Here is a 230686-nt window from a genome sequence, read left to right as displayed (position 1 = left end):
TTATTACGTGATTTAAGTAATAGACAAGGAACGTGATTATTACAAGGCGGAATCACTATTCTTTGCTGAACCCGAGACTGTGTTATTCACCTGTTAATAACCCCATCTAAAATGTTTCATCGCTAATAATTAACTTTGAACCTGATCACATTTATGGTTTTCACCCGCCGCCACCGATTGTCAGACGCGAAAATCCCTCTGATAATGTTACCGATAACATGTTACCGGTAACATTTTTATTTAAGATCCCGTGCCAGGAGCTGAACCGTGAGCCAGAACCAGAACAACAATCAGAATAACAATCGTATTTATATTTTCATGGGCGTATCCGGCAGCGGAAAATCCGCCGTCGCCAACGCCGTTTCACACCAGTTATCCGCCGGTTTTCTTGACGGCGATTTTCTGCACCCGCGCAGCAATATTTCCAAAATGGCCGCAGGCGAGGCGTTAAACGATGACGACCGCGCGCCGTGGCTGGCCGCACTCAACGACGCGGCGTTCGCGATGCAGCGGACCAATAACGTATCGATCATCGTCTGTTCCGCGCTTAAGAAACGCTACCGCGACCGCTTGCGGGCAGGCAACGGCAATCTGTCATTTATCTATCTGCAAGGCGATTTTCCGGTGATCGAGGAACGCATGGCAGCGCGAAAAGGCCATTTCTTTAAGTCACAAATGCTGATTTCTCAGTTCGCCGCGCTGGAGCAGCCAGGGATTGAAGAGAGCGATGTCATCACCATCAATATCAACCAGCCGCTTGACGATGTCATCGCAGAAACCCTGCAACATATTCAAAGTTTCCAGCAACAGGAGCACTGCGCGTGAATACAGTTACTTTAGTCGGGACAGCGGTCGGGTCGGTTTTACTGCTTCTGTTCCTGGTCATGAAAGTCCGCATGCACGCCTTTGTGGCGCTGATGCTGGTCTCCATCGCCGCCGGGATTTTCTCCGGTATGCCCATTGATACAATTGCCGACACCATGCAAAAAGGCATGGGCAGCACGCTCGGTTTTCTGGCGATCGTAGTGGCGCTGGGCGCGATGTTTGGCAAGATCCTGCATGAAGTCGGCGCGCTCGATCAAATTGCGGCCCATTTACTGAATCGTTTCGGCAAAAACAAAGCCAATTACGCCCTCGGGATTGCCGGGCTGGTGTGCGCGTTGCCGCTGTTTTTCGACGTCGCCATTGTCCTGCTGATCGGCATTGTGTTTGCCGTTGCGCGCCGAACTGACGGCAACATTGTCAGGCTGGCGATCCCGTTGTTTGCCGGTGTTGCCGCAGCCGCCTGTTTCCTGCTTCCGGGGCCGGTGCCGATGCTTCTCGCGTCACAACTTAACGCGGATTTTGGCTGGATGATTGCCATCGGTCTGGTCGCCGCCATTGCCGGCATGCTGATCGCCGGGCCGCTGTACGGCAATTTCATCAGCCGCTATGTGAACTGGCCAATGCCGGTGGAAGAAAATGCGCCGACGCTGAACAAAGACAATCTGCCATCTTTCGGTTTCAGTCTGGCACTCATCTTATGCCCGCTGGTGCTGGTGGGGATGAAAACCATCGGCGCGCGTTTCGTCACTCAGGGTTCTCATTTGCAGCAATGGCTGGAATTTATAGGCCATCCCTTCACCGCCATTCTGATTGCCTGCCTGATTGTTATTTACGGTCTGGCTAAACCGCGCGGCATGACCAACGAACAAACTCTGGCCATCTGTTCTGCTGCCGTACAACCGGCCGGGATCATCCTGCTGATGACCGGTGCGGGCGGCGTGTTCAAACAAATTCTGGTGGATTCCGGCGTCGGCCCGGCCATCGGTGACGCCATGATAGGCACCGGTTTGCCTATCGCCGTGGCCTGTTTTGCGCTGGCCGCCGTGGTGCGCGTGATTCAGGGGTCGGCGACCGTCGCCTGCCTGACCACCGTCGGCCTGGTTCTGCCGGTGACGCATCAGCTCGGGCTGAACGGCGGGCAACTTGCGGCGCTGGCCATCTGTATCACCGGCGGTTCCATCGTGCTGAGCCACGTGAACGACGCCGGTTTCTGGCTGTTCGGTAAATTTACCGGTGTCAGTGAACTGCAAACGCTGAAAACCTGGACCGTGATGGAAACCCTGCTGGGCACCACCGGCGGGATCATCGGCATGATTGCTTTCACGATGCTTTAAGTAAAGGAGAACGAAATGATTAACGAAACAGTCTCGCGCGTCACGCAGCGGATCATTGAACGCTCCGGCCCGACCCGCGAAGCCTATCTGGCGCGTATGGAATCTGCCCGTTCGAAAACGGTTCACCGTGCGCAGCTGGCCTGCGGCAATCTGGCGCACGGTTTTGCGGCCTGCCAGCTGGATGAGAAAAACGCCCTGAAAAATATGGTTCGCAGCGACATCGCGATTATCACCGCCTACAACGATATGCTCTCCGCGCATCAGCCATACGAGCATTACCCGCAGCGCCTGAAAGAGGCGCTGAAATCAGTCGGTGCCGTCGGGCAGGTGGCGGGCGGCGTGCCGGCAATGTGTGACGGTGTCACGCAGGGGCAGGACGGTATGGAGCTGTCGCTGATGAGTCGCGATGTGATTGCGATGTCCGCCGCCATTGGCCTGTCGCACAACATGTTCGACGGCGCGCTGTACCTCGGGATTTGCGACAAAATCGTGCCGGGATTAGTCATGGCGGCGTTGTCATTCGGGCATCTTCCGGCGGTCTTTATTCCGGCCGGGCCGATGAGCACCGGTTTGCCGAACAAAGAAAAAGTGCGCGTTCGCCAGCTGTATACCGAAGGCAAAGTCGATCGTCAGGCGCTGCTGGAAGCGGAAGCCGCGTCGTATCACGGTATCGGCACCTGCACGTTTTACGGCACGGCCAATACCAACCAGATGGTGATGGAAATGATGGGCCTGCATCTGCCGGGCTCGTCATTTGTGCCACCGGACACCGCATTGCGCGACGCGCTGACCGATTCGGCGGCGCGTCAGGTGACGCGTCTGACCGAAACCAGCGGTAACTATCAGCCGCTCGGGCAGATGGTGAATGAGAAAACCGTGGTGAACGGGATTGTTTCGCTGCTGGCGACCGGCGGTTCCACCAATCTGACCATGCACTTGGTGGCGATGGCACGCGCGGCGGGCATTATCATTAACTGGGATGATTTCTCTGAACTGTCCGACGCCGTGCCGTTGCTGTGCCGCATTTACCCGAACGGCCCGGCGGATATCAATCAGTTCCAGGCTGCCGGTGGCGTGCAGCTGGTGGTGCGCGAACTGCTTAATCATGGCTTGTTGCATCAGGACGTCAGCACCGTCGCCGGTTTCGGGCTGGAGCGTTACACGCAGGAACCGTGGCTGGATAACGGCGAACTGGCGTGGCGCGAAGGGGCGCAAAGCTCGCTGGATACAAACGTGATCGCCAGCATTTGCGCGCCGTTCGAACATCACGGCGGCACCAAAGTGTTGTCCGGCAATCTGGGGCGCGCGGTGATGAAAACCTCGGCGGTGCCTGCGGATAACCAGATTATCGAAGCGCCCGCCGTCGTCTTTGAAAGCCAGCACGACATCGTGCCTGCGTTCGAAGCCGGAAAACTTAACCGCGATTGCGTGGTGGTGGTGCGTTTTCAGGGGCCGCAGGCCAACGGCATGCCGGAGTTACACAAATTAATGCCGCCGCTCGGCGTTTTAATGGATCGCGGATTTAAAGTGGCGCTGGTCACCGATGGCCGTTTGTCCGGCGCATCCGGCAAAGTGCCGTCTGCCATCCACGTTACGCCGGAAGCGTATACCGGCGGCATGCTGGCGAAAGTGCAGGACGGCGACATCATCCGCGTGAATGGCCGCACCGGCGAGCTGGCGTTACTGGTGGATGACGCCGGGCTGGCGAAACGCACTGCGTACCAGCCGGATCTGAGTGCCGAACATACCGGCTGTGGCCGTGAGCTTTTCGGTGCCTTGCGCAGCCAGCTTTCCGGCGCGGAACAGGGCGCGTGCTGCATCAAATTTTAATGTCGAAGACGTGAGATAAGAGAAAAAGAACATGAAAAACTGGAAAACAAGCGCTGAACAAATCCTGACATCTGGCCCGGTTGTGCCGGTGATTGTCATCAATAAACTCGAACATGCCGTGCCGCTGGCGAAAGCGCTGGTCGCCGGGGGCGTTCGCGTTCTGGAAGTCACGCTGCGCACCGCCTGCGCGATGGATGCGATCCGTGCGATTGCCCGCGAAGTGCCGGACGCGATTATCGGCGCGGGCACCGTGCTGAATGCGCAGCAGCTGAAAGACGTCACCGACGCAGGCGCGCAGTTTGCGATCAGTCCGGGTCTGACGGATGACCTGCTGAAGGCCGCAACGGCCGGAACCCTTCCGCTGATCCCGGGGATTTCCACCGTGTCCGAACTGATGCTGGGGTTGGATCACGGTTTGCGTGAATTCAAATTCTTCCCGGCAGAAGCCAGCGGCGGCGTGAAAGCGTTGCAGGCGATTGGCGGCCCGTTCCCGCAGGTGCGTTTCTGCCCGACCGGCGGCATTTCACCGGCGAACTACCGGGATTATCTGGCGCTGAAAAGCGTGCTGTGCATCGGCGGTTCATGGCTGGTTCCGGCTGACGCGCTGGAAAGCGGCGATTACGCGCGTATTACCCAGCTGGCGAAAGAAGCCGTGGCGGGTGCAAAACCGTAACGAATAGACGTAGTAATAAAAGGTAAATAGAAAAGCAGGCCCGCAGAGAATCATTTTTGCGGGCCTGCTTTTTTCATTTATAACGCACTTTTTGTTAAGATTGCCTTGCTGATATTAAAGAACACAGCAGTGAATTCTTATTTATGCAGCACTAAACAGGGTTAACGTTATTCTCTGAAAGGGGAATCACATATCGTCAATGAATACGGGTTAATAAGGACGATTATAAAGTAAAGTTTCTGATTTCCCATTGTGCAACTGACCGGCTTTGCACGGTGAATGCCGGAAGTTTTCTGGCATATGAAATATGAACTGTGACTTACATCACTCTTTTTAAAGCGTGGCCGGTAATCGATAAAAGAGTGTTATTTCAACGTTATCGTAATGTGAGAGTGCAATGTAAAATAAGAAAATTCCGCGCGGATCCTTGGGCGTCTGCACAGTGTTATTTCTATTTTCCTTTCTTATACTGATTCAACCCTCTGAAGGTAGCCTTAAATCACAATCATTGCGTCAACAATACGGGTGAATTAAGGGCGTTATTTACCAAAAAACTGCCAAAAGGATTTTTTATTTTAACAGGGATAGAAAACCTCCGGCTTCTGCATTTCACACGTTGACTGAGATTATTTCAAAGCGTGCTGACGCCGGAAAATGTTACAGAGAGGGATAACATGAGTGTTGAATCTGTGGCGTCAGGAAATAAAAAGACGCATGTTCGTTACATTATTCTGCTGATTATTTTCATTATTACCGCCGTTAATTATGCTGACCGCGTGACATTATCTATCGCGGGAACGGAAGTGTCTAAAAATCTGGGATTAGACGTTGTCGATCTGGGCAAGATATTCTCAGCATTTGGAATTTCTTATCTGCTGATGCAACTGCCCGGCGGCTGGCTACTTGACCGGTTTGGCACCATCAAAGTCTATACTTACAGCCTGTTTTTCTGGTCGTTCTTCACGCTGGTGCAGGGCTTTGTCGGCTGGTTCCCGGTGGCATACGCCGTGGGGTCGCTGTTCCTGCTGCAATTCCTGTTAGGTTTTGCAGAAGCCCCGGCGTTTCCGGCCAACGCCCGCATGGTGGCGGCGTGGTTCCCGACGCAGGAACGTGCCACGGCGTCTTCCATCTTCAATGCGGCGCAGTATTTCTCGCTCGCCATTTTCTCGCCTTTTCTCGGCTGGCTGACCTACGCCTGGGGCTGGGAAAACGTGTTTGTGGTGATGGGCGTGATTGGCTTTGTGCTGACGCTGTTTTGGGTGAAGTTTGTCCGTAACCCGCTTGACCATCCCGGTGTTTCAGCCAGCGAGCTGGAATATATCGAGCAGGGCGGAGCGGTGGTGAATATGGATCAGACGAAATCCAAACAGGGCAAACAAGGCCCTAAATGGAATTACGTCCGCCAGCTTCTGAGCAGCAGAATGATGTTAGGCATTTTCTTCGGCCAGTATTTTCTCAACACCATTACCTGGTTCTTCCTGACCTGGTTCCCGATTTATCTGGTGCAGGAAAAAGGCATGTCGATTCTGAAAGTCGGCCTGATTGCCTCTGTTCCGGCCCTGTGCGGTTTCTGCGGCGGTATTCTGGGCGGCGTGGTGTCGGACAATCTGCTCAAACGCGGCTTTTCATTAACCGCAGCGCGGAAAATTCCGATTGTGTGCGGCATGATCCTGGCGTCCGGAATTATTCTGTGTAACTACACCGACAATAATGTGGTGGTGGTCGGGCTGATGGCGCTGGCCTTCTTCGGCAAAGGCTTCGGGGCGCTGGGCTGGCCGGTGATTGCCGATACCGCACCGAAAGAAATGATCGGCATGTGTGGTGCGATATTTAATATCTTCGGTAACGTTGCTTCTATCGTCACGCCACTGCTCATTGGTTATCTGGTGAAAAACCTGCATTCATTCAACAGTGCGCTGATTTTCGTTGGCTGTTCTGCGCTGATGTCCATGCTCTGCTATCTGCTGGTGGTCGGCGAAATCAAACGCCTCGAATTTAAGTAAGTGTAAGGCCAAAAAAAAAGGTGAATGCAGGCTTTCTGCATTCACGCTTTTATCTGCAATCCCGCGCCCGGACTAACCGCAATGCACCCGGTTCCTGCCGCGTCTTTTCGCTTCATACATGGCCGCGTCGGCGTCGTTGTACAACGTATCAAAGCTGCTGTTCTGCTTTCCCCAGCTTACGCCCAGGCTCGCCGTGACCAGCTGATTTGGCAGTAAATCCAGCGGTGACGCGTTGAGCAGCGCGTGAATATAACCGGCGACAATCACCGACTGGGCTTTGGTGTAGCGTGGCAGCAGGATGGTGAACTCCTCGCCGCCGACGCGTCCGATACTGCCCAGCTCCGGCACGGATTGCTCAATGCGCCGGATCAACCCGCATATCACCGCATCGCCCGCCGGATGTCCGTACTGATCGTTAATCGCCTTAAAGTGATCGATATCGAGCAAAATCAGCCCGGCTTCTCCCGCGTTCAGCGCTTTCGTAATCTGATCAATGATGGCGCTGCGGTTATAAACCCGGGTCAGCGGATCATGCGTGGCCTCATATTCCAGCCGTTCGTTGAGCTGGTTCAGATCCCGCTCTGCGCGGTCGCTGCGGCGGATCAGGCGGTAAGATTCGTTCATGATCTTCTGATAATGCGCGGTCAGTTTGACCAGTGCGTCGCGGTAAACTTCTGCATCTAGCCCCTGCGTTTCCGCCAGTTCACGGTTGTCTTGCAGGATGGCGCTTTCTGCCGTGAATAACTCATCTAAGCTCGTCATGGTAGCTTTCCGCGTGGAGGTGGAAGGCGATGGCGGGGAAATCAAGGCTCAGTTCCTGGCCGAATTCTTCGGAAATATCATCCTCAGGGTCGTAATACCAGTGCAGAGTTGTGGCGATCCCGGCGGCAGCGGCGTTGTTCACCGCACTTAACAGGCTGAAAAGCATTTTGGTGCTGGAGCTGTTGAAGTAACTCAGCGCGACGTGGAGCGTCAGCGGCGAGCCGGTGCCCTGAGACTGCGCAGGCACAAAGATTTCCAGGGCGGTGATCAGCGGACGATAAAAAGCCGCGGCATTTTCCGGATAAGATTCACCGGCCAGCGACAGAGTTCGGCCATCAAAATCAAATTCAACTTCCGGCGTGCAGGAAGTCGCAGGGATGCTGATATTGTTCATAGTGATGCGCTCTTTTTAGATTATGGCTTTCAGATGAAAAGTGGACAGTTCAGAGGCTTCCACCTGATGAAAAGTAAATTCCAGCGGTTCACTGGCATCGCGGGCGAGGGTGAGCAGGCCGATGTTGGCGCCTTTACTCCACACCGGGCTTTCCGCACGCAGCGACGCTTTATAGGTGAGTTTGATTTCGTCGGCGCTCATGGTTCTGATCGTCTCCAGATATTCGCGCAGCCGCACAATATCTTCCGGACGGATCAGGTTGGTGCTTTCGCACACGTACCGGCCATTATCGATGCCCAGCGTGACAGATCCGAAACGCATCTCGTCGTCAGTACGTGCCAGCGCACGGCTGTCCGAGGAGTAACGCAGGATGTTTTGCACCATCTCAATAAAGGTGGAAAACAGTTTGCGGCGGGTGCTGGAGGAAGCTTCATGCTGTTCGAGATACAAACGGATCACTTCGCCCATTGCGGTAATATTGTTTTGCGAGAAAAATCCGGTGTACTGCAATGCCACAACGTCGTAATGCGGCGCACTGAACGGTCCGGTAAAAACGGGTTCGCTGGTCATAAATAAACTCTACGGTTGCCGGCCCCTGAGGCCACAATAACGAAAACCTAAAAAGGTCATATCATCGCGACGTTGCTGATTGCCCTGCCAGTCGAGATAGGCCTGCATCATCGCTGCCGACAGCTCGGGCACGGGCGCTAAACGGTGCTGTTCGAGCAGCGTTTTCACCTTTTTCTTCCCGAACATGATGTTGCGTTTACCGCCAACCTGATCGGTCAGGCCATCGGTATAAATAAACAGTAAATCCTGCGCATTGAGCGGGGTTTCATGCAGCGTCCAGCGGTAATCAGCGGGCGTTTCGGTATACCCCACCCCCATCCGGTCGGCACTCAGCGCCACCGCTTCTTCGCCTGCGGCCGGTAAAAGGAAACCGGAAAGGCGCGCACCGGCCCAGATCAGCCGCGGATCCTGCGGGTCGATAAACGCCGCCATCGCATCGCAGCCGTCGTTGGATGTGGAAGTCTGATTCGACTCTTCGGATTGCCCGAGCGTCTGTTTGATAAACTGGTTCACATGGCCGAGCAGTAAATCCGGGCGGTTGGCCGGGCATTCCTGCAAGGACTTATCCAGCGCCGACGACAGGATCACGGTCATGAACGCGCCCGGCACGCCGTGGCCGGTGCAGTCAGCGACAAACAACAGCCAGCCGCCCTCAACTTCATGAAACGCATAAAAATCGCCACCCACCAGATCCCGGGGCTGCCACACAAGGCTCCAGTCTTTGAGCTGCGCCGTCAGCGTTTTATGTGACTTGTTCAGCATCGATTCCTGGATCACGCGCGCATACTCAATGCTTTGCATGATTTGCTGATGCTGCTGCGTCTGGACGTTCGACACCGTTTTGATGACGTCGATCCCCAGCCCCATGCCGATGTAATGGCCGCCGGTGGTCAGAATAAATCCGTCCGTTACCGAGCGATCGCCGGACTCCACCATCTTCTGCGCCAGTTCATCGAGCGTATTTTCTGAATCAATCACCAGCGGATGCTTATCCATAAACGCGATACAGCTTTTCCGGTCATACAGTTCGCGAAAATAAGGGCGGGCCATCTGTGAAAGAAAGATATGGCGGTTGATCAGGCCGAACGGACGGTTGTCCTCGATAACGGGCAGGCTGATCAGCGAATGGTGCCGGGTGAATAATTCCATCACTTTCAGATTGTCACTTTCCGGGGTGACAAAGGGGACATCAATACACAATTCCCGGGCAGTTAAAGAACGGGAACTGGGCGTAAATTGTCTTTGCAAATAGCCTGAGCGTTCCATGTTGACAGATCCGGTCACGATAAAGATGAACAGATTACTGCGGAAATATTTCAGTTTATCGGTGCCGTTAAGAAAATTCCGAATAACAGATAATAAAAACATTTCTTTACGGCAAACGCCGACATTCATGCACCCCGAAAGCCCGCTTTAAGAAAACCTTAATGAAACGTCTCTAGGATGATTATTACCTCGTAATCGTTTTGCCTGTTTTCTCACGGTGCTGACCGCCGGAAATCACCGGTCACATCACGCCAGCGCTTAAAAAATGAAGGGGCATCATCATGGCTTTAAGCACCGCATTAACCGCCACCTTTGGCGGTTTTCTGATTACGCTGCAATTCACCTCTCTGGCAATCGCTTACTGGCGAATGCGCCGGGGCGTCCGGCGGGATGAAACCCGGGAAACTTCAGAATTTATCGCACTGGTACGGCCGCTGTGCGGGCTTAACGCCTTTGAAGAGGAAACGCTGCGTTCCAGCTTTCATCAGGATTATCCCGGTTACGAAATTGTGTTCTGCGTGGCCTCGCGGTTTGATCCGGTGATCCCGCTGGTGGAAAAACTGATCGCTGAATATCCGCATCAGCGTGCGCGTTTGCTGACCGGTGATGACAAAATATCGGCCAATCCGAAGGTGAACAATCTCAACAAAGCGTGGGAAAACACCACTGCCGGTATTGTGGCGATGGCGGACAGCAACCTGCTTTTACCGCCGGATTATCTGCGTTCGCTGGTAAATACTTTTGATGCGAAAACCGGGATGGTCAGTTCGCCTGCGACCGGCATTTGCCCGGAAAATATCTGGGGCGCGGTGGAAGCTGCAATGCTCAACACGCATCAGGCGCGCTGGCAGTATCTGTCTGATTTTCTCGGTAACGGTTTTGCACAGGGGAAAACGCTGTGCTGGCGGCGCGAGGTGCTCGATAATGGCGGCGGCATGGCGGCCTTGGGCAGTGAAATGGCGGAAGACGTGGCCTCAACCAAGCTGGTGAGACGCGCCGGGCTGAAAGTGCGTCTACCGGCGCAGCCTTTTGCCCAGCCCGTCGGGCATCGCACGCTGGACGCGGTCTGGAGCAGGCAATTACGCTGGGCGCGTATCCGTCGTGCCGGATTTTTCTGGCTGTTCGTGCCCGAAATTATTATGGGTTTTCTGCCCGCGCTGGCCGCCGTCACCTGGCTGACCGCCGCCGGTGATTTGCCGCTGTTCGCACCGCCAGCGCTGTTTGTGTTGTGGTTTGGCGGTGAATGGGCGCTGGCAAAAGCGCTCGGCTGGCCGCATCAGCTGAGGGATATTCTGGCGATGTGTCTGCGGGATATCATGATGCCCGCGCTGTGGTTAGGGTGCTGGGCAGGGCGCGGTTTTACCTGGCGCGGCAATCCTTCAGGCGAAAAACGCCTCGCCGGTGGAACAAAGTTAACCGGTAAAATAAAACTATCAGGTAAAAAACAACCCGTGCCTGTGAGTCAGTCGCCGGGAAAATAAGGACCGTATGTTTGCTCTTGAAACCCTTGAATCACTGATTAAAGCGCACGGATTGCTGTTTCTGACGCCGCTGGCCATTATCGAAGGGCCGGTGGTGACGGTGCTTGCCGGTTATTTTGTCCGCCTCAACTATTTCAGTTTATCCGTCATCTTCGCCGTGGTGATGGCGGGAGAAATTCTCGGGGATATTCTTTTTTACTCGCTGGGGCGCTGGGTGATCGGGCCGGACGGACAACCGCCCGGCTGGCTGGCGCGTCTGGGGCTGACGCAGCCCAGACTGGAAAAGATGGTGCGCAGTTTTGACAGCAAAGGCGGGCGGTTGCTGGTGTTAGCCAAGCTGACCCATTCCGCCGGAGCGCTGGTGCTGACCGGCGCGGGCATGGCGCGGATGTCGCTTATCCCGTTTCTGTTCTACAACATCATCGCCGCCATTCCCAAGAGCCTGTTTCTGCTGGCGATCGGCTGGATGTTCGGCGACATCATCGCGCAGGTGAACAACTGGATCCTGTACGTCTCGCTCGGGCTGCTTATCGTGCTGGTTGCCGCGGGCATCATGTGGATGAGGAGCAAAGAATGATCACCGTCAGTTGCATTATCCCGGCGTGTAATGAAGCGACGCGTATCGGCAAAGTGCTGGATGTCGTGCGCAACCATCCCTTGCTGTTTGAGATTATCGTGGTGGATGACGGTTCAGCGGATAACACCGCAGATGTGGCGCGGGAAAAGGGCGTTCGCGTGGTCAGGCTGGCAAAAAATCAGGGTAAAAGCCACGCGGTGGCGGAAGGCATTGCGGCCGCAAGGGGCAGCCATCTGTTGATGCTGGACGCCGATCTCATGGGGCTGAACGAGTGTGATATCACCCGGCTGGTTCAGCCGGTAATACAAAATCAGGCGGATGTGACTATCAGTCTGAGGCGCAACAGCCCGTGGATCTGGCGGTGTATCGGGCTGGATTATATTTCTGGCGAGCGGGTGTTTGCGCGCGAACTGCTGGCAACGCGGCTGGACGAAATCCGCGCTTTGCCGCATTTCGGGCTGGAAGTCTGGATCAACCGGTTGTGGATCGCCGCCGGATTTCGCGTACAGGTGGTCAGCTGGAAGGGCGTTATCAGCCCGTACAAAGCCGCTAAAATGGGATGGCTGCGCGGTTTAATGGCGGATGTGTCGATGATGCGGGATATCTTCCGCACCATTACGTTGCGGGAATCTGTACAACAAATCATCAGCCTCAGACGCCGTAGTCAGGCATGACGTTGGCGTGAATGTGAACGATAATTTTCTGCACCGCTACCTTCACTTTGACGTTTTTCTTCTCTGTTTATTATTTGGTTACAAATAAAGCACTCTTTACACCATATTCTTAATTTCACATTACTCTGTTGCAAATCCTCATACTCCATTTCTTCCTTCCTGTTCGGTCAACTGATATCAATTATCATTAATAATTGATAATGCTTCTTGTTGCCGCGGAGTCAGCCCTTTGTTAGCCACTTTTATTATCGGACTTCGTGAAGGTTTAGAAGCCGCGCTTATCGTCGGGATCATTGCGGCGTTTCTCCGTAAGAATGGCAAAAGTCTGACCGCGATGTGGGTCGGCGTGGTGCTTGCCGTGGTGCTTTCTGTCGCGGTCGGTGTGGCGCTGGAATTGACCGAACGCGCGCTGCCGCAGGCGGGGCAGGAAGGGATGGAATCGGTGATTGGCGGCGTCGCCGTCTTCTTCGTCACCGGCATGATTTTGTGGATGAACACACATGCCCACAACATGAAGAAAGAGCTGGAAAGCGAGGCCGCGCAGGCGATCAGCCAGTCGGGCGCCTGGGCGCTGGCGAGCATGGCATTTCTGGCCGTGCTTAAAGAGGGTTTTGAAACCAGCGTCTTCCTGCTGGCTACTTTCTCGGTGGCGCAGTCGGCGGCCTGGGCTGCCGCCGGGGCGGTTATCGGCCTGCTGGTGGCGGTATTTATCGGCTGCGGGATTTATTACGGCGGCATCCGCATCAACCTTTCCCGCTTCTTCCGCTTCACCGGCCTGTTCCTGATTTTTGTCGCCGGTGGCCTGATTATTACCTCACTGATGACCGCGCACGAAGCGGGCTGGCTCAACATCGGGCAGCAGCGCGTTGCCGATCTCTCCTGGCTGGTGCCGCCTGGCACGGTTCGTTCGGCGCTGATCACCGGCGTTCTGGGCATTCCTGCCGATCCGAACCTGATTGAAACTTTTGGCTGGGTGCTCTACATCGCGATTGTCACGGTGATGATTTACTGGCCCGCAAACCGTCGTCCTTCTCCAAAAGTTGCTGCCCGCACTTTGCTGGCGTCCGCCGCAGTACTGGCGCTGGCGGCCATTTCTCTGTTGCTGTTTTATCCCACTTTTACGCTTCAGGTGCCGGATACCGCACCGCTGGTCACCAATGACGCGCAAAACGCTGCGGGGCAGTTACAACTTCTGCCGGTGGCCGGAAACGGTTATCAGCTGAGTGTGAAAACGGCCAGCGGCGGTACCACCCTGATTAACCTGCCTGCGGATGCGGCAACGGCGGGCAGCCAGGCCGGAATGCCAGCGGATGAATGGACGGTTAAAAGTACATATTCGCCGCCGGGCGCACCGGCGATTCTGGATCTCGATGCGGTGGTGGCGTTGTACGGCAACCGTATCCCCATCGGGCTGGATCCGGCGCAGCATCCGGGGCCGTATCAGGCGGCGTGGACGCTTCACTGTAACGTTCAGGTTTCCGTGGCGCAGGGCGTTTTGCTGGGGGCCAGCGCGCAGGCCGACGAAGTGATCACGCTTTCGGGCAGCGGCCTGCAATCTCCGCGCACCGTCACGGCGCGCCATCCTACGGCGGCGGCGTCCGGCTGCAACTGGCAGGTGAGCGGCGCGTATCAGCAGAGCGTTTCTGACGCGCTGCAACAGATGCAAACTTATCAGGATACTTACCGTTTTTGGGCTGTCATGTTGCCTGTTCTTCTGTTGGCGCTGGCCCTTATTTTTGTCATCTCTGCATTACGGGTTCTCTTGAAACTCCGCAATGAACGGCTTTCTGTTTCGGGTAAAGACGGCCTGTCATTCGGTTCCCCATTACACACTGGCTTGCCAAAAAATAAATAAAGGATAGGAAACTTATGCGCATTAAGACGTTTAAGAAAAAAGAATCTCTGATGACGGCCGCGGGTCTGACGGCATTGCTGATGTTTTCCGTGGAAGCGCCTGCCAATGCGGCATCAGCGGCTCCGGTGAAAAACGGCGTTTCTGAAGTGAATATCACCATGACCAGCGCTGCAGACGGCACCTGCGTAGTGGATCACGATTCTGCGAAAGCCGGCCCGGTGACGTTTAACGTGGTGAACAAAACCGCGACGGCGATCACCGAATTAGAACTGCTGAGCAACAACCGTATTCTGGGCGAAAAAGAGAACCTCGCGCCGGGGCTGCCAGCGGTGAAATTCACCCTGACGCTCGATGGGGGCAAATACCAAATCTATTGCCCGGGCGCGAAACGTGAACTGATCGACTTCACCGTGACCGGCAAAAGCGCCGCGCAGCCGCAGGGCAGCACCGCCACCATTCTGGCGCAGGGCACCAAAGATTACGCGACCTATGTGAATGGCGTGGTGGACGCGATGGTCGTGGCCGTTAACCGCCTGAAAGCGGATATCGATGCCGGCGATCTGGCGACGGCCAAAGCTGATTACGCCAAAGCGCGTCCGTTCTACGAACGTATCGAATCTGACGTGAACGGTTTTATTCTGCCGGGCTTCAAGGCGACCGATAACGCCGGGAATCTGGATTACCTGATCGACATGCGTGCCTCCAATCTGGATCCGAAAGCGGGCTGGCACGGCTTCCACGCCATCGAACGTGACCTGTTCGGTCAGGGCAAAATCACCGCCGAAACCAAACAAACGTCCACCGAATTGCAGCAGAACGTGGTGCGTCTGGACGCGCTGACCAAAGCGCTGACCTACAAACCGGAAGATCTGGCTAACGGCGCAGCCGACCTGCTGGAAGAAGTGCAAAACACCAAAATCAACGGGGAAGAAGAGGCATTCAGCCACTTCGATCTGGTGGATTTCGCCGGTAACGTCGAAGGCGCGCAGCAGGCATTTGCTTACCTGCAACCGGGTCTGGAAAAAATTGATCCGGAGCTGACTAAACAGGTTGCCGCGCAGTTCGCTGCCGTTCACGACATGCTGGAAGCCTATCGTGATCCTAAAGTCCCGGGCGGATACAAATACTACACGGCTGAACTGAAAGCGTCTGATGCCGCCAAACTGAGCCGCACCATTCAGGCGTTGCAGGAACCTCTGTCCAAAATCGCTGAGAAAGTGGCGGCGAATAAAGGAGCCTGATGAATGAGCGACAAACTCCATCCGGCCAGGGAGGCCGGTAAGTTTTCTCGTCGTGAATTGCTGAAAGGAGCAGTGGCTGGCGCCAGTGCTCTGGCTATTCCAACGGTCAGCTATGCGCACGGGCAGGCCACGGCCGCCCGCGACCCGGAAGATAAAATTGACCTTTCCCGTCAGTATTCTTTTTACGGTCACGAAGGACAGGTGGGGATCAGCACGCCGCCGCAGCGTCATATCATGTATATGACGTTTGATCTGACAACGTCCACGCGTCAGGACTTGCAGGTTCTGCTGGCGCGCTGGTCGTCGGCAATTGCGCAGCTGATGAAAGGTGGCACCATCGGTCAGGTTGAACCTGCCCGTGACAGCGGCGTCGGGATGGATACCGGTGAGGCAATGGATCTCGGCCCGGCGTCACTGACGGTGACCGTCGGTCTGGGGCCGCGCGTCTTCACGGATACTTTCGGGCTGACGCAGCACAAACCGGTGCTGATGCGTAACCTGATGCAGTTGCCGAGTGACGATATGCAGCCGGAACTGACCGGCGGTGATTTGTCATTGCAGGCCTGTGCGGACGATCCGCAGGTGGCGTATCACGCCATCCGCGATCTGGCGCGTATTGCCAAAAGCACCGGCGCAGCCCAAACCCGCTGGACGGTCATGGGCTTTGGTCGTGCGTCTGCGGGAAAAGGGCAGTCCACGCCGCGCAATCTGTTCGGCTTCAAGGACGGCACGCGCAACATCACCGAGAAAGCTGATTTCGACAAATATGTCTGGATCAAAGACGGTGGCCCCGCGTGGCAGCAGAACGGCAGTTATCAGGTCGTGCGTAAAATCAAAATTCACATTGAAAGCTGGGACACCGATCGCGTCAGTGATCAGAACAATGTGTTCGGACGCCACAAAGTTTCCGGTGCGCCGTTAACCGGCACAAAGGAATTTGATACGCCTGATTTTAAGAAGAAGGATGCAGACGGAAACCTGATCATTCCGGCGACCGCGCACATCAGTCTGGCGTCGCATGAAAATAATCAGGGCATCAAAATCTTACGCCGCTCTTACAACTACACGGACGGTCTGAATAACATGGCGCAGCTGGACGCCGGCCTGTTGTTTATCAGTTATCAGAAAGATCCCGCGCAGTTTGAAGCGCTGCAAACCCGTCTGGGTTCTTCCGATGCGCTGAACGAATACATTTCCCACATCGGTTCGGGGATCTTCTTTGTGCCGCCTGCGCCGAAAGAAGGGTCGTATATCGGCGCGGAAATGTTCGAATCCTGAAAATTTGCCTCAACGGTTTTACGCTGAACCTCTTTCAGTCAGCGTAAAACCGATATCCACCACGCTTTGCGCCACCGGCAATCCTTCAATTTTATCTGCCAGCAACGTGGCGGCCTGCTGTCCGATTTTCAGCTCTGTATTGCTGGCAGCTGACCGCTGACTTTGGGCGGAAAGGTTTCCACCAGCCAGTCGATAAACACGCGCAGGCGATGCGGAACGTGGCGGTTTTGCGGATAGACCACATGGAACGGATAGGGCGCAGGCCGCCACTCTGTCAGGATTTCCACCAGCGTTCCGCGGTGCAGCGCCTCGCAAATGGAATAGCTGAACGTCTGGATAATCCCCAGACCGGCAAGTCCGGCCGCCAGATGGGCGTTGCTTTCATTCACGCCGATACGGTGATCGACCTTAATTTCCGTTTTCCCGCCATCGCGTTCAAAACGAAACGGAAAAGCCCGGCCATTCTGCGGTGAAAGATAACTCACCAGCCGGTGGCCGTTTTTCAATTCATCGGGATAAGCCGGTGTGCCGAAGGCTTTCAGATAAGCCGGTGTCGCACAGGTGATAAGCGTCGCATGGCCGATATTGCGGGCAATCAGCGAAGAGTTGTCCAGCGGCCCGCCGCGTATCACGCAGTCCACATTATCACTGATGAGATCAACCGGACGGTCAGAAACGCCCAGATCCAGACGGATTTCGGGATAACGCGTCATAAAATCAGCCAGTCCCGGGATCAGCACATCGCGCGCCGTTGAACCGCCGACGTCAATGCGCAACAGCCCGCGTGGCTTGCTGCGCACGGCGTTAAAGGCCGTATCGACATCGTCGAGATCGCGCAGAATGCGCGCCGTTTTCTCATAATATTCGCTGCCTTCCGGCGTCACCGTCACGCGCCGTGTGGTGCGCTGTAACAACCGCACACCAAGATGCGCCTCGAGTTCCTGCACCATTTTGCTCAGCGTCGCATTGGGCATATCCAGAGAATCCGCCGCGCGGGTGAAATTGCCCGCCTCAACCACCCGGGCAAACGCCCGTATTGCCGTTAACTGATCCACACGCTTTTCCCGCCGGTTATCCGATGTTTTGATTATACACACACAGAAATAGTCATTTTCATTTTTCGCTATTTCTCAATAAACCGTCGGGCGCTAAATTACAGCCATGCCTGAGGCGGCCGACAATGGTCACCTACCTCAGGCCACTTTACTTAACCTGATCTGACTTTGAGGAATGAAAAATGACAACTCCACTGAACGGTAAAATTGCACTGGTCACCGGCGGGACAAGCGGCATTGGTTTGGGTACAGCGAAAGAGCTGGCAGAACAGGGCGCGCAGGTCTTTATCACCGGCCGCCGTCAGGCAGAACTGGACGCCGCCGTCGCTGAAATCGGCGCTGCGGCAACGGGTATCCGCGCCGACGCTTCCGTTCTGGCCGACCTTGATGCGGTTTATGCACAAATCGCCAAAACCGCAGGACGTCTGGACATTCTGTTCGCCAACGCCGGTGGCGGCGATATGCAACCGCTGGGCGGCATCACCGAAGAACACTTCGACCGGATTTTCGGCACCAACGTTCGCGGCGTATTATTCACGGTTCAGAAAGCTTTACCGCTGCTGACCGATGGCGCATCGGTCATCCTGACCGGTTCCACTACGTCGGTGCTGGGCACGGCGAGTTTCAGTGTGTACAGCGCCAGTAAGGCCGCCGTGCGTAACTTTGCCCGCTCATGGGCACTGGATCTGAAAGACCGCGGCATCCGCGTCAACGTCGTCAGCCCGGGTCCGGTCCGCACGCCGGGCTTAGGCGACCTGGTTCCTGAAGAACACCGTCAGGGCCTGTTCGATGCGCTGGCCGCACAAGTCCCGTTAGGCCGTCTGGGTGAACCGAAAGAAATCGGTAAAACCGTTGCATTCCTGGCCTCTGATGCCGCCAGCTTTATCAACGGTGTCGAACTCTTCGTCGACGGCGGGATGGCGCAGGTCTGAGCATTAAAACGGGAGCGAAAATGAACCGGCGGAATAGGGCCGGTCTTTTTGTGTCCACCAACCAAACGGGCATAACCCCGTACAAATCTGTCTAACCCAGGCCCTGCATTCGGGTTGTCACCTTAAGATATACGATATATTCTCTAAGTTCATTTCTTCGCCGGATTTGCACATGACAACTGCCAGACCGCTTCTTGATGTCCGCTCTCTTGCCCTTCATACCGCCGCCGGTTTGCCGCTGGTAAAGCCGGTTTCATTGCAGGTAAACCGCCGTGAAATTGTGGCGCTGGTCGGTGAGTCCGGTTCGGGGAAAACCCTGAGTTCGCTGGCACTGATGGGGCTGTTGCCGCCCGGCGTGAGTATGAACGGCGGTGAAATCTGGCTCGATGATCAGAAGATTGCCAGCCCGAACACCCCCTTTGACGCGCCGGTGCGCGGGAAACGGCTGGCGATGATTTTTCAGGAACCGATGACCAGCATGAATCCGGTGCTGAAAGTCGGGGAGCAGATTGCCGAGGTTCTGGTTCGCCATCAGCAGCTGAGCTGGAAACAGGCACATCGCGAAGCGGTAGCATTGCTCGATCGCGTCGGGATTGTGAACCCGGAACAACGGGCAAAGCAGTATATTCACCAGCTTTCCGGTGGGATGCGCCAGCGGGTGATGATCGCCAGCGCCATCAGCTGTAAACCGGCGTTGCTGATTGCGGATGAGCCGACGACGGCGCTGGACGTCACCATTCAGGCACAAATTTTGACGCTGTTGCAGGAACTGCAACAGGAAATGGACATGGGCATTTTGCTGATTACGCATGACCTGAGCGTGGTGGCGCGTTACGCCGACCGCGCTTACGTAATGCATCAGGGAAATCTGGTCGAGCAGGGGCCGGTGGCGCAGTTGCTGACGGATCCGCAGGAGCCGTATACCCGCAAACTGATTGGCGCGTCGCAGCCGGAGCCGCGTGAAAAGACCGGTGAAATCAGCGCGGATTCGCCGCTGGTGCGGCTGCGCGGGCTGACCAAAAGTTATCCGCAGGCGCAGCGTTTGCCCTTTGTTCCGGCTAAACGTCAGACGGTGCTTTTCCCGACCACGCTGGATATCCGCCGGGGTGAAATTCTCGGGCTGATCGGTGAATCCGGTTCCGGCAAAACTACGCTCGGGCGCGCCATCATTGGCCTGACGGACACCGACAGCGGCGATATCGAATTTGACGGCGTATCGCTGACACTGGCCAGCCACGGGACGCGGCAGAAAATGCGCCGCCGTGCGCAGATTATCTTTCAGGACCCTTACGCCAGCCTGAATCCAAAAATTACTATCGGCGAGCAGATTGCCGAACCGCTGCGCGTGTATAAACTGCGGCCTGCGGCACTGATACAGGCGCGGGTAGAAGAATTACTGAAACTCGTCGGGCTGGAAGCGCATCACGCCAGCCGCCTGCCCGGCGCATTTTCAGGCGGTCAGCGTCAGCGTGTGGCAATCGCCCGTGCGCTGGCGCTGGAGCCTGAATTACTGGTGGCGGATGAAGCGGTTTCGGCGCTGGATCTTTCGGTACGCGGGCAGATTCTGGCGCTGCTGGATCGCTTACGCCAGCAGCTCGGGCTGACTGTGCTGTTTATCAGTCACGATCTGGCGGCGGTGAAACAGGTGTGCGATCGCGTGGTGGTGCTGTATCACGGGAAAATCGTGGAAAGCGGCGATACGGCGCGGGTTCTGCGTGCGCCGCAACATCCTTATACGCAAACCTTACTGGCCGCCGCGCCCGATATCACGCGGGCGCTGCAACTGCGTCGGGCGGGTTAACAGCCCGTCAGCATCGGCAGTTCCTGGTGTTCCGCCCATTCATGCCATGACCCCACGTACACCGCCAGCTGGCGATAACCGGCCAGCTGAAGCGCGGTGTACACCGTAGCCGCCCGCGCGCCGCGATGACAATAAATGATCACCCGCCGGTCAGGCGATAAGCCCGCGGCTTCTGCCCGCTGACGGATTTCCTCTGCGCTGAGAAATGCGCCGTTTTGCACCACATCTTCCCAGAAAAGCAGTTTCGCGCCGGGGATCCGGCCTGCGCGATGGCAGCATTCATGCGCAAATTCACCGCTGAATTCCGTCGGGCGACGCGCATCCAGAATTTGTGCGCCACTGGCCTGCGCGTTCAGCACTTCATCGCGCGTGGCAGTCAGGTCCTTATGATAAACCGGGGAGTTTAAAGCGTCCGGGCTGTCCGGGCTGACCACCGCGCTGCGTCCGGTGCCGGGCTGTAATTTGCCGCCTGCCTGTACCCAGGCGTCCAGTCCGCCGTCCAGTATCAGCGCATTGTCGATGCCGCCGAACTGCGCAAACCATGCGCCGCGCGGGGAACGCATACCCACCTGTTGTTCGAAGAATACTGGCGTGACGTTGTCACTTATCGTCAGTTGTTGCCATGCCCGGTGAAAGGCATCCGCCATGCCCCGGATGCCTGCAACGGTGCTGTCGGGAATAAAATAATCGTACACGTTGAGATGAAGTGCGCCGGGCAACGTTTCGGCCTGCCACTGTGAGAATTCACGGACGTCAATCAGGGCAAATTCCTGCCCAAGCTGTTGGCGCGACAACAGCTCTGCGGCACCGATCAGCCGCCGGTGATTGAGAACATTTTGTGCGGGTAAAGGATAAACAGCCAAATTCTTACTCCGGGAAAAGCGATAAAAGCGTGCCCGTTCCGCGTTCGGCGGCGAGTTTTAGTACGCGCGATGCGAGGGCGATGTCAAAAACGTTGAGGCCGAACGGGGAGAAATACACGCTGTCATCAGCCGCCGGTCGCCAGCCGTCGAGCAGCAGATTGCCTAAATCGGCGTCCACGTGTTCGGGCAGGAATTTTCCGGCGCGGTACATCTGAAACAGACTTTTGGCGCTGGTTTCACAGAAATCTCCCCATAAATCAACCAGCACGCGCGTCGAGCGGTTAATCGCTGCGAAGGATACTTCGTGATAGCCAACCTGAATCACCAGACGACCGGCGCGGATCGCTTCCGGCCCGAGCAGCGGTTCGGCGGCGCTGGTGCAGGTGATCACGGCGTCAGCGTCCTGCGCCAGCGCATTGTGAAGATCGGGAACCCGAATCAGCGGCCAGGGGAATTGCGTGTTATCCACCGGCAACGCAGACGCACTGCGATCCCACCAGCTGACCTGGTGAAGCTTGGGGAAAAGCTGGCGAAGCATGTCGAGATGCGCCATCGCCTGAACGCCTGCACCGAGCAGTAACACGCGCTGAACAGGACGCGGCGCGGCATGGCGCAGCGCAAGGGCCGACACCGCTGCGGTACGCGTGGCGGTCAGCGCGCCGCTCTCCACCAGCCCGAGCGGCTGGCCGTTATCGGCGCGGTTAATCAGCGTCAGCGCCATCGCCTGCGGGAACGGGTCCTGAGCATCCGGGCGATGTGCGGTCCATTTTACCCCGGCGGCGTTAAACCGCCCGCCAACGCTGGCGGGCAAGGCATAGGCTTTGCCGCGCGGCGTGCCTAAACTGACGTGGGTTTCCGCGGGCATCTGCGCCGTATTCTGGCGCATCAGCGTGACAACGTCACAGATATCTTCCAGCGCAGCCTGCGGATCGGTGCCGCCCAGCGCCACCACGTCCGCGCGGTTCAGTGTGCGAAAACCGGATGTCATATTCAGTGCTCCAGCAACGTTTGTGCAAACGGATAAAGCGCCGGTGAGCCGCCGCAGTGCACGAAAATCACCCGCGAACCGGCGCTGATTTTGCCTTGCTCCGTCAGGCTGATTAAGCCGTGCATCGCTTTGCCGGTGTAAACCGGATCCAGCAACACACCTTCGGCCTGTGCAACACGGTAAATGGCATCGATACCGCCGTCAGAAGGCACACCGTAGGCGGTGCCGACAAAACCGTCTTCAATCCAGATATCTTCCGGCGTCCAGCTTTGCGGCCACTCGAGCAGGTCAGCGCAATCCTGCGCCATGGCTGAAATGCGGGTCTGAAACCAGTCGGCTTTGGCGCTGACGCTGATACCGACAATTTTGGTGTGCGGCCAGTAACGGCGCGCACCGACGTACAATCCGGCCAGCGTCCCGCCGGAGCCGGTTGGGGCGACGATGACGTCCGGCGCAGGTTCGCCGCGCTCTTTCAGCTGAGCGTTCATTTCTTCGATGGCGCGGACATAACCCAGTGCGCCAAGTGGTGTGGCACCGCCCAGCGGGATAATCAGAGCTTTTTCACCCCGCGCCTGTGCGGCGTCAGCATGGGCGTTCATCGCCCCTTCAATCTGAGTGAAATAGCCGTCCGGATCGAGAAACTCCAGCTCTGCGCCAAAGAGTTTGTCGAGCAGCAGGTTGCCCTGATACGTCCCGGGCTGATTGCCACGCAGCACCAGCACCGGTTTCATGCCGAACTTACGCGCGGCGGCGGCGACCATACGCGCGTGATTTGACTGATGTCCGCCGGTGGTGATCACCACATCCACGTTCTTGCGGCAGGCATCGGCCATCAGATATTCCAGCTTACGGACCTTATTGCCACCGCCGCCGAAACCGGTGTAATCATCGCGTTTGATGTCCAGCGTGACGCCAAGTGAGTCACCTAATGTGGTCAGGCGTTCAAGTGGCGTGGGGAAGAACCCCAGTGAAACTCTTTCAAAATCATCGGACTGTTTCATGGTAAATATCCTGCTGGTTTATTTTTAAAACTTTCCCGGGAGTTGACGCAAAACACCGGCGGCTAAACCGCCGGTGTAGAAAAAGGGGGTTCCACGCTGAACAGAGTGATCCATTCAGTGACCGACTGCTGAAAACGTTCCAGCCCGTGCAGGGTGACGAACTCGTTCACGCCGTGCGCGTTGCCGCCGTGGCCAAGCCCCCCAATCAGAAAGGCCGGTGCCACGCGCGCGAAGGTGTAAGCCGGTGCGCAGCCGGGTGCCCATGGCCAGATCTGCGGCTTCGCGTCCTGTAATTCGTAGCTGGTGAGCAGGGCATCCACGCCGGGGCTGTGATGAGCAAAACGGTGGCCGGGATAACTGTCGTCGAGTTCCAGTTCCACACCGTCGAATTCCGGGCGGGCGAGCGTCTGGCGGATCACGGCCAGCAGGTTCTCACCGTCAATGCCCGGCGGAACGCGCAACGCAATTTCGGCGCTGGCGCTGCGGGGAATGACACCGCGTGACTCCAGCGGATCGCTGCGGATTTCCGAAATATTCATCACCGCGCCGTTGATCAGCTGTTGCAGGCAGGCCAGCGTATCGCCGCTGACGGATAAGGTTTCACTGCGGCGGAACCGTAATTCATCGGTGATGCTGAACTGCGCGGCAAGTGCGCAAAGCAGCCGGTTGGCTTCTTCATCAATCACCTGCCGGGCAATCACGCCGCTGTTATGCGCGGGCGCGATGGCGTTCAGCGCGGCAACCAGCCGCCAGACGGGGTTGGCGATCCAGTTAGCGTTACTGGCGTGAATCGCCGCGGAGGGGCCGCCCCATTTGCCGCCGCTGACTTTTAACCGTCCGCCGCTCAGCCCGCTGAATCCGAGATAAACGCGCGGCTCGCCGCCACCGTATTCGCACAGCGACGGGAAAAAGACCGCGCTGGCGGTTGAAACCGGGCAAGGATCCTGCGCCAGATAGCGGCGCAGCTGGCCGCTGCCCGTTTCTTCTTCGCCTTCCAGAATAATTTCAATATTGGCGCTGAGTTTTCCGCTGTCGCACAGTGATTTCAGTGCCATCAGCATGCCCGCCAGCGGGCCTTTATTGTTCTCGGCACCGCGCGCAATAAACACTTCGCCAACGCCCGGCCATTCAGATACGCCGCCGCTGAACGGCGGAAATTCCCAGCCCGCGTCATCTGCGGGCATCACGTCATACATGTTGTAAAGTACCAGCGTTTTTTCCGCCTGCCGGTCAATGCACATATGCACCAGCGGCGGGGCGTTTTGCGCGGTTTGTTCACTTATCGCCAGCACCGGCACGCCGCCCAGTTCAGTACGGATCCAGTCTTCCAGCCATTGCGCCAGCGCGCGTTGCTGATCAATCTGGCCTGCAACGCTGGCAAACGGCGTGATGGCAGACAGCAAATCCAGCGTCGGGTAAATCGCGGGCGTAATGGAAATACTCACAGGCGGATCCTCGGGTTCAGTACCACATAGAGCAGGTCGATAATCAGGTTGATGCCGACAAACACCAGCGCGGCCAGCAGCACAATGGCCTGTACCAGCGGGAAATCACGGTTCTGAATGGCCTGTACGGCGAGGCGGCCAATGCCCGGCCAGGCAAAAATGATTTCCGTCACCAGCGCGCCGCCGAGCAGCGAGGCGAAATACATGCCCTGAACGGTAATGACCGGGATCAGCGCATTGCGCAATCCGTGGCGCACTACAATTCGCCAGGCACTCAGCCCTTTGGCGCGCGCGGTACGGATATAATCCTGCTGCATCACGTCAATCAGGCTGGCGCGGATCAGGCGGGCAATTGCGCTCATGTAATACGCGCCGAGGCTCAGCGCGGGCATGATGAGCTGACTGGCACTGCCATAGCCGCCGGACGGTAGCCAGCGCAGGTTCAGGCTGAATACGATAATCAGCAGCAGGCCAAGCCAGAAAACCGGAATTGCCTGACCGCTGAACGCCAGCAGGCGCGACAGCAAATCCCACGCAGTGTTCTGATACAGCGCGCTGACGATACCGAGCAGCAAACCGGCAACCGTGCTCCAGAGCAAAGCGCTGACGGCGAGCAGCAGCGTGGCGGGAACGCGCTGACCAATTAACTCCGTGACCGGCTGGCTGTAGCGCAGGGATTCGCCAAGGTCGCCGTGTAAAACGCCGGTCAGGTAATGCCAGTATTGCCAGATCAGCGAGCGGTCAAAGCCCATACTATGGCGGAAATTTTCGATTTCCTGCTGGCTCGAACCGGGCGGCATCATGACCGCCGCCGGATCGCCGGTGAGATGCAGGCTGTAGAAAATCAGCAGGGAAACGCCGAACATCACCAGCACGGATTGCCCGAGGCGTTGCAGGATATAACGCAGCATTTCAGTCGAGCCTCGTGTGGGTTTTGCGCAGCAGGCTGTCGCCGAGCAGGTTGCAGCCGATCACCAGCGCGGCAATCACCAGCCCCGGATACAGCACCAGCCACTGTGCGAGCAACATGTAAGAACGGCCTTCGCCGATCAGGTTCCCCAGCGTCGGCGTTGGTGGCTGAATGCCCATGCCGAGAAAACCAATCGAGGCTTCAAGCACGATGAGCCGCGGGATATCCAGCGTCAGCAGCACAATCAGCGGCGTCATGAGATTGGGTAAAACGTGGCGCAGCAAAATGCGCGGCGTCGAAAAACCCATGGCTTTGACGGATTCGATATATTCCAGCTCGCGAATTTCCAGCGTTTTGGCGCGCGCCACGCGGGCGTAAATCGCCCAGCTGGTGACACCCATGATCAGGATGATGTTGGTGAGCGACGCGCCGAACAGTGCCATCACCAGTAAGATCAGCAGGATAAACGGCACCGCCAGCTGAATGTCCATCAGGCGCATGATCAGCGCGTCTACCCAGCCGCCCACGTATCCGGCAATCATGCCAAGCACCGAACCGATCACCGCCGCAATCACCGCCGCCAGCAATACCACCATCAGCGAAAGGCGGGTACCCGCCAGAATACGTGACAATAAATCGCGCCCCAGCTGATCGGTGCCGAGCAAATGCTGGCTGCCGGGCGCAGAAAATGCCGCGGCCAGATCGTTCTTCAACGGATCCGGCAAGGGTAACCACGGCGCAAGAAGCGCCGGGATGATGACCAGCAACAGCAAAAGGCCGCCGAGAATACCGTCGCCATAAAAGCGACGACGGGGTTTTCTCTGCAAAACCGAACGCAGTGAAATCATTTAAGCCTCAGGTCGAACAGCGGAATGCGGGAATCGGCGCGGCCTTTGAAGGTCACGTTATCCGCGCTGGCGTACAGGGAATCCTCCTTGTAAAGCGGGATCAGCGGTTGCTGCACGGCTACAACCTGCTGGATTTGCTGCAAAATCTTCTCGCGTTTTGCCGGATCTACCGTGGTGCGGCTGCTGTTAAGCAGGGCATCCAGTTCCGGAGAATTCACCGTCGAATAGGGTTCGCCGGAATGCAGAATCGGATACAGCGCGGCATCGGCGTCCAGCGTCTGCGTGGAACCCCACGCCAGCATGTACAGCGGAGCCTGTTTCTGTGCCGCCACCTGCTGGGTATAAACCGACCATTCAGGGACTTCCAGTTCGGCTTTCACGCCGATCGCCGCCAGATCTTGCACGACTGCCTGTGCCACATCGGCGCTGGCGATATAACGGCGCGGTGCCTGGAACTTCAGGGTGAAGCCCTGCGGATAACCGGCTTCGGCCAGCAGGGATTTCGCCTTCGCCACGTCCTGTGCCGGTGCCGGGATCGCGTCATAGCCAAAATCTTTCGGCCCGGCCATCGTGCCGGTTGGCGTCCCGAAACCGTGCAGTAAATCGCGGGTATACGCCGTGCGGTTCAGCGCCAGAGAAAGCGCCTGACGTACGCGCACGTCGTTCAGCGGTTTCTGGTCGTTCTTCAGCCCGAGGTAAATCGTCAGGCCGCCGTTTTTGACCTGCTCAAGATGCACGCCCGGTTTGTTTTTCAGCGCCGGAACCAGATCGGCCGGAACGCCATCTACCAGCTGAACTTCACCGGTCAGCAGGGCGGTGATACGTGCGGTAGCTTCAGGAATCGGCCGCTAGGTGACGGTATCGATTGCGGGCTTACCACGCCAGTAATCAGGATTGGCCTGCATCACGACTTTTTCGTCGGGGATAAACGTCTGCAAGATATACGCACCGGACCCGACCGGTTTACGCGCAAATTCAGCCGCGCCCACTTTGGTGACATACGCCGGTGGCACAATGTATGTCGGGTAGCGACTCATACGCGTGGGCAACAGCGGATCCGGGCCGCTGGTGTGAATTTTCACCTGATAATCACCGGTGACTTCCACTGACCTGATTGTGCGGATATAAGAGATGGTCGGCGCATGGTTTGCGGGATCAAGAATACGGTCGATAGAGAATTTGACGGCCTGCGCATTGACCGGCTCGCCGTCGCTGAATTTCACGCCCTGACGCAACGTGAATTCCCAGGTGGTGTCGTCGAGTGATTTCCAGCGGGTTGCCAGCCCCGGCTGCAACTGCATATTGGCATCGCGCAGCACCAGCGTATCAAAGAGGTTGTCCACCAGCGTGGCGGATTCTTTCAGGAAACCCGGATCCATTGCCGTGGCAGAGGTCGTTTGCGCGATCACCAGTTCAGAAGCAAACGCGGCGGGTGTTGCGAGGCCAATGAGCAAAGCCAGTGACGCCAGTTTGAAGGCAGGTATTCTCATTACGGTCATTCCCAAAGTGAAGCCGCCAGAAAGGTTGACGGAATTAAATGAAGTCGGTGCGTTAGAAAAACGTTCAATCAATGTTCAATTCCTTAATACATGATATATCCTATATAATGTATTTTTGGCAAGCCAGAGTTTAAACTGAAAAAGTAAATCGATAATTTTGCTAAAGGAAAGTCACATGTTTGAGATGGAAAAAGCGCAGCGTGTCAGCCTGACGATGCAGGTTGAAGCGAAGCTGAAAGGAGCGCTGATTGTCGGTGTACTCAAGCCGGGCGCGCGACTGGTCACGAAAGAGATTGCAGAAAAACTGGGAACCAGCGTCACGCCGGTACGCGAAGCATTATTGCGCCTGGTCTCCGCCGGTGCGCTGGATGCCACGCCCGCGCAGGCGTTTCTGGTGCCAAAAATTCCCCAGTTGCGCTATCAGGAAATCACGCTGATCCGCAAAAATCTGGAAGGGCTTGCGGTGTCGCAGGCCTGTGAGCGGGTCACCGCAGATCACATCGCGCTGCTGAAAAACCTGAACGCAAAATTCCTGGCCGCCAAAAGAGAAAACAAGGTGGAAGAGGCGCTCGAGGCTAACCGCGAGTTCCGCTTTACGCTGTATGAGCTGGCCGGAATGCCGACGCTGATGGCGCTGATCGAGCAACTCTGGGTGCAGATCGGCCCGTGCTTTAATTACCTCTATCCGCAGTCTTCGCCGGTGACGCAGGGCAAGCACAATTATGAGCAACTGCTGCTGGCGCTGGAAACCGGCGACAGCAAACGCTGCGTGAAGCTGATCCACAAAGCGATAGATGACGGTGCGGCTATTCTGGTGGAACACTATTTTTCACAGGAAAACCCCAACGCTATTCAGGACTCATCCCGCCCATAAAAAAAGGTGCACAAAAGTGCACCTCTTTTGCTTATAACGCCGTGGCGTTGATCAGAACATCAGAACCATCCACGGATAGGCAATCAGCATCATGCCGCCGAGGAAGATGGCGCCGAAAATAGTCCCCAGACGCCAGTAATCTTTGGTCGGCAGATAACCGCTGCCGTAGTAAATCGGGCTCGGGCCGGTGCCGTACGGCGTGATAATCCCCATCACACCCAGCGACGTCACCATCATCAGGCAGTAAACCGGCATGTTGATGCCCGGAATGGCAGCGGCGATAGTCAGCATCGCCGGTAACAGCGCGGTGGTGTGCGCCGTGGTACTGGCGAACAGGTAGTGCAGCAGGAAGAACGCAATCAGCAGCATCACAGCGGCGACCTGCGGGTCGAAACCGTTGAGCAACTGACCGCCTTCTTTACCCAGCCAGGCGATGAAACCGACGCGCGCAAGCCCATCGGCCAGCGCCACCAGCGTGGCAAACCAAGCAAAAGTATTCCAGGCCGGTTTGTTGCTGGTAATGTCGTTCCAGTTCAGTACGCCGGTCCACAGCATCAGAACCACCACCAGTAACGCGGCCAGCGCCGGTTCAATCCAGGCGGCGGCAAAAATCCACATCAGCAGGGCGGAACACACGAAGATCAGCAGCAGGATTTCGTTACGCGACAGCTTGCCCAGTTTCTCCAGCTCAGCCTTCGCCCATTTCGGGACTTCATCGTTAATTTTGACTTCCGGCGGATAGAACCAGTACGCCAGCAGCGGCATGGTGAGGATCAGAATCACGCCCAGCGGCAGGAAGGCGAGGAACCACATCCCCCACGAAATGTTGAAACCGATGATACTTTTCACCAGCGCCAGCGCCAGCAGGTTCGGGGCCAGTGCGGAGAGGAACATCGAACTGGTAATACAGGCCGCAGTGATCGCAACCCACATCAGATAGGAACCGATTTTACGTGCGCTCGGGTCGTTCGGTTTGGAACCATACAGCGGCGGCAGGTTGGCGATGATCGGGTAAATGGTCCCGCCGCTGCGCGCGGTGTTAGAAGGCGTGAAGGGCGCGAGCAGCAGGTCGGCGAAGGTGATGGCGTAACCGAGCGTCAGGCTGCGACGACCCAGATATTTCACCAGAATGAGTGCCAGACGGCGGCCAAACTGCGTTTTGTCATAACCGGCGGCAAACATGAAGGCACCGAAAATCAGCCAGACTGTGGAGTTACCAAAGCCGCTGACCGCCCATTTAAAGGCTTCGGTCGGCATTTTAAACTTCGGATCTGCCAGTTCTGCCGGACTGAATAACAGCCACTGGCCAAACAGCGCGATGACCACCACGCCGGTCAGGCCGATCACCGCACCGGGCAAAGGCTCGAAAATCAGACCGACAATCACCCCGACGAAGACGGCGAAGAAATGCCAGGCATAAGGTTGTAATCCGGCGGGAACCGGCGTCAGCAGCAACAGCACTGCCACCAGAACTGGCAGGAATAGCATGATCAGACGTTTTTTTTGCCCCGCAGAGGCCGGAGCAGCCTTGTTGGGGTCATTCAAAGTCGTTGTGGGTTTCATAGTTTGGTCTGCCCGTGATTGAAAGGAAGCGTTACGCCCTGGTTGTCCATGCGTGATTTCGTATTCGAAAAAGTCATTTTGCTATTTCACTTCGACATCTTAAATCCATGAATTTTTCTTTATCGGAAGCTTGTCACGTATTACAAAAAGATGATGTTTTGAGTAAGAGATGATTAAAAACTAAATATTATCTGTAACCTGCATGACCCCGCGAAGTCATTATTATTTAAATAAAATACCACCGCAAGTTGTGTGGTTATTTTTTGGCAAAAAGTCCTGCTAATGAGAATGTAGAGTAAAATTTCACAAACGCCAGTTTTCGGGTTCAACCTGCTGATTTATCAGGTGAGATTTTTTATGTTAATCAAAAGTTGATTTTTGTCAATCGCTCGATAACAATTGGAGATGGTATTTGATTTAATGTCGGGTAAATAAACAACTCCAGTTCCCTCGAACGTTATAACGACCCACATCGCCCTTTTCTTTATTCGCATAAACAGAAAAGTAAACAAAAAATCAGACCGATTTTTTAAATTCATCACCTGCATCGGATTGCTTAATTTAACGGTAAGTAATGCGGCCACGGAAAATTCAAGACTTTTAAATTGCGGAGTTGATCAACATGAATAAGCTCACCCCGGTCCTTAAGCCACTGACGCTGCCCAACGGCGCGGTGCTGAAAAACCGCCTGCTGATGGCGCCAATGACCACCTGTACGGGCTTTTACGACGGTACAGTCACCAGCGAACTGGTGGAGTATTACCGCGACCGCGCCGGCAGCATCGGGACCGTCATCGTTGAGTGTTGCTTCATTGATCGTTTAGGCCCGGCGTTTCCGGGCGCGATTGCCATCGACAGCGACAACAAAATTCCCGGCCTGAAAAAAATTGCGGATGCTATCATATCCAAAGGGTCGAAAGCGATCCTTCAGATTTATCACGGCGGCCGTATGGTTGAACCTGAACTGATCGGGGGCCGTACGCCGGTTGCGCCAAGTGCTATCGCCGCGCCGCGTGAAGGTGCCACCACACCGAAAGAACTGACCGGCGAAGAAGTGGAAACCATGATCACCAAATTTGGTGATGCGGTGAACCGTGCGATTAAAGCCGGATTCGACGGCGTGGAAATCCACGGTGCGAACACGTATCTGATTCAGCAGTTCTATTCCCCGAACTCCAACCAGCGCACCGATAAGTGGGGCGGCGACCGCGACAAACGCGCGCTGTTCCCGATGGAAGTGCTGGAAATCACCCATAAAATGGCGAAACGCTTCGCCGACGCCTCCTTTATTATCGGCTACCGTTTCTCGCCGGAAGAGCTGGAAGTGCCCGGCATTCGTTTCGACGACACGATGTACTTGCTGGAAAAACTCGCCGCGCGCGGGCTGGATTACGTGCATTTCTCCGTCGGCCAGCTGCTGCGTCCTTCTATTGTCGATACCCAGGACCCGACGCCGCTTATCACTAAATTCCGCGCCATGCGTTCTGAGACGCTGGCCAAAGTGCCAGTGATTGGTGTGGGCGGTGTGGTGAATAAATCCGATGCCGAAAGCGCGCTGGAACACGGCTTTGATCTGGTGGCGGTGGGCAAAGCCTGCATCGCGTACCCGGACTGGGCTGACCGCATCATTAATAATGATCACCTCGAGCTGTATATCGACAGCCACAAACGTGAAGAGCTGAATATTCCGGAACCGCTGTGGCGCTTCTCACTGGTCGACGCCATGATCCGCGACACCAGCGTCACCGGCCGTAAATATAAGGCCGGCGTTTATCAGGAGAAAGTAGAAGCCGAAGCGCTGAAACTGAAAATCAACGTGGTGCTCGATACTGACCGTATTACCGATATTCAGCTGGTTAAAGACGACTCGCTGGACGTTGATTTCACCACCACGTTCGAAAGCCTGCGTACGCGTATGCTGGTGGCCAACAGCCCGCACGTTGATGCGATTACCGGCGCAACCACGCAGAGTGAGGCGCTGAAAAAAGCCGTTTCACGCGCCATGACAACCTCGAACAAAGAACACGTCATAGATGAAGGCGGTAACCCGCAGGCACCGCAAAACTTTGACGTTGTGGTCATCGGCAGCGGCGGCGCCGGGCTGGCGGCGGCGATTCAGGCGCACGACGACGGCGCACATGTAGTGATTATCGAAAAAATGCCGACCATTGGCGGCAACACCATCAAAGCCTCCGTCGGGATGAATGCGGCAGAAACACGCTTCCAGAAACTCAAAGGCATAGAAGACAGCAAAGACCTGTTCTATGACGAAACGCTGAAAGGCGGGAAGTTTAAAAACAACCCGGTACTGCTGCGTGAGTTTGTTGAACTGGCGCCGGAAGCCATCGAATGGCTGGCGGCGAAAGAGATCGAACTTAACGACATCACCATCACCGGCGGGATGAGCATCGACCGCACGCACCGTCCGGCAGACCGTTCTGCGGTGGGCGGATTCCTCATCAGCGGTCTGGTGAAAAACATCAACAAACGCGAAATCGAAGTTCTGCTGGAAACGTCTGTTTCGGAAATCCTGTTCGAAAACGGCGCAGTCTCCGGCGTGCAGGTGGTCGATGAATACAATGACACCCGTATCCTGAATGCGAAAAGCGTCATTGTTGCCACCGGCGGTTTCAGCGCCAACCGCAACATGGTGGTGAGCTACCGTCCGGATCTTGACGGTTTCGTCACGACCAACCACGCGGGCGCGACCGGCAGCGGCATCGCGATGTTGCAAAAACTGGGCGCAGATACCGTGGACATGGGCGAAATCCAGATCCACCCGACGGTCGAACAAACCACGTCTTACCTGATTTCAGAAGCCATTCGCGGCGGCGGGGCGATTCTGGTCAGTCAGGCCGGTCACCGTTTCTACAACGAAATGGAAACCCGCGACAAAGTCTCCGCCGAAATTATCGGGCTGCCGGAGAAAAGTGCGTGGATTATCTTCGATGAGCAGGTGCGGGCGAATAACAAAGCGGCGGACGAATACATCGCCAAAGGGTTTGTGCTCAGCGCACCGACTCCGCAGGAACTGGCCGTCAAACTGAACATGGATCCGCAGGTGCTGGCCGACACGCTGGAGCGCTATAACCTGTTCGTGGTCGCGAAAAAAGACGAAGACTTTGGCCGTACAACTGCGCTGCGTCACCCGCTCAATCAGGGGCCGTTCTTTGCAATCCGCATCGCACCGGGCGTTCACCACACCATGGGCGGCGTCACCATCAATCCTGACACCGCGGTTCTGGATGCCCAGAAACAAATCATCCCTGGCGCCTGGGCTGCCGGTGAAGTCGTGGGCGGTATCCACGGCGCAAACCGGATTGGCGGCAACGCCGTGGCCGACATCATCATCTTTGGGACGCTGGCGGGGAGGAAGGCGACGGCATTTTCGAAGGCATAAATACTGCGTTGGTTAACCGACAGTGGGATCGGGAAAGTTTCGGTTTTTCAATTGCAGTGATCGCTCAGCGGCTGACGCCGAAACCGACCAAAGAGGCCCGGGACGGGGCCTCTTTGGCATCTCCACGTCTTTTTCAACACGCGCTATCGCGCGCAGTGAAAGAGGCCAGGATTTTCATGGGGCGCGGCGATAGGCGCTCCTTGAAGCCAGTTTGGGTGGTAAACCCAAAATCCCACCCCAGACTTATCCAACTCCCCCATAACGTTATGATAAAAATAGCATTAACATCGATCGCGTAGCGAACACGTTACCGGCATGTTAATGTGAGTTTTGCCTGCCCATTTTTGCCAATAATAAAAGCCTGCTAATAATGAAAAACAATCACGATCTGGCCGTTATGCACTGGGGGACGTACCGCGTCACCACGGACGACGGTGTTTTGAAATCTGTTAAACCGGTGGAATGGGATCGCAACCCGTCTGAAATTGGCCAGTCACTGGTCGGTGGCGTTGACGGTGACAGCCGTATCCGACGCCCTGCGGTGCGCCTCGGCTATTTACAACACGGCGCGGCCTCACGTGAAGGGCGCGGGAAAGAGCCGTTTGTGGAAGTCAGTTGGGAGACCGCGTTATCGCTTATCGCAGGCGAGCTTCAGCGGGTGAAAACTAAACACGGCAATTCCGCGTTTTATGCCGGTTCCTACGGCTGGTCGAGCGCCGGGCGTTTCCATCACGCACAAAGCCAGATGCACCGGTTTTTCAACCAGTTCGGCGGCTACACCGGCAGCACCAACACTTACAGCCTGGCCGCCGCCGAGCGTTTGCTACCGCACATTATCGGCGACCTGGATGTCCTGCAAAAACAACATACTCACTGGTCGGTTCTGGCCGGAAATTGTGAGCTTTTTGTCGCCTTTGGCGGCCTGCCGTGGCGCAATGCGCAGGTTAACGGCGGCGGTGCGAACGATCACTCCCTGAAATACTGGCTCCAGACCCTGGAGCAAACGGGTACGCGCTTTATCAACGTCAGCCCGGTGAAAAACGACCTGTCTTCGGTGAAATCGGCGCAGTGGCTTTCCCTCAACCCGGGCAGCGATACCGCGCTGCTGCTGGCGCTAAGCTACGTTCTGATCGACGAATCCCGCTATAACGCCGGTTTTGTTGCCAGCCATACGGTCGGATTTGACACCTATCGCGACTACCTGACCGGCGCGAAAGACGGCAAAGCCAAAACGCCGGAATGGGCAGAATCCCTGACCGGTATGAGCGCGGACAGCATCCGGGCGCTGGCGCGGGAGATGTCGGAAAAGCGCACGATGATCAACATCGCGTGGTCATTGCAGCGGGCAAGGCAGGGCGAACAGACCTTCTGGGCGACGGTGGCGCTGGCGTCACTGCTCGGGCAAATCGGTACGCCGGGCGGCGGGCTGGGTTTTGCCTATGCCTCGACCAATCTCGCCGGTTCTGACCGCCGCACTTTCTCCGGCCCGCGTTTGCCAATGGGCAAAAATCTGGTAAGCGAGCATATTCCGGTCGCACGGCTTTCGGACATGCTGCTCAATCCGGGGGCGGAATATCAGTTTGACGGCAAAAATTGCCGGTACCCGGATATCCGCGTGGTGTACTGGGCGGGCGGTAACGCATTTCACCATCATCAGGATATCAACCGGCTGATCAACGCCTGGCGTAAACCGGACACCGTCGTGGTTCACGAACAGTACTGGACCGCACAGGCGAAATTCGCTGATATCGTGTTGCCGGTGACGACATCGCTTGAACGTGAAGACATCGGCAGCGCCAGCAATGACGGCTTTATGATTGCCATGCGTCAGCATATTCCGCCGTTTGCAGAGGCAAAAAGTGACTACGAGATTTTCGCCGAACTGGCCGCAAAAATGGGCTTTGGCGAGGAATTCAGCGAAGGGCGCGACCCGGCGCAATGGCTGCGCCATATCTATGAAATTTCACGTCCGCGCGCCGAAGCTGACGGCATCGAACTGCCTGACTTTGAAGATTTCTGGCAGCAGGGAAAAATGGAATATGCACGGCCGGACACGCCGCAGATCTTCCTGAAAGCGTTCCGTGATGATCCGCAAGGCGCGCCACTCGCCACGCCTTCGGGCAAAATCGAACTGTTTTCGCAGACCGTCGCCGACTTTGATTACGAAGAATGTCCCGGTTTTCCGTTCTGGTTTGAAAAGGATGCGCAGGAACAGCAGGCATTCAGCGCCCGCTGGCCGCTGCATCTGCTTTCCAGCCAGCCACGTACGCGTCTGCACAGCCAGTACGATCACGGAGCCGTCAGCCGTGGTACCAAAGTGCAGGATCGCGAACCGTTGTGGTTACACCCGCAGGACGCCGCTGCGCGCGGTATCACAGAAGGCAGCATCGTGCGCGTCTTTAACGATCGCGGGGCGATTTTAGCGGGGGTGCATATCACGGAAGATTTACGCCCCGGCGTGGTGCAAATGTCCACGGGAGCCTGGTATGACCCGCAGGATCCAACGCAGCCGGATTCCATCGATAAGCACGGCAATCCGAACGTACTGACGGAAGATCGCGGGAGTTCGCGCCTCGGTCAGGGGTGTACCGCGCAAAGTTGCTGGATTGAAATTGAACGCTGGGATGCGCCACTGCCGGATGTGACGGCGTTTAAGCCTCCGGTTTTTGTCGCTGCCGACGCGTAAAATGATGACAGTGCGATTCAGCCAAACGCCTCTTTGATCGCATTAGTAAAGCAGCGAATTTTCACAGTTTGCCGCAGCCCGGCCGGTGTCAGAACATGCATCGGCCGGGAAGGGCCGGTGTAATCCGGCAAAATCTGCACCAGCCGTCCTTGCGTAATTTCCTCATTGAGCACATCTTCCGGCCCCAGCGTCACGCCGTAACCTTTCACCGCCGCATGCAGCAAGGCCCGCCAGTCATTGGCGCGTAAACGTCCGGCAGGGTGGACTTCATGTGTTTTCCCGTCCTTGCTGAAAATCCAGCGACACGGATCCTGCGGCGGCCAGATCCCGTAAACCAGACACGAATGCTGCGCCAGGCTGGCAGGCGTATCCGGCACACCGTTCTGCGCCAGATAGCCCGGCGAAGCGCAGGCAATCAGCCGGTAAGGCCGCAGCGGGCTGGCAATCATCGGGCCGTCGGTGAGCTCGCCAATGCGCAAAATCACCTCATAACCTTCCTCGACCGGATCGACCATCCGGTCGGTCAGCGTCAGCTCAACCTGCGTTTCCGGGAATTTATCCAGATATTGCGTAATAAAAGGCGCGAGCGCCGAAGAGCCGAACGTAACCGGCGCATTCACGCGGATAACGCCGGAAGGCGTGGCTTTCATGTCCAGCGCAATCGCATCGGCGGCTTCCGCCTCGGCCAGCACCCGTTTGCAGCGTTCATAATAGCTTCGGCCAATATCGGTGAGATGCTGACGGCGCGTGGTCCGGTTGATCAGTACGGTGCCCAGCCGCGTTTCGAGCCGGGCAATATGTTTCGCCACCATCTGCGGAGAGATCCGCAATGCTTCGGCGGCGGCGGCAAAGGAGCCCAGTTCGGACGTCCTGACGAACACATTCATGCTGGTTAACCGGTCCATGATTCACTCCTTTTTGTTGTTTGTTTATGTCGATGATGGCGATTTATCAACACTGAGTATCGAATTATTCTTTATCTTTCTGCAACGAAATGAAAGGTGAAATCATGAAAATAGGCATTATTGGCGCAGGATTTGTCGGCCGCGCAGTCGCCAAACTGGCACTTAAAGCGGGGCATCAGGTGATGCTGAGTAATTCACGCGGGCCGCAGACACTGTTCAGCCTGAAACCTATGATTGGTTGTGAAATCGGAACTGCTACGGAAGCCGCAATTTTCGGTGACATCGTGGTGATCGCCGTGCCGCTGACTGCCATCGGGCAATTACCGGCCTCCGGACTCACCGGGAAGCAGGTTATCGATGCCGTAAATTACTACCAGGATCGCGACGGTCAGGTGCCCGTGCTGGATAATCACACGACCACCACCAGCGAATATCTCGCCGGTTTCCTGCCGGGTGCGACCATCACCAAAGCGTTCAACTCGATTCGGATGACCGATCTTGAAAACGAAGGCTTACCGGCCAGCGACCCGCAACGCCGCGCACTCCCGCTCGCCGGTGACAACGCGGAAACGAAAAAGCTGGTGGCCGGTTTATACGATGCTTTTGGTTTCGACGCCGTCGACGCCGGTTCGCTCTCCGAAGGCTGGCGCTTCGAACGCGGCACGCCGACGTATTGTGTGCTGATGTCGAAAGAAGAACTGAAGGTTGGGCTGGAAGGGACGAGGAGGGACGTGCAGTAATACAGATATCAACGCCCGGATGGATGGCCGGGCTTTGATTATCAGCCCAACCGTCATTAATCTAAATAGATTACTTATATTCAAGAGGTTAACCGAAATGTCCCCAACTCCATCCATCGGTAAACTGAATGTTGCCCTCTATAAATTTCCAGGTAATTTTCTCATAAGCAATACCAAAAGTTTCACACGGGGTGAATTTGTCCTGATCTGAATGTTTCACATGTGGCAGTTTGGGGTTTATATTTGTCACTACGACATCTTCCATTGTCATATTGTAAAATTCTTGCTCTTGCCCCGCGTCATTTATTTGGTACCACTTAATGATAGCAGATTTTAGTTTTATGTTATTACAAACTGCCCGAAATAAATAAGGTGATGAGCAATCAAACTCCTTCTCCAACATCATTGCATGATGTTTACGGCCTCCCGTTAATCTGCCTCTGTTCCCGTCAAACAAAACGGATACCCCATGATTAAAACTCAGAAGTTCAATGCTTCCTTCCCGTCCTAAAACCTTAACACCACCTTTGATGGCGACGCCATTTTCATCAGTTAAAAATAAATATGCAGGAATTGGCATTCATAGCACCTTTTATTTGAGTAGTGAGGTTCCACTGAAAAAATCTCTACCATTATTGGCATGAGTTCTAATTGATGCTGTATAAATTATAGATTCTCTATTTTTAATTTTTTCTATGGAAAATTGAATTGAGTAGGATTCTTCCGGTTCAAAATTCAAAATATCTTGCGGGATACATTTCCTTGCGTCTAATTTTTGATGGCGAATATCGAAGCTCGAAGATTTTATCATTTTATTGTTTTGTATTTTTATAACGTTATAAATAAATCCCGCCCCTATATCTGGCGCGAAAATACATATTTCATTGCCTTGGACTTTAACTTTTGGATGATGTATATAGTCAGGTTCAACCTTGTCGCCTAAACATCCGGTTAGTAGCGCAAGACATGATAAAAAAGTTATCCTCATTGCTAATCCCCCGCCGGGAAATGCGAAAGAACGCTTTCGTATGACTGGACTATCTCTTCAAATTTGAGATTATCGTACCTGAATCTATAGTTATTGGCTGCAAGTTCGCTCCATTGATGCAGGCCGTAAGTAATTAAAATATAGTAGTCAGCCACAATTGAAGCTTGTTGCTCCATTGAGTAATTACTAAAAATCTGACCAAATAAGTCATAGTGATAATTAGCTGCCCAGCTTAGCAATCCGTTTAACCGAACAGACATGCCATGCTGATATTGCCAAACGTGACACATTTCATGTATGAAGGTGTGTTGCGCTGCAATCAGTGTATCAAACGCAGAACCCGTAATGGAGTAGTCAGCAGAGTAATGTTCATACCTGAAGTAAATTTCCCCGTTTGGTGACATTGCATATCGTGGAGATTGTAGTCCAAAGAGAAAGTAGCTTTCATCGTGAACCCATACTTTATAGTAATCAATATATTCACCATAAATTGTTTTGCATATATCGATTTCACCCCTTGTCAGGTGTCTTACTTCTCCTTCATTAATATCATAATACTCAGCAGACGACATACATAACCCCTGACTTTGCTATTCATTCACCCATAGGGATAAACGATGTTCAATGCCCGCTAATATACTCCCGTGGCCTGCGTGGGTATAATGCAAAGAATCTATACGTCATGGATGATGTATAGATTTGAAAAATTATTTGTTCTTCTTAATTATGTGAGTATATATAAGGGGCTGTGCAGTGTCTGAATACAATTTTATTTTCGAGGATTCAGCCCCCTGAATCTTTATTTAATGGGCTTGCAAATAAATCGTCCTCTCCCCCTGTGCAGGGGGAGTAAATATACATTAATAAAATTGCATTCCAAAAAAATAACTGGCAAAAATCTCAAACACTCCCTCCGAATTACATAGCCGCTCGCCGCTTTCAAAAATCACGCTGAAAGGAGGGTGGAAAACCGCGACTATTTCGCGCGGTTTGAAACCCGGGTGAATGGACCGCGCAGCGGCAGGATTTTGCGGCAATAGCAGAAATTGCTGAAACATGGTCAGCGAGCGGTAGCGCGCAGTTAAAAACGAGGGTGGCCAAAGGAGGGCGCGTGCGTTAACGCGCCCTTTGGGCCAGTTTGGGCGGCAACTCAGATTGTTGCCCTTAACGTTTGTTGCCTCAGACCCCCTCCGGTACCCACGCTCCCTGCAATTTCACCTGCGGGAATCCCGCTGTCAGAATTCGCAGTTCGGCGTCACGCGGCGTGTTATCGCCTTGCCCCTGAATGCTGACGATATCCTGCGGGCAGGCGGAGAAGGCGACATAGCAATCCATTTCGGCGCGAAGAATGATGTAATCGCCCGGACGCGTGACGACCGGCAGGGTTTTCAGCGTGCGGCCATCGGGCTGAACCTGAATATTCATGAAGATGTTAAACGACGCCAGATTGCCGTGCGGCAAATTTACGCCCAGCTCCGCCATGCCTTCGAACAGATTGTCGTGGCAGTTGCGGTGCGGTTCGGTGCAGCCGAGCAGTTCATAACGGCGCGCGTCGCAGGCGGCCATAAACGTGTCGTGGACGCCCGGTGACGTGTCGGCCACCAGCGTGAGAATAGGGTGGCGCTGGCTGGTGATAAAGCTGTCGCCGACCTGCGGATTCAGCCGCTGATTCCACACCCGCGTGGCTTCCATACACATATATTCGCCGACATCCGCCGCGTTATACGCCCAGCAATCGACCACCTGCGTCCCGTGTAAATTCACCACCTGCACCGCTTCACCCTTTTTCAGATGCACCGCTTTGCCGTGGCGCGCCGGAATAAGCTGGATGTCGCGATGCTCAAGATCAGCTGACATGTTTTTTTCTCCTGGTTAATGTTGCATGCCGCGACGATAGCGCGTCATGCGAAATTCAATATGGCGCGCCAGCCAGTCAATCAGGCTGTTCAGCACCCAGTAACACAGCGCCACCGTGAGATAAATCTCCAGCGGCGCGTAAGTATCAGAAATCGCCTGTTTGGCGGCGTACATAAATTCCTGTACCGAAACAATCGAAAGCAGCGCCGAATCTTTAATCAGACCGATCATCAGCCCGACCAGCGGCGACAACATCTGCGGCAGCGTCTGAGGCAAAACCACATCGCGCAACTGCTCGGTGCGGCTTAGCCCCAGAACGCGGCAGGCTTCCCACTGGCCGCGCGGCAACGCCTCAACCGCGGAGCGGATCACCTGAGCGATATACGGCGCGTAATACAATGTCAGCGCCAGTACGCCGACCTGCGGCGAAGTGAATGTGATGTCATATTCCGGCAACACGAAATAGAGCAGATAGATGACAATCAGCAGCGGTAACGCCAGCGTCAGGCTGGTGTAAATACGCAGGATCCGCTGCCAGAACGGCGGGGCGCGCATTAAGGCGGTCGCCATCAGCGTGCCCCAAAACAATGAACAAAATGCCGCGATGGCGCAAAGTTTGAGGGTGGCCGCCATGCCGTTGCCCAGCGACGGCAGTGAGCTGAGAATCGCCTGCCAGTCCATTACGCAACCCTCCGTTTCGCTTCCAGATGGCGCACTGCGCTGATCAGCGGCAGCGCAATCAGCAGATATCCCGCGGATACCAGCAGTAAAACTTGTGTCGCGTCATAGGTTCGCGCAATCACAATTTGCCCGGCGTAGGTCAGTTCAGTGAGCGCGACTACCGACGCCAGCGGGGTGGTTTTGAGCAAAATGGTGAACTCGTTGACCAGCATCGGCAGGCTGGCGCGCAGGATTTGCGGGTTAATCACAAACCACCACGTTAGCCACCGGCTCAGCCCCAGCGTGCGGGCGGCTTCGCGCTGGCCTTTAGTGACCAGACTCTGGTTCACACGCAGGATCTCCGCGACGTAAGCGCCGCTGTTCATCCCGATCGCCAGCACGGCGGCGAGCATCGGATGCCCGCCAAGCCCCAGCCGCGGCAGGGTAAAAAACACCACAAAAAGCTGCACGATGGCGGGCGTGCCGCGCATCAGGCTGACATACAGCCGTCCGAACGCGCGCCACGGCCATGCACGGCGAAGCTGGAGAAAACAGACAATCTGCCCCAGAACGATACTGAGCAGTGCCGCGAGAACGGTCAGGATCACCGTCATCAGCAGGCCATGCCCTAACTCGGGAAGTGCGGCGATGACCTGTTCACTCAGCCCCAACATGCGTTACTCCCCGCCGAATGCGGACAGATTTTCCGCTACCGAAAGCCGCAGCGGCGCCGGTTTGTCATTGCCTTCGATGCCGGTACAGCAGGCCGACGCGATAAACAGCGTATCCGCCACCACGCGGCAGGTGATGCTGTCGCCCGGCTGCGTGCGGTTGGTTTCCGGCAGAATTTCGCCTTCGCGCGTCAGGCGGACGTGCATAAACAGATTGATCGGATCCGGCAGTTTCGGCACGTCCATGTTCAGCCGCGCAAGTTCGGCCTGTACGGTTTCAATGCAGCCTTTACCTTCATAACCCTGTTGTGTCAGCCATGCGCGGGTCGATCCCGGCAGCAGCAGATCGTGGCGCTTCACGCTGTCTTTCCCCAGCACCATCACCGGACGGCGACGGTTGTTCACCAGCCGCATCCCTGAACCGAGCAGATAGCTGTTGCTGAATACGCGGGTATGATGCACGGAAAGCCACACAGCAGGATCGGTCAGGCTGAAACCAAACAGCGACGCCACGGCGCCTTCGCCCAGCGCAGTGATGCGCAGCAACTGACCGCGCAGCACGCGGATGGAACCGGCTTCTCCGGCTTTAATTTCGACAGGCGCGGCGAGCGGACGCACGTCGCTTTCGGCCCAGGCCTCACGCATTAACAGCATGCTGACTCTCCCCGTGGTAATGATTGCTGACCTGAATATCAATCGGCGTGACCTGCAAACCGTTGCCGGGAATGATGTCCTGCGGGCAGGAAGACACGGCGCAAATCAGGTCGCACAACGCTTCAAACACAATGCAGTCGCCCGCTTTACTGGTCGGATCGGTGACTTCCATCCGGCCATCGGCGGTCACCGGCCCGTTCTGGAACAGATTGAACGGCTCCGGCAGGCTGAAATACGTTACACCGTGCGCCTTCATACCTTCGAGCAGGTTATCGACGCAGTTGCGGTGGCCTTCCACGCCGAAATCGACGCTAAACCGCGTGCGGTCGCAGGCCGGAACATTGGCATCGTGAATGCCAATGGTGTCAGCCACAATGCGCAGCATCGGGCGGTTTTCACTCGACCACAACGCGTCGCCGGGTTTGAAGAACAGCGAGCGCAAATGCTGGCGCGTATGCACCGGCGAAAGCTTCTCGCTGAGATCGTCCGCATTGACCGCCACAAAGTCGGCGGCCTGTTGCCCTCCGGTGTCTATGACGGTAATAAACTGGCCTTTTTTCACCTCAAAGGTTTTGCCGTGACCGGCAGGCACCGTCAGTGTTGATTGGCACATAACTTACTCCTGAGGGATGAAATCGCTGGCGGGCACGGTAAACGTGGTACCGAGATACTGTTTTTGCAGTGCCGAAAGCTCACCATCTTTTTGCATCGCCAGAATGTGATCGCTGATGGCCTTGTTCAGGCTGACATCGTCTTTACGCGTGGCCCATGCCATCCACTGCGACGGCCCGGCCTCGCCGACCTGTACGACTTTATTCGGGTATTTTTTAACAATTGGCGCGAGTACCGAGATATCGTCATAAACGAAATCGGCACGTCTGGTCATCAGCGTGCTGACGGTCTGATCGAGCGTATCAACGCTGATAATCGTGATGGGTTTTTTGCCTTCTTTGGTCAGCGTTTCGTTAAAGCCTTTCAGCAACTGCTCCGGCACGCTGGCGCTTTTTACCGCGCCGCTCAGCCCGGAGAGATCGTCAGGCGTCAGCTTTTTGCTGCTGAATTTTTTCGCTTCGCTTTCACGCACCAGCACACCGTTGACGGTTTTGCTGTAAGGCGTGGTGAACAGCACTTTTTTGGCGCGCTCGGCGGTCACATTCAGGGAAGAACCTTCGGCATTGAATGACCCTGAAATCAGGCCGGGCAAAATGCCGCTAAATGCCGTCTTCTGAAACTCCAGTTTCACGCCGAGGTCTTTGGCGAACGATTCCATGATCGCCACGCTGTAACCGGTGATTTCGCCTTTATCGTTGGTGAATTCATAAGGCGGGAATGTCGGGTCGATGCCAACGGTGATTTTTCCGCTGCTTTTAATGTCTGACAAAGTATCAGCATTAGCGGCTGTTGCTGCGCCGAGCGTGAGCAAAGTGGCGATCAGCAGTGCTGTTTTTTTCATTATGGTGTTTCCCTGGTGTTGGTGAAATGTCATTCCTACCAGAGCAGATTCCGTGCCAGTTTTCTGATCGATGAAACGGTAATCTCAGCAGGAAACCTCTTTTTCTCAGTGAATCAATGAGAAACAAGTGTTTCTTTGGTTGTATAATTAATTTCTCTGGTTTCATATCAATTGAAAAAAAAGCGACGTCCGTAAACGCCGTTGCACTGATTTGGTGAGAAACTACACAACGCGTGCGCCGTAACAGCGCATTATTCCAGCTCGTCGAGACTCTGGTGCAGGGTTTCGATAGAGGCCAGATGGTAGCTACCGGTTTTCCCCATACTGCGGGCGACCAGTGAGCAAAGCAGATTACAGACGCCGGAAAGGGCGACGGTGCTGTCAAAAATCAGGTTCACATCGGTGTGGCAGCGCAATACCCAGTTGGCATGTTTCGCCGGTTTACCTGCCAGCACATCGGAGATATACAGCATCGGCACATGCATTTCGTGCAGGGCGTTCATGGCCGTTTCCAGTGCGGGCATACGCCGGCGCAGGCCCACGCAAATCACGATATCCTGCGGACCCAGCATGGCCAGATGTTCCGCCAGAGAATCCCCGGCGCGCGGCAGCAGCTGGACATCGGGATGAATATGGACGAGATCGCGGTAAATCAGCATGGCGATGGTCTGACTGTGGCGCCAGCCCATCACCACAACGCGCCGCGCACGGGCAATCGTCTTCACGCAGGCTTCCAGTTGCTCTGTTTCCAGCGAACGGAACGTATTCACCAGACTGGAGACTTCTTTTTCCAGATGATTTTGTATCAATGTATCAAGGGGAGAAGCACTGGGCACAGCCTGAAGATACAACGGGGAGCCGCTGTTTTGCATTTCACGCGCCTGACGGCGGGCGGCATCATAACTTTCATAGCCGATATGGCGGAAAAACCGCGTCGCAGTGGCTTTGGAAACCCCCGCGCTCTGCGCCAGTTCTGTTGCCGTATTCATGGCTAACTGCCCAGGCGCTGCCAGCAAGACATCGGCCAGACGCTGTTCGTGCAAAGAGAGCTGATCCCAATGCTGGCGGATACGGCCTTCTAACGATGCCGTTTTTGCGTTCATGGATGATCCCCGGAAATAAAAATCTGATCCTGCACAGAACGTGCCGGGTTGTCATCAGGTAAATGAAAGGGGGATGTGGGTCAACGCCGGGCTGGCTTTTTAGCAGGATCGAGAAAATCCCGGTTTTCATGTGCGGTGAACGCTCAGCGGCGGGTGCCGAAACCGACCAAAGAGGGCTATGACGAGCCCTCTTTGGGATCTCCGCGTCTTTTTACAACAGGTTTTGCCGTTAAAGGCGGTTTGGGGCGCCCCCCAAAATTCTGACTAAAACTTACTTAATTTCAGTCACAAAATTCTCACGACTTCTGCGTACCTTTTTGAGGTTCACCAGCCAGTCGCCTTCATGCGCACGATAGCCGATTGGCAGGATGATCACGCTGCGCAGGTTTTTCTCTTTCAGGTCGAGGATTTCATCGACGGCTGCCGGGTCAAAACCTTCCATCGGGGTGGCGTCCACTTCTTCGAAAGCGGCGGCGATTAACGCTGCGCCCAGACCGATATAAGCCTGACGGGCAGCGGCCTGATAGTTGGCTTCGGTTCCGCGTTCCGCGACAATTCCCAGCAGCATTTTGCGATAGTTTTCCCAGCCTTCATTGACGAAACCGCGCACATCATTGGTCAGGTCGAACATCATATTTACGCGTTCTTCGGTGATGTCATCCCAGGCGGCGAATACCAGCAGGTGAGAGCTGTCCGTTACCTGCGCCTGATTCCATGCAACGGCGCGAATTTTTTCGCGAACTTCCGGGTTGGTGACGACAAACAGCTCAAACGGTTGCAGGCCGCTTGAGGTAGGCGCAAGGCGGACGGCCTCGATGATGCGTTCAAGCTTGTCAGCCGGTACGCTTTTGGTTGGGTCGAATTTTTTAGTGGCGTAGCGCCATGCCAGTCTGTCGTTTAAGGTCGTCATCATTTATTCCTGAAGGATAAGTTTGGAACCGTGGGCTTAATCGCCCGTGAAGTCATTTCCCCAAATACTTGCTGATATTCGCATTATCCGGTCCTTCGTGTTTTATGGATTTGAGCCCTGCCATAAATTCACACAAGTTGCCGCCAGTAACGCTGTTGGATCAAGGCTTTGGGATAAATGAACTGACGAAACAGCGTCCAGCGCGGGGGGCTCTTCGGTGCAGGCAAGCACCGGTTTGTTCCAGCAACTGCCGGTAGCCAAACAAACCCGCCGAGCCGCCGGTGTGGATGAACACGATATGGTGGTCGGCGCAATAGTGGCCTTTACGGATTAAATCGATAAGACCGGCCATGCCTTTGCCCGAATAAACCGGATCCAGCAAAATCCCTTCGAGCCGTGCCAGTAAACGCAGGGCTTCCAGCGTACCCGCGGTCGGCAGGCCATAGCCTTCGCCCACGTAATCACTGTTGACCGGAACGGTTTCACGCGGGAATTCACCGCGCGTTTCAAACATTTCGTGCTGAAAACACCCCCTGATCCACAACTCAGATATTTCGCCGCATAAACTAGAAAATTCTTAGAATATTTGCGGCAAAAAACGCTTTGCGGTTGTTTGTGATCAATTTTGGATGAAATGTGCGGGTTTATTGATCGTAAGTGAAAGCGGAAAAATAATGTCAATCAGACAAAATTTTAAAAGCACGCAAAGACCATAAAGAATAAGACACTGCTTTGTCGGGGTTATTACAGTGAATTGTTTCATTTGGTTCGTAATTGATAATCAATTAATGATGAGTTGTAATGGATTCATGGATTTTTATGATATGACCGTAAAAATCCTAACGTGACGCTTGAAATTCTCAAAATATCGACAGGAAAAATATCCCGAATTAAGATTGCGATGCATCAGGGGGCTAAGAATTTCCCCCTGAAAGGGAGATAAACGGAAAGTATTACCAACGGAATGATTAATGAAACAAACAGTGATAATTCACTCAGGTTATTATGAGCGGCTGGCCATCTCGGCAGTTCTGAATCAGCTTGATTTAAAAACACATGCTTTCAGTTCACTGGTTGAATTTTACAATTCAGGAATAGGGACGGGGATCGACAGTATTATTCTCGAGGTTCAGGATACTTCGGATGATTTCAATGCAGTCATGAAATTTATCCGGAGAATGAATTTCCTCTATATTCCTCCTCGGGTCATTGTCGTCACTAAGATTGAGCAGAATGATAAACTGGCGCAACTTTCTGATGAAAACATTGATATGCTTATATCAGAGCAGGAGGAGATCTCCGTACTCAGAAAAATGCTTATTACCGGTGCCTCTGACCTGAATTATCAGCGGGCACTGAGCCCTTATTTTCAGCAAAAGAGAGCGACATCCGCGCAGTCTTCACAAAAGTTTTTGACGGCCACAGAATGGGAAGTTCTGATGGCAATTAAAACCATGAAGACTAATGCCAATGTTGCGCAGAAATTAGGACGGAGCTGTAAGACGATTAGTACGCATAAGCGGAATGCGATGAAGAAACTGGGGCTGAAAAACTCGATTGAGTTGTACAAGTACCTGATGCAATAACCTGGCTTATGTGAAGCCAGGCTGTGGGTCAGAGGGAGTGATTAAGCACCCGGTTGAGGTAGCTGAAGAGTTCTTTAGTATTCTTCAGCTTAAGCTTTTTCATGGCGCTGTATTTATAGTAGTAAAGATTCGACATGGGAATCGACGTGATTTTCTCGATGTTTTTCATAGTCGGATCTTTTGCTAAGCACCGGAGCAAAATCGCTTCGTTTTTCGAGAGAAGATAATCCTCTACAAAAGGGCGTATCGCGTCGTACTTCCCGGTCAGCAGGCTGTCAAAGAAGAAATAACTCTTCGAGAAGGCATGCGCTTTGCATAAATGAAAATCGGCCAGGCGACTGTTTACAATCATATTATCGCTCAGAATAACAAACTTGCTGCTGACCAGACTCATAGACTTCAGATGATAAATAAACTTATCGATATTAAACTCAAAACTCACTTCACCTGGTTCAATTATATAGATGTCGTAGTTCTCATTGCTTTTGTCAAGCGCTTCCTCAGCACTGATTTGATTGAAAGTTATGCCTTTAGGTATATGGGTTAAAGTGAATAAATGCTTTAGCCCGTTATACGTGAATGTGCATGAGTCAATAAGTGCAATGCGCATCATTAATTCATTCCTTTAAATGAACCCGTTCTCCGTAAAGAAATCGCATATGTCCGATAGTTTTCCTCTGTTATTACCATCCAATATGCCTGTGATCATAATATATATTATGGTTCCTATCGTCAACGTAACTCAAAGTTATTAATTTCTTGTAATGTAATTAAATATTCTCAGATATTTCTTATAACCTATTGAAATTTAATGTTAATTAACATTTACGGCAAGGATTTATGTTACCCGTTTAGGACTATTTTTCGTTTCTATATTTAATACTTAAATAATCCTAGACTACTCCATAAAGCTGACATGGCTATACATTAATCGATAAATCTATAGAGAGTTTTGACGCATTTAAAATGCATGAATGAATATTTTTGGCAGCTCACCTTTGACTGATACTCATTTGCGCAGGGGGCTTTCATTTAAAAATGAAAACGAAAGCCAGACGGGGTGATATGACATCGGTTTTGTCATACCAATATAACGCTGTTTCATGCTGCTGTCTTTGTCTCCAAACAGGAACCCGACGATGGGTTTTTCCTGGCTTTATTATTAAGACGATCTGTGAACGATAATTCCGCCAGAGCATGAAATTCGCTTAACTATTTTCATGATTATTTTTGCGCTTTTTTTTCACCTATAGCTGAAATGATTAAGAGGAAAATTCGGGGATTTACACTCAGAATAATCTCACCCAGACAGCGTGTTTTTCGTCCCAAAAACGCAAAATAATGCAAATTCACCCGCATTTATTTGTAAGGATTCCGCAAATTTTCCTAAGAAGTGACCGATTTTTGTAATGTTAATGTCGCTGTTGTAATCAAATTGCCATCCCTCAGACCATTTTGGGTTATCAGATTTTTCCCTTATGTTAGAAAAATAACATCATGATTTTTAAGATTAATCCATACATGTCATGAATGTCTCTAATAGGAATATTCGCCCCTCATCAATGTATTTCAAACGGATTGGGTACTTTAGGACGGCTTTTTCTGTGTCAGGAACATTGCAATAATACCCCTGTAAATCAGATGGGATGTGGGTTCCGGAAACTGTGCGAAGGCTGCACCAGGATGTTTCCGGCAAGGAAAATGACAGGAGTGTCAGATGAAGAATTCAGTCAGAAAAGTCGCAGGAAACTTAAGCGTTTTAACTGTATGCCTGGCTCTGCCATTTGTAACCCATGCGGATGTTACAAAAGGTGGGACGGAATGGGCCTCAGCACCTTCCCTGAGAGGGATGGAGTCTGTGGATCTGAAAACGGCCATCCTACAGGCATTTTCCCGCAGCCCGTCGGTCACACAGCAGGCGTACCAGATGGGGATCGGCCAGGCGCAGATCCGCGAAGCGCAAAGCGCGTGGTACCCGCAGGTAGGGCTGAACGCCAATTCCGGTAGCTCAACACAGCAGGATTTCTCTAACAGCCTGAACAACGCGGCCGCCTATGGCATGACGTTGTCACAGTTGATTTATGACTTTGGCAAAACCAATGCCAGCGTGAATCAGCAGAAATCCTCTGAGGAAAGCTACCGCTACAAATTGCTGGCAACCATGTCCGACGTCGCAGAGCAAACGGCCACGGCGTATCTGGACGTGTTGAAATATCAGGAACTGACGCAGGTGGTAGAAGAGAATATCCGCGCGCTTGAAGACGTCAGAAGAATGTCCTCTTTACGTGCTGGCGCCGGGTTAACCACCCGTTCTGACGTCCTGCAGGCGCAGTCGCGTATTTCAGGCATGCGCTCGACGCTGAAACAATATCAGGCGAGTTTATCCGCTGCGAAAGCACAATTGACCGCGCTCACCGGCGTGGACGCGAAGTCCTATAAGCCTTTTGCCGCCAATAAATTCAGTGCGCCGGTGATGCCAAACAATATTGATTATTCCAAAATTCCGACGGTGCTTTATGCACAGGCACAAAAAGAATCCGCTTCTTATGAAGTGAGTAAAGCGAAATCTGATTATCTGCCGACGCTGAGTTTGCAGGCAAACCGTACGCGTTATGAAACCCAGAATAATCCGTACTGGAATAATCAGATTCAGTTACACGTCAGCGCGCCGCTTTATCAGGGAGGCGCGGTATCTGCGCGTGTAAGCCAGGCCGAAGGGCGGAAAAATATCGCCGGAACGGTAGTAGACCAGGCCAAGCTCGATATTCTGCAAAAAGCGTCAGTGGCTTATGCCAATTGGGCAGGGGCCGAAGGGCAGGCGCAGGCCAGCGCCGAACAATTGCAGGATTCTGTACGCTCGCGTGATGTGTACAAAAGCGAATATAAGCTTAACCAGCGCACGTTAAATGATTTGCTGAGCGTCGAACAGGATGTATTCCAGGCGAAGTTTTCACAAATCAGTGCGAAATATGACAGCGGTTATTCGCTGGTAAATTATGCCACCGCCGTCAATGATTTATTACCGCAGTTGGGTATTAATCAGGGCGCGAAGCAATCTTTACCAGACTTGAAATGATTTGTTATTAAATGTTTGTCAATAAACGTTTGTTATTTAAAAGCCAGTGGCTCGCATAAGCATTGGAATAACACCTATCAGGCATAATAAGGATAAAGGAAAATATCATGAGCAGAGTCATGGATATTATCTCTCGTAAAACATCATTGAAAAATGAGTTTACTGCACAAGGGAATGCAGCTGTCGCAATGAATGAATCCGGCATTGTCGTTATTCATGGCTCGGCAAAAGATGTTGCCAGCTATGAACGTAACGGGAATGACCTGATTATTCACATGAAGGACGGCTCCGTTATTCGTTGCGTAGGATATTTCGAGAATATCGGACAGGACGACGAGAATAAACTGGTCTTTCAGGATGAAAACCAGGGGCTGACGGAAGTCAGTTTCCCGGATGCCGCTGTGGCTCATGATACGCCTGCCTTCGCTCTTCACGCGGTTGAAACGCCGCTGGCGGGTATTGAACCGCTGTTGCTGAGCAGCACTGAAGTCACGGTCGAATGGCCGTATTTGCTCGCGGGCGTGCTCGGCGCAGGTGCCGCTGGCGCATTGCTGGGGCACGGCGGCGGCACGGATGAAAAAACCAAAGTCATTGATAACACCAAAGATGTTGAAGTGGCGCAGCCAACGTTCCTCGTCACTGATACGCAGGGCGACAAGCAGGGTATTCTTGCCGATCGGGACATCACCGACGACACGCGCCCGACCTTTACCGGTACCGGTTATCCGGGCGCGGATATCTCGATTGTGGACAGCAGCGGCAACATCATTGCTACCGCGGTGGTCGGCGCAAACGGTCAGTGGACCGCCCGGCTGGCGGCGCAGTCTGCCGGTACGCACACTTACATTGTGGTGCAGGAAAGCAACGGTTCCACCACCACGGCGGGCACCATCACGCTGAATGTCGTGACGACCACGTCAGCCCTGACCATTGACACCATCGCCGGTGACAACGTGCTGAATGCCGCAGAAGCGGCGGCAAATGTGACGATTTCAGGCAAAAGTGACAACCTGGCTGCGGGCACCACGGTTACCGTGATCCTGAATGGCACGAGCTGGCAAACCACCGTGGGCGCAGACGGCTCATGGTCAGTCAGTGTTCCACACGCCAATATAAGCGCGCTGGCGGATGGCGTGCATTCCGTGCAGGTCAGCGGCGTGGATCCCGCAGGCAACACTATCACTTCAAACTCCACCCTGAATGTTGATACTCAGCCTCCTTCGCTGACCATCGGCACACTGGCGGGCGATAACATTCTTAATGCGGCCGAAGCGGGCGCAGACGTTGTGCTGAGCGGTACTTCAACGGCGGAAGCGGGTCAGGTCGTGACGATCTCCCTGAATGGCCAGACGTACACCGCCATTGTCGGCGCAGACGGCAGCTGGTCAGTTAACCTGCCAGCGGCACAGGCGGGCGCGCTTCAGGACGGTAATGTTTCCGTCAGCGCGTCGGTCAGCGATGCGGCCGGTAACAGCACGACTGCGACGCAAGATTTGCGGGTTGATACCACGGTTCCGGTGATCACCATCAACACCATTGCCGGGGATAATATCCTCAACAGCGCTGAACAGACTCAGGCGCAAATCGTCAGCGGCACCAGCACTGGCGCAGAAGCGGGCGACACGGTCACGCTGGTCGTCAATGGTCAGACTTATACTACCACCGTCGCGGCCGATGGCTCCTGGAGCGTCGGTTTACCGTCGTCTGTTTTCAGCTCCGTCGCCGATGGCAGTTACCCGATCAGCGTCAGCATTACCGATAAAGCGGGTAACACCGGCTCGCAGAACACCGCGGTGCTGGTATCTTCAGAAGTCCCGGAACTGGCGATCAACACCGTTGCGCTTGACGATGTGATCAACGCTATCGGAAAAAGCGAAGCACTGGTCATCACCGGTACCAGCAACAGCGCCGACGGCACGCCGGTCAGCCTGACGCTCAACGGCGTGACTTATTCCGGCACCATTAACGGCGGAAACTGGTCCGTTACCGTGCCTGCTTCCGATGTCTCGAAACTCGGCGAAGCAAACTACACGCTTACCGCCACCAGCACGGACGCCGAAGGTAACACCGGCAACACGACCCACAACGTCCTCGTGGATTCCGCGCTTCCGGTTGTCACTATCGCGGTGACCGCGGGCGATGACATCATTAATGCCACCGAAATTGAAGCCGCACAGATTGTCAGCGGTAAAGTCTCGAATGCCGCAGCCGGTGATGTTGTTACTGTCACCGTGGGCGGAAATTCTTACACCACTACGGTTCAGGATGACCTGAGCTGGAGCGTCAGCGTGCCTTCGGCTGACCTGAAAGGCTTCGGCGACGGCGACCTGAATATCACTGCTACCGTAACCAACCAGAATGGCAATACCGGCACCGTGGATCGCGAAATCGTGATCGACGCCGGTCTGCCGGGCCTGCGCATCGATACGGTGGCGGGCGACGATATCGTCAACAGCATCGAAATTCAGCAGAACCAGATCGTCAGCGGCACCAGCACCGACATCGCGGCGGGCAGCAGCGTGACCGTCACGGTTAACGGCGTGGATTATCAGGCTACGGTCGGCGCAAACGGCGCATGGTCTGCGGCCGTTCCGGCAGCGGATGTGGCGAACTGGCCAGCGGGCGCACTCAATATCAGTGTGACCGGCTCTGATACGTCCGGCAACAGCGTGACGATCTCCAATAACGTGACCGTGGATCTGAGCAGCGTGGCGATTTCCGTCGATACCATTGCGGCAGATAACATCATTAATGCCGCCGAAAAAGCCGCAGACCTGACCCTGACCGGCACCACGCAGAACGTGGAAGCAGGGCAGAATGTCACCGTAAACTTTGCCGGTGGCAGTTATTCCGCCACCGTACAGGCCGATGGTAGCTGGAGCGTGACCGTTCCTGCCGCCGATCTCCGCACCCTGAAAGAGGGCGACACCACCGTCAGCGTCAGCGTGACCAATGTCGCGGGCAACAGTGCCAGTGCCGCGCAGGATGCAACGGTCGATACTCTCGCGCCGACGATCACAATGAACACCATCGCCGGTGACAACGTACTCAACAGCGAGGAAGCGGGCGCGGACGTTGTGCTGAGCGGGACGTCTACGGCAGAAGCCGGTCGGACCGTGACCCTCACGCTGAACGGCCAGACCTACACCGCGACCGTTGCGGCGGACGGCACCTGGAGCACCTCCGTTCCGGCAGCGGATGCGGCAGCAATGGCGGACGGCACCTATTCTGTTAGCGCAACGGTTACTGACATAGCCGGTAACGGCGCCAGCGCGAATGGTTCTTTGCTGGTGGATGTGACCGCGCCAACGCTGACCATTAACACGATTTCCGGCGACGACATTATTAACGCGCAGGAGCTTCAGCAGAACCTGATGATCTCCGGCAGCAGCACCGGTGTGCCTGCGGGCGGGCTGGTGACGGTTGAAATCAACGGCGTTTCTTACACCGCAGTCGTGGACGCCAGCGGCAACTGGAGCACCGGCATTCCGGCGTCTGCGGTCAGTGCGATTACCGACGGCAGCTACACCGTCACCGCCACCGTGAAAGACGCGGCGGGCAACGACGGCGCGGCGTCTCACGCGGTTACCGTGGACACCGTTTCTCCGGTGCTGACGATTAACACCGTGGCGGCAGACGACGTCATTAACGCCGTGGAAAAAGGCGAAGCGCTGACCGTCAGCGGCACCAGCGACGGCGCGGACGGCACAACGGTTACCCTGAACTTCAACGGCCAGAACTACACCGCAACCGTCACGAACGGCGCATGGACGCTGGACGTTCCGGCGGCAGACGTGGCAAAACTCGGCGAAGCGGATTACACCCTGACCGCCAGCAGCACCGACGCGGCGGGCAACACCGGCAGCGCGACGCACGACATTCTGGTGGACAGCTCATTACCGACCGTGAGCATCAGCCCGGTGGCGACCGACAACATCGTTAACGCGACTGAAATCAGCGCCGATCAGACCATCAGCGGCACCGTCACCAACGCGGCGGCGGGCGATACCGTCACTGTTACGCTGGGCGGAAAAACCTATACGGCTGAAGTACAAAGTGACCTGAGCTGGAGCGTCAGCGTGCCTTCCGCAGACCTGAAAGGTTTCGGCGACGGCGACCTGAATATCACTGCTACCGTAACCAACCAGAATGGCAATACCGGCACCGTGGATCGCGAAATCGTGATCGACGCCGGTCTGCCGGGCCTGCGTATCGACACGGTGGCGGGCGACGATATCGTCAACAGCATCGAAATTCAGCAGAACCAGATCATCAGCGGCACCAGCTCCGATATCGCGGCAGGCAGCAGCGTGACCGTCACGGTTAACGGCATTGATTATCAGGCGACCGTGGGCGCGAACGGCGCATGGTCTGCGGCCATTCCGGCAGCGGATGTGGCGAACTGGCCTGCGGGCGCGCTGAATATCAGCGTGACCGGCTCTGATACGTCCGGCAACAGCGTGACGATCTCCAATAACGTGACCGTCGACTTAAGCAGCGTGGCGATTTCGGTCGATACCATTGCGGCAGACGACATCATTAACGCCGCCGAAAAAGCGGCAGACCTGACCCTGAGCGGCACCACGCAAAACGTGGAAGCAGGTCAGACCGTGACCGTTAACTTTGCGGGCCATAACTATACGGCTCAGGTGCAGGCTGACGGCAACTGGAGCGTCAAAGTTCCGGCGGGCGATATGACTGGCCTGAAAGACGGCGATGTGACGGCGACGGCCAGCGTCACCAACGTGGCGGGCAACAGCGCGAGCGCGGCGAATACGGCGGAAGTCGATGCGTCTGCGCCAGCGCTGACCCTCAACGTGATCGCCGGTGACAACGTGCTGAACAGCGCGGAAGCGGGCGCGGACGTTGTGCTGAGCGGGACGTCAACCGCAGAAGCCGGTCGGACCGTGACCCTCACGCTGAACGGCCAGACCTACACCGCGACCGTTGCGGCGGACGGCACCTGGAGCACCTCCGTTCCGGCAGCGGATGCAGCAGCAATGGCGGACGGCACTTATTCTGTTAGCGCAACGGTTACTGACATAGCAGGCAACGGCGCCAGCGCGAATGGTTCTTTGCTGGTGGATGTGACCGCGCCAACGCTGACCATTAACACGATTTCCGGCGACGACATAATTAACGCGCAGGAGCTTCAGCAGAACCTGATGATCTCCGGCAGCAGCACCGGTGTGCCTGCGGGCGGGTTGGTGACGGTTGAAATCAACGGCGTTTCTTACACCGCAGTCGTGGATGCCAGCGGCAACTGGAGCACCGGCATTCCGGCTTCGGCGGTCAGTGCGATTACCGACGGCAGCTACACCGTCACCGCCACCGTGAAAGATGCGGCGGGCAACGACGGCGCGGCGTCTCACGCGGTTACCGTAGACACCGTTTCTCCGGTGCTGACGATTAACACCGTGGCGGCAGACGACGTCATTAATGCCGTGGAAAAAGGCGAAGCGCTGACCGTCAGCGGCACCAGCGACGGCGCGGACGGCACAACGGTTACCCTGAACTTCAACGGCCAGAACTACACCGCAACCGTCACGAACGGCGTATGGACGCTGGACGTTCCGGCGGCAGACGTGGCAAAACTCGGCGAAGCGGATTACACCCTGACCGCCAGCAGCACCGACGCGGCGGGCAACACCGGTAACACCACGCACGTTGTGCTGGTCGACAGCTCATTACCGACCGTGAGCATCAGCCCGATGGCGACCGACAACATCGTTAACGCGACTGAAATCAACGCCGATCAGACCATCAGCGGCACCGTCACCAACGCGGCGGCGGGCGATACCGTCACTGTTACGCTGGGCGGTAAAACCTATACGGCTGAAGTACAAAGTGACCTGAGCTGGAGCGTCAGCGTGCCATCCGCAGACCTGAAAGGCTTCGGCGACGGCGACCTGACCATCAATGCATCCGTGACCAATCAGCACGGCAACACCGCCTCCAACGACCGTGAGATCAACATCGACGCCGGTCTGCCGGGTCTGCGTATCGATACGGTGGCGGGCGACGATATCGTCAACAGCATCGAGATCCAGCAGAACCAGATCGTCAGCGGCACCAGCACCGACATCGCGGCGGGCAGCAGCGTGACCGTGACCATCAACGGCGTGGATTATCAGGCGACCGTGGGCGCGAACGGCGCATGGTCGGCAGCGGTTCCGGCAGCGGATGTGGCGAACTGGCCTGCGGGCGCGCTGAATATCACCGTGACCGGCTCTGATACGTCCGGCAACAGCGTGACGATCTCCAATAACGTGACCGTCGACTTAAGCAGCGTGGCGATCTCGGTCGATACCATTGCAGCCGACGACATCATTAATGCAGCGGAAAAAGCGGCGGATCTCATCCTGACCGGCACCACGCAGAACGTGGAAGCAGGCCAGACCGTGACCGTGAATTTCGCGGGCCACAACTATACCGCGCAGGTGCAGGCAGACGGCAGCTGGAGCGTCACCGTTCCGGCGGGCGACATGACTGGCCTGAAAGACGGCGATGTGACGGCAACGGCCACCGTGACTAACGTGGCGGGCAACAGCGCGAGTGCGGCGAATACGGCGGAAGTCGATGCGTCTGCGCCAGCGCTGACCCTCAACGTGATCGCCGGTGACAACGTGCTGAACAGCGCGGAAGCGGGCGCGGACGTTGTGCTGAGCGGGACGTCTACGGCAGAAGCCGGTCGGACCGTGACCCTCACGCTGAACGGCCAGACCTACACCGCGACCGTTGCGGCGGACGGTACCTGGAGCACCTCCGTTCCCGCAGCGGATGCGGCAGCAATGGCGGACGGCACCTATTCTGTGAGCGCAACGGTTACTGACATAGCCGGTAACGGCGCCAGCGCGAATGGTTCTTTGCTGGTGGATGTGACTGCGCCAACGCTGACCATTAACACGATTTCCGGCGATGACGTGATCAACGCGCAGGAACTTCAGCAGAACCTGATGATCTCCGGCAGCAGCACCGGCGTTCCGGCGGGTGGCCTGGTGACCATTGAAATCGACGGCAAAACCTACACGGCGGCCGTGGATGCTCAGGGCAACTGGAGCACCGGCATTCCGGCGTCTGCGGTCAGCGCGATTACCGACGGAAGTTACACTGTCACGGCGACCGTGAAAGATGCTGCGGGCAATGACGGCTCTGCAACGCATGCGGTTACCGTCGATACCGTTTCTCCGGTTCTGACGATTAACACCGTGGCGGCAGACGACGTCATTAACGCCACCGAAAAAGGCGAAGCGCTGACCGTCAGTGGCACCAGCGACGGCGCAGACGGCACAACGGTTACCCTGAACTTTAACGGACAGAACTACACCGCAACCGTCACGAACGGCGCATGGACGCTGAACGTTCCGGCGGCAGACGTGGCAAAACTCGGCGAAGCGGATTACACCCTGACCGCCAGCAGCACCGACGCGGCGGGCAACACCGGCAGCGCCACGCACGACATTCTGGTAGACAGCTCATTACCGACCGTGAGCATCAGCCCGGTGGCGACCGACAACATCGTTAACGCGACTGAAATCAACGCCGATCAGACCATCAGCGGCACCGTCACCAACGCGGTGGCGGGCGATACCGTCACTGTTACGCTGGGCGGTAAAACCTATACGGCTGAAGTACAAAGTGACCTGAGCTGGAGCGTCAGCGTGCCTTCCGCTGACCTGAAAGGTTTCGGCGACGGCGACCTGACCGTCAATGCATCCGTGACCAATCAGCACGGCAACACCGGCTCGAATGACCGTGAAATCAACATCGACGCCGGTCTGCCGGGGCTGCGCATCGATACGGTGGCGGGCGACGATATCGTCAACAGTATTGAGATCCAGCAGAACCAGATCATCAGCGGCACCAGCACCGACATCGCGGCGGGCAGCAGCGTGACCGTGACCATCAACGGCGTGGATTATCAGGCGACCGTCGGCGCGAACGGCGCATGGTCTGCGGCGGTTCCGGCGGCGGATGTGGCAAACTGGCCAGCGGGCGCACTCAATATCAGCGTGACCGGCTCTGATACGTCCGGTAATACCGTCACCATTTCCAGCAACGTGACCGTGGATCTGAGCAGCGTGGCGATTTCGGTCGATACCATTGCAGCCGACGACATCATTAATGCAGCGGAAAAAGCGGCGGATCTCACCCTGACCGGCACCACGCAAAACGTGGAAGCAGGCCAGACCGTGACCGTGAATTTCGCGGGCCACAACTATACCGCACAGGTGCAGGCAGACGGCAGCTGGAGCGTCAAAGTTCCGGCGGGCGACATGACTGGCCTGAAAGACGGCGATGTGACGGCGACGGCCAGCGTCACCAACGTGGCGGGCAACAGCGCGAGCGCGGCGAATACGGCGGAAGTCGATGCGTCTGCGCCGGTCGTGACGATCAACAGCATCAGCGCGGGCGATGTGCTGAGCGCGGTTAATGCCGGTACGGATGTTGTGCTGAGCGGCACATCAACGGCGCAGGCGGGTCAGACGGTGACCATCGTGATGGGCACTGAAACCTTCACCGCGATCGTTGCGGCGGACGGCACCTGGACCACCAGCGTCGCGAATACCGTATTCTCCGGTCTGAACGACGGTGCTTACACCATGACTGCCAGCGTTACCGATATTGCAGGTAACCCGGCGACGGCGACTGGCACCGCGCAGGTTGATCAGACTGCGCCTGTCGTCACTGTCAACGTGGTGGCGGGCGACAACGTCATTAACAGCACCGAGCACGGACAGGCGCAGGTCATCAGCGGCACCGTGACCGGCGTGGACATCGGCACTGTCGTGATCGTGACCATTAATGGTTTGGATTATTCCGCTATCAGCGATGCCAGCGGCAAGTGGAGCATCGGCGTTCCGGCTGACGTGGTCAGCGGGCTGGCGGACGGCAGCTACACCGTTGCCGCCTCTGTTACCGATCTGGCCGGAAATACCGGTTCTGCAAGCCAGAATGTTGTGGTCAATACCACTGCGCCTGTCTTTGTTATCAATGACATGGCGGGCGGCGATAATGTGCTGAATGCCACCGAAGCCCTGACCACACTGACCGTTACCGGTACGGTGACCGGGCTTGCGGACGGCGCGCAGGTGATTGTGACGCTGAACGGCCTGAACTATACGGGAACCGTGAACGGCGGCGTATGGAGTGCCGATATTCCGGCCAGTGCGCTGGCGAATCTGGGGCAGGCGCTTTATCAGGTCAGCGTCAGCGGCACCGACGTGAATGGCAATACCGGTTCTGTTTCGAAAGGGCTGCAAACGGCTTCTGATAATCCTTCCGTCACCATCAATACGGTAGCGGGCGATGACGTGATTAATGCGACCGAAGTGACGCAGGATCAGGTGATCAGCGGTTCCGTCACGCATGCAGAAGCAGGCCGGACTGTCACCGTGACCGTCGGCGGGAAAACCTATACGGCGCAAGTGCAGAGCGATTTCACCTGGAGCATTACCGTTCCCGCGGCCGATCTCGCCGCGATGGGTGACGGCAGCCTGAACATTTCCGCCAGCGTCACTAACGTCAGCGGTAATGAAGGTTCCGGCGATCGCAATATCGCTATCGATGCAGCGCTTCCGGGCCTGCGTATCGGCACGATTGCGGGCGACGATATCGTCAACAGCATCGAAATCCAGCAAAACCAGATCATCAGCGGTACCAGCAACGGTCTGGCGGCGGGCAGCAGTGTCACCGTCACCGTCAATGGCGTTGACTATCAGGCAACGGTTGGTGCAGGCGGTAACTGGTCAGCGGCAGTCCCTGCGGCTGACGTGGCTAAATGGCCTGCCGGTGAACTGACAGTGTCTGTCAGCGGAACCAGTGCAGCGGGCAACAGCGTCACCATCAGCAATGACATCACCGTTGATCTGAGCAGCGTCAGCATTGCTATCGATACGGTTTCCACTGACAACATGCTGAATGCGGCAGAGAAAGCGGCGGATCTGACCCTGAGCGGCACCACGCAAAACGTGGAAGCCGGGCAGAATGTGACGGTGATTTTCGCCGGTCATAGCTACACCGCGCAGGTTCAGACTGACGGCTCCTGGAGCCTGACAGTTCCGGCTGCGGACATGAAAAATCTGAAAGACGGCGACACGTCCGTGAGCGTCAGCGTGACCAACACGGCGGGTAACAGCGCCAGCGCTGCGCAGGATGTGACAGTCGATACCCTCGCGCCGACGATCACGATGAACACCATTGCCGGTGACAACGTGCTGAATCTGGCGGAAGCGAGCGCCGACGTCATTATCAGCGGCACCACCACGGCGGAACCGGGCCAGATTGTGACCGTGGCCGGGTATACCTCGGTTGTGGCGGCGGACGGCACCTGGAGCGTGACGATCCCGGCGGCTGACGCGGGCATTCTCACTGACGGCACGTTCACCATCACCGCGTCCGTCAGCGACCTGGCGGGCAACCGCGTCACGGTTGAGCATGATTTGCTGGTGGATATCACGCCGCCAACGCTGGCCATCAACACCATTTCCGGCGATGACGTGATCAACGCGCAGGAACTTCAGCAGAACCTGATGATCTCCGGCAGCAGCACCGGTGTGCCTGCGGGCGGGCTGGTGACGGTTGAAATCAACGGTGTTTCTTACACCGCAGTCGTGGATGCCAGCGGCAACTGGAGCACCGGCGTTCCGGCGTCTGCGGTCAGCGCAATGACTGACGGAAGTTACACTGTCACGGCTACCGTGAAAGATGCCGCGGGCAATGACGGCTCTGCAACGCATGCGGTTACCGTCGATACCGTTTCTCCGGTTCTGACGATTAACCCCGTCGCCGCGGATGACGTGATCAACGCTACCGAAAAAGGCGAAGCGCTGACCGTCAGCGGCACCAGCGACGGCGCAGACGGCACAATGGTTACCCTGAACTTTAACGGACAGAACTACACCGCAACCGTTACGAACGGCGCATGGACGCTGAACGTTCCGGCGGCAGACGTGGCAAAACTGGGCGAAGCGGATTACACCCTGACCGCCAGCAGCACCGACGCGGCGGGCAACACCGGTAACACCACGCACGTTGTGCTGGTCGACAGTTCACTACCAACCGTGAGCATCAGCGCATTCGCCACTGATAACATCGTTAACGCGACGGAAATCAATGCGGATCAGCTGCTGAGCGGCACCGTCACCAACGCGGCGGCGGGCGATACCGTTACCCTTACGCTGGGCGGAAAAACCTATACCGCTGAAGTGCAAAGTGACCTGAGCTGGAGTGTCAGCGTGCCTTCGGCTGATCTGAAAGGCTTCGGCGACGGCGACCTGACAATCAGCGCCAGCGTGACCAATCAGCACGGCAACACCAACAGCAGCGATCGTGAGATCAGCATCGACGCCGGTCTGCCGGGTCTGCGCATCGATACGGTGGCGGGCGACGATATCGTCAACAGCATCGAAATTCAGCAGAACCAGATCATCAGCGGCACCAGCACCGACATCGCGGCGGGCAGCAGCGTGACGGTGACCGTTAACGGCATCGATTATCACGCTACGGTTGGCGCGAACGGCGCATGGTCTGCGGCCATTCCGGCAGCGGATGTAGCGAACTGGCCAGCGGGCGCGCTGAATATCACCGTGGCCGGATCGGATGCATCGGGTAACAGCGTCACCATTTCTAATAACGTGACCGTGGATCTGAGCAGCGTGGCGATTTCGGTCGATACCATCGCAGCCGACGACATTATTAATGCAGCGGAAAAAGCGGCGGATCTCACCCTGACCGGCACCACGCAGAACGTGGAAGCAGGTCAGACCGTGACCGTTAACTTTGCGGGCCATAACTATACGGCTCAGGTGCAGGCTGACGGCAGCTGGAGCGTCACAGTTCCGGCGGGCGATATGACTGGCCTGAAAGACGGCGACGTTACAGCAACCGCCAGTGTCACTAACGTGGCGGGCAACAGCGCGAGCGCGGCGAACACCGCCGAAGTGGACGCGTCTGCACCGGCCATCACCATCAACACCATCGCCGGTGACAACGTGCTCAACAGCGCGGAAGCGGGCACGGACGTGGTGCTGAGCGGCACCTCGACGGCAGAAGCCGATCAGGTTGTAACGATTACGCTTAACGGCCAGAGCTACACCGCGACCGTTGCGGCGGACGGCACCTGGAGCACGTCTGTTCCGGCGGCAGACGCCTCGGCGCTGACCGACGGCACGTACTCCGTCACGGCTACGGTGAAAGACGTCGCGGGCAACAGCTCGTCTGTCAGCGGTTCCATTCTGGTGGATATCACCGCGCCGGTCGTCAGCGTGAATACCGTGGCGGGCGACGATGTGCTGAACGCGGCTGAACACTCGCAGGCACAGGTCATTACCGGCGGAAGCACCGGCACCCAGCCGGGTAACGTTGTCACGCTGGTCATTGGCGGGATCACCTACACCACGGTGGTGGATGCCAGCGGCAACTGGAGTGCCGGCGTTCCGGCAAGTGTGATTAAGGGGCTGGCTTCCGGCGAGAACACGATTACTGTCAGCATCACCGACAGTGCGGGAAACACCGGCAGCAGCGATCACCTGATCACCGTGAATGCCAGTGCGGTCAGCCTGAGCATCGATACGATTGCGCAGGACGACATCATCAATGCGGCAGAAAAAGGCACCAGCCTGACAATTTCCGGCGGCAGTGACATGCTGACGACAGGCACCGAAGTGACCGTGGTGCTGAACGGAAAAAGTTATACCGCAGATGTCGGTGCGAACGGCGCATGGACGCTGAACGTTCCGGCGGGTGATGTGGCGGCGATGGCAGACGGTAATTATACCGTGACCGCAAGTGCCAGTGATACGGCGGGCAATACGGCCAGCGCCACGCACAATGTGGCGGTCGATGCCACCGCGCCTGCGCTGCTGATTAACCCGGTCACCGCCGATGGCATGCTGAATGCCGCCGAACTGGGTCAGCCGCTGACACTCAGTGGCACGTCTACCGCGCAGGCGGGTCGGACGGTCAGCGTGACACTCAACAATGAAACCTACACCACGACCGTGAATGCCAACGGCACCTGGTCGGTGAATGTTCCGGCAGACGACGTGGCTGCACTGACCGACGGCACGCTGACCGTTACTGCCAGCACCACCGACGTGGCGGGCAATCCGGCATCCGCCAGCACGTCTGTGATTGTCGATACGGTTGCGCCAACGCTGACCATCAACACCATCGCCGGTGATGACATCATCAACACCACCGAGCAACTGGCGGGTCAGACCATCAGCGGCACCACGTCGGCGGAAGCGGGACAGATTGTTACCGTGACCTTCAACAACCGCGAATACCACGCCATCGTCACTTCCACCGGTACCTGGAGCGTGAACGTTCCTGCGGCTGACTTTAACGGTGCGGCAGACGGCAGTTACACCGTCACCGCCTCCGTGAAAGATGTGGCGGGCAATCCGGCGGCGACTGATTCGTCAGTCAGCCTCAGCGGAGCGGTGCCTGAAGTCACTATCAATACCTTCGCGCAGGACGATGTGGTTAACGCCGCAGATCACGGCACGTCGCTGGCCGTTACCGGAACCTCGACGGCTCCGGCCGGTTCAACGGTGACGGTGACCCTGAACGGTCAGAGCTATACCGCGCAGGTTCAGAATGACCAGAGCTGGACGCTGAACCTGAGCGCCAATGCCGTGAACGCGCTGGCGGATGGCGAGAATTACACCATCACAGCGTCAGTGACTAACAGCATCGGCAATACCGGTACGGCGACGCACGAAATTGCAGTCGATACCTCGGCACCGTCAATGACCATTACCATTGATTCGGTCAGCGATGACACCGGCCGCAGCAACAGTGATTTCGTGACCAGCGATACCACGATTACGCTCAAAGGCTCGCTTTCTGCGGCACTGGGCAACGACGAGTCTGCGCAAATCAGCCTGGATGGCGGGTTGACCTGGGTCACATTGACCGTGACCGGAACCACCTGGAACTATGCGCAGGGAAGCGCGCTGACAGACGGCAGCTACAGCTACACCGTGCGGGTGATTGACGCCGCCGGTAATGTCGGGTCTTCCGCGTCGCAGACGGTCGTGATTGACACCGTGGCACCGGACGCCAGCCAGTCCATCAGTATCGATGCGATTTCGCAGGATACCGGGCTGAGCAGCACCGACTTTATTACCAGCGACACCACGCTCAACCTGCGCGGCACGCTTGGCGCTGCGCTGGGTGCGGATGAATACGCGCAAATCAGTCTCGACGGTGGCAACACCTGGGCTGACGTGAGCATCAGCGGCCTGACCTGGACGTACATCGACGGCCGCACGCTGACCGACGGTGATTACAACTACCAGTTGCGTGTGATCGATCTGGCTGGCAACGTCGGAGCGACGGCAAGTCAGGTGGTTACCGTGGATACCACGGCACCGGACAGCAGCAAAACCATCACTATTGATGCGATCAGCACCGATACCGGCCTGAGCAGCAGTGACTTTGTCACCAGCGACACCTCGCTGACCGTCACCGGTACGCTGGGCAAAACGCTGGCCGCCGATGAAGTGGTGCAGGTCAGCGTTGACGGCGGTGTGACGTGGTTGAATGCGACCACGATCGGCACCGGTTGGACATTTGCCGATGGCCGCACGCTGACCGACGGGGATTACACCTATAACGTCCGCGTGGTGGATACCGCCGGGAACGTCGGCAATGTGACCTCGAAAGTGGTCACCGTCGATACCGTTGCGCCGGACAGCAGCAAAACCGTGACCATCGACAGCGTCAGCACCGATACCGGCATTTCTGCCAGCGATTTTGTGACCAGCGATACCTCGCTGACCGTCACCGGATCTATCGGCGCGGCGCTGGGCGCAGGCGAAGTGGTGCAGATCAGCGTCGATAACGGCGCGACCTGGACGACCGTCTCGCTTTCCGGCAGCACCTGGACGTACACCGACGGCCGCACGCTGACCGACGGCCAGACGCTGTATCAGGTTCGCGTGGTGGATCAGGCCGGAAACGTCGGTCAGACCGCGCAGCAGGTGGTGACCATTGACACCACGGCTCCGACGCAAATCATCACCATTGGTGCGATCAGCAACGATACCGGTGATTACGCGAACGACTTCATCACCAGTGATAACACGCTGACCATGTCGGGCACACTGAACGCCGCGCTGGCGACCGACGAAAGGGCTCAAATCAGCCTCAATGGCGGTCTGACCTGGACTGACGTGGTGGTGAACGGGCAGTCATGGAGCTATGACGCAACCGGCACCGTACTGGCCGACGGCAACTACAACGTGCAGGTTCGGGTTATCGATCAGGCCGGTAACACCGGCACGGTCAGCAGCCAGACGGTGGTGATTGACACGGTGAACCCGGAAGCGGTAGCGAGCATCGTTCAGTATTCCGATGACGAAGGTGACCGTAAAGGATCGTTCGGTTCCGGCACTTATACGGATGAAACCGCACCGACGCTCAGCGGTACGCTGAGCAAGGCGCTGGCCGACGGCGAAGTGCTGAAGATCTACCGTAACGGCGTGTTTGTGGGCGTCGCGACGGTGGTCGGACTGGCCTGGACCTTCTCCGATTCCGCGCTGGCGGACGGCACTTACGTGTACGTCGCGAAAGCGCAGGATCTGGCGGGGAATACCACGCCATCGGGCGATTTCACCCTGACGGTGGATACCTCGATTCCGACCACGATTGCCACCGTCACGCCAGAGTCCACGCAGGATACGACGCCGATCATCAGCGGTACGTTGTCCGAAGCGCTGGGCGAAGGAATGTATGTTCAGGTGGTGGTGAATGGCGTGACCTACACGTCCGAAACCGGCGGCGCCGTGGTGGTCGATCCGCTGAACAACACCTGGTATCTGCAGGTTCCGGGTGCGCTGGGGCTGGCAAGTTATAACGTCACGGCACAGGTGCGCAGCAGTGCGGGCAACGGGAACGATGCAGGTATCGAAACCAGCGCCATCATTGTTTATGCCGAAACCGCCGTGGACACCAGCTGGGCGACAACCGCGGGTTCGACGTCCACCAACGCCATGGCGTTCAGCCTGAACAGCAGCGGTTTGTGGAACATTGTCACCGGGATCTCGGATTACACCAGTTCCGGCCTGAACAGCTATTCCGGCACCACGTTAACCAACACCCGCGGCAACATCGTGGTGAGTTACACGCTGGCGGATACCGACCGTAACGGCACGTCCGATATTTATGCGACGGAAACCAACTACGGCGGCAGCATTCAGGGTAAATGGACCGCGAACGCAGACGGCACGTACACCTACGGCCAGCAGGCGATCGGCACCACCATCTGGTACGGCGGCGTGATTGCCTATGACAAAACCGGCGACGGTTGGGTGGATCTGGCGTACGGCGATGCCGGGGGTGACTCACGCAGTTATCTGGTGAACAACAATGGCGTTCTGACCGCTGATGGTACCAACGGCGCGGCGGGTCTGGCGGGTGTGACGTACCGTGAAATCTCCGGGGTGGATATCAACAACGACGGTACGGTCGATATCGTTCAGCACACCAACCGTAATGGCGCGTATGCCCTGACGGTAGTGAGCAACAACGGCACCGGCTCGCTGACGGAAACGCAGAGCATCGCTAACGTGTTTATCCCGAATGCCGCCAACTCGACCACCGCAGTGTCGATGACCTGGGCAGATTTCAACGGCGACGGTCTGATGGACTTGTACATTTCAACAGGTCTGAACACCAGCGGCGGATACAACTACGGCGGCATGATCTACTACAACAACGGGACGGGCGGCTTAACTGCCACGCCAACCGCAGTAGAAACGGCAACCAACAACGCAGCATCTGGCGGTTATCTTTCAGCCGCCGTGGACTGGGACGGTGACGGTGACATGGACATCATTAAGTTCAGCACCTATTCCACCAGCCAGACCGCGACGTTGTACATGAACGACGGTACCGGAAAAGGCTGGAGCAGCAGCCAGCTGGCGTCCGCACTGGTGAACGTGACCGGGATTGCGACCCTCGACTACGACTGGAACGGGACGCAGGATCTGCTGGTCTCGCAGGCCAACGGCAAAGTGGTGTACATCGCTAACAACAACACCATTGCCGACGGCACGGCCATCCACCTGCGCATTCTCGACGGTGAAGGGATGAACGTGTTCTACGGCAACACCGTGCAGCTGTACAACTCAGCCGGCCAGCTGGTGGCGTCGCAGATCATCAACGCCCAGTCGGGTATCGGGATTAACGATGCGTCGGCGCTGGTGAATTTCTACGGGCTGGATCCGAATGAAACCTATTCGGCGGTGCTGGTGCGTAACATCAACGGTGTGTCGTCCAATGAAACCTGGAATGACCTGACCGCGGGCGACGGCACCACCAGCTACTCGTTAACGGCGGATGCAGCGACCGGCGGTACCAGCGGCACGATCACCGGTACCGGCTACAACGATACGTTTATCGCGGAAAACGGCACCTATGTGTACGACGGCTCCGGCGGCTGGAACACCTCGTCAGACCATGCGACATGGAGTGCCACCGGCGGCGAAGACATCGTCGATTTCCGCAATGCCACCAGCGGGATCACCGTGGATCTGAGCAGCAGTAACGCCCAGAACACCGGGTTCAACACGTCTACCTTCAAGAATATCGAAGGGATTGCCGGGTCGAACTACGACGATACGATCACCGGCAGCGCGGGCGATAACGTGTTCGAAGGCCGTGGCGGCAACGACACTTTCAACCTGGGCAACGGCGGGCACGACACGCTGCTGTACAAGCTGATTAACAGTGCCGATGCCACCGGCGGTAACGGTTCTGACACCATCAACGGCTTTACGGTCGGGACATGGGAAGGCACGGCGAACTCAGACCGTCTGGATCTGAGCGAGCTGTTGCAGTCGGGCGGTTACACCGGCACCGGTTCAGCAAGCTACGTCAACGGCGTGGCGACGCTGAACGCCTCGGCGGGCAATATCACCGATTACCTGTCGGTGACGACCGAAGGCAACAACACCGTCATCAGGATTGATATGGATGGCAGCGGTTCAGCACAGTCGATGACCACCATCGCGACGCTGACCAACGTCCATACCGATCTGGCGACGTTGCTGGCGAACCATCAGCTGATTGTTGGCTAATCAGTAGCGGAAAGCGGAGCAGGGGAAACCCTCTGCTCCGCGAATCCGGATGGCCTGTTTATGCTCCGGAATGAGCGTGAAGAAAGACGATTTAGGGAAGAATGATGATGAAAAAAGACACCATGTTAGAGAAAGGCTACACCGCGTGGCTCAGCGCCATGCTTGATATCGCGAAACACTACCGGCTGGATTACTCAGAAGAACACGTGAAAGCCACCGTTGCCTGGGAGATGGGCGCACCGGCAGACGTGATTCTTGATGAGATGGCGAAAAAACTGGGGCTGGGTCGCGTAACGCGTGATTTCCACCCGAACGATCTCGATCCGATGAGCGTGCCGTTCATCCTGACGCTCGATAACGGGCGGCTGGGCGTGGTGACACATCTGGATGCCAGCGGCCAGTGTGCGGTGCAATTCACCGAAGATCAGGGGCTTGAAACCACCCTGACATCAGAACAGCTGGCGGAACGCGCGAAAAGCATCACGCTTCTGCGTCCGCTGCACAGCATTCCCGATGCGCGCGTTGATAACTACATCAGGCCGTACAAGAAAAACTGGTTCTGGGATCTGGCGCTCAAAGACTGGCGTCGTTACAGCGACATCATGCTGGCCTCAATGATTGCCAACGTGCTGGCGCTGGCAGGCATGTTGTTTTCCATGCAGGTTTACGACCGCGTGGTGCCGTCGCAGTCCGTCCCGACCTTATGGGTACTGTTCGGCGGCGTGATGCTGGCGATTACCTTTGAATTCGTGATGCGCATGGTGCGCGTCCATATTTCTGACGTGGTAGGGAAACGCGCCGATTTGCGCATTTCCGACCGCGTCTTTGGTCGTGCGCTGCGCATTAAAAACAGCGCGCGCTCGAAATCCACCGGTTCCTTTATTTCGCAAATCCGCGAACTGGAATCCGTGCGTGAGCTGATCACTTCGACCACGCTCAGCGCGCTGTCGGATCTGCCATTCTTCCTGCTGTTCACGGTTATTTTGTGGATGATTGGCGGCCCGCTGGTGTTTGTGGTGCTGCTGGCGCTGCCTTTGCTGCTGATCCCCGGCATCCTCATCCAGAAACCGCTGGCGAAACTGGCAAACGAAGGGATGCGCGAATCGGCGGTGCGTAATGCCTCGCTGGTGGAAGCGGTGGAATCGCTCGAGGACATCAAACTGATGCGCGCCGAGCAGCGTTTCCAGAACCAGTGGAATCACTGCAACGAAGTGTCCGCCGAAATCAGCATGCGCCAGCGTTTTCTGACCAGCCTGCTGATGACCTGGACGCAGGAAGTGCAGTCGATTGTGTACGCCGTCGTGCTGCTGGTGGGTTGCTATCTGGTGATGCAGGGCGACATGACTACCGGTGCGCTGGTCGGTACGACCATTCTGGCGTCCCGGACCATTGCGCCGCTGGCGCAAATTTCCGGCGTGCTGTCGCGCTGGCAGCAGGCGAAGGTTGCGCGTAAAGGGCTGGACGAACTGATGCAACGTCCGATTGATCAGGAAAACGGCCAGAAGATGGTTCACAAGGCGCAGATCGCCGGTGAATACGCACTCAGTGACGCGGTGTTTTATTACGACGAAGAAGCCAAAGCAGTGAATCTGGCGATTTCACGCCTGAACATCAAACCGGGCGAAAAGATTGCCATTCTGGGCAAAAACGGTGCAGGCAAATCGACGCTCCTGCAAGTGCTGGCCGGGATGCAACAGGTTCAGCAAGGGCAGGTGGTGCTCGATAACGTTAACATCAAACAGATTGACCCGGCAGATTTACGCCGCGACGTGGCGCTGCACAACCAGCACGCCCGTTTGTTCTTCGGATCTGTGCATGAAAACATCACCATGGGCCGCCCGCAGGCGACGGACGAAGAAATCCATGAAGCGCTGGTCATCAGCGGCGCGCTGGCATTTGTTCAGCAAAAAGAGGATGGCCTGAACTTCCTCATTCACGAAGGCGGCGTCGGGCTTTCCGGCGGGCAACGTCAGGCGCTGTTGCTGGCACGTAACATCATCACGCAGCCGCAGGTTTTGCTGCTCGATGAGCCAACCGCGTGGCTGGACGAGATTTCCGAATGGAATCTGATTTCCCAGTTATCCACCTGGGGCAAAGACAAAACGCTGATTATCGCCACGCACCGTCTGGCGCTGCTGCAACTGGTGGATCGCATTATCGTCATGGATAACGGGCGCATTTCGCTCGACGGTAACAAAGAGGACATCCTGAACAAACACTTCAGGCCGAAAGGACAGACCGCTGCTGCCACTGCAAAACCGGCGGCAAGCAAGGAGGCATCATAATGAAACAGCGTAAACCCACAACCCGCCAGCGGGCTGAAAAATCCCTGCCGCGCTCGACCATTCTGGTCTGGTCGGTATCGCTGATGCTTTTGTGTTTCTTTCTGTGGGCGAATTTTTACACGCTCGATGAAGTCACGACCGGCACCGGTAAAGTGATCCCGTCGTCGCACGAACAGATTGTTCAGTCGCTGGAAGGCGGCATCGTGCACACCATCGACGTGCAGGAAGGCGAAGTGGTGGAACGCGGGCAGCGCCTGGCGCAGCTGGATCGCACCAAAACCGAATCCGGCGTACAGGAAAGCGTGGCGCGTTTGCATGCCGCGCTGGCGACGGCGGCGCGACTGACGGCGCAGATCAACAATACACCGCTGACGTTCCCGGCAGAGCTGGATGACGAACCGGAGCTGGTGAAATCAGAAACCGAGCTGTACAACTCCAGCCGTAACAGCCTGGAGAAACAACTTTCCGGCCTGAAGCAGGGCGTATCGCTTATCCGCCGCGAGCTTTCAATGACCACGCCACTGGTCAAACAGGGCGCGGCCAGCGACGTGGAAGTGCTGCGTCTGCAACGTCAGATTAACGAGATGGAAAGCAAAGCGACCGACCTGGAAACGCAATACAACGTGCGTGCCGGTGAGGAACTCGCCAAGGCCAATGCGGAGATCGAGGCGCAGCGCTCGGTGATTCTGGGGCGAAAAGATTCACTGAACCGCCTGGAATTCTTCTCGCCGGTGAAAGGCATCGTCAAAAATATCGACGTGAATACCGTTGGCGGCGTGATCCCGCCCAACGGCAAACTGATGACGCTGGTGCCGATTGACGACCAGATGCTGGTGGAGGCGCAAATCTCCCCGCGCGACGTGGCATTTATCCACCCCGGCCAGAAAGCCAAGGTGAAAATCACTGCGTACGATTACTCCATTTACGGCAGTTTTGACGGCGAGGTAACAACGATTTCCCCGGACACCATCCAGGATGAAGTCCGCCGCGACGTGTACTATTACCGCGTCAACATCAAAACGCACGCCAACTATCTGGAAAATAAACACAAAGAGAAGTTCTATATCTTCCCCGGCATGATCGCCACGGTGGATATCAAAACCGGCAATAAAAGCATCCTCGATTACCTGCTGAAACCGCTGAACAAAATGAACGAAGCGATGCGGGAACGTTAATGACTGAGTTGTGAGAAAGAGAAAACCCACGTGTGAGCGTGGGTTTTTTTATTGGGATTTGCTGCGATAAACTGCCTAAAGCCGGAAGGTAATATTGGCAATATCTCAGCATATTTATCATTGGGGAATCGCATAATTTACCTAAACAGGCCACTTCAGCTACATCACAGCCGTCATTTTTGGTCTTATCGAACACTTTTACGCAGACGTAATTCCTGAAAAAATAGAACAATTGCAACAGTCATGACAATTGCAAAGAAAATAATATTCGAGAAATCATAATTAAAAACAGTTGTGAATCTATCGTTGTTATATAGCTCGTTGTGTCTGTAGGAATATGTAGTGTAAATGGTATCGAATACTTCGCAGAATGACCCGATAGCGATAAAAAAGCAGGCCAGGAGATAGTTTGCTGTGTCCTGGTGTCTTTTGCGTCTTTTGGTGAATATTATTAATCCAATAAAGGCAGGGATAAAAAAGGCAATTAAGTCTGTGAAAGTGAAATGTAATAAAGTATGCATCGCTAAAAGTCCTTTTGTATTCATAAAAGGCTGGCTACTGTCGAGCCATCACGGAATATCCAGCATGAGTGCTGCCGTTTTCCATAACCTTTTTCGGGAACTATTATTATTCATAACAGACTCTTTTTCCTTCTTTTTATGACCAGACATGATCCTTTGTCTGTATCAAAGCAAGGTGGGGTTTGCGATGCACCTTTGCGGCATAAGTTGATGTTATCCCGACGCATTTCCTCCACATCACCCTCAATCCCCATACCGCCTGAACGCCCGCAGCACATTGATTCCTTTTCTCACCATCGCAAACAACGCATTCCTTGAGTGCGCGTCGAGCAGTTTCACTTTTGAAGAGATGCCGATCCGCAGCGGATACTGACTCATTTGCATCGGGTTGATGGAAATGCGCACCGGGATTTTTTGTACGTCGGCGATCCACTTTCCGGCGCTGTTCAGGGGGGGAATCGCGGTGTCGGCGTCGTCATCCCATCCTTCGACCTGTCCATCGAAAACCACGTTGTTGCCGTACATTTCCGTCACAATCGCCGCTTTCTGGCCGACGAGAACGCCGGAAAGCTGTGCGACGGTGAAATTAGCGTTTATCCACATCTGATCGGCAGGCACGATAGTCAGCAGCGTTTGTCCCGGGATGACTGTTAAGCCGGTATGCACGTTTCTTTGCGCGACATATCCGGTGACCGGGCTGCGGATCGCCGTGCGATCCAGCGCCTCACCGGCTTTCTGTAAGGCCTCTCTGGCCTGCAAAATCAGTTTTTGCCGGGCCATATCCGTCTCACGCAGCACCCGTAAATTCCGACGGTATTGCAGGATCGCCGCATCCAGCGAGGCTTTGCTGTTGTTGACGTTTCTGAGGGCCTGCTGGAGATCGTCTTTAGAAATCGCCGCAGGGCCTTTTGACTGTAACCGGCGGTGGTAGTCAATCAGCGCCTGTTGGTAGGTCATCTGGGCATTCAGGATGTGAGCATTATTCTGGCCGTCGGCGATGTAACGTTCCCGTGTTTCTTTTTCCGTTTCCAGCAGCGTTTCTTCGGCCTTTTTATAGCGGAGTATTTCGCCGGAATTATCCATGTGCAGGAGAATATCACCCTTACGCACGCGGTCGCTGTTGGTTTGTATAACGACCGCCACCCGTCCGTTTATCTCTGAGGATAGGGTGACCGGGTTTCCGGTAATGTAAGCGTCGCTGGTGCTGGGCATTTTGCGTAATGAAAAGTCCCGCCCGAGACAGCAAATAAAATACGGAACGATAATAACGATGACACAAAGCATTCGTTTTTTAATTTTTTGGTTCGGACGTTCCTTTCCGATATTAGCGACCATGCCGTGAAGTTCTTCCATGAGAAAGTTCATCTGTTCTTTCTAAACAGGAGGTGTTAAGAATATTCAGTCAGATTAATCACCGGTGCGAATTAAATACAGGGGACACATCGGAAACTTTTGCAGGGAATATCCTACACGTGAAGTCCATATGGCAGCGCAAGAAATTATTTCCCTTTAAAAACAAGCAATAAAATATCACCTTTACGATTTTTTAAACCTTTCCTTAACGGAGTGATGGCCGGGGAACACGCTTTTCTCTTATGTGATACTATTAGTCTTAATACCCGTGGAAATAAAAATGCGCAAACAGTAGAATTAATCCTTCGGATTACCCCTCATTACGGTGCATTATAATTATCGCCGAAACACGTTCATCTTCCTGCAGCACGTTATAATTACGCCATCTGTCATTGGGATGCGCGTTGTTCTGTGCATGACAGTGAGTGAGCCGGGGATCCGAAAATGTTTTTAATAAGGAGCTAAGATGAGTAAAACCAATAAGTTAAATGCTGTCATCGTTGACGATCATCCGCTGGCTCGTATGGCTATTAAAAACCTGCTGGAAAATGAAGGGATCACCGTCGTTGCGGAAGCCGGCGATGGCGCGCAGGCGTTGGATCTTGTCGGCGAACACAGCCCGGACCTGGTTATTGTCGATGTGGATATTCCGGTGATGAGCGGCATAGAAGTGGTGGAGAAACTCCGCAAGCAGGCGTTCAGCCGGATTATTATTGTGGTCTCCGCCAAGAACGATTTGTTTTATGGCAAGCGCAGTGCTGACGCGGGTGCGAATGCTTTTATCAGCAAGAAAGAGGGCATGACCAATATTATTGCGGCGGTCCATGCGGCGCAAAATGGTTACAGTTATTTCCCGTTATCATTGCAGACGTTTATGGGCAGTCTTTCGTCTGAACAGGAAATGTTGCAGTCGCTGTCGAGCCAGGAAATTAAAGTGATGCGCTATATTCTGAACGGTGATGACAATATGAAAATCGCATCAGAAATGTGTATCAGTAATAAAACCGTGAGTACCTATAAAAGCCGCTTAATGGAAAAGCTCAACTGTAAATCACTGATGGACCTTTTTTCCTTTGCGCAACGTAATGCAATCGGGTAACCGTATGATGACACGGGCCATTGTGGCGCTGTTTCTTCTTTTTGTCGCGAGTGCTCCGGCTCAATCCGCCAGCCCTGAACCCGCGACGCTTCAGCTCGCCAGCGATAATCAGGTGTTTACGCCTGCGCTGCCTTTGGGGCATTACGATCTGTTGTGGCTGGCAGCGAAACGTTCCCTGACGATTGCGGTATACGGGCAGGAAACGCCGCCGCTGAGCATGAATTCAACCACCGGACGTTACCGGGGAATGAACGCGGATTATCTGCTGCTGATGGAAAACTCACTACAAATCAAAGTGGTGATTAAGCATTACGACAGTCTCAGTGCAGCATTAACCGCGCTCAAGGCCGGTGAGGCGGATATAATTCTGACCTCGCCCGCCGGTGAAGCAGATCCGGACCCGGCGTTTGCCGTCTCGCTGCCGCTGATTCGGGCTTATCCGACGCTGGTGACGCGCCAGGCGGATGTCATGAAGCCACTTTCCAACGACAAGGACGACGTTTCGATTGCGATTAAGCAGGATTATCCGTCCGAACAGTTTATTAAGATGATTTTCCCGAAGGCGCACATTACGTCGTATGCGGATAATTATCTGGCGCTGGCGTCGGTGGCCAATAACGAAAACGACTATTTTTTTGGTAACAATCTGACGTCCAGTTTTATTCTGGTTCGCGATTTTTATCAGTCGCTGGAAATGGTGAAGTTCTGGCGTGAACCGCAGACCGGAAATCATTTCATTGTACCGGCCGGTCAGAAACAACTGCTCGGCATTCTCGATACCTTTATCAGCTCCCTGACTGAACAAACCCATAAACAGATTGCCCAGTCGTGGGTCGATACCGGCAATATTTCTTTTTTAAATAAAGCGATGAAGCTGACGCCGCGGGAAGAACGCTGGATTGCTAAACATCCGGTGCTGCGCGTGCTGATTAACCCGTATTATGCGCCGCTGAGCATGGTGGACGAGCATCAGGAAATTCGCGGGCTGCTCGGTGATATTCTGAATCTGATCCAGCTGCAAACCGGGCTGGTTTTCCAGCCGGTGATCGCCAATTCGAATACGGATATGGTGGATATCATGCGCAAAGGCGGCTGGGATGTGTTACCGACGGCAACATTCAGCGCCGAACGCGAAGAAGAAATGTTGTTCACGCATCCGTTTATCGCCACGCCTTTTGTGCTGGTGACGCGGGCGTCGTCGGAGCAAGACGATTTGCTTTTGCCGGGTTCAAAAGTGGCGATCCCGGCCTACCATCCGCTGACCGATAAACTCAAAAAGAAATATCCGGGCGTGGAATGGGTGATTGCTGAGAACACCAGTACCGCGCTCAGTAAACTGATGCTCGGGGATGTGGATGCGGTGGTGTCTACGCAGCTCGCGTCGCGGTTTATCATTGATCACTATTATCCGGGCACAATGAAATACACGCGGATTCCGGATGAACCTTCGGCGCAAATCGCCTTTGCGATCCCGCGGGAATCCTCTGAACTGCAAAGTATTCTGAATAAGGCACTGGACGATATTCCGCCGAAAGAGATCCTGAATCTGGCCGGAAAATGGACCAAAGCACCGGACGTGAAAATCGGCACCTGGAATCTGTATAACCGGCCATTTTATCTGGTGATCGGGCTGGCGGTTCTCCTGGTGATTACCAGCCTGCTGTGGGGGGTGTATTTGCTGCGTGCCATCGGTCGGGGCAAGGCCGCGCAGGCGGCGCTGAATTATCAGCTGACGTTCAGCCAGACGTTATCCAATTCCATTCCCGTGCCGGTGTATGTCATCACGCTCGAAGGCGAACTTGAAAGTTACAACAGCGCATTCAGCGAGTTCTTTATTCCTGATCTGCGCGGTTCGATGAATTATTCCCTGTTTGACCGCCGCAGCCCATTGGCAGACGTTTTTCACGCGGTTCAGCCGGACATTCAGCGCGGCCTGAAACCCGGCCATGTGATCACGCATTCGCTGACGCTCAATAATGGCGGCGGGAATCGCCAGATCCTGCACTGGCTGACGCTGTGTCTCATGCCGGAAAACCGGCCTGCGATTTTGATTTGTGGCTGGCAGGACATCACGGAGTCCCGGCAGTTGATGAAAGCGTTGCAGGTTGAGAAAGACAAAGCCATCGATGCGAATCAGGCTAAAAGCCAGTTCCTGACCAGTATGAGCCATGAAATACGCACGCCGGTCAGCTCGATCATGGGCTTCCTGGAGCTGCTGACCACGCGCAAACAAAGCGCGGAAGAAACCCAGGAAGCCATTCAGCTGGCCTACAGCACGGCACAAACCCTGATTGCGCTGATTGGCGACGTGCTGGATATGGAAAAAATTGAGTCAGGCAATTTCACGCTGACGCCGGAATGGGTCGATCTGGAACCGGTGATTAACGCCACGGTCGCCAATTTTGAAGGGCTGGCGCGGCAGAAAAACTTGCGGCTGACGGTCGATTGCCGCCTTGAAGACGGCAAAACGCTCTGGCTCGATCCGCAGGCGGTGAAGCAGGTTTTGTCAAATCTGCTGAGTAACGCCCTCAAATTTACCACCGAAGGCGGCGTGGACGTGATTGCCCACACGCAGGCGATGGGTGAAGAGCGGGTTTATCTCACGCTCAGCGTGCGCGACACCGGCGCGGGGATCAGTCATGACGAACAGCAACTACTGTTTAAGCCGTTCAGCCAGACGGATGCGGGTAAACGGCAGATTGGATCCGGCCTCGGGCTGGTGATTTGCCGCGAAATGGTGGAGCGCATGGCGGGGCAGATCAGCATTACCAGCCAGCCGGGCATGGGAACCACCATGATAGTAACGCTGGTCACGCAGACCTCGGACAACGCGCCTGCGGTGCCGCTGATTGCCGAACAGGAAGCGACGCGGCCAGCCGCGCTGCGGATTGTGATTGCCGAAGATAACCCGACCAACCGTCTGTTGCTGCGCCGTCAGCTGGATATTCTCGGGTATCACGTCGATGAGGCCGAAGACGGCCTGCATGCACTGAATCTCATCAAAAATCTGGATTACGATCTGCTGATTACCGATCTGAACATGCCCAATATGGACGGCATCACGCTGACCAGGCGGGTGCGTGAGCTGAATCAGAACATGGTGATCTGGGGGCTGACCGCCAATGCGCAGACGGAAGAAAAAGAGCGCTGTCTGGCGGCCGGTATGAATTTGTGCCTGTTCAAACCTATCGACCTGCAACAGCTCAAGGCCGCGCTCAGCGGCGTGAATATGCCGGAGGACGGGCCGCCGCTGGATGCGTTTATCGACATGCCCACGCTGGAAGCGCAAAGCCTCGGCGATAAAAAACTGATGTGTCAGATGCTGGAGCTGTCGCGGATTGAGAACGACAAAGACGTGGCGGCGGCTGTTCAGGCGCTGGCGCGTGAAGAGTGGGAATTGCTGCAACATCATCTGCACCGCATCAACGGAACGATGCAACTTCTGGGCGCGACAGTTTTGTATGAACTGGCTGAAACGCTGGAAAATCAGCTGGCCGCCGGGCTGCATCCGCCTGCGCTGGAAAAAGGTGTATTGCAGCTGGAGCAGCAAATTCAATCGCTGAATGCGGCCATTGAGGCGTATTCCCGTTCTGTGCGCCATTAATGACTGAAGTCCCGGCGGCCACTGATGCCGGTGGTTATGACAAAAGCTCCCCGGTTCTGATGGACGGCACGAAAACCAATCTGCGTACCATCACCACGGAAACGTCATGGTTCGATCCGCGGCTCTGGGTGTTGTGTCGCCCGTCGACGTTGCAGGAAGAGAAGGCATTCCCTTTGGGGGATGCCTTTTTTACGGGAGGGGATTCCGTGTGTTTTGGAAAAAAGTGGCTATCTCAACCGGCTTCGAGAAGAAGAATCCCTGAAAATGCGTCGCGCCCATTTCGGCCAGTTTCTCCTTTTGCGACGCGGTTTCCACGCCTTCTGCAATGGTCATGCAGCGCATATCCTGCGCGATAGCAATAATGTTGCGCACAATGGCTTCTTTACTGGCGTCGGTTTCAATACCCGACGTAAAGACTTTATCAATCTTGATATAGTGCGGGCGAAACTGCATCAGATAGCGGTAATTGGAATTCCCCGTACCAAAATCATCTATCGAAATCTGCACACCCAGCGCGTCGAGCCGTTTACACAACGCCTGAGCAACGTGCGTATCTTCAACAGGTTCCCTTTCCGTAATTTCCAGTCCGATCTGCCAACCAGAAAGCGGCGTTTTTCGCCTGAATTCCCGACATTCTTCCAGTAAATCGTGATTGATAAAATCAGCGGCGGAGACATTAAAAAATAACGTCATATCGCGGGCGGGAATAATGCCAGCGGAGTTGAGTGCGTCCGCTACATGACGTAATCCCGACTGCGTTATCCGGGTAATCAGACCATTTTGTTCTGCCAGCGGAATAAACTGATCAGGGGGAATATGACCCCGCTGCGGATGTTTCCAGCGCATCAATACTTCGCCGCCGACGGTATTACCGCTTTCCGCTTCGATTATCGGCTGAATAAAAGGAATGAGTTCATTTTTATCCAGCGCTTTCTCAAGCATAAACAATAATGTATTACGCTGGGAAAGTGTTTTAGACGTGAATGTCGAGAGCAGGGCGGAGAGTAAAAACGTCAGGAAAACCCCTGACTTTTCTTCGTGCCAGATGTCTTTCAACAATAAATTCGGGCTAACCGGCGCGACCGGATTTGCGCTGATCTGATACTGATACTCCGGGGAGAAATAGCGCAATGAGGCGGTAGGGTCCCGGTGCGTCAGAACCTGACCCGCCGCGTTAAGCGTCAGGCCATTCAGCGTCATCTGGTAATCCGTGCGCCTGTCGTTAATCTTCAGTTTGTATTGCAGATAATAACCGTCGATGCCCACCATCACGCTCTTGCCTGCATGTACGGCGTGGTAAATCAGAAGCGACCGGTAGGGCGTGAGCGCATTGCCGTCCATCAGGGAGAAGCCTGCGGGCGGCGTGCTTTGGGCAGCCAGTCTGAAGTACTGAGCCCCGAAAACAGAGGAGCAATAAATCTCGTTGCCCCTGAGCAGGCTGACCGTGCGGATATCGGGAGTGGTCGCGACGATTTTGCGAATACCGGTTTGCGTGGCTGCATCGCATTGACCGGCCAGAAGGTGCGCTGCGGCGTCACTGGCGATCCTGGCATGGGTGAGAACGCGATCAATTTCGTCGCGAATGATAAGAACGTTTTTTTCAGCTTCTTTTTTCTGGCTGAATTTCATCTTTTCTATCACAATCCATCCGCCCGCAAGATTAATGCTGACAAACATAATAAAAGTAATAGAGAGTCGGTTGCTAAGACGCATGTGTTACCCGTTTTAATATTCGGGCGACAGTTGTAAGCTATTTTTCCTAAATAACAAATAAACAATGAGTGGCTTTAACGCTATTTCAGATTGTGGCTACGCCTGTAAGAAATCCCCCACGTAATAATCATCTTATGCTGATTTGTTTACTTGAAATATTATGAAAAAATTAACTTAATCTGTAAATATAAAAACAGGTTAATGACTGACGATCGGGATCGTAAACGGACAGCAAGAAAAAAAAGGAATTACTATGGACTCGCCATGCATTATTCTTTCCGAAGATAATTTTTTCAATGCCGGATTAAAAGCGATGTTTTCATCCAATACGTTTGGTGCCGGTTATGTCATTGTCGACGTGGAGTCGACCCGTCGTTCGCAGGTGGAACAGTGCTTATCTCAGGGTAAGAAAGTTTTCGCTTTTATCGACAACGACTTTGATTATTACGCGTTATGCCATCTGGAGAACGTGATTTTCATCGACAGGCGCAGCGGGATCAGCGAAGTGCTTTCATGCCTGTCGCTGAACCATGCGCATTTCAATTACCGCGTAAAAGCCAAACTTTCCGAACGTGAAGGCGAAGTGTTGTCCTGTCTTCAGGAAGGATTAGATACCCGGCAGATCGGCGAACGTCTGGGCGTGAATATTAAAACCATCTACGCCAGCCGTTCCCGCCTGATTAACAAAATGCAGGCCGGGAACCGCATCTATCTGTACCGGAATATTGCGCGGTTGTGAGGGCGTTACTCTTCCCCGACGCTTTCAAAATTCAGGGACACGGAGTTCACGCAGTGTCTCAGGTTTTTCTCGGTTAAATACTCGCCTTCAAACACGTGGCCCAGATGCGCCTGACACGTGGCACAGACGATTTCGGTTCTGCGTCCGTCAGCATCAGGAACACGTTCAACGGCTCCCGGAATTTCATCATCAAAAGACGGCCAGCCGCAGTGGGATTCAAATTTGTGCTCTGAGGTATACAGCGGCGTTCCACAGCGTTTGCAGACATAGCGGCCTGGCGAAAAATGCTCATTGTAGACTCCCGTGTGCGGGCGTTCTGTCCCTTTGTCTTCAATAACAAAGCGTTCAAACTCGGTGAGGTCATTTTTCATGGAATTCATTCCTGTTAAATTTCGTGTTGCGACTATCATTTTATTTTACAACCGCAACACCCCAGTGACAATGCGGTTTGATCAGGCAACGTAAAAAGAATGTTTCCTTGTTAAACCTGGGTCAGACCGCCATCCACGCAAATCTCGGCACCGGCGATATAGCTGCTTTCGTCACTCGCGAGGAACAATGCGGCACTGGCAACTTCATCAGGTTTACCTAACCGGCCCAGCGGGATGGCGTCAGTTAACCCACGGCGTAATTCCTCCGAGGCAGCGGCCATCATTTCAGTATCGACAGGGCCCGGCGCAACCACGTTAATACGGATGCCGCGTGCAGAAAGTTCGCGTGTCCAGGTTCGTGCAAAAGAACGTAACGCCGCTTTACTGGCGCTGTAAACGCCATATCCTTGTGTGCCAATCACATCGGCAATTGACCCCACGAGCACAACGCTGGCACCGGGTTTCATCAGCGGAAGTGCTGCCTGTAAAGCAAAAACCGGCGAGCGCACATTGAGGCTAAAAATTTGTTCAAAATGCGCTGCGCTGATGTCATCAATCGTGGCGTATTCGGACATTCCAGCGTTGATGACCAGCACATCAATCCGGCCAGATTCAGCCTGAATCGTCTGCATAATGCGGGTTAACTCGCTTAACTGGCTCACATCTGCGCGCAGCGGGATCCTGGTTCCTGAAATTTTGCCGTCAGCGGCCACAAGCTCTTCTTCACGCCGCGAGGTAAACCAGGTTGTCGCACCTTCGCTGGCAAACCGCTGGCTAATCGCCAGACCAATACCTTTCGCACCGCCCAGTACCACGGCCACTTTGTTGTCTAAATTGCCCATCTTTATTCTCCTGTTTGGTTGGAAAACAGATGATATAAAATTTATACTAAATAACAATTACGCACTTTGTTTATATCAGGTATAGAGGAGTATATCGTCTTGGCAGAAATCGATGGTAACAGCTTGAGAGATGTAGGAAAAACGCGTCCGGTGCTTGAACATATCACCAATAAATGGTCGATTTTAATTCTCACAGTGCTCTGTACCAGACCTTCGCGTTTCAACGAAATACGCCGCCGGCTGGATGGCATCACGCATAAAGCGCTGGCGGACGCTTTAAAGCGGCTCGAGCGAAATGGCCTGGTTAATCGTGAAGTGCTGCCCACCTCGCCGGTCGGTGTGGAATACAGCCTTACGCCGCTGGCGCAAACATTGCAGCAGCCATTTATCGCGCTGTATGACTGGGCGCTGGCATACGGCCCGGCTCTGGAAAGAGCACAGGCGGACTACGATCTTGTGCATGCAGATGAGGCTCAGGAGGTTTAAGAAGCGCGCGCGCCCATCGCTTTGCGCCATAACGAAGGAAGCGCGTCAATTAATGCCCCGGTGACGCGTTGTTTCGCCGCGCCGGGTTGCCAGATCGCGACCATCGTAATGTCCAGCCCCTGATTACCCACTTCACATTCCATCGCCTGCACGGTTTTCCAGCGTGAAGCCTGAAAATGTGTCGGTAAGAATCCCCAGCCCTGTGCGTTTTCCAGCAGGTAGCGCAGGGTAGAACGTTCATTGACGTACAACGTTTGCCCGGATATTTGCAGACTGCGGGTGATTTGCTCGTCGTGTGCTTTGTGCATGACGACCTGCGGAATAAGCGACAGATTCAGCAACGTCAGCGGGCGTTGCTGGCGTTGAAACAACTGTGCGGACGCGTAGAAATCAAGCCCGATGTTGCCCAGCGCCCGCCACTCCATGTCTGTTCCGAGTGCACGGTAATTGGCCTGACATACGGCAACCTGCGCTTTACCACTTTTTAATGCGGCTTCAGCTTCTTCACGGGAAGCGCTCCAGGCACTGAAACACAAGCCTTTTTTAGCCATTTCAACGATCACCGCTTCGATAAATGCCGGCGAAACGAAAGGGTCGTACACCATAACCAGCTCCTGGCGTTCCGCATCCGGTAAGGATTGGGCATAAGACTCAAAAGCCTGCGCCTGACGCAGCAGCAAATGTGCTTGCCGGTGCAATTGCTGGCCTTGTTCGGTCAGGATTAATGTGCGGCCCTGGCGCACAAAAAGCGTATAGCCCAGCGCGTCCTCGAGGTAATCCAGCAGATCGCGCACCGTGGTGCGATCCTTTCCCAGCAAAAGGGCGGCTTTGGATAAACTTCCTGATCCCGCCACGCAGGCAAAGGCCTCAATTTGCGAGAAGGAATAACGTAAGGCAGACATAAACTCTTCCAGTTCATCAATTTATAGGGGGATTTTCCCCCATAACGTGATTTCTTCAAGGGGTTTTTCCTTTCTATACTCCGGTTTTCTGATACAGGAGTCATTCAATGAAAAACAGACAAACCTTTCTTCCGGCGGTAATGAAACCTCTGGTGCTGGCCGTGGCTTTGGGTTCCACCTGGTCATTTGTGCCCTCCGCGCTGGCGGAATCCGCGCAAAATTGTGACGGTGTGATGCTCAGCAGTTGCCCGACGCCGCAGGACAAAACGCTGCCTGACCCGAAAGATATGCTGAACTGGGATCAGACCGCGCGCGTCATCGGATTTCGTAATGACTACCGCAATTATGCGGGCGATGTGTTTAAGCACGGTCAGTCCACGCCGTTTCTGCGGGCGGATAAGCCGCTGAAAGAAGCCACGTACAGCGTCAGGGGGAAAACGTATACGTTGCAGGATTACCTCAAACGCCAGAATGCCACCGGAATGCTGGTGCTGAAAAACGGCAAGGTAGCTTATAAATATCTGGGCGAAGGCAATACTGACCAGACACTGTGGACATCGCGTTCTGTGGGGAAATCCGTGGTTTCAACGCTGGTGGGGATTGCGATTAAAGAAGGGAAAATCAGTTCTCTGGATGACCTCGTCACGCGTTATGAGCCTGACCTGAAAGGCACGGCCTGGGATGGCGTCACACTAAAACAACTTATTCAGCATACCTCCGGCGTGGCGTGGAATGAGGACTACACAAACCCGCATTCCGATTTTGCCAATCTCACGCAATGTGAGGCCAGACCGGGAACCTATGACTGTGTGCGTAAAATTATTGTTGGCCTGAAGCGTGCGCATCCGGCCGGGCAGTCATGGTCTTACTCCTCCGGCGGCGCGTGGTTACTGGGCGATGTGCTGGAAAAGGCCACCGGAATGCCGCTGGCCGCCTACCTGCAACAGTCCATCTGGCAACCTTACGGCATGGCGAACGATGGTGTCTGGCACTCCTATGAACCGGGAAAACACGATGTCGGCGCACACGGGTTTAATGCCACACTGGAAGACTGGGGACGCTTTGGCGAGTTTGTGATGGGCGGCGGACGTCTGCCGGATGGCAAGAAAATCCTGCCTGAAAACTGGATTGAGCAGGCAGGTAACTGGACAAAAGCAGAAAATTCCGTGTCGGCGGCCCATCCGGACGGCCTTTATGGGTTTGAATGGTGGAATAATGAAGTGCCTGTCAATGCTACAAATGTCATCCCGGCACCTTCGGATTCACTGAAAGGATCGCTGTGGGCGTTAGGGATTTATGGCCAGATTATTATGGTCAACCCGGCTGAGGATCTGGTGATTGTTCAGTGGTCGACATGGCCAAAAGCAGAGCCTGATTTCAGCGCTCAGCCTCTTGAGGCATCGCTCATGTTCAGCGCCATTGCAGAAAAACTTCGCTGAGATTTATTGCGCGAATGAGAATAAAAAAATCCACGCAAGGGCGTGGATTTTTAATTGCAGCAGGGAAGAGATCAGACGTTGAACAGGAAGTTCATCACGTCGCCATCTTTGACAATGTACTCTTTGCCTTCAGAACGCATTTTGCCGGCTTCTTTCGCGCCTTGCTCACCTTTGTAGGTGATGAAGTCTTCGAACGCGATGGTTTGTGCGCGGATGAAGCCTTTCTCGAAGTCGGTGTGGATTTTACCTGCGGCCTGTGGCGCGGTAGCACCGACAGGGATCGTCCATGCACGCACTTCTTTCACGCCAGCGGTGAAGTAGGTTTGCAGGTTCAGCAGCTCGTAACCGGCGCGGATCACGCGGTTCAGGCCCGGCTCTTCTATGCCTAACTCGGCCATGAATTCTTCACGGTCAGCGTCGTCCAGCTCGGCGATATCAGATTCAACCGCGGCGCAAACGGCAACGACAACAGAACCTTCAGCATCCGCGATTTTACGCACAACGTCGAGGTACGGGTTATTTTCAAAACCGTCTTCGTTAACGTTGGCGATGTACATGGTCGGTTTAAGCGTCAGGAAGCTCAGATAACGGATGGCCGCTTTGTCTTCTTCGGTCAGATCCAGCGCGCGCAGCATGCCCGCGTTTTCGAGCTGTGGCAGACATTTTTCCAGCGCAGCCAGTTCAGCTTTGGCATCTTTGTCGCCGCCTTTGGCACGTTTCTGTACACGGTGAATGGCGCGTTCGCAGGTATCCAGGTCAGACAACGCCAGTTCGGTGTTGATGACATCGATGTCGTCAGCCGGATCCACTTTGTTGTTAACGTGAATGATGTTGTCGTTTTCGAAACAACGCACAACGTGGCCAATCGCTTCGGTTTCACGAATGTTGGTCAGGAACTGGTTGCCCAGACCTTCACCTTTGGATGCGCCTTTTACCAGACCGGCGATGTCCACGAATTCCATGGTAGTCGGCAGGATACGCTGTGGTTTTACGATCTCGGCCAGCTGGTCAAGACGCGGATCGGGCATTGGCACGACGCCGGTGTTAGGTTCGATGGTGCAGAACGGGAAATTTGCTGCTTCGATACCCGCTTTGGTCAGCGCATTGAACAGAGTGGATTTACCGACGTTCGGCAGGCCGACGATACCGCATTTGAATCCCATGTTTTTCTCACCTTAATATCTTAATTATCAAGCAATTAAACGTAATTGCGCGATGTAATGACCATAATTCCCCGCATTATACACGAGAACGGCATTTTTCTCGATCCGGTTGTGATCGCGATGAACAGTCGCTACATCATTGACCGGATTGATTAAACCTTGCCTCGTTCCGGCCATTTTTAGATACTTGTCACAATTTTTTAACTGACAGGAAGTAAACCGGATGTCTTATGTTTAGCCCGCGTGGTCTTAAGTTGTCGGAAGTGAAGAACGAAACGCTGGCAGGATTTGTTGTTGCGGTGTCGATGATCCCCGAGGCCGTCGGGTTTTCGCTGGTGGCGGGGCTTTCGCCAATTGTCGGCTTGCACACAGCTTTTATCATCGGGCTGGTGACCGCGCTGTTTGGCGGCAAACCGGGTATGGTGTCGGGCGCAGCGGGCTCCATCGTGGTGGTGCTGATGAGTCTGGCAGCGCAGCACGGTATGGGATACGTGCTGTGGGCGACGATATTTGCCGGTGTGATTCAGATTCTGATTGGCGTATTCCGGCTCGGTAAGTTTATCCGGCTGGTGCCGCTGCCTGCGGTACACGGGTTTGTGAACGGGCTGGCGATTGTCATTATGCTGGCGCAGCTCCACATGATTGCCGGGCAGGGGCCGCTGATGTATATGCTGGTGCTGCTGGCGATCCTGGTCGTCGTGCTGTTCCCGAAACTGACCAAAATCATTCCGTCTTCGCTGGCGGCGCTGATTGTGGTTTCCGCCGTGGCAATTGGATTTAACCTGCACACGCTGCGGGTCGGGGATCTGGCGGATATCTCCGGTGCATTGCCGCACTTCAGCCTGCCGGTCGTGCCGTTCAGCCTGGAAATGCTGAAAGTGGTGCTGCCTTATGCGGTAGTGATTGCGCTGGTCGGGCTGATTGAATCGCTGCTGACCATGACGGTGCTCGATGAAATGGGCGGCCAGAAAGGCAACGGTAATCGCGAAAGCATCGCGCAGGGTGCGGGCAATACGATTTGCGGTCTGTTCGGCTGTTTCGCCGGTTGTGCGATGATCGGACAGTCGATCATAAACTTCACGTCGGGCGGGCGCGGGCGAATTTCCGGCACGGTCGGCGCGATTTTGCTGATTCTGTTTGTGGTGAGTCTGTCCGGTTACATCGGGCTGCTGCCGGTCGCGGCGCTGGCCGGGATTATGCTGGTGGTTTGCTACAACACGTTCGAATGGAGTTCTTTACGCCGTCTGCGACGGATGCCGAAAGCCGATGCGCTGGTGATGCTGATTGTCACCGTCATTACGATTTTCACCGATCTGGCGGTTGCGGTCATCAGCGGTGTGATTATCTCGGCGCTGGTTTTTGCCTGGCAACAGGCTCGCATCCGCATCCGCGAGAAGAAAACCAAGGGCGCGCTGACGGTGTATAAGCTGGAAGGGCCGTTGTTCTTTGGCTCGGCGGCGTCGTTTTCAGAACTGTTTGAACCGCAGAATGATACGCAAAACGTGGTGCTGGATTTTGCCGGTACGCGGGTGATGGATTCGAGCGGCGTCGAGGCGATTGATAAGCTGACCACGCGGTATCTGGAGGCCGGAAAGACAATACGCCTGCGCCATCTGAGCAACGACTGCGTAAGCCTGCTGAAAAAAGCGGGGCCGTTTTGCAGCCATGAACTGGATGACCCGCAGTATTATGTCGCGGAAGATAACCTCTGACATTCAACAGGTGCCGCTCAAAACGGCACCTTTTTTATTTTGGCTCTGGCACTTTGTCCGGCTCACCGCGTTTTACCGATCTCCGTCTCATCCATAAGAAAGTCCTATAACTCACTCATAAATATCGAAAAGAACCGTGATCTTGTTCACGTTTTGTTCGCATTTCATCATGCTAGGGTTTATTTAGTCCTTAGTTAGGATTAATTAAAAAACCCGGCAAGTTTTCCCGCCGGACTTCGACAACGCAAGATTGCCACCGGAGTTAACGATGAACGGGATAGACTATTTTGTCATGGCGCTGTACGCGCTGATGATTGTGATGACCACGCTGTGGGCCATGCGGCGCGTGGGTAACACCAGGGATTTTTTTGCAGCCGGGGGCAAAATGCCCTGGTGGCTTTCAGGGATTTCACACCATATGTCAGGATACAGCGCGGCGGTTTTTGTCGCCTACGCCGCTGTGGCCTATAAGTACGGGCTGACTATTTATTTCTGGTGGGCGTTCCCGATTTCAATTGCGGTTTTCATCGGGTCAGTCATTTTTGCGCCACGCTGGGCGCGACTGCGCATTCATATGAATATCGAATCGCCAATGGAATATCTCGCCACACGATATAACGTGCCGACGCAGCAGATTCTGGCGTGGAGCGGGGTGTTTCTGAAAACCTTCGACGTGGGCGCTAAATGGGCGGCGATCGCCATTATCATTAATGTGTTTACCGGGCTGGATCCGCTGGTCGGGATCGCGATTTCCGGGGTGTTGTGCCTGTTTTATACCGTGCTCGGCGGCTTATGGGCCGACGCCTGTAACGACTTCGGGCAGTTTATCGTCCAGTTTATTGCCGCGATTGTAATGGTGGTGGCCGTGGCCTTTCATCTGGGCGGATTCAGCAACCTGCTGACCATCTGGGACCGGCTTCCCGCAGGTCATACGGACATTGTGGCCGGGCCGTATTCGATGGGCTTTATCCTGGCGTATTTCATTATTTATACCCTGAGCTACAACGGTGGTACCTGGAATTTAGCGCAGCGTTTTATCGCCTCTCCGCGTGGAAAGGACGCCCGCAAAGCCGCGTTGCTGTCTTCCGCGCTGTATCTGGTCTGGCCGCTGATTTTGTTCTATCCGATGTGGGCCGCGCCGTTGTTATTCCCGGATATCGCCGACCCCTCTCAGTCTTATTCCATCATGGCGATGCAGTTGCTGCCCAACGGCCTGATCGGGCTGGTGCTGGTGGCGATGTTTACGCACACGTTGTCGATGACGTCCTCGGATTCCAACGCGATCACGGCCGTCGTCACCCGCGATATTTTGCCGGTATTGCTGCCGAAACGCTTTGGTCAGGGACAATCTTCGCTGCTGGTGGCGCGCGTCACGGTGGTGTTGTTTATCCTCACCACGTTGCTGATTGCCGTAAATGCCAGCCGTTTTGGCGGGGTGTTGTCGCTGCTGATTGTCTGGTTCGGCGGGCTGGTCGGGCCGATTTCTATCCCGATGCTGCTGGGGCTGTTGCCGTGGTTCCGTAAATGCGGATCGGCGGCGGCGATTACGTCATGGGCAGCCGGTGTTTCGGCCTTCTTCCTGGTGAAATTCGTCGTTCCGGACATGAGTACGGCTCAGGTCGTCGCCATACCGGTGCTGTTATCACTGGCGGTCTTTGTCCTTGGCGGTTTACTTCGCCGCCGCCCGGTCAGCGCGGAGGTTGATGTATTACTGAATGCGCTTAATCAGGATCAGGCAGAGGAGTTGCCTGCGCCGGAAGTCGCTTCCGCTTATCAGACCGAATCCCGGTAACCAGAATCACGTTAAATAAATAACAAAGCAGGTTTTACTATGACATCACCACTGTACGTTACGCAGGCGGGACGCCTGAATGTTGAAGTCTTCACCCGTCGCGAAGACATGGGGCAAGCCGCTGCCCGCGATGCAGCGGAACATTTGCGGCAACGTCTTCAGCAACAGGCGCGCGTGCGGATTATTTTCGCCGCCGCGCCGTCACAGAATGAGTTCCTGGCGCATCTGGCGCAGGCCGCAGATATTGACTGGCCGCGGGTGGACGCGTTTCACATGGACGAATATGTCGGGTTGCCGGAAAATTCTCCGGCGCTATTCAGCCATTATCTGACGGAGCATTTGTTCGATATCGTCAGGCCGGGCGCGGTTTACAAAATTCCTGCGGCGGGTGAACCGGTGCAAAACTGCGCGGAATATGCCCGCCTGCTGCAACAGGCTCCGGTGGATATGGTCTGCCTGGGAATCGGGGAGAACGGGCATTTAGCTTTTAACGATCCGCCGGTGGCGAATTTTGACGATCCGCTGCCGATGAAAATCGTTGAGCTGGATGGGGTATGCCGTCAGCAACAGGTGAACGATGGCTGTTTTCCGTCGCTGAACGATGTGCCGGTGCATGCACTGACGCTGACAATCCCGACGCTGATGGCGGCGGCACGATTATTTTGCATGGTGCCCGGCAAGAATAAGCATCAGGCGATTAAGCAGACGCTGACCGCACCGCCGTCGGCGGCCTGTCCGGCGACGGTGCTTCGCACGCATCCGGCCTGCACGTTGTATACCGATATCGCGGGTTTCGGGGAGTTAGCGGATGAGTGAAATCACGTTACGCGGCAGGGATTATCGTACACAACAGCCGGTTGAGATTGTGGCGCATAACGGCAATATCAGCCAGATTCGCCCGGTAACGGGTGGTGACAATCTGCCGCTGATCGCACCGGGTCTGGTGGATTTACAGGTCAATGGTTACGGTGGCGCTGACTTTAACAGTTTTCCTTTCAGCGTCGGTTCCGTTAAGCAGGTGGTGCAGGCGCTGTGGCAGCAGGGCGTAACGACGTTTATGCCGACGGTGATCACCAACGGCGCAGATGAAATTACGGAAATGGTCAGCACGCTGGCGGCGGCTTGCCGCGAGTTTCCGTCCGTCGGGGCATCGGTTGCCGGTATTCATCTGGAAGGCCCTTTTTTATCCGCGCAGGACGGCCCGCGCGGCGCACATAACCAAGCGCATATTCAGGCCCCTGATTATGCTTTATTTCAGCGCTGGCAGACGGCGGCGGACGGACGGATCCGCCTGATCACTCTGTCGCCGGAATGGCCAAATGCGGACGATTTTATTCGCCAGTGTGTCGCGGATAATGTGGTGGTATCCATCGGCCATACCGCCGCCAGCGCAGAACAAATTGCCTCGGCGGTGAAAGCGGGCGCGCAGATGTCGACGCATCTGGGGAACGGTGCGCATCTGACGTTGCCGCGGCATCCGAACTACATCTGGGAGCAGCTGGCGCAGGATGATCTGTGGTGCGCGATGATTGCCGACGGCGAACACCTGCCGCTCTCCGTGCTGAAAACCTTTATACGGGCTAAAAATGGCAGGGCGCTGCTGGTCAGTGATGTCACCAGCCACGCCGGAATGCCGCCGGGACATTATCATTCGCATATCGGCGGGGATGTGGTGCTGAGCCCTGAAGGACGGCTGTCGATGGCGAACAATCCGGCGCTGCTGGCCGGTTCGGTTCAGGGGCTGTTATACGGCGTCAACACGCTGCTAAAAAATGGCATCGTTCCGCTGCCGGAAGCGGTTCAGATGGCGTCAGTCCGGCCAGCTTCCCGGCTGAATCTTCCGGTCGCTCAGGGGCTTATTCCCGGTGCACCGCTGGATGCCATTCTTCTGCGCGAGGATGAAAGTCACGCACTCCGGCTGCTGGCGACGTACAAAAACGGGGCGGAAGTCTGGCGGGTGAATAGGTTGACGGGCGGATCCTCAGTCATGTAATAATGCGACGCTACGGTGTAACGCGATGGAAAGTCATGACATGAAAGACTCAGGCAAAGGACCCGCGCTGCTGCGCCAGTACAATGAAAAGCGTGTACTGGCTTATCTCCGCCAGCAGAAAATCAGCTCCCGTCTGGATATTTCCCGGGCGCTGGCGTTAAGTAAAAACACCATTTCCCTGATTGTTGATGACCTGCTGGCGCTGGGCTACGTGGAAGAACAGGGCGTGGCGCAGACCAGCAGTATCGGACGTCCGAAAATTCACATTGCGCTGAACCCGTCGTCAATTAAAGCCGCAGGCATCATGATCGAGCGCCAGAGTCTTCACTGGATGGTCTGTGATTATTTCTCGCAGACCATTGATGAAAAAACCTTTTCCCTCGACACCTCCCAACCGCAGTCCGTGTTGGCGGAAATCATGCGCCATTGTCAGCAGCTACAGCAGGCGTGGCCCGGTCTGGTCGGCATTGGTGTCGGTTTTCCCGGCATCATCGACCATCAGCAGGGCATTTTGCATGTGTCCTCGCATCTGGGCTGGGGCGAAGTCAACCTGCAACCTTTACTGACCTGTGCAGATAACGTGCCGGTCAGCGTCTGGAATAACGTCAAAGCGGCGGCGCTGATTGCCCGCGAAGGCGAAAGCGCCAATGACAATGATGCCCGTTTTTATCTGCGAATTGGCGAAGGGATTGGCGGCGCGCTGTTAACCGGACATGGCGTATATTCCGGCGGAAGCTGGACGGCGGGCGAGGTCGGCCATTTAGCGGTACTGCCTGACGGGCCGTTATGTTCATGTGGTCAGCGGGGCTGTCTGGAATCCCTGATCGGCCTTTCGGCCATCAACCGGCAACTGGAACAGCGTCAGCCGGGGCTGAACTGGGATAACCGCCAGCAGTCGGCTGAAATTGTGAATGAGGTGATGTCGCAGGCAGGGCAACTTCTGGGTAAAGCGCTGAGCCAGATTATTCATTTAATGAATCCGAAAACGTTGCTGATTGATTGCCCCTATAACGTTCATCCTTTATTTGTTGAAAATACGCTGGCCGCAGCGCAGCAATTTACGCTGACGTTTCCGTTCAGTCGCACGCAAATCACCTTTGTTACCGAACGGTTCAATCCCGCGCGTGGCCTGGCGCTGGCGATGTTCCGGCGTTTTGAATCCGTCTCCCTTACGTAATCCCTTCAGACACCAAACCGCCGACAGCGGCTGCGCCTGGCAACCGGCGTGCCGTAAGATAATCGCTTACATTTAGTGGCAAAAAAGCGGCTAAATTCATATCGCCGAAAATTCTGTAATGTTATACGGTTACGCTCGGTTAATTCGACACAAACTGGCGCACAGCCAGCATGGCGGATTATTTTTTCTCCTCTGCCGGAGCGGACATGATTCTAAATAAAGCATCAGGAACGGACGATGCCAGCAGGCAGCTGCGCTTTCAGTCCGCCGCTTCCCACACGCGCTGGCTGAGCGGGCTGATCCACGCCGTGATGGTGATCAGCAGCGTGTTGTATCTGATATTGCTGATGTTGTATCTGGTCACGCCGGAGTCGGTCTGGCCGTGGGTGGTCGGGAATATCATGGCGGCGATGTGGGTTTGCGCTGCCTCGCTGCAATGCGCCCGGCGCATTACCCGCTGGCGCGAGCAACAGTTTGCCTCCCGTAACGGCCTGGCCGGGCCGCAAATTCCCCCCGGATTTTCTCAGCGTCTGGCCTCCCGCGCGTGGATGCGCCCGATATTACGCTATGTCGATGCGCACGTTTTCTTTCAGGCACTTCCCGCATTAGCCGCTTTGCTGCTCATCGCGCTGCTGTGGCAGTTGCCGTTACCGGTCAATGAAACCGGGAATACGGGCTATTTCGCCGGTTCTTTCTTTATTCTTTGCGCCTTCGCCGTGCTGGTGCTTGAGCGTCACTGGACGTTAAAAAATCCGCAGGAATGGCCGGAAGCGGCAAAACTGGCACCGCTGATGCGCATGTTAATTGGCGTCTTTTTGCTGACGGCGCTGGCCCTGATGTTTGCGCGAGGAACCGCGGTATGGCCCGCACACCTGCTGGTGCTCACCGGATTGTTACCGGCGCTGGTGGCGCTGGAGCTTTTCCTGCGGGCGCTGATCGCGGTATTTTCACCGCCGAGAGAAGACAAAGAGCCGGAGTTTATTGCGGGCAGCCTGCTGGCGGCGCAACTCTGCTGGCCGCCGCGTCCGCTGCAATTTGTGCAAAACGAACTGCATCAGCACTTTGGTATCGATCTCCGCCAGATTTGGGCGTTCCGCTTTATGCGTCGCGCGCTGTTGCCGCTCGGCGCAATCCTCCTGCTGACCGGCTGGCTGCTGACGGGAATCAGCGAGGTGCCGCTGACCCAGCGCGGGATCTATGAATCCTTCGGCAAACCGGTGGCCGTCAGACAGCCCGGTTTACATGCCGGGCTGCCGTGGCCTTTTGGCCGCACGCTGATGGTGGATAATGGCGAAGTGCATGAACTCACCACAGGTTCAGAAGAACCGCTAACCGCCACACCCGCCGCGGTGGCAGACACAGCTGAAGGTCCCGCGCCGGAAAGCGCGAACCGGTTATGGGATTCCGGCCACAGCAGCGACAAATCACAAATCATCGCCAGCGCAGCGAATGACAGGCAAAGTTTTCAAATCATGAATATGGACGTCCGCTTCGTGTACCGCATCGCCATGAATGATGACGCGGCGATGGCGAGCCTGTATCACACCGAAAATATGACGGTGCTGATCCGCAGTATTGCCAATCAGGTGCTGGTGCATGATTTCTCCTCGCGCACGCTCGACAGCCTGCTGGGTAGCGATCAGACCCGTCTGGCCGGAGATATCGGGCAAAAAGTGCAGGCGCAGCTTGATCATCTCAACAGCGGGGTGGAACTGCTGGCGACGGTAATCGAGTCGATCCATCCGCCTGCGGGGGCGGCGGACGCTTATCACGGCGTGCAGGCGGCACAAATTCTGGCGCAAAGTGCGATTGCCGGTGAGAAAGGTCAGGCCGCACAGCAACTGAATGCCGCGCAGCAATTTGCCGGGCTGGCGCAGGATGCGGCCACCGCACAAAGCCATGAAAATCTGGATCAGGCGCAGGTCATGGCGCTCTCCTTTAACGCCGAAAATCAGGCGTATCAGACCGGAGGACAGGCGTTCCTGACCGAACGCTATTTCAGCCGTCTGACGCTGGCCATGCAGCAACATCCGAAGGTGTTGATTGTCGATCATCGCATGGGGGGCGGGACGCCGCCGGTGCTGGATCTGAGAAATTTTACCCTGCCATTTACGCCCGGAGCGGATAAAGCGGCGCATTCTGTCAAAGCGGAGACTACCCGGTGAGTGATTCCCAACAACCTGAAGGCCACGGACACGATCACGACGCGCACCACGGGCATCATCACGGTGCCGGTCATCACCATCATTATTCCGGCCCCGCGGCGCCCAAACTCTGGCGACGGGTCACGATTGCCACCGTCCTGGTGGCGTTGATTGCCGCCACGGCCTGTCTGGTGCAGGTGCGTTCCGGCGAAGCCATGGTGATCACGCGCTTTGGCAATCCGGTGCGCGTACTGTTGCAACCGGGGCTGGCGTGGCATCTGCCGGTTCCGCTGGAAACGGCGATCCCGGTGGATTTGCGTATCCGTACCACTTCCAGCGGTTTGCAGGATGTTGGCACGCGCGACGGGCTGCGGATCATCGTTCAGGCTTATACCGTCTGGCAGGTGAAAAACGATCCTCAGCACGTGCAGCGTTTTATCCGCGCGGTACAAAATCAGCCGGATATGGCGGCTGCGCAGATACGGACGTTTATCGGCTCGGCGCTGGAAACGACCACCAGCGGTTTTGCGCTGGCTGACCTGGTGAACACCGACGCCAGCAAAATCCGGCTTTCCGGTTTTGAGCAACATCTGCATGACCAGATCGCCCGCCAGCTGCTCGACAGCTACGGCATCGAACTGGTGCAGGTTGGCGTTGAGCGGCTGACGCTGCCGTCAGTGACCTTAGATGCCACCGTTGACCGCATGCGGGCTGAGCGGGAAACCATTGCTACCGAGCGCTCTGCCGAAGGCAAGCGTCAGGCGGCTGAAATCCGGTCTTCCGCTGAACGTGACGCCCGCGTTATTAAGGCGGATGCCTCAGTCAATGCGGCCAATATCGAAGCGCAGGCACAGGTGCAGAGTGCGGCAATCTACGCCAGGGCCCGCGCCGGTAATCCTGAACTCTACGATCTGCTGCGCTCGCTCGACACGCTGAGCAGCGTCATCACGCCGGGCACGCAACTGGTGCTGGGCACCGATGCGGCACCGTTCCGCCAGCTGGTCGAAGGCCCGCCGGCATTACCCGCTGCCCCGGCTAACGGAACGCGCCCATGAATCCGTTATCCCGTTTTCAGGGAAATGCGTGGTTTCAGGCGGGGCGTCTGGCGTATCTGGCGCTGTTCGCCATGACGCTGATTGCTGCGGCGAGCTGGCTGTTTTCCAACGTCCGGCAGATAGAGCCGGACAAGCGCGCGGTGGTGATGCGGTTTGGTGCCGTTTCGCGCACGGCGGGAGCCGGGCTGTTGCTGGCATGGCCGGAACCGCTGGAACAGGTTGAAATCTTACCCGCGGCCGATCGGGTGATCGAACATCATGTCACCGCCTTGCTGAGAACCGACATTGTGCCCGCATGGAACAATACCGGTGGCGAGAAAAGTGATGCCGTCGCCGGTGCGGGATATTTACTGACCGGAGATTCCGGCGTGGTTCAGCTGGATGTACAGGTGTACTACGTGATAACCGATCCGGTGGCATTTGTGCTGCAAGGCGAACACGTGTTACCGGCGCTTGACCGTTTAACCGGGCATGCGGCGGTGGCGATTTGTGCCTCACGGGATCTCGACACCATTCTGGTCGCCCGGCCGGAAATAGCTGGCAACGGCAGCAATATCGCCGAACGCCGCGAACGGCTGCGCGGCGATTTGCGTCAGGGCATAAATCAGCAACTGGCGGCGCTGAGCGCGGGCGGGAGCAGTACCGGTATCGAAGTCCGCCGCGTTGACGTGCAGTCGTCCCTGCCACCGGCAGCAGTGGATGCGTTCAATGCGGTGCTGACGGCCAGCCAGCAGGCGGATCAAAACATCGCCAGCGCCAGTAATGAGGCGGCGCGTGTTCATCAGGACGCCGTTCAGTCGGCAGACCGCGCTTTACAGGTTTCCCATGCCAGAGCCAGCGAGCAGATTGCCCGGGCGTCCACAGATACCGCGACCATAGTACAGCTGGCCGGCGACCATTCGCCGGAATTGCTGTGGCGTTTGTGGCGTGAACGGATGCCTGCGATCCTCGCGCATGCCGGCAGCGTCACTGCTGTTGATCCCCACGACGACGCGCATCTGATCCTGCCGGGGCCAGACCGTCCGACATCTCAACCCTGAGGTATTGCTTCCGTGACTTCTTTTTCCTCTGAAGAACCGTACACGTCGCCCGCAAAAAGCGTGCTGTTAACGCGCCATGAACAGCGAAATATGGCGGTGCAGCTTTTGCTGGCGATGGCCGCATTTGGTCTGTTGCTGTGCGGCTGGCTCTGGCAGTGGCTGTATCCGCAGCAAAGCGACGTCGGGCAAATTCTGTTTGGCGTGGCGTCACTGCTGGTCGCGGTGCCGGTGCTGCGTTCGGCAATTTACAGCTTACGCAGCCCCAGTCTGCACGGCGTGACCGATCAGCTGATTGCCATCGCGATGCTGGGGGCGTGGGCAACTGGCGACCTGATGACCGCCGCATTGTTGCCGGGCATTATGATTTTTGGTCATATTCTGGAAGAGCGTAGCGTGATCGGCTCGCAGGAAGCCATTGATGCGCTGAGCCATCTGACGCGCAGCCGCGCCCGGCGGATTTTGCCTGACGGTGAAATTGAAGAAATCGATAACCACCAGCTGCGAACCGGCGACCGGGTTGAAGTCCGCGCTGGTGACCGGTTGCCTGCCGATGGCCGTGTGTTATCCGGCAGCGCCAGTCTGGATACTGCGCCGATCACCGGCGAATCCGTGCCACAGGAAGCCCGCGCAGGCGATGACGTTTTCGGCGGGGCCATTAATCTCGACGGATTACTCAACGTTGAAGTCACGCGCACCGGCGCGGACGCTACGCTGGGTAAAGTGATTGCGCTGATGCAAAAAGCCGAACACGCCAAACCGCCGATCACCCGTTTGCTCGAACGCTATGCCGGGCAATATCTGGTGCTTATTTTGCTGATTGCCGCCGCGACCTGGTTTATCACGCGTGATGCCCATGCCATGCTGGCGGTACTGGTGGCGGCCTGTCCGTGCGCGCTGGTGCTTTCCGCGCCCGCCACGGCCATTGCCGGGATCGCGGTGGCGGCGCGTCACGGGATCCTGATCCGCAGCTCCGCATTTCTGGAAGAACTGGCGGACCTGAACGCCATCGTGGTCGATAAAACCGGCACGCTGACGCACGGTGAACTGCATTTGCAGCGCACGGTGCTGGCCGCAGAGGCGTCTTCGGATGCGGTGTTCCGGCTGGCGGCCAGCCTGGGTGCGGCGAGCAGCCATCCGGTCAGCCGTGCGCTGGCAAAATTACTGCCGCGTGAACAATATTTACCGCTGGACGACGTGTCAGAACAGCAGGGCATGGGCGTCCGTGCGCGTACCGCACAGGGCGACGCGCTGTTAGGGCGCCCGGCATTTTTCAGCCAGAACAATATCCCGGTGAATGACGAACCTGAACACGACGGGCCGCTGGTCGGGCTGGCACTTAACGGGCGTTTTCTCGGCTGGCTGCTGCTGGCCGATTCGCTCAGGCCGGAGGCGCAAATGGCGCTGGCTGAACTGCGTCAGCTTGGGCTGCAAAGACAACTTTTGCTGACCGGCGATCGCGCCAGCGTAGCCAACCGTATTGCCGGAGAACTGGGCATCGGTGATGTCGTTGCGCAGGCGTTACCGGAAGATAAACTGCATCAGGTTTCAGCCGAAATCGCACAAGGGTTCCGGCCAATGGTGGTCGGGGACGGAATCAATGATTCTCTGGCGTTAAAAGCGGGCGTGGTGGGCATTGCAATGGGGGCGGGTGGCAGCGATATTGCGCTGGCTTCCGCCGACGTGGTGCTGATCGGCAGCGATCTGCGGCGTCTCGGGACTTGCGTTCGGCTGAGCCGTGCCTGCCGTAAGACGCTCAAAATCAATGTTTTCATCGGGCTGGGCTGGACGCTGGTAGTGATGGCAGCGGCGGCTATGGGGTTACTCGGCGTGGCCGGTGTACTGATTGCCGCTTTATTGCATAACCTGAGTACCTTGCTGGTGCTGGGCAATGCCGGACGCTTACTGCGGTTTGACGAGCCCCTGTAAGTCAGTCAGTGAAAATTAAAACGGGCGCAAAAGTAGCGCCCGTCAGCAGGAATAGCGGTCAGCCTGTGCGGATTAAAGTTCGGCTTTAAACGTGTGCAGACGACGCATGGTTTTTTCCAAACCGTCTTTCATCAGCAATTCAGTGCAGCGCAGTGATTCATCAATCGCATCATCAATCAGCTTCTGTTCACTGGCTGGCGGCTTGCCCAGGACAAATCCCACCACTTTGCTTTTATCGCCCGGATGGCCGATGCCAATGCGCAGACGGTAGAAATTCGGATTACCGCCGAATTTGCTTTGAATATCTTTCAGGCCATTGTGGCCGCCGTTGCCGCCGCCAAGCTTAATTTTCGCCATGCCCGGCGGGATATCCAGTTCATCGTGCGCGACCAGAATTTCGTCCGGCTCAATGCGGTAGAACTGCGCCATCGCCAGAACGGCTTTACCGCTCAGGTTCATGAAGGTGGTCGGCACCAGCAAACGAACGTCCTGACCTGCCAGGGATAAACGCGCGGTATAGCCAAAAAACTTACTTTCTTCTTTTAACTGCTGGTTGTGCTGGCGGGCCAGAAGATCAACATACCAGGCGCCCGCGTTGTGGCGGGTTTGGGCATATTCGGCTCCGGGATTGGCCAGCCCGACGATCAATTTAATGCTGCTCACGGTTTTCGCTTCTTAATCGGGTGAGGTTTAGCGGGGTAGTTTACCTGTCCGTTTTCGCTGTGCCAAATATCCGGCCACGTTATTCGGTTAAATGGGGTCGTTTCTGAATAGTTTCCAAAGTTAATTATTAACTCTCCGAATGTATCTGACTGGAAAACGTAAAGAATTGTCATCTAATGTTCTCTGTCTGTGATCGTGACCGCAAAGTGAACCGGATGGGACGTCTATAGTTAAGGCAGGAAATGACAAGACAGCAATGATGCTAAGACTATCGACAACCGGAGGTGACAGATGAAACGTAAAACCGCAATGAGACTGGGCAATGCCCTGATGGGACTCGGTTTGCTCACAATGGTCGGTGGCGTTGGTTATTCCATTTTAAATCAATTGCCTGAACTGGGATTACCGCAGTTTATGGCTCACGGTGCTGTCGGCAGTATTTTCATCGGGGCTATTTTGTGGCTGGCCGGTGCCAGAGTCGGCGGGCGCGAACGCGTTGCAGATCGCTACTGGTGGGTGCGTCACTACGACTCACGGTGTTCAAACAGTAAGACACATCGCCATTCCTGATTAAACGGCCTGAAAAGAAAAAACCGTTGTCGCTCACGCTTCAACGGTTTTTTGCATTTCTGAATCAGTCAGTTTTTACAGAAAACAAAACGCCCCTGAAAAGGGGCGTTGTGATTAATGCTCGAACATTGCAGAAATGGATTCTTCATTGCTGATGCGGCGGATAGCCTCAGCCAGCATGCCTGACAGGGTCAGGGTGCGTACTTTTTTCAGTGCGCGGATTTCTGCGGACAGCGGAATGGTGTCGCATACAATCACTTCGTCGATGACGGAGTTTTTGATGTTTTCCACTGCGTTGCCGGAGAAAATTGGGTGAGTTGCGTAAGCGAATACGCGCTTAGCACCGCGTTCTTTCAGTGCTTCAGCGGCTTTACACAAGGTGCCACCGGTGTCGATCATGTCATCAACCAGCACACAGTCACGGCCCGCGACGTCACCGATGATGTGCATCACCTGAGAAACGTTGGCACGTGGACGGCGTTTATCGATGATAGCCATGTCGGTATCGTTAAGCAGTTTCGCCACGGCACGGGCACGAACAACGCCGCCGATATCCGGGGAAACAACGATTGGGTTTTCCAGATTTTGTTGCAGCATATCTTCGAGCAGGATAGGGCTGCCGAAAACGTTGTCTACTGGTACATCAAAGAAGCCCTGAATCTGCTCTGCGTGCAGGTCAACGGTCAGAACGCGGTCAACACCGACGCTGGACAGGAAGTCAGCCACAACTTTCGCGGTGATTGGCACACGGGCAGAACGCACCCGGCGATCCTGACGTGCATAGCCGAAATAAGGAATAACGGCTGTGATACGACCAGCGGAGGCGCGGCGTAAGGCATCAACCATGACGACCAGTTCCATCAGGTTATCGTTAGTAGGCGCGCAGGTGGACTGGATAATGAAAATATCTCCGCCACGTACATTTTCGTTAATTTGCACACTTACTTCACCGTCGCTGAAACGACTGACGGCGGCGTCACCAAGGCTGGTGTATAAACGGTTGGCAATACGTTGTGCTAGTTCCGGGGTGGCGTTACCAGCAAAAAGCTTCATATCAGGCACGAGAAGAACCTCAGGCTTGCGTCCAGGGAAGACATTGGCTTTTGGCACCACCGGGCGGTGAGCGGTACCAAAGCATTATGCTCACGATACTTCTAAATCTTACTGCTTAAACAAAAACCGGTGAATAATTCGCTGGCAAAGAACAGACACATAGCCGCTGTGACTCTCTACGCTTTGCCCGCAGTTCTCAACCCGGCTTCGCGAAAACGGTGTAACGGTGAAACGTTGACACCGCGTGCAACAAAACCCCGACTCCATGCCGGGATTTCATTTAAAACCTGACGGGCTTCGGATTCGGTGTCGAATTCGGCAAACACACAAGCACCTGTTCCGGTCAGTCGCGACGGCGCGTATTCTAACAGCCAAGAAAGTAGCTGTTCAACCTCGTAAAAACGTTTTCTCGCAATCGGTTCGCAATCATTTGCGTAAGGCGTGTTCAAAAGCACATTTACAGGGCGTTTTGGTGTATTTCTGGTCAGTTCCGGATCGCCGAAAATTACCGGGGTCGGAATGTGAACACCGGGATGAACTACCAGGAACCATTTTTCGTCCGGTGTGACCGGCTGCAAGATTTCACCAATGCCTTCGGCAAACGCGGCAAAACCCATCACAAATACCGGCACGTCCGCGCCCAGCGTGATGCCGAGTTCGGCCAGTTCCGTATCTGTCAGCCCGCAATTCCACAAGGTGTTCAGGGCAATCAGAACGGTTGCGGCGTTAGAGGAGCCGCCACCCAGGCCGCCGCCCATCGGGATCTGCTTTTGCAGGGAAATATCTGCGCCAAGCGGGTTTCCCGTGTGTTTCTGCAAAAGACGAGCGGCGCGCACCACCAGATTTTCGTCGTCTGAAACGCCTTCAACCGGGGTGGTCAGGGCGATAACGCCGTCGGTGCGCACATTAAAACTCAGGCTGTCGCCGTAATCGAGAAACTGAAACAGCGTCTGCAAATCATGGTAGCCGTTGGGGCGCTGCCCGGTGATATAAAGGAACAAATTGAGTTTAGCCGGAGACGGCCACAATTGCTGCGTCATCTCAGTTTAATGTCCAGTTATCCATTTTCAGCTTGATGCGCTGTTCGCCCTGGGTCATTTCCAGACGTTGCGGCAGGGACGGTTTGGCGTCGTCGTCATAGGCCTGATACACCACGGTGCCGCTCTGACCATTCTGGCTGAACTTAACCTGGGAGAGACGATACTGGCTGTCGAGGGTGAAATCAGTGCCATCACCCGGCAGGCCAAGCATCCACAAACGCAGGTTGGACAGCGGAATCGACATGCCGGTCAGCTTACGGATCATGTCGTCAGGATTGTCGCTGGTGTAATGCTTTCCTTCGTTATTGGTCAGTTGCGCGATACCACTTTGCACTTTCAGCTCCATTTCGGTGCTGCCAAGCGGATTGGTCAGCAGCAGACGGTAGCTTTCCGGGGAGTATTGTTGCCAGAAGAAGCGGGCGTAGACTTTCTGTTTATCGGAAATGTAAGCGAAAGAGCCGCGGGTCTGATAATGCTCGAGTTGTTTGACCTGAGCTTCATGTTCACGCCATTGCGGAGACGTCGGGCTGGTCGCCGGACCTTTCGGCGCATTAATCGAACACGCAGCAAGCACTAGACTTGCCAGAGGGAGGAGGCGAACAAAATGTGTTTTACGCATTGGCATAACAGGTTAAATCCTTTGTGCTTTGGCGGCGGTGGCTTTTATAAACAGAAAAGGGGCCAGTCAAATACGGCGTGCGCTAGTTTAGCACAGCCAGCGCATCGGGTGATCGGCACCCGGTACAGATGATCGACGATCGGAGAGTTTTGGGACAATACTGATTTGTAAATGGATTTAACGTTAGATGCTGTACGGCTTTTATTGATCCCGCGCATCTTGTAGAATGCGCAGCAGACGTAAACCCATACTATTATAAAGTATAAGTCGATAATCGCTTCCCATATGACCCTGCTTGCATTAGGTATCAACCACAAAACCGCCCCGGTGTCTCTGCGTGAACGGGTAACATTTTCACCCGAGACTCTTAATCAGGCGCTCTCCAGTCTGCTCCAGCAACCGCTGGTGCAGGGCGGAGTCGTGTTGTCTACCTGTAACCGTACGGAGCTCTATCTGAGCGTCGAACAACAGGAAAACCTGCAAGAACAGCTGGTTAAATGGTTATGCGATTATCATCATCTCAGTGAAGATGAAGTCCGTAAAAGCTTGTACTGGCACCATGATAATGACGCCGTCAGCCATCTGATGCGCGTGGCGAGCGGGCTGGATTCGCTGGTATTGGGCGAACCGCAGATCCTCGGGCAGGTCAAAAAAGCCTTCGCCGAATCGCAAAATGGCCGTGCCGTTTCCGGCGAACTGGAACGTCTGTTCCAGAAATCCTTCTCCGTTGCCAAGCGTGTCCGCACTGAAACGGATATCGGCGCAAGTGCTGTTTCCGTCGCTTTCGCCGCCTGTACGCTGGCGCGCCAGATTTTCGAATCCCTTTCTGATGTGAATGTGTTGCTGGTCGGTGCGGGTGAAACTATCGAACTGGTGGCGCGTCATCTGCATCAGCACAATGTCCGTCATATGATGATTGCGAACCGTACCCGCGAACGTGCGCAGGCGCTGGCAACGGAAGTTAACGCGGAAGTAATCAGTTTGCAGGATATTGATTCCCGTCTGGCCGAAGCCGACATTATTATCAGTTCTACCGCCAGCCCGCTGCCGATTATCGGCAAAGGGATGGTGGAACGAGCGCTCAAAGCGCGCCGTAATCAGCCGATGCTGATGGTCGATATCGCCGTTCCGCGTGATATCGAACCGGAAGTCGGTAAGCTTGCCAACGCGTATTTATACAGCGTTGATGACCTGCACAGCATTATTCAAAACAATCTTGCCCAGCGTAAAGCCGCTGCGATTCAGGCGGAAACCATCGTTGAGCAGGAAAGCTCAAACTTCATGGCCTGGCTGCGTTCGCAGGGAGCCGTTGAAATTATTCGTGATTATCGCTCACGTGCTGATATTATTCGCGCCGACGCACAAGCAAAAGCCTTAGCCGCCATCGCGCAGGGCGCTGACGTCGAAGCGGTGATCCAGGAATTAGCCCACAAATTGACCAATCGCCTTATTCACGCGCCAACCCGTTCTCTGCAACAGGCAGCCAGCGACGGTGATGTGGAGCGTTTGCAAATTTTACGCGACAGCCTCGGGCTGGATCAGCAGTAATTCTCCTTTTCTCACAGGGTTAAACACCACGCATGAAGCCTTCTATTGTTGCCAAACTGGAAGCGTTACAAGAGCGCCACGAAGAAGTGCAGGCGATGCTCGGCGATGCCAGCGTCATTGCCGATCAGGATAAATTCCGCAGTCTTTCCCGCGAATACGCTCAGTTAACGTCTGTTTCCGAATGTTTTCTGGCCTGGCGTCAGGCGCAGGAAGATTTAGAAACTGCCGAAATGATGCTCGACGATCCCGAGATGCGCGAAATGGCGCAGGACGAAATCAAAGACTGCAAAGCTACCCTCGAAGATCTCGAACAAAAATTACAGCTTCTGTTACTGCCGAAAGACCCTGATGATGAACGCGGGTGTTTCCTTGAAATTCGTGCAGGAACCGGTGGTGATGAAGCGGCGATTTTTGCCGGTGATTTATTCCGCATGTACAGCCGTTACGCAGAATCGCGTCGCTGGCGTGTGGAAATCGTGAGCGCCAACGAAGGCGAGCACGGTGGATATAAAGAAGTCATCGCCAAAGTGAGCGGTGAGGGCGCGTACGGCCAGTTCAAATTTGAATCCGGCGGCCATCGCGTTCAGCGCGTTCCGGAAACCGAATCTCAGGGACGTATTCATACGTCAGCCTGTACCGTTGCCGTGATGCCGGAAATTCCGGAAGCCGAATTGCCGGAAATCAACGCCGGTGATCTGCGCATTGATACGTTCCGTTCCTCCGGCGCGGGTGGTCAGCACGTTAACACCACCGATTCTGCCATCCGTATTACCCATATTCCGACCGGGATTGTGGTGGAATGTCAGGACGAACGTTCTCAGCACAAAAACAAAGCCAAGGCGATGTCCGTGCTCGGTGCGCGTATCCGTGCGGCAGAGGTGGCGAAACGTCAGGCGGAAGAAGCCTCTACGCGCCGAAACCTGCTGGGCAGCGGTGACCGTTCTGACCGTAACCGTACCTACAATTTCCCTCAGGGCCGCGTGACCGATCATCGCATCAACCTGACAATTTACCGTCTGGATGAAGTAATGGAAGGCAAACTCGACTCGCTGATCCAGCCGATTGTGCAGGAGTATCAGGCCGATCAGCTCGCAGCACTTTCTGAGCAGGACTAATGGATTTTCAGCGCTGGCTGCGTGAGGCTACGCGCCGTCTGGCTGCGGGTGAAAGCCCAAAGCGTGACGCTGAAATCCTGCTCGGCTTTGTGACTGGCCGGGCAAGAACCTACATTATGGCTTTTGGCGAAACACCGCTGACGGCCACTCAGCTTTTACAACTGGAAACCCTGCTGGCGCGACGCGAGCAGGGTGAACCCGTTGCCTATCTGACCGGTGAACGTGAGTTCTGGTCGTTGCCGCTGTCCGTTTCTCCCGCCACGTTAATTCCGCGTCCGGATACCGAATGTCTGGTCGAACAGGCGCTTGCCCGTCTGCCGTCTGAGCCGGTGAAGGTACTGGATTTGGGGACAGGAACGGGCGCGATTGCGTTAGCGCTGGCCAGTGAGCGGCCTGACTGTCAACTGACCGGTATCGATTTGCAGCCCGACGCGGTAACGCTGGCGAAACACAACGCGCAAAAGCTGAATATCACCAATGCGCGTTTTTTACAGGGCAGCTGGTTTTCGCCGGTCGCCGGTGAAACGTTCGCCCTGATCGCCAGTAATCCGCCGTACATAGACGCCACGGATCCTCATCTTGCGCAGGGTGATGTCCGTTTTGAACCGTCAAGCGCGCTTGTGGCAGAAAATGCCGGTCTGGCTGATCTGGCTCATATTATTCAGACGGCACCCGCGTATCTTCAAAAAGGTGGCTGGCTGTTGCTCGAACATGGCTGGCAGCAGGCGGAAGACGTACAAAAACTGCTGTGCGATGCCGGTTATCAGCAAGTTTCGACGGTGAAAGATTATGGCGGCAACGATCGCGTCAGCCTCGGACAGCGGACTTCGTAGTCAAAATCATTGAATTTAAAACGATAAAAGAAGGAAACAGGCAATGGCGTATGTCTGGATAAAGCATCTCCATCTGGCCACGATCACCCTGAGTATTGCGCTGTTTGTTTTACGATTTTTTTGGAAATGGTCGGGTTCTGCTATGATGCAGAAACGCTGGGTGAAGATAGTTCCGCACATTGTGGACACCTTGCTGCTTTTAAGCGGCATTTCGCTTATCTTCATCACGCACTTTTATCCGTTCAGCCCACAGGGAACCTGGCTGACCGAAAAGATTTTTGGCGTTATTATCTATATCGCGCTGGGCTTTGTGGCCCTGAGCAAGCGACCTGTTAGCCAGAAAACCCGCTGGCTGGCCTTTATTCTGGCGCTCGCTTGCCTGTATCTGGTTCTCAAACTGGCGCTGACGAAAATACCGCTTCTAATGGGATAACTATGAGTACCCTTGCTGATTTTGAATTTAACACTACCCGGCTCAGTACCGGGGTGATCAAAGTAACGGAATCTGTGCGTTTTGATTTCAATGCGGACGATGTGCGCCAACAGCTGCAAACGCTGGTTGATGAAGCACGCCGCGAGGTTCCTGAGGACCTTGATCAGGATCAGCAGCTTGAAGTGTTGATTGAACTGTTTTACCGCACCTGGGGATTTGGTGGCGCGGGCGGTGTTTACCGCCTTTCGGACGCTATCTGGATCGACAAGGTGCTGGCTTCGCGTCAGGGCACGCCGGTTTCGCTGGGCGTGATTTTCCTGCACATCGCGCATGAGCTGGATTTACCGCTGATGCCGGTCATCTTTCCGACACAACTGATCCTCCGCGCTGACTGGATGGATGAAGAAATGTGGTTGCTCAATCCGATCAACGGCGACACGCTCAATGAGCACATGCTTAACGTGTGGCTGAAAGGGAATCTGGGCGTGACGGCGATTATCGAAGATGATGATCTGGAAGAAGCCGATAACACAATGATCGTGCGTAAAATGCTCGACACGCTGAAAGCGGCGCTGATGGAAGAAAAACAGTTCGAACTGGCGCTGCGGGCGAGTGAAACGGTTTTACAGTTTGATCCGGATGACCCGTATGAAATCCGCGACCGTGGTCTGATTTATGCTCAACTGGAGTGTGACCACGTGGCGATTTCCGATCTCAGCTATTTTGTTGAGCAGTGCCCAGAAGACCCGATTTCAGAAGTGATTAAAGTGCAAATCCACTCGATTGAGCACAAGCAAGTCACGTTGCACTGATTTTAAATTACCTTACGTTATCACCGGATAAATGCTGATGAGACAACGCGTTGACGCATTTCACGGTGAAGGATTTACCATTAAAAAGGCCAAAGCATGAAACATAAAGTGGTTAGCATTCAGGACATTAAAGTCGCCAACGATCTGCCGTTTGTGTTGTTCGGTGGGATGAACGTACTCGAATCACGCGATATGGCGATGCGTGTGTGTGAACATTACGTCACCGTGACACAGAAACTCGGCATTCCTTACGTTTTCAAAGCGTCTTTTGATAAAGCCAACCGCTCATCTATTCATTCCTACCGCGGTCCGGGTCTGGATGAAGGTATGAAAATCTTCCAGGAACTGAAGAAAACCTTCGGCGTGAAAATCATCACCGACGTTCACGAATCCTGGCAGGCACAGCCGGTTGCAGACGTGGTTGATGTTATTCAGCTGCCTGCCTTCCTGGCTCGTCAGACCGATCTGGTTGAAGCGATGGCGAAAACGGGTGCCGTGATCAACGTGAAAAAACCACAGTTCGTGAGCCCGGGGCAGATGGGTAACATCGTGGATAAATTCAAAGAAGGCGGCAACGATCAGGTTATCCTGTGCGATCGCGGCAGTAACTTCGGTTACGACAACCTGGTTGTCGACATGCTGGGCATGAACGTGATGATCAACGCAACGGGCGGTCACCCGGTGATCTTCGACGTGACTCACGCACTGCAAACCCGTGACCCGTTTGGCGCGGCTTCCGGCGGCCGTCGTGCGCAGGTTGCAGAACTGGCGCGCGCAGGTATGGCGGTCGGTATCGCAGGCCTGTTCATCGAAGCACATGAAGATCCGGCTCACGCGAAATGCGACGGCCCGTCAGCGTTGCCGCTCGACAAACTGGAGCCATTCCTGGTTCAGATGAAAGCCATCGACGATCTGGTGAAAAGCTTCCCGGCGCTCGATACCAGCAAGTAATTTGTGGTTTGAATGTCAGTAAAAAGGCGACCCTCGGGTCGCCTTTGTTGTTTCTACAACAGAAGTTTTAAAGATTTACAGCGCCTCCGCCAGACTCCCGTGGAAGCTCAGGCGGCCTTCGACCGGCTGCATTCTGGCGCGCGCCAGCGTTTTCAGAGGCTGAAAAGGGATTTCTGCAATGCGCAGTTCCGTATCTTCCGGCAGTGTGTCGATGAAATTGCGTAAGGCGTTAACGCCGCCGGCATCAAGAACGGCGACGCGATCCCACAGCAGGACGATCACTTTTTTGCCCCCGGCTCGCGCCTGGAGTTCACTGAAAATGCGCTCGGCGGCGGCAAAGAATAACGGCCCGTTGACGCGCAGAACCAGTGTGTTATCCGGTGTTTCGACGGCAACTTCAGTCAGGCGCGTCAGCCGGGCAATACGGCGCATAAACAGCAGTGAAGCCATCACAATCCCGGCCGTAATCGCAATCACCATATCGAACAATACCGTCAGGCTCATGCAGGTCAGCATCACCAGAATGTCGTCTTTCGGCGCGCGGCGCAGTAAATCCACCACTTTATGCGCTTCACTCATATTCCACGCCACCATCAGCAGCAGTGCTGCCATCGCCGCCAGCGGAAGCCACGAAAGCAGCGGAGCAAGAATGAGCAGGGCAAGAATGACCAGCAGAGAGTGAATAATGGCGGAAACCGGCGATGTCGCACCGGCACGCACGTTCGCCGCCGACCGCGCAATGGCCGCCGTGGCAGTAATACCGCCAAAGAACGGGCTGACCATGTTGCCAATACCCTGACCGATCAGCTCATTATCCGAATGGTGTTTTTTGCCGGTCATTCCGTCGAGCACCACCGCGCACAGCAGGGATTCAATCGCGCCGAGCATCGCCATGGAAAATGCGGCGGGGAGCAATGCCTGAACCAGCGACCAGCTCAGGCCGCTGCCGTCAGGCTGTGTCCACGGCAGCGCGAACTGCGGCAGGATCGGCGGAATGCCGTTGCCCTGCGTGCCATCCGGCAAAAGGAAGTGAAAACGCGAACCGATGGTGGCAACCGGATGCCCGGCCTGCATGAAAATTGCCATCACGGCGCAACCGGCGAGTAATGCAGGCAGATGGCCGGGCACGCGCAGCCCGAGCTTCGGCCACAAAATCAGCACGCCAAGCGTGACGATACCAATTGCCGCATCGCCGATATCCAGCGTTGGCAGCGCCATCACCAGCGCGGCAACTTTACTGAGGTAATGTTCCGGCACGCTCGTCATCGTCAGGCCAAAGAAATCTTTGAACTGCATCGTCCCGATGGTGATCGCAATGCCGGACGTAAAACCGAGCGTCACCGGCAGCGGAATATATTCGATTAACCGGCCAAAACGCGCGAGGCCCATCAGCAGCAGAATAAACCCGGACATCAGCGTCGCCAGCAATAATCCTGATAAACCGAACTGCTGTGAAACCGGATAGAGAATGACGACAAACGCCGCTGTGGGGCCGGAAACGCTGAAACGCGAGCCACCGAAAATGGCAATAACGATGCCCGCAATCGCCGACGTGTACAGCCCGTACTGCGGCGGAACCCCGCTGCCAATCGCCAGTGCCATCGCCAGCGGGATGGCGATGATTCCCACGGTGACGCCTGCAATGGCATCTTTGAGTAAACGCTGAAGGGTATATTTTTCACGAAAACAGGCGTCTGTCAGGGCGCTGAAAAGGCTGACATGGCGTCTTCCTGAGGTATTCATAGGGCGTAAACCACCTGGAGAAAATATTGAAAAGAACCCGGTCTTCCTTCACCGGAAATTTGTAGCCTACGCCGGTTACACTGATTTTGCATGGACCTAAATCAAAGCAGGGCAATGCAGCCGGATACGGACTTCGCATTATTATGATTGCTGGCAATGTGACGTGTCGCCAGTTATTTCACTGACGCACACGACGGAGGCATTCATCATCTATATTTAAGTTAATACCCGTAAATCGGTCAGGGAAAGCGTGAGAGGGCGCCGTTATCTATGCCGGACATCATGTCACTGGGAAGTTTGTATGGGGATATTTGCGTCACCTACGCCACGCTTTCAATCAGTTTTTTTGTACTGAGCCGCAGTGAACCTTTTACGTTTAAAGGCGCCCACTGGAAACGGCTGGCGTTTGGATTGGTCGCGGGGATCACGGCATTATACCTGCGCGGTAACCAGCTGGTGCTGACCGAAAATCTGTCGTTCAGTTTTGAAATGTTGCCGATGATTTTAGTGACTTTTTTCGGCGGCTGGCTCAGCGGGTTAACCAGCTATTTAGTGGCGTTTCTCTTCAGCGGGATGTTCACGCTGAATAATCTGTTTATGGGCATTATTCTCGGCACGCTGTTTTTATTTCGCGTCTGGCGAAGACGTAAACATCGCGAACTGTATATTACGATCGTGCTGGTCGGTATTTTCCGTCTGGCGCTGGTTTCCGGAATTCACGGTATTGAAGTGCCGTGGACCGAGCTGATTTTTTATCAGGCGATTGCCGCCTGCTGCATGATCCTCTGTTATCACGCGCTGAATTATAAAGAAATCTACATGAATAAAGTCTTCACCATCCGCGTGAAGGCCGCAACCGATGAGCTGACGCAAATCAATAACCGCGCCAGTCTGGATTACTGGCTGGCTCAGCGGCAAATTCAGCGCGAAGCCTGCGGGTTAATTCTGCTGGATATTGATAACTTCAAACGTGTAAATGACACGCTAGGCCATCTGGTGGGCGATCGTGTATTAATTGAGGTAGGACGATTATTACGTCACCTGACGCGCAACGAGGATTTTGCCGGGCGTTACGGCGGCGAGGAGTTTCTGGTGATGACGTCAGCGTATGATCCCGCCACATTACTGGCGATTGCAGAACGTATCCGCAAGGAAGTGGAGGATTGCGTGATTATCCTCGAAGATGGCCGCACGCTGAGAGTGACAGTGTCACTGGGGGTATCGCTATATTTACCCGGCATGATTATCCGTAAATCGCTGAAACTGGCCGATTTTTCGTTATACGAAGCGAAACGGAAAGGGAAAAACTGCGTTGTAGCCAGTTCAATTCTGACGCTGGCCGCGCTCGGCGCTAAACGCCATCCGCAAAGAATGTAAAAAGGAGCCTTTACGGCTCCCTGTTTACCGCTACTTCTGCGTGCCTTCTTCAATTTTTGGCGGATAGGTCAGATCCGCGTCTTTACGCATTTTCGCCACGTCTTTCGCCGTCACCGTTGCGCCTGCCGGATCCCCAAACTGCGTACTGACATAGTTGCTCAGCGTCGCAATCTGCTCATCATTCAGCTGGTTAGCGAACGAAGGCATCATGATTTCGCCTTTATCCATATGGCGCTGGACGCCGTTTAAGATCACCGAAACCTGATTCCGGCTGTCATATGAACCGGTGCTGGTGTGGCTGAACAGCGACGGATAGGCGTGGAATCCTTCTCCGCTGCCCGCGCCGCCTTTACCGTGACAGGCTGCGCAGCTGGCGTTAAACAGCGCGGCGGCGGATTCATTCACCGTCTGGCCTTCGGCGCGCAGAGGATACACATCCTGATTCTGTTGGCCCCAGGCATCGCGCGGTTTGGTCTGCTTGTCGTCACCAACAGCCGGTACGGAACGGATATAGGTCGCGATCGCGTTCAGGTCGCTGTCAGACAGATGTTGCAGGCTGTGCTCGATAGCTTCACCCATCGCACCGGACGCTGACGCTTTCCCGGCCACAAAACCGGTTTTCAGGTACGTCACCAGTTCCTGTTGCGACCAGGTGCCGATCCCGGCGTTTTTGTCCGGCGTGATGTTAAATGCCACCCAGGAACCTAAATCACCGCCGGAAAACGCTTTGTCGGTGTCCATGCCCATGGTCAGCGTGCGCGGCGTGTGGCAGGTGCCGCAGTGTTCAAGCGCTTCCACCAGATAAGCGCCACGGTTCCAGTCCGCAGATTTGGATGGATCGTTTTTCAGCTCGCCTTTATCGAAGTTAAATAACTTCCACACGCGCATGCCCCAGCGCTGGTTGAACGGGAAAGACAAATCGGTTTGCGGCCCGGCGGAATGCACCGCGGGCAGCGACATCAGATAAGCTTTCACCGCCAGCACGTCGTCGCGTCTCATCTTAGTGAAAGAGTCATACGGCATCGCCGGATACAGCTGTTGTCCGTCTTTGCCGACACCTTCCCGCACCGCACGCACGAACTCATCATCCGTCCAGCTGCCGATACCAAATTCTTTATCGGAGGAAATATTGGTGCCGTAAATCACCCCAAACGGCGAGGCCAGCGGGTAACCGCCGCCAAATTTCGCAGTTTTATCCGCACCCGGTGCCGTATGACACGCGGTGCAGTCACCGGCAGTCGCCAGATATTCGCCGCGTTTGATAAGTTCTGCATTACCGGAGGCGTCATCCGCCCAGGCGCTGGTCGCTGCCACTAACGGCAGCATCGCCAGCATGAATTTCATTTTCATTGCTCAGTCCTCAGAAAATCAATCAGGCCAGGCTTTTCAGCACCGTGTCCGCCATGCGTAATGCCAGTGCTGTACCGGACAGCGTGGAGTTCACCGTGGAGGCCGACGGCATAATGCCGGTACCGGCAATGAACAGGTTCGGGTGGTCATGCGTACGACAGTCGCCATCCACCACGGAATCCTTCGGATCGCTGCCCATAATCATGGTGCCGGTGATGTGCTGGTTGTTGTCGTAAACGCCACGCTTGCTGTACACCACTTCGGTGCCGCCCATCTCTTTGACGATCTTCTGGAAATCGAGCATTGACTGGTCATAGCCGCGATGTACGTATTCCGGGAATTTGTAGTGGACTTCCAGACGCGGAATGCCCCATTCGTCTTTCTCAGTTTTACTCAGCACCACGCGGTTTTCCGGCTCCGGCAGCATTTCCAGCAGGCATTTCAACTGGATAAAACGCTCGGACTGGAACGCCAGTTTGTCGTTCAGCGCTTTGCCGTAATAGCCCTGACGCACCAGCCGTTCCGTGAGATAACGCACCGGAGACGTATTGGCGACGTCGATACGTAACGCGGATCGGTCGCTGCGGAATTCACCGTCGCGCAGGTTATTGATACTGCCCGGACGCATCGGGCCGCGGCCGAAATACACCGGTTCATCGGCATAGAACTCTACCGAGGTGCCGGGGTGATCCATCAGGTTACGGCCGACCATGCCGGAACTGTTGGCGATGCCGTCAGGGTATTTATCACTGGTGGACATCAGCAGCAGTTTCGGGCTTTCGATGCCGTTGGCGGTCAGGACGAAACGCTTACCGGTGACTTTGTGCGTGACTTTGTCGGCGTCGAGATAATGCACGGCAACAATCTCACCGCTGTCGCTGGCTTCAATCTTGTACACCACGGCATTGGCAATCACGCGGACACCGGCTTCGATGGCTTTACGGGCGGAAATGCCGCCGTGGTATTGCGCATCAATCGGGCAGACCGGCATGCAGTTATTGTTGCCGCAGCAGGCAGGGCGGCCATCGTAAGGAATACTGTTGCGCGCCTGCGGGCCGATGCCCAACACATAGCCCAGTTTGGCAATACGTTTGCTGATGCGGTCAAAGCCGTAAGGCAGCGGAATGCCCGGCAGCGGATACGGCTGCGAACGCGGGGAATCCAGCGCATCGTCACCGGAAACGCCCATCTGTATTTCGGCTTCGGTGTAGTACGGTTCCAGCTCTTCATAACTGATGGGCCAGTCGCGTCCGATGCCGTACAGCGTTTTGATTTTCATGTCGTTTGGCAGCAAACGAAATGCCTGTCCCGCCCAGTGCCAGGTGGTGCCACCGACGCCGCGCAGGTACTGCGCGGCATACAGATCCGGACCTTTCTGGATCAGATAGTTGTTATCTTTTGGCTGGAATTTGGGTTGTGGAGCCCAGGGTTTTGGCGGATAGGGTTCGGTAAAATCGCCTTTCAGCGGCGACTGACGAAACAGTTCGACTGCTTCGTCACGTTTGATCACCGGGCCGGAATCCAGCATCAGCACGGAAACACCGGCTTTCACCATTTTCAGCGCGGCAAGAGAACCGGCGATACCGGCACCAATGACGACGACGTCAGCATTCAGCGCATCAGCCATGAGTGACCTCCGGGGAATTTTTTTGCGTTGTGGCAGGTTTGTTAACCCAGAAATTCGGCTCACCCGGCGCGTAGCTTGGCGGCAGCAGGTTATTTTTCAGCAGCTGATAGCTGACGATGTTTTCGAATCCGATGCATTTCTGGCTGCCGGGCTGGCCGACCACGCCGAGGTACCAGCCGCTGACCAGTTGCTGATAGAGCTGCGCCAGTTCCGCGGGTTGTTGTGCCAGCAGCTGATGCAGGTCATCGCCGACCACGCCGTCATGTGCGGTGAGCAGCGCGGAAAGGGCGTCGAGCTGGGCATCAAGTTGCTTATCATGCAGCCAGCTGTAGAGTGCCTGGCCGAGATGCGGTTCGAGCGACGCCATGCCGGTCAGCTGTTTTGACAGCGTCATAAACCCGGCGGGCATGGTGATGGCTGAAGCCAGTGGTGGTGCGGCATGCGCCAGTGTGGCAAATACGCCACCGCCAAGCAGCTGGCTGCCAAACCCCGCAGCCAGCACGCCCGCGGTGCCGAGAACCATCCGGCGACGAGAGAGATTGATCATGCTGAAATTCCGTATACGTTCTGAAACGGCCACGGGCGTGACCGTCAACAAGAAGGATTGTAGAAAAGTGCCTGTTATTTCAGGACGCCGGCCGCTTTTTCAGAAGACTGGTTATCAATATCCTGCTTCGGTGTGCTGACGCCCACGGCGCCAACCACTTCGCCGTTCAGGGTCAGCGGGAACCCGCCGCCCAGCGCAACCGCGTGCGGGATCGCCAGCACCGTGGTTTCGCCACCGGCCAGACGCTGCATGAATTTCAGCGACGGCGCGTGATACAGCGCAGAGGTGCGGGCTTTACCGATTGACGCATCGACACAACCGGCCGGAGAACCGTCGAGGCGCTGGAATGCCAGTAATGAACCAGATGCGTCAACAACGGCCACGCAGCCGGTGCTATGCTGTTCGGCCAGCGTGGATTTAACGCTGTCGATCACTTTGGCTGCCTGGGCATTATCGAGCTGAGGATGCCCGGCTGCGAAGGCGGATGTGGCAGAGAACAGCAGTGAGCAGACACAAAGTAGTGTTTTAGCGGTGTGTTTTTTTACAGACATAGACTCATCCCTTGTAACAGTAGCAACAACATTGCCTTGAAAGTGTTTTGAAATAAAAACGCTGAAAATAAATAAGTTAAAAGCCAATAACGTTGTCGGGCTGAGCATTTATCGATGCTTCTTAATGCCACAACGAAGAAAGTGTTATTGCTTTTTGTTTCGTGGATGTTAATTCAATTAACAAAATAGCAGAAGTGACGGTTGCGGCTGGCAACTAATTCTTACAGGGGGTTTGTGGGGGTATTTTCATCAAATCGGGCTTGCAAGCCTTGCAGAATAAGGGTTGAGCATTTTGTGCTGTTATGTACCAAGTGATCCGTTTGTATTAACAAAGTGTGATCCAATTAACAAAAAAACTCCCGTTAAAGAGGTTTTTTGTGATGGCATATGCGCGAGATTTCAGTGCGTCATGGGAAACAGGCTGCCTTCCGGTGAGAGCCCCGCAATGGCGCGATCGCGGTTTTCCAGCCAGGCGATAATACTGCTTGCCGCCTGACGCCCGTCGTCCATTGCGGTCACCACCAGATCCGCGCCGCGCACCGCATCGCCTCCGGCAAAAATCTGCGGATGGCTGGTCTGGTACGGGAAAGCTCCCGCGTGCGACGTGACCAGACGCCCGGCCGAATCACGCTCAACGGCCAGTTCGTTCAGCCACGGCATGGCGTGCGGCTGGAATCCGAACGCCATGATAATGGCATCGGCCTCAAGCAAAATTCAGAACCGGGGATCGGTTCGGGGCGACGCCGTCCGCTGGCATCCGGTGCGCCGGGGGCGGTGCGTAACAAACGGATCCCGCAAACAACGTTTCAGCCTTGTTAATTAACCACAGATAAATAAAGGTTAATTTTGCGTCCAGATTTTGAGCGAATTTTCAATTGGGCGTCAGCACGGGTTTTCCCGTCAGGAACAGGTATTTTTGCAGGTTTTAAGTGAGGTCAACTTCGGGGGGAAATCATTCACCGAACTTGTCGCCACCCCGCATTGACCCGGAATAACCGGTTAACGCGGGGCGGCGGATGTGGCCGGTTTATTTCGTCGTCGGCCAGCTGATACGGCATTCGTCACGACGGAAATTCAGTACACGGCTGCGGTTTGATACCAGCCGGACGCTGTAACCCTGGAAGTAGAGGCAGAAGTTTTTCTTCCACGGCCCGTCGGGGAGTTCGACCAGCAGACGCCCTGCGCCGAGCGACGTCAGTTGCCCGCAGGCGCGTAAAGTGCCGACGCCAATCCTGAGCTGATCGCCTTCGATATCAAACGCGGCTTTGGATTCGGGATGGTACCAGCGCCCCTGAACCATTTTCAGGCAATCATTGGGTACGACTGGCGTGAAATACCGCGATGCATGGCCGATTTCTCCCTGAATTGCTTTGCCGTCCCAGCGCAAACGCATCGGCATGTGTGCGGAAAGCGTAATGGCTTCTTCTGCATCTGCGCCCTGATATAAGTTGTCGGCGGAACCGAGATAGCTGGCGGTACCGTTGCTGACTTTCAGCCAGTACGGCTCGGCGGTGCTGGCGTAAAGACCGTCCGGCAGCGCGTTGCTGCGCGGCGGTAACGGGGAGGCGAGCAGGGCGGACATGACTTCCAGTGCGTGAGTGTACGCGGTGGTGTCTTCACGGTTGGAAACCAGCGCCACGCCGGCGTCCAGCTCAGGATGCAACAGGAAATAGGTTTTGTAGCCGGCATGCGAGCCGCCGTGGCCGTAAACCGTATGTTCCCCGATTTGTGAAGACGTGGTGCCCAGACCGTAAGCCGACGGAATATCGCCGTGCAGATAACGTTGTTGCGTGAGGGTTTTCAGCACGCCTGCGCCGGGGCCGGTATTGCTGAGTAAGCTTTGCAGCCAGACGCTCAATGATCGCGCGCTGCCGGTCAGGCTGCCGGACGCAGAAAGATGCAGACCTGCGACGGCGGTTTTCCAGCCGGTCGCATCCTGCCAGTAGCCTGGCACCAGCCCGTGGACGATATCAAACCAGGTTTCCGGCGCGTGGAAAGCAATGTCCAGCGGTTGCGCGATATGCTTTTGCAGCAGGTCTTCGAACAGAATGCCTTTTTGTTTCAGGATCTCCTCCACCAGCCGGTAGCCGGTATTACTGTAAGAAATCTCGGTACCCGCCGGGAAATTCAGCGCGCCGTCCTGCGCCAGAAAATCCATGATCGCCCCGGCTTCGCTGACGTTATAGACCGATACGCCCAGCAGCGATAAGGTTTCGCGCACGTCCGGCAAACCGCCGGTCATGTCCAGCGCCTGACCTATCGTCACTTGTGCCATCGGGGCTTTTAGCTGGGGTAAATACTGGCCGAGGGTATCGCTGAGGGAAAGTCCTGCATCACTGCGAAGCAGTGCGAGAGCGGCAAAAATATGTTTGGTGACGGAGGCATAACGCACAACGGAATCAACGCTGAAAGGTTCGGTGGTCGTCAGATTCGACAGGCCGCCGGTGGCGTAAGCGCGCAGCGTTTTGCTGTCAAAAAGGGTGATTGCGCCACCCGGTTCACCGGGTTTATTCCATTTTTCAGTGATGCGTTTTGCTGTCGTTTCAGCCGCCTGCCACTGTAAAGCAGACTGTGCGGTGGATGTCATTAACATCTCCTTAATTGTCTATCAGTGAATAAGACGGGCAGCCCGGACTGCCCGTGAAAACCGAATCCGCCGCCGGGGCTATTCGGGCTCCTCTAAACTGAGACTTAACGATCTTAACTCTGCTGTGTGCGGATGGGTGACGTTGCCTGTCCGCAAATCGTCTGCACTCAGAAGCTCGACCATTTCACCACCAATCATGACGCCGATGCTGGTGCAAAGATGCGCTACGACGGCCAGATTGTGGCTGACCAGAATATAGGTCAGTTTCCGGCGCTCACGCAGATCGCTCAGCAGGTTCAGAATTTCGGCCTGAACCGAAACGTCCAGCGCCGACGTAGGTTCATCAAGCAACAGGATTTCCGGTTCTGAAATCATCGCCCGCGCAATCGCCACACGCTGGCGCTGTCCGCCGGAAAGCTGGTGCGGAAAGCGAAAACGCACCGCCTGCGGCAGCCCGACTTCAGCCAGAGCGTCGGTAATGCGCTTTTCGATATTCAGGAAACCGTGAACGATCAGCGGTTCACTCAGAATGCGGTCGATGGTCTGACGCGGATGCAGGGAGCCGTACGGATCCTGAAAAACCATCTGCACACGGCGGAAAAATCGTTTCTGCCGCACCGGCATCTGGTCTTCGCCGCCAATCACCATTTCACCCGACCACGACCGGTTCAGCCCGGCCAGCGCGCGTAAAATCGTGGATTTACCCGAGCCGCTTTCGCCGACAATGCCAAAGCATTCGCCGGGTGCCACGCTGAAGCTGACGCCTTTGACCACTTCCGTATCGCCGAACGCAATGCGCAGGTTACTGAGGATGATTTTGCTGTTATCTAAAGAAGGGGATTCTACTGTCATGAGGTTTTCCAGGCTTCATCACGCACCAGCACCGGCAGTCTGTCACGCGGATGTTTCAGCGACGGCAGGCATTCCAGCAACCCGCGCGTGTAAGGATGTTGGGCTTTCAGCAAATCACCGGCCTGTAACGTTTCGACGATGCGCCCCGCGTACATCACCGCCACGCGGTCGCAGAATTTGGAGACCAGCGGCAAATCGTGGCTGATCAGAATCAGGCCCATTCCGCGGCTGGACACCAGGTCATCCAGCAAACGCAGAATTTCTGCCTGAACGGTGGCATCGAGCGCGCTGGTGGGTTCGTCGGCAATCATCAGTTCAGGATCCGGTGCCAGCATCATGGCAATCATGACGCGCTGGCCCATACCGCCGGAGATTTCATGCGCGTAACGTTGTGCCACTTTATGCGGCTCACGGATTTTCACCTGATCGAGCAGTTCAATGGCAGCATTCATCGCCTGTTTGTTCGAGCCACCCTTGTGAGTCTGCCACGCTTCGGCCACCTGTTTGCCAACCGGCATCACCGGATTGAGCGAGTATTTCGGATCCTGAAGGATAAAGCCGACGCGCTTTCCGCGTATCTGGCGCATCTGTTTTTCACTGGCATTACGCAGATCAATGCCGTCGAAAGAGAGTGTTTCCGCGCGGCATTTCGCGCTGGACGGCAACAGGTTCATCAGACAGCGCGCGGTCAGGGATTTCCCCGAACCGCTTTCGCCCACGATACCGAACTTTTCCTTGCCCAGAGAGAGCGAAACGCCGCGAACAGCATCAAAACTTCCGCTGTTGGTCTGGAAGGTAATATGCAGATCTTTGATATCAACCAGCATCATTTCTCCTTAGGATCGAGGACGTCGCGCAGCCCGTCGCCGAGGAAGTTAAACGCCAGAGAAGTCACGAAAATGGCAATCGCCGGGATCAGTGGCACCCACCATTCGCTGAACAGGAAACGGCGTGCGGTCGCAATCATCGCGCCCCATTCCGGCGACGGCGGTTGTGCGCCCATGCCCAAAAATCCGAGGCTGGCGGCGGTGATAATGATCGAACTCATGTCCAGCGTAATGCGCACGACCAGACTTGGCACGCACAGCGGCATGATGTGACGAAGTACAATGCGGGCGGGCGTTGCGCCGGTCAGACGGCAGGCGGCAATGTAATCCGTGCCGCGCACCTGCATGGTTTCGGCGCGCGCCAGACGGGCATACGGCGGCCAGGCGGTGAGGGCGATGGCAAGAATGGCGCTTTCGATGCCGGGCTTAAGCGCCGCCACGAAAGCCAGCGCCAGAATCAGACGCGGGAAGGCCAGAAAGATGTCAGTGATGCGCATCAGAATGCGATCCAGCAAGCCTCCGGCGTAACCCGCGACGCAGCCTATCAGCAGGCCAACCGGCGCGACAATCGCCACGACAATAATCACCATACCGAGCGTGATGCGTCCGCCGTACAAAATGCGGCTCAGCGTGTCGCGGCCCAGTTCATCGGTGCCGAGCCAGTGCAGGGACGACGGTTTCGCCAGACGGTGCGCCAGATCCTGCGTTCCCGGATCATAGCTGGTCAGCCACGGCGCACAGATTGAAATCAGCAGAACCACCAGCACGGTAAACAGGCCGGTGATCGCCAGTGGATTTTTGCGCAGGCCAAGCCAGATACGGTATCTGCGCCCCCAGACCGCTTGCGTGCGGGTGTGAGGCGTATCCGCCAGCAGCCAGGCGCGGCTGCCTGCGCGGGGTTGCGATGTGACAGGTAAAATGCTCATGTTACGCGGGGATCCAATAGTCGGTAGAGAAGGTCGGCCAGCAGGTTAAGCAGCACGTAAATGGCGCCAATCAGCAAGGTGGAGCCGATGACCGGGTTCATGTCGGCGTTCATTAATGACACGGTGAGATATTGCCCGAGGCCCGGCCACGAGAAGACGTTTTCCGTGACCACGGCGCCCTCGAGTAAACCGGCGTAAGTCAGGGCCAGAACCGTAATCAGCTGAACGCCTACGGTCGGAAACGCGTGTTTCCAGATGACACGCTGTGCTGACAGCCCTTTGGCGCGCGCGGTGATGACGTATTCGCCGCCGAGCGCGTTGAGCATGAAAGTGCGGGTCATACGCGTGATGTAGGCCATGCTGAAATAGGCGAGGATCAGAACCGGCTGAGCCATGTGCGCCAGCGCATCCCAAAATGCCCCCATATCCCCGGCGATCAGCGAATCGACCGTCAGTAAACCGGTGACCTGCGGGATCATGTCCTGATAGATGATGTCCTGACGGCCCGGGCCGGGCGCGATGCCTAACGCGGAGTAGAAAATCAGCAGGCTGAGCAGCGCGAGCACAAACACCGGCAGGGAGTGACCGGCCAGACACACCACGCGGATGGTCTGGTCAATCCAGCTTCCCTGACGCGTTGCCGCCCAGACGCCCAGCGGAATGCCGACGATGGCCGCAATAATAATCGCCGCCGTGGCCAGTTCCAGCGTGGCCGGGAAGAAACGCGCGATATCCGTGGTGACCAGATTGGACGTCAGGGCAGACCGGCCTAAATCACCGTGAAAGACCTGACTGATGTAATGAAAGAACTGCATCCAGAGGGGCTGATCCAGCCCCATTTCATGACGAACCCGTTCAACGACTGCCTGCGGTGCATTGTCGCCCACCGCAGCCAGAACCGGGTCCGTCGGCATGACGCGACCGATAAAGAAAGTCACCACCGACAGACCAAACAAAGTAAGACAAACGCTGATGCAGGTACTCAGAAATCCATTGAGTCTCTTGCTCACGCTTTAACAACCTTCTCGTATGGGCTGGTGCTCATTACAGTTAATACCACACCGGAAATCACGTTACGGCAGGCGGCGGTCATGGTCGGTTGCAGCATGATGGCAAACGGGCTGTTTTCCATATGTTTGGTCTGCAACTCTTCGTAGAGTTTGATGCGGGTAGCGGGATCTGATTCTTTCAGCGCCTGAGTGCTGAGGTCAGAGATTGATTTATCCTGCCAGCTGCAACGCCACGCCAGCGTGCGGCTTTTCGCGGCATCGGTGTTATCCGGGTTGCTGCAAAAGGCTTCGGCGTTAGAGTTCGGGTCAAAGTAGTCCGCACCCCATTGGGTCATCGCCAGTTGTTGCTGACGCGCACGCATTTTGGTCAGTACCTGACGGCTTTCTGCCGCGAGCAGCGTCACTTTAATCCCGACTTCTGCGAGGTTAGATTGCAATGCCTGCACGATGTCAGAAGAAGGGGACGCGGAATAATGATCGAGCGTGATTTCAAACCCGTTCGGGAAACCGGCTTCGGCCAGCAGCGCTTTGGATTTCGCCACGTCGCGTTTGTACATGATGGTGTTCACCGCCGCCGGGAAACCTTCAGGCAGGAAGCTCTGATGGATTTTGTGCGTCAGCGGCACGATATGCTGCTGAATGTTTTCGTAATCGATCGCCCATTTGATCGCCTGCCAGACCTGCGGTTTCGCCAGGTTCGGGTGCGCGGTATTGGCGGAAAGCATGAATGTTCCGGCAATTCCTTTCTGAACCAGCGTGAAGTTTTTGTCTTTCAACAGCGGACGCAGCTGTTCGGTGGTCAGGTTACGTGCGATATCGATATCGCCTTTTTGCAACATCAGCAGCTGGGCGGACGGGTCGATAATGTGGCGCATGATGATGCGCTGGATTTTGCCCGCGTGCGGGTTGTTCTTGTTGCTTTCGAGAATGACGGATTCACTGACTTTCCAGTCACGCAGTTTGAAGGCCCCGGAACCGGCGCTGTTTTTCTTCAGCCAGGCGTTACCCAAATCCTCACCGGCCTGATTCGCCAGACAGGCGGATTTCTGCACGATGCTGCCGACGTTGGCGGTCAGGCAATATAAGAGGAAAGATTCGGAAGCCGGTTCAGCGGTTTTGATCACCAGAGTTTCGGCGTCAGTGGCGGTGATCATACTGTCGACGTTGTCTTTGGTATAGCCAAACTGGTTGATGATATACGCCGGGCTCTTGTCGAGTTTGACTACGCGTTGCAGGGAGAACGCGGCATCTTCAGCGGTAACCGGTTTGCCGTCGGCCCATTTGGCTTTCGGATCCAGTTTGAAGGTAAAGGTTTTTTTATCGTCGGAAGCGGTCCATGACAGAGCCAGATCGCCTTCGATTTCATCAGGGGAGGTCAGCTTGGGTTTCACCAGTTGCTGATACATATTGCCGGTAATTTCGCTGCCCACGGACTCGAAGCTTTCATGCGGGTCAAGGCTGGTAATGATGTCGAGTTGGATCGCCATCACCAGAATCGAAGCGGGCGTGGCCGCAAACACGGAATCAAATTTAAGGTATGACAGCACAGGTATTGCAGAAAAACCGGTAACAAATTGACGCCTGGTAACCATAACTACTCCCATCGTGTTGATATATAAAAGTAAAATTAAAAATTACGTTGTCAGACCCTTGACTTAAACTCAGGCAACTGGCTTAAATGAAAAAACGTTGCTTTGCACCTGTCGACGTTTCGTATCGAAAAAACTAATCTGAAGCGTACTGTGTTTGTTCTTAGTTGGTGCAATCGTTCGCAGATGATGCACTTCGTCTGAGCAAATCTCCGTTGTCTTAGTCATGCTTAATCAAAGGTAGACCTTTTTTATGAATAACGTAGCGCACGGAACTGAAGAATTAATGCCAGTATTTGATGGACATAACGATGTTTTGCTACAGCTTTGGAAAGAACATCGTCAAAATCCTGAACGCGCATTCCTTCAGGGACCCGCCAGCGGACAATTAGACCTGCCGCGCTGTCGTGAAGCGGGCTTTGCCGGCGGGCTGTTCGCCGCGTGGGTACCCACTCCAGATATTGATCTAGCAAATAGCGTGCCTGATCGCTCAGTCGACACGCGATTCCTTGCGGAAGGTACTCAAAAACATCCTGATTTTTCTCCGACACCTTCTTTCGATTTTGCACGCGATGTCACATTTGGCATGATGGCGTTTTTGCTCAGAATTGAAGAACAGTCGCAAGGAAAGGTGAAAATTTGCCGCTCGGCGCAGGAAATTCGTCAGTCAATAGATAACCATGCATTAGCTGTGGTTATGCATATTGAAGGAGCCGAAGCGATAGATGAGGATTTATATAATCTGGATGTGCTTTACAGCATGGGGTTGCGTTCGCTGGGGCCAGTCTGGAGCCGTCCGAACCTCTTCGGTCACGGCGTCCCGTTCAAATATCAAACCTCGCCGGATACCGGTCCGGGGCTGACGGAAGCGGGCGTCCGTTTGGTGAAGGCCTGTAATCAGAAACGCATCATGATTGATCTGTCGCACCTCAATGAAAAAGGCTTCTGGGAAATTGCCGGGCTGAGTGATGCGCCGCTGGTCGCCAGCCATTCCAATGCGTTCAGCATTTGCCCGCAGTCACGCAATCTGACCGACAAACAGCTGGCCGCCATCAAAGAGAGCAACGGTTTCGTCGGCCTGAACTTTGCCGTGCCGTTCCTGCGTGAAGACGGTAAAAGAAGCGACGATACCGGCACCGACATTATGGTGCGCCACGTGGATTATCTGGTGGAACATCTGGGCGAAGACAACGTGGGCTTTGGTTCGGATTTTGACGGTGCGTCAATGGCACCGTTCTTGTCGGATGTGCACGGTTTGCCGGTGCTGGTGAATGCGCTGCGTGAAGCGGGTTACGGGCAGGCGCTGCTGGAGAAGATTTGCTATAAAAACTGGGTTAACGTTCTGGAAAGAACCTGGGGAAAATAACGTACGCAGAGAACCACGAAGCGACGTGAATTGCAGAAAGTAAAAAGGCAGCTTTGAAAGGCTGCCTTTTGTTTTTTAGCGATAGTCAGACTTATTTGAAGAAGTCTGCGCTCACGGTCAGGTTGCCGCCGCTTTTGTTCTGCCACTGACGGGTAATGTGGTAGAACTTGGCGCCTTTCGCCGCAGCACGGTTCGCCACTTCCTGAGAAACGTCGGTGGTGCTGTTGAAGTGACCGGTGAAAGTCGTGGAATCAAACGGAACCATCTGAGCTGCGGTGACGTCGTTCACTTCCTGAATCTTAGCCCCGTTAGTTGCCGTGACAGTGTAACGCTGACCGGTAGAAGACTGCGTTTCGAAGAAACGGCCTACGGAACGGCTTGGGCTGCCGGAAGAGGCCACACCCGGAATTTCAACTTTCTTCGCTTCTGCACCGCCTGCCGCCAGCGCCGCTTTACCGGCTTCGGAATCAGCAGGAATGGCATCCGGAGACTGAACAACGCGTTTAGGGGCATCTTTCTTATAAATGAACGCAGTGATGTACTGGTTGCCGCCGCTGTTGGCATCAATCTGGCGCACGATGAAGAAGGAGTAAGCCCCTTTCTGTTTCGCGGCCTGAGTAATAGCATCATTCACGTCTGGCTGGCTGCGGAAGAAACCGCTGACAGTCACGGTATCAAAAGGCTCAAGGCCGTAAGCGACGTCTTTCGGAAGCTCTACAACGCCGTTAATCACGCGGTAGTGCGGGTCATTGCTGACTTCAGGCGCATCTTTTTTATAGATATCTGCAACTACGCGCCAGTTACCGCTATTGTTAGTGGTATTGGTATCTTGAATATAAAAATAATCTGCACCCAGCGTATCGGCACGGCGGGAAACGGCGTCAGACGCGTCGCCCAGCGTGTTAAATCGCCCGGTAATAACAATGCGATCAAAAGGCTTGATGGCGGCTGCTTTCTGCGGGCTAATTTCCTGCGCGGCATGTGCTGCGGACAGCGCAGAAATAGAAAACAGGGCCGATGCGATGATCGTTTTTGTCAGCTTCATAAAAAATCCTTTCACCTTGCGCTGTAATGTTGAAACGTGCTGAATTCTTGATGTGTAACAGGTTAGCGGCCGATTATTGCATGTAACAATGCTGAGTGTCTCAGCAATTTATGGCAATAATGCGAGCGGTATCGAGATATCACACCTCTTTTTTTACTGCCCCTAACTTATATAAGTTTGATGAATAAACCAAGTAGTGAAATAAATGTTAATTATTCACTATTTTCTAACTTTTATGCCCGCGCCGGGCGGGGTAGAGTGAGACTTACCTGAGTGATTGATCCGGTATAAATAGGATTCTCAGGTGAAATAAAGGCCTGTTTCTCACGGTTTGCAGCAGGTTTGCGAGCCCTATCAGTTTTTTTATTATTAATTGCCTGACTATCGCTGCGATACGTAGATTATTGATTAGATATTCAGTAGGTTATACCCAGCCTGCAAAAACAGATTTTCGGTCGTTAATATAACCGACAGGCTGGTAATTGAATTGTTATGTCGATGACACAAATCATCAATGAAAAGGGTGAAGGGAATACTATGCGTATTGGTGTACCAAAAGAGCGGTTGACCAATGAAGCCAGGGTTGCAGCCACGCCGAAGACGGTGGAACAGTTGCTCAAACTCGGCTTCACGGTGGCTATCGAACAGGGTGCCGGTAAGTTAGCCAGCTTTGAAGATTCCGCGTATGAAGAAGCGGGGGCCTCGGTCGTCACTGGCGATGATGTATGGCAATCAGATATCGTTTTGAAGGTCAATGCGCCTGAAAACGATGAAATTGACAAATTACAGGCAGGAACCACGCTGGTCAGCTTTATCTGGCCTGCGCAAAATCCTGAACTTATCCAAAAATTAGCCGACCGTCAGGTGACGGCGATGGCAATGGATTCTGTGCCACGTATTTCCCGCGCGCAATCTCTGGATGCCCTGAGTTCGATGGCTAACATCGCCGGTTACCGTGCGATTGTTGAAGCTGCGCATGAATTTGGCCGATTCTTCACCGGGCAAATCACCGCCGCCGGTAAAGTCCCGCCAGCAAAAGTCATGATTATCGGTGCCGGTGTGGCTGGTCTTGCTGCCATCGGTGCAGCAGGCAGCCTCGGTGCCATCGTTCGTGCGTTTGATACCCGCCCTGAAGTTAAGGAGCAGGTACAAAGTATGGGCGCGGAGTTCCTGGAACTGGACTTCGAAGAAGAAGCGGGCAGCGGTGACGGCTACGCGAAAGTGATGTCCGAAGCGTTCATCAAAGCGGAAATGGCGCTGTTTGCGGCTCAGGCGGAAGAAGTGGATATCATCGTGACTACCGCGCTGATCCCGGGACGTCCGGCGCCGAAGCTCATCACCAAAGAAATGGTCGCGTCCATGAAACCGGGCAGCGTGATTGTCGATCTGGCAGCACAAACCGGCGGTAACTGTGAACTGACCGTTGCCGACAAAATCACCACGACCGAAAACGGTGTGAAGATCATCGGTTACACCGATCTGCCAAGCCGTCTGCCAACGCAGTCTTCGCAACTGTACGGCACCAACCTGGTTAACCTGCTGAAACTGCTGTGCAAAGAGAAAAACGGCGAAATCGAAATTGATTTCGAAGATACCGTTGTGCGCGGCGTGACCGTGGTGAAAACCGGCGAAGTCACCTGGCCTGCGCCACCGATTCAGGTTTCTGCCCAGCCACAAGCTGCGAAAGCCGCTGAACCTGTAGTAAAAGCAGAAGCTAAACCGGCTAACCCGTGGACCAAATTCATCATCATGGCCGTCGCCATCGTGCTGTTTGGCTGGCTGGCCAATGTTGCTCCGAAAGAATTCCTGTCCCACTTTACCGTTTTCGCGCTGTCCTGCGTGGTCGGTTATTACGTGGTCTGGAATGTCAGTCATGCATTGCATACCCCGTTAATGTCGGTCACTAACGCCATTTCAGGGATCATCGTGGTGGGTGCCGTGCTGCAAATCGGTCATGGCGGTTGGGTCAGTTTCCTGTCCTTTATTGCCGTTCTGATTGCCAGTATCAATATTTTCGGCGGATTCACCGTCACTCAGCGCATGCTGAAGATGTTTCGCAAGAACTAAGGGGTAACATATGTCTGGGGGTTTAGTTACAGCAGCATATATTGTTGCCGCTATTCTGTTTATTTGCAGCCTTGCAGGGCTGTCAAAACATGAAACGTCTAAGCAGGGTAACATTTTCGGCGTCACCGGGATGGCCATTGCATTAATCGCGACCATTCTGGGGCCTGACTCCGGTAACGTGGGCTGGATCATCGTCGCGATGGTGATCGGCGGTGCAATCGGTGTTTATCTGGCGCGTAAAGTCGAAATGACCGAAATGCCTGAACTGGTGGCTATCCTGCACAGCTTCGTGGGGCTGGCGGCGGTTCTGGTGGGCTTTAACAGCTATCTGGACCACGGCGCTGTACCGATGGAAGGCGTGATGGAAAACATCCATCTGACCGAAGTATTCCTCGGCATCTTCATCGGTGCGGTGACCTTCACCGGTTCGATTGTGGCGTTTGGCAAACTGCGCGGGATTTTTTCTTCCAAACCGCTCGCACTGCCACATCGTCACAAGCTGAATCTGGCGGCGCTGGTTGTTTCTTTCCTGCTGATGGTGACGTTTGTCCGTACCGATAGCGTCGGCCTGCAGGTGCTTGCGCTGTTGATCATGACCGTGATTGCGCTGGCGTTCGGCTGGCATCTGGTTTCCTCCATTGGCGGTGCGGATATGCCGGTGGTGGTTTCCATGCTGAACTCTTATTCCGGTTGGGCCGCGGCGGCTGCAGGTTTCATGTTGAGCAATGACCTGCTGATCGTCACCGGTGCGCTGGTGGGTTCCTCCGGTGCGATTCTGTCCTACATCATGTGTAAAGCGATGAACCGTTCGTTCATCAGCGTGATTGCCGGGGGTTTCGGTACTGACGGTTCTTCTACCGGTGATGCGGAAGAAATGGGTGAATACCATGAAGCGTCAGCCGAGGAAGTGGCCGACATGCTGAAAAACGCCAGCTCAGTGATCATCACCCCGGGCTACGGCATGGCGGTGGCACAGGCGCAATATCCTGTTCACGACATCACGGCGAAACTGCGTGCGAAAGGTATCAAAGTACGTTTTGGTATTCACCCGGTTGCCGGGCGTTTGCCGGGCCACATGAACGTGCTGCTGGCGGAAGCAAAAGTCCCGTATGACATCGTGCTGGAAATGGACGAGATCAACGACGACTTTAGCGACACCGACGTGGTGCTGGTGATCGGTGCGAATGACACTGTGAACCCGGCCGCGCAGGAAGATCCGCGCAGCCCGATCGCCGGCATGCCGGTGCTTGAAGTATGGAAAGCGCAGAACGTTATCGTTTTCAAACGTTCGATGAACACCGGTTATGCCGGCGTACAGAATCCGCTGTTCTTTAAAGAAAATACGCAAATGCTGTTTGGTGATGCGAAAGAAAGCGTAGAGAAAATCCTGCGCGCGCTGTAATTCTCCATCGGTAATTCAGTAATGAAAAAGGCCAGTCTGTTGACTGGCCTTTGTTTTATCTCTTGTTCAGACGTTATTCGTCTTCATCTTCTTCGTCATCGTCCGACGTAATAGGGCACTCGAAATCATCGGGTTTGATGGCAAGCAAATCACATTTCAGATGGTCGATCACCTGTTCTGTCGTATTGCCCAGAAACGCCGCAGATAAACCGGTACGCCCGATAGACCCCAACACAACAACACCCGCTTGCAGATGCTCCGCAAGGTCAGGAATGACTTCTTCCGGCAGACCTTTTTCCACGTGCGTGAATTTTTCATCGAGCTGGAATTTCTGGCGTAAAGCTTTCATCGCAATCAGATGCTGACCGCGTATCGCGTCGTTGTAAACGCTTGGATCAAAATCTGGAAGTTCGATAGCGATGTTAATGGGTGTGACCGGATATGCGCCGACCAGATGGACTTCGGTCTGATTCACATGGCTGGCGAGTTCGATAGTCTCTTTCACCAGCTTGATGTTGAGCGGGTCGTGATAAGGCTCTTCGCTGGAAAGGTTAACGGCAACCACCGCTTTACCGCCTTCCGGCCACGGCTGGTCTTTCACCATCCAGACCGGGCAAGGGCATTTGCGCAGCAAATTCCAGTCCGTTGGGGTGAAAATAACGGATTCCAGACGGTCATGCTGATGAGCCATTTTCAGAAGCAAATCATGATTTCCGGAAATCACTTCCTGAATAATCGCTTCAAAAGGTTTGTTGTGCCAGACGACTTTGACATCAATCGGAATGCCAGCATCGACATAATAGTGGCATTGCTCTTTGATCCATTCTTCTCTTTCACTGATCACGCTCTGGCGCATGCTGGTTCGTTCATCAGGCGAAAGCATGGTCGTCATTTCGTATGAAAAGTCATAAATGGACAGGAAGGCTTTAATGCGGCCACCGTTACGTTGCACCAGATAAACGGCACGACGCAGAGCGGGTTGGTCATCCTGATTGGGGTCTATAGCAACCAGTAAATTCTGATACTTAGCCATGGGGACTCCTTAACACCTGTAAGAGAACGGCGGTCAGTGTATTAAGTACAGAGTAAACCAAGATTAAGCAATCGGACAGAGGAGAAATTGAGTCGGATCAACAAATTATTCCTTGTATGATCCGACGCCAATCTATTAGAAGAAAATCAAAACGGTCAGGCAGAAACGGGGGCAGACTGTCCGGCTAACTGAGAAAGCATTTCGTGATTCTCAATCGTAATGTATTTGCCTTTAACACTCAGCATTTCTGATTTCTGGAAACGGCCCAGCAGACGGCTGATGGTTTCGACGGTCAGGCCGAGATAGTTACCGATGTCGCCACGGGTCATGGTCAGGCGGAATTCGCGCTGAGAGAAGCCACGTTGTGCGAAACGGCGGGAGAGGTTGTAGATAAACGCCGCCAGTCTTTCTTCAGCATTTTTCTTCGACAACAGGAGGATCATGTCCTGGTCGCCTTTGATCTCACCGCTCATCAGGCGCATCATTTGCTGACGCAGATTTGGCATTTTCCCGGAGAGATCATCGAGCGTCTCAAACGGGATTTCACAAACCATGGACGTTTCCAAAGCTTGTGCGAAACTTGGGTGCTGCAAACCACCAATGGCATCAAAACCGACTAAATCGCCTGCCAGATGGAAACCGGTAATCTGTTCGTCACCTTGCTCAGTGATGGTATAGCTTTTAATGGTCCCGGAACGAATGGCGTAAAGGGATTTCAATTCATCACCGGCCTTAAACAATGCCTGACCTTTTTGGATCGGCTTTTTCCTTTCGATGATGTTATCCAGCTGATCGAGTTCATGCTCGTTCAGGGTGAAAGGAATACAAAGCTGGCTGATGCTACAGTCCTGACAATGGATTGCACAGCCACCAGATTGGATACGTCGAATAATACGTTTTTCTGGGATCATGATAGTCACTCTGGCAATATTGATATGGGTCAATTTTAACATCTTTTGCAGCGAGTGATAAGTAGCTGAATGGAGCGAAAAGAGCGAAATGTTAAAAAACCCCGATTTTAAACAGGTTTTTTTTCGGAATAGTTTGATCTGAACTGGGAATTAAGTCGAATTGAGAATCAATGAGATTTAAAAAGGCATCAAATTATCTGTGAAAATTATAATTCTATTTTAATGAATTAGCCGTCTGAATCAATTTATAGCAACCTAAGGATATTCTCTGACGGTGAATTATTCGCGGGCGTGGGGAATCAATTTCTCCCCTTAATTCAACGCGCGAGAATATGGCACAAAATGCCACCTGCCAACGACTTTGATACCCATTCGCTTCGCAACCGCATACAATGCGCAGATTCGTTTAGCTTTCGTTTAATTTTAGGAAAGGTGTAATGCAGTCTGATTCTCTGGGATTCCCATTCGAAACGACCGTCGTTTTTGTTGTCGTGGCCGTCGCCGCGCTGCTGATTGATATCTTCGCGCATCGCAGCCACAAACCGATTGGCCTGAAAAGCGCTTCAATCTGGACACTCTTCTGGATTGCCGTTTCTCTCAGCTTTGCCGGTTTTTTGTATATCCATCATGGCAAAGAAGTCGCCAGCCTGTTCCTGACCGGTTACGCGCTGGAGCAGGTGTTATCCGTGGACAACCTGTTCGTGATTATGGCGATTTTTGCCTGGTTTAAAGTGCCTGATGGTTATCGTCATCGCATTCTTTACTGGGGCGTTATCGGCGCCATCGTTTTCCGCGGGATTTTCGTGGTGATCGGCACCAGCCTCCTGGCGCTGGGGCCGTGGGTTGAAATGGTGTTTGCCGTTGTCATTTTGTGGACGGCGATTCTGATGATGCGTGCTGGCAACGATGATGAAGAGAATGATGATTACTCGGATCACATCGCTAACCGTCTGGTGCGCCGCTTTTTCCCGGTGTTCCCGAAACTGGTGGGGCCGCATTTTCTGGTCAGCAGCGAGCAGGTCGAAGCTGAACTGGCGAAACCGGAAAATCAGGGCTTCAGCTTTACCGTGAAGAAGGGCGTACGCTACGCGACGCCGCTGTTGCTGTGTATTGCCGTTGTGGAAATCTCCGACCTGATGTTTGCTTTTGACAGCGTGCCTGCGGTCATTGCCGTCAGCCGCGAACCGCTGATTGTTTATTCCGCCATGATGTTCGCGGTGCTGGGCTTACGTACGATGTATTTCGTGCTTGAAGCGCTGCGTAAATATCTGGTGCATCTGGAAAAATCTGTGATCTTCCTGCTGTTTTTTGTTGCAGCAAAACTGGCGCTGAATTCTAGTAATCATCTGTGGCATCACGGGATAGAAATCGAGGCGTTAACCAGTCTTTACGTGGTTCTGGGCGTGCTGGCGCTGGGTATTGTGGCCAGCTTACTTTTCCCTGGCAAAAAAGAATCTGCCTAGTTTCTAATCCGTAATTTGCTGGTCAGTCCCATAAAAAAACGCTGCTATCGCAGCGTTTTTCTTTTCTGTTTTCAGGATCCTCAGAGCGTTACACGTCGCCTTCGTTATCTTTTTCCACCGCTTCATGAATGCGATCCAGCATGTCCGGAAACGCCGACTGCACACGGCTCCAGCTCGGGATAAACGGTTTTTCACTCGGCGTATCCACAAACGCCTGACCGGCTTCCATGATCGCGCCGGAGAAAAGTTCCACTGCGGATTCTTCACTGTGGCGGTCAAACGACAAGCCATTCATCCGCGCGTCATTCTCAAAACTGTCAATCATATCCAGCGCATTGCGGTAATACGTGGCTTTGAGAATACGGAATGACTCGCTGGTGATATTCACGCCGAGAATCGCCATCTTACGGTACAGCGCTTTGGTGATATCAATACTCATGCGCTGCAAACCGTTGGTGGCGTCATCTTCTGACATTGGCTGATGCTTGTGGTCGTAATTATCAGCGATATCCACCTGACAGATACGGCGCGTCGCGGTATTGCGGTGCAGTTCGGACAATACGCCGATTTCCAGACCCCAGTCACTGGGAATGCGCAAATCATTCAGAACGTGCGTACGCATGGCGAATTCACCGGAAAGCGGATAGCGGAAGGTACGCAGATATTCCAGAAAATCCGAATGACCATAAACAATTTGCAGCGATTTAAGCAGCGGGAACACGAGCAGACGCCCGACGCGGCCGTTAAATTTCCCGTCCGCCACACGGGCGTAATAGCCTTTGCAGAAATCGTAATGGAAATTCGGATTTGCCACCGGATACATCAGCCGCGCCAGCATGTCGCGGCTATAGGTGACAATGTCACAATCGTGCAGCCCGACCACCGATGTGCGGCGCGATGCCAGGGTATACCCGGCGCAGAACCACACGTTGCGGCCTTTGCCCGGTTCATTTGGTGACAGATTTTCTTTTTTCAGCTCTTCATCCAGCGCCTTCAGACGCGGGCCGTCATTCCACAAAATACGATGACGCTGCGGCAGACGGGAGAAAAACTCGCGGGCAAATAAAAACTGATCGCGATCTGCACGATCTAATCCTATTACGATTTCTTCCAGATAGGGGACTTTTGTCAACTCATCAACAATATGGGTCAGCGCCGGGCCTTCAAGTTCTGAAAACAATGAAGGTAATATTAATCCCATTGAACGGCGGCCTGAAAACACCTGCAAATCGTATTCCAGTTCTTCAACTTTACGGTTAGTCAGGTTATGAAAATTAGTGATTACACCATCCTGATAAAAATCGCTCATACGGTATTCTCCAATTTTAGAATAGATAAAATTATTGGAAGTCTTATCGGTAAAACAAAGAGCAATAAACAATGCAAAACCCGGCATTGAATAAACAATTTTCCCTTTAACGCCTTCCTTTAAGGAAGGGTAATAAAATGATTCAGCCCCTGGCTCCAGCCGTGCGGGCCAAACTCCGTGGTACGAAATACCTGTGAGCCGTTCCCGTCATTCACCGGCATCTGATGCTCGTGATAGCCTTTAATCACTACGGCGTAATCCACGGTCTCCAGCATCGATAAATCGTTCGGGCCATCGCCCAGCCCGATACTGGCGACCGGCACGCCGCGCTGTTGCCGGTACAGTTGCGACAGCCATTGCACCGCCTGACCTTTTCCGGCGTCGGTGCCCATGACATGCCAGAAGCGGCCGCCGCGCGTGAGCGCCAGACCTTCACGGGACAGGCACTTTTTCAGATGTGCAAAATCCAGATCGTTACCAAACCACACCAGCGGTTCGGACGCTTCGCGCTGCATCGCCAGTTCAGCCTGTGCTTCAGATAAGCCCGTCCAGACTGCGACCTGTTTTGGCGTGACGTCACCAAAGCCGCGAAACTCAAAATCATAGCGCTGGCGCAAATCGACCAGCGCCTGACGGATATCGCTGTAACGGGCACCCATGACGTGAACCGGTTGCTGTTCCTGCGTTTGCCAGCCGGGCGGCAGGTGGATAATCGCCCCGTTTTCTGCAATAAAAGGCTGATGCGTTAAGTGCAGGGCGGTCTGTAATGCCGCGACTTCGGCGGAGGTTTTACTGGTGGTCAGAATTAACGGGACATTCGCGGCAGCCAGTTTGTCCAGCCACGGCTGCGCGGGTTTCCAGCTGTAATCGTGATGGTCGAGCAGTGATCCATCCAGGTCTGTGAAAATAATCAAGGGATCATCAAGGTACGGCATCTTTTCTCCTCAATTTGACGGGGTTACAGAAGCGCATTGGTCGGAATGGTTTTCTGCCCCAGCAGCTAAGTATAGATTCAAAAATGACTTTTACCGGTTATCCGGCCATTTCAGAATTCTTTACCGGTGTTCATCAGCCGGGACCCGGCTTTACCCGCAGGGCTTTTGCAGGGATAATTTACTCCGGTCCCACCGCTGAAAAAGAGGTAAGCAATGAGCGATGATGATGATTTATTCAGTCAGGAAATGGCGGGAGTGCAGCCTCTGGCGTCGGATAAACGGGTGGTCTACCTCAGGAACTCAGCCACAGGGAACAAACCGGAAACCGGAGATGCCGCCGAAAAGCGTGACAATCCGCTGACCACCGGTTTTCTGAATATCCTGCCGTGCGACGAACCCCTGGAATACAAACACGACGGCGTACAGCAGGGCGTGCTCGACAAACTCCGGCAGGGGAAATATCCGCTGGAGGCCAGCCTGAACTTGCTGCGTAAACCGGTCGAACAGTGCCGTCAGGAGCTTTTTGCTTTCTTCTGTCAGGCGCAGGCGGAGAATCTACGCACCCTGTTAATCATTCATGGCCGTGGCCGGAATGACCAAAGCCACGCCAATATCGTGCGCAGCTACGTCGCAAAATGGCTTAAACAGCTTGATGACGTGCAGGCTTTCAGTGTGGCAATCCAGAAAGACGGCGGTGCGGGCGCCTGTTACGTTGCGCTGAAGAAAACAGCGCAGGCCAAACAGGAAAACTGGGAGCGCCACGCCAAACGCAGCCGCTGACCCGAAACCTTTGACAGAAACTTTGTTGCGTCGTGGTTTAAGCGCGACCCTTTAATGTCCTGATACTTTTTCTGCCCGGCGACGGGCACTCAACTGAGCCATTTTCATGTTTTCAAAACCGGTTTATGTAGGTAGCACACTGTTGCTGTGTGCGGTGAGTCTGCTGTCTGCCTGCGATGGTGGCGCATCTGATGCTAAAGATGCGCTGGTGATTGAAGGAAAAACCATGGGCACGTTTTACCGTGTCAGCCTGGCGGGAGTGGATAAAAACCGGGAAGCCCCGCTGCGTGAACAAATCGAAGCGCAGCTCAAAGAAGATGATCACGAACTGTCGACCTACAAAGAAGACTCGGTTTTATCGCGTTTTAATCAGTATCAGGGCAACGTACCACAACCGGTAAGCGCGGGGATGGCGGATGCCGTGGTGACGTCAATGCGCATTGGTCAGCTGACCGGCGGCGCAATGGACATTACTATCGGACCGCTGGTGAATCTGTGGGGATTCGGCCCGGATAAACAGCCGGTGAAAATGCCGACGCCGGAACAGATTGCGGATGCCCGTCAGCGCACGGGTTTACAACATCTGAAAGTGATCCAGCAGAGCGACGGGCAATATCTGCAAAAAGATTTGCAGGGGATGTATGTCGATCTCTCGACCGTTGGCGAAGGTTACGCCACCGATCATCTGGCGCGCCTGATTGAAGGTAACGGTATCAGCAATTATCTGGTGTCGGTGGGCGGTGCGGTGGTTTCACGCGGACACAATCCGAAGGGGAATCCTTGGCAGGTGGCGATTCAGAAACCGACGGACAAAGAGACGGCGGTGCAGGCGATTGTCGATTTACAGGGCATGGGGATCAGCACCTCCGGCAGCTACCGTAATTACTATGAGCTGAACGGCAAACGGTTGTCGCACATTATTGACCCGGCGACCGGTTCGCCGATCACCCATAAGCTGGTTTCTGCGACCGTAATTGCGCCGACTGCGCTGGAAGCGGATGGTTGGGACACCGGCCTGATGGTGCTGGGCACCCATAAAGCGCTGGCGCTGGCGGAGAAAGAACATCTGGCGGTGTATCTCATCACCAAAGAGGGCGACACGTTCAAAACCTACATGTCGCCGCAGTTCAAAGCCTACCTGAAAGATCCGGAGTAACCGTTTCACAGGGTTCCGTGCAGTTTCTCCGCCAGGAAATCGAGAAACACGCGTAACGCCGGAGACTGACCTTTGTGGCTGGCATACAGCGCCGAAATCTCAGACGGCGGTGTCTGCCAGTCCGGCAGAAAATAGTGCAGCCTTCCCGACGCTAACTCCTCTTTGCACGCCATTTCCGGCAGCAACGCAACGCCCAATCCGTCCACTGCGGCCTGACGCAGCACCAGCAGATTATTGCTGATCATCTTCGGTGTTAATTCTACTTTGCGGGCGCCGTCTTGCGGATGCGACAGCTCCCAATGGCCCGCCGCCCACGGCGTTTTGCGCACCAACGTTGGCAGATAACTCAGTTGATCCGCTGAGGGCACGGACGGCAGCGCCGCGATAAACGCCGGGCTGGCAACCAGCACGTAACGAAGCAGGCCGAGCGCTTTACGGTACAAACCGGAATCATCGAGCGGCTCGCTGTGCGAATGCACGGTGACGTCGAAATTCTCCTCCAGCAAATCCACCGACCGGTTAATGGCCAGAAGCTCCAGTTGTATATCGGGAAAACGGGTCAGGAACTCCGCCATCAGCGGCGCGACCACCATTTCCGCCATCATCACCGGTGTGCACACACGCAGCAGTCCGCGCGGATTTTGCTGCAAATCGTCGATGACCTGCCGCGCTGCCTGCGCCTGTTGCACTAATTTCTGGCATTCAACCGCGTAGCATTCACCCACGCTGGTGACTGAGAAATGGCGAGACGTGCGTTGCAGCAAACGTACGCCGAGGCGGGTTTCCAGCGCGTCAATCCGGCGGCTGAGCAGGGATTTTGACACACCCAGCGCGCGGCCTGCGGCGGTAAAACCCTGATGTTTCACTACGGCGGCAAACAGCGCCATGTCATTGAGATCTTCCGTCATCGGTGAAGGCTTCCGTCGTTGCAATAATGGGACGATGTGTTGCGATATTAGGTATTTTTCATTATTACAACAACGATTACCCTGTGTTTATGCAAACAAACTTATTGAAACAGGTTAACCCGATGAAAATTTTACACCTCGATTCCAGCCCGTTTATCACGGGTTCTGTCTCCCGCGAGCTGTCTGCAATGATCGTCGCCGAACTTTGCGCACGTAATCCCGGCGCAGAAGTTACCTACCGCGATCTGGGCGTCACGCCGCCGCCTCATCTTTCTGCCGCCGCCATGAGCCTGCTGCACAACGCGCAGGACGAAGTGATTACACCGCAACTTCAGGCGGAGCTGGACGGGATTTATCAATCCATCGAAGAGCTGACGGCCTGCGACGTGCTGGTGATTGGCGCGCCGATGTATAACCACGCGGTCCCCAGCAACCTGAAGGCGTGGATCGACCAGGTCTGTCAGAAAGGGAAAACGTTCCGCTATACGCCACAAGGTGTCATCGGGCTGATCCCCGGTAAAACAGCGTTTATCGCCTCAACCCGTGGCGGCGTTTACAGTACGGAGGAAGGCAAGTTGCATGATTTCCAGGAGCCGTATCTGGCCTCTATTCTGGAACTGATGGGCGTGGCAGATTGCCACATTATTCGTGCGGAAGGCGTGAGCCGTCAGGCAATCGGACGCGAGAAAGGGCTGGCGCAAGGGCGCGAAACGCTGCTTCAGATTTTGAATGCCTGAAGCAGCGCGCCGGGTTTAGTGCTTGGCGGTGCTTACCAGTTCAAACAATACGACGGTTCGTGACGTACAGATGTATTCGCGGCCAAACTCAAAGTTATGCTCGTTCACATCATCGGGCTGGAAAGTATCAAGAATATGACGCCAGCCTTCGCCGTGCGCCACGGACGGGAGCGTGAATACGACATCTTTATGCGAGGCGTTAAACAGCAGCAACACCGTGCTTAATGAACCCTGACGCAGCAAACCGGTCGGCTGTGCGCGGCCATCAAGCAGCATTGCGATGCATTTTGCGTGCGGATCTTTCCACGCGGCATCGGTCATTTCCGGCCCTTGCGGCTGGAACCAGCTGACGTCTTTCACACCGAGTTTTTCATGCACCGCGCCGGTCAGAAAGCGGCCACGGTGCAGGATCGGAAAACGCTTGCGCAGGGCAATCAGCCGGTAAGTGAAGAGCAGTAATGACTGGCCTTTTTCCTCAATATTCCAGTTTACCCACGCGATATCGGTGTCCTGACAATAGGCATTGTTGTTGCCGTTTTGCGATCGCGCGAATTCATCACCGGCCAGCAGCATTGGCGTGCCTTGCGAAAACAGCAGCGTCGCCAGCATATTGCGCATCTGCCGCAGCCGCAGTTCATTAATCGCCGGATCCTCCGCCGGGCCTTCCACGCCGTAGTTTGCTGAAATGTTGTTATCGCTGCCGTCTTTGCCGTTCTCGCCGTTGGCTTCGTTGTGCTTGTTCGCGTAAGACACCCAGTCGTTAAGCGTGAAGCCGTCGTGCGCGGTAATAAAGTTCACCGACGCATAAGGTTTGCGTCCCCGGTGATTAAACAAATCTGCCGAGCCGGAAAGGCGGGTGGCAAACTGCGCGAGCTGGCCTTCGTCGCCGCGCCAGAATTTACGCACCGTGTCGCGGAACCGGTCATTCCACTCCATCCAGCCCGGCGGGAAGCCACCGACCTGATAGCCGCCGGGGCCGCAGTCCCAGGGTTCTGCAATCAGTTTGCACTGGCTGAGCACCGGATCCTGACGGCAGGTATCGAGGAAACCACAGCCTTCGTCGAAACCATAGCTTTCGCGCCCGAGAATGGTCGCGAGGTCAAAGCGGAAACCGTCGACCTGCATTTCGGTCGCCCAGTAACGCAGTGAATCCGTCACCATTTGCAGCACACGCGGATGGCTGAGATTGAGCGTATTGCCGGTCCCCGTGTCATTGATGTAATAACGCTTATTGTCCGGCATCAGGCGGTAATAGCTGGCGTTATCAATGCCTTTGAACGAGAGCGTCGGGCCAAGTTCATTGCCTTCCGCCGTGTGGTTGTAAACCACGTCGAGAATGACCTCAATATTTGCCGCGTGCAGGGTGGCAATCATCTGCTTGAATTCATTAACGGTGTGCGTCGCCATATATTGCGGGTGCGGCGCGAAGAAACTCAGCGTGTTGTAACCCCAGAAATTATGCAGCCCTTTATCCTGCAAATGCCGGTCATCGGTGAACGCATGAATTGGCATCAGCTCAACCGACGTCACGCCGAGCGAACGGAGATATTCCACGATGTGCGGCGTACTCATTCCGGAGAATGTGCCGCGCAGATGCTCCGGCACTGCCGGATGACGCATGGTGTAACCGCGTACGTGAGTTTCATAAATCAGCGTTTTTTCCCACGGAATATGGCGTTTGCGCGAACGCGCCCAGGAAAATGCCGGATCGATGACCCGGCATTTAGGCAGAAATTCCGCGCTGTCGCGGTTATCAATATGCAGGTCTTTCTTCGCGCTTTGCATGTCATAGGCAAACAGCGCGTCGTCCCATTTCAGTTCGCCGACAATTTGCTTGGCATAAGGGTCGAGCAGTAATTTGGCCGGATTAAACCGGTGGCCGTCATGCGGCGCATAAGGGCCGTGAACGCGGTAAGCATAAAGCAGACCGGGGCGGGCGTCCGGCAGATAGCCATGCCAGACCTCGTCGGTATATTCGGGCAGTTCAATCACGTCATACTGCTCACCGGCTTCATTAAACAGGCACAGCTCAACTTTTGTGGCGTTGGCAGAAAACAGCGCAAAGTTTACGCCCAGACCGTCCCAGGTTGCGCCGAGCGGGACGGGCAATCCTTCGCGCACGCGGGTGGTGTGTCCGGAATCGAAGCTGCGGACAATTTCGCCGTCGCTGTAAGGATGAATAATGCGGACACCCAAAGCGTCAACGGCGATATCAACCTGTGCATGAGAAGGGACGGTGCGGACTTCGTCCGCCGTAGCTGTGGGTTTACTTGTCTTACCAGATCGGGCCTTTGTCATACTCGACGTCACTCCGTTTCAGGGAAATCTGACAATAAATTACCGAAAGAGGCCTGTCTGCGCATGCACAGGCAATACCAAGGAGTGTAGACCGGACTGGCAAAATTGACCTGAAAACCGCGAAAAGCTGTACAAGCCGAGAGGCTTCGTCAATAGTGAAAATGAAAAGCTAGCCTGCTAGTGATTATAAGAATTCATCCCCGAGGATTTCCTTTATGACCATCGCTTTGCTGAGCCACATCGAACTTGATGCGGGTTACCCTGAACGGTTTGAAGCTGCCGGATATTCCCTGCATTTCGCCACCACGCCGGAACAGCGCGCCAATATTGATCCGGACATCGCACGAACCCTCCGCGCCATTTTAACCATCGGCACCATTGGTGTGAGCGCGGCGGAAATCGCGGCATTGCCCGCGCTGGAAATCATCTGTGCGCAGGGCGTCGGCTTTGAACATATCGACGTGGCGGCGGCAAAACAGCGCGGCATTCTGGTCACACACGGGCCGGGCACCAACAGTTCTTCGGTTGCGGATCATACGCTGGCGCTGATGCTGGCAATCACGCGGCGGATCCCGCAGTTCGATGCTGCGGTGCGCGCCGGAGAATGGAAAAAAACGCGCTGGAACGTAGACGGAATGGCCGGTAAACGGCTGGGGATTATTGGTCTGGGCAACATCGGTGCGCTGATTGCCCGCCGCGCCGCCGGTGGCTTTGATATGGACGTGGGATATCACAACCGCCGTGCGCAGGAAAACAGCCCGTATCAGTATTTCCCAGGCGTCACAGAACTGGCCGCCTGGGCGGATTATCTGGTTGTCGCCACGCCCGGCGGTGCCCATACCACGCGACTGGTGAATGCGCAGGTGCTGCAAGCACTGGGGGAAAACGGTTATCTGATTAACATTTCGCGGGGCAGTGTGGTGGACAGTGACGCGCTGATTGCCAGTCTGCAACGCCGTGAAATCGCCGGTGCCGCGCTGGATGTGGTTGACGGAGAACCGAAAGTACCGGCAGAAATGCTGACGCTGGATAATCTGGTGCTGACGCCGCATGTGGCCGGACGGTCGCCGGAATCTGTCGAAAATATGATGACGCTGGTGCAGTCAAATCTGGATGCCTTTTTTTCAGGTCAGCCGGTCGTGACGCCGGTGCCTGAATAATCCCCCGGTTTATTGACCCGATAATGAGAGAAAACGCCGCCTGCCGGCGTTTTTTTATGGGCGCTGAAAATCCGGTGAACAGGCTATAGTCGTAAAAAGCATAAGTAACCGCTTTTTCTTATTTGTCTGGCATAGCTACAGATCGTAACAATAGGGCTTTCAGGCAGAACAGAGGCAGACAGCGGTGAATTTTCAACAACTCAAAATTATACGTGAATCCGCGCGATGCAATTACAACCTGACCGAAGTCTCGAACATGTTGTTCACTTCTCAGTCAGGTGTCAGTCGTCATATTCGCGAGCTGGAAGATGAACTGGGCGTTGAGATTTTCATCCGTCGGGGCAAGCGTCTGCTGGGGCTGACAGAACCGGGCAAAGAGCTGCTGGCCGTGGCCGAGCGCATTCTCAACGAAGCGCAGAATATCCGCCGTCTGGCTGATGTGTTTTCGAAAGAAGACGCCGGCGTACTGACCATCGCCACCACGCACACGCAGGCGCGTTACAGTCTGCCCAAAGTGATCAAAGCCTTCCGCGCGATTTATCCGGGCGTACGGCTGGAACTTCATCAGGGCTCGCCGCAGGAAGTGCTGGCGATGTTGCTGAGCGGGCAGGCGGACGTGGCCATCGCCAGCGAAAAACTGATGAACGACCCTGCGGTGGCGGCGTTCCCGTATTACCGCTGGCATCATGCGATTGTGGTTCCGCAGGGCCATCCGCTGACGTTGCAGCATCCGGTCACGTTGCAGCATCTCAGCGAACAACCGCTGATCACCTACCGGCAGGGCATCACCGGGCGTTCCCGCCTGGATGAAGCCTTCAGCCGCGCGGCGCTGAGCGCGGATATCGTACTCAGCGCGCAGGATTCTGACGTGATTAAAACCTACGTCGAACTGGGATTAGGCGTGGGGATCCTGGCGGATAAAGCCTTTGAAGCTGCGCGCGATACCGGCCTTCAGCTGATTAACGCCGAGCATCTGTTCGAAGGCAACACCGTCTGGCTGGGGCTTAAAAAGGCGCAATTGCAGAGAAACTACGTCTGGCGGTTTATCGAATTGTGTAATCCGGGCTTATCGGTGAATGAGATCAAGGAGAAGGTGTTTGCGGTAGGGGATGAGCCGGTGATTGACTATCAGATTTGATGGTATGAGGCGTCATACGGGCGCCTGATAATTCAACTCTCAACTCTCAACTCTCAACTTCAAGACCTTGGGCTCGCCGCCCAAACTGGCCCAAAGGGCGCGTTAACGCGCGCGCCCTCTGGACACCCGTGCTCTTTAACTGCGCGCTATCGCTCGCTGGCTATGTTTCAGGTACCGCAGAGACAGGCTGGAAATCTTGCCGCTGCGCGGTGCCTTCATTTCGGGATTGCAGCCTCAGGTCTGCAACCTCTCATTCAGCAAGCTTTCTGAATCGCCCGCACGATCTCAAAATCAACGGCAGACTGTTTTTCATCTTTTAAAAAGGTTGACTGGCGTGACCAAAATTCAGCTGAACGGAGCGGCTTCGAGACCTGTGGCTCGAAGACCGAGAGAAGGAAGTGCGAAGCACCTGGATTTGCGCCATCCACTAATGCACCAGGACAAGTCCGTCGAGCCTGCGATAGCGCGCAGTGAAAGAGCCCGGGGGGGCTTGGGGGGTGGCGGCGATAGGCCGCCCCCCAAGTCGGTGTGGGCCGATGCCCACGGTGTTGAACTTTGGCCAGTTTGAGTGGCAACCCAAGATTTTGTCATCACTGCAAGTGAAAAATATTCTGAGGGAATAAAAAAACCGGTACTGAGACCGGTTTTTTCCGTCCGCTAAAAGCGAAACCTAGACGGCAGGCTTAGCAATCACATTGCGATTTTCCATGCGAACTTCCGCAATGTTTACGTCAATGATGTCACTCTGACGATAGGCGACTTCGCCTTTAATCAGCACGGTGCCGGTGTCTGCACTGCATACCAGCTCGTCGCGTACGCTGTGCAGGAACGGAGCAGGGATGAACGCCACCGCGCCGATGTCTTGCAGGCGCACCCGCAGACCACCGCGGGTCACATCAATGATTTCAGCGCTGAATTTCACATCAGTACCGACTTTATCTTCCAGATAGCGCGCATACAGCCAGTCACCGACGTCGCGTTCGGCCATGCGGTTCGCCCGGCGGCGTTCGGCCAGCTGAACGGCCATGTCGTCCTGAGGTTTCTCAGCAGACTGTTGCAGGATCATCGCTTTCAGAAGACGGTGGTTCACCATGTCGCCGTATTTACGGATTGGTGATGTCCAGGTCGCGTAAGCTTCCAGTCCCAGACCGTAATGCGGCCCCGGCGTGGTGCTGATTTCTGCGAAAGTCTGGAAACGACGGATGCGGCTGTCGAGGAACTGCGTTGGCAGCGCATCGAGTTTACGGCGCAGGGCGCAGAAACCGGGCAGCGTCAGCAGTTCTTCAGCATTGGCTTCAAGGTCATTGGCGGCAAGCACGGTAACCGCATTTTCAACCAGCAGCGGATCAAAACCGGTGTGCACGTTGTAAACGCCAAAACCGAGGCTGTCGCGCAGGGCGATAGCGGCACAGACGTTGGCGGCAATCATGGATTCTTCAACGATGCGGTTAGCGATACGGCGGTGCTCAGCGACGATTTCAAGTACGTTGCCTTTTTCACCCAGTACGAAGCGGTAATCAGGACGATCTTTAAACACCAGCGCGTGTTCGGTGCGCCATGCACTGCGCACGTCACAGACGCGTTTCAGCAGACGGATTTGATCAGCAATCACATCGCTGGCCGGTTGCCATGCGCTTTTCTCATTGGCTTCCAGCCAGTCGGACACATCGTCATAGGCCAGTTTGGCTTTTGATTCGATGGTGGCGGCGAAGAAACGAATATCACTGCCCAGTGCGCCATCGGTGCCCAGCGTAACAGAACACGCAAGAACAGGGCGGCTCACATCTGGCCACAGGGAGCAGATATCATCAGACAATTCACGCGGCAGCATCGGGATGTTAAAGCCCGGCAGGTAGTTAGTGAATGCGCGTTTTTTAGCAATATTGTCGAGTTCGCTGCCCTCACTGACGTAAGCCGTCGGGTCTGCAATCGCAATGGTCATCAGCAGGGTGCCGTCGCCGTTGTCTTTCACATACAGCGCGTCATCCATGTCCTGTGTACTGCCGCTGTCGATGGTCACAAATGGCAGGGCGGTCAGATCTTCGCGGGTCAGGCCTTCATCGCGCAGTTGTGCGATATCAGATTTTGGCGCTTCGCGTTCGAGATTATGACGGGCCAGCGTGACCCACCACGGCGCGAGATCATCAGTGCCGGTGGTGATCCTTTCAGTGATTTCAGCCTGGAAGCTGTGATCGCCTTCTTTCAGCGGGTGGCGGCGCATTTCTGCCACACACCAGTCGCCGTCACTGACTTCGTGATTGATGTTGCGCGCAACGCGACACTGGATCGCATCACGTAATAAAGGATGGTCGGGGATGATAGAAAGACGGTCGTCTTTTTTCGTCACGCGGCCTACAAAACGGCTGAGGAAAGGTTCAACCAGTGTTTCCGGCTGGACGACTTCACGCTCTTTTTCGGTTTGCAGCGAGGCGATTACGCGGTCACCGTGCATGACTTTTTTCATGTACGGAGGCGGAATGAAATAGCTTTTTTGACCGTCTACTTCAAGAAAGCCAAAGCCTTTCTCAGTCCCTTTCACGATGCCTTCGACACGTGGAGTCTGAGAGTGAAGTTGCTGTTTTAGCTGCGCGAGCAGCGGGTTATCTTGAAACATATCGTCCAGAGAATTAGGGTTAATGTGGCTCGATTAGCGGCAGACAGTTTTACGCGATTCAGCCCCTGCGGGCAAGCGGCATCTGCCCCTTTTGCCTCATAACCCTGAAGCAAAAGGGGAGATTTACGGCGCATCCCGCAGAACGGGTTATGCAATACGTTGCAGGTCGACTTTTTGTTCGCAGCGACGGATTGTCACCGGAACGGCTTTAGAAGTTGGCGTGTGCGTCTGGTCACCAAAACTGGACATCGGGACCAGCGGATTGGTTTCCGGATAATAGGCGGCCAGATTGCCGCGCGGAATGTCGTAGCTGACCAGTTTAAACCCGGTCACCTTGCGCTCAATACCGTCGTTCCACAGCGTTTCGATTTCCACCAGTTCGCCGTCTTTAAGGCCCAGATCGGCCAGATCCTGCGGGTGAATGAACAGCACTTCGCGCTGGCCGTACACGCCACGATAACGGTCATCAAGGCCGTAAATCGTGGTGTTGTACTGATCGTGAGAGCGCAAAGTTTGCAACGTAAAGGGTGCATTCTGGTCACCCATTGGGATCAGCACGTCCGGCAACGGCGCAGCGCTGAAATTGGCTTTGCCGCTCAGGGTATTGAAGTTCAGCTCGGCAGCCGCATTCCCCAGATAGAAACCGCCTTTGATATCACAGCGCGCGTTGAAATCCTTGAATCCTGGGATTGTCGCTTCGATATGGTCGCGGATCAGGTTGTAATCGTCGGCCAGCGCCATCCAGTCCAGGTATTTGTCGCCCAGCACGGCGTTGGCGATACCACAGACAATTGCGGTTTCTGAACGCTGCTCTTTCGACAACGGAATCCCCACGCCTTCGGACGCATGCACCATGCTGAAAGAATCTTCCACGGTGATGAACTGCGAACCGGTCGCCTGCATATCCAGCTCAGTACGCCCCAGCGTTGGCAGGATCAGCGCTTCAGCGCCCGGCGTCAGGTGCGTGCGGTTCAGCTTGGTGCTGATTTGCACGGACAAATCCAGATTGCTCAGTGCCTGTTCGGTACGCGGCGTATCCGGCGCCGCTGCGGCCAGATTACCGCCGAGGCAAATCAGCACTTTGGCTTCATGACGCAGCATAGCTTCCAGCGCTTCAACGGTATTGTGGCCGGGAACGCGCGGTGGAGTGAATTTGAAATGGCTTTCCATGGCATCGAGCAGGGCTTTCGGCGCTTTCTCATCGATCCCCATTGTGCGGTTGCCCTGCACATTACTGTGACCACGCACCGGACACAAACCGGCACCCGGTTTACCCAGCTGACCGAACAGCAGTTGCAGGTTAGTGATTTCACGCACGGTCGGAACGGAATGTTTATGCTGCGTCACCCCCATCGCCCAGGTACAAATCACGCGTTCAGCATTCATATAAATCGCCGCGGCTTCGCGCAGGTCTTGCTCACTCAGGCCGGACTGTTCAGTGATTTTGTCCCAGCTGGTGTCATCGACGATAGCCAGATACTCGTCCACACCGGCGCAGTTTGCCGCAATAAATTCTTCATCAAACAGGGAAGGCTGGCCGGACGCAATGCGCTCGCGATGCGTCTGCAATAACGCTTTCACGATACCGCGCACGGCAGCCATGTCTCCGCCAAGATTCGGCTGGTAATAAGCAGAACTGATGCGACCGGCTTTCGGTGTGACCACTTCCAGCGGTTTTTGCGGATCGGCAAAACGTTCCAGACCCCGTTCACGCAGGGTATTGAAGCTGACGACTTTTGCGCCGCGGTCAGACGCATGACGCAGGCTGTGCAGCATACGCGGGTGGTTAGTGCCGGGGTTCTGGCCGAAAACAAAAATCGCATCCGCTTTTTCGAAATCATCCAGACGGATGGTGCCTTTACCGACGCCGATACTTTGTTTCAGACCCACGCCGCTGGCTTCGTGACACATATTCGAGCAGTCAGGGAAATTGTTGGTGCCGAACATACGGCCAAAGACCTGATAAAGGTAAGAAGCTTCGTTACTGGCGCGGCCGGAGGTATAGAAATCTGCCTGATCCGGGCTTTCAAGGCCTTTAAGATGGCTGGCGATCAGCGAAAATGCGGCGTCCCAGCTGATCGGTTCGTAATGGTCGGTGGTGCGGTTATAGCGCATCGGGTGGGTCAGGCGGCCCTGATATTCGAGGAAGTAATCGCTCTGCGCGCGCAGTTTGGTCACGCTGTGCTGGGCAAAAAATTCCGGCTCAACCGCTTTGCGGGTGGCTTCCCAGCTGACGGCTTTTGCTCCGTTTTCACAGAAACTGAACGTACTGTGGTTATCATCACCCCAGGCACAGCCCGGGCAGTCAAATCCGCGACCTTTGTTAACACGCATCAGGTTGCGCAGATTGGAAAGGACTTTTTTACTGTCGAAGACGAAACGGGTAGTGGATTCCAGTGCACCCCAGCCACCGGCCGCGCCGTGGTAGGGTTTGATCTCAGTTTTAAATTTCATAGTTATGCTTCGCAGGTGGTTTTTGTCTGGTCTGTAAACAATCAGAACGGTGAATTGTTAATCCGATTGTTAATTTTATGTCACAAGTTTAGGAGGGAGATGAAGCGGCGTCTAATCGAATGCCATGATGGTGTGATTAGATCTGTCTATTGCCCAAAAATCTGCACGAATAACGGATTTTGACCGGCAGAATGCGACGCGCGTTGTGATTATCACACGGAGTTAAAACAGCGGGTTGCGATAAGAAAGGGTGATGACGGCACCGTGTGAGGATTTTGGTCAAATTAAGATCAAGATGTAACAGAACCGTTTCACTATGAAATGGTTAGCAAAAGACTAAGGGTTTTTCTGAGCGACGATTTAGGGCACCCTATGCGGCAAATAATATTCCGTATTTTTTTATCTGCTGGCAGGTTTGCATTTTGCGCCTGCCGGTAAGGCGCGTTTAAGGATGATTCAGTGAAACGTAGTGTAATTAGTGTCCTCTCTTGTGTGTTGATGTTCTCCGCAGGCAGCGTTAAAGCTGTCGCTCCACTGGATTTCCCGGTTGTGCCACCGAGTATCGATGCCGCGTCCTTCGTGCTGATGGATTACGCCAGCGGTGATGTGCTGGCCGCCGGGAACCCGGACGACCGCCGCAACCCGGCAAGCCTGACCAAACTGATGACTGGTTATGTTATCGACCGCGCGCTGGACCACAAAAAAATCACCATGGACGACGTGGTGACCGTTCCTCAGGAAGCCTGGGTGGCCGGTAACAAAAGCCTCGAAGGTTCTTCGCTGATGTTCCTTAAACCGGGCGACCGCGTTTCCGTGCGTGATCTTATCCGCGGCATCATCATTACTTCCGGCAACGACGCGTGCGTGGCGATGGCGGATTACGTGGCCGGAAGCCAGGATTCCTTCGTCGGCATGATGAACCAGTACGTGGTCAGCATGGGCCTGACCAACACGCATTTCGAAACCGTACACGGTCTGGATGCGCCGGGGCAGTTCACCACCTCCTACGATCTGGCAAAACTTTCCCGTGCGATTATCGGCGGCGAGCCTGAGGAATACCGTATGTATGCTGAGAAATCGCTGACGTACGACAACATCACCCAGCAGAACCGCAACGGCCTGTTGTGGGATAAAAACCTGCAAGTCGATGGCCTGAAAACCGGTCACACCGAAAGCGCCGGTTTCAACATTATCGCGTCCGCCACGCAGGGCGACCGTCGTCTGATTGCCGTCGTTATGGGCGGGAAAAGTGCAAAAGGGCGTGAAGAACAGGCGCGTAAACTGCTGACCTGGGGCTTCCGTGAATACACCAGCAAGCAGATTTTCAAGGCGAATCAGACCGTTTCCAGCGAGCACGTCTGGTTCGGTGCGAATCCTCAGGTGAAAGTCGGTTCCCTGAGCGATGTGTTCATCAGCGTTCCGCAGTCTGACGCCGATAAACTGAAAGCGCAGTACGTGCTGACCAATCCGCAGATTGACGCGCCGCTGAAAAAAGGCCAGGAACTGGGCAGCATTAATATCGTGGATAACGGTAAAGTCATCAAAACCGTGCCGCTGGTGGCGCTGGAAGACGTGGCGCAGGGCGGGATCATCAGCCGTGCCATTGACTACGTGAAACTGAAAATCTAAGTTCTGCTCCTTCCCCTCTCACGAGGGGAAGGTTGGGATGGGGGTGGGTTTACCCCTTGCTAATAAAATTCCTCATAGCTTCACATCAAACTTTCCGGCCTGATAATCCAGAATGGCCTGATTAATTTCCTGCACCGTATTCATTACAAACGGGCCGTGAGAAACCACCGGTTCATTGATTTTATCGGCGTGCCCGAACAGGAATGTGGCGTCATCGGTTGCGGTGATCGTCACGCGGTCATCGCTGTTATCCAGTTCAATCAGATGCCAGGCCTGCGCCAGAATATCATCAATTTTCAGCCGTCCTTTCACCGTATACAGGAAGACCTGTCGTGCCGCTGGCGCATGCAATGTTACTTCGCTACCCGCGCTCATCTGAACGGTCATCAGGGTGACATCGGTCAGTGATTTTATCGGGCCGGTTACGCCTGCAACGCTGCCGGAAATCAGGCTGATTTCGCCGTGTCCTCTGCTCAGCGGAATTTGCGGGATGTCTTGTGCCTGTAAACCGACATAACCCGGCGGCGTCATTTTCAGCCGTGACGGCAAATTCACCCAAAGTTGCAGGATTTCCAGTTCACCGCCGTGGCGTTTGAACGCTTCCGGTGACAGTTCCGAGTGAATCAGACCCGAACCGGCTGTCATCCACTGCACGCCGCCGGTGCCGATAATACTTTCATGGCCACCGGTATCGCTGTGCGCCAGTTCGCCGCGCAGGATAAACGTGACCGTTTCAAATCCGCGATGCGGATGCGGGCCGAACGGTAAACCAAGATTATCCGGTGCATAAACCTGCGGTCCGTGATGATTGAGAAACAGGAAAGGGTCGAGCTGCTCGAGTTCCGGCCCCGGAACCGGACGGCGGGTTTGCAGATCGCGAATATCATCACGATAGGCTTTGTATTGCTTAACAATTTTTCGGGTCATGGCGAGGTTTCCGTTAAAACACTGGATAATAACGAAGACTAGCGGGTTCAGCGGAGGTTGTCACAGCTGATTGTTAACAAGGTGTAATTTGCGCTGAAACGGTACACAAAACGCGGGCGGCTGGCTCACAACCGCCCGGAAACGCAGTCCTGATGTCAGAAAACTTTCGACGAGAAATCCGTTTTCACTTCGCTTTCGATGTAGGTGTTCAGCCCCCAACCGGCGCGGGCGAGCTCTTTCATTTTTTCGAGATGTTCCGGCCCGGGATGGCGGATATCGTAGAGATAAACGTGATTGTTTTTGAAGCGGACTTTGATCGAGTTGGCATCAATCTGGAAGCTGACAACCTGTGAATCACCACTTTTGTTCGCGTAATTTTCCATGCTGCATCCTGTTAGCTGAGCCTGATGACGGGCGACGTCTTCTATTAACCACGTCTGAATTTTCCGTACAGGGCGGCAGTTCACAGTTTGCGAAACAGAGGGAAAACACGGCTTATCAGTGTGTTATAGCGCACAAAGAGAGAAGGCAAAAATGCAAACACCGGCACGAAGCCGGTGTTTATGAAGGTACGGTAGAAACCGCGTGACGCTATTTCAGCAGGAAAGAATGGTCAAAGGTGCCGGTGACATTCAGCGCGACCGGCAACAGACCCTGTGCATGATAGAAATCGGCAGTCTGCTGTTGCTGCGTTTCCGTGTCAGAGTCGATGGGTTGCCAGTAGGATTTACGGCGTTCAAACGACAGCTTCGCCGCGTCCAGCGGGAAGCCAATAATCTTCGCCAGCTTTTCGCTGTAGGCATCCAGATTTTTATACGCCCAGATCTGCGCGTCGCTCAGCCGTTGCAGGTAATCCGCAATCGCCTGACGTTTACCCTGATCTTTAAGCGCCGTGTCAGTCGCTGCAAGGAAACTGTTCCCCGACCACAAACCGCGCCCGTTCACCAGCACACGCAGATGATCCTGCGTTTCAGCAAATGCGGTGTAGGGTTCCCACGTCGCCCACACATCTACGGAACCCTGCGTCAGTGCCAGCTTGGCATCGCTCGGCGGGAGAAAACGGAACGTGACATCTTTGGTGCTCAGCCCGGCGGAGGCCAGCGCTTTCAGCGCCACGAAATGCCCGATAGAGCCGCGGTTGGTGGCGATGCTTTTGCCTTTCAAATCCGCCGCCGATTTAATCGGGCTGTCGGCTTTCACCAGCAACGCGGTGCCGTAAGCGTCAGATTTGTCGACGGCGATCGCTTTCACCTGCGCGCCCGCCGCTTCGGCAAACAGCAGCGGCGCATCGCCAATAATGCCGACATCCACGGCCTGGGCATTCAGGGCTTCCGCCAGCGGGGCGGCGGCGGGAAATTCTGACCATTCAATTTTGTAGGGCAGATTGTCCAGTTTATTCGCCGCTTCCAGCTGTGCCCGCATATTCCCTTTCTGATCGGCAACGCGCAGGGTGATTTGTTCGGCGCTGGCAGCAAACGTGCCACTGATAAGCGTTGCCAGCAGCAGGAGACTTTTCACATTCACTCGCATCAGGGTTCCTTATACCAGCGTGGTTGCGTCGGTTTTATTGTGTGCCTGCCGGGCAGCGATTTTCTGCTTTGTCAGCGGGATCAGGCTTTTGCCGTATTCAACGGCATCATTAAGCGGATCAAAACCGCGGATCAGGAACGTGGTGATCCCCAGATCGTAATATTTCAGCAGCGCATCGGAAACCTGTTCCGGTGTACCGACCAGTGCGGTCGAGTTAGAACCGCCGCCAATCAGCCCGGCGATACCGGTCCACAGGCAGGAATCCAGACGGTCGCCTTGTGCCACGGCTTTCAGTAAACGCTGCGCACCCACGCTTTGCGGTTTGGGTGCCAGCGCCGTCCCTTTTTCCGCCTGTTGCGCGGTGGCTTTCGTCAGAATTTCATCCGCCTTTGCCCAGGCTTCTTCTTCGGTATTGCCCAGAATCGGGCGGAAAGAAATGCTGAAATCAATCTCACGCTGATGTCTGGCCGCAGAGGCTTTCACCGCCTCAACAGTTTCCCTTGCGCTGTCCAGCGGTTCGCCCCACAGCGCAAAAACATCGGCCTGTTTACCGGCTACGCGGATGGCGTCGTCAGACGAACCACCGAAAAAGACCGGTAAGCGATTTTGGAAAGGTTTGATGGCGGAGAAGGCGTTTTCCGCCTGATAAAACTCGCCCTGGTGGTTGTAGCCTTTTTCCGAATACCAGCTCTGTTTCAGCACATCGATGTATTCGTCGGTGCGGCGGTAGCGGGAATCTTTCGGCTCGAAATCGCCGTCACGTTTTTGCTCAGCATCGCTGCCGCCGCTGATGATGTGTACCGCCAGACGGCCATCGAGCAGATGATCGAGCGTCGCCAGTTTACGGGCAGCCAGCGTCGGTGCGACAAAACCGGGACGATGCGCCAGCAGGAAATGAATGCGCGAAGTGCTGGCACCGGCATGGGCGGTCACCAGAAATGCGTCGGGTTGGTCAGAAGCGTATGCCACCAGAATGCGGTCAAAACCGGCGTTTTCATGGGCACGGGCGAAATCCGCGATGTATTGCTTATCAAAAATCGGGCCGGTCGGCGGGATGATTTCAGATGCCAGGCGATGGCCGATCATACCAATAAATTGCACGCTCACGGGCTGTCACTCCTCGGGTCAGAGGCCAGCGGGATGGTGGCTGCGCTGGCAGGAGTTATCACCATAAACGGGATGCTACTATGTTAAAAATTAATTATATGGATAAGCTAATATAAAAAATGTGCATTGTATGGGGCTGGGCCTTTAGCTGTGGGCATGAGTCAAGACCTTGGGTTCGCCGCCCAAACTGGCAAAACATTGGGCTCGCCACCCAAACTGGCAACCCAAGGTTTAGAATTTGGAATTAAGGCCCGTTTGGGCGGCAATCCCAAGATCCAGCCCCTCTGCCACTGCCGCCGCAAACGCATCAATCGCCGGAACCTGACTCGCCGGAACATTCGGATACACCAGCCATAGCTGGCTTCGCGGGGCGAAATCTTTCAGGGCGTAAATTTCAAGCTCATCGCGCAGCGGATGGCGTTCGACTAGCGGTTTAGGCATCAGGCCGAGCCCGCGGCCTTCGGAGATCAGCGATAACTGGAGCGTGGTACCAAAGGCTTCGAGATTGATGAGCAGCGGCAAACCCTGCTCAGTCAGTGCGCGTTGCAGGGCGGCGCGAAAACCGCAGCCTTCGGGATTGAGGATCCAGCCGCGCTGATAACAATCTTCCAGCCGCTGCGGCAGGGTGCCGGTGGTTTTCGGGCCGACAACCACCAGGTCAACCGCGCCGAGTGGCTGGTTTTCCACGCCCTCGGGGAATTGCTTGCTGGCCGGAAACAGCACCACGGCAGCTTCCAGTTCCTGACGCTGAATGCGTAACAGCAACTCCTCGCCCCAGCCGCTGGACAGGCGCGGCTGAATATCCGGGAACTGCGCGGAGAGGCTCTTCAGCGCGGGAAGCAGACTGCCTTCGCTCAGGCTTTGTGGCACGGCGAGGCGTAAAAGACCGGAAGGCGGGCTGTCGGCGGCGACCAGATCGCTGAGCGCATCCACTTCACGCAGAATATGACGGCACTGCTGATAAACGCGGTTGCCCATCAGCGTCGGTTTCAGGGGTTTGGTCTGGCGGTTAAGCAGCGGAATACCCAGCGACTCTTCGAAATTCTGCACCCGGCGGGTAATTGCCGGCTGCGTCAGCCCCAGCTCATCAGCTGCAAGTCGCGTTGACTGCAACCGGATAACCGCCACAAAAGCGGTCAAATCTTCAATTTTCATCGGGACTCAGTATCAGAAAGTAAACGTTGTGCGTCTCCACAGGATAAAACAATTCCACCGGTGACGCTGGATCCCACCGCACATTTTTATGTGTGAATTGCATATTAGATTATCCATAAAATGCATTTTGCTTGAGTTTGACCGGTGTTAGCCTGAGAGAAATCAGGATCGCTTATAGATGAAAGAGGTGAAGGTATGGTGGCTTTACAGGTGGCACCGCTGCGGCAGTTTCTGGCGGATTTTACCCGGCTGGTGCAGGAGCCTCACGGGCAGACCGAAATACTGGCGCAGGGCAGTGCGTTGCTGGAAAAGCTCGTCAGCACTGACGGCTGGCTGCCGGAGGACACCGCGCAGCCGCACGCTGAGCATTATCAGCAATACCTGTTGTATGCCGATCCGCTTTCACGTTTTTCCGTTGTCAGTTTTGTCTGGGGACCGGGGCAGAAAACGCCGGTTCACGATCACCGCGTCTGGGGGCTGATTGGCATGCTGCGCGGCGGGGAAACCAGCCAGAACTATGTCCGCCACAGCGACGGCAGTTTGCATCCTGAAGGCGCTGCCGTGACGTTACAGCCAGGCAATGTGGAAAAAATCGCGCCGGATTTGCTCGATATTCATCAGGTCAGCAACCTGTATGACGACCGGGTTTCAGTCAGTATTCACGTCTACGGCGGCAATATCGGTGCGGTGTCGCGGGCGGTTTATCTGCCGGACGGCACCGAGAAAGCCTTCATCTCCGGTTATTCCAATTCGTACATTCCCAATATCTGGGATCTGTCAAAAGAGAACACTCATGTCTGAATCTCATCCGTTACCTCTGCGTCATTTTTCACAACTGCATCAGGCCCTGCGTGACGGGCAGGAAGTGGCTCTGGTTGATCTGCGTGAAGAAGGGGCGTTTGCCACCGGGCATCCGCTGTTTGCCGCCAATCTGGCGCTGTCCAAACTGGAACTGGAAGTGCCGGACCGCATTCCTAACCGGCAGACCGCCATCACGCTCTACGATAACGGCGAGTTTTATGACGAACGCCGCGGGGAACGTAAAACCACGCGCGCGGCGGCGTTTCTGAAATCGCTGGGTTACCGGGATATCGCGGTACTGGCGGGGGATCTGGCAGGCTGGAAAGAAGCGGGCGGTGAGATTTTTACTGATGTGAATGTGCCGAGTAAGGCGTTTGGTGAATGGGTTGAACATCATTATAAAACTCCGTCTCTGACGGCTAATGAAGTTCAGGCATTACAGGAAAAGGGCGCGAATGTGGCTGTGCTGGATGTGCGCCGGTTCGATGAGTTTCAGGCGATGAGTATTCCCGGTGGCGTGAGCGTGCCGGGCGGAGAACTGGCGCTGCGTTTACGCGATGTGGTGCCTGATAAAAAAACGCAAATCATCATCAACTGCGCCGGTCGTACCCGCAGCATTATCGGTACGCAATCGCTGATCAATGCCGGATTCACGCAGCCGGTTGCGGCATTGCGTAACGGCACCATTGGCTGGACGCTGGCGGGACAAACGCTGGCGCATCAGGAACACGCCCATTATCCGGCGCTGAGCGAAGATTCCCGCCGCATTGCCCTGAAAGGCGCGCAGGCGCTGGCAATTCGTGCGGGCGTGCGCTCGGTGACATTGTCACAAATTCATGAATGGCAGCAGGATCCGCAGCGGACGTTGTATTTGTTTGATGTCCGCACAGCGGAAGAGTACCGTGCCGGTCATCTCACTGGCGCGCGGCATGTTCCGGGCGGTCAGCTGGTTCAGGAAACCGATCATTATGCAACAGTGCGCGGCGCGCGCGTCGTTCTGGCCGACAGCGACGGCGTGCGCGCCCGGATGGCGGCTTCCTGGCTGGCGCAGATGAACTGGGAAGTGTACGTCGCGGAATTCAAAGAAGAAGATTTCGCAGAACAGGGCGACTGGAAAGCACAGGTTGCACCTGCGCCTGCTGTGGAATCCGTCACGCCGGAACAGCTGCGACACTGGCTGGCAGAAGGCAGTACGGGCGTGGTTGACCTCACCACCAGCGCGAACTTCCGTAATCGCCGAATTCCCGGCGCAGTCTGGACGACGCGGGGCAATATTCCGCAGGTCATTGCCGCACAGCCGGAGAAAACGCGCTGGGTTGTGACCTGCACAAGCGGTTTGCTGGCGCGTTACGCTGTCACGGAAGTCGCGGCGCTGACCGGTAAAGAGACGTATTTGCTGGAAAAGGGCACGGTCGGCTGGATTAACGCCGGAGAATCACTGGAGCGCGGCGAGTCGGTATATCTGGAGAACGCGCAAGATCGCTATCAGCGTCCGTATGAAGGCACGGCGGTGAGCGCGCAGGCGATGCAGGATTATCTGGACTGGGAATACGGTCTGGTGGCGCAGCTGGAAAAAGACGGGAGTCACGGTTTTCAGTTGTTGAAGTAAAAGCGGTTAACGCGATGTTCTGAGCTGACCCTCTGCGTAATACACGAAGAGGGTCAGTTTGTTCTTAACGACGGCCGCGCGGATGGGTGCGGGCAGTCCAGTCATAGGTCGCTGAGGTGCTTGGAACCGCTTTATTGCGGCGTTTTTCAGCACGCGCACGCGCGGCCACTTTCTCTTTCTCTTCCATCAGCTTGTCGATGTAGTCATCTTTAATCCGGTTGTTTTCCGAATTAGTCAACTCACGGCCCTGAGCTTTGCGGGCTTTGTCGAGCAACGTTTTCAGCTCGCGTTGTTCGCTTTCCGTCATATCTTGTTGTGTCAGTCTTTTCATCATTACTGCGTCCTGTGAGGAAAGTGGCTACCAGTGTAGTCGAATTACGGGCAGGCGTCGCTGCAAACTGGCGCGTGCGCGTTACCAAACCCTGTAGTAGTGGGCAATCATCACATTGCGACAAATAACGATAATCATTATCATCTCAGCCTTTGTGACGGTTTTTGAGGTGTTATGCGTAAGTTCACACAGTCTCTGCTGGTTTCCTGCCTGTTGTTATCCGGCCTGGCGCAGGCCAGAACCGTGACCGATATTTCTAACCGGACGGTCACCGTACCGGATAATCCGCAGCGGATCGTGGTGGGCGAAAGCCGTATGTTGTATACGCTGGCGCTGGTGCAGGACGGAAACCCCGCGCAGCACGTGATTGGCTGGCCGGGCGACATGGCGCAGCTCGATGCGCAAAGCTGGGCGATGTACGTAAAAGCTTTTCCGGAAATCGCCACCATCCCGCTGCTCGGGCAAAACAACTATACGCAGCTGAATGCGGAGAAGGTGATTGCGCTGAAACCCGATCTGGTGATTTTGCCGGTGTATGCGAAGAAACAAACCGACCGCGATCAGATGGAAATCACGCTGACTAATGCGGGGATCCCGGTGATCTACGTCGATCTGCGCGTGGATCAACTGCATAACACGATCCCCAGCGTAAAGTTGCTGGGCGACGTGCTGAATCATCCGCAGAAAGCGGCGCGCTTTATCGCTTTTTATCAGCAGCATATGGATCGCGTTCGTGAACGCATTGCGGCGTATCAGGGCAAAAGGCAGACGGTGATGCTGCAATTGCATCTGGGTCGCCGTGAAGGATGCTGCACCACGGTTTCTCACGGCAATCTTGCCGATCTGCTGGCGTTTGCCGGCGGGGATAACATCGCCAAAGGTGCTTTTGGTAGCGTATACGGAGATCTGAACGCAGAGAAAGTGATTATGGCCAACCCGGATGTGTATATCACCACGGGCATGGCGGGACCGGAAGGAAAAAGAGTGTCCAACCTGATGCTGGGGCCACAGGTCACGCAGCAGGAAGCGGAGCAAAGTTTCCGGCAGATTATGGATAAGCAGCCGGTGCTATCGACGCTGAAAGCCATGCGCGAAGGGCGGGCGTACAGCGTCTGGCATAATTTCTATCTCAGCCCGTATCACATGGTCGCCGTCGAAGTGTTTGCCAAAACTTTGTATCCGCAGCTGTTTAAAGATGTCGATCCGCAGGAAACCATGAAAGAACTGTATACGCAGTTTCTGCCGGTTCCGTTCAGCGGCACCTACTGGAGTCAGTTGCCACCGGCGAAATAATTCTTCCGCATCATCCTTTCGGACAGGCAATAAAAAACCGGCACAATCGCGTGCCGGTTTTTGTTTATCGGGCCAATGCTGTAATTAGAAATCCGCCCCCGCAGGGGAGGCAAACCGGTATTACTCGACGGTGGAATATTTCACGTAATGGTTTGAGCAGTTGAAGTGCGCCACATAACCCAGCGTGCCGTTCGGCCCTTTGGCGCTGAAAGGAATGTGGTAAGTGCCTTTGTCTTCTTTGACGTCATCGCTGATGAAATTCAACACCGGCACGGAGGTGCCCATATTGTCTTTATCGTTGCCCCAGTTGGGAATGCGGTTTTGCATGTAATCGCGGGTCACAGTGTCGATGGCGTTATCTTTGGTGATGGTGCTGCATGCGCCTTCAGTCGTGCGCTGCATCCACCACGGATACACATAGACCGAGCCCAACATCAGCACCATCAGGGCAAAAATGACGGAAATGATCCCGATTAAAACGACTTTACTCATAGTGCTGCGACTCCTGAAAATTCTCAGTCAAATCAGAGTTGCCGGGGCATTAGGGGTCAGCCCGGGCACGAAAGCGCGTATGTTACGCCACTTCGCCGGAAGAGGTTAAGTATTATAAGCCCTTCTGTTGCATCTGGTTACAGAAGCCGGTTCCGCCGCAGGGTCTGCGATGATAGCCTTTTGAATACATTTAACGTTTGCACAAGGAGTAAGACATGAGTCAGCAACCTGTAGTCGCGGTGCTCGGTTTGGGGGCGATGGGACATGCATTTGCCACCAATCTGATTAAAAAAGGTTTCACCACCCGCGTGTGGAACCGGACAGCATCGCGTGGTGACGATCTGGTGAAGGCGGGCGCGCAACGCGGCCTGACACCGCGTGAAACCGCAGAAGGTGCCGATGTGGTGATTACCATGTTATCGGACGGCAAAACGTCTCTCGAAGTTTATCAGGGTGATAACGGGCTTCTGGCCGGGCTGAAGCAGGGCGGGATTATCGCGCAAATGGGAACGCTGGGCGTCTCTGCCACTGAATCGCTGATTGCGCTCATTAAAGAACAGCGTCCGGACGTGCTGTTCTTTGATGCGCCGGTTTCGGGTACCAAAGCGCCCGCCGAACAGGCGCAAATTGTGGTGCTGGCCAGCGGTGATCGTGAGGCGGGCGCAGCTGTTGAACCGGTGTTTGCCGCTATTTCGAAAGCCACTAAATGGCTGGGTGAAGCCGGTCGCGCGTCTAAAATGAAACTGGTGGTTAACGCGTGGCTGATTGCCATGATGGAAGGCATCGCCGAAAGTACCCAACTGGCCGAAGAACTGGGCTTTACGCCGGATGACCTGTGGGACGTGCTCGACGGCGGTCCGCTGGCGGCGCCTTATATCAAAGGCAAAATGGCGATGTTCAAAAGCGGCGATTACACCCCGCAGATGCAGCTGACCTGGGCGCTGAAAGATATCAATCTGGCGATTGAAGCGGGCAGTAAGCTCGAGTTGCCTGTAATGAAACGCATCAGTGAAACCTGGCAGGCCGCCGTGGATGGCGGTTATGGCGACCAGGATCTGGCGGTGGTTTACCGTTATCTCGGTTCCCGCTGACCGGCGCAGCCCACGGACGGGCGCGTTATAACCGGTTAATATCCCGCGTAGTTTTTTCATAACCCCGAAGCATAAACCAGATTATCTGGCTATTGGTCGGCCGCTCCGGCGCTGTGATAGCGTTGACGATTATCACCCATAATCACGGCGGAGTCAGCAATGAGCCAGACGTCAACAACTATCCCTTTAGTCGATTTCAGTCAGTTTTCTGGTACGCCAGAAGAGCGTGAATCGTTTTTGTCGCAGCTGCGTTACGCCGCCCGCGAAATCGGGTTCTTCTATCTGAGAAATCATGGTGTAGATGCCACGTTGCTTCACGACGTGCAGCGCGTGGCGCGGGAATTCTTTGCCTTGCCGGAAGAAGATAAGCTGGCCGTCGCCATGATCAATTCTCCGCATTTTCGCGGCTATAACCGCGCTGCGTCAGAGATTACCCGCGGTCAGCCGGACTGGCGCGAACAGTTTGACCTCGGTGCCGAACGGCCAAAACTATCCGTAAGCGCAGAAACGCCTGCGTGGGCGAGATTGCAGGGGCCGAATCAGTGGCCGGAAGCGTTGCCTGAGTTGCGCCCGCTGCTGCTGCGCTGGCAGAGGGAAATGACGGCGATGTCGCTGCGTTTATTGCGGGCTTTTGCGCTGGCGCTGAAACTGCCGGAAGACGCCTTTGATCCTTTGTATGGCGAAAAACCCAATGAGCACATCAAGCTGATCCGTTATCCGGGGCGGGTGGCCAGCGCGGGAAATCAGGGCGTCGGTGCGCATAAAGATTCGGGTTTCCTGAGCTTTTTATTGCAGGATGAACAGCGTGGTTTGCAGGTTGAAGTTGAGGAAAATGAATGGGTCGATGCGCTGCCGGTGGCGGATACGCTGGTGGTGAATATCGGCGAACTGCTGGAGCTGGCCACCAACGGTTACTTGCGTGCGACGGTTCACCGCGTGGTGTCTCCGCCTGCTGAAGGCGAACGGCTGTCGCTGGCCTTTTTCCTCGGCGCGCAGCTGGACGCCATAGTGCCGCTCTTTCCATTGCCGCCTGAACTGGCAAAAGAAGCTCGCGGCGATGCCAGCGATCCGCTCAATCCGCTGTTCCGCGACGTGGGATTCAACTATCTGAAAGGGCGGCTGCGCTCTCATCCGGACGTTGCGCAGCGCTACTACTCAGATATTGTCGGCTGATTCAGATTTTAGGTGCCTTTGAGGTATCAACACTGACGACCGTGGACATTCCCGGTCGCAGCTGGTCACTCTGCGCCTGATCCGGTTCCAGCTCAATGCGTACGGCGATACGCTGAGAAATCTTGGTGAAATTCCCGGTCGCATTATCGGCTTTCAGGACGCTGAATTCCGAACCGGCGGCCGGAGAAATCCGCACCACGTGGCCTGTAAACGGATGATCGTTCAGCGCATCCACCGTGAAAGACGCGGGCGCACCGACAGCCATTCCCGCCAGCTGGCGCTCTTTAAAATTGGCCGTCACCCAGACTTGTTTTGGTGTGACCGACGTGAGTTGCGTTCCGGCACTGACGTATTGCCCCATGCGGGCGCTGATTTCGCCGAGCTGCCCGTCGGATGGCGCGACAATCTGCGTGTGCTGTAAATTGATTTGTGCCACTTCAACTTTCGCCTGCGCGGCTTTTAATGCCGCGGCCAGCGACGCTTTATTGGCTTCCACCAGCGCGAGACTCTGGCGTGCGATATTTACGGATGCGCGCGCTTTTGCCACGTTGGCCTCCGCCGTCAGTAACGCCGCCTGAAGTTCATCTCCGGTGGTTTTTGACACCAATCCTTTTTGCAGCAATGGCCCGTTGCGACGGGTATCGATTGACGCCTTGCTTTGTGTTGCCTGCGCGCTTTGCAATTCCGCTTCTACAAGTTGCAGGCTGGCAGCACCGGACGCACGGTTCTGTTCGAAGTTTTGCAGCGTCACCTGCGCCTGTGCCGCCGCGGCTTCGGCCTGTAACAGCTCCTGCCGGTAAGTGCTGTCGTCAATCTCAAACAACACATCGCCTTTTTTCACCGGCATAAAATCCTGCACTTTCACCCCGGTGATGTAACCCGACACCTGCGGGCTGAGCAGGGTAACGTTCCCCCGGATATACGCGTTATCGGTCGATTCCACCCTGGAGTTAAATGGAAACAGCTGCCAGCTGTACAACACAATCATCACGCCAATAATGCCTAAGCAAAGCACTACAATAATGGATGGATAACGAAAGATATTTTTCATCACTTTGTCCGTATACCTCGTTTTAATTCGTCAACAGGATCTGTTTATTCAGGCAACCGCTTCGGAGGCTGCGCGTTTTTTTGTCTGGATCCTTCCGGTAATAATGTGTCCGCCGAGCACGACGATACAGCCCAGCGACATATAAAAAACCACTCTAAAAACATCGTTGTAGGCCAGCAGTCCCGCCTGCTGGGTGATCTTCGTGCTCAGCTGCGCCAGACCTTCGGCGCTCAGCTGTGTGCCATCCGTCAGAACCGGTTTCAGCAGGTGGCTGTATTGGGAAATTCGTTCGACCACCAGCGGATTCTGCAAACTGATATGTTCAACCAGAACGGCGGAATGATACTTCTCGCGCAATATCTGAAGGGTGCCCAGGAAAGCGCCGCCGACCTGTGCGCCGACGTTCTGCGTCGACAGAAACACCAGCACGAAACTGATGATCTGGCTTTGCCCGAACTGCAACGCGCGGATAAAACCCAGCCATAAGGACGTCGGCAGAAAGATGGCACCGGCAAACGCAATCATGCCCTGTGTCAGGTAAAACTGTTCCGCGCGGGTGTCCGCAGTGGAATTGGCGTCCATCAGCGAGGCCACGGCAATCAGGGCAATGGAAAACAGATGGATGTAAACGATACGGTTCGCTTTATGAATAATGCTGACGACCACCAGCCCGGCAACGGTGGCGGCCAGAATCACGCAAAACAGCGTTACCAGCTGGTCATTCACCAGGCCGACCAGATTCAGAAAGCCAACCATGCCGGTGGTTTGCTCGGAAAGCAGCATACGGATAAACAGCATCGAACCGGTGAACAGCAGCATTTCAGGCGTCATCAGCCAGCGCAAATCGATTATCGGATTCTTACGTTTGAGTTCGACCATAAAAGACAGGGTCAGCGCAATAATCCCGACTACCAGTACTTCGCCTATCCAGTCTTTCTCCTGCCACCAGTAATAACGGCCCATCGTCAGCACCACGGACATACAGGCGACGGCGGTGGCGATCAGCGGATAGCTGATCCAGTCGATGCGTTCGAATACCTTCACGCGGGGCGGATGCGTCAGCGGCAGGATCCAGATAATTGCCAGACAAATCAGGGAAAGACCGGATTCCAGCATCGTCAGCTGGTGCCAGTGACCGAGATCGAGAAGATGCGGCGAAATAATGCGTGAAACCGGCAGGGCAATCTGGCTGCCCGCCAGCCCGAAACACAGCCCGGCGGTCAGTTTTTTAGCGGGCGGGAAAATCTCGAACATATAAAACAACGCCAGCGGGCCGAGAGAGGCCATCGCAAAACCCATGACGGCGCGAACGGCCAGCGCGGTCTGAAAATCGTGGGTAAAGGTTTGTGCCAGAGACGCCACGGCAAAAAACAGCAGCCCGTATTCGCCGAAACGCCGGAAGCCAAACTGGGTACGGATTTTATAAAGCAGGATCGTGCCGGTGACGCTGGTCGCGGTATAGGCTGCCACCAGCCAGTAACTTTCGACATTGGAAATGCCCAGCGAGCCCTGAATACCCGTCAGGTTAGAGCTGACCAGGTTAATCCCCAGCCCCTGCGTCAGGCCAATAATCAGCGAGGCCAGCGCATAAACTGCAATCCGGCCACGCGGATAGTGCCAGAGCCAGGTGCTGACCCGGACGGCAAAAGGGTGATGCTGTGACGGAGGCACCGAGGCTGGCTGCGGTTTCGGTAATCCTTCAGGCGGTGGTGTGGAGAGTTCTTTTTCTGGTGATGCATCCCGTGTTGTTAATTCACCGGCGTCCTGCCGGACATCTGAATCAGAACGCGTCGTCATCGTTATGCCTTGTAAGTCGTTACCCAACTAGTTTGTAGCTTGCTACATAATGTAATAAGGCGTTTCAGATGTGTCTAGTCCAATTATTCATATTGGTGATATTTACAAACGCAAATAACGAATAACAAATCAGTAACGCAAGTGATTAATGCAGAGGAAAGGGCAAAACGGGAAGGGGAAAACGCCACTAAAGCGCGGCGATATTGGCGGTGATGCTGGCGAGAACGTCGCGGGCGACATCAATATCTTTATCCGGAATGCCTTCCATTACGCGGATCAAAATGTCATCGGTCATGCTGCGAACCTGATTCGCCAGTTCAATTCCGGCGTCGGTCAGCTTAATGTCTTTCGAACGACGGTCGGAATCTCCGGGGCAGCGTTCCAGCAAACCCAGCTCGGCAAGGCTGTCAAACAGGCGGATAGCAGTCGGATGCTCAACTTCCAGCAGGGCGGTCAACTCTCCCTGAGGCAGGCGACCCTGAGCGGCTTCGAGGTGCAACAGCACCTGCCCGCGGGCGAGCGTCAGCCCAATGGTTTTGAAACGGGCATCACAGTAAGTGCGCAACTGACGGCCGATATGAATGGTTTCCGGGAGGAAACGGAGCCTGGGAATGGATGCTTCCGGGCGGCGTAAAGTGGTCAAAGGTTCCTCACTGTCGGGCGTAAGCAGGTTTTCAGTGGCGTAAGATTAGCACGATCAGCAACATTTACCATTAATGGAGCCGCAGGAATAACGCATTTCATTCAAAGCAGAGATGCTTAGTTACAACATACAGTTTATTATTCAACACAAAGCGTCTATCTGAAACAACTGTAAAAACACCGCCTTACGGCGGTGTCTCATTATACTGTCTGTCAGGAAAAAGGAGGCTATAAACCTCTTTTTTCCATCAGCAGCGCCAGATCAACCAGACGGTTTGAGAAGCCCCATTCGTTATCGTACCAGGCCAGAATTTTCACCAGCTTGCCGCCGATAACCAGCGTTGAAAGCCCGTCAACAATCGAAGAACGCGGGTCACCGCGATAATCACTGGAAACCAGCGGTTCTTCACTGTAGCCCAGAATATCTTTCAGCGGGCCAGACTCCGAAGCTTTACGGAATGCCGCATTGATTTCTTCGACCGTGGCTTCACGTTTCAGGTTGACGGTCAGGTCAACAATCGACACAACAGGCACCGGTACGCGCAGGGAATAACCCGTCATTTTGCCCTCCAGTTCAGGAATGACTTTACCGATAGCTTTGGCTGCACCACTGGAATACGGAACAATCGACACCGCCGCCGCACGCGCACCGCGCAAATCTTTCTCAGGCTGATCGTGCAACGCCTGACTATTGGTATACGCATGCGTAGTGTTCATCAGGCCATGCTCAATCCCGAAGGTTGAATGCAGAACCTGCGCCGCCGGTGCCAGACCGTTAGTGGTGCAGCTGCCGTTACTTACCACTTTGTGTTTGGCAGGATCATAATCGCCGTCATTTACACCCATCACGATAGTGATGTCGTCATTTTTGGCCGGTGCGGAAATAATGACGCGTTTGGCGCCGCCCTTGGTGATATGCAATTCGGCTTTGTCTTTTTCAGTGAAGAAACCGGTCGCCTCGATAACGATATCAACACCGACGCTGCTCCACGGAATCGCTGCCGGATCTCTTTCTGAGAAGACGCGGATAGCTCTGCCATCGAGCAACAGTTGCCCTTCGCCGGCTTCGACTTTGGCATTTAACGTGCCGGAGAGGGAATCATATTTCAGAAGATGCGCAAGGGTTTTACTGTCGGTGAGATCGTTGATGGCGACGACCTGGAAGTCATTACGACCCAGTGCGGCGCGTAAAACATTTCGACCAATCCTGCCGAACCCGTTGATACCAACTTTGACCATGATGAAACTCCTTTATTATCAGACCTGCATGTAATGTAGACCGAAGGAGATTTGGCGTAAATGACAATAAAAGAGCTATTTACGCCAACATGCGTGAGCAGAAGCGTTCCCGGTATTCCGTCGGGGTCAGGTGTAAATTCCTTTCAAAAACACGCCGCAAATTCAGGCCACTGCCGAAACCGGTGACCAGTGCGATTTGCTCGACGCCTTGTGTGGTTTGTTCAAGCCGCTGCCTGGCTGCATTAAGGCGAACTTCTTCAACATATTTGGCCGGAGTGATCCCGGTTTCGCGGGTGAAAACCCGGGTAAAATTACGCGGGCTCATGGCGGCGCGTTCAGCCAGAGCTTCGACGGATAAATCACCGGTGAGATTTTCAGGTAACCAGAGCTGAAGCTCACGGATAGGGCCTTCGCTGGCCTGATTCAAAAGATAGCGGCTAAACTGCGCCTGTCCACCAGGCCTGCGCAGAAACATCACTAAATCCTGTGCAACGTCTCTGGCCAGATTAAAACCCTGATCGTCTTCCACCAGCGCGAGCGTGAGGTCAAAGCCTGAACTGACACCGCCGGAAGTCCAGACAGGACCATCCTGCACATAGATGGGCCCACGTTCGACGGTGATCTGCGGGAATTCGGCCTGCAACGTGTCCAGTAATCGCCAGTGAGTCGTGGCGTGACGTCCATCCAGCAGCCCGGTCTTAGCCAGTAACATGGCTCCGCCACAAATGGAGACAACACGCCGGGCATGGGGTGCAGCGCGTTTGACCCAGTCAACGACGTTCGAGCCTTCTTCTTCGGTCAGCCCTTTGCCGGTGATCAGGATGGTGTCGCGGGGAAGTTCAGGGTCGAGGTCGCAAAGCCGGTGATCCGCCAGCAAATTCAGGCCGGAAACGCCGTGAACCACGCGGTGAGGTTGCGTGGTGGCGACCGTGACCTGGTAAGGCGAATTTGTTCCGCCAGCAGGCATCAGACGATTCGCCTGCATAAGGATGTCGGCGATACCGGCCGCCTCGAATAACATGCCCCCGTCAGGGACGATAATCAGAAAAGTTTTCATGGCATTAAAAATACAATCTGTATTAAATAAGTCAATAAGGCATTCAGGCTAAGTCCGTGAAGATGAAAACGGCAGGGGGTTTGCATTGCGCATTTTTGGCACACATAAAATGTGAAAAAACTCAATTAAACCATGATACTCAGCGGCGTTAAGGGTATCTTGTCAGCGTCCAAAATGACGCATTCAACCGTGAGATTTCATGAATTCATTACTCAAACAGACGTCACGGATCAGCCTGCTGATTATGCTGATGATTCTGGCGGGTTGCTCAGGCAAAACGCATTATAAAAAATACGATACCCACGCTTATGACGATGAAATTGAAGATGCGGCGGATAATTACAAAGTCGACCGGAAACTGATTAAAGCAATCATTCAGGTTGAGTCCAGTTACAATCCGGACGCCGTCAGCCCGTCGAATGCCATCGGGCTGATGCAACTTAAAGCCTCGACCAGCGGCTGTGATGCATACCGGTACAAAGGTAAACGTGGTTGCCCGAGCGACAGACAATTGCATGACCCGGAAACCAACATTGATTTGGGCGCGGCATATCTGAGCGGATTACAGCATCAGCAATTAAACTGGATTAACGATCCGCTGACGCGTCGCTATGCTACAGAAGTCGCTTACGCCAACGGTGCCGGTGCTTTATTGCGGACATTTTCCGCAAACCGCCAGACGGCAATCCAGATGATCAATCAGCTGACGCCGGAAGCGTTTAACTGGCATGTTCGTCAGTATCATCCGGCGCCGCAGGCACCACGATATATGGCGAAGGTCGAGAAGGTTTATGCCGGGTTATAGCAGAAACCGGCATAAATAAAGAATGCGCTACGTGAATTCTGCAGCATTATGGTACTGCCATAAATTCAGAATTCACGTAGCGATGTCAGTTTACATTGGCTGAAACCCGCTGAAAGGAGAGTTCGCATGCTGTCCAATTTATTCGCCGGTTTACCGGTTACTGCCAGTGCGCAGGAACACGAAACCTTCGACGCGCTGTTAAACATGCCGGGCTTACGTATCGAGAGAATTGTTTCGACCGGCCAGGCAAGTCCGCCGGATTTCTGGTATTGCCAGACACAAAGCGAGTGGGTCACGGTTCTGCAAGGTTCAGCCGGTCTGCGAATGGAAAACGAAACACAGACGCGGGTAATGCACGCCGGTGACTGCATTAACATTCCGGCGTTATGCAAACACCGTGTGGAGTGGACAGCCGCAAATGAAATCACAATCTGGCTGGCCGTGCATTATGGTGATATTGAAGATCAAAGCGCAGATGAAGAGTCATGAAAAAAGAACAAAATGGCAGGAGAGACGGTGGATTGATGGCGGGTGCGTTAATGGTATTATTATTTAACATAATATACATTATACGTACTTTGATTATCTAAGAAACCCAGGATGTCCGGCTTTAGTCCGTCACGTCATTCCGTAAAATCTGCCAGTTCTGCATCCTTTCATTCCGGCAGCTTTCACCAATTCACTGACTATCTCAGCCTTTAAACTGTGCCAGCCAGATGGTATGTCCGGCACATGTCGGGTCTTCGGCAACCATCTTCACTTCCCTGAAACCATGTTCATCAAACAGCGCCCGGTATTCTTCCGGAGCCAGACTTGCGTGATACAGATCTTCCCCTTCAAATGTGCCAATCGCCTCGCCGTTGCCGGGACCGCTGGTGAACATCAATGCTGCATCAGGCTTTGCGTGTTTCTCAAAAATGGCAAACATGGCGCGCTGATCATCGCGCGTCAGATGGAAAAAACTGTCCCAGGCAATCAGCCCGTCGAACTTCTCATTCAGCGATAGCAAACGCATGTCGGCAACTTGCCAGCGTTGTTCCGGGAAACGTTCGCGGCAAATCGAAATCATCGGTTCTGAAGCATCGACGCCGGTCACTGAGAAATGACGTTCTATAAAATATTCGGCGATGGGTTTTCCTGCTCCGCAACCGATGTCCAGAATGCGGCCTTCTGACGGGATCAGAGCCAGAAAATCGTCCAGCCACGCCTTTTCATATCCCTGATCTTTTCGCAATTTATCCCAGATATCAGCATGTCGCTGATACAGTGAAATGATGTTTTTCGCCGAAATATCGTCCATTTTCTCTCCATTCTGACCGTCATTTGATCGCGCTACGTGAATTCTGAGTGTCTCACGCGACCTCAGCGCCTGTCAGCGAAAGATTTGGATTTGTTACCAATTCATCATTTTTTATCATATTTATCAATGTGTTTATTGATTTTATCGGCATGCTTCGTATGATGTGGCGGACAAGACTTTAACGTAGCGCTGAGAGATAACATCTGATGAAAGACATCACTTTTTACGGTCGTTTCGAGGCCGATATTCTGGCCGGGCGCAAAACGATCACGCTCCGTGAAGCCAGCGATGCGGATTTTGTGGCGGGCGATCGTGTCCGCGTAAGTCGTTATGAAGACAACGTTTTCTTCTGCAATATCGAGATTATCGACGTTACGCCGGTACAGTTTGACGAGCTGAATAACGCCCATGCCGTGCAGGAAAATATGACATTACCTGAGCTGAAACAGGTGATCAGCGAGATTTACCCGGGTCTGAAATCACTGTTTATGATCGCGTTTCGTCTGGTCTGACAGTTTTGTTTGACAGGAAAACGCACCGGAATCTTGCCCGGTGCGCCCTTTTCTCCTTAACCCTGCCAGCGGGATCCGCGGATCACCGAACAGAAATTGCCTCTGATGAAATCGGGTTCTTTGTCGGCAATGACATCCGCTTTCACGTTGCCAAATGTGGTTTGCGGTCTGTTTTTGATGCCATCATAAAATGCCTGAATGATGTCTTCTTTAAATGCCGGTGTCCGCGGATGCGCATCCACAACCGCATTTCGAACATCGTCTTCGTATCCCTGATAATTAATCCCGAGAACGTCCATTTCCACACCCGCTGTCACCAGCGCTATGACCGGATCCATAAATTCAGGGATCCCCGGCGTGGTGTGCAAGGCAATTGCGGTCCAGACTTTATCAATATCCTGCGTACTGACACCGTGTTGCTGCATAAATTTGCGGGCCGCGTTTGCGCCGTCCACTTCAAAGCGTTTATCGCAGCTACAATTTTCGTGGGTCAGCCCCATGTCGTGGAACATACAGCCGATATACAACAATTCGTGATCGACTTTAAGCTGACGTTGCTGACCGGCAAGCGCCGCCCAGTAATACACGCGGCTGGAATGATGGAACAGTAAATCGGTTTCTGTATCGCGCACCAGTTCGGTGGCTTCGCGCGCCATTTTGCTGTCGGGAATGCGGATGCCCTGAATGTTCAGACTCATAATATTTCTCCGGTTGGGTTGAATGAGTCCAGAATAAGCTTCACTATAAATGTCATCAATCGTCTCAATATGACGATTAAGGACATAAACGCATTCTGCGACAGGAAATTCTCTCATGCCCAAACACATCATTATCCTGGCCGTGCCCGGCGTTCAGTTGCTGGATGTTTCCGGCCCGCTGGACGTTTTTGCCGAGGCAAATCAACAACGCGGGCGTGAGGTATATAAACTCAGCGTGATGGCCGTGGCCGATCCGGTCATTGTTTCGTCTTCCGGCGCCCGGCTTCTGGCCGATCTGACCCTCGACGCCCCGCTACCTGACGCACTGGATACCTTCCTGATTGCCGGTGCGCCGGTACTCGACAACTACCTTTCAGACGAAAAGCTGCATGAAAATATTTGCCGGTGGAGCCATCACGCGCAGCGTTTCGGTTCGGTTTGTAGCGGCGCGATGCTGCTTGCGGCGGCTGGATTAATCAACGGGCGTCGCGTTACCACACACTGGACTGTCGCGGAACGGCTTCATCAGGAATATCCGCAGGTGAGCGTAGAAGCTGACGCTATTTTTATTGCCGATGCCGAACTTCGCACCGCGGCTGGCGTAACGTCCGGGCTGGATTTGGCATTGAATATGGTGGAGGAAGATCTCGGGCGCGAAACGGCTCTCGTCGTTGCCGCGCAGCTGGTGATGTTTTTCAAACGTCCCGGCGGCCAGTTACAATTTAGCCGCCATGGGCAGGCCTCGTTAAGCGGACGTTCTGCTTTGCAGGACGTTCAGCGCTGGGTGCTGAATTCTCTGGATCAGCCGCATAATGTGCAAAGTCTCGCCACACATATGGGGATCAGCGCCCGACACATTACCCGTTTATTTAATCAGGAACTGAATCAGTCACCGGCCGAATGGCTTGAACAGCAGCGTGTATTTTACGCGCGTCAGCTGCTGGAAGCTGGCGAGCTGGCGGTAAAACAAATCGCAGCGGAATGCGGATTTTCCAGCGTCGATATCCTGCGGCGGGCGTTTGTCAGACAACTTTCAGTGACACCGTCACAATATCAAAAGTATCACAGCTCATGATATTTTTTACTTATAATTCAGTAGGTTTCAGGCATCTTCCGCCACCTGAGCGCGACGAAAACAGTCGGGATGATGCGTATTGATCAGGCCCGTCGCTTCCATCCAGGCATAGACTATCGTCGGGCCGACGAAGGTAAATCCCCTCTTCTTCAGATCCTTCGAAATCCGTTCTGACAGCGCATCTTTCGTGGGAACCGGGCCAGTGTGCTGAATGGCTTTACCGTCAATTTGCGCCCAAATCCACTCACCAAATTCTTCACCTGATGCCTGCATGGCCAGATATGCACGGGCATTTTTAATCACTGCGGTGATCTTGATGCGCGAACGAATAATGGTGGCGTCGTTCACCAATCTTTCGATATCTTCTTCAGTAAATTCAGCCACTTTTTGCGGGTCAAAATGGTAAAATGCCTGCCGCAAAGCATCGCGTTTTTTCAGTACGATCCGCCATGATAAGCCCGCCTGGAAACCATCCAGCATCAGCTTTTCCCATAAGGCCCGGCTGTCGCGAACCGGTTTTCCCCATTCGCGATCGTGGTAATCGCGCATCATCGGGTCGTTATCACCCCAGGGGCAACGCGGTAAATCATCAGGAAATTCAGAGTTCATGGCAGGCCTTCTGGCGATGTGATGAATAAGCTTACGATAAAGCCGGGCAGGTTTAAACCGCCCCTTTTCACCTGCCAAACAGCATTCAATCCGGTTATTGTTTAAAAAACCGAAGGTCAGGTGTGCACGGTTTTGAATTATGTCATAAACTGTATGTTGTAACTAACTGGAGGATTTATGGCAGATTATGATTTAATTGCCCGGATGAACAGTTGTTTTAACGAACTGGAACTGGCTTTGCACGACCTGGGGAATTTCCTGAATCAGCTGGAGTTATTGCAGGCCAGAGTATTTGCCTTGCCGGAGATTGCCAAGGGCGAAGAACATAATCCTGCGGACAAAATTCAGGTGACCCCTTTTACCGGTGAAGCCGCGCAGCAGCTGGCGTTACAGCATTTTCAGCGTCTCTTTATCCATCATAATAACGAGAATGTGAGCAGTAAATCCGCCGTCCGTCTGCCCGGCGTGTTGTGTTATGCGGTGGACGAAGCCGAGCATCAGTCCGCCCTGTTGCTGATTGAAGAAGTGAATAAATTAAAAGCCGAGCTGGAGAATATTGTCACCGTTGAATCAGGTCTCGCCCGCGAACAGCGCTTTGAATTTGTTCATACTCATCTACGCGGGCTGATTACGCTGAACGCTTACCGCTCGGTCAATTTTCTGAATGATCCGGATTCCGTGCGGTTTGGCTGGGCGAACAAACATATCATCAAAAACGTCACGCGCGATGAAGTGCTGGCTCAGCTGGAAAAGAGCCTGAATGCAGGCCGCGCTGTTTCGCCGTACACACGCGAGCAGTGGATGGAAAATATTAACCGTGAGATGAACGACGTTAAGCGCCTGCCAGAGCATGCGGCGTTGAAATTTAAACGTCCGGTGAAAGTTCAGCCGATTGCGCGCGTGTGGTACCGCAACAGCCAGAAGCAGGTGCAACATCCCTGCCCGCTGCCGCTGATTGCGCTGTGTCTGCGCACGCCGGTCATGCAGGTGCCAAAACTCGGTGAATTGCAGGATTACGATGCGTCGTCGGTAACACACAAATATAAGCCGAAATCACAGCCGCTCAGCCTGTTGATCAAACGTCTTCATTTATATACCGACTATCCGTTATAAAGCGCTGTTACTGAACGCGGCGCGCACAAAAAAGGTCCGGAAATCCGGACCTCAATTTGCTTTCTAACATTTAACCGGAAACGATCAGCGCTTCATGCTGCCCACCATGTCTTCCGGACGCACCCACTCATCAAACTGCTCTTCCGTCAGATAGCCGAGTTTCAGGGCTGAGCCTTTCAGCGTCAGGCCTTCATGGTGCGCTTTTTTGGCAATTTCTGCCGCTTTGTCGTAACCGATATGCGTATTCAACGCGGTCACCAGCATCAGCGACTCGTTCAGCAACTGCGAAATACGGTCACGGTTTGGCTCGATGCCCACTGCGCAATGCTCGTTAAAGCCACGCAGCCCGTCAGCCAGAAGACGAACGGATTGCAGGAAATTGTGGATCACCAGCGGGCGGAACACGTTTAGCTCGAAGTTACCGGAAGCGCCGCCGATATTCACCGCCACATCATTACCCAACACCTGCGCGCACAGCATGGTCATTGCTTCGCACTGCGTCGGATTCACTTTACCCGGCATGATCGAACTGCCCGGTTCGTTTTCAGGGATGGAAATCTCGCCGATGCCGCAACGCGGGCCGGATGACAACCAGCGCACATCGTTGGCAATTTTCATCAGCGACGCGGCCAGACCTTTCAGCGCACCATGGCCGTGAACCAGCGCATCGCAGGTGGCCAGCGCCTCAAATTTATTCGGTGACGTCACAAACGGTTGACCGGTCAGTTCGGCCAGCGCTTTCGCCACGCGAACGGCATATTCCGGATGCGTATTCAGGCCGGTACCGACCGCAGTGCCGCCCAGTGCCAGTTCGGCGATATGCGGAATGCTGTTTTCGATATGCTTAAGGTTATGTTCCAGCATCGCCACCCAGCCGGAAATCTCCTGGCCCAGCGTGAGCGGCGTAGCATCCTGAAGGTGTGTACGGCCAATTTTGACGATATCGCGAAATGCTTCGGCCTTAGCCTGAAGAGTTTTGTGCAACACGTTCAGCTCAGGGATCAGCTTTTCGCGCAGCTCAGTCACCGCCGCCACATGCATTGCGGTCGGGAAGACATCGTTCGAGCTTTGGCTTTTATTCACGTCATCGTTCGGATGAACTTTGCGCCCTTCGCCGCGCTCGCCGCCGAGGATTTCACTCGCCCGGTTGGCCAGCACTTCGTTCATGTTCATGTTGGTCTGGGTGCCGGAACCGGTCTGCCAGATTGAAAGCGGGAATTCTGTGGTGTGTTTGTCGGCCAGCACTTCGTCTGCCGCCGCAATGATAGCGTTACCCCGTTCGGCGGGTAACAAACCCAGATCGATATTCACACTGGCCGCTGCACGTTTCGTTTGTGCCAGCGCGTGGATCAGAGCCACCGGCATTTTTTCCGAGGAAATACGAAAGTGTTCAAGCGAACGTTGTGTCTGTGCGCCCCAAAGCTTATCTGCCGGAACATCGATAGGCCCCATTGAGTCTTTTTCAATGCGAGTCGCTGCCATTACAGTCTCCTTAGCTTTTTTGCCCGAATGATGAATTCGATTGATAATTGTGGTTTTTTGCAGGTTTTTGAGTGCCGGATGCGGTCCCACTCATTCACGAAGCTATGGGTCGAGTATAGTGTCATATAAGGCAGACGTATAATTCGAATCGATCCTGATTCCGAGTTTTCGCCCTAACCGCACTTTTTGAGGCATCTTAGTTGTAAAGCCCGCTTTGTCATTGTTTACTATGCCCAGAACTTTTCTATTCAGGATGAAGCAATGCAAAAGATGCATAACGGTGTACAAAATTACGCCTGGGGCAGTAAAGACGCACTGACTAAACTCTATGGGATCACCGACCCGCAAGGCCGTCCGATGGCAGAACTGTGGATGGGTGCTCACCCGAAAAGCAGTTCTCAGGTTGTGAATGCCGAAGGCCTGACCCTTTCCCTGCGTGATCAAATCAGCGCTGACCTTGATGGCCAGCTGGGTAAAAAAGTCGCCAAACGTTTCGGCGAATTGCCTTTCCTGTTTAAAGTCCTGTGTGCCGACCAGCCGCTTTCCATTCAGGTTCACCCGAGCAAAGGTGCCGCCGAGATTGGTTTTGCGAAAGAAAATGCTGCGGGCATTCCTCTGGACGCCGCAGAACGTAACTATAAAGATCCGAACCATAAACCTGAGCTGGTTTACGCCCTGACGCCTTTCCAGGCGATGAACGGTTTCCGTGAACTGCGTGACATCGTTTCCCTGCTGCAACCCGTAGCCGGTGCGCATCAGCTGATTGCCAGCTTCCTGAATTATCCCGATGTCGACCATCTGCGTGCCCTTTTTGCCGGCCTGCTGAGTCTGGAAGGTGAAGACAAATCCCGTGCGCTGGACGTGCTGAAATCTGTGCTCCGTGAACAACATGGCGAACCGTGGGATACCGTGCGCAGTATTTCTGAATTCTATCCGGACGATTCCGGTCTGTTCTCCCCGCTGCTGCTCAACGTGATCACTTTGCAACCGGGCGAAGGCATGTTCCTGTACGCCGAAACGCCGCACGCCTATCTTAAAGGCGTGTCTCTGGAAGTCATGGCGAACTCAGACAACGTGCTGCGCGCCGGTCTGACCCCGAAATACATCGATATCCCTGAGTTGCTGGCCAACCTGAAATTTAACGCCAAGCCTGCCGGTGAATTGCTCACCACGCCGGTACAAAAAGGCGCGGAACTCAACTTCCCTATTCCTGTCGAAGATTTTGCCTTCTCGGTTCATGAGATTGCCGCGGAACCACAAACGCTGGAACAGGACAGCGCAGCAATCGTCTTCTGTATCGAAGGCCAGAGTGTGCTGTCCAGACAGGGTGAAACGCTGACGCTGCTGCCGGGCGAATCCTGTTACCTGGCCGCCAGCGAATCACCGGTGACCGTGAGCGGTAACGGTCGCATTGCGCGGGTCTTCAATACCCTGAGCAAGTAAGGTGAGATGAAACGAAGATGAAACAAATTGGGGCTACGTGCCCCAATTTGATGATTTTTCTGTTGATTCAGCTACACTCAGAAGACTAAGAACGCCGTAAGGCGTTTTTTATTTTCGGGATATTTCATAAGGATAAACAGAGATATGAAGAAGTCGATAGTCGCTGTAAGCGTCATTGTAGTCCTTGGCGCGGCCTGGACAGGCGTCTCGTGGTATACGGGTAAACTTATCGAACAACATCTGGATGAGCAGGTTGCTGCGGCTAACAGCCAGTTGCAAAGCGCTTATCCAAAAGCAGGTCTGAAAGTCAGCTATCAGGATTACCATCGCGGGCTGTTCAGCAGCAACTTGCGTCTTGTTTTGCAACCCGATGCCGCGGCTGCCGCGGCTGGTACCAGCGTGCTGAAAACCGGTGATGAAATTGCCTTTATCGAAACCATCGATCATGGCCCGTTCCCTGCCGCTCAGCTGAAGAAATTCAATCTGATCCCAAGCATGGCATCCGTGCATTCAGAACTGCAAAACACCCCGACGCTGAAAGGTCTGTTTGACGTCACCAAAGGTAAATCGCTGATCACCGCGGACACGCGTTTGTCTTACAGCGGCGCCAGCGCTTCAGCGATTGATATCATTCCGGTGACTTACCAGAAAGACGAAAGTCAGCTGCAATTCTCCGGCGGTACAATCGATGTTGATGTTGATAAAGACCTGACTGCGATGAAACTGAAAGCCAGCACAGACAGCGTGGCGCTCACCTCTAAAAATCAGTGGGGCCAGCTTGAGAAAGTCACGCTGGCCGGTTTCAGCATGGACAGCGATACCCATCAGGGTAAATTCCAGGTAGGCGTGGGCGATCAGAATCTGACCGTGAAGCAAATTCTGGTGAACGTTGACGGTAAAGACGCAGGTTCTCTGGATAACTTCAAGCTGGTGAGCAAATTCGCTGAAAACGGCAATAACATCACCGGTCAGCAGGATTACACTATCGACGCTCTGAAAGTGCAGGGTCAGGATTTCGGTTCAGCAAAACTGTCCCTCAGACTGGATAAGCTGGATGGTGCGGCGCTGAAACAGTTTGCAGATAACTACAATCAGCAGTCGCGTGATTTGCTGATGAAACAGGGTGAACTGGATCCTGCGGCTTATCAGCAACAGGCAGCTGATTTACTGCTGGCGAACCTGCCATTACTGCTCAAGGGTAATCCGAGCATCAACATCGCTCCGCTGAGCTGGAAAAACAGCAAAGGCGAGAGCAGCTTTACCCTGCAACTGGATCTGAAAGACCCGGCTGCCACACCGGCACAAACGCAGGATCAAATGCTGTCGCAGCTGGTGAATAAAGTGGATGCCAAACTGACGATTCCTCTGCCAATGGCGACTCAGGTGACCACTCAGGTCGCGCAGCTCGAAGGCTATAACGCTGACGATGCCGCAAAACTGGCTCAGCAACAGGTTCAGGGTCTGGCCGCGATGGGTCAGATGTTCAAACTGACTACCGTGAAAGATGACACCATCACCAGCAGCTTCCATTACGCTGACAATCAGGTTGACCTGAATGGACAGAAAATGACGTTGCAGGAATTCGCCGGTCTGTTCGGTATTCTGGGCGGGCCAGCAGCGCCAGCTCCAACGTCTGAACAGGAAGCGCCTGCTGCTCCTGCACAGTAGTCATCACAGATTGCCTTAACGGTTTTCTTGGCGGCTCTTGTCCTCACCGGGCGGGAGCCGTTTTTTGTGGCATTAGCACAACCACCTGCCGAATATTTTGAAATCGTTTTAGACCTTCCACGCCAGCCAATATCACCACAAAGAGTGATATCATTCACACTATCAATTAGTTCTCGCAAGGATCTTCTGACGTGTCTGACCCCGCTGACCTCCTCCGGCTGAACGATGTTTCGTTCACCCTCAATAATATTCCGCTCCTTAAGCCCGTTTCATTAACCCTGAATCCCGGTGAATTTACCCTGCTGACCGGCCCTTCCGGCAGCGGAAAAAGCACGCTGCTGAAAATCATCGCATCATTACAAAACCCGACCGGCGGCAACCTGTATTTTAAAGGCGAAGACATCAGCCGGATTAAACCTGAAACCTATCGTCAGCGTGTTTCCTACTGCTTCCAGACGCCGTCGCTGTTTGGCGAAACAGTCTACGACAACCTCGCGCTGCCTTACCAGATCCGCAATAAAAAGGTCGATGAAACACAGCTGCGCGCCTGGCTGACCAAAGTAAACCTGGCAGAGGATATGCTGACGAAACGGGTTCAGGAGTTGTCCGGCGGTGAGAAACAGCGCGTCGCCCTGCTGCGTAATTTGCAGTTTATGCCCGATGTGCTGCTGCTCGATGAAATCACCAGTGCGCTGGACGAGGAAAATAAAGTCAATATTAATGACATTATTGCCAGCCTGGTCGCCGAAAAACAGCTGGCCGTGTTGTGGGTCAGCCATGACCTGAACGAAATTCGTCACGCCAAACACGTCATTACCCTGACCCGCCACACGCAAGGAAGTCCGGCTCATGAATCAGCATAATATTACCGATCAGTCACTGGCTCTGGCGTTGATTCTGGTAGTCGTCGCCCTGCTGGTCAGCAAGAAAGAAAAACTCGGGCTGGAAAAAGACATCATCTGGAGCGTGGCGCGCGCCATTGTTCAGCTGGTGGTGGTCGGCTATGTCCTGAAATATATTTTTGATATCAATAACAGCTTGTTAACCGTGCTCATGGTGCTTTTTATCTGCGTCAATGCGGCGCTGAATGCGAAGAAACGCAGCAAGAATATTGATAACGGTTTTGTCATTTCGTTTATCGCCATAACAGTCGGCACGGCGCTGACGTTAACGATTCTGATCCTCAGCGGATCAATTGAATTCCTGCCAATGCAGGTGATCCCCATTTCAGGGATGATTGCAGGGAATGCGATGGTGGCAGTCGGTTTGTGCTACAGCAACCTGAATCAGCGCTTTATCGACAACCAGCAGAAAATCCTCGAAATGCTGAGCCTTGGCGCGCCGACAAAAATGGCCTCCGGAAAGATTATCCGTGACAGCATTCGTGCGGCGATGATCCCGACAATTGATGCCGCAAAAACCGTGGGGATCGTGAGTCTGCCGGGCATGATGTCTGGCCTGATTTTTGCGGGGATCGACCCGGTGAAAGCGATTAAATATCAGATTATGGTGACATTTATGCTGCTGGCGACCGCCAGTTTATCGACAATTATTGCCGGTTATCTGGCGTATCAGCGCTTCTACAATGACCGCGCGCAGTTGCGCTCATTGAAATCTTCATAGCTCTCAAAGCGCCTGCCCGCGGATCCGCGGCGGGCGCACGTGACTTGCGGCTACAGATCCGACAGCACCTGACGAAGATTAATTTCTCCCGACGCTTCATCATCCAGATCCAGAACCCTTTCCAGTTCGTTCAGATGTTCCTGCATCAGCTGCACGGCCAGTGCATTATCCCCCCTTTCCAGCGCCTCAATAATCGCCTGATGCTCATCGCACTGGCACGAAGACACGTCGGCGCGCTGATACAACGCCACAATCAGGGAACTGCGCACCATCAGGTTCGCGAGGATTTCACTCAGCACGCTATTGCCCGAGATTTCCCCGAGGATCAGATGAAACTCGCTCAGCTCACGCACAATCACGCGACGATCTTCGGATTTCGCCGCTTCCCGCTCGCCGTCCAGATGCGTCTGAATACGCTGGCGATGCTGACGGATACAGTCCGGGTTAATCCCTTCCACTATCGCGCGTTCAATCGCACGGCGGGCAATGAACACTTCACGGGCCTCTTTCGCCGTCGGCTGTGACACCATCGCCCCGCGGTTAGGTTCAATGGTGACGATGCGCTGCATAGACAGGCGCTGTAGCGCAACCTGCACATGATTACGGTTAGCGCTGAGAGCCTCAACCAGCTGCGACTCTACCAGGCGGGTGCCGGGACGCAGACGTTGCTGTGCGATAGCCTTCGATAAAACGTCGACAATGCGCTGGACTTCCAGCTGCTTGGCGGTTGTAATTTGATTACTCATGGAATGCTAAATAGCCTCTTTATGGCAGTTTTCGTGCAAACTATCACCGGCCGTAAACTTTCGTCATTAGCAAATGAAGTCTGGCCGTGAATAATGCACAAGTCCGCAACAAAACGGCACGTATTATTCATCATAATTATCATTCCCGCACGCATTGCCTAAATTCTTACATGATCAATACGAATCCGGATTCAGGCTGACGAATCAGCGCAGGCTCCCCGCGATGACAGGGAGTGCGGGTCTTTGAAATAAATCTGTTGCTGGATGTGATGAAACGAGGGGAATTACGGCATGGCTCCTGTCTCTGGTTGTGCAATTTGCCCGAACATAAATTTTACCGGCAATTCCGCAACCTGATGAATAAGCGCCAGCAACGGTTCGCAGGGATGTGCATTATCGAGGCCACGCAGGGTTCGTAAAAAGGTGAGCGCGGTTTCGGGCGTCGGGAATTTATCCTGCTGGGTGAAATACAAATAAAGCGCCAGCACCGCCACCGAACGGCTGCGCCCGCCACGACAGTGAACCAGCACATTTGCCGCACGGTGTGGCGGATAACTGCGTTTACCGGGGCTGGCCTGTCCGAGTAAACCATCCAGCGCCAGCACGCCTGCAAGCAGGTGATTTACCGTATTGCCCGCCCCGTCAATCAGCCCGATTTGAGTTCGCCGCAGCCAGGTGCCATCCGGCAGCGCCAGATCACCGAGCTGGAGATTAACGGCCATATTGAGCGCCGAAGTAATGTTGTGCTGGTGTAACAGATAAGCATCCTGTGCCGCCGGGCCATTTCCGAGGTATAACCAGCGGTGGCTTTGTCCGGTAACCGGAACGAGTTTAATGAGTAGCGGTCGGCTGTCTTCTTCTTGTTCAGCGTGTTTACGCGTTTGCCGGGGATCAGTCATTATCATCTTCCTGATATCAGTGAGTTCCGAAACGGTAACACATTCGAAAGCCGCAAACTTTTGCCTGTTTAGCACTTTACCGACTTCCTTAATTCATACCCTCCACGGCAGCACACCTTCCGGCAAACATCGGGCAAACACCGACGCCAGTAACATCAGCATCAGCACCACACCAATCATCAGGCAACCTGTAGCCGCCGCGAGCGTCGAAGAGCCGCCCTCGTCGAGAAACACAATCATCGGGCCAAGCGTCTGAGTGCCGGACGTCACCAGCAGAACCGACACCTGAATTTCATTAAGCGCCGTCAGGACCACCAGAATCGTCCCTGCCATTGCTGAAGGTGCCGCCAGCGGCAACAGGATATCGCGCATCCGCCGCAGGAAACCGGCACCAAAGATTTGTGCGGCCTCATCCAGAGAACGTTCAATCTGCGCAAAGCCCGCCATCGTGGGCCGCAGAACCAGCGCCATAAAGTTGGAAAGATAGGCCGCGAGAATAATCCACACCGTGCCATACAGGCTGACGTGGATCAGCGGCAGGGGTTTAAGGAAAAACAGAATGGCGGCAATGCCCGTGACAATCCCCGGTAACGCATAAGCCAGCTCCGTGGATAACTGTAAAACGCGCACCAGCCGCGTGCGCTGCCAGCTGAGAAAATAAGCCAGAAACAGCGAGGCGACGGTCAGGATCACCGCCGTAAGCAGCGTCAGCCCCAGACTGGTGAAAAAGGCCTGGCGGATAGCCGGATACCCGAACAGCGCATTGGCATAATTAGTCAGCGTCAGGCTGCTAAACGTCAGCGCCTGCCCGAATCCCTGCGTCAGTGATGTTGTCAGAAGCGCGGAAAGCGGCAATAACAGGGTCAGGATCATCCAGAGCCAGACGATAATCTCTACCAGTAAACGCCAGCGCCCGAGTGACTGATGTAAAGATCGTGGCGTACCGGTCACGCGCACATCCTGACGCCCGCCCAGCCACCGGCTGATCATCAGACCGCCCAGCGTAATCGTGGCAATCAGCAAAGACAGCACCGCCATATCCGCCAGCGCCGATGCACCAAGGGTATTGAGTTGCTGATAAACCAGCGTGATCAATGTGGGAACGCGCCCCGGAATGCCCAGCATCGCCTGAATACCGAAATTACCCGCCGCCGTAACAAACGACAGCGCCGCACCGGCAAAAATCGCCGGACGTACCAGTGGCAAAATGATCGTAAACAGAACCCGCCACGGTTGCGCCCCGCCTGCCCGCGCAGCTTCAACCAGATCGGCGGGCAAACGACGCAGCCCCGCGCGCACCATCAGAAAAACCAGCGGCGCATTGTGCAAACCCAGTAAAAGAAGGATGCCGCTCATCGAATATAACGGCGAAGGGGAACCCGGCGGCAGGCTCAGTCCGAAGAACTGCAAGACCGGGCTGGACGGCGAAAGCGCCTGAACCCACGCCAGCGCCGTCACCTGCGGCGGGATCATCAGCGGCAGGATGAACGTGAACATCCATGCCTGCTTGCCGCGTAAATTGGTTAACGCGATAAGCAGCGCCGCCACGGTGCCGAGCAACATCGCCAGCAACGTGGAGACAACGGCAATCGTCAGCGTATTCAGCGTGGCGGTCAGCACCCGTCGTGTTCCCAGCAGATGGCTCAACCGCGAGAAATCCGGGATACCCTGCGGTGCCACCGCCGCCCACACCAGTCGCGCCAGCGGTGCTACAGACAAAATGCCAATCAGCAGCGTCAGCCCCCAGAGAACCGCCTTTTCGCTGCCCGGCCAGTAACGCCTGTGCGCAGCCACTGTGCGGCGCTGAATTTCACTCATCACGCTCATCTGCCTTTCCCTTCAGCCATCAGCCGCCGAAGATTTCTGTGAATTTCGCACGTACCTGCTTATCGTCAGCCACGGCTTTGTCAGAATCGAGCGTCAGCAGTTTGATGGAACCCACCGGCGCAAACCCTTCCGGTGCAGGAACGGTTGCATCAATCGGACGGTTACCCTGTTTTGCCACCAGTTGCTGTCCCTGCGGCGAGAGCATGAAATTCACAAACGCTTTGGCTGCCGGCACGTTATGCGCCCCGGCGAGGATGGCTACCGGCTCTGTCACAAATGACGCGCCTTCTTTCGGATACACCAGATCAATCGGTGAGCCTTGTTTCTTCGCACGAATAATATCGGCATCCGTGATCACACCGTATTTCGCCATGCCGCTGGCAACGGCTTTCAGCGCCGGGCCATTTCCACCTTCCGGCGTAATCCCGTTTGCCGCCAGTTTCTGATAAAACGCCCAGCCAATATCCGGCGTGTTAATGGCCGTGTGCAGGTGATAAAGCGCAGCCCCGGAATACAACGGGCTTGGCACCGCCACCTGGCCTTTATTCTGTGCGTCGGTCAGCGCCATCCAGCTGCCGACCGGTTTGGCATTTTTCGTGTTGTAAGCAATGACCGTGGCGATGATTTTTGTGCCGAACCAGGTTTTATCTTTATCGTAAAAATCCGGGCTGATATTACTGACCGGCGCATCAGGATACGCCATCAGCTTGCCGTCTTTTTTCAGCGCACCCAGATTGATGGAATCTGCCACCAGCAGCACATCGGCTTTCACATCTCCGGCCATCATTTCCGTCTGCAACACATTCATCAGCTGCGTGGTGCCGTTACGCGTCCATTCCACCTGAACGTCGGGATATGCCGCTTTAAAGGCATCGACTGTCTGTTGTGCGATTTCCGGTGCCTGAGAGGTATAAATCACCAGTTTGCCCGACGCCGTTTCTGCCGCATTGGCAGAAGTGAACAGCACGGTAGCCAGTGACAGCGTGCAAAAACTCAATCTGATGGTATTAGAAATGTGCATAGCCCTGTCCTTTTGAGAATCAATAGTTTTAAGAATGAGTGAATTGAGAAGGGATCATTGAGGAAGTACCCAGCCGTCTGTGATGATAAAAGTGACGTTGTCACCCGGCTGAACCTCTTTTTTAGAATGAATGGATAATCGGAGTTCCGGCGCGGCATATGGCGTGATGTCTGTCTGGCAGTAGCCGCCGCGATAAATCTGCCGGGAAACCCGTGCGGCAATCCCCGCTTCGCCCGGTTCGGCAAAACGTAAATCCGCCGCGTGAACACATGCTTGCGCTTTTGCCACGGAAGGCTGTGAAACCGCCGTACGCAATCTGACGCAGGTGCCAAAAATCGCTACCCGCGCATGTCCGTTGCCGTCCGGCTGAACATCCGTCACCGGAATGACGCGCCCCTCATCGATAAACGTGGCGACCATTTCATTGGCCGGTTCCCGGTACAAAATCTGTGGCGTGGCAAACTGCATCACGCGCCCTTCGTTCATCACCACCACGCGGTCCGCCAGCGACATCGCCTCCTGCTGGTCATGAGTGATATACAGCAGCGTCGCGCCGGTGTGCTGATGAAAACGGCTGAACTCTTCTTCCATCGCCGCCCGCAGGTGTACATCCAGGTTTGCCAGCGGTTCATCGAGCAGCACTACGCCCGGGCGTGTAACCAGACAACGTGCCAGCGCAACACGCTGCCGCTGACCTCCCGATAAATCCGATGGCCGCCGTGTCGCAAATTCGCGTAACCCGACCAGCGTCAGCGCCTCTTGTGTGCGTACGCGCCGTTCATTGCGATCCATTCCCACGACTTTCAGGCTGTACGCCACGTTTTCTTCCACCGACATATGCGGCCACAACGCGTAATTCTGAAACACAATTCCCAGCTCACGTTTCTCCGGCTGCACATGCACATCTGGCGATGAAAACAGACGGTCGCCAACGGTGATCGTGCCGCTGTTGACCGGCTCAAACCCCGCCACGGTACGCAGGAGTGTAGTTTTTCCGCAACCCGAGGGGCCCAGCACGGCCACAAACTCCCCCGGCCGGATATGCAGGGAGACATCGTTAAGCACCGGTTGTGTGGCGAAGGATTTACTCAGGTGGGAAATCTGGATGGCAGACATGCGTCGGTGTTTTCCTCAAAGCGGCGATGGCCTGTTCAATGAGAAAACAAATTACTGCGGATTTGTGACTGTTTTATGAACGGGTTGAGAAGGTTTGGTTTGTCTTATGTTTCAGTGATTTATTTCTTGCGAGACATCGCGGAGGAAAAGATCGCCCTTCTGAATTCCCTGCAAATACCCGACAGGATGCGCGGGTGCGATGGCACAACGCGTCGGGTGCGGGAAAGTATGTGAACCCCGTTCCCGTTTAAAAATAATCATAAATGATTACTTCCACTTTGCACAAAACGTAATCATACTCCACCGCAAGGAACGCCATTGTGTACGACGTGACGGTATTACCCGCTGCCATGAAGGAGCTTCGCAAGTTGCCTCCCACGCTGAGTGCCAGCATTGCTGATGCTTTGAAGGAGCTGGAGATCTACGGTGCCGCGTTACAGGATCCGCAGGTCCGGTATGTCGGAAATGGAATACGGGAAGTCCGGGTAACCAGTCTGGAGGGCCTGGGCAGAGCGTTTTATTTTTTTATGCAGGGTCGCCGCATTTATGTCGTGCATATCCTGCATAAGAAAACGGCTAAAACGCCGCTTCAGGATTTAGAACTGGCATTACAACGTATGAAAAATATTAAAAAGGATGAATATGAAAGATTACGATGAAAACAAACTCATTCCCCTCAGCGCAGTTATGGAGGAGATGATGCAGGATCCTGAATTCGCCGCAGCGTATGAGGCCATTCAGGTACACAAAAAAATGGTCGCCGAACTCAAGGCAGCGCGGCTGGCGGAATCCCTGACGCAGGAGGATATCGCGCGGCGCACCGGCATGAAAAAACAAAATATCAGCCGGTTTGAAAACGGTGCCGCATCCCCGACGCTTAATACCGTCAGTCGTTACGCGGTCGCGCTTGGCGGCACTTTTGAATTCAAAAAACTGCGCGGCTAGCCTTCAGCGGGTCCGGACAAAAGTCTGTCAGTTAACCGCCTGATTTTGCGCCCCGTACGCCGCGATAAATTCCCCCGCTATCGCCACTGCGATTTCAGCGGGGAGTTTACCCCGCACATCCGGCAGGCCGACCGGGCAACGCATTCTCATCAGTTGCTCGCCGGAAATCCCCTTGCCTGATAAACGATAATCAAAGCGTTTACGCTTCGTCTCAGAACCAATCAGTCCGAAGTAGCGGAAATCACCGCGTTTCAGAATCTTTTCGCTGAGGGCAAAATCCAGCTGATGATCGTGGGTCAAAACCATGAAGTAACTGCCCGCGGGCATTTGCGCCACGGTGCCTTCCGGCTCGTCATCCACCACACAGGTAATCTGCGGGTCAACGTGAACAGGAAATTCACTGGCACGCGCATCCACCCAGGTTATCCGGCACGGTAACGTACTGAGTATGTTCACCAGCGCGCGGCCGACGTGTCCGGCGCCATACACCACCACATGCGGCTGAGGTTGCCCGAGGGGTTCCAGCAAAACGGACGCCATACCCCCGCAGCATTGACCGAGCCGTGCGCCTAACGAGAAACGCTCTAACCGGCTGGTTTTCTCGCCCTGTTGCAGCATTTCACGGGCAATGGCAGTGACCTGAAACTCCAGATTTCCGCCGCCCAGGGTATAAAACTGGTCACCGGCGGTGATCAGCATTTTACTGCCCGCATCACGCGGCGTTGAACCTTGCTGATCGACCAGCGTCGCCACCACGCAAGGCTCGCCGCGCTGCCGGAGGTCAAGTAAACGGGTTATCCAGTCATCGGTACGCATAAAAACCTCCGTTAACCGTTCGCTTTTTCGGTTATTTCGCTGAGGGGTGTTTCACAGACGTCCTTTGTGACAACGTCACCGTAAAATCTCAGCTGATTAATGCCGTTCAGCACCCTTTCCGGCGTGGCAGGTGCATCGATATGCGGATGAACGCGGTAATCCGCGAGACTGGAAACCGCGTCTTTAATCGCGCACCAGACAGATATTCCGTGCATAAACGGTGGTTCACCCACGGCTTTGGAATGGAAAACCGTGTCTTCCGGGTTCTTTCGGTTTTCCACCAGATGAACGCGCAAATCCTGCGGGATATCACCAATGGCCGGGATTTTGTACGCCGCCGGGCCACTGGTCATCAGCCGCCCTTTGTCGTTCCATACCAGTTCTTCGGTCGTCAGCCAGCCCATGCCCTGAACAAATCCGCCTTCCACCTGGCCGATGTCTATCGCCGGATTCAGCGAATCGCCAACGTCATGCAAAATATCGGCGCGCAGCAGTTTGTATTCGCCGGTCAACGTATCAACCAGCACCTCGGCGCAGGCCGCACCATACGAGAAATAATAGAAAGGATGCCCGGCTGCCTTGCTGCGGTCATAGAAAATCTTCGGCGTTTTGTAATAGCCGGTACTGGAAAGCGGCACCTGATTAAGCCAGCACTGGGTGGCGACCTGCTCAAAGCTGAAATACTGGTTTTTGACCCGCACCTGACCGTTGCTAAACTCCACGTCGCTTTCTGCCGCGTCGTGAACACGCATCAGCATTTCCACCATGCGCGCTTTAATGATTTCGGCTGCATTCTGCGCCGCTTTACCGTTAAGGTCCGCGCCGGAAGAGGCGGCCGTTGGCGAGGTATTCGGCACTTTTCCGGTGTCCGTAGCCGTAATCTGAATGCGGCTGATATCCACCTGAAAAACTTCGGCGACCACCTGCGCCACTTTGGTATTGAGCCCCTGTCCCATTTCCGTGCCGCCGTGGTTGAGCTGAATGCTGCCGTCGGTGTAAACCAGCACCAGAGCCCCCGCCTGATTGAGAAAACTGGCGGTAAAGGAGATGCCGAATTTCACCGGCGTCAGCGCCAGTCCCTTTTTAAGATACGGATTGCTTTGATTAAACAGAGTGACAGCGTCACGTCTTGCGGCATATTCCGCGCTTTCTTCCAGCTGGCGGGTCATCTCCTCAAGCAGATTCTGGCCGACCGGCTGATGATAATGCGTGATGTTGCGGCTTTCCTGGCCGTAGTAATTATTTTTACGCACGGTCAGCGGATCCCTCCCCAGTTCGCGGGCGATGTGATCGACAATATGCTCGATGGCCAGAATTCCCTGTGGCCCGCCAAAACCGCGGTACGCAGTATTAGACGCCATATTGGTTTTACAGCGGTAACCGGTAATTAGGGCGTCGCCGAGGTAATAGGCGTTATCGGAATGGAACATCGCCCGGTCAACAATAGAACCGGAGAGATCCAGCGAATACCCGCAGTTGGCCGCCAGCTTCAGGTCGATACCGTGAATGATGCCGTCATCCGTAAACCCGACGTCGTAGCTGACGTGAAACGGATGTCGTTTGCCGGTGATCAGCATGTCGTCCTGCCGCGCCAGACGCATTTTCGCCGGGCGTCCGGTAAGATGAGCCGCCAGCGCGGCCAGACAGGCCGTGCCTGCCGCCTGCGTTTCCTTACCTCCAAAACCGCCGCCCATGCGACGCATATCGACCACCACTTTGTGCATCGGTAAATTCAGCACCGAGGCCACCAGTTTCTGGACTTCGGTCGGATGCTGCGTGGAGCTGTAAACCAGCATCGCGCCGTCTTCGCCCGGCATCACCGACGCAATCTGCGTTTCCAGATAAAAATGCTCCTGCCCGCCAATCTCCAGCTCGCCCTGCAGGCGGTGCGGTGCACTGGCCAGCGCCATTCCGGCATCGCCGCGTTTATGCTGATGCGGTTCTTCCACGTAATGCTCAAGTGCCAGAGCCTGTTTGATGGTCAGCACGGCGTCACGGGGCTGATAATCCACTTTCGCCAGCGCAACGGCGGTGCGGGCGGCTTCCGGAGAAGTCGCGGCGACCACCAGCACAATCTGCCCGACGTATTCCACCACGCCCTGCGCCATCAGCGGGTCGCCGTGGGTCAGCGGCGCAATATCAGGATTACCCGGCACATCTTCCGCCGTCATCACCCGCACCACGCCCGGCACGCTGTAACAAGGTCCGGTATCGATATGCAGAATGTCGGCGTGCGCGTGCGGGCTGAGCAGCGGCACCAGATGCAGCTGACGCGGAAACTCCAGCCGGTCATCGGTGTACACCGCTTCTCCGCTGACGTGTTTATCCGCGCTTTCGTGTTTCTGGCTTTTGCCCACGCCGCTTTGAAGTCCGGCACGGAACAACTGTTCCATCTCCTGCCGGGAAAGTGACGGTTTGGATTCAGACATAATGAGTTACCCGCATCAGCGTTTCAGGAGAAGTCAGTTCGATATGGCAGCGGCGCAGCAGGTTTTTGGCGACCTGCATGCGGTATTCGCGGCTGGCGCGGAAATCAGTGATCGGTGTGAAATCCTTCTCCAGCGCCTGACATGCGCGCTCAAGGGTGGCGGTTTGCCACGGTTGCCCGAGCAGTTGCGCTTCACAATGGGTAGCGCGTTTCGCCACTTCCGCCATGCCGCCGAACGCGATGCGTGCATGCACCACCACGCCGTCGCGGACTTCAATCTGTAGCGCGGCGCACACCGCTGAAATGTCGTCCTCGAGCCGTTTCGACACTTTGTATACCCGCAACTGCCGAGCCTCAGACGTCACGCGCGGAATGCGGATTTGCTCAATAAATTCGCCCGGCTGTAACGCCGTTTTGCGATAGCCGAGGAAGAATTCGTCCAGCGGTAATTCGCGTTGTTCCGCGCCGCAACGCAACAGTAATGACGCCCCCAGCGCCAGCAGAACCGGGCCGCCGTCGCCAATCGGTGAGCCGTTGGCGATATTGCCGCCAAATGTGCCCTGATTACGGATTTGCTGCGAAGCAAAGCGTTCAAGCAATTCGCCGAATTCGGGGAATTCATCGTGTAAGACCGGCATACAGTCGCTCAGCGGTGCCGCAGCGCCAATGTGAATAGCCTGACCGGTCAGCGTAATCATTTTGAGTTCAGGAATATGACTCAGTGAAATCAGTTTCGGCAGACGCTGATAGCGCTGGGTCACTTCCAGCGCCAGATCGGTGCCACCGGCCACCAGGCGGGAAACCGGTTCAGCAAGATAACGTGCGGCCAGTTCATCCATGCTCACCGGCTGGTCAGTGGCAGAAATTGCCCTTAGCTTTTCAAGCGTCTGCTGTGCATCAGCATCAAACTGATCGGGCTGCGGCGCATCACAAATGGCTTTCGCCGCATCCATGATCGGACGATAACCGGTGCAGCGGCAGAGATTGCCGGAAAGCGCGTGCTGAGTATGCTCCACGCTGAAAGCCTGCTGCTGTTTTTCCAGCGCAAACAGCGACATCACAAACCCCGGCGTGCAGAAACCGCACTGCGAGGCGTGGTTATCCGCCATTGCCTGCTGCACGTGATGCAGTTCGCCACGATGTTTGAGATCTTCCACGGTGATCAGCTGTTTGCCATGTATCGCAGGCATAAACGTCAGGCAGGCGTTGACCGTGGTGTATTTCAGCCTGTCGCCCTCTTTTTCGGCCAGCACGACGGTGCAGGCGCCGCAGTCACCGGAGGCGCAGCCTTCTTTGGTACCGCAGCGCCCGGCATCGCGGCGCAGATACTGGAGAACCGTGGTATCGTCCGGCAGATTTTCCGTCTGGATCCTGCCGTTCATCAGAAACTGGATCATGATCATATCCTTCAAAAATCACTGGTTTGCTCTCTACCCTGCGAAGGGGGAGGAGCAAAGGCTTTACAGCCATTCAGAATCAGTGTCGTCACTTCGCCGATAATGTGCTCGCGCGCCTGTGTATCGCCCCCGAAATTGCCGTACATATGTTTCACCTGCACGGCGAAATCGGCGTAATACTGCGTCAGCGCCCAGATGTGCATGATGAACAGACGCGCATCCAGCGGGCGGATTTTGCCCTCAACAATCCACTGATGGATCAGGTTTTCTTTTCCGACGATGTTCTGTGTCGCCTGCGGCCAGTACTTCTGCAAATAATGGCCACCGCTCAGCACTTCGCTGGTGAAAATGCGCGACAGTTCCGGCTGGTCGAACGAAAAACTCAGCTTGTTGCGGATGTAGCGGCTCAGCACGGCTTCAGGTTCACTGAGCGTCGGGTCGAACTGAATGATGTCGCCCCAGACTTTCAGCACTTTCTGCAAGAGTTCTTCGTATAGCTCCTCTTTTCCGGCGATGTAATAATGCAGCTGGGCTTTTTTGATCCCCGCGCGCTGAGCAATGGCCTGAGTCGTCGCGCCCTGAAAGCCCTTTTCGCTAAATTCTGCAATGGCGGCGGCGTGGATATTCTCCAGTGTTCGTTCACGTGCGACGCGGACTTTGCCGCCGGTTTCATTGTTCATCATGCTGAACGTTCCCCCTGCAAAGCATCGCGCGCATAGACCTGCTCGCCATCGACATACGTGCAGTAAACATTGCGGTCGTCGCCCAGCGTCATCAGCACAAACAGCTTTTCGGCAAGCGTATTGCTGTTGGTCGCACGCAGTTTTTGCAGCGCGCTGACGCCCGGCTCGAGCACCACGAAATCGGCTTCTTTTCCGGCGTCAAAATTGCCGATTTTATCATCGAGATGCAGCGCCCGCGCGCCGCCCAGCGTGGCGTGGTAAAAAGCTTCGTAAGCCGATAACCGGTAACGTTGCAGCTGGCCGACTTTGTAAGCTTCGAGCAACGTTTGCAGCATGTTGAAAGTGGTGCCTGCGCCAACGTCGGTGCCCATCCCCACGCGGATCTGCTTCTGCCAGGTTTTTTGCAGGTTGAACAAACCGCTGCCGAGAAACAGGTTGGACGTCGGGCAAAACGCAATCGTCGAATCCGTTTCGCTCAGACAGTCCCATTCGCTGTCATCAAGATGCAGGCAATGCGCGAATACGCAGCGCTCGCCGGTCAGACCGTGCTGATGATAAACGTCGAGATAATGCTGATGTTCCGGGTGCATTTCTTTTACCCAGGAGAGTTCCGCCACGTTTTCGCTGAGATGGGTGTGCATATACACGTCCGGGAATTCCTGCTTCAGCAGACGGACTTTTTGCAGCAGTTCAGGCGAGGATGTCGGCGCAAAACGCGGCGTCAGCGCGTAGCTCAGGCGCTGACGGTTATGCCAGCGCGCAATCAGTGCGCGCGTATCGGCTTCACTTTGCTCCGGGGTTTCCAGCAGTGCGTCGGGGGCATTTTTGTCCATCATCACTTTGCCTGCCACCAGCCGCATGTTGATATCAGACGCTTCTTTAAACAGCGCATCAACGGACTGCGGATGCACGGTACCAAACACCAGCGCCGTGGTGGTGCCGTTGAGTAAAAGCTGGTTGATGAAGAATTTCGACATGCGCTTTGCGTAATCCGCGCAGTGATATTGTTGTTCTGTCGGAAAGGTATAGCGCGTCAGCCATTCGAGCAGTTGCTCGCCGTACGCGCCGATCATTTCGGTTTGCGGGTAGTGAATATGGGTATCGACAAAACCGGGAACGATCAGTTTGTCGCGGTAATCATCAATTTCCAGCCCGGCGGTTTTTCGAACGCCAGCGAGCTTTGCTTCGCCCTCCAGCCATTCCCCGAGCCAGACGATATGCCCGCCGCTCAGCAGCATCAGGCCGTCTTCGATATAACGTACGCTGGCTTCAAGTTCTTCCGGCCCGGAGACCGGCTGGCGGATATCAAAGAAGTTTCCGCGTACCGCGCGGGTGATAACCTGACTCATGGCATAGTCCTTCTGTGCAACATTCTTATTGATGATTAATAACAGAACGTTTGCAAAGCTTATGCCAAATCTGACCAACCGGTCAGACCGTCTGGTTCTTTTTCTGTGCGTCAGCCAAAACTACTTCAGCAACACCTCATATTGCGGATTGAATTCATCAAAGATCGGCAACGCCGCCGCGCCCAGCGCCGGGGTATCGCTGCCGGACATCCCGATGCGGATCCGCGCACTTTGCGCATACCGGCTGCGCACTGAGCTGTAGAGCGGCGTCAGGCGCCTGATCAGCTTCTCCACCAGCGGTTTCGGCATCGTGCCGCCGATAATCACGCTCTGCGCATCAAACACGCATTCCATAATATTGATGGCCTGAAGCGCCGGTTCGACTGCAGTATCCAGCCATTTATCAAACAAGGCCTCATCGACATTCAGCAAATCCTCCGGCATGGCGGACATCGGATCCAGCCCGCAGGCTTCGTACGCGGCTTGCAAAGAAACGTAGCGTTCGAGGCATCCTTTGTTGCCGCAATAGCATTCGCGACCGCCCGGTTGCACCACAATGTGGCCGACCTCGCCCGCATTATGTGCATGACCGGTGTAAATCCGCCCGTCGGTGAAGATCCCCGCGCCGAGGCCGGTGCCGATATAGAGATACACAAACGAGGAAAGCTGCTTGGCAATGCCGTGAAAACGCTCGCCGATGGCCGCCACCGTCGCATCGTTTTCAAGCGTGACCGGCCAGCCGGTAGACGCATTCAACCGCGCTTCAATATCCACATTATCCCAGCCGTGCAGCGTGGTCGGCCCCTGCGAAGAAATGCCCTCAACGCCAAACGGCCCCGGCATCACCACGCCGACGCCCAGCATTTTGCGCCAGTCGATTTTCACCTGTTGGCGCATTTCTTGCAGTATCTGATCAATCAGGGCCAGCGTGGGCTCAGGCTGAGGTTTCTGTATGTGGATCTGGTGGCGAAAACGCACCGAGCCCGTGAGATCCACCAGCACAATCAGCAGCGACTGATGATCAAGATGGATGCCGATGGAATAGGCGCTGTCAGGATTGAGTGTCAGTGGCGTTGCCGGTTGACCACGTCCGCCCGCACGACGCGGCAGATGGGAAGAGAGTATGCCCGCCTGTTCGAGTTCGGTCGCAATATTGGAAACCGTCTGCGGCGTGAGCGACGTCAGCCGGGCAATTTCCGCGCGGGTCAGCTCACCGTTGAGGCGAATGGCTTCGATGACGACCCGGCGATTGTGTGCGCGGGCATGTTCAAGATTGGTACCAGAAGTTGTTATCACGGCCTTGTACCCAAAGGGGAAACCTGTGGGCAGTATGCGGAGAGTGATTACAGCAATCAAATTGATTTTATAAATATCAGAATATGAATATGACGATGCCATCACAGCTTTCAATGTTATTGGTATGTTAATAATAATCGTCAGTCACTATTCAGTTTGCACCGTTTATAGAATTCGTTTTAAGCCTCAGGTAGCAAGTATCAATCCGGCAGGGATGCAGGGGTTGCCGCCATCAACGGTCATCCCACTTTTTTTTAGCCCATTAAAGCAATCAAATTGATTTAATAAACTTAACCCTGTTTCGGAGAATGACGATGAGCCTACGACTTACCCCTGCGGCCACCCTGTGCGCCCTCTCTGCCCTCACCCTGGGATATTCGGTGAATGCACTGGCTGAAACCACGCTCAGTGCCTTGTTTATGACTCAGGCGGCGTACAGCGAAGCCGATATCCGCGCCATGACCGCAGACTTCACTAAACAACACCCTGACATCAAAGTGAATCTGGAATTTGTCCCGTACGAAGCGCTGCACGACAAAATCGTGGCCGCCCGCGGTGCCGGTGACAAAGGTTATGACGTGGTGCTGTTTGATGCGATCTGGCCAGCCGAATTCAACAAATACGGCCTGTTGCAGGATGTCACGGCGCGTATTCCCGCAGACGAAAGCAGCAAGATTTTTGACGGCGCGATTTCTACCGTGACCTACAAAGATAAACGCTGGGGCATGCCGTGGATCCTCGACACCAAATATCTGTATTACAACAAAGCGATGCTGGCAAAAGCCGGGATCACCACCCCGCCTGCGACCTGGGCTGACGTGGAGAAACAGTCTGAGATCCTGAAAGAAAATGGCATCGTTAAATTCCCGCTGGTCTGGAGCTGGTCACAATCCGAAGCCTTGCTCTGTGACTACACCACGCTGGTTTCGGCGTTCAAAGGCGATTTCTACAAAGACGGCAAGCTGAACTTCACCAATACCGGCGCGATGAAAGCCATCAACTACATGAAAGAGACGCTGGATAAAGGGCTGACCAACCCGAACTCCCGCGAATATCTGGAAGAGGACGTGCGTAAGTCGTTTTCCAACGGCGACGCGGCCTTCGCGCTGAACTGGACCTACATGTACAACATGGCCAACGACCCGAAACAGAGCAAAGTCGCGGGTGACGTCGGTGTGATCCCGGCACCGGGTGAAACCGCAGGTGAGGCGTCCGGCGTGAACGGTTCGATGGGTTTGGGCATCGCCAAAGCCAGTGCGCATCCGGATCAGGCTTGGGAATACATCAGCTATATGACCTCCCAGCCGGTACAGAACAAATACGCCAAACTGAGCCTGCCAATCTGGAAATCCTCTTATGACGACCCGGCGGTGCAGAAAGATCAGGAAGCCCTGATTGCGGCGGCAAAAGTCTCGCTGAATGTGATGCTTTCACGCCCGGTGACGGCAGATTACTCACGCTTGTCGAACATTTTGCAGCAAAACATTCAGGCGGTATTGCAGGGTAAAACCCCGGCGAAAGACGGTATGGAAGCCGCAACCACAGCCGCTGACCGTTTACGTTAAGTTTTTTTAAAGCCAACACAACGCCCCGGATACTGCGGTATGCGGGGCAAACCAACACCACGGAAAATTATGCTGACTTTACCGCAACGAGAACGTCGACAGGCCTGGTTGCTCCTTTCGCCCATGTTGTTAATGATGTTTCTGCTGACCGCCTGGCCACTGGCCCGCACGCTGTGGCTCAGTTTCACCGACGCTGGCCTGATTGGCGACGGTTCTGCGCCCAACTGGGTCGGCAGCGACAATTTTATTTATGCTCTGACCGATCCGGATTTTCGCGCCGCACTGTGGCGGACGCTCTATTTCACCGTAGTTTCGGTGATTTTCGAAGGCTTCATCGGCGTGCTGGTGGCGCTGCTGCTGAACCAGAAATTCCGGGGGCGCAGTGCGTTACGCGTGCTGGTGATCTTGCCCTGGGCGCTGCCGACGATTGTTAACGCCACAATGTGGCGGCTGAACTTTAATCCGGACTACGGCAGCATCAACGCCCTGCTTTCCCAGCTTGGCCTTATCGACACTTACCGCAGCTGGCTCGGCGACCCGTCGTCGGCCATTAACGCCGTGATGTTTGCCGATATCTGGAAGAACTATCCGCTGATCACCCTGCTGGTGCTGGCGGCGCTGCAAACCATTCCTGAGGATTTGTTTGAAGCCGCGCGGCTCGACGGCGCGTCGGCGTTCCTGCGCTTTCGTAAAATCACCTTACCGGCGATTGCGGCTCCGCTGGCAGTGGCGCTGATTTTGCGCACCATCGACGCGTTTAAAGTCTTCGACATCATCTACGTGATGACCCGCGGCGGCCCGCTCGACAGCACCAAAACCGTCAGCTTCTTTGTCTATCAGGAATCTTTCAGCTATCTGCGGGCGGGCAGCGGTGCCGCTTACGCCATCCTCATGACGCTGATTTGCGCCCTGTTAATTCTGGTTTATATGGTCATGCTGCTGCGCCAGCGTCGTTCGGGGAATGCAGAATGAAACAGAAAATCCGGCTCGTTTTACGTTATCTCGCCGCGCTGGTTCTGGCCGTATCCATACTCGCGCCGCTGTTGTGGATGTTCCTGATGAGCGTCAGTTCGGCGGAAGATCTGACCCGCATTCCGCTGGAATGGGTGCCACGCCACTGGGATTTCAGCCGCTACGCCAGCCTGCTGACGTTGCAGGCAGGCACACCAGGCGCGTTGTTCCTGCACGCGCTCGGCAACAGTTTGCTGGTGGCCTGCGGCGCAACGGTGATTTCCCTGCTGCTGGCCATTCCGGCGGCCTACAGCTTTTCCCGTTATCCTGGCCGCGACGGCTGGCTTTTTGGCAGTCTGGCAATCTATATGGTGCCGCCGGTGGCCTTCGTGCTGCCGCTGTATTTCATTCTGGAAAAGCTGACCCTGCTGAACACGCATATCGGGCTGATTCTGGTGTATTGCTCGATGATTTTGCCGTTCCTGACCTGGATGCTGAAAAACCAGTTCGACGCACTGCCGGTGGATATCGAACAGGCTTCACGCCTCGACGGATTGCGGTACTGGCAGGTATTGCTGCGCATCACGTTGCCGCTGGCGAAACCGGCGCTCGGCGCTTCGGCGATGTTCGGCTGGCTGCTGGCCTGGGATGAATTTTTCTACGCCCTGCTGTTTACCAACAATATCAACGCCCAGACATTGCCGGTGACTATCGCCGGATTCACCGCCGGGCGCGCCACCGATGACGGGCTGATTGCCGCCGTCGGCATTCTTGCGGCCATTCCGCCGCTCTTTATTGCGCTCTGGCTGCAAAAAACGCTGGTCAGCGGGTTAACCGCCGGCGGCAGCAAAGGCTGAATATGAACATCCGGGGATCTCATCAATGATTACAAGACCTGACACCCGCGCCACGCTGTATGTGGTGGGCAATATTAACGTGGATTTGATCATGAGCACGCTCCACGCGTGGCCGGAAAAAGGCACCGAAGCGATGCTCGAAAGCAGCTCTCTGCGCCCCGGCGGCTCTGCCGGAAACTGTGCGCTGGCGCTGTCGGCATTGGACGTCCCGCACCGGCTGGTGGCCAATCAGGGCAACGACCAGTTCACCGGCTGGCTGGCGAGTTTGTTCCCGGAAAGCGCGCCCCACTGGCCGACCTGCGACTGCGAAACGTCGCTGACGTTTGGCGTCACGCATCCCGACCACGAACGGACGTTTTTCAGCAATCAGGGGCATATTGTCCGCCTTTCCATGCAGGACGTTCTGGCTCAGTTACCCGAAAACGCACAACCCGGCGACTGGGTTTTACTGTGCGGAACCTGGTTGTGTACCGCGCTTTACGCCGGTTATCCGCTCCTGCTGGCAACGCTGAAACAGCGTGGCTATCAGGTGGCAGTAGACAGCGGCTGGCCGCCGGAAGACTGGAGCGATGCGCTACGTGAACAGGCGTCCAAATGGTTGCCGTATTGCGATGCGCTGCTGCTCAATGAAGTCGAAACGCTCGGGCTGGCCGATGCTCAGTCGCTGGACGCTGCCGCGCAAAAACTGCTGGCGCAGATGGCTGGGAATGCTTTTTGCGTTGCGAAATGCGGCCCGGACGGTGCGCGTCTGTGGAGCGCGGATCAGGCGTTGCATCAGCACGCCGAACCGGTTGAGGTGGTCGATACTATCGGCGCCGGAGACAGTTTTAACGCCGGATTTTTATCCGCGCTGATTTATGGCCTGCCGCCTGCCACGGCGTTGCAATGGGGTGTCCGCGTCGCCGGTTGTGCGATCAGCAGTTCCCCGCGCCGTTATCCTGACTGGCAATCGCTTTTTGGCCTTGTGGAGAAACTCTGAATGGCTCTGGTAGAACTGGTAAAAGTCGCCAAACACTATGGCAAAGTACAGGTGCTCAAACCGCTGGATCTGACCATCCCCGATGGCAGCTTTACCGTGCTGGTCGGGCCGTCCGGCTGCGGAAAATCCACCCTGCTGCGCCTGCTGGCCGGGCTGGAATCCTTATCCGACGGGGACATCCTGCTCGATAAACAGCAAATCAATAATTTTGACCCGGCGGATCGTGATATCGCCATGGTCTTCCAGAGCTACGCGCTGTATCCGCACCTGACCGTGGCCGAGAACATGGCGTTCCATATGCAGGTGAAAAAGGTGCCGAAAGCCGAACAACAGGCCAAAGTACAGCAAGCCGCGAAGGTGTTAGGGATTGATCATCTGCTGAAACGCCTGCCGAAAGATTTGTCCGGCGGCCAGCGCCAGCGCGTCGCAATGGGCCGCGCACTGGTGCGAAATCCGAAAGTTTTCCTGTTCGACGAACCGCTGTCTAACCTTGACGCGCAGCTGCGCATGGAGCTGCGTGCGGAAATCAAATCCCTGCACCAGCAGTTCCGCACCACCACGGTTTACGTCACGCACGATCAGATTGAGGCCATGACGCTGGCGGATAACATTGTGGTGATGAAAGACGGTTTTATCGTGCAGCAAGGCGATCCGCTGTCGATTTACGACAAACCGGTGAACACCTTTGTGGCGCGCTTTATCGGTTCACCGCCGATGAATTTACTCAGCGGCGTGTTCCAGAGCATCGACGGCAAACCTGGCGTGACCTGTAATCAGCTGTGGTTTGCCCTGCCGGAGAAATGGTCATTACAGGCGCGACATTCCGAAGGCGAACCGGTCACGCTCGGCCTGCGCCCGCATGATCTCAAACCGGTTCAGCACAGCGCGCAACCCGCAGCCACGCTGCGTCTGCTGGAAGTCACCGGCGAAAGCAGCCTGCTGCATATCGACTGGAGCGGTTTCCCGCTGCACGTCCAGTTCGCTGGCCGCGCCCGCGTCAGTACCGAACAACCGCTGTACCTCGAAGCTAACAGCGACGCCATTCATCTGTTCGATGCACAGACCGGGGAACGGCTGGAAGAAACTGAACTCTGAATTAATGTGCAAAATCTCCCCTTTCACCGGGGGAGATCCTCAATCCCGCCGTTGACGCCTTCCCCCGATGCGCTATGCTCAGACTTTCCTTATTTCATTAGCGCGCTTACCTTCTATGAGCTTCTTCTCAAACAAAAAATTCTCGTTGCCGCCGGGATCCGCTTTGCCGTTACTGGTGGCTGGCGCGTTCTTTATGGAAAATCTGGATGCCACGGTGATTGTCACCGCGCTGCCGCAGATGGCGAAAGATTTCGGCGTGCATCCGGTCGATATGAATATCGGCGTGTCGGCGTACATTCTGACGCTCACGGTGTTTATTCCTGCCAGCGGCTGGATCGCTAACCGGTTTGGCACGCGTAATGTCTTTTCGCTGGCGCTGATCCTGTTCACCCTCGCATCACTGTTATGTTCTGCCAGCGTCAGTCTCAGCACGTTTACCGCCGCCCGCATGTTGCAGGGGTTTGCCGGTGCGCTGATGGTGCCGGTCGGGCGTCTGGTGGTATTGAAAAATACGCAAAAATCAGATCTGATCCGCGCAATCGCGACGATTACCTGGCCCGGGCTGGTGGCGCCGATCCTCGGACCGCCGCTGGGCGGATTCATTACGACCTATGCCTCCTGGCACTGGATATTTCTGCTCAATCTGCCGCTCGGGATTATCGCACTGGTGTTCAGTCGTAAGCTGATCCCGCAGGTTGAGGGGCAGAAAGGAGTGCCGTTTGATGTCACCGGTTTTGTGCTGACCGGCGCAGCGTGTCTGGGGTTAATCTTCGGGCTGGATATGTTTAATCAGGGCACCATTAACTGGAAACCGGTGACGATGGTGGGCGGCGCGGTGATCGTCGGGGCGCTGGCGGTCTGGCATTCCGGGCGGGCAACGCACCCGTTGCTGCCGCTGACGGCGCTGAAAATTAAAAGTTACGCCGTCACGATTTACGGCGGTTCATTGTTCCGCGTGGCTATCGGCGCCCTGCCGTTTTTGCTGCCGCTGATGTTCCAGCTGGGTTACGGCATGAACGCGTTTGATGCCGGGCTGCTGGTGCTTGCCGTGTTCGCCGGTAATCTGGCAATGAAGCCTTTTACCTCGCCGATTTTGCACCGCTTTCGCTTTAAGTCGATTATGCTGGTTAACGGCCTGCTCAATTCTGCGACGATATTTGCCTGTGCGTTGCTGACGCCGGACGTGCCGACTGCCATCACGTTGCTGCTGCTGTTCGCCAGCGGCATGACCCGTTCGATGCAGTTCACGGCGCTCAATACACTGGCCTTTTCGCAGGTTCCGGCAGAACAAATGGGTGGCGCGAATACGTTATTTAACACCGCGCAACAGCTCTCTACCGGCCTGGGCATTGCCATCGGCGCGCTTTCCCTGCGCGTCGCGGAACATTTTTTACCGGCCAGCGCCGGGATGCAGACCGGCACGTTCCATATCGCTTTTATTATTATCGGGGTGTTTTCTCTGGCGGGAACCCTCGACAGTCTGACGCTCGACCCTACCGCGGGCGATGAAATACGCCGAAAAAAAGAATCTGTACCGCAACCGGCTTCGTCGCAAAAATAATGACGTTGCTAAACTGAAATTAAGTATCCGATAAATGGAGAAAACCCATGGAATACCGTCTGTTAGGCCATTCCGGCCTGAAAGTTTCAGTTCTCAGCCTGGGCACCATGACGTTTGGTGGTCAGGGAAAATTCGCTAAAACCGGCCAGACCGACGTCAGTGCCGCACAGCGCCAGATCGGTCTGTGTCTGGATGCCGGAATTAACTTATTCGATACCGCCGACGTTTATTCAGGCGGTGAATCGGAAGTGATTCTGGGGAAGGCACTGGGCACTCAGCGTCATGACGTGCTGGTTGCCAGCAAAGCCCGCTTCCCGATGGGCGATGGCCCGAACAATCGCGGTTCATCACGTCACCATATTTTGCGCGCCTGCGAAGCCAGCCTGAAGCGCCTGAATACGGACTATCTGGATTTGTATCAGTTGCATGAATGGGATGGTCAGACGCCGCTGGAAGAAACGCTGCGCGCGCTCGACGATCTGGTCAGCAGCGGCAAAGTGCGTTATGTCGGTGTCTCCAACTTTTCTGCCTGGCATGTGATGAAAACGCTGGGCGTGGCAGCAGCAAACCACTATATCCGCCCGGTCAGTCAGCAAATCCATTACACCCTGCAGGCACGTGAAGCCGAATATGAGCTGCTGCCGGTCGCACAGGATCAGGGGCTGGGCGTACTGGTGTGGAGTCCGCTGGCCGGTGGCCTGCTTTCCGGTAAATATCGCCGCAATCAGGCGGCACCGGAAGGCACACGTCATCTGGCTGACTGGGGTGAGCCGCCGGTGCGTGACGAAAATGCGCTGTATGACGTGGTGGATGTTCTGGTGGATATCGCCGGGCAGCGCGGCGTTTCCGCGGCGCAAATCGCGCTGGCATGGCTGATTGCGCGCCCGCAGGTAACGTCAGTGATTGTCGGTGCGCGTAACGACACCCAGTTGCAGGACAACCTGCTCGCGGCAGATTTGACCCTTAATAGCGAAGAAATTGAAAGACTTAATCAGGTCAGCCAGTTGCCGTTGCTGTATCCTTACTGGCATCAGGCTCAGACCGCGCCGGACCGGCTTTCTGCGGCAGATTTATCGCTGATTGCGCCCTATTTGAAAAAGTGACCGCAATAAAATGATACCAAGTCAGACCGGCATCCGCTGCCGGTCTGGTTATTTTTGTGTTAATACTTATAGAGTTTCTTTTTCTGCACGCCGTGCGCGAGCAAACGCGTTCATTTTTGATTCGATTTTTATTTCATTCTATTTATTTAAATACTAAGGAATACCGGGATGATTATTTTTGTGACCGGCGCGACCGCCGGATTTGGTGCTGAAATCGCGCGCCGCTTTGTCAAAGAAGGCCATAAAGTGATTGCCTCTGGCCGCCGTAAAGAGCGTCTGGACGACCTGAAGGCGGAGCTGGGTGACGCGCTGTATACCGTTGAGCTGGATGTGACCAACCGTGCTTCCATCAAAGATGCCATCGACAGCCTGCCTGCCGAATGGAGCAACATCGATGTGCTGGTCAATAACGCCGGTCTGGCGCTCGGTCTGGAAAAAGCCGACAAAGCGTTGCTGGAAGACTGGGACAAAATGATCGACACCAACACCAAAGGTCTGGTGTACATGACCCGCGCCGTCCTGCCGGGCATGGTTGAACGCAACACCGGCCATGTGATTAACATCGGTTCAACGGCGGGCAACTGGCCGTATGCCGGTGGCAACGTGTATGGCGCGACCAAAGCCTTCGTCCGTCAGTTCAGCCTGAACCTGCGCACCGACCTGCATGGCACTCACGTTCGCGTGACCAATATCGAGCCGGGCCTGTGCGGCGGAACGGAATTCTCCAACATCCGCTTTAAAGGTGATGACGAGAAAGCCAGCAAAACCTACGACAAGACTAACCCGCTGACGGCCACCGACGTGGCTGAATCCGTGTTCTGGGTTTCGACATTGCCTGAGCACGTGAACATCAACAGCATCGAGATGATGCCTGTCAGCCAGTCTCTGGCCGGTTTGCAGGTTCACCGCGAAGACTGATCAGACATTGTGATGTAGATGAAAAGCAGCTCCGGCTGCTTTTTTTATTGGGTTTTCACCCGATTTTGAGCATAAAAAAAGGCGCGGGAGTCAAACCCGCGCCTTTTCCGACCCGCAGAGCGGTTACGCGCTCAGCCAGCCCAGTTTGATCACGAACAGAATCGACAGAACGATCAGCGCAGAATTCAGTTCACGCCAGCGGCCGGTAAGCAGTTTTGCCAGCGTCCAGGTGATGAAACCAAACGCGATGCCGTTAGCGATGGAATAAGTGAACGGCATGGTCAGCGCGGTCACGGTGACCGGCGCGGCAACGGTGATATCTTTCCAGTCGATTTCTGCCAGACCTGAGGTCATCAGAACCGCGATGAACAGCAGAGCAGGCGCGGTGGCGAATGCCGGAACGCTGCCTGCCAGCGGTGCGAAGAACAGGCTCAGCAGGAACAGGATCGCGACCACGATCGCCGTCAGACCGGTACGGCCACCGGCGCTCACGCCCGCAGCAGACTCGATATAACTGGTGGTGGTTGATGTCCCTAAGAGTGAACCGAACAGCGCAGCCGCACTGTCCGCGACCAGCGCACGCCCCATTTTCGGGATATTGCCATCTTCGTCCGCCAGACCTGCGCGTTTGGTTACGCCGATCAGGGTGCCTGAGTTATCGAACACGTCTACGAACAGGAATGCGAACACGACGCTGATCAGCGAAACGTTGAATGCGCCTTTGATGTCCAGCTGCATAAAGGTTGGTGCGATAGAAGGTGGCATAGACATCACGCCGCCAAACGGTGAGTAGCCCAGCGCAATCGCCAGAACCGTCACAGCCAGCACGCCAATCAGCACAGCACCGGTCACTTTACGCGCTTCGAGAACCACAATCAGAATGAAACCGAGCATCGCAAACAGCGGACCCGGTTTGGTCAGGTCACCCAGGCCTACCAGCGTGGCCGGGTTTGCAATCACAATACCGGCGTTTTCCAGCGCAATCAGCGCCAGGAATAACCCGATACCGGCCGCAATCGCCGAACGCAGCGGCAGCGGAATACTGCGGATAATCCATTCACGAATTTTGAAAATTGATAACGCGAAGAAGATACACGCGGAAAGGAAAACAGCACCCAACGCGATCTGCCAGGTGTAACCCATGTGCAGCACGACGGTGTAGGTGAAGAAGGCGTTTAAACCCATGCCCGGCGCCAGTGCAATCGGGTAGTTGGCGATAAAGCCCATTAGTGCGGAACCGATTGCGGCAGCAAGACACGTTGCCACGAAAACCGAGCCTTTATCCATCCCCGTCGCGCCCAAAATGGACGGGTTAACGAACAGAATATAGGCCATTGCTAAAAATGTAGTCAGTCCTGCCACAATCTCAGTCCGCACGTTAGTACGGTGAGCTTTTAACTTGAATAGTTTTTCTAACATGAGAAGGAATCTCTTGGTCGCGTGATCACTTCAACCGGGTGATCAAAAGCGCACGCTTGTTATTAGTGTTGTTTTTCAAAACACGCACGCGCGCCAGCAGTACGAATGCCACAATTCGCACCCCTTCTGTCCAAAGAAAAGCGGCTCACGTGCTAAACGTGTTTTGACGAACCCTGTCATTACCCTTTATTGACCTTTTTTGCGCAGAGATTTGCGCATAAAACAATCTGAGGTGATTGTTTACAAAGGCCATCGCACAATCTAGGAAAAATGAGTGATGCAGTCCATAATAGATATCTCACTTATTCACTGCATAAATTAGTACACCTATGTCACCCTTCTCCCGTTTTTCGCAATATTTTACCGAAGTCGCCCGAACAGGAAGTTTGCGCAAAGCGGCGGAAGCGCTGCACGTCTCCGCTTCGGCCATTAACCGGCAGATTTTACAGGCTGAACAGACGCTGGAAACGCCGCTGTTTGAGCGTCTGCCGACCGGCCTGAAACTGACGTCCGCCGGTGAGATTTTGTTCGATGATATCCGTCGCTGGCGTAAAGAATTTTCCCGTACCCGCGAACGCTTTGATGAAATTCAGGGTTTGCGGCGCGGGCACGTCACCATTTCCATTATCGCGGCGCTCAGTGAAGGAATTATGGCGCAGCTGATTGCCGAAGTCGGCGCTGAGCATCCATACCTCACGTTTGATATCCGCATTGAAGACAGCCGGAATATCAGTGAACAGGTCAGTTCGGCTGAAGTGGATTTTGGCCTGCTGCTCGACCCCATTGAACATACCGGTCTGGAAGTACAGGCGTTTGCGGAATTGCCGATTGGCATCGCGATGCCGGTCGGGCATGAACTTTCAAAGCAGGAATCACTGTCGTTCAGCGATATCGCGACTTACCGGCAGATTATTCCGTCGGAACCACTGATGGTGAATGCCCGCGCGAAGCTGCTGTATAACCGTTATCAGTTGCTGGATACGCCGTCAATTGTCTGTAATGACGTGCGGATGATGCGCGAACTTATCCGCAAAGGGGCTGGCGTGGGTGTGCTGAGTCTGCTCGACGTATTGCCCGATTTGCAGGAAAACCGGCTGGCGTTTGTGCCCTTGCAAGGGCGCAGCGCCAAACCGCTGACGCTCGCGCTATGCGTTGCGCCACGCCGTCAGCTTTCCCGCGCCGCGCAGATTGTGATTCAGAAAGTGATCGTGATGATGGAACAATTGTCGCAGTAACCGTTACGCCGCTTTCCAGCCAGAAATGATAATCAGCATCCCGGCCAGCGCCACACAGGCGCCGAGCCAGTCGGTGGTGCTGAGTTTTACGCCATCGACAAACCGCAACCACAACATCGCCGTCATCACATAGACTCCGCCGTAAGCCGCATACACCCTGCCACTGGCTGCCGGATGCAGCGTCAGCAACCAGACAAACGCCGCCAGGCTCAGCGCCGCCGGGAAAAGCAGCAGCCAGCTGCCGCCTTTGCGCAGCCAGAGATACGGCAGAAAACAGCCGATGATTTCCGCCAGCGCGGTCGCAAAGAACAGTAAAGTCGTTTTGAGCATGTGAATCGCCAGGTTTAAAGTCGTAAGTTAAACATGAATTCAACCCGTTAGCAGGCTTTGGGTGACGTGACTCAGGGTGATGTTATAATTGAAAGTATTCGCCTGAGCGATGTGTAAATTAAAAGGATTAACTAATGAATACAACGTTTTTACGCCGTTTACTGCCTGTTGCGCTGCTTGTTATGACAGCAAGCTGGCAGGCACCTGCGCTGGCAGCCACCAACTGTGCGGGCGGAACCTGTGTCTTTGGCGGCAGCGGCAATGACGCCATGTCCAACGAAGAAGCGCGTCAGAGCAAAGAGCAATGGAACGAAACCCAGCGTCTGCGGGCTTTGAAAAACCAGCGCGCTGAGAAGGATTATTCCAAGTACGATAATTCTGTGGATCTGCGCGATAAATGTAACGCCAGCCAGAATATCAACGCGTACTGGGAAGATAACACACAGCGCTGCCTCGACCGCCGCACCGGCCGTCAGCTGATGGCACCGTAATACCGTAAATAAGTCTTTCCGCCCTTTTCCTGCCAGACAGCGGCGAACTATGCCGCCGTCTCTATCTGCTAAACTCATTAATACACTGTTTCTCATAAAAGGAATGAATGATGAAAAAGACACTCTTAGCTGGCCTTGCGGTCATGATGTTAGCGCCGCTGGCGGTTCAGGCTGCCACTTGTGAAAGCGTGAAAGCGGATATCACCCAGAAAATCGTCGCCAACGGTTTGCCGGAATCCGGTTTTAAGCTTGATATCGTCCCGAACGATCAGGCAGATCAGGCCGGTGGTCAGGTTGTGGGGCATTGCGGGAATGATACGCAGAAGATTATCTACACGAAGACCGCTGGCGCGGATGATGCGACAGCAGCGAGTCCTAAGACGGGGACAAGCCAGGATTCTCAGTGATACGAACCGGTATCACGCTCGGTTATATTTTGTGCAACCCAGGTCAACACCTTGGGTTGCCGCCCAAGGTCTTGAGTTTAAGGCCAGCCTGGCCAAAAACGAAATGTGTCACCTTTCTCAAAGTGGCTTTCAGGCCGACTCCCTCTCTACCAGCCCCGGTGGCACAATAATATTCTGTGCTTCGAGATTCTGCCCCCCGATCCTCAGCAATAACCGTCTCGCCGTCGCATGACCAATCTCCCGGGCGGAGTTCGCGATTGACGTCAGCGGCGGTTCGGTCAGTTCGGATTCCGGTGCATCTTCCATGCCGATAAGGGCCACTTTTTGCTGGAAGAAACTGTCGACCGCCCCGCCGCCGACTTCTGCGCCGGTGCGCAAAACGCCGAAATAAGCACCGAGCGCGACGGACGATTTATGGCAGACGATGGCGCTGATTTTCGGGTAATGGGTCAGCAGCGTTTCGGCGGCGTCGGCGGCGCATTTCTGCTGGTAATCGCACTCGATAATCCACTCACTGCGAAACGGCAGGCCGTACTGCACGAGCGTGGCGCAGAAACCGCCGAGGCGTTCGGCGCGGGTTAACGAATTACTGAGGCCGCCGAGGTAAGCGATTTGTTTGTGGCCGTGGCGGATAAGATATTCGGTGGCCATTTTGGCGGCGAGCATATTGTCCGGGCGGACAACATCGACGCCTTCAATACCACCGGAACGCGCAGCGCAAATCAGCGGAACGCCCTGTTCATCGGCCTTTTCTTTCAGGCCGGAAATAGAACTGGTGCCACCGGCGATGACAATACCGTCAACGCCGTGGGTCAGCAAAGTGTCGAAACAGCGCATCAGACCTTTGCCTGACGGGCCACTTTGCAGCAGAAATAATACTTTGCCCTGCGCTTCAAACATCTCGCTGAGACCGGCGGTCATTTCCGCATAAAACGGCTCACAGATATCACGCACAATCAGCCCGACCACGCCGGACTCACCGCCGCGCAGCGTGCTGGCCTGCCGGTTACGCACAAAACCCAGTTCATCCACCGCACGGTTTACCCGCTCAGCGGTACTCAGGGAAATGCGCCCTTTGCCGCTGAGCACCAGCGACACCGTGGTGACAGAAACACCGGCGTGCTGCGCAACATCGATAATCGTAATTTTTTTATGATTCATCAGGCTGTGTCGTTCATTCCAGACTCCATGAAGCGGGATTATGACCCGTTCGTCGGACTTAAGCGTTTAAATCAGTAGCGCGGTCAAACAGTTATACCCGACTCGTCAGATTGAGTAAAACGTTAAACCTCCATTTCACCCTGATGGTGCAGCCATCTTCCAATATTGTGAGTTCCGACACGTATTGTTTTGGTAAAACGTTTTATCTTAGCCGCCATTACCACACAGCCAACACCAAACCACTCAGGGAGCAGTCATGCCTGCAAATAAAAAACAAAAAGTCACACTTTGGGAATTCTTCCAAAGCCTTGGTAAAACCTTCATGTTGCCCGTCGCGTTGTTGTCATTTTGCGGCATCATGCTGGGCATCGGCAGCTCGTTAAGCAGCCACGATGTCGTTACATTGCTGCCTGCACTGGGCAATCCTGTTCTTCAGCTGATTTTCGTGTGGATGAGCAAAGTCGGCTCATTTGCATTCAGCTTCCTGCCGGTCATGTTCGCCATCGCTATCCCGCTGGGTATGGCGCGTGAGAACAAAGGCGTTGCCGCCTTCTCCGGTTTTGTCGGTTTTGCCGTGCTGAACCTGGCAATCAACTTCTACCTGACCGCCAACGGCACACTGCCAACGGTTGATCCGCTGGTTCTGAAAGCCAATAACATCCAGATGATCCTTGGTATCCAGTCTATCGACACCGGTATTCTGGGCGCGGTGATTGTGGGTATCATCGTGTACATGTTGCACGAGCGTTACAACACCATCCGCCTGCCGGATGCGCTGGCATTTTTCGGCGGTACGCGTTTTGTGCCGATCGTCACCACCGTCGTGCTCGGTTTAGTCGGTTTGCTGATCCCGTTAATCTGGCCATTCTTCGCCGCCGGGATTAACGGTCTGGGCCGTCTGATTCAGGGTGCAGGTGTGTTCGGACCGATGATTTTCGGTTCCGGCGAACGTCTGCTGTTACCGTTCGGGCTGCACCACATTCTGGTGGCGCTGATCCGCTTCACCGAAGCCGGTGGCACAATGGACGTCTGTGGCCGCGAAGTCAGCGGAGCCCTGACCATCTTCCAGGCGCAACTTTCCTGCCCGACCACGCACGGTTTCTCTGAAAGCGCGACACAGTTCCTGTCGCAGGGCAAAATGCCTGCATTCCTCGGGGGGTTACCGGGTGCTGCGCTGGCGATGTACCACTGTGCGAAACCTGAAAACCGTCATAAAATTAAAGGTCTGCTGATTTCCGGTGTTGTCGCTTGTGTTGTCGGCGGAACCACTGAACCGATCGAATTCCTGTTCCTTTTCGTTGCGCCGGTTCTGTATGTGATTCACGCAATTCTGACCGGTCTTGGCTTCACCATTATGTCGGTACTGGGCGTGACCATCGGGAATACCGACGGTAACATCATCGATTTCGTGGTCTTCGGTATCCTGCACGGCACAGCCACCAAGTGGTATCTGGTGCCGGTGGTCGCAGCAATCTGGTTCGCGGCTTACTACGTAATCTTCCGCTTCTCTATCACGCGCTTTAATATCAAAACGCCGGGCCGTGAATCTGAAAGTACGCCAGCCGCCGCGGCCGTGCCGTCTTCCAGCAAATCCGGTTACAACGTGCCGGTGATCTTAAGCGCGCTGGGCGGTGCCGGTAACATCGTTTCACTCGATAACTGCATCACCCGCCTGCGTCTTTCCGTGGCGGATATGTCGCTGGTCGACGATGCGACGCTTAAAGCCAACCGTGCAATTGGTGTGGTTCATCTCAACGAACACAACCTGCAGGTGGTGATCGGCCCTCAGGTGCAGTCGGTGAAAGATGAGCTGGATTACCTCATCCGTGAAGCAGCCAATCAGCCCGCGCCCGAACCGGCGATGGTATAAACACTGAATCCACAGGGCGACTTCGTGTCGCCCTTTTCTGCTTTCTTCAGGGAGTGAAAAAATGTCCTCAGCTTCTTTTGATTTCTCTACCGTCGTTGATCGTCACGGAACCTGGTGTACTCAGTGGGATTACGTCGCCGACCGTTTTGGCCGTGATGATTTACTGCCATTTACCATTTCAGACATGGATTTCGCCACCGCGCCGTGCATTCTGAATGCGCTGCAAAAACGCCTGCAACACGGCGTGCTTGGCTACAGCCGCTGGCATCATGACGATTTTCTCGGTGCCGTTGAACACTGGTATCAGCAGCGTTTTAACAGCCAGATTGACCGCGACTGGGTGGTGTATGGCCCGTCGGTGATTTACATGGTGGCGCAACTTATCCGCCAGTGGAGCCAGCCGGGTGATGGTGTGGTGACATTCACCCCGGCCTACGACGCGTTCTTTAAAGTGGTTGATGGTAATCAGCGCAACCTGCTGGCTTGCCCGCTGATTAAAAACGGCAACGACTGGTCGCTGGATGCCGAAAATCTGGAAAGCCTGCTGGCGCAGCCGGACTGTTCGCTGTTGTTGCTGTGCAGCCCGCACAATCCGACCGGCAAGGTCTGGACGCGCGAAGAACTGACGCGGATTGCAGCACTTTGCGAGCGCCACAGCGTGCGGGTGATCAGCGATGAAATCCACATGGATATGGTTTGGGGCGGGAACCCACATACGCCGTGGAATGAGGTGGCGCGCGGTGAATGGGCGCTGCTGACGTCCGGCTCGAAAAGCTTCAATATCCCTGCGCTGACCGGCGCGTACGGCTTTATCAGCCATAAAACGCCGCGTGATGCTTATCTGCATCAGCTGAAAGCCTGCGACGGTTTATCCTCTCCGGCGGTACTGGCGGTACATGCGCACGTCGCGGCGTATCACGCGGGCGAACCGTGGCTGGACGCGTTGCGCGCCTATTTGCAGGGAAATCTGCATTATGTGGCGGAACAGCTGAACGCCGCGTTCCCGCAGCTGAACTGGCAACCTCCGCAGTCAACGTATCTGGCGTGGATTGATTTGCGTGCGTTAAACATCGACGACAAGCAGCTGCAAAAAGAGCTGATCGAACATCAAAAAGTCGCGATCATGCCGGGTTATACCTACGGTGAAGAAGGCAACGGGTTCCTGCGCCTGAACGTCGGCTGCCCAAGGTCGAAGGTAGAAGCGGGGGTACAGGCTTTAATTCTCGCGATTAATACCCTGCTGCCGTAACGTTCAAGAATTTTCCGTTTCGCTCCTTCCTTGTACAGAGGAAGGAGCTTTCTCCTGCCGTTGCGCAACAACGTTTTCTTATCCCCCGATCTGACGTTATAATGCCCCGCACATTTCAATAATAACGAGTGCACCCCATGATCGACACACGCCTTCCCCTGACCGACATTCACCGCCACCTTGATGGCAACATCCGCGCTCAAACGATTCTCGATTTAGGCCATCAGTTTAACCTGACGCTGCCCGCCAATGAACTTGAAGCCCTGCGCCCGCATGTGCAGGTGATGCACACAGAACCCGATCTGGTGAGCTTTTTGCAAAAACTGGACTGGGGTGTCAAAGTGCTGGGCGATCTCGACGCCTGCCGCCGTATTGCGAAAGAAAACGTTGAAGATGCGGCCAAAGCCGGTCTGCACTATACCGAACTGCGTTTCTCCCCTTACTACATGGCGATGAACCACAAACTGCCGGTCGCAGGCGTGGTGGAAGCCGTGATCGAAGGCATCCGTGAAGGCCAGAAAAATCACGACATCGATGTGCGTCTGATTGGTATTCTGAGCCGTACTTTCGGTGAAGATGCGTGTCTGCAAGAGCTGGAAGGTTTACTGGCGCACCGCGATGGCATTACCGCGCTGGATCTGGCCGGTGATGAACTCGGTTTCCCGGGCAGTCTGTTCCTCAGCCACTTTAACCGTGCGCGCGACGCAGGCTGGCGCATTACCGTTCACGCCGGTGAAGCCGCAGGCCCGGAAAGCATCTGGCAGGCAATTCGTGAACTGGGCGCTGAGCGTATCGGCCACGGCGTGAAAGCCGCGCAAGACCCGGCGCTGATGGATTTCCTGGCGAAGCACCAGATTGGGATTGAGTCCTGCCTGACGTCGAATATTCAGACCAGCACCGTCTCCTCGTTTGAACAACATCCGCTGGCGACCTTCCTGCGCCACGGCGTTCTGGCGTCAATCAATACCGACGATCCGGCCGTTCAGGGCATCGAAATTGCCAACGAATACAACGTTGCCGCGCCAGCCGCCGGTCTGACTCAGAATGAAATCCGCAAAGCGCAGGAAAATGGCCTGACAATGGCCTTCCTGACCGGCGCAGAAAAACAGGCGATTCGCGACAAAGTGTCTGCGTAACGTTTTCTGAAAACCGTTCCCTGAGCGCAAAAAAAAAGGCGGGATTCATTCCCGCCCTTTTCTTTACAATCAATCCGTTATGCCGATTTGATTTCTTCTTTCACGGCCAGTTTAGCGGCTTCTTCACGTGCAACACGTTTCGCGTAACGCGATGCCAGAACCGCGCACACCATCAGCTGGATCTGATGGAAAATCATCAGAGGCAGCACCATCGCCCCCACCGCAGACGCCGGAAACAGCACGTTCGCCATCGGAATACCGTTCGCCAGACTCTTCTTCGAGCCACAGAAAACAATGGTGATTTCGTCCTTGGTATTGAAACCAAATAGCCGTGCCACAAACGTATTGATGATCAGCACAATGGTCAGCAGCACAATCGAACAACCCAGCACCGCCAACAGTGACCAGCCATCAATCTGGTGCCAGATGCCTTCCACGACTGCCGCACTGAACGCCACGTACACCACCAGAAGAATCGACGAACGGTCTGTAATATTCACGATCTTCTTATGACGCTGCACCCAGCCGCCAATCAGAGGACGACACAAATGCCCGATGATAAACGGCACCATCAGTTGTAAAACAATCGAACCGATGGCGTGCAGCGTATCGCTGGTTCCGCCCTGCGTGTGCATCAGCAAACCCACCAGCACCGGCGACAAAAACACGCCGAGAATACTGGACGCCGACGCGCTGCAAATCGCCGCCGGGATATTCCCGCCCGCCACCGACGTATAGGCAATCGCCGACTGCACGGTAGCCGGCAGCGCACACAAATACAGAAAACCGTAATACAGCGTCGGTGTCAGAATACCGACCGGCACCAGCCATTTCATGCCCAGCCCCAGCAGCGGGAACAGCGCAAACGTGCTGAGGAAAACCACAACATGCAAACGCCAGTGGCCGATCCCCGCCATAATCGCCTCACGCGAGAGCTTCGCGCCGTGCATAAAAAACAGCAGCGCGATGGCAGCGGTAGTCAGATGTTCGAAAATCGTTTTATAGATCCCTTCACAAGGGAAAAACGACGCGACCACGACCACACAAATCAGAATCAGCAAAAATTTATCGATTTTTAACCAGGACATGAACCTTCCTTGCCAGTTGAACGAGTAAAAGAGAATCGGGTTAACGGCGGCTTATTTTTTTACTTTCAGCGTCGCCTGTTGTTCTGAAGATTGCATGCCCAGCTCAATCATTTCCATTACGCGGATAGCATCCGATGCCGGAACCGGATTTTCGCCGTTACCGTTAATTGCATCGCGCACACCCGCGTAATACGCAGGATAGTTCCCCGGAATGGTCAGCAACGATTTCTCTGCCAGCACACCCTCGTGGCTCAGCGTGATCACGCCGTCACGTTTGTCGTATCCCCAGTCTTCCTGCGGCAGACGTTCGCCCGCTTTCAGACGATCTTCCTGCGGATCCAGACCAAATTTCACATAGCTGCCGGTTTCGCCCTGCACGATAAAACGGGCTGTTTCCGCCACGGCGTACACGGTGCTGTGCAACACCACGCGGCGGCGCGGATACGTCAGCACGGCATTGAAATAATCCACCGCTTTACCGCCCGGACGCAGCACGGCCAGGTCAGCCTGTAACGAATCCGGCGTACCAAACAATTGCAGCGCCTGATCCAGCAGATGTGAACCTAAGTCGTACCAGATGCCGCTGCCCTGCGCATCGCTTTCACGCCAGCGCTGTAGCACCTGTGGTTTGTAGCGATCGTAATGCGATTCGAAATACACGATCTCGCCCAGCGATCCCTCTTCGATCAGCGCTTTCACGGTCTGGAAATCAGAATCCCAGCGACGGTTGTGGAACACAGAAAGCACTTTGCCTTTTTCACGCGCCAGCGCGTCCAGCTCGCGGGCTTCTTCGAGTGTCACGGTGAACGGTTTATCGACAACAACGTGTTTACCGGCTTCCAGCGCCAGCTTCGCCAGCGGGAAATGCGTGATGTTTGGCGTAGGAATCACCACCAGATCGATGGACGGTTCGGCAAGAAGCTTCTCCGGGGAATCAACAACCGTGACATTTGGCCAGTCGGCATGGACTTTTGCGGCGTCACTGCTCGACACCACAGCCAGCTCAAGGCCCGGCGTGCCGTCAATCAAAGGTGAATGGAAAGTTTTACTGGCGAAGCCATAGCCGATCAGGCCAACGCGGAGAGTCTGGGACATGGGATTTTCCTCTGTTTAACGGTCTTGCCCGTCAGGACGCTAATCACCTGATTTGACACCAGCTTACAGAACGGGACAAGTAAAAATTTGGTTCGGGCCAACAGGGCCCTGGGCTCACCGCCCAAACACCCCCTGCACATCAGGCAAATTCTCCATTTCCATCCCGCTGTTCCAAATCCTCTCCGCACCCGCCACTGAAATCACCCGGGTCGCCAGCGACACAAACTTCTCCTTAAGCTGCTCATCCGACACCGGATTCCCCGGTGAGCCCAGCGCGACATCTACTCGCAAGGTTTTTGATTCGCCGGTTCGGATGAAAACCGTCACATCCGGCTCGCTGTCGGAACTCATCGTGGCATCTTCCGTCAGCACGATCCGGGCGATCATCGCCAGCAAATCCGGATCCTGCCGTTGCGCCGTACCGTAAGCGTCCAGCCCGGCATGGCCGAAAACAACACGCGCCGCGATGGCGTAACGCAGGCTCATCTGTGCCGCCGCCAGCGTGGCGATTTCATTATCTCCGCACATTCCGTTGAGGAACGGGCACAAACGGACGACGATTTTTTCGATATCACCGGCGGTCGCATGCATTTCCTCAAGCAAAATGCCCGTCGCGTCGATCGCGGAATGCGTACCACGGCACGAGGCGTAAGGCTTGATGGAACAACGCTCCAGCTTCCAGATTTCACCCAGACTGGCCGTCAGCATTTCGGGCATTGCACTTTGCGGTGCCAGCGTTGAGAGGAATCCGCCCCACTGATCTTCGAATAACTGCGCAGGCCCGATGATGCCCTGCCGGGCGCTGAGCGCGGCGAGAACTCCGCCTTCTGCGGCGCGGCCTGCGTGCAGCTTCTTGCTCTGCGAACCGTCATGGATAAACGCCCACAGGCCACCGCTGAAACTGCCGGAAATGCCCAGTGCAGAGCTGATCTGCCCTGCACTCAGGCCGAGAATTTTCCCCGCGGCCGCGGCTGCGCCAAATACGCCGCAGGTTGACGTGGAATGCCAGCCCGCCCGGTTGTGCGGGGAATAGCCGCCACAGGCTTCCAGCACGCGGCGCGCCACGTCGTAACCCATAACGACTGCCGTGATAAACGCTTTGCCGCTGACCGGTTGCGGGCACAGCGGCAACACCGCCAGCACGGCGGGAATAACCACCGCGCCGGAATGATCGCAGCCGCCGGTGTCATCGAGTTCCAGCGCGTGCGCCGCCACGCCGTTGAGCAGCGCAGCGTTGCGCGCAGACGTCAGCTCGCGGTAGCCCCAGACCGGGGAAAGCGGCAGTGCGCCTTCACCGAGGATCATCGCGGCCACGTCTTTTGCCACGTCGCTGGTCGCCCCCACCAGCCCCGCGCCAATCGTATCGAGAATATGCCGTTTGGTACGTTCCACCAGCCGTGGCGGCAAATCGTCGAAATGGATATTCACCACAAATTCGCTCAGAATTTGCTGCTGCGAAAGCTTACTCATGGCTGACTCCCGGCGCGGTATGTTGCATCCAGATCTGCGCCGGATGGGACGCCTCGTTTTGCGGCTGATTCTGTGACCACCAGTCGGCCACCTCGCTGGCGCTGGCGACCCAGACATCCGGTTTTGACGTGATGTAGTCCAGCAGTTCAGCCAGCACGCCAATGCGTCCGGCGGTGCCGATCACTTCCGGATGCAGCCGCAGCACATAGCACAGGCCAAAACGGTAGAAACCGTCGAAATCCATCTTCATGTTGCCCAGCGTCTGGCTGTAGGACGCAATGCGTGACTGCGCCGGGGGCACCGCCGGGCTGAGGTTAAAGGCGAAATACGGCTCGTCTTCCATCTCATAATGCAGCGGCAGTTCCACCAGCCGCGACGGCAAGCCATCCTGCATGGGCTGGAAATACGGCAAATCATCGCCGCGCCAGCCGGAGGTCCAGCTGAAACCTTCATCCGTCAGCACATCCGCAAAACCCGGTGCCCAGTTTCCTGCGGGCAGACGAAAACCGCGCGGCACCTTGCCGGTCAGGGCTTTTAGCGCCGCTTTGCCCCGTTGCAGGCTGTCAGTTTGCTGCGCCAGCGTCAGGCCGTCGAAATGCGCAAATTCATAGCCACAGGTCGCCAGCTCGTGACCGGCGCGGTCGATTTCGCGGATTTTCTCCGGGTTTTCGTCCGCCACAATGCCCGGCACACACCAGGCGCTGCGCAGGTTTTTTTCATCCAGCAGCGCCAGCAAACGGTCGATGCCGCGCAGCGTGCCGTATCGCCAGACCGACAGCGTTTTTTCGCGGCCAGCCACGGCGGGGACCTGGCTGAGAATGCCGTGAATATCGTTGAAATCCACCGTAATAATCACCGCGCAGCGATAGCCCTGCGGCCAGTTTTGATTAGTCATTGGCATGCTCCTGCATCCACCAGTGCGCCACGTCGCGGCAGCGCGCAAACCACACGTCGTCACGCGTTTTCAGGTGGCTGAAAAATTGATCAAGCAGCATGATGCGTCCCGGTTTTCCGCTGATTTTCGGATGGAACAACGTCGTCAGGCTCAGCCCTTCATTCATCGCGCCGTCGTATTCACGGCACCAGTTGTCGAGCGTCAGCGCGTAACTGGCGGTGCGATCCAGCCCCGACGGGAAATTCGGCTCGCGGGTGTAGGCCAGAGACGCGTAATCGTCCATTTCCCAGCGGCCGGGAATTTCCACCAGCGGCCGTTCATGGCCGGGAACGGTGATCAGATAGGGCCGGTCGTCGCCGCGCATACTGCTGGAATACGTCACGCCCGCGTCGAGCAGCATCGCCGGTGTTTCCTTGTGCCAGTCACCGGACGGCGTGCGGAAACCTTCGGCGCGTATCCCTAAAACCTGCCAGAAAATCTCGCGGGACTTCTCCATCACCTGGCGCTGTTTTTCGGCGCTGATGGCGTAAAAAGACTCATGACGATAACCGTGATACGCCACTTCATGGCCGCGCTCGACAATCGCCTGACACTGTTTCGGCCAGTTTTCCACCACCCACGCGGGAATGAAAAACGTCGCCGGAAGCTGATGTTCACTGAGCAAATCGAGGATCCGCCCCAGCGCCCGGTAAGGGCCGTAAGCGCCGAAGGTAAAGTAATCCGCTTTCTGCCAGATTGTGCCGTTAAGCATCGCGTCGCCGGTCGGGCCGTCGAGATCAAACGCCAGCGCCATGCAGCCGCGTTTGCCTTCCGGCCATAGACTGGCCGTGTGTTGTGCTGAAATCGTCATGAGTCGGTCCGTTACCTGAGGTTATTTGCCTTTGTTGATGGTGACTTCCGAAATTGCACCGTCCTGCAGGCCCCATTTGGTGAGAATTTTCAGATACGTACCGTCGGCAATCATGCCGGTCAGCGCGCCTTTCACCGCGTCAATCAGCGGCTGATCGTCTTTGCTGATCCCCATGCCGGTGACCTGATACGCAAAGGCTTTGCCCAGCGGTTTATAGGTGTCTTTTTCCAGATTCATGATGTACGGCAGAGTTTCGCTGCCCTGCACCACACCTTCGATTCGCCCCTGACGCAGCTGGGTACGCGCATCCGCCGTGCCTTCCGCACCAATCACCACGATGGCCGGTTTGCCTGCCGGCACGCAGTTTGCTTCGCTCCATGCAGCGATTTCAGCCGGGAAAGTGGTGCGGCGGCTGGTACCGACTTTCTTGCCGCAGAGATCTGACAGGGTGTTGATTTCTTTGTGCGCGACGGTGGTGTAGAACTGCGGCCCGCTGTTGTAGTAATCCACAAACGTGGCGATATCCTGGCGAGGCTTGGTGTCAGTCATGCCGGAAAGGATCATGTCCACGCGATGCGTGGCGACGGCGTTCACCATCTGTTCGAAGCCGATTTCCTGCCAGCTGATTTTGCGGTTCAGGCGCTTGCCGAGTTCCATGCCCAGATCGTAATCCATGCCGGTTAGCTGGCCGGTGGCCGGATCTTTGAATTCCAGCGGCGGATAGTTCGGCATCATCGCCACTTTGATTTCGTCTTTTTGTTTCAGCTCAGCGGCGCTGGCGACAGGAACCGCGCCCTGCAACAGAACCGCCGCAGTAATAAGGGACAACAGTGTTTTTTTCATGAAGGCATTCCCATAGTCAAAAGTTAACGGCAAAAGGGTCAAATGAGGACGGCAGAGATAAAGTTCTGCGTCCGCGGGTTTTGTGGATTAAGCAAAATGTCTTCCGGATTACCACTTTCTATAATTCCTCCCTCATCCATGAAGACCACGCGGTTAGCGACTTCCCGCGCGAAACCTAATTCATGCGTGACCACAATCATCGTCATCCCTTCAGCGGCCAGACCGCGCATCACCGCCAGTACTTCGCCGACCATTTCCGGATCGAGCGCCGACGTCGGCTCATCAAACAGCATCACTTTGGGTTTCATGGCCAGCGCACGGGCAATCGCCACGCGCTGTTGCTGACCACCGGAAAGCTCAAGCGGATACGCATCGCGTTTATGCGCCAGCCCGACGCGTTCGAGCAGCGCCATGGCTTCCTGCGTCGCCTCTTTCACCGGCCGCAGCAGAACCTGACACGGCCCTTCGATAATGTTTTCCAGCGCCGTTTTGTCCGGGAACAGATTGAAACGCTGGAAAACCATGCCGGTTTTCAGCCGCTGGCGGGCAATCTGCCGGTCATTGAGCGGGTAAAGTTTTTTGCCGTCCATGCGGTAACCGACCAGTTCGTCATCCACCCAGACGCCGCCGCTGTCGATGCGCTCAAGCTGATTAATACAGCGCAGAAACGTACTTTTCCCCGAGCCTGATGGCCCGATGATGCACATCACTTCGCCGTGTTTAACTTCAAGATTGATGTTTTTCAGCGCCTGAAACTGGTCAAAGTACTTATTGACGTTGACGGCTTTGATAATACTTTTCATGGTCTGGCTCCTCAGTGGCTGGTGCGGCGGCGGGTGCCACGACCGAAATAGCGTTCCAGACGGTTCTGCCCGAGCGACAACACCGTCACCACCACCAGGTACCAGATACCGGCGACAAACAGCAGTTCCATCACCCGCGCATTGGCGAAGTAAATGGTCTGCGCGTTATAAAGCACTTCGGAATATTGGATCATGCTCGCCAGACTGGTGGTCTTCACCATGCTGATAAATTCGTTACCAATAGGCGGAATAATCACCCGCATGGCCTGCGGCAAAATGATCCGCCGTAGTGCATGCAGACGCGTCATGCCGATGGACTTCGCCGCCTCGTACTGCCCGAGATCGACCGAAATCAGCCCGGCGCGCACCACTTCCGAGGTGTACGCGCCCTGATTAATACTCAGCCCGAGCAGTGCGGCGGTGAATGGCGTCATGATGTCCACGGTCTGAATACTAAACAGGCCGGGAATGGAAATGGTCGGGAAAATCAGTGCCAGGTTAAACCACAGCAGCAGCTGTAAAATCAGCGGCGTACCGCGAAAAATCCACGTGTAGCCCATCGCCACGCTGCGCAGCACCGGGTTTTGCGACATGCGCATCACTGCGATAATCACCCCGAATACAATCCCCAGCGCCATCGCCAGCACCGACATCACAATGGTGTTGCCCAGCCCGAACAAAATCGCTTTGGCGGTCAGAAACTGCGCCACGTACTGCCATTCGATTTTGCCGTGCGCAAAGGCGTTCACCAGCAAGGCCAGCAGCACCAGGATCGCGACCGAGGCAAAAATCCGGCCGTAATAACGCTGCGGCACATAGTGGTATTCGCTGAGATCGATATCAGCGGTTTTCACGTTTTCAGACGTCTTCTGATACAAAGTCATTCGCCGCTCCCCGCGAGGTGTAGAAGTTATGCAGACGTTATAAAGACAGGCCGGTGTAGGCCGTTGCCCAGGCCGACTGCCCGGCCAGACGCACTTTCAGCCGCTCAATCTGCTCGGCCACGCGCACCGGAGACGTACCCCCCCAGCCGCTGCGGGCATTCACCGCGGCTTCTAACGTCAGGCAATCGCGCACGTCAGCGCTCAGACGCGGATCCACGGCCAGCAGCTGGGCATCGCTGAGTTCATGCAGCGCCAGATTGTGTTGCTCGCAAACCTGCACCAGCTGGCCGGTGATTTCGTGCGCTTCCTTAAACGGCACGCCGCGGCGGGAAAGCCAGTCCGCCACTTCGGTCGCCAGCGTGAAACCTTCAGGTGCCTGTTCGCGCAGCCGTTCAACGTTCACCTTCATGGTGTCGATCATTCCGGCCATTGCAGGCAGCACCAGCAACAGCTGATCAACGGTGTCCATCGCGTTGCGTTTGTCTTCAATCAGGTCGCGGTTATACGAAAGCGGCAGCCCTTTCATGGTGGTCAGCATCGCCGTCACGTTGCCAATCAGACGGCCACTTTTGCCCCGCGTCAGCTCGGCAATGTCGGGGTTTTTCTTCTGCGGCATGATGGAACTGCCGGTGGCGTAACCGTCGTCAAGCTCGACCCAGCGGAACTGGCGCGACGCCCACAGACAAACTTCTTCGCAAATGCGCGATAGGTTGACGCTCAGCATGCTGCCGGCAAACAGGAATTCAGCGACGTGGTCACGGCTGGCAACGGCGTCAATGGAGTTTTCACACGCGCCGTCGTAGCCCAGATCTTTAGCGGATAATTCCGGGTGCATCGCGATGGCAGAACCGGCCATCGCCGCCGCCCCTAGCGGAGAAAGTGCGCAGCGTTTATCCCAGTCACGCAGGCGTTCAACGTCGCGGTAAAACGACTGCGCATGCGCCATCAGCTGATGACCAAACACAATCGGCTGCGCCTGTTGCAGATGCGTAAAACCAGGCGCGAGGGTATGAATATGCTGTTCCGCCTGTTTGATCAGCGCGGTTTGTAATTCCAGCAGCGCCACCACGATTTTGCGGGTGTTATCGCGCAGGTACAGACGCAAATCGTTGGCGGTCTGGTCGTTACGGGAACGTCCGGCGCGCAGTTTGCCGCCAAGCGCGCCCAGCCGTTCGGTCAGGCTGCGTTCGATAAACGTATGCACATCTTCATCGCCCTGAACCGGCGTCACGGTTCCGGCGCGAAAATCGGCGGCCAGTTGCTCAATGGCCTCAACCATCTGACGGGTTTCATTCTCATCAAGTAAACCGGCGCGCTTTAATTCATAAGCGTGTGCGCGGCACCCTTCCAGATCATATTCAGCAAGTGAAAAATAATATTCCGGGCTGCGCGATAAGGCGCTTAACGCCGCGGCTGGCCCGTGTTTGAAGCGGGCTCCCCAAAGAAGTTCTGGCTGCTGGGACATGATCGTTTCCTTTTATGGCATAGATGTTGCAAACCTGAATCCAGCGTATTGTCTGACGGCGTTTAAATAAATTTCAGCCAACAGTGTTTCGAATGACACTGAACAATCTCAGGCTTACAGCGTAATAACGAGTGAGGCTAAGTGAATTTGATGTTGTAGATTTTTAGAGCGGGGGTAAATATTTATTATGGAAAGTCCACTTTCCAAATCAGGAAACACATCACCCGCAAAAAGTGATATTAACCAGCACAGCCTTGGCGTCGCAGATTTAAAACTTTTGCGCGTCTTTAAAACCGTGGTAGAGGCCGGTGGATTTACCGCAGCCTGTAATGAACTGAATATTGGCCTGGCGGCAATCAGCAAACAAATATCGGATCTGGAGATCCGCTTTGGGATGAAACTTTGTACGCGCGGGCGTGAGGGGTTTTATTTAACCGAACACGGAAAAGTCGCGTATCAGGCGTGTCTGGATTTATTTTCTTCCATCAACCTCTTTCGCGACAAACTCAATCATGCGCGCCACGAACTGTTCGGAGAGCTGAACATCGGCATTATCGACAACACCATTACGGATCCGCAATCGCCCGTCGTCTGTGGCTTAGGCGAGGTTTACCGTCAGGCGCCAAAGGTGAACATACGCCTGCACGCCACCCAGCTCGACGAGATCGAACGCGGCGTGATTGATGGCCGTTTTACCTGCGGCATCATGCCGGTGTATCAGGAAAAACCGGAATTTGATTACTTTTTCCTGTATCACGAAATGACCTATCTTTATTGCGGCGATAAACACCCGCTCTTCTCCGTTCCGGCTCAGGAAATTAAAGAATCACAAATCAAATCCTCGCAAATGGTGAATCACTTTTACGCCAATCACAGTAAGAAAAATATCTTCTCTGACGTCACGACGCCGCACGCCATCGCCGTACAGGTCGAAGCGGTCACCATGTTACTGATGACCGGTAATTATCTCGGTTTTTTACCGGAACATTATGCCAGTGCGTTCATGGACGGAAATAAACTCAAAGCGCTGATGCCGGACAATATTGAAATCGCCACTCCCTTCAGCCTGGTGGTTAAAAAAGGCGCCCCGTTTAATTCCGTGCTGAATTTATTCTTTAATGCTCTCAAACAGGCACTCATTCCCCGGCCTGAAGCGAAAGCCAGCTGATTCGATTAAGCGGGAATATTGCCGGCTCCGTCGTCTTATGCACCGGCGCAGAGCAATGAAAGTCATATTGTGGTGCAGGTTATCACTTTTAATTATAAATTCGTTTACCTCCTTCTCATTAATTATCCAAAAATGTATAACATCAATGCCCTGCCTGATTTCCTTCCGTGATTTCAACTGTGGCGTAGTAATTGCTTTACTCACTTGTCTATACAGGGTTGCACATTAGGATTTCTATTAGCCGTCTTTCTCTCTTTCAACACCATGCGAGGATCACCATGTCACCGACTCAGACCTTAAACGCCTTAAAAAACAAAGTTGCGCTGGCCTGTTGCATTGGCGCGCTCACGACATTCAGCCTGAGTGCTGGCGCGGCAACGACAGCGCCGGAAGCCGGTACCTTCAAAATGGGTATCGAACCCTGGCTGGGCTACGGGCAGTGGCACGTCGCACAAAGTCAGGGCATTTTTAAACAGCAGGGGCTGGAAAAGGTCGACATCATTAACTTCGCCGAAGACAAAGACATCAACGCCGCGTTAGCCAGCGGGCAGATTGACGGCGCAAACATCGCCACACACACCGCCATGGCGATGGTTTCCGCCGGATTGCCGGTGAAAGTCGTCCTGCTGCTCGATCAGAGCGAAACCGCCGACGCCCTGCTGGTCGGCAAGGATATCGCCACGTTGAAAGACCTGAAAGGTAAACAGGTGGCGTTCGAAGAAGGCACCACCAGCGACATTCTGCTGCACAGCGCCGTCAACTCGGCCGGGCTGAAATGGAGTGATATCACGCCGGTGCCGATGCCTGCCGATTCCGCAGGCAGCGCGCTGATTGCCAAACGCGTCACCGCCGCCGTGACTTACGAGCCGTACATTTCTGCCGCCAGAAAACAGGATCCGTCGCTGAAAATGCTCTACAGCGGCTCTTCCGATCCGGGCCTGATCGGCGACGTTCTGGTGGTTCGCGATTCCGTATTGAAAGAAAAACCGGGCCAGATTGCCGCGCTGATTAAAAGCTGGGACGCCGCCCTGACCCATTATCAGGCCAATACCACCGCCGACCGCGCCCTGATCGCCAAAGCCGTGGGGGCCACACCGGCGGACCTGGAATCAGCGTTTGACGGCGTGAAATACTATTCGCTGGCCGAAAACAAACAGGTGCTCAGCCATTCGTTCTCCGACCAGACGTTTGCGCATGTGCTGAAAGCCGCCACCGCCGCCGGGCTGATCCCAAAACCGGTGACCGCCGCGCAGGTGATTGATGCCAGCTTTGTGAACAGCCTGCCATGAGTTCGCGCCGTAAACCGCTCAACCTGATGGTGATTGGCCGCCTGCCCTCGCGCAAATTGTTCGTCGGCATCGCCGTGGCGCTGTTCGTTGTCCTGTTTCTGGCGTGGGGGCTGGCGACCCGCAGCGGCGCCATTCCGCCGATTTTTCTGCCAAAACTCACCGATGTGTGGCTGAAAATGGTTTCACTGGCGCAGGACGGCACGCTGTGGAGTGACGTTAAAAGCAGCCTCTACCGCATCAGTATTGCATTCGCCATTTCCTCGGTGATGTCGATTGTGATTGGCGTGCTGGCAGGCTGCTACGGTTTCTTCAAAGCCCTGACCGAACCGCTGGTGGATTTCATTCGTTACATGCCGGTGGTGGCGTTTGTGCCGCTGACCATTTTATGGACCGGTACAGACGACGTGCAGAAATTCCTGATTATCTGGATCGGTACCTTCTTCCAGCAGGTGTTAATGGTCATCGACGCCGTGAAACGCGTACCGGGTGATTTCGTCGGTTTAGGCCGCACGCTCGGCATGCCGGATCGCAAAATTCTCTTCCGCATCGTTTTACCGGGCGCGCTGCCGGGCATCTGGGACGCACTGCGCATCAGTCTCGGCTGGGCGTGGACGTGGCTGGTGCTGGCCGAACTGGTGGCCTCCACCTCCGGGCTGGGTTACCGAATCGTCGTTTCCCAGCGCTTCTTCCAGACCGACACCATCATCGGTTACATCCTGCTGCTGGGGATTTTGGGGTTAATCAGCGACCAGATTATGCGTGCCGCCGAGCGCCTACTGTTCCGCTACAACAAGAGGCGTGCGTAATGTCGGTTTTAACCATTTCTCATTTGCACAAAAGTTTCCAGGTCGGAAAACAGACGCGCGAAGTTCTGCACGACATCAGCCTGACGCTGGCGGACAACGAATTTGTCTCGGTCGTCGGCACGTCGGGTTGCGGCAAAAGCACTCTGCTGTCCATCGCGGCAGGCCTTGAGGATTACGAAAGCGGCGACGTGCAGGTTGACGGGCAAACCATACGCGGCGCGGGCATCGACCGTGGCGTGGTGTTTCAGTCCTATACTTTATTACCGTGGCTGACGGCGCGGCAGAACATCGAATTTGCGCTCAAAGCCGCCGGGTTCAGCCGGGCAGAATGCCGCGAAAAAGCCGATCAGCATCTCGAACTGGTTCAGCTGACGGCGTTTGCCGATGCCTGGCCGTCCGAGCTTTCCGGCGGTATGAAACAACGCGTGGCGATTGCGCGCGCGTTGTCCTATCGTCCGAAAATATTGCTGATGGATGAACCTTTCGGCGCGCTCGACGCCATGACGCGCCACCAGATGCAGGAACTGCTCACCGGTATCTGGGAGCAACACCGGCTGACGGTGATGTTCGTCACCCACGATATCGAGGAAGCGGTTTATCTTTCCGACCGCATCGTGGTGATGGGACCGGGCACCATTCAGGCAACGTTTGATGTGCCCTTGCCGCGCCCGCGCCGCGAAGAACTGACCGCCAGCCCTGAATTCACTGACCTGCAACGTCAGGTTCTCCACACTATCCGCAGCGGCCACACCCGCGCCGCGCTGGCCTGATCACCGGAGATTTACCATGTCTGCACCTTTTCAATCTGTGACTTTTCATGACCTGAGCGATTCGACTGACCTGCCACCGGCATTATTCCAGCGCACCGAAGCGGATTTATCCTTTTTCATTGAGCGTGTTGCACCGATTATCGACGCCGTGCGCACCGATGGCGACGCCGCCCTGCAACGCTTTGCCCGCGATTTCGACGCGGTCACCGCGCCGGAAATGAGCATCATGGCGGAAGATTCTGAGTTCGCCACGGCGTTTGAACGCCTTGATCCACAGGTCATCGAATCCATCCGTTTCTCGGTGGAAAACATTCGCGCATTCCACGAAGCGCAGAAACCCGAAGACATGTGGATGAAAGAAATCCGCCCCGGCGCATTTGCCGGTGACCGCCATGTGCCAATTGACTCCGTCGCCTGCTATGTACCGCGCGGCAAAGGCTCGTTCCCCAGCGTCTTTCTGATGACCACGATCCCAGCGGTGGTGGCTGGCGTCAAACGCGCCATTGTCATCACCCCACCGGGGCCGGACGGCAAAGTGGACGACGCCACGCTGGTCGCCGCAAGGCTGGTGGGCATCACCGAAGTGTATAAATGCGGCGGCGCACAGGGCGTGGCGGCCGTGGCATTCGGCACTGAAACCGTGCCGAAATGCCTGAAAATCGTCGGACCGGGCAGCCCGTGGGTCGTGGCGGCAAAACGCCAGTTATCAAACCTTATCGATCCCGGGATTCCCGCCGGGCCCAGCGAAAGCTTAATTCTGGCCGATGACAGCGTGGACGGTGCGCTGGCAGCCTTAGATCTCATCATCGAGTCCGAACACGGGCCGGACTCCTCGGCTTATCTGGTGACAAACAGCCGCCGCGTGGCCGAAGAAGCCATTGCCGCCTTGCCCGGCTATTGGGCGCAAATCGGCGAAAAGCGCGCCGGTTTCTCGCAGGCGGTTCTATGCGGAACACACGGCGGCGTGGTGCTGACGCCTGACTTCGACACTGCCGTTGAATTTGTTAACCAGTACGCGCCGGAACATCTGGAAATCCTTGCCGAAGAACCGATGGCCGTAATGGGCAAAATCCGCAATGCCGGAGAAATCTTGCTCGGCAACTACACGCCTATCACATTGGGGAATTTTGTGCTCGGCCCGAACGCTGTCCTGCCGACCAACGGTGCAGCGAAAACCGTCGGCCCGCTCTCAGTTTTCGATTACATGAAACGCATTTCAGTCGGCTACGTGACCCGCGAAGGCTACGCACCGCTGGCTGAAAAAGCACACGCGTTCGCACTATACGAGGGCTTCCCCGGCCACGCGCTGGCGGTATCGGCATTACGCACTGAGATCCTCAACAAAAAAGGCCAATAACGATGAGCAATTTGACGGGCAGTGAACCGCTGGCCGCGCAGGCGCGTCAGTTAGTCCACGCGGGAGAGTGGCAAAAAGCGGCGGATGCGCTGCGCCAGCTGATTGGCGAAGTCACTGGCGTGAAGGCCGGTCAGCTGACCATCAACCGTGACCAGTACAGCCTGAATTCCCTCAACGGTACGGTGACACTCGACGATGGCCGCGCCCTGTTCTTCAAATATCACAATGAAGAAGGCGAAGATAAAACCATCGAAGAGTATTACAACGCTGAATTGCTGCGTGAAAGCGGCTTTCGGGTCGATGTGCCGGTGTATGCCTGCGGCGAACCGGGGCGGCAGATTCTGATGTATACCCTGCGCCACGACCGGCGTATGGCAGATGTCTGCCGGGATATCGAACAGCAACAGGCATGGGATCAGGAAGCTGAAATCGAAGAAGCCCAGCGCCGCGCTGACCGCGATATCCTGACAAATACGCTACCGACGCTGAAAGCCGGTTCGGTGGACGGCGTTTCCGCAGAACCCATCCATCAGCTGTTCCATCACCGGCTGGTTTCCCCGGACAACCCGGAGATCCCCGCCGGTTTCGGTGGCCGCGTCGCGCGTTTTTACGTCGGCAAAACCTTCCAGCTCGAAGACGAGCAACTGGAATGGCAAACGCTGAGTAACCTGCGCTGGGTCATCAACGGCGTCGCGTATAAACACAGCCTGCGGCAATTATTCGCCGAAGCGGGAACGCGTCTCGCGCCCGCCGCACTGGCCGACCACGGCGTCATCACAGCACACGGCGACGCGCACAACGCTAACGTCTGGTACGACACGTCGGAAGAAATTCCGCAACTGGTGAGCTTCGACCCCGCTTTCGCCGGGCGCAACATTCCGGCGCTGCTGGCGGAAATCAAAGCCACCTTCCACAACATTTTTGCGCATCCGCTGTGGTTGTACGAACCCGCACGCTGCGGCGAACTGTACAAAGTCACGGTGATGCGCCGTGGCGATACGCTGTTTGTGGATCACAACTGGCAGCTGACGCCGCTGCGCGCCGCCTTCCTGCGCGACAAAGGCGAGGAATACTGGCAGCCGTTGCTCGCCCAACTCGCCCGCCGTGGCTGGTTGCCGCCGCACTGGCAGCGGATTTTCCGCCTCGCCATGTTCTGCTGCCCGACGCTGGTTCTGGATCTCCGCGCAGGCGGTTTCAGCGGGCATACCCCCACCAGCTCCGCCCTCGGTCTGGCGATGTCCGTCATGCTGGGCAGCCAGCCGGTGGAAGATCTCGACGAATTCAGCCAATGGCTGGCCGGGATCAGCCCGGCGGAGAAACCGAATGACTGACCAGTTCTCGCTGCAAGGCAAACGGGTGCTGATCACCGGCAGCTCACGCGGCATCGGTAAAGCGCTGGCGATAGGCATGGCAAAAGCCGGTGCCAGCGTGATCGTCAGCGGGCGTGACAACGTCACGATAAACGCCGTCTGCGGGGAAATCCGTCAACTTGGCGCGGAGGCCTTTCCGCTGGTGCTCGACGTCACGCAACCCGCCACCTTCGCCGCCGCGCTGGCCAGGCTGCCCGCTCCGCCTGACGTGCTGGTCAACAACGCCGGAACCGAACACCTTTGCCCGTCACTGGACGTTGACGAAGCGCTCTGGGACACCATTCTCACCACCAACCTCAAAGGCGCATTTTTCTGCGCACAAGCCGCCGCACGGCTGATGGCCGAAAATGGCGGCGGCAGTATTCTCAACCTCTGCTCGCTCACCAGCCAGGTCGGCGTTCCGGGTGCCGCAGCATACGGTGCATCGAAATCCGCCATGGCTGGTCTGACCCGCACGCTGGCGACGGAATGGGCCGTAAAAAATATCCGCGTTAACGGCATCGGTCCGGGATATTTCAAAACCGATCTGACGGCAGAGTTTTACGAAAACGCCGACTGGTGCCAGCAAATGCAGGGGAAAATCCCGCTCGGGCGTTTCGGAGAACTCGACGACCTCACCGGCGCGGCAGTATTTTTAAGCAGTGACGCAGCACGCTATATCACCGGACAGGTGTTATATGTGGATGGGGGATATCTGGCGGGGATCTAGCAGGGATCGGATGTCAGACCGGACATCTGGCGGTTTTTCACTTGCAGTAATCGCTCAGGTCAAGACCTTGGGTTGCCACCCAAGGTCTTGATTTTGAATTTGAAATTAAATTTAAAACCCTTCAGGTCGCTACCCCAAAACTCGCAGGCTTGGGCTGCAAGCCCAAAAGATCAAATCAAATCTGCCATTGCCTCTACCCGCGAAATCGCCTCATACAATCCCCCTGCCGTCACATGCCCCGGCATATTCTCCATATCCGGTGCGTGCAGCGATGCCTTCACGATGCTGTCGAGTTCTTCGGCGTTCAGTTCGGCGATTTCACTCAGACGCAGCGGCACGGCGCAGGCGTGAGCGAGTCTGATGGCTTCCATCAGCTCTTCGTCGCTGCGGTTTTCCAGCGCCAGCAGGCAGAGATTACCGAAGCCGACCAGCAAGCCGTGGCCAAATTCACGCGTTTTATCGCAAACAGTGA

The 230686-nt window shown here is 55.1% G+C and carries 186 protein-coding genes and 4 pseudogenes (1 of these 190 cut by a window edge); 91 read left to right on the top strand and 99 right to left on the bottom strand.

Annotation, left to right across the window (positions count from 1 at the left end; genetic code table 11):
• Positions 1-267 precede the first annotated feature (267 nt).
• The 5 genes from gntK to GW579_RS04035 all read left to right on the top strand — a co-directional run bounded on the left by gntK (position 268) and on the right by GW579_RS04035 (position 6665).
• Entirely contained in the window at positions 268-825 is a 558-nt protein-coding gene (gntK, locus tag GW579_RS04055) for a gluconokinase (RefSeq protein ID WP_338105832.1), read from the top strand.
• Complete coding sequence (gene gntU / locus GW579_RS04050) at positions 822-2159, top strand: gluconate transporter (RefSeq protein WP_165057712.1); 1338 nt, start codon at positions 822-824, stop codon at positions 2157-2159. The genes gntK and gntU overlap by 4 nt, the downstream gene beginning before the upstream one ends.
• A gap of 15 nt (positions 2160-2174) precedes the next feature.
• The gene (gene edd / locus GW579_RS04045) at positions 2175-3989 is read left to right on the top strand and encodes a phosphogluconate dehydratase (protein WP_165057710.1); all 1815 of its coding nucleotides are present in this window, start codon (positions 2175-2177) and stop codon (positions 3987-3989) included.
• Positions 3990-4020: 31 nt separating this feature from the next.
• A complete protein-coding gene (locus tag GW579_RS04040; protein WP_152327145.1) occupies positions 4021-4662 on the top strand; it encodes a bifunctional 4-hydroxy-2-oxoglutarate aldolase/2-dehydro-3-deoxy-phosphogluconate aldolase in 642 nt (213 codons plus the stop codon).
• Positions 4663-5336: 674 nt separating this feature from the next.
• A complete protein-coding gene (locus tag GW579_RS04035) occupies positions 5337-6665 on the top strand; it encodes an MFS transporter (RefSeq protein WP_165057708.1) in 1329 nt (442 codons plus the stop codon).
• Between the two features lie 72 nt (positions 6666-6737).
• On the opposite strand, the gene GW579_RS04030 is transcribed toward GW579_RS04035, so the two are convergent.
• The 4 genes from GW579_RS04030 to GW579_RS04015 are packed head-to-tail and all read right to left on the bottom strand — an operon-like array spanning position 6738 to position 9657.
• The gene (locus GW579_RS04030) at positions 6738-7427 is read right to left on the bottom strand and encodes a GGDEF domain-containing protein (RefSeq protein WP_152327147.1); all 690 of its coding nucleotides are present in this window, start codon (positions 7425-7427) and stop codon (positions 6738-6740) included.
• Positions 7411-7821, bottom strand: coding sequence for a DUF1987 domain-containing protein (locus tag GW579_RS04025; RefSeq protein ID WP_165057706.1), 411 nt, complete (start codon positions 7819-7821; stop codon positions 7411-7413). Before GW579_RS04025 ends, GW579_RS04030 begins: the two co-directional genes overlap by 17 nt.
• Before the next feature lie 15 nt (positions 7822-7836).
• Positions 7837-8391, bottom strand: coding sequence for a SiaB family protein kinase (locus tag GW579_RS04020; RefSeq protein ID WP_165057704.1), 555 nt, complete (start codon positions 8389-8391; stop codon positions 7837-7839).
• A gap of 9 nt (positions 8392-8400) precedes the next feature.
• Complete coding sequence (locus GW579_RS04015) at positions 8401-9657, bottom strand: SpoIIE family protein phosphatase (RefSeq protein WP_165057702.1); 1257 nt, start codon at positions 9655-9657, stop codon at positions 8401-8403.
• A gap of 281 nt (positions 9658-9938) precedes the next feature.
• Here GW579_RS04015 and GW579_RS04010 point away from each other — a divergent pair, with 281 nt between their 5' ends.
• The 6 genes from GW579_RS04010 to efeB all read left to right on the top strand — a co-directional run bounded on the left by GW579_RS04010 (position 9939) and on the right by efeB (position 16763).
• The gene (locus tag GW579_RS04010; RefSeq protein WP_165057700.1) at positions 9939-11138 is read left to right on the top strand and encodes a ceramide glucosyltransferase; all 1200 of its coding nucleotides are present in this window, start codon (positions 9939-9941) and stop codon (positions 11136-11138) included.
• 7 nt (positions 11139-11145) lie between these two features.
• Positions 11146-11715: a DedA family protein gene (locus tag GW579_RS04005; protein ID WP_152327152.1), complete on the top strand. Its 570-nt coding sequence runs from the start codon at positions 11146-11148 to the stop codon at positions 11713-11715.
• On the top strand, positions 11712-12389 hold the full coding sequence (locus GW579_RS04000) for a glycosyltransferase family 2 protein (RefSeq protein ID WP_165057698.1): 678 nt from the start codon (positions 11712-11714) through the stop codon (positions 12387-12389). Before GW579_RS04005 ends, GW579_RS04000 begins: the two co-directional genes overlap by 4 nt.
• A gap of 229 nt (positions 12390-12618) precedes the next feature.
• Positions 12619-14244: an iron uptake transporter permease EfeU gene (efeU, locus tag GW579_RS03995; RefSeq protein WP_165057696.1), complete on the top strand. Its 1626-nt coding sequence runs from the start codon at positions 12619-12621 to the stop codon at positions 14242-14244.
• Positions 14245-14258: 14 nt separating this feature from the next.
• A complete protein-coding gene (gene efeO, locus GW579_RS03990) occupies positions 14259-15485 on the top strand; it encodes an iron uptake system protein EfeO (protein WP_165057695.1) in 1227 nt (408 codons plus the stop codon).
• A gap of 3 nt (positions 15486-15488) precedes the next feature.
• The gene (efeB, locus tag GW579_RS03985) at positions 15489-16763 is read left to right on the top strand and encodes an iron uptake transporter deferrochelatase/peroxidase subunit (RefSeq protein ID WP_165057693.1); all 1275 of its coding nucleotides are present in this window, start codon (positions 15489-15491) and stop codon (positions 16761-16763) included.
• 18 nt (positions 16764-16781) lie between these two features.
• Here the strand turns inward: efeB and GW579_RS23795 are convergent.
• Positions 16782-16889, bottom strand: a pseudogene (locus GW579_RS23795) (GntR family transcriptional regulator); the annotation flags it as partial.
• A gap of 2 nt (positions 16890-16891) precedes the next feature.
• A complete protein-coding gene (locus tag GW579_RS03980) occupies positions 16892-17818 on the bottom strand; it encodes a LysR family transcriptional regulator (protein ID WP_152327157.1) in 927 nt (308 codons plus the stop codon).
• A 182-nt stretch (positions 17819-18000) separates the two neighbouring features.
• Between GW579_RS03980 and GW579_RS03975 the strand changes: the two genes are divergently transcribed.
• Together GW579_RS03975 and GW579_RS03970 are read left to right on the top strand one after the other, a co-directional pair.
• The gene (locus GW579_RS03975; RefSeq protein WP_152327158.1) at positions 18001-18750 is read left to right on the top strand and encodes a glucose 1-dehydrogenase; all 750 of its coding nucleotides are present in this window, start codon (positions 18001-18003) and stop codon (positions 18748-18750) included.
• A 172-nt stretch (positions 18751-18922) separates the two neighbouring features.
• Positions 18923-20551 (top strand): dipeptide ABC transporter ATP-binding protein, encoded by a 1629-nt coding sequence (locus tag GW579_RS03970; RefSeq protein ID WP_165057692.1) that lies wholly within the window; start codon positions 18923-18925, stop codon positions 20549-20551.
• On the opposite strand, the gene GW579_RS03965 is transcribed toward GW579_RS03970, so the two are convergent.
• The 7 genes and pseudogenes from GW579_RS03965 to GW579_RS03935 form a co-directional block, all read right to left on the bottom strand.
• Entirely contained in the window at positions 20548-21414 is an 867-nt protein-coding gene (locus GW579_RS03965; protein ID WP_165057690.1) for a sulfurtransferase, read from the bottom strand. The genes GW579_RS03970 and GW579_RS03965 overlap by 4 nt on opposite strands.
• Positions 21415-21418: 4 nt before the next feature.
• Positions 21419-22402, bottom strand: a complete 984-nt coding sequence (locus GW579_RS03960; protein ID WP_165057688.1) for an ornithine cyclodeaminase — start codon at positions 22400-22402, stop codon at positions 21419-21421.
• Between the two features lie 2 nt (positions 22403-22404).
• Positions 22405-23403 (bottom strand): 1-aminocyclopropane-1-carboxylate deaminase/D-cysteine desulfhydrase, encoded by a 999-nt coding sequence (locus GW579_RS03955; protein WP_165057686.1) that lies wholly within the window; start codon positions 23401-23403, stop codon positions 22405-22407.
• 62 nt (positions 23404-23465) lie between these two features.
• Entirely contained in the window at positions 23466-24848 is a 1383-nt protein-coding gene (locus GW579_RS03950; RefSeq protein WP_165057684.1) for a M20/M25/M40 family metallo-hydrolase, read from the bottom strand.
• Positions 24845-25759: an ABC transporter permease gene (locus tag GW579_RS03945; RefSeq protein WP_101076528.1), complete on the bottom strand. Its 915-nt coding sequence runs from the start codon at positions 25757-25759 to the stop codon at positions 24845-24847. The genes GW579_RS03950 and GW579_RS03945 overlap by 4 nt, the downstream gene beginning before the upstream one ends.
• Position 25760: 1 nt before the next feature.
• Positions 25761-26606, bottom strand: a complete 846-nt coding sequence (locus tag GW579_RS03940) for an ABC transporter permease (protein WP_165057682.1) — start codon at positions 26604-26606, stop codon at positions 25761-25763.
• A pseudogene (locus tag GW579_RS03935) lies at positions 26603-28096 on the bottom strand (ABC transporter substrate-binding protein). Before GW579_RS03935 ends, GW579_RS03940 begins: the two are co-directional and overlap by 4 nt.
• Positions 28097-28280: 184 nt before the next feature.
• Between GW579_RS03935 and GW579_RS03930 the strand changes: the two are divergent.
• Positions 28281-28979 carry a GntR family transcriptional regulator gene (locus tag GW579_RS03930; RefSeq protein ID WP_165057680.1) on the top strand — a complete coding sequence of 233 codons (699 nt, stop codon included), beginning with the start codon at positions 28281-28283 and terminating at the stop codon, positions 28977-28979.
• 51 nt (positions 28980-29030) lie between these two features.
• On the opposite strand, the gene GW579_RS03925 is transcribed toward GW579_RS03930, so the two are convergent.
• On the bottom strand, positions 29031-30542 hold the full coding sequence (locus tag GW579_RS03925) for an anion permease (protein WP_152327167.1): 1512 nt from the start codon (positions 30540-30542) through the stop codon (positions 29031-29033).
• A 622-nt stretch (positions 30543-31164) separates the two neighbouring features.
• Between GW579_RS03925 and GW579_RS03920 the strand changes: the two genes are divergently transcribed.
• Both GW579_RS03920 and GW579_RS03915 read left to right on the top strand, forming a co-directional pair.
• Positions 31165-33942 carry a flavocytochrome c gene (locus GW579_RS03920; protein WP_165057678.1) on the top strand — a complete coding sequence of 926 codons (2778 nt, stop codon included), beginning with the start codon at positions 31165-31167 and terminating at the stop codon, positions 33940-33942.
• 370 nt (positions 33943-34312) lie between these two features.
• A complete protein-coding gene (locus GW579_RS03915; protein ID WP_165057676.1) occupies positions 34313-36628 on the top strand; it encodes a molybdopterin-dependent oxidoreductase in 2316 nt (771 codons plus the stop codon).
• 17 nt (positions 36629-36645) lie between these two features.
• Here GW579_RS03915 and GW579_RS03910 read toward each other — a convergent pair whose 3' ends face one another.
• The gene (locus tag GW579_RS03910) at positions 36646-37533 is read right to left on the bottom strand and encodes a LysR family transcriptional regulator (RefSeq protein WP_152327170.1); all 888 of its coding nucleotides are present in this window, start codon (positions 37531-37533) and stop codon (positions 36646-36648) included.
• A 104-nt stretch (positions 37534-37637) separates the two neighbouring features.
• Between GW579_RS03910 and GW579_RS03905 the strand changes: the two genes are divergently transcribed.
• A complete protein-coding gene (locus GW579_RS03905; RefSeq protein ID WP_165057674.1) occupies positions 37638-38273 on the top strand; it encodes an NADPH-dependent F420 reductase in 636 nt (211 codons plus the stop codon).
• 88 nt (positions 38274-38361) lie between these two features.
• Here the strand turns inward: GW579_RS03905 and GW579_RS03900 are convergent, their stop codons facing one another.
• The 12 genes and pseudogenes from GW579_RS03900 to GW579_RS03845 all read right to left on the bottom strand — a co-directional run.
• A complete protein-coding gene (locus GW579_RS03900; RefSeq protein WP_165057672.1) occupies positions 38362-38853 on the bottom strand; it encodes an Hcp family type VI secretion system effector in 492 nt (163 codons plus the stop codon).
• Between the two features lie 12 nt (positions 38854-38865).
• Positions 38866-39261, bottom strand: a complete 396-nt coding sequence (locus tag GW579_RS03895) for a putative T6SS immunity periplasmic lipoprotein (protein ID WP_165057670.1) — start codon at positions 39259-39261, stop codon at positions 38866-38868.
• Positions 39262-39263: 2 nt separating this feature from the next.
• A complete protein-coding gene (locus GW579_RS03890; protein ID WP_165057668.1) occupies positions 39264-39833 on the bottom strand; it encodes a type IV secretion protein Rhs in 570 nt (189 codons plus the stop codon).
• A gap of 607 nt (positions 39834-40440) precedes the next feature.
• Positions 40441-41118: a DUF1989 domain-containing protein gene (locus GW579_RS03885; protein ID WP_165057666.1), complete on the bottom strand. Its 678-nt coding sequence runs from the start codon at positions 41116-41118 to the stop codon at positions 40441-40443.
• Positions 41119-41133: 15 nt separating this feature from the next.
• A complete protein-coding gene (locus GW579_RS03880; protein WP_165057664.1) occupies positions 41134-41799 on the bottom strand; it encodes an amino acid ABC transporter permease in 666 nt (221 codons plus the stop codon).
• Complete coding sequence (locus tag GW579_RS03875) at positions 41799-42452, bottom strand: amino acid ABC transporter permease (RefSeq protein WP_152327177.1); 654 nt, start codon at positions 42450-42452, stop codon at positions 41799-41801. The genes GW579_RS03880 and GW579_RS03875 overlap by 1 nt, the downstream gene beginning before the upstream one ends.
• A 3-nt stretch (positions 42453-42455) precedes the next feature.
• Positions 42456-43103, bottom strand: a complete 648-nt coding sequence (locus GW579_RS03870) for an urea carboxylase-associated family protein (protein ID WP_165057662.1) — start codon at positions 43101-43103, stop codon at positions 42456-42458.
• On the bottom strand, positions 43087-43716 hold the full coding sequence (locus tag GW579_RS03865) for a DUF1989 domain-containing protein (protein ID WP_165057660.1): 630 nt from the start codon (positions 43714-43716) through the stop codon (positions 43087-43089). The genes GW579_RS03870 and GW579_RS03865 overlap by 17 nt, the downstream gene beginning before the upstream one ends.
• 3 nt (positions 43717-43719) lie before the next feature.
• Positions 43720-44556 carry a transporter substrate-binding domain-containing protein gene (locus GW579_RS03860; RefSeq protein WP_165057658.1) on the bottom strand — a complete coding sequence of 279 codons (837 nt, stop codon included), beginning with the start codon at positions 44554-44556 and terminating at the stop codon, positions 43720-43722.
• 251 nt (positions 44557-44807) lie between these two features.
• Positions 44808-45659: a MurR/RpiR family transcriptional regulator gene (locus tag GW579_RS03855; RefSeq protein WP_165057656.1), complete on the bottom strand. Its 852-nt coding sequence runs from the start codon at positions 45657-45659 to the stop codon at positions 44808-44810.
• Positions 45660-45930: 271 nt separating this feature from the next.
• Complete coding sequence (locus GW579_RS03850) at positions 45931-46569, bottom strand: nitroreductase family protein (protein WP_165058702.1); 639 nt, start codon at positions 46567-46569, stop codon at positions 45931-45933.
• 238 nt (positions 46570-46807) lie between these two features.
• Positions 46808-47068: pseudogene (locus GW579_RS03845) on the bottom strand (pyridoxal-phosphate dependent enzyme); the annotation flags it as partial.
• Positions 47069-47540: 472 nt separating this feature from the next.
• Between GW579_RS03845 and GW579_RS03840 the strand changes: the two are divergent.
• Positions 47541-48155: a LuxR C-terminal-related transcriptional regulator gene (locus GW579_RS03840; protein WP_152327182.1), complete on the top strand. Its 615-nt coding sequence runs from the start codon at positions 47541-47543 to the stop codon at positions 48153-48155.
• A gap of 28 nt (positions 48156-48183) precedes the next feature.
• On the opposite strand, the gene GW579_RS03835 is transcribed toward GW579_RS03840, so the two are convergent.
• Positions 48184-48768, bottom strand: coding sequence for a helix-turn-helix domain-containing protein (locus GW579_RS03835; RefSeq protein WP_165057654.1), 585 nt, complete (start codon positions 48766-48768; stop codon positions 48184-48186).
• A 1236-nt stretch (positions 48769-50004) separates the two neighbouring features.
• Here GW579_RS03835 and GW579_RS03830 point away from each other — a divergent pair.
• The 4 genes from GW579_RS03830 (at position 50005) to GW579_RS03815 (ending at position 72780) form a co-directional block, all read left to right on the top strand.
• On the top strand, positions 50005-51231 hold the full coding sequence (locus GW579_RS03830; protein WP_165057652.1) for a TolC family outer membrane protein: 1227 nt from the start codon (positions 50005-50007) through the stop codon (positions 51229-51231).
• A 107-nt stretch (positions 51232-51338) separates the two neighbouring features.
• Complete coding sequence (locus GW579_RS03825; protein WP_165057650.1) at positions 51339-69320, top strand: Ig-like domain-containing protein; 17982 nt, start codon at positions 51339-51341, stop codon at positions 69318-69320.
• Between the two features lie 107 nt (positions 69321-69427).
• On the top strand, positions 69428-71605 hold the full coding sequence (locus GW579_RS03820) for a type I secretion system permease/ATPase (RefSeq protein WP_152326372.1): 2178 nt from the start codon (positions 69428-69430) through the stop codon (positions 71603-71605).
• Entirely contained in the window at positions 71605-72780 is a 1176-nt protein-coding gene (locus tag GW579_RS03815; protein WP_152326317.1) for an HlyD family type I secretion periplasmic adaptor subunit, read from the top strand. The genes GW579_RS03820 and GW579_RS03815 overlap by 1 nt, the downstream gene beginning before the upstream one ends.
• A gap of 764 nt (positions 72781-73544) precedes the next feature.
• Here GW579_RS03815 and GW579_RS03810 read toward each other — a convergent pair.
• A complete protein-coding gene (locus GW579_RS03810; protein ID WP_165057648.1) occupies positions 73545-74654 on the bottom strand; it encodes an HlyD/EmrA/EmrK family protein in 1110 nt (369 codons plus the stop codon).
• Between the two features lie 466 nt (positions 74655-75120).
• Between GW579_RS03810 and evgA the strand changes: the two genes are divergently transcribed.
• Together evgA and GW579_RS03800 are read left to right on the top strand one after the other, a co-directional pair.
• Positions 75121-75753, top strand: coding sequence for an acid-sensing system DNA-binding response regulator EvgA (evgA, locus tag GW579_RS03805; RefSeq protein WP_165057646.1), 633 nt, complete (start codon positions 75121-75123; stop codon positions 75751-75753).
• A 4-nt stretch (positions 75754-75757) separates the two neighbouring features.
• Positions 75758-79357, top strand: a complete 3600-nt coding sequence (locus GW579_RS03800) for a response regulator (protein WP_165057644.1) — start codon at positions 75758-75760, stop codon at positions 79355-79357.
• Between the two features lie 189 nt (positions 79358-79546).
• On the opposite strand, the gene GW579_RS03795 is transcribed toward GW579_RS03800, so the two are convergent.
• Positions 79547-80998 (bottom strand): EAL domain-containing protein, encoded by a 1452-nt coding sequence (locus tag GW579_RS03795; protein ID WP_165057642.1) that lies wholly within the window; start codon positions 80996-80998, stop codon positions 79547-79549.
• Between the two features lie 325 nt (positions 80999-81323).
• On the opposite strand from GW579_RS03795, the gene GW579_RS03790 reads away from it, so the two are divergent.
• Positions 81324-81809: a helix-turn-helix domain-containing protein gene (locus GW579_RS03790; protein ID WP_165057640.1), complete on the top strand. Its 486-nt coding sequence runs from the start codon at positions 81324-81326 to the stop codon at positions 81807-81809.
• A 5-nt stretch (positions 81810-81814) separates the two neighbouring features.
• Here GW579_RS03790 and GW579_RS03785 read toward each other — a convergent pair whose 3' ends face one another.
• Together GW579_RS03785 and GW579_RS03780 are read right to left on the bottom strand one after the other, a co-directional pair.
• Positions 81815-82180 carry a methionine-R-sulfoxide reductase gene (locus GW579_RS03785; RefSeq protein ID WP_165057638.1) on the bottom strand — a complete coding sequence of 122 codons (366 nt, stop codon included), beginning with the start codon at positions 82178-82180 and terminating at the stop codon, positions 81815-81817.
• Positions 82181-82290: 110 nt separating this feature from the next.
• The gene (locus GW579_RS03780; RefSeq protein ID WP_165057636.1) at positions 82291-83022 is read right to left on the bottom strand and encodes an SDR family NAD(P)-dependent oxidoreductase; all 732 of its coding nucleotides are present in this window, start codon (positions 83020-83022) and stop codon (positions 82291-82293) included.
• 99 nt (positions 83023-83121) lie between these two features.
• On the opposite strand from GW579_RS03780, the gene GW579_RS03775 reads away from it, so the two are divergent.
• Positions 83122-83508, top strand: a complete 387-nt coding sequence (locus GW579_RS03775) for a winged helix-turn-helix transcriptional regulator (RefSeq protein ID WP_165057634.1) — start codon at positions 83122-83124, stop codon at positions 83506-83508.
• Here GW579_RS03775 and GW579_RS03770 read toward each other — a convergent pair.
• Positions 83505-84410 carry a LysR family transcriptional regulator gene (locus GW579_RS03770; protein WP_165057632.1) on the bottom strand — a complete coding sequence of 302 codons (906 nt, stop codon included), beginning with the start codon at positions 84408-84410 and terminating at the stop codon, positions 83505-83507. The two genes, GW579_RS03775 and GW579_RS03770, sit on opposite strands and share 4 nt — an antisense overlap.
• 140 nt (positions 84411-84550) lie before the next feature.
• Between GW579_RS03770 and GW579_RS03765 the strand changes: the two genes are divergently transcribed.
• Positions 84551-85849: a serine hydrolase domain-containing protein gene (locus tag GW579_RS03765; protein ID WP_420821536.1), complete on the top strand. Its 1299-nt coding sequence runs from the start codon at positions 84551-84553 to the stop codon at positions 85847-85849.
• Positions 85850-85920: 71 nt separating this feature from the next.
• Here GW579_RS03765 and ychF read toward each other — a convergent pair whose 3' ends face one another.
• Entirely contained in the window at positions 85921-87012 is a 1092-nt protein-coding gene (gene ychF / locus GW579_RS03760) for a redox-regulated ATPase YchF (RefSeq protein ID WP_101079643.1), read from the bottom strand.
• A 230-nt stretch (positions 87013-87242) separates the two neighbouring features.
• Here ychF and GW579_RS03755 point away from each other — a divergent pair, with 230 nt between their 5' ends.
• The 9 genes from GW579_RS03755 (at position 87243) to GW579_RS03715 (ending at position 99851) form a co-directional block, all read left to right on the top strand.
• Positions 87243-88724 carry a SulP family inorganic anion transporter gene (locus GW579_RS03755; RefSeq protein WP_165057628.1) on the top strand — a complete coding sequence of 494 codons (1482 nt, stop codon included), beginning with the start codon at positions 87243-87245 and terminating at the stop codon, positions 88722-88724.
• Positions 88725-88992: 268 nt separating this feature from the next.
• Positions 88993-90516, top strand: coding sequence for a sodium:solute symporter family protein (locus GW579_RS03750; protein ID WP_165057626.1), 1524 nt, complete (start codon positions 88993-88995; stop codon positions 90514-90516).
• A gap of 39 nt (positions 90517-90555) precedes the next feature.
• On the top strand, positions 90556-91332 hold the full coding sequence (locus GW579_RS03745; RefSeq protein WP_165057624.1) for a glucosamine-6-phosphate deaminase: 777 nt from the start codon (positions 90556-90558) through the stop codon (positions 91330-91332).
• Positions 91325-92509: an N-acetylglucosamine-6-phosphate deacetylase gene (locus tag GW579_RS03740; protein WP_165057622.1), complete on the top strand. Its 1185-nt coding sequence runs from the start codon at positions 91325-91327 to the stop codon at positions 92507-92509. The genes GW579_RS03745 and GW579_RS03740 overlap by 8 nt, the downstream gene beginning before the upstream one ends.
• A 40-nt stretch (positions 92510-92549) precedes the next feature.
• A complete protein-coding gene (locus tag GW579_RS03735) occupies positions 92550-93686 on the top strand; it encodes an ROK family transcriptional regulator (RefSeq protein WP_165057620.1) in 1137 nt (378 codons plus the stop codon).
• A 206-nt stretch (positions 93687-93892) separates the two neighbouring features.
• On the top strand, positions 93893-95851 hold the full coding sequence (locus tag GW579_RS03730; RefSeq protein WP_165057618.1) for an SPFH domain-containing protein: 1959 nt from the start codon (positions 93893-93895) through the stop codon (positions 95849-95851).
• Positions 95848-96885 (top strand): protease modulator HflC, encoded by a 1038-nt coding sequence (gene hflC, locus GW579_RS03725; protein ID WP_152326299.1) that lies wholly within the window; start codon positions 95848-95850, stop codon positions 96883-96885. Before GW579_RS03730 ends, hflC begins: the two co-directional genes overlap by 4 nt.
• Entirely contained in the window at positions 96882-97925 is a 1044-nt protein-coding gene (gene hflK, locus GW579_RS03720; protein ID WP_165057617.1) for a protease modulator HflK, read from the top strand. The genes hflC and hflK overlap by 4 nt, the downstream gene beginning before the upstream one ends.
• A 12-nt stretch (positions 97926-97937) precedes the next feature.
• Entirely contained in the window at positions 97938-99851 is a 1914-nt protein-coding gene (locus GW579_RS03715; RefSeq protein WP_165057615.1) for a heavy metal translocating P-type ATPase, read from the top strand.
• A gap of 72 nt (positions 99852-99923) precedes the next feature.
• Here GW579_RS03715 and pth read toward each other — a convergent pair whose 3' ends face one another.
• Positions 99924-100514: an aminoacyl-tRNA hydrolase gene (pth, locus tag GW579_RS03710; RefSeq protein ID WP_192938081.1), complete on the bottom strand. Its 591-nt coding sequence runs from the start codon at positions 100512-100514 to the stop codon at positions 99924-99926.
• Between the two features lie 291 nt (positions 100515-100805).
• On the opposite strand from pth, the gene ychH reads away from it, so the two are divergent.
• Positions 100806-101084 (top strand): stress-induced protein YchH, encoded by a 279-nt coding sequence (ychH, locus tag GW579_RS03705; protein ID WP_152326296.1) that lies wholly within the window; start codon positions 100806-100808, stop codon positions 101082-101084.
• Positions 101085-101198: 114 nt separating this feature from the next.
• On the opposite strand, the gene prs is transcribed toward ychH, so the two are convergent.
• The 3 genes from prs to lolB all read right to left on the bottom strand — a co-directional run bounded on the left by prs (position 101199) and on the right by lolB (position 103802).
• Complete coding sequence (gene prs, locus GW579_RS03700) at positions 101199-102146, bottom strand: ribose-phosphate diphosphokinase (protein WP_013575591.1); 948 nt, start codon at positions 102144-102146, stop codon at positions 101199-101201.
• A gap of 167 nt (positions 102147-102313) precedes the next feature.
• Entirely contained in the window at positions 102314-103177 is an 864-nt protein-coding gene (gene ispE, locus GW579_RS03695) for a 4-(cytidine 5'-diphospho)-2-C-methyl-D-erythritol kinase (RefSeq protein WP_165057613.1), read from the bottom strand.
• 1 nt (position 103178) lies between these two features.
• Complete coding sequence (lolB, locus tag GW579_RS03690) at positions 103179-103802, bottom strand: lipoprotein insertase outer membrane protein LolB (protein ID WP_152326294.1); 624 nt, start codon at positions 103800-103802, stop codon at positions 103179-103181.
• Between the two features lie 279 nt (positions 103803-104081).
• Between lolB and hemA the strand changes: the two genes are divergently transcribed.
• The 6 genes from hemA to kdsA all read left to right on the top strand — a co-directional run bounded on the left by hemA (position 104082) and on the right by kdsA (position 109488).
• Positions 104082-105344, top strand: a complete 1263-nt coding sequence (gene hemA, locus GW579_RS03685; protein WP_152326293.1) for a glutamyl-tRNA reductase — start codon at positions 104082-104084, stop codon at positions 105342-105344.
• A gap of 32 nt (positions 105345-105376) precedes the next feature.
• Positions 105377-106459 (top strand): peptide chain release factor 1, encoded by a 1083-nt coding sequence (gene prfA / locus GW579_RS03680; protein WP_152326292.1) that lies wholly within the window; start codon positions 105377-105379, stop codon positions 106457-106459.
• Positions 106459-107292 carry a peptide chain release factor N(5)-glutamine methyltransferase gene (gene prmC / locus GW579_RS03675; RefSeq protein ID WP_165057612.1) on the top strand — a complete coding sequence of 278 codons (834 nt, stop codon included), beginning with the start codon at positions 106459-106461 and terminating at the stop codon, positions 107290-107292. The genes prfA and prmC overlap by 1 nt, the downstream gene beginning before the upstream one ends.
• Positions 107293-107335: 43 nt before the next feature.
• Positions 107336-107725, top strand: coding sequence for a SirB2 family protein (locus tag GW579_RS03670; RefSeq protein WP_152326290.1), 390 nt, complete (start codon positions 107336-107338; stop codon positions 107723-107725).
• 2 nt (positions 107726-107727) lie between these two features.
• Positions 107728-108537, top strand: coding sequence for an invasion regulator SirB1 (sirB1, locus tag GW579_RS03665; protein WP_165057610.1), 810 nt, complete (start codon positions 107728-107730; stop codon positions 108535-108537).
• A 96-nt stretch (positions 108538-108633) separates the two neighbouring features.
• Positions 108634-109488, top strand: a complete 855-nt coding sequence (gene kdsA / locus GW579_RS03660; RefSeq protein WP_152326288.1) for a 3-deoxy-8-phosphooctulonate synthase — start codon at positions 108634-108636, stop codon at positions 109486-109488.
• A 75-nt stretch (positions 109489-109563) separates the two neighbouring features.
• Here the strand turns inward: kdsA and dauA are convergent, their stop codons facing one another.
• Positions 109564-111231: a C4-dicarboxylic acid transporter DauA gene (gene dauA / locus GW579_RS03655; protein ID WP_165057608.1), complete on the bottom strand. Its 1668-nt coding sequence runs from the start codon at positions 111229-111231 to the stop codon at positions 109564-109566.
• 270 nt (positions 111232-111501) lie between these two features.
• Here dauA and GW579_RS03650 point away from each other — a divergent pair, with 270 nt between their 5' ends.
• Positions 111502-112608 carry a GGDEF domain-containing protein gene (locus GW579_RS03650; protein WP_165057606.1) on the top strand — a complete coding sequence of 369 codons (1107 nt, stop codon included), beginning with the start codon at positions 111502-111504 and terminating at the stop codon, positions 112606-112608.
• Positions 112609-112638: 30 nt separating this feature from the next.
• On the opposite strand, the gene GW579_RS03645 is transcribed toward GW579_RS03650, so the two are convergent.
• From GW579_RS03645 to GW579_RS03595, 11 genes and pseudogenes are all read right to left on the bottom strand, one after another.
• Positions 112639-113958, bottom strand: a complete 1320-nt coding sequence (locus GW579_RS03645) for a cytochrome c (RefSeq protein ID WP_165057605.1) — start codon at positions 113956-113958, stop codon at positions 112639-112641.
• Positions 113959-113980: 22 nt separating this feature from the next.
• On the bottom strand, positions 113981-115585 hold the full coding sequence (locus tag GW579_RS03640; RefSeq protein ID WP_152326284.1) for a GMC family oxidoreductase: 1605 nt from the start codon (positions 115583-115585) through the stop codon (positions 113981-113983).
• Positions 115578-116132: a sugar dehydrogenase complex small subunit gene (locus GW579_RS03635; protein WP_152326283.1), complete on the bottom strand. Its 555-nt coding sequence runs from the start codon at positions 116130-116132 to the stop codon at positions 115578-115580. The genes GW579_RS03640 and GW579_RS03635 overlap by 8 nt, the downstream gene beginning before the upstream one ends.
• A gap of 74 nt (positions 116133-116206) precedes the next feature.
• Positions 116207-116683, bottom strand: coding sequence for a GlcG/HbpS family heme-binding protein (locus GW579_RS03630; RefSeq protein WP_165057603.1), 477 nt, complete (start codon positions 116681-116683; stop codon positions 116207-116209).
• Between the two features lie 399 nt (positions 116684-117082).
• A pseudogene (locus tag GW579_RS03625) lies at positions 117083-117483 on the bottom strand (FAD-dependent oxidoreductase); the annotation flags it as partial.
• A 227-nt stretch (positions 117484-117710) separates the two neighbouring features.
• The gene (locus GW579_RS03620) at positions 117711-119270 is read right to left on the bottom strand and encodes a serine hydrolase domain-containing protein (protein ID WP_165057602.1); all 1560 of its coding nucleotides are present in this window, start codon (positions 119268-119270) and stop codon (positions 117711-117713) included.
• 78 nt (positions 119271-119348) lie between these two features.
• The gene (locus GW579_RS03615) at positions 119349-120122 is read right to left on the bottom strand and encodes an ABC transporter ATP-binding protein (RefSeq protein ID WP_165057600.1); all 774 of its coding nucleotides are present in this window, start codon (positions 120120-120122) and stop codon (positions 119349-119351) included.
• Positions 120119-120949 (bottom strand): ABC transporter ATP-binding protein, encoded by an 831-nt coding sequence (locus tag GW579_RS03610; RefSeq protein WP_165058700.1) that lies wholly within the window; start codon positions 120947-120949, stop codon positions 120119-120121. The genes GW579_RS03615 and GW579_RS03610 overlap by 4 nt, the downstream gene beginning before the upstream one ends.
• Complete coding sequence (locus GW579_RS03605) at positions 120949-121875, bottom strand: ABC transporter permease (protein ID WP_152326278.1); 927 nt, start codon at positions 121873-121875, stop codon at positions 120949-120951. Before GW579_RS03605 ends, GW579_RS03610 begins: the two co-directional genes overlap by 1 nt.
• Positions 121872-122885: an ABC transporter permease gene (locus GW579_RS03600; protein ID WP_152326277.1), complete on the bottom strand. Its 1014-nt coding sequence runs from the start codon at positions 122883-122885 to the stop codon at positions 121872-121874. The genes GW579_RS03605 and GW579_RS03600 overlap by 4 nt, the downstream gene beginning before the upstream one ends.
• A complete protein-coding gene (locus GW579_RS03595) occupies positions 122882-124477 on the bottom strand; it encodes an ABC transporter substrate-binding protein (RefSeq protein WP_152326276.1) in 1596 nt (531 codons plus the stop codon). The genes GW579_RS03600 and GW579_RS03595 overlap by 4 nt, the downstream gene beginning before the upstream one ends.
• Before the next feature lie 250 nt (positions 124478-124727).
• On the opposite strand from GW579_RS03595, the gene GW579_RS03590 reads away from it, so the two are divergent.
• Positions 124728-125840, top strand: a complete 1113-nt coding sequence (locus tag GW579_RS03590) for a dipeptidase (RefSeq protein WP_165057598.1) — start codon at positions 124728-124730, stop codon at positions 125838-125840.
• Between the two features lie 91 nt (positions 125841-125931).
• Here the strand turns inward: GW579_RS03590 and ydgH are convergent, their stop codons facing one another.
• Complete coding sequence (ydgH, locus tag GW579_RS03585) at positions 125932-126885, bottom strand: DUF1471 family protein YdgH (RefSeq protein ID WP_152326274.1); 954 nt, start codon at positions 126883-126885, stop codon at positions 125932-125934.
• A gap of 537 nt (positions 126886-127422) precedes the next feature.
• On the opposite strand from ydgH, the gene pntA reads away from it, so the two are divergent.
• Together pntA and pntB are read left to right on the top strand one after the other, a co-directional pair.
• On the top strand, positions 127423-128952 hold the full coding sequence (gene pntA, locus GW579_RS03580) for a Re/Si-specific NAD(P)(+) transhydrogenase subunit alpha (protein WP_165058698.1): 1530 nt from the start codon (positions 127423-127425) through the stop codon (positions 128950-128952).
• Between the two features lie 10 nt (positions 128953-128962).
• Complete coding sequence (gene pntB, locus GW579_RS03575; RefSeq protein ID WP_152326273.1) at positions 128963-130354, top strand: Re/Si-specific NAD(P)(+) transhydrogenase subunit beta; 1392 nt, start codon at positions 128963-128965, stop codon at positions 130352-130354.
• Positions 130355-130427: 73 nt separating this feature from the next.
• On the opposite strand, the gene uspE is transcribed toward pntB, so the two are convergent.
• Both uspE and GW579_RS03565 read right to left on the bottom strand, forming a co-directional pair.
• Positions 130428-131387, bottom strand: coding sequence for a universal stress protein UspE (uspE, locus tag GW579_RS03570; protein WP_152326272.1), 960 nt, complete (start codon positions 131385-131387; stop codon positions 130428-130430).
• Positions 131388-131542: 155 nt separating this feature from the next.
• Positions 131543-132298, bottom strand: coding sequence for an FNR family transcription factor (locus tag GW579_RS03565; RefSeq protein WP_013575564.1), 756 nt, complete (start codon positions 132296-132298; stop codon positions 131543-131545).
• Positions 132299-132735: 437 nt separating this feature from the next.
• On the opposite strand from GW579_RS03565, the gene GW579_RS03560 reads away from it, so the two are divergent.
• Entirely contained in the window at positions 132736-133761 is a 1026-nt protein-coding gene (locus GW579_RS03560; RefSeq protein WP_152326271.1) for a TerC/Alx family metal homeostasis membrane protein, read from the top strand.
• Positions 133762-133849: 88 nt separating this feature from the next.
• Here the strand turns inward: GW579_RS03560 and GW579_RS03555 are convergent, their stop codons facing one another.
• Both GW579_RS03555 and GW579_RS03550 read right to left on the bottom strand, forming a co-directional pair.
• Positions 133850-135070: a glycosyltransferase family protein gene (locus GW579_RS03555; protein WP_152326270.1), complete on the bottom strand. Its 1221-nt coding sequence runs from the start codon at positions 135068-135070 to the stop codon at positions 133850-133852.
• 119 nt (positions 135071-135189) lie between these two features.
• Positions 135190-136005, bottom strand: coding sequence for a mannosyl-3-phosphoglycerate phosphatase-related protein (locus tag GW579_RS03550; protein ID WP_165057596.1), 816 nt, complete (start codon positions 136003-136005; stop codon positions 135190-135192).
• A 213-nt stretch (positions 136006-136218) separates the two neighbouring features.
• On the opposite strand from GW579_RS03550, the gene smrA reads away from it, so the two are divergent.
• Both smrA and apbE read left to right on the top strand, forming a co-directional pair.
• Positions 136219-136785, top strand: a complete 567-nt coding sequence (smrA, locus tag GW579_RS03545; RefSeq protein WP_152326268.1) for a DNA endonuclease SmrA — start codon at positions 136219-136221, stop codon at positions 136783-136785.
• A gap of 106 nt (positions 136786-136891) precedes the next feature.
• Positions 136892-137941, top strand: coding sequence for an FAD:protein FMN transferase ApbE (gene apbE / locus GW579_RS03540; RefSeq protein ID WP_165057594.1), 1050 nt, complete (start codon positions 136892-136894; stop codon positions 137939-137941).
• A gap of 5 nt (positions 137942-137946) precedes the next feature.
• On the opposite strand, the gene GW579_RS03535 is transcribed toward apbE, so the two are convergent.
• Positions 137947-138849, bottom strand: coding sequence for a LysR substrate-binding domain-containing protein (locus tag GW579_RS03535; RefSeq protein WP_165057592.1), 903 nt, complete (start codon positions 138847-138849; stop codon positions 137947-137949).
• Positions 138850-138971: 122 nt separating this feature from the next.
• On the opposite strand from GW579_RS03535, the gene GW579_RS03530 reads away from it, so the two are divergent.
• Positions 138972-139586 (top strand): FMN-dependent NADH-azoreductase, encoded by a 615-nt coding sequence (locus GW579_RS03530; protein ID WP_165057590.1) that lies wholly within the window; start codon positions 138972-138974, stop codon positions 139584-139586.
• A 15-nt stretch (positions 139587-139601) separates the two neighbouring features.
• Here the strand turns inward: GW579_RS03530 and glgX are convergent, their stop codons facing one another.
• Positions 139602-141884, bottom strand: coding sequence for a glycogen debranching protein GlgX (gene glgX / locus GW579_RS03525; RefSeq protein ID WP_152326264.1), 2283 nt, complete (start codon positions 141882-141884; stop codon positions 139602-139604).
• 215 nt (positions 141885-142099) lie between these two features.
• Here glgX and GW579_RS03520 point away from each other — a divergent pair, with 215 nt between their 5' ends.
• On the top strand, positions 142100-143044 hold the full coding sequence (locus GW579_RS03520) for a 2-hydroxyacid dehydrogenase (RefSeq protein ID WP_152326263.1): 945 nt from the start codon (positions 142100-142102) through the stop codon (positions 143042-143044).
• A 184-nt stretch (positions 143045-143228) separates the two neighbouring features.
• The gene (cbl, locus tag GW579_RS03515) at positions 143229-144182 is read left to right on the top strand and encodes an HTH-type transcriptional regulator Cbl (protein WP_152326262.1); all 954 of its coding nucleotides are present in this window, start codon (positions 143229-143231) and stop codon (positions 144180-144182) included.
• Between the two features lie 670 nt (positions 144183-144852).
• Here the strand turns inward: cbl and GW579_RS03510 are convergent.
• Together GW579_RS03510 and GW579_RS03505 are read right to left on the bottom strand one after the other, a co-directional pair.
• Complete coding sequence (locus tag GW579_RS03510) at positions 144853-146796, bottom strand: exoribonuclease II (RefSeq protein WP_152326261.1); 1944 nt, start codon at positions 146794-146796, stop codon at positions 144853-144855.
• 147 nt (positions 146797-146943) lie between these two features.
• Positions 146944-149250: an FdhF/YdeP family oxidoreductase gene (locus GW579_RS03505; RefSeq protein ID WP_165057589.1), complete on the bottom strand. Its 2307-nt coding sequence runs from the start codon at positions 149248-149250 to the stop codon at positions 146944-146946.
• Between the two features lie 459 nt (positions 149251-149709).
• Between GW579_RS03505 and GW579_RS03500 the strand changes: the two genes are divergently transcribed.
• Positions 149710-150879 carry a serine hydrolase gene (locus GW579_RS03500; protein ID WP_152326259.1) on the top strand — a complete coding sequence of 390 codons (1170 nt, stop codon included), beginning with the start codon at positions 149710-149712 and terminating at the stop codon, positions 150877-150879.
• Positions 150880-150951: 72 nt separating this feature from the next.
• Here GW579_RS03500 and GW579_RS03495 read toward each other — a convergent pair whose 3' ends face one another.
• The 5 genes from GW579_RS03495 to GW579_RS03475 all read right to left on the bottom strand — a co-directional run bounded on the left by GW579_RS03495 (position 150952) and on the right by GW579_RS03475 (position 155598).
• Positions 150952-151806: a pirin family protein gene (locus GW579_RS03495; RefSeq protein ID WP_165057587.1), complete on the bottom strand. Its 855-nt coding sequence runs from the start codon at positions 151804-151806 to the stop codon at positions 150952-150954.
• A 155-nt stretch (positions 151807-151961) separates the two neighbouring features.
• The gene (locus tag GW579_RS03490) at positions 151962-152189 is read right to left on the bottom strand and encodes a hypothetical protein (protein ID WP_015697366.1); all 228 of its coding nucleotides are present in this window, start codon (positions 152187-152189) and stop codon (positions 151962-151964) included.
• Positions 152190-152397: 208 nt separating this feature from the next.
• Positions 152398-153336 carry an ABC transporter substrate-binding protein gene (locus tag GW579_RS03485; protein ID WP_165057585.1) on the bottom strand — a complete coding sequence of 313 codons (939 nt, stop codon included), beginning with the start codon at positions 153334-153336 and terminating at the stop codon, positions 152398-152400.
• 9 nt (positions 153337-153345) lie between these two features.
• Positions 153346-154443: an LLM class flavin-dependent oxidoreductase gene (locus GW579_RS03480; protein ID WP_152326256.1), complete on the bottom strand. Its 1098-nt coding sequence runs from the start codon at positions 154441-154443 to the stop codon at positions 153346-153348.
• 231 nt (positions 154444-154674) lie between these two features.
• Positions 154675-155598: a LysR family transcriptional regulator gene (locus GW579_RS03475; protein WP_165057583.1), complete on the bottom strand. Its 924-nt coding sequence runs from the start codon at positions 155596-155598 to the stop codon at positions 154675-154677.
• A gap of 195 nt (positions 155599-155793) precedes the next feature.
• Between GW579_RS03475 and GW579_RS03470 the strand changes: the two genes are divergently transcribed.
• Both GW579_RS03470 and GW579_RS03465 read left to right on the top strand, forming a co-directional pair.
• Positions 155794-156399, top strand: a complete 606-nt coding sequence (locus GW579_RS03470; protein ID WP_152326254.1) for a cysteine dioxygenase family protein — start codon at positions 155794-155796, stop codon at positions 156397-156399.
• A complete protein-coding gene (locus GW579_RS03465; protein WP_165057581.1) occupies positions 156392-158008 on the top strand; it encodes a rhodanese-like domain-containing protein in 1617 nt (538 codons plus the stop codon). The genes GW579_RS03470 and GW579_RS03465 overlap by 8 nt, the downstream gene beginning before the upstream one ends.
• Positions 158009-158072: 64 nt before the next feature.
• On the opposite strand, the gene GW579_RS03460 is transcribed toward GW579_RS03465, so the two are convergent.
• Entirely contained in the window at positions 158073-158339 is a 267-nt protein-coding gene (locus GW579_RS03460) for a YjbD family protein (RefSeq protein ID WP_095922033.1), read from the bottom strand.
• Positions 158340-158513: 174 nt separating this feature from the next.
• On the opposite strand from GW579_RS03460, the gene GW579_RS03455 reads away from it, so the two are divergent.
• A complete protein-coding gene (locus tag GW579_RS03455; protein WP_165057579.1) occupies positions 158514-159632 on the top strand; it encodes an ABC transporter substrate-binding protein in 1119 nt (372 codons plus the stop codon).
• A 120-nt stretch (positions 159633-159752) separates the two neighbouring features.
• Here the strand turns inward: GW579_RS03455 and GW579_RS03450 are convergent, their stop codons facing one another.
• Positions 159753-160124 (bottom strand): YebF family protein, encoded by a 372-nt coding sequence (locus GW579_RS03450; protein WP_104922019.1) that lies wholly within the window; start codon positions 160122-160124, stop codon positions 159753-159755.
• A gap of 215 nt (positions 160125-160339) precedes the next feature.
• On the opposite strand from GW579_RS03450, the gene GW579_RS03445 reads away from it, so the two are divergent.
• Positions 160340-161215 (top strand): NAD(P)-dependent oxidoreductase, encoded by an 876-nt coding sequence (locus GW579_RS03445; RefSeq protein WP_165057577.1) that lies wholly within the window; start codon positions 160340-160342, stop codon positions 161213-161215.
• A gap of 159 nt (positions 161216-161374) precedes the next feature.
• Positions 161375-162388, top strand: a complete 1014-nt coding sequence (locus GW579_RS03440; RefSeq protein WP_165057575.1) for an isopenicillin N synthase family dioxygenase — start codon at positions 161375-161377, stop codon at positions 162386-162388.
• Position 162389: 1 nt separating this feature from the next.
• On the opposite strand, the gene GW579_RS03435 is transcribed toward GW579_RS03440, so the two are convergent.
• The 5 genes from GW579_RS03435 to GW579_RS03415 all read right to left on the bottom strand — a co-directional run bounded on the left by GW579_RS03435 (position 162390) and on the right by GW579_RS03415 (position 168174).
• Positions 162390-163439, bottom strand: a complete 1050-nt coding sequence (locus GW579_RS03435) for an HlyD family secretion protein (protein ID WP_165057573.1) — start codon at positions 163437-163439, stop codon at positions 162390-162392.
• Between the two features lie 48 nt (positions 163440-163487).
• A complete protein-coding gene (locus GW579_RS03430; RefSeq protein WP_165057571.1) occupies positions 163488-165236 on the bottom strand; it encodes an MFS transporter in 1749 nt (582 codons plus the stop codon).
• 187 nt (positions 165237-165423) lie between these two features.
• Complete coding sequence (locus tag GW579_RS03425; RefSeq protein WP_165057569.1) at positions 165424-165879, bottom strand: MarR family winged helix-turn-helix transcriptional regulator; 456 nt, start codon at positions 165877-165879, stop codon at positions 165424-165426.
• 227 nt (positions 165880-166106) lie between these two features.
• Positions 166107-167117: a type I glyceraldehyde-3-phosphate dehydrogenase gene (gene gap / locus GW579_RS03420; RefSeq protein ID WP_165057567.1), complete on the bottom strand. Its 1011-nt coding sequence runs from the start codon at positions 167115-167117 to the stop codon at positions 166107-166109.
• A gap of 79 nt (positions 167118-167196) precedes the next feature.
• Positions 167197-168174 carry a GlxA family transcriptional regulator gene (locus tag GW579_RS03415; protein WP_152326245.1) on the bottom strand — a complete coding sequence of 326 codons (978 nt, stop codon included), beginning with the start codon at positions 168172-168174 and terminating at the stop codon, positions 167197-167199.
• 199 nt (positions 168175-168373) lie between these two features.
• Here GW579_RS03415 and GW579_RS03410 point away from each other — a divergent pair, with 199 nt between their 5' ends.
• Both GW579_RS03410 and GW579_RS03405 read left to right on the top strand, forming a co-directional pair.
• Entirely contained in the window at positions 168374-168979 is a 606-nt protein-coding gene (locus tag GW579_RS03410; RefSeq protein WP_165057566.1) for a transglycosylase SLT domain-containing protein, read from the top strand.
• Between the two features lie 126 nt (positions 168980-169105).
• Positions 169106-169468, top strand: a complete 363-nt coding sequence (locus GW579_RS03405; protein WP_165057564.1) for a cupin domain-containing protein — start codon at positions 169106-169108, stop codon at positions 169466-169468.
• 202 nt (positions 169469-169670) lie between these two features.
• On the opposite strand, the gene GW579_RS03400 is transcribed toward GW579_RS03405, so the two are convergent.
• Positions 169671-170279 (bottom strand): class I SAM-dependent DNA methyltransferase, encoded by a 609-nt coding sequence (locus GW579_RS03400; RefSeq protein ID WP_165057562.1) that lies wholly within the window; start codon positions 170277-170279, stop codon positions 169671-169673.
• A 203-nt stretch (positions 170280-170482) separates the two neighbouring features.
• Between GW579_RS03400 and yqfB the strand changes: the two genes are divergently transcribed.
• Positions 170483-170791, top strand: coding sequence for a N(4)-acetylcytidine aminohydrolase (gene yqfB, locus GW579_RS03395; protein ID WP_152326241.1), 309 nt, complete (start codon positions 170483-170485; stop codon positions 170789-170791).
• Between the two features lie 56 nt (positions 170792-170847).
• Here the strand turns inward: yqfB and GW579_RS03390 are convergent, their stop codons facing one another.
• Entirely contained in the window at positions 170848-171489 is a 642-nt protein-coding gene (locus GW579_RS03390) for an HD domain-containing protein (protein ID WP_152326240.1), read from the bottom strand.
• A 115-nt stretch (positions 171490-171604) separates the two neighbouring features.
• Between GW579_RS03390 and GW579_RS03385 the strand changes: the two genes are divergently transcribed.
• The gene (locus GW579_RS03385; RefSeq protein ID WP_165057560.1) at positions 171605-172564 is read left to right on the top strand and encodes a GlxA family transcriptional regulator; all 960 of its coding nucleotides are present in this window, start codon (positions 171605-171607) and stop codon (positions 172562-172564) included.
• 27 nt (positions 172565-172591) lie between these two features.
• Here GW579_RS03385 and GW579_RS03380 read toward each other — a convergent pair whose 3' ends face one another.
• Complete coding sequence (locus GW579_RS03380) at positions 172592-173173, bottom strand: DNA-3-methyladenine glycosylase I (RefSeq protein WP_165057559.1); 582 nt, start codon at positions 173171-173173, stop codon at positions 172592-172594.
• A 177-nt stretch (positions 173174-173350) separates the two neighbouring features.
• On the opposite strand from GW579_RS03380, the gene tus reads away from it, so the two are divergent.
• Positions 173351-174286, top strand: coding sequence for a DNA replication terminus site-binding protein (gene tus, locus GW579_RS03375; RefSeq protein WP_165057557.1), 936 nt, complete (start codon positions 173351-173353; stop codon positions 174284-174286).
• 84 nt (positions 174287-174370) lie between these two features.
• Here the strand turns inward: tus and fumC are convergent, their stop codons facing one another.
• Positions 174371-175768: a class II fumarate hydratase gene (fumC, locus tag GW579_RS03370; protein WP_165057555.1), complete on the bottom strand. Its 1398-nt coding sequence runs from the start codon at positions 175766-175768 to the stop codon at positions 174371-174373.
• 261 nt (positions 175769-176029) lie between these two features.
• On the opposite strand from fumC, the gene manA reads away from it, so the two are divergent.
• From manA to fetB, 4 genes are all read left to right on the top strand, one after another.
• Complete coding sequence (manA, locus tag GW579_RS03365) at positions 176030-177211, top strand: mannose-6-phosphate isomerase (RefSeq protein WP_165057553.1); 1182 nt, start codon at positions 176030-176032, stop codon at positions 177209-177211.
• A gap of 144 nt (positions 177212-177355) precedes the next feature.
• Positions 177356-178879 carry a YdgA family protein gene (locus GW579_RS03360; protein ID WP_165057551.1) on the top strand — a complete coding sequence of 508 codons (1524 nt, stop codon included), beginning with the start codon at positions 177356-177358 and terminating at the stop codon, positions 178877-178879.
• 191 nt (positions 178880-179070) lie between these two features.
• Positions 179071-179742 (top strand): iron efflux ABC transporter ATP-binding subunit FetA, encoded by a 672-nt coding sequence (gene fetA / locus GW579_RS03355; protein ID WP_165057549.1) that lies wholly within the window; start codon positions 179071-179073, stop codon positions 179740-179742.
• Positions 179729-180502 (top strand): iron efflux ABC transporter permease subunit FetB, encoded by a 774-nt coding sequence (gene fetB, locus GW579_RS03350; protein WP_152326232.1) that lies wholly within the window; start codon positions 179729-179731, stop codon positions 180500-180502. Before fetA ends, fetB begins: the two co-directional genes overlap by 14 nt.
• A 50-nt stretch (positions 180503-180552) precedes the next feature.
• Here fetB and GW579_RS03345 read toward each other — a convergent pair whose 3' ends face one another.
• The 5 genes from GW579_RS03345 to GW579_RS03325 all read right to left on the bottom strand — a co-directional run bounded on the left by GW579_RS03345 (position 180553) and on the right by GW579_RS03325 (position 186111).
• Entirely contained in the window at positions 180553-181248 is a 696-nt protein-coding gene (locus tag GW579_RS03345; protein WP_152326231.1) for a GntR family transcriptional regulator, read from the bottom strand.
• Between the two features lie 284 nt (positions 181249-181532).
• Positions 181533-182147, bottom strand: coding sequence for a dual specificity protein phosphatase family protein (locus GW579_RS03340; RefSeq protein WP_235937311.1), 615 nt, complete (start codon positions 182145-182147; stop codon positions 181533-181535).
• Between the two features lie 93 nt (positions 182148-182240).
• A complete protein-coding gene (locus GW579_RS03335; protein ID WP_165057545.1) occupies positions 182241-183974 on the bottom strand; it encodes an ABC transporter permease in 1734 nt (577 codons plus the stop codon).
• A 19-nt stretch (positions 183975-183993) separates the two neighbouring features.
• Positions 183994-184995, bottom strand: a complete 1002-nt coding sequence (locus GW579_RS03330; protein WP_193333127.1) for an ABC transporter substrate-binding protein — start codon at positions 184993-184995, stop codon at positions 183994-183996.
• A 54-nt stretch (positions 184996-185049) separates the two neighbouring features.
• Positions 185050-186111 (bottom strand): ABC transporter ATP-binding protein, encoded by a 1062-nt coding sequence (locus GW579_RS03325; protein ID WP_165057543.1) that lies wholly within the window; start codon positions 186109-186111, stop codon positions 185050-185052.
• Between the two features lie 320 nt (positions 186112-186431).
• Between GW579_RS03325 and GW579_RS03320 the strand changes: the two genes are divergently transcribed.
• Positions 186432-186770: a type II toxin-antitoxin system RelE/ParE family toxin gene (locus GW579_RS03320; protein ID WP_255562213.1), complete on the top strand. Its 339-nt coding sequence runs from the start codon at positions 186432-186434 to the stop codon at positions 186768-186770.
• Positions 186754-187056, top strand: coding sequence for a helix-turn-helix domain-containing protein (locus tag GW579_RS03315; RefSeq protein WP_165057542.1), 303 nt, complete (start codon positions 186754-186756; stop codon positions 187054-187056). The genes GW579_RS03320 and GW579_RS03315 overlap by 17 nt, the downstream gene beginning before the upstream one ends.
• Positions 187057-187083: 27 nt before the next feature.
• Here GW579_RS03315 and xdhC read toward each other — a convergent pair whose 3' ends face one another.
• The 6 genes from xdhC to GW579_RS03285 form a co-directional block, all read right to left on the bottom strand.
• Positions 187084-187872, bottom strand: coding sequence for a xanthine dehydrogenase accessory protein XdhC (gene xdhC / locus GW579_RS03310; protein ID WP_165057540.1), 789 nt, complete (start codon positions 187870-187872; stop codon positions 187084-187086).
• Positions 187873-187883: 11 nt separating this feature from the next.
• Positions 187884-190301, bottom strand: a complete 2418-nt coding sequence (gene xdhB / locus GW579_RS03305; protein WP_165057538.1) for a xanthine dehydrogenase molybdopterin binding subunit — start codon at positions 190299-190301, stop codon at positions 187884-187886.
• On the bottom strand, positions 190294-191697 hold the full coding sequence (gene xdhA, locus GW579_RS03300; protein ID WP_165057536.1) for a xanthine dehydrogenase small subunit: 1404 nt from the start codon (positions 191695-191697) through the stop codon (positions 190294-190296). Before xdhA ends, xdhB begins: the two co-directional genes overlap by 8 nt.
• Before the next feature lie 11 nt (positions 191698-191708).
• Complete coding sequence (locus GW579_RS03295) at positions 191709-192380, bottom strand: TetR family transcriptional regulator C-terminal domain-containing protein (protein WP_165057534.1); 672 nt, start codon at positions 192378-192380, stop codon at positions 191709-191711.
• Positions 192377-193729, bottom strand: a complete 1353-nt coding sequence (guaD, locus tag GW579_RS03290; protein WP_165057532.1) for a guanine deaminase — start codon at positions 193727-193729, stop codon at positions 192377-192379. The genes GW579_RS03295 and guaD overlap by 4 nt, the downstream gene beginning before the upstream one ends.
• A 120-nt stretch (positions 193730-193849) precedes the next feature.
• Positions 193850-195022 carry an ROK family transcriptional regulator gene (locus GW579_RS03285; RefSeq protein ID WP_338105838.1) on the bottom strand — a complete coding sequence of 391 codons (1173 nt, stop codon included), beginning with the start codon at positions 195020-195022 and terminating at the stop codon, positions 193850-193852.
• A 317-nt stretch (positions 195023-195339) separates the two neighbouring features.
• On the opposite strand from GW579_RS03285, the gene GW579_RS03280 reads away from it, so the two are divergent.
• From GW579_RS03280 to ydfG, 8 genes are all read left to right on the top strand, one after another.
• The gene (locus tag GW579_RS03280) at positions 195340-196590 is read left to right on the top strand and encodes an extracellular solute-binding protein (protein WP_165057528.1); all 1251 of its coding nucleotides are present in this window, start codon (positions 195340-195342) and stop codon (positions 196588-196590) included.
• Between the two features lie 69 nt (positions 196591-196659).
• The gene (locus GW579_RS03275; RefSeq protein ID WP_165057526.1) at positions 196660-197562 is read left to right on the top strand and encodes a carbohydrate ABC transporter permease; all 903 of its coding nucleotides are present in this window, start codon (positions 196660-196662) and stop codon (positions 197560-197562) included.
• The gene (locus tag GW579_RS03270; RefSeq protein ID WP_165057524.1) at positions 197559-198398 is read left to right on the top strand and encodes a carbohydrate ABC transporter permease; all 840 of its coding nucleotides are present in this window, start codon (positions 197559-197561) and stop codon (positions 198396-198398) included. Before GW579_RS03275 ends, GW579_RS03270 begins: the two co-directional genes overlap by 4 nt.
• Before the next feature lie 25 nt (positions 198399-198423).
• Positions 198424-199377, top strand: coding sequence for a carbohydrate kinase family protein (locus tag GW579_RS03265; protein ID WP_165057522.1), 954 nt, complete (start codon positions 198424-198426; stop codon positions 199375-199377).
• Positions 199378-200472, top strand: a complete 1095-nt coding sequence (locus GW579_RS03260) for an ABC transporter ATP-binding protein (protein ID WP_165057520.1) — start codon at positions 199378-199380, stop codon at positions 200470-200472.
• Between the two features lie 115 nt (positions 200473-200587).
• Complete coding sequence (locus GW579_RS03255) at positions 200588-202033, top strand: MFS transporter (RefSeq protein ID WP_152326215.1); 1446 nt, start codon at positions 200588-200590, stop codon at positions 202031-202033.
• A 47-nt stretch (positions 202034-202080) separates the two neighbouring features.
• Positions 202081-203136, top strand: coding sequence for an aldo/keto reductase (locus tag GW579_RS03250; RefSeq protein ID WP_165057518.1), 1056 nt, complete (start codon positions 202081-202083; stop codon positions 203134-203136).
• Between the two features lie 168 nt (positions 203137-203304).
• Entirely contained in the window at positions 203305-204054 is a 750-nt protein-coding gene (gene ydfG, locus GW579_RS03245) for a bifunctional NADP-dependent 3-hydroxy acid dehydrogenase/3-hydroxypropionate dehydrogenase YdfG (protein ID WP_165057516.1), read from the top strand.
• A gap of 123 nt (positions 204055-204177) precedes the next feature.
• Here ydfG and GW579_RS03240 read toward each other — a convergent pair whose 3' ends face one another.
• The gene (locus tag GW579_RS03240; protein ID WP_104922061.1) at positions 204178-205473 is read right to left on the bottom strand and encodes an NCS2 family permease; all 1296 of its coding nucleotides are present in this window, start codon (positions 205471-205473) and stop codon (positions 204178-204180) included.
• A gap of 329 nt (positions 205474-205802) precedes the next feature.
• Here GW579_RS03240 and GW579_RS03235 point away from each other — a divergent pair, with 329 nt between their 5' ends.
• Entirely contained in the window at positions 205803-206708 is a 906-nt protein-coding gene (locus tag GW579_RS03235; protein WP_165057515.1) for a LysR family transcriptional regulator, read from the top strand.
• A gap of 3 nt (positions 206709-206711) precedes the next feature.
• Here the strand turns inward: GW579_RS03235 and GW579_RS03230 are convergent, their stop codons facing one another.
• Positions 206712-207038 (bottom strand): YnfA family protein, encoded by a 327-nt coding sequence (locus tag GW579_RS03230; protein WP_152326211.1) that lies wholly within the window; start codon positions 207036-207038, stop codon positions 206712-206714.
• A 134-nt stretch (positions 207039-207172) separates the two neighbouring features.
• On the opposite strand from GW579_RS03230, the gene GW579_RS03225 reads away from it, so the two are divergent.
• Positions 207173-207529: a DUF1283 family protein gene (locus tag GW579_RS03225; RefSeq protein ID WP_152326210.1), complete on the top strand. Its 357-nt coding sequence runs from the start codon at positions 207173-207175 to the stop codon at positions 207527-207529.
• 110 nt (positions 207530-207639) lie between these two features.
• Positions 207640-207936: a DUF1161 domain-containing protein gene (locus GW579_RS03220; RefSeq protein WP_165057513.1), complete on the top strand. Its 297-nt coding sequence runs from the start codon at positions 207640-207642 to the stop codon at positions 207934-207936.
• 129 nt (positions 207937-208065) lie between these two features.
• On the opposite strand, the gene malI is transcribed toward GW579_RS03220, so the two are convergent.
• A complete protein-coding gene (malI, locus tag GW579_RS03215; RefSeq protein WP_152326208.1) occupies positions 208066-209097 on the bottom strand; it encodes a Mal regulon transcriptional regulator MalI in 1032 nt (343 codons plus the stop codon).
• Between the two features lie 256 nt (positions 209098-209353).
• Between malI and malX the strand changes: the two genes are divergently transcribed.
• From malX to add, 3 genes are all read left to right on the top strand, one after another.
• Positions 209354-210967 (top strand): maltose/glucose-specific PTS transporter subunit IIBC, encoded by a 1614-nt coding sequence (malX, locus tag GW579_RS03210; protein ID WP_165057511.1) that lies wholly within the window; start codon positions 209354-209356, stop codon positions 210965-210967.
• A gap of 61 nt (positions 210968-211028) precedes the next feature.
• Positions 211029-212216 carry a MalY/PatB family protein gene (locus GW579_RS03205; RefSeq protein ID WP_165057509.1) on the top strand — a complete coding sequence of 396 codons (1188 nt, stop codon included), beginning with the start codon at positions 211029-211031 and terminating at the stop codon, positions 212214-212216.
• A 137-nt stretch (positions 212217-212353) separates the two neighbouring features.
• A complete protein-coding gene (gene add / locus GW579_RS03200) occupies positions 212354-213352 on the top strand; it encodes an adenosine deaminase (protein ID WP_165057507.1) in 999 nt (332 codons plus the stop codon).
• 77 nt (positions 213353-213429) lie between these two features.
• Here the strand turns inward: add and GW579_RS03195 are convergent, their stop codons facing one another.
• The 9 genes from GW579_RS03195 to argH form a co-directional block, all read right to left on the bottom strand.
• A complete protein-coding gene (locus GW579_RS03195) occupies positions 213430-214440 on the bottom strand; it encodes a bile acid:sodium symporter family protein (RefSeq protein WP_165057505.1) in 1011 nt (336 codons plus the stop codon).
• 51 nt (positions 214441-214491) lie between these two features.
• Entirely contained in the window at positions 214492-215535 is a 1044-nt protein-coding gene (locus tag GW579_RS03190) for an oxidoreductase (RefSeq protein WP_165057503.1), read from the bottom strand.
• A 114-nt stretch (positions 215536-215649) separates the two neighbouring features.
• Entirely contained in the window at positions 215650-217005 is a 1356-nt protein-coding gene (locus GW579_RS03185) for an MmgE/PrpD family protein (protein WP_165057501.1), read from the bottom strand.
• On the bottom strand, positions 216998-217900 hold the full coding sequence (locus GW579_RS03180; RefSeq protein WP_165057499.1) for a polysaccharide deacetylase family protein: 903 nt from the start codon (positions 217898-217900) through the stop codon (positions 216998-217000). Before GW579_RS03180 ends, GW579_RS03185 begins: the two co-directional genes overlap by 8 nt.
• A complete protein-coding gene (locus tag GW579_RS03175; protein WP_165057497.1) occupies positions 217893-218750 on the bottom strand; it encodes a polysaccharide deacetylase family protein in 858 nt (285 codons plus the stop codon). The genes GW579_RS03180 and GW579_RS03175 overlap by 8 nt, the downstream gene beginning before the upstream one ends.
• Positions 218751-218771: 21 nt before the next feature.
• Complete coding sequence (locus GW579_RS03170) at positions 218772-219593, bottom strand: ABC transporter substrate-binding protein (RefSeq protein WP_165057496.1); 822 nt, start codon at positions 219591-219593, stop codon at positions 218772-218774.
• Positions 219594-219631: 38 nt separating this feature from the next.
• Entirely contained in the window at positions 219632-220396 is a 765-nt protein-coding gene (locus GW579_RS03165) for an amino acid ABC transporter ATP-binding protein (RefSeq protein ID WP_101079700.1), read from the bottom strand.
• Positions 220397-220407: 11 nt separating this feature from the next.
• A complete protein-coding gene (locus tag GW579_RS03160) occupies positions 220408-221280 on the bottom strand; it encodes an amino acid ABC transporter permease (RefSeq protein WP_152326198.1) in 873 nt (290 codons plus the stop codon).
• Between the two features lie 37 nt (positions 221281-221317).
• The gene (argH, locus tag GW579_RS03155; RefSeq protein ID WP_152326197.1) at positions 221318-222745 is read right to left on the bottom strand and encodes an argininosuccinate lyase; all 1428 of its coding nucleotides are present in this window, start codon (positions 222743-222745) and stop codon (positions 221318-221320) included.
• Positions 222746-222932: 187 nt separating this feature from the next.
• Between argH and GW579_RS03150 the strand changes: the two genes are divergently transcribed.
• From GW579_RS03150 to GW579_RS03120, 7 genes are all read left to right on the top strand, one after another.
• On the top strand, positions 222933-223913 hold the full coding sequence (locus GW579_RS03150) for a LysR family transcriptional regulator (protein ID WP_165057494.1): 981 nt from the start codon (positions 222933-222935) through the stop codon (positions 223911-223913).
• Between the two features lie 278 nt (positions 223914-224191).
• The gene (locus GW579_RS03145) at positions 224192-225202 is read left to right on the top strand and encodes an ABC transporter substrate-binding protein (protein ID WP_165057492.1); all 1011 of its coding nucleotides are present in this window, start codon (positions 224192-224194) and stop codon (positions 225200-225202) included.
• Positions 225199-226008 carry an ABC transporter permease gene (locus GW579_RS03140; RefSeq protein WP_165057490.1) on the top strand — a complete coding sequence of 270 codons (810 nt, stop codon included), beginning with the start codon at positions 225199-225201 and terminating at the stop codon, positions 226006-226008. The genes GW579_RS03145 and GW579_RS03140 overlap by 4 nt, the downstream gene beginning before the upstream one ends.
• Positions 226008-226778 carry an ABC transporter ATP-binding protein gene (locus tag GW579_RS03135; RefSeq protein WP_165057488.1) on the top strand — a complete coding sequence of 257 codons (771 nt, stop codon included), beginning with the start codon at positions 226008-226010 and terminating at the stop codon, positions 226776-226778. Before GW579_RS03140 ends, GW579_RS03135 begins: the two co-directional genes overlap by 1 nt.
• A 16-nt stretch (positions 226779-226794) precedes the next feature.
• Complete coding sequence (hisD, locus tag GW579_RS03130; RefSeq protein WP_152326192.1) at positions 226795-228135, top strand: histidinol dehydrogenase; 1341 nt, start codon at positions 226795-226797, stop codon at positions 228133-228135.
• Between the two features lie 2 nt (positions 228136-228137).
• Complete coding sequence (locus GW579_RS03125; protein WP_165057486.1) at positions 228138-229466, top strand: hypothetical protein; 1329 nt, start codon at positions 228138-228140, stop codon at positions 229464-229466.
• The gene (locus tag GW579_RS03120; RefSeq protein ID WP_165057484.1) at positions 229459-230214 is read left to right on the top strand and encodes an SDR family NAD(P)-dependent oxidoreductase; all 756 of its coding nucleotides are present in this window, start codon (positions 229459-229461) and stop codon (positions 230212-230214) included. The genes GW579_RS03125 and GW579_RS03120 overlap by 8 nt, the downstream gene beginning before the upstream one ends.
• A 170-nt stretch (positions 230215-230384) precedes the next feature.
• Here the strand turns inward: GW579_RS03120 and GW579_RS03115 are convergent, their stop codons facing one another.
• Positions 230385-230686 carry the 3' end of an iron-containing alcohol dehydrogenase family protein gene (locus GW579_RS03115; RefSeq protein ID WP_152326189.1) on the bottom strand. It continues 784 nt past the right edge of the window, so 302 of the gene's 1086 nt are visible here — the last part of the coding sequence; its start codon lies beyond the right edge, outside the window; the stop codon is at positions 230385-230387.

Source organism: Rahnella contaminans, from assembly GCF_011065485.1.
In the GTDB taxonomy this organism is placed as follows: domain Bacteria; phylum Pseudomonadota; class Gammaproteobacteria; order Enterobacterales; family Enterobacteriaceae; genus Rahnella; species Rahnella contaminans.
Note: the sequence above shows the minus strand (reverse complement) of the source record. Positions and strands in the feature narration are given on the sequence as shown.

What these genes read in the sequence shown, in the direction of transcription:
- GW579_RS03165 (WP_101079700.1), bottom strand. Translation starts at nt 220,396, where the DNA reads ATGAAAAGTATTATCAAAGCCGTCAACGTCAATAAGTACTTTGACCAG.
- edd (WP_165057710.1), top strand. Translation starts at nt 2,175, where the DNA reads ATGATTAACGAAACAGTCTCGCGCGTCACGCAGCGGATCATTGAACGC.
- GW579_RS03360 (WP_165057551.1), top strand. Translation starts at nt 177,356, where the DNA reads ATGAAGAAGTCGATAGTCGCTGTAAGCGTCATTGTAGTCCTTGGCGCG.
- GW579_RS03400 (WP_165057562.1), bottom strand. Translation starts at nt 170,279, where the DNA reads ATGGACGATATTTCGGCGAAAAACATCATTTCACTGTATCAGCGACAT.
- GW579_RS03325 (WP_165057543.1), bottom strand. Translation starts at nt 186,111, where the DNA reads ATGTCTGCCATCCAGATTTCCCACCTGAGTAAATCCTTCGCCACACAA.
- GW579_RS03330 (WP_193333127.1), bottom strand. Translation starts at nt 184,995, where the DNA reads ATGCACATTTCTAATACCATCAGATTGAGTTTTTGCACGCTGTCACTG.
- GW579_RS03270 (WP_165057524.1), top strand. Translation starts at nt 197,559, where the DNA reads ATGAAACAGAAAATCCGGCTCGTTTTACGTTATCTCGCCGCGCTGGTT.
- hisD (WP_152326192.1), top strand. Translation starts at nt 226,795, where the DNA reads ATGTCTGCACCTTTTCAATCTGTGACTTTTCATGACCTGAGCGATTCG.
- GW579_RS03670 (WP_152326290.1), top strand. Translation starts at nt 107,336, where the DNA reads ATGGCGTATGTCTGGATAAAGCATCTCCATCTGGCCACGATCACCCTG.
- GW579_RS03565 (WP_013575564.1), bottom strand. Translation starts at nt 132,298, where the DNA reads ATGATCCCAGAAAAACGTATTATTCGACGTATCCAATCTGGTGGCTGT.
- GW579_RS03220 (WP_165057513.1), top strand. Translation starts at nt 207,640, where the DNA reads ATGAAAAAGACACTCTTAGCTGGCCTTGCGGTCATGATGTTAGCGCCG.
- GW579_RS03160 (WP_152326198.1), bottom strand. Translation starts at nt 221,280, where the DNA reads ATGACTTTGTATCAGAAGACGTCTGAAAACGTGAAAACCGCTGATATC.
- GW579_RS03960 (WP_165057688.1), bottom strand. Translation starts at nt 22,402, where the DNA reads ATGACATCCGGTTTTCGCACACTGAACCGCGCGGACGTGGTGGCGCTG.
- GW579_RS03590 (WP_165057598.1), top strand. Translation starts at nt 124,728, where the DNA reads ATGAATAACGTAGCGCACGGAACTGAAGAATTAATGCCAGTATTTGAT.
- GW579_RS03940 (WP_165057682.1), bottom strand. Translation starts at nt 26,606, where the DNA reads ATGATTTCACTGCGTTCGGTTTTGCAGAGAAAACCCCGTCGTCGCTTT.
- GW579_RS03605 (WP_152326278.1), bottom strand. Translation starts at nt 121,875, where the DNA reads ATGAGCATTTTACCTGTCACATCGCAACCCCGCGCAGGCAGCCGCGCC.
- GW579_RS04005 (WP_152327152.1), top strand. Translation starts at nt 11,146, where the DNA reads ATGTTTGCTCTTGAAACCCTTGAATCACTGATTAAAGCGCACGGATTG.
- GW579_RS03265 (WP_165057522.1), top strand. Translation starts at nt 198,424, where the DNA reads ATGATTACAAGACCTGACACCCGCGCCACGCTGTATGTGGTGGGCAAT.
- GW579_RS04000 (WP_165057698.1), top strand. Translation starts at nt 11,712, where the DNA reads ATGATCACCGTCAGTTGCATTATCCCGGCGTGTAATGAAGCGACGCGT.
- GW579_RS03180 (WP_165057499.1), bottom strand. Translation starts at nt 217,900, where the DNA reads ATGACTAATCAAAACTGGCCGCAGGGCTATCGCTGCGCGGTGATTATT.
- GW579_RS03620 (WP_165057602.1), bottom strand. Translation starts at nt 119,270, where the DNA reads ATGACATCCACCGCACAGTCTGCTTTACAGTGGCAGGCGGCTGAAACG.
- GW579_RS03730 (WP_165057618.1), top strand. Translation starts at nt 93,893, where the DNA reads ATGATTCTAAATAAAGCATCAGGAACGGACGATGCCAGCAGGCAGCTG.
- GW579_RS04035 (WP_165057708.1), top strand. Translation starts at nt 5,337, where the DNA reads ATGAGTGTTGAATCTGTGGCGTCAGGAAATAAAAAGACGCATGTTCGT.
- GW579_RS03460 (WP_095922033.1), bottom strand. Translation starts at nt 158,339, where the DNA reads ATGAAAAGACTGACACAACAAGATATGACGGAAAGCGAACAACGCGAG.
- ydgH (WP_152326274.1), bottom strand. Translation starts at nt 126,885, where the DNA reads ATGAAGCTGACAAAAACGATCATCGCATCGGCCCTGTTTTCTATTTCT.
- GW579_RS03635 (WP_152326283.1), bottom strand. Translation starts at nt 116,132, where the DNA reads ATGATCAATCTCTCTCGTCGCCGGATGGTTCTCGGCACCGCGGGCGTG.
- prmC (WP_165057612.1), top strand. Translation starts at nt 106,459, where the DNA reads ATGGATTTTCAGCGCTGGCTGCGTGAGGCTACGCGCCGTCTGGCTGCG.
- GW579_RS03440 (WP_165057575.1), top strand. Translation starts at nt 161,375, where the DNA reads ATGAGCCAGACGTCAACAACTATCCCTTTAGTCGATTTCAGTCAGTTT.
- GW579_RS03470 (WP_152326254.1), top strand. Translation starts at nt 155,794, where the DNA reads ATGGTGGCTTTACAGGTGGCACCGCTGCGGCAGTTTCTGGCGGATTTT.
- GW579_RS03970 (WP_165057692.1), top strand. Translation starts at nt 18,923, where the DNA reads ATGACAACTGCCAGACCGCTTCTTGATGTCCGCTCTCTTGCCCTTCAT.
- efeB (WP_165057693.1), top strand. Translation starts at nt 15,489, where the DNA reads ATGAGCGACAAACTCCATCCGGCCAGGGAGGCCGGTAAGTTTTCTCGT.
- smrA (WP_152326268.1), top strand. Translation starts at nt 136,219, where the DNA reads ATGAGCGATGATGATGATTTATTCAGTCAGGAAATGGCGGGAGTGCAG.
- GW579_RS03610 (WP_165058700.1), bottom strand. Translation starts at nt 120,949, where the DNA reads ATGCTGGTTGATATCAAAGATCTGCATATTACCTTCCAGACCAACAGC.
- GW579_RS03930 (WP_165057680.1), top strand. Translation starts at nt 28,281, where the DNA reads ATGTTTGAGATGGAAAAAGCGCAGCGTGTCAGCCTGACGATGCAGGTT.
- GW579_RS03645 (WP_165057605.1), bottom strand. Translation starts at nt 113,958, where the DNA reads ATGAAAATGAAATTCATGCTGGCGATGCTGCCGTTAGTGGCAGCGACC.
- GW579_RS03385 (WP_165057560.1), top strand. Translation starts at nt 171,605, where the DNA reads ATGCCCAAACACATCATTATCCTGGCCGTGCCCGGCGTTCAGTTGCTG.
- GW579_RS03945 (WP_101076528.1), bottom strand. Translation starts at nt 25,759, where the DNA reads ATGCTGCGTTATATCCTGCAACGCCTCGGGCAATCCGTGCTGGTGATG.
- add (WP_165057507.1), top strand. Translation starts at nt 212,354, where the DNA reads ATGATCGACACACGCCTTCCCCTGACCGACATTCACCGCCACCTTGAT.
- GW579_RS03410 (WP_165057566.1), top strand. Translation starts at nt 168,374, where the DNA reads ATGAATTCATTACTCAAACAGACGTCACGGATCAGCCTGCTGATTATG.
- glgX (WP_152326264.1), bottom strand. Translation starts at nt 141,884, where the DNA reads ATGACAAAGGCCCGATCTGGTAAGACAAGTAAACCCACAGCTACGGCG.
- GW579_RS03975 (WP_152327158.1), top strand. Translation starts at nt 18,001, where the DNA reads ATGACAACTCCACTGAACGGTAAAATTGCACTGGTCACCGGCGGGACA.
- GW579_RS03255 (WP_152326215.1), top strand. Translation starts at nt 200,588, where the DNA reads ATGAGCTTCTTCTCAAACAAAAAATTCTCGTTGCCGCCGGGATCCGCT.
- GW579_RS04015 (WP_165057702.1), bottom strand. Translation starts at nt 9,657, where the DNA reads ATGGAACGCTCAGGCTATTTGCAAAGACAATTTACGCCCAGTTCCCGT.
- GW579_RS03175 (WP_165057497.1), bottom strand. Translation starts at nt 218,750, where the DNA reads ATGACGATTTCAGCACAACACACGGCCAGTCTATGGCCGGAAGGCAAA.
- GW579_RS03865 (WP_165057660.1), bottom strand. Translation starts at nt 43,716, where the DNA reads ATGTGCCAATCAACACTGACGGTGCCTGCCGGTCACGGCAAAACCTTT.
- GW579_RS03855 (WP_165057656.1), bottom strand. Translation starts at nt 45,659, where the DNA reads ATGAACGCAAAAACGGCATCGTTAGAAGGCCGTATCCGCCAGCATTGG.
- GW579_RS03510 (WP_152326261.1), bottom strand. Translation starts at nt 146,796, where the DNA reads ATGTTTCAAGATAACCCGCTGCTCGCGCAGCTAAAACAGCAACTTCAC.
- guaD (WP_165057532.1), bottom strand. Translation starts at nt 193,729, where the DNA reads ATGAGTCAGGTTATCACCCGCGCGGTACGCGGAAACTTCTTTGATATC.
- GW579_RS03790 (WP_165057640.1), top strand. Translation starts at nt 81,324, where the DNA reads ATGGACTCGCCATGCATTATTCTTTCCGAAGATAATTTTTTCAATGCC.
- GW579_RS03125 (WP_165057486.1), top strand. Translation starts at nt 228,138, where the DNA reads ATGAGCAATTTGACGGGCAGTGAACCGCTGGCCGCGCAGGCGCGTCAG.
- GW579_RS03475 (WP_165057583.1), bottom strand. Translation starts at nt 155,598, where the DNA reads ATGAAAATTGAAGATTTGACCGCTTTTGTGGCGGTTATCCGGTTGCAG.
- GW579_RS03235 (WP_165057515.1), top strand. Translation starts at nt 205,803, where the DNA reads ATGTCACCCTTCTCCCGTTTTTCGCAATATTTTACCGAAGTCGCCCGA.
- GW579_RS03835 (WP_165057654.1), bottom strand. Translation starts at nt 48,768, where the DNA reads ATGATGCGCATTGCACTTATTGACTCATGCACATTCACGTATAACGGG.
- GW579_RS03815 (WP_152326317.1), top strand. Translation starts at nt 71,605, where the DNA reads ATGAAACAGCGTAAACCCACAACCCGCCAGCGGGCTGAAAAATCCCTG.
- kdsA (WP_152326288.1), top strand. Translation starts at nt 108,634, where the DNA reads ATGAAACATAAAGTGGTTAGCATTCAGGACATTAAAGTCGCCAACGAT.
- GW579_RS03770 (WP_165057632.1), bottom strand. Translation starts at nt 84,410, where the DNA reads ATGTCTGCCTTACGTTATTCCTTCTCGCAAATTGAGGCCTTTGCCTGC.
- GW579_RS03250 (WP_165057518.1), top strand. Translation starts at nt 202,081, where the DNA reads ATGGAATACCGTCTGTTAGGCCATTCCGGCCTGAAAGTTTCAGTTCTC.
- GW579_RS03925 (WP_152327167.1), bottom strand. Translation starts at nt 30,542, where the DNA reads ATGAAACCCACAACGACTTTGAATGACCCCAACAAGGCTGCTCCGGCC.
- GW579_RS03495 (WP_165057587.1), bottom strand. Translation starts at nt 151,806, where the DNA reads ATGACCCGAAAAATTGTTAAGCAATACAAAGCCTATCGTGATGATATT.
- GW579_RS03135 (WP_165057488.1), top strand. Translation starts at nt 226,008, where the DNA reads ATGTCGGTTTTAACCATTTCTCATTTGCACAAAAGTTTCCAGGTCGGA.
- gap (WP_165057567.1), bottom strand. Translation starts at nt 167,117, where the DNA reads ATGGTCAAAGTTGGTATCAACGGGTTCGGCAGGATTGGTCGAAATGTT.
- GW579_RS03560 (WP_152326271.1), top strand. Translation starts at nt 132,736, where the DNA reads ATGCAGTCTGATTCTCTGGGATTCCCATTCGAAACGACCGTCGTTTTT.
- GW579_RS03230 (WP_152326211.1), bottom strand. Translation starts at nt 207,038, where the DNA reads ATGCTCAAAACGACTTTACTGTTCTTTGCGACCGCGCTGGCGGAAATC.
- GW579_RS03190 (WP_165057503.1), bottom strand. Translation starts at nt 215,535, where the DNA reads ATGTCCCAGACTCTCCGCGTTGGCCTGATCGGCTATGGCTTCGCCAGT.
- GW579_RS03140 (WP_165057490.1), top strand. Translation starts at nt 225,199, where the DNA reads ATGAGTTCGCGCCGTAAACCGCTCAACCTGATGGTGATTGGCCGCCTG.
- GW579_RS03205 (WP_165057509.1), top strand. Translation starts at nt 211,029, where the DNA reads ATGTCCTCAGCTTCTTTTGATTTCTCTACCGTCGTTGATCGTCACGGA.
- GW579_RS03185 (WP_165057501.1), bottom strand. Translation starts at nt 217,005, where the DNA reads ATGAGTAAGCTTTCGCAGCAGCAAATTCTGAGCGAATTTGTGGTGAAT.
- manA (WP_165057553.1), top strand. Translation starts at nt 176,030, where the DNA reads ATGCAAAAGATGCATAACGGTGTACAAAATTACGCCTGGGGCAGTAAA.
- xdhC (WP_165057540.1), bottom strand. Translation starts at nt 187,872, where the DNA reads ATGCGTACCGATGACTGGATAACCCGTTTACTTGACCTCCGGCAGCGC.
- GW579_RS03280 (WP_165057528.1), top strand. Translation starts at nt 195,340, where the DNA reads ATGAGCCTACGACTTACCCCTGCGGCCACCCTGTGCGCCCTCTCTGCC.
- GW579_RS03870 (WP_165057662.1), bottom strand. Translation starts at nt 43,103, where the DNA reads ATGCTGTTAATGCGTGAGGCCTGGGCCGAAAGCGACGTGCGTCCGCTC.
- GW579_RS03830 (WP_165057652.1), top strand. Translation starts at nt 50,005, where the DNA reads ATGGAGTCTGTGGATCTGAAAACGGCCATCCTACAGGCATTTTCCCGC.
- pntB (WP_152326273.1), top strand. Translation starts at nt 128,963, where the DNA reads ATGTCTGGGGGTTTAGTTACAGCAGCATATATTGTTGCCGCTATTCTG.
- hemA (WP_152326293.1), top strand. Translation starts at nt 104,082, where the DNA reads ATGACCCTGCTTGCATTAGGTATCAACCACAAAACCGCCCCGGTGTCT.
- xdhA (WP_165057536.1), bottom strand. Translation starts at nt 191,697, where the DNA reads ATGATCCAGTTTCTGATGAACGGCAGGATCCAGACGGAAAATCTGCCG.
- prfA (WP_152326292.1), top strand. Translation starts at nt 105,377, where the DNA reads ATGAAGCCTTCTATTGTTGCCAAACTGGAAGCGTTACAAGAGCGCCAC.
- GW579_RS04020 (WP_165057704.1), bottom strand. Translation starts at nt 8,391, where the DNA reads ATGACCAGCGAACCCGTTTTTACCGGACCGTTCAGTGCGCCGCATTAC.
- GW579_RS04040 (WP_152327145.1), top strand. Translation starts at nt 4,021, where the DNA reads ATGAAAAACTGGAAAACAAGCGCTGAACAAATCCTGACATCTGGCCCG.
- GW579_RS03335 (WP_165057545.1), bottom strand. Translation starts at nt 183,974, where the DNA reads ATGAGCGTGATGAGTGAAATTCAGCGCCGCACAGTGGCTGCGCACAGG.
- GW579_RS04030 (WP_152327147.1), bottom strand. Translation starts at nt 7,427, where the DNA reads ATGACGAGCTTAGATGAGTTATTCACGGCAGAAAGCGCCATCCTGCAA.
- xdhB (WP_165057538.1), bottom strand. Translation starts at nt 190,301, where the DNA reads ATGTCTGAATCCAAACCGTCACTTTCCCGGCAGGAGATGGAACAGTTG.
- lolB (WP_152326294.1), bottom strand. Translation starts at nt 103,802, where the DNA reads ATGCCAATGCGTAAAACACATTTTGTTCGCCTCCTCCCTCTGGCAAGT.
- GW579_RS03650 (WP_165057606.1), top strand. Translation starts at nt 111,502, where the DNA reads ATGCCGGACATCATGTCACTGGGAAGTTTGTATGGGGATATTTGCGTC.
- GW579_RS03240 (WP_104922061.1), bottom strand. Translation starts at nt 205,473, where the DNA reads ATGTTAGAAAAACTATTCAAGTTAAAAGCTCACCGTACTAACGTGCGG.
- GW579_RS03765 (WP_420821536.1), top strand. Translation starts at nt 84,551, where the DNA reads ATGAAACCTCTGGTGCTGGCCGTGGCTTTGGGTTCCACCTGGTCATTT.
- GW579_RS03445 (WP_165057577.1), top strand. Translation starts at nt 160,340, where the DNA reads ATGAGTCAGCAACCTGTAGTCGCGGTGCTCGGTTTGGGGGCGATGGGA.
- GW579_RS03430 (WP_165057571.1), bottom strand. Translation starts at nt 165,236, where the DNA reads ATGACGACGCGTTCTGATTCAGATGTCCGGCAGGACGCCGGTGAATTA.
- GW579_RS03890 (WP_165057668.1), bottom strand. Translation starts at nt 39,833, where the DNA reads ATGTCGTCTGCTGAGTATTATGATATTAATGAAGGAGAAGTAAGACAC.
- GW579_RS03630 (WP_165057603.1), bottom strand. Translation starts at nt 116,683, where the DNA reads ATGTCTGTAAAAAAACACACCGCTAAAACACTACTTTGTGTCTGCTCA.
- GW579_RS03905 (WP_165057674.1), top strand. Translation starts at nt 37,638, where the DNA reads ATGAAAATAGGCATTATTGGCGCAGGATTTGTCGGCCGCGCAGTCGCC.
- GW579_RS03390 (WP_152326240.1), bottom strand. Translation starts at nt 171,489, where the DNA reads ATGAGTCTGAACATTCAGGGCATCCGCATTCCCGACAGCAAAATGGCG.
- GW579_RS03275 (WP_165057526.1), top strand. Translation starts at nt 196,660, where the DNA reads ATGCTGACTTTACCGCAACGAGAACGTCGACAGGCCTGGTTGCTCCTT.
- GW579_RS03345 (WP_152326231.1), bottom strand. Translation starts at nt 181,248, where the DNA reads ATGAGTAATCAAATTACAACCGCCAAGCAGCTGGAAGTCCAGCGCATT.
- GW579_RS03405 (WP_165057564.1), top strand. Translation starts at nt 169,106, where the DNA reads ATGCTGTCCAATTTATTCGCCGGTTTACCGGTTACTGCCAGTGCGCAG.
- GW579_RS03465 (WP_165057581.1), top strand. Translation starts at nt 156,392, where the DNA reads ATGTCTGAATCTCATCCGTTACCTCTGCGTCATTTTTCACAACTGCAT.
- GW579_RS03860 (WP_165057658.1), bottom strand. Translation starts at nt 44,556, where the DNA reads ATGAAAAAAACAGCACTGCTGATCGCCACTTTGCTCACGCTCGGCGCA.
- GW579_RS03260 (WP_165057520.1), top strand. Translation starts at nt 199,378, where the DNA reads ATGGCTCTGGTAGAACTGGTAAAAGTCGCCAAACACTATGGCAAAGTA.
- malI (WP_152326208.1), bottom strand. Translation starts at nt 209,097, where the DNA reads ATGAATCATAAAAAAATTACGATTATCGATGTTGCGCAGCACGCCGGT.
- GW579_RS03380 (WP_165057559.1), bottom strand. Translation starts at nt 173,173, where the DNA reads ATGAACTCTGAATTTCCTGATGATTTACCGCGTTGCCCCTGGGGTGAT.
- uspE (WP_152326272.1), bottom strand. Translation starts at nt 131,387, where the DNA reads ATGGCTAAGTATCAGAATTTACTGGTTGCTATAGACCCCAATCAGGAT.
- ychH (WP_152326296.1), top strand. Translation starts at nt 100,806, where the DNA reads ATGAAACGTAAAACCGCAATGAGACTGGGCAATGCCCTGATGGGACTC.
- GW579_RS03885 (WP_165057666.1), bottom strand. Translation starts at nt 41,118, where the DNA reads ATGTCAGCTGATCTTGAGCATCGCGACATCCAGCTTATTCCGGCGCGC.
- GW579_RS03745 (WP_165057624.1), top strand. Translation starts at nt 90,556, where the DNA reads ATGACATCACCACTGTACGTTACGCAGGCGGGACGCCTGAATGTTGAA.
- sirB1 (WP_165057610.1), top strand. Translation starts at nt 107,728, where the DNA reads ATGAGTACCCTTGCTGATTTTGAATTTAACACTACCCGGCTCAGTACC.
- pntA (WP_165058698.1), top strand. Translation starts at nt 127,423, where the DNA reads ATGCGTATTGGTGTACCAAAAGAGCGGTTGACCAATGAAGCCAGGGTT.
- GW579_RS03450 (WP_104922019.1), bottom strand. Translation starts at nt 160,124, where the DNA reads ATGAGTAAAGTCGTTTTAATCGGGATCATTTCCGTCATTTTTGCCCTG.
- GW579_RS03415 (WP_152326245.1), bottom strand. Translation starts at nt 168,174, where the DNA reads ATGAAAACTTTTCTGATTATCGTCCCTGACGGGGGCATGTTATTCGAG.
- GW579_RS03595 (WP_152326276.1), bottom strand. Translation starts at nt 124,477, where the DNA reads ATGGTTACCAGGCGTCAATTTGTTACCGGTTTTTCTGCAATACCTGTG.
- ispE (WP_165057613.1), bottom strand. Translation starts at nt 103,177, where the DNA reads ATGACGCAGCAATTGTGGCCGTCTCCGGCTAAACTCAATTTGTTCCTT.
- evgA (WP_165057646.1), top strand. Translation starts at nt 75,121, where the DNA reads ATGAGTAAAACCAATAAGTTAAATGCTGTCATCGTTGACGATCATCCG.
- GW579_RS03810 (WP_165057648.1), bottom strand. Translation starts at nt 74,654, where the DNA reads ATGGAAGAACTTCACGGCATGGTCGCTAATATCGGAAAGGAACGTCCG.
- GW579_RS03615 (WP_165057600.1), bottom strand. Translation starts at nt 120,122, where the DNA reads ATGACAGTAGAATCCCCTTCTTTAGATAACAGCAAAATCATCCTCAGT.
- GW579_RS03895 (WP_165057670.1), bottom strand. Translation starts at nt 39,261, where the DNA reads ATGAGGATAACTTTTTTATCATGTCTTGCGCTACTAACCGGATGTTTA.
- GW579_RS03535 (WP_165057592.1), bottom strand. Translation starts at nt 138,849, where the DNA reads ATGACGGAAGATCTCAATGACATGGCGCTGTTTGCCGCCGTAGTGAAA.
- GW579_RS03225 (WP_152326210.1), top strand. Translation starts at nt 207,173, where the DNA reads ATGAATACAACGTTTTTACGCCGTTTACTGCCTGTTGCGCTGCTTGTT.
- GW579_RS04010 (WP_165057700.1), top strand. Translation starts at nt 9,939, where the DNA reads ATGGCTTTAAGCACCGCATTAACCGCCACCTTTGGCGGTTTTCTGATT.
- GW579_RS03490 (WP_015697366.1), bottom strand. Translation starts at nt 152,189, where the DNA reads ATGGAAAATTACGCGAACAAAAGTGGTGATTCACAGGTTGTCAGCTTC.
- GW579_RS03780 (WP_165057636.1), bottom strand. Translation starts at nt 83,022, where the DNA reads ATGGGCAATTTAGACAACAAAGTGGCCGTGGTACTGGGCGGTGCGAAA.
- tus (WP_165057557.1), top strand. Translation starts at nt 173,351, where the DNA reads ATGGCAGATTATGATTTAATTGCCCGGATGAACAGTTGTTTTAACGAA.
- GW579_RS03195 (WP_165057505.1), bottom strand. Translation starts at nt 214,440, where the DNA reads ATGTCCTGGTTAAAAATCGATAAATTTTTGCTGATTCTGATTTGTGTG.
- ychF (WP_101079643.1), bottom strand. Translation starts at nt 87,012, where the DNA reads ATGGGATTCAAATGCGGTATCGTCGGCCTGCCGAACGTCGGTAAATCC.
- GW579_RS03145 (WP_165057492.1), top strand. Translation starts at nt 224,192, where the DNA reads ATGTCACCGACTCAGACCTTAAACGCCTTAAAAAACAAAGTTGCGCTG.
- GW579_RS03785 (WP_165057638.1), bottom strand. Translation starts at nt 82,180, where the DNA reads ATGAAAAATGACCTCACCGAGTTTGAACGCTTTGTTATTGAAGACAAA.
- GW579_RS03880 (WP_165057664.1), bottom strand. Translation starts at nt 41,799, where the DNA reads ATGGACTGGCAGGCGATTCTCAGCTCACTGCCGTCGCTGGGCAACGGC.
- GW579_RS03555 (WP_152326270.1), bottom strand. Translation starts at nt 135,070, where the DNA reads ATGAGCGATTTTTATCAGGATGGTGTAATCACTAATTTTCATAACCTG.
- GW579_RS03755 (WP_165057628.1), top strand. Translation starts at nt 87,243, where the DNA reads ATGTTTAGCCCGCGTGGTCTTAAGTTGTCGGAAGTGAAGAACGAAACG.
- GW579_RS03840 (WP_152327182.1), top strand. Translation starts at nt 47,541, where the DNA reads ATGAAACAAACAGTGATAATTCACTCAGGTTATTATGAGCGGCTGGCC.
- GW579_RS03435 (WP_165057573.1), bottom strand. Translation starts at nt 163,439, where the DNA reads ATGAAAAATATCTTTCGTTATCCATCCATTATTGTAGTGCTTTGCTTA.
- GW579_RS03800 (WP_165057644.1), top strand. Translation starts at nt 75,758, where the DNA reads ATGATGACACGGGCCATTGTGGCGCTGTTTCTTCTTTTTGTCGCGAGT.
- GW579_RS03505 (WP_165057589.1), bottom strand. Translation starts at nt 149,250, where the DNA reads ATGAAATTTAAAACTGAGATCAAACCCTACCACGGCGCGGCCGGTGGC.
- malX (WP_165057511.1), top strand. Translation starts at nt 209,354, where the DNA reads ATGCCTGCAAATAAAAAACAAAAAGTCACACTTTGGGAATTCTTCCAA.
- GW579_RS03820 (WP_152326372.1), top strand. Translation starts at nt 69,428, where the DNA reads ATGAAAAAAGACACCATGTTAGAGAAAGGCTACACCGCGTGGCTCAGC.
- hflK (WP_165057617.1), top strand. Translation starts at nt 96,882, where the DNA reads ATGAATCCGTTATCCCGTTTTCAGGGAAATGCGTGGTTTCAGGCGGGG.
- GW579_RS03900 (WP_165057672.1), bottom strand. Translation starts at nt 38,853, where the DNA reads ATGCCAATTCCTGCATATTTATTTTTAACTGATGAAAATGGCGTCGCC.
- fumC (WP_165057555.1), bottom strand. Translation starts at nt 175,768, where the DNA reads ATGGCAGCGACTCGCATTGAAAAAGACTCAATGGGGCCTATCGATGTT.
- GW579_RS03750 (WP_165057626.1), top strand. Translation starts at nt 88,993, where the DNA reads ATGAACGGGATAGACTATTTTGTCATGGCGCTGTACGCGCTGATGATT.
- GW579_RS03640 (WP_152326284.1), bottom strand. Translation starts at nt 115,585, where the DNA reads ATGGCTGATGCGCTGAATGCTGACGTCGTCGTCATTGGTGCCGGTATC.
- GW579_RS03915 (WP_165057676.1), top strand. Translation starts at nt 34,313, where the DNA reads ATGAAAAACAATCACGATCTGGCCGTTATGCACTGGGGGACGTACCGC.
- GW579_RS03850 (WP_165058702.1), bottom strand. Translation starts at nt 46,569, where the DNA reads ATGACGACCTTAAACGACAGACTGGCATGGCGCTACGCCACTAAAAAA.
- GW579_RS03550 (WP_165057596.1), bottom strand. Translation starts at nt 136,005, where the DNA reads ATGCCGTACCTTGATGATCCCTTGATTATTTTCACAGACCTGGATGGA.
- GW579_RS03955 (WP_165057686.1), bottom strand. Translation starts at nt 23,403, where the DNA reads ATGAAACAGTCCGATGATTTTGAAAGAGTTTCACTGGGGTTCTTCCCC.
- fetB (WP_152326232.1), top strand. Translation starts at nt 179,729, where the DNA reads ATGAATCAGCATAATATTACCGATCAGTCACTGGCTCTGGCGTTGATT.
- dauA (WP_165057608.1), bottom strand. Translation starts at nt 111,231, where the DNA reads ATGAATACCTCAGGAAGACGCCATGTCAGCCTTTTCAGCGCCCTGACA.
- GW579_RS03920 (WP_165057678.1), top strand. Translation starts at nt 31,165, where the DNA reads ATGAATAAGCTCACCCCGGTCCTTAAGCCACTGACGCTGCCCAACGGC.
- GW579_RS03740 (WP_165057622.1), top strand. Translation starts at nt 91,325, where the DNA reads ATGAGTGAAATCACGTTACGCGGCAGGGATTATCGTACACAACAGCCG.
- GW579_RS03170 (WP_165057496.1), bottom strand. Translation starts at nt 219,593, where the DNA reads ATGAAAAAAACACTGTTGTCCCTTATTACTGCGGCGGTTCTGTTGCAG.
- ydfG (WP_165057516.1), top strand. Translation starts at nt 203,305, where the DNA reads ATGATTATTTTTGTGACCGGCGCGACCGCCGGATTTGGTGCTGAAATC.
- GW579_RS03455 (WP_165057579.1), top strand. Translation starts at nt 158,514, where the DNA reads ATGCGTAAGTTCACACAGTCTCTGCTGGTTTCCTGCCTGTTGTTATCC.
- GW579_RS03735 (WP_165057620.1), top strand. Translation starts at nt 92,550, where the DNA reads ATGAAAGACTCAGGCAAAGGACCCGCGCTGCTGCGCCAGTACAATGAA.
- GW579_RS03875 (WP_152327177.1), bottom strand. Translation starts at nt 42,452, where the DNA reads ATGTTGGGGCTGAGTGAACAGGTCATCGCCGCACTTCCCGAGTTAGGG.
- GW579_RS04025 (WP_165057706.1), bottom strand. Translation starts at nt 7,821, where the DNA reads ATGAACAATATCAGCATCCCTGCGACTTCCTGCACGCCGGAAGTTGAA.
- GW579_RS03910 (WP_152327170.1), bottom strand. Translation starts at nt 37,533, where the DNA reads ATGGACCGGTTAACCAGCATGAATGTGTTCGTCAGGACGTCCGAACTG.
- GW579_RS03825 (WP_165057650.1), top strand. Translation starts at nt 51,339, where the DNA reads ATGAGCAGAGTCATGGATATTATCTCTCGTAAAACATCATTGAAAAAT.
- efeO (WP_165057695.1), top strand. Translation starts at nt 14,259, where the DNA reads ATGCGCATTAAGACGTTTAAGAAAAAAGAATCTCTGATGACGGCCGCG.
- GW579_RS03315 (WP_165057542.1), top strand. Translation starts at nt 186,754, where the DNA reads ATGAAAGATTACGATGAAAACAAACTCATTCCCCTCAGCGCAGTTATG.
- GW579_RS03150 (WP_165057494.1), top strand. Translation starts at nt 222,933, where the DNA reads ATGGAAAGTCCACTTTCCAAATCAGGAAACACATCACCCGCAAAAAGT.
- GW579_RS03120 (WP_165057484.1), top strand. Translation starts at nt 229,459, where the DNA reads ATGACTGACCAGTTCTCGCTGCAAGGCAAACGGGTGCTGATCACCGGC.
- GW579_RS03485 (WP_165057585.1), bottom strand. Translation starts at nt 153,336, where the DNA reads ATGCGAGTGAATGTGAAAAGTCTCCTGCTGCTGGCAACGCTTATCAGT.
- GW579_RS03340 (WP_235937311.1), bottom strand. Translation starts at nt 182,147, where the DNA reads ATGACTGATCCCCGGCAAACGCGTAAACACGCTGAACAAGAAGAAGAC.
- apbE (WP_165057594.1), top strand. Translation starts at nt 136,892, where the DNA reads ATGTTTTCAAAACCGGTTTATGTAGGTAGCACACTGTTGCTGTGTGCG.
- GW579_RS03295 (WP_165057534.1), bottom strand. Translation starts at nt 192,380, where the DNA reads ATGATGAACAATGAAACCGGCGGCAAAGTCCGCGTCGCACGTGAACGA.
- argH (WP_152326197.1), bottom strand. Translation starts at nt 222,745, where the DNA reads ATGTCCCAGCAGCCAGAACTTCTTTGGGGAGCCCGCTTCAAACACGGG.
- GW579_RS03530 (WP_165057590.1), top strand. Translation starts at nt 138,972, where the DNA reads ATGAAAATTTTACACCTCGATTCCAGCCCGTTTATCACGGGTTCTGTC.
- GW579_RS03520 (WP_152326263.1), top strand. Translation starts at nt 142,100, where the DNA reads ATGACCATCGCTTTGCTGAGCCACATCGAACTTGATGCGGGTTACCCT.